Here is a 230,686-nt window from a genome sequence, read left to right as displayed (position 1 = left end):
TGCAGGTCATAGGCGGGCAGGACGATGGAGATGAGGGGTGCGGGCATGCGCCAGAAGGTAAGCGGATGTCAGGAACGCAGCAAGGCCCATGAGGTGACTAATCCGGCATATCGCACGTTCCGCCAGTCATGCTCACAACACCCTCACCAGCCACGCAGATCCCGTCCACGTCAGCCGCCCACCCTGCCCCACCCGCCGCAATATTTCTCGGCCCGGCGGAGCGCGCGACCGCATTTGTCCGCCGTTTCCGTGCCACTCGGGAATTTCTTTTGCGCTTTTCCTTCCAAGCCCCGCCGGCAGTAGGGTTTTCGGATCCGCGGACGTTTTCCGGATCCGAAATTCACCAGGCCGCGCCATGAATTGTGCGAAGGACACCCGAGTGACCACCTCCCCCGCCCTCGACGGCGCCCGGCTGGCCCGCATCAGCGCCGAGTACGGCACCCCGGCCTGGGTCTACGACGCCGGGCACATCCGCGCCCAGATCGCGAAGCTGCGCAGCTTCGACGTGATCCGGTTCGCCCAGAAGGCCTGCTCCAACACGCACGTCCTGCGGCTGATGCGGACCGAGGGCGTGCTCGTGGACGCCGTCTCCCAGGGCGAGTTGGAGCGCGCGCTGACCGCGGGGTACGAGGTGGCGGGCCCGAACGAGCCGATCGTCCTCACCGCCGACCTGCTGGACCGGGCCACCCTGCGCCGGGTGGTCGAGCTGGGCGTCCCGGTCAACGCCGGCTCGCCGCAGATGCTCGACCAACTGGGCACGGCCGGCCCGGGCCACCGGGTCTGGATCCGGGTCAACCCGGGCTTCGGACACGGCCACAGCCGCAAGACCAACACCGGCGGCGAGCACAGCAAGCACGGCATCTGGCACGAACACCTCGCCGAGAGCCTGGAGTTGGTCGACCGCCACGGCCTCGACCTGGTCGGCCTGCACATGCACATCGGCTCGGGCGTGGACTACGGCCACCTGGAGGCGGTCTGCGAGACGATGGTCAAGCAGGTCCGGCTCTGCGGGCGGGACGTGCGGGCGATCTCGGCGGGCGGCGGCCTCTCGGTGCCCTATGCGCCCGGGGAGCCGGAGGTCGACACCGAGCGGTACTTCCGGATCTGGGACGCGGCCCGTCAGGAGCTGGTGCGCGAACTGGGCCACCCCGTACGGCTGGAGATCGAGCCGGGCCGGTTCCTGGTGGCCGGCTCCGGCGTGCTGCTCAGCGAGGTGCGGGCGCAGAAGCCGGTCGGCAGCAACCACTTCACGCTCATCGACGCCGGTTTCAACGACCTGATGCGGCCCGCCATGTACGGCAGCAGCCACCGCGTCTCGGTCCTGACACCGGACGGCGCGCCGCGGGTGACGCCGGCCCGCGAGACGGTGCTGGCCGGGCCGCTCTGCGAATCCGGCGACGTGTTCACCCAGGCGGCGGGCGGCGAGGTCGAGTCGGTGCCGCTGCCGCGCGCCGAGATCGGCGACCTGGTGGTCTTCCACGACACCGGGGCGTACGGCGCGAGCATGTCCTCCACCTACAACTCGCGCCCGCTGATCCCGGAGGTGCTGGTCGACGGCACCGACACCCGGCTGATCCGCCGTCGCCAGAGCGTCGCCGAGCTGCTCACGCTGGAGACCGACCTCCCCGCCTGACGCCTCCCCGCCTGACCGGTCGGCCCGCCCGTTCCCCGCCCGACCGACCGCTGCTCCCTGGGTCGACAGGCAGACTGCTAAGCTCGCCTTATTAGTCTGCCTGTCGACCCAGGGAGCAGTGTCACCATGCACCACCACGAGGACCCGGCGCACGCGCAGCACCAGCTGCAGGAGACCGCCGAGGAGCTGGCCCTCTCCGTGGGCCTGCTGGTGCGCCGGCTGCGCGCGGAGGCCACCACGAGCGGCCTCACGCTCTCCCAGGAGGCCGTCCTCAAGCGACTGGAGCGCGAGGGGCCACAGACCGCGGCCGAGCTGGCCCGGGCCGAGCAGGTCCGGCCGCAGTCCATGCTGGCCACCGTCGGCGCGCTGCTGGCCGAGGGGCTGATCGAGCGCACCCCGCACCCCGAGGACGGCCGGCAGCTGCTGATCGCGCTCACCGACCCGGCCCGGCTGCTGCTGCGCGAGCGCCGTGCGGCCGGCCGCGGCCGGCTGGCGGAACTGATCGCCACCCGGCTGACCCCGGCCGAGCAGCAGGCCCTGCAGGAGGCCGCCGGCCTGCTGCGCCGCCTGGCCACCGACTGAGCGCTGCCGCGCCTGCCGAAACAACGCCCACCCAAGGAGTCACCCTCATGTCCGAGATCGCCTTCACGCCCGAGCCGACCATCGACCCCACCACCGCCCTGGTGCTGATCGACCTCCAGCAGGGCATCCTCGGCGCACCCACCGTCACGCCGGGGCCGGAGATCCTGGCCCGCGGGATCCGGCTGGCCGACGCCTTCCGCGCCAAGGGCCTGCCCGTGGTGCTGGTCCGGGTCACCTTCTCCGCCGACGGCGGCGACCTGCCGCCGCAGCGCACCCAGCAGGCCACCCCGGGCGGCTCCTGGCCCGCGAACTTCGCCGAGCTCCCGGCCGAGCTGGCCACCGGCGAGCACGACATCGTCATCACCAAGCGCCAGTGGGGCGCCTTCACCGGCACCGAGCTGGACCTCCAGCTGCGCCGGCGCGGGGTGACCCAGATCGTGCTGGCGGGCATCGCCACCAGCATCGGTGTGGAGTCCACCGCGCGGGCGGCCTGGGAGCAGGGCTACCACCTGACCTTCGTCGAGGACGCCACCACCGACATGAGCGCCGAGTCCCACCTGCACAGCTTCACCCGGATCTTCCCGCGGCTCGGCGAGATCGGCAGCACCGACGCGGTGCTCGCCGCACTGGGCTCCTGAACGCATCAATCGCCGGTGCCGCCAAGGTTTCTGACGGTACGTCAGATCCTTGGCGGCACCATGTTCGGACAACACCGCGGTGGGCCGGGTGGACTCCGGTCCCCGACACCGTCGGCGGCATGCCGGTCTCCGGGGCGGCGCTCCGAATCCGCTGAGTCACCACTGATGACCGCTCAGCAGCGGCCACCTTCACCACAATCGACCCTCATTAAACCGATGATCTCAAATTGATATAGTCTCCCGCCAAGCGCCCAGGGGGAGGACCTGGCACAGCCAGAGCTTGGTGGTCAACCGCATGACGTTCGACGGCAACGGCCCCACCGAGGGCGGAAATCCGGACGAGGGGCAGTACGGGCCGGACGGTGGTCCCGGTCCGACCGGCAGCCCCACCGGGGCTCCCACGCCCACCGGTGGCCGGGCCGCCGCCCGCAAGGCCGCCAAGTCGGGCCCGGGCCGCCGCACCGGCGGCCCGGACGCGCCCGCCGGCCAGGCCGGTGCGGGCGCCCCCGGCACCCCGCCGCCCGGCGGCCGGGCCGCCGCGCGCCGCGGCGCGGCCGGCGGCAAGCTCACCAAGGCCGCCAAGCGCAAGCGGATCCTCAAGTACACGGCCATGGGCGTGGGCTTCGTGGTGGTGGCCAGTGTCGGCGGTGGCTACCTCTACGTCCAGGAGCTCAACTCCAACATCCGCAAGGGCGCGCTCAACAACGGCGGCTCGGCCCTCGCCCCCGAATCCAAGCCCAACGCGGCCGGCCAGACCCCGCTCAACATCCTGATGATCGGCTCGGACGGCCGGACCAGCGCCGACGACTGCAAGCTCGGCGGCTCCTGCGACGGCAGCGCCCCGCACGCCGACACGGAGATGCTGGTCCACCTGTCGGCCGACCGCAGCAACGCCTCCATCATGAGCATCCCGCGCGACACCCAGGCGGACATCCCGACCTGCACCAACCCGACCACCAAAGCGGTCACCAAGGCCAAGCACGACATCATCACCGACAGCCTCAACGTCGGGGACGCCGGCTGCGTGGTGGACACCTGGGAGAAGCTCACCAAAATCCACATCGACCACTACATGATGGTCGACTTCTCCGGCGTGGTGAACATGGCCGACGCGATCGGCGGCGTCGATGTCTGCACCAAAGAGAACGTGATGGACTACCAGCCCTCCACGGACAAGCAGGGCGTCTTCCACCAGATCGGCTCGCACCTGGAACTGCCGGCCGGCACCCACTCGATCAAGGGCGAGCAGGCGCTGGAGTGGCTGCGCACCCGGCATGCCTTCGGCGACGGCACCGACCTCGGCCGCGCCCAGGCCCAGCACCTCTACATCAACTCGATGATCCGCGAGCTGAAGTCGGCCAAGACCCTCGCCAACCCGCTGAAGCTCAACGACCTCGCCCAGGCGGCCACCAAGGCACTGACGGTCGACAACGGCCTCGGCTCGGTGAACGCGCTGGCCTCGCTGGCGCTGGATCTCAACAAGGTGCCCACCAACCGGATCACCACGGTGACGATGCCGACCGTCTACCAGGACAACCCGGCCAACCCCGACGCCGCCTTCGTGGTGACCACGCCCGACTCGTTCAAGCTCTTCCAGATGATCGCGGCCGATGTCCCGCTGGACCGCAACGCCCCGCCGCCCACCGCGGCGCCGGCCGACCCCGCCACGAGCAACGCACCGGCGGCGGCGACCAGCACGCCCGCCCCGTCACCCTCGCCGTCGGCCGCGCCGGTGGAGAAGTCCGCGGTGCGGATCACGGTGCAGAACGCCAGCGGCGCCACCGGCCGCAGCACCGCGATCACCGACGCGCTCACCTCGCAGGGCTACACGCACGCCACGCTGGACCCCAAGACCGCCCCCAAGTCGCCCACCAAGCTGCTCTATCCGGCCGCCGAGCAGGCACAGGCCAAGGCGGTGGCCGCCGGCCTCGGCCTGCCCGACAGCGTGCTGAGCGAGTCCGCCGCGTCGGCCCACCTGACCCTGCTGGTCGGCACCGACTGGACCACCGGCACCAGTTGGCCGAGCGGCGCGGCCGGCGGCGGGGGCGCGAGCCCGGCCCCGAGCGCGGCGCCCACCGCGATGCCCACCGCCGCGGTGGCGCAGAACGCGCAGGACGACGCCAACCAGTGCATGGAGGTCAACCCTTCGCCGTACCACTCGTTCAAGGACGGGCAGCAGCACTACATCTACAGCTGGACCGGTTCGACCCCGCCGAATGTCCCGCAGCCCTGAGGCCGGGCGGGCCGCCCGGCCCGCCCGCCCGCTTGACGCTCGTTCGCATGGCGCGGCAGACTTTCACTAGTCCCCTAGTGATTTGGCGGTCCGATGATCGAGTACCTCATCGACCGGCGCAGCGGCGTGGCCACCTACCTGCAGATCGTGCAGCAGACCAAGCGCGCGCTGCGCCTGGGGGTGCTGCGGGCGGGCGACAAGCTGCCCACCGCGCGTGAGGTGGTCGAGGCCACCGCGATCAACCCGAACACCGTGCTCAAGGCCTACCGCGAACTCGAACGCGAGGGGCTGGCCGAAGGGCGCCGCGGGGTGGGCACCTTCATCCGCCGCTCGCTGCCGGACCCACGCGGCACCGCCGACCCCGCGCTGAGCGCCGACCTCACCGCCTGGGTCCGCCGGGCCCGCGCCACCGGCCTCGACCGCGAGGACGCCGCGGCGCTGGTCTCGCTGGCCCTGGAGCACGGCTACGCCGGGCCGCCCGAGGCCCTCTGAAGGGCTGCCCGACGGCAAAAGGCGGTGCGGGTGGTGCGGTACGGGCCGATAGACTGGCAGCACAGTTTCGCTCTACCACCAACATGAACGGGAGCATCCCAGGATGGCTCGACACCTGATCACCAGCGCGCTTCCCTATATCAACGGGATCAAGCACCTGGGGAACATGGTGGGGTCCATGCTCCCGGCGGACGTCTACTCCCGCTACCTGCGCCAGCGCGGCCACGAGGTCCTCTACATCTGCGCGACCGACGAGCACGGCACCCCGGCCGAGTTGGCCGCCAAGGCCGCCGGCCAGTCGGTGGCGGACTTCTGCGCCGAGCAGCACGAGGCGCAGAAGGCGATCTACGACGGCTTCGAGCTCTCCTTCGACTACTTCGGGCGCAGCTCCTCGCAGCAGAACCGGGAGATCACCCAGGAGTTCGCCCGCGAGCTGAAGGCCAACGGCTTCATCGAGGAGCGGGCGATCCGGCAGGTCTACTCGATCGCCGACGGCCGCTTCCTGCCGGACCGCTACATCGAGGGCACCTGCCCGCACTGCGGCTACGACAAGGCCCGCGGCGACCAGTGCGAGAACTGCACCCGCCTGCTGGACCCGACCGACCTGATCAACCCGCGCTCGGCGGTCAGCGGCTCCACCGAGCTGGAGGTCCGCGAGACCACCCACCTCTTCCTGCTCCAGTCGAAGCTGGCCGGCGAGGTCGAGGCCTGGATCGACGAGCACGGCAAGGACTGGCCGACGCTGGCCTCCTCGATCGCCCGCAAGTGGCTCACCGAGGGCCTCAACGACCGGGCGATCACCCGCGACCTGGACTGGGGCGTGCCGGTGCCGGCCGACACCTGGCCCGAGCTCGCCGCCGACGGCAAGGTCTTCTACGTCTGGTTCGACGCCCCGATCGAGTACATCGGCGCCACCAAGGAGTGGTCCGACGTCGACCCGGCCAACCGGGACTGGAAGTCCTGGTGGTACGAGGCCGATGACGTGCGCTACACCGAGTTCATGGCCAAGGACAACGTCCCGTTCCACACCGTGATGTTCCCGGCCACCATCATCGGCACCCGGGCGCCGTGGAAGAAGGTCGACTACGTCAAGGCCTTCAACTGGCTGAACTACTACGGCGGCAAGTTCTCCACCAGCCAGCAGCACGGCATCTTCACCAACGCCGCGCTCGAACTGCTGCCGGCGGACTACTGGCGCTACTTCCTGATGGCCAACGCCCCGGAGTCGGACGACACCAGCTTCAGCTGGGAGATCTTCGCCGCCACGGTCAACAAGGACCTGGCCGACACCCTGGGCAACTTCGTCAACCGGGTGCTCTCCTTCTCGCTCAAGCGCTTCGGCGACACCGTCCCGGCGGGCGAGGCGCCGGGCGAGGCCGAGCGGGCGCTGGGCGCCGAGATCGCCGGCCTGCTGGCCGAGTACCAGAACCACCTGGACACCCTGCAGTTCCGCAAGGCGGCCCAGGCGCTGCGCGCGCTGTGGAGCGCGGGCAACGTCTACCTGGAGACCAAGGCCCCCTGGCTGGAGATCAAGACCAACGAGGCCGGCGCCGCGCTCACGCTGCGCACCGCGATGAACCTGATCCACCTGTACGGGGTGATCTCGGCGCCGCTCATCCCGGGCACCAGCGCCGCGATGCGCTCGGTGTTCGCCTCGGCCAAGGCCGACCAGCCCGAGTGGGTGACCGCCGAGCAGGCCGCCGAGCTGGACTTCGTCGCGGCCGGGACCGGCTTCACCGTCCCGCCGGTGCTCTTCGCCAAGATCACCGACGAGGACCTGGCGGCCTGGCGCGAGCGGTTCGGCGCGGAGTAGCACTCCCGGCGGCGCACCGCCCGACGCGATCCCGGGGCCCGGCCACCGCACGGTGGCCGGGCCCCGGGCGTTTCAGGACAGCACCCGGCGCCTGAAGTTGCGCAGCCCCAGGCTCAGGAAGATCACGCAGAACGCGATCAGCACCGGGTAGACCACATACAGCTGCAGGTGCGCGGCGTCGGTCAGGCCTGCCCGCATGCCCTCGGCGATGTAGATCAGCGGGTTGATCAGCACCAGCGTCTGCAGCCAGTGGAACCCGCCGACCTGGACGGCACCCAGCTTGGTCCACTGGTAGTAGGTGCCGCCGAGGAAGACCAGCGGCAGCACGATGAAGCCGAACATCAGCCCGATGTTGCGCGGTTCGAAGGTGGTGCCGAGCACCAGCCCGAGCGAGGTCATGGCCAGGCAGGCCAGCGGGATCAGGGTGATCACCACCCACCAGTGCACCGACAGGTGCGCGTGCACTCCCGGCGCGTGCACCACCGCCGCGATCGGGAAGACCAGCACCGCCGAGATCAGCCCCTGGGCCGAGCCGGAGAGCACCCGGGCCACCGCGACCAGCCAGAGCGGGCAGGGCGCCTGCACCCGGTCCTCGATCTCCCGGGTGTAGCCGAACTCCTGGGAGAGCTGGATCGCCACCGACTGGATGCCCTGGAACATGATGGTGACCGCCACCACCCCGGGCACCAGCACGGTGGCGAAGTCGGACTCCCCGCTGCGGCCGCCGCCCGAGCCCACTCCCTGACCGATGGTCGGGAAGACGTACAGGAAGACGAAGACCAGCAGCAACGGCTGCATGACGGTCCGCCCGGCGAACTCGCCGAAGTTCTTGCGCAGCACCAGCAGGTCGCGCTTGATCAGGGCACCGAGCGCCGCCCGGGAGGCGGCGAAGGCCGAGCGCGGCGGGCGGACGCTGATCATGGGTACGGTCGTGGCGGTCATCAGTCCCTCAGCTCCTTCCCGGTCAGGCTGATGAAGACGGTCTCCAGCGTCGGCTCGGCCACCGACAGGTCGGCCACCTCGAAGCCGCCGGCCTCGGCCGCGCCCAGCACCCGGGGCAGCAGCCGGTTGGCGCCGCCCTTGACCTGGAGCTCCACCCCACCGGGCAGCAGCCGGGCCCGGTTGACCCCGGCCACCTCACGGCTCAGCAGCTCGGCCAGCGCGGCCGGCTCCCCCGCAGCGGACACGGTGACCACGGTGTCGGCGTCCACCGCCGCCTTGAGCGCGGCCGGGGTGTCCAGGGCCAGCACCCGGCCGTGGTCGATGATCGCCACCCGGTCGCAGAGCTGGTCGGCCTCCTCCATGTTGTGGGTGGTGAGCAGGATGGTCTGGCCGTCGGCGATCAGCTCGGCCAGGATCTCCCAGAGCGCGAGCCGACTCTGCGGGTCCAGCCCGGCGGTCGGCTCGTCCAGGAAGAGCACGGCGGGGCGGTGGTAGATCGCCCGGGCCACCATCAGCCGCTGGGCCATGCCGCCGGAGAGCGCGAAGACCGAGGCGTCCGCCCAGCGGCTGAGGTGGAAGCGCTCCAGCAGCTCGTCCGCGGTGCGCCGGGCGAGGCGGCCCGGCAGGCCGAAGAGCAGTCCGTGGAAGGTGAGGTTCTCCCGCACGGTCAGCGAGCGGTCCAGCGTGTTCTGCTGCGAGAGGACCGCGATGACCTGCTTGACCAGTGTCGAGCGGGCGATCACGTCGATCCCGCCGATCCAGGCCCCGCCCGAGGTCGGGATCACCCGGGTGGTGAGCATTCCGACGGTGGTGGTCTTGCCGGCGCCGTTGGGACCGAGCAGGCCGAAGAGCTCACCCCGGTTCACCACGAGGTCGAGCCGGTCCACTGCGGCGATCTCGCTCTTGGGATAGACCTTGGTCAGCGCCTCGGTCCGGATCACCGGGCCCGTCGCCTCGTCCGGCCCGGGCCGCCTGTCCGGCGCACCAGCCTGCTTCCAGGCCACTGGACACCTCGTTCCTGAGCCCTTCCTCCACGATGCGCCCGGGCCGGGCGGCCCGGCAAGCAGGGGCGCAGGGCGCTCTGCCGGCGCGCGCCCTGCGCACACCGCAGTGCGCCCCAAGTTGGCTCGTACGCCTCCTGGTTGACCTGAGCACAACCCCTTACCGTCGGTAGCGAGCCGCTAACGCCTGGAGGATCCCGTGTCCCTCGATCACCGTGACGCGCCCGCCGCCGAGCCGCTGATCCCGCTGCACTGCCTGCGCGCCCTGGAACCCGGACCGCCCACCCGCACCGAACTGCTCACCGGCACCCCGGTCTGGCTGGTGCGCCGGCACGCCGACGTCCGCCAGGTGCTCACCGACCCGCGCCTGGGCCGCGCCGAGCTCTACGCCCCGGACGCCCCTCGGCTGACCCCGTACCCGAACCTGACGGACGAGCCGGACGGCCTGCTCAACCTGGACGGCCCCGAGCACCAGCGCCTGCGCCGCACCGTGCAGCGGGCCTTCACGCCCCGGGCGATCGCCCGCTGGCGGCCCTGGGTGGCCTCGGTGGTGGAGGATCTGCTCACCGGCCTGACCGCGGCCGAGCACCCGGTGGACCTGGTCGCCGCCTTCAGCCGGCCGCTGCCGGTCGCGGTGATCAGCCGTCTGATGGGCCTGGACGGGGTCGACTTCGAACGGCTGGCGCACTGGAGCGACCAGGCGCTGGCCACCAGCGCCTACACCCCGCAGGAAGTGCGGACCGCGATGCGGGAGTTCGGCGCGTTCGCGGCCCAGCTGGTGGCCGAGCGCCGCCTCAAGCCGGGCGACGACCTGGTGAGTTCGCTGGTCCAGGCGGCCGACCAGGACGGCGAGGTGACGGAGCCGCAGATCGTCACCCTGGTCGTCGGGCTGGTGGTGGCCGGTCACGAGACCACCATCACCTCGCTCGGCAACGCACTGGTGTACCTGCTCGACGAGAACCGCCAGGCCTGGCACGAACTGGCGGGCAGCGAGCAGCAGGCGGCCACGGTGGCCGAGCAACTGCTGCGCGCGGTGCCGCTCGGCGACCGCATCGTCGCGCCGGGCCTGCTGCGCCGGGCGGTCGCGGACGTCGAGATAGGCGGGGTGCTGATCTCAGCCGGCGACGTGGTCGCCGCCGACACCTTCGCCGCCAACCACGACCCCGAGACCTATCCCGGCGACTGGCGCACGAACCTGTTCGACCAGCCGAACCCGCCGCACCTGACCTTCGGCGCCGGGCCGCACCACTGCCTGGGCGCCTGGCTGGCCCGGATGGAGCTGGAGCTGGCCCTGCACCGCCTGGCCCAGCGGCTGCCCGAGCTGCGGCTGGCGGTACCGACCGGCCGGATCGCCTGGCGCACCGGCCTGCTCACCCGCAGCCCACAGAGCCTGCCGGTGACCTGGTGAGCGCCGAGCAGGAGGTGGTGGTCTCGGTGGACCGGGCCCGCTGCGTGGGCACCGGGCTCTGTGCCGCCACCGCGCCCGCCGACCTCGAACTCGGCCCGGACGGCCGGGCCCGCCCGCGCCGGCCGCGCAGCGACGCCGTGGACGAGGTCACCGACGCCGCCGAGCTGTGCCCGATGGAGGCCATCGCCGTCCACCGGGCGGCCACCGGCGAGCGGGTCGCCCCGCTCTGGTGATCCGGTCGCTCCCTGGGCGGCGCCCCCTGAACCCGGGCGCCGCCCACCGGGTCGCTACCGGAAGTCCGCCACCTGGTGCGGCGCCTGACGGTGCGCCTGCGGCACGACCGCGGCCCGGGCCGTCGGCGCGGTGCCGACCGGCAGGTGCGGAGCGCCGCCGACCAGCGGCAGTTGGAGCGAGGAGTCGGCCAGGTCGACGCTGAGGGTCGGCTGGGTGTCCGGCGGGTCGATCAGCCCGTTGTCGGTGCCCGCCACGATCAGCGCCAGCCGGTGCCCGGCCGGCACCACATGGTCGGTGGCCGCCAGTTTCACGGTCATCCGGTACGGCGTGCCGGGCGTCAGCGCGACCGTGTGGTCCAGCCCCGCGTAGTGCCCCAGGTCCGCCCAGCCCCGGCTGAAGACGGTCGCGTCGACCTGCGTGGTGTCCGCCGCCGTGTCCAGGTAGCAGGCGCTGTCACCGGCCGTGCTCTCGCCCCAGCAGGAGCGGGTGGTCAGCGTGGTGATGCCCGCCCCGTCGGCCTGGTAGTTGCGGATGGTGGCCGGGCCGAGGTCCACCAGCACCGCGCTGAGGTGGGCGCTGCTGGTGCTCGGGGTCACCGTCAGGCTCACCGAGCCGCTGCCGGACAGCCGCAGGTCCTTGGTGAGCACCCCGGTGGTGAAGGCCGTCTTGTCCGGGGTGACCTGGTCGACCTGGGCCGCCCAGGCGTTCTCGTCCTGGCTCGGGTCGTCGGTGAAGGAGACCGTCCCGCTGTTCGAAGAGCCGCCCAGGGTAGCGGGGTTGAGGTGCACGGTGCTCTGCACGGTGCCGGGCGCGGGCCAGGTCGCGTCGGTGGACCACTGATCGGGGGCCCGCTCGATGTCGGCCATCGGCGCGTTCTGGATCCCGTTGTCCACGCCCATCAGATAGTGGTCGAACCAGCTGTGCAGAGTGTCCACCCAGTCGCTGCGCCGGTAGTCGAACGGGTCGACGTGCCCGGTCTGGGAGAGCCAGATCTTGCGCTGCACCCCGTTCGAGGCCAGCGCGTCCCACCACTGCCCGAAGTTGACGGTCCGGACGTTGAGGTCCTGCATCCCGTGCACCACGAAGACGCTGGCCTTGACCTTGGCCGCGTTGGCCACGTAGTCGCGCTGCTGCCACAGCGGCGTCCAGTCGCCGTCGTAGGGAGCGCCGGCCGCCAGCGTGGACTGTTCGGCCGCGCAGGTGCTGGTGGTGGCCGGGTCCTCGACCAGGCTGGACAGGTCCGCGGGGGTGCCGCCGTACAGCGGGGCGCCCTCGGAGCGGTAGTAGTCGTACCACGAGCTGATCGCGGAGATCGGCACGATCGTCTTGAGGCCCGCGACCCCGGTGGCCGCCACGCCGTTGGCGATGGTGCCGTCCCAGGACTTGCCGATCATGCCGACCGAGCCGTTGGACCAGCCGGCCTTGACCGCGCTGCCGCCGCTGCGGGCGCTGTAGCCGGTGGCCCGTCCGTTCAGCCAGTCGATCACGGCCTTCGCACTGGTCACATCCGAGGTGCCGCCGACGTCCACGCAGCCGTCCGAACGGTTGGTGCCGGCCAGGTCGACCAGCACGACGGCGTAGCCGCGCGGCACGAAGTAGTTGTCGTAGTAGAGCGGGAACTGGACCGGATGGCCCTTCGCGTCATAGGTCTTGACCTGGTCCTCGTTGCCGCGCCCGCAGCATTTGTAGTACGGGCTGGCGTCCATGATCACGGGTATCTTCCGGCCGGCCGCCGCCGGTTCGCTGGGCCGGATGATGTCGGCGGCCACCCGGTCCCGGTGGCCGTTGCCCTCCCCGTCCAGGCCGGTGTCGACCCAGACGGTCTCCCGGACGGCGTTGGCATAGGAGTACACGGGCTGGCTGACACCGTTGTGGACGGTGCCGGCCCAGGCCGCGCCGGCAGGGGCGAGCAGCGCGGCGGCGAATGCGAGCAACACGGTGGCGAAGGCGGCCACCGGACGGATGCGGTGAGATCTCACAAGCGGAGACCGTACCCAGTCATGTCCATGTTGATTCGTCAGGTACAGAACAGAACGGCGCCGCCGCGCCCGCGCCCTACATCAGGGGATAGCTCGGCACCGCACCGAGTTCGTCGATCTCCAGATGGGCCTTGTCCAACAGCTGACGGGCCAGGTCCTGCAGGGCCCGGGCGGCCGCGACCTCCTCACCCACCCGCAACTGCTCCGGATCGGCGGGGTGGCGGCTGGTGTCGCCATGGGCCCGCAGCTCCCGTCCGTCCGGCAGTCTGACCATGGCCGCCGCCCTGGTGTGGCTCTCCTGCTCGGCGAACTCCAGCTCGATGTGCCAACCGACCAGCGTCTGTGTCATCACCGTCACCTCCAGCGCTCCCCTCCAGGATGCACCCGCCCGGCCTCACCCACCGTGAGCGGAAAACCGACGCTGCGAACCGATCGTCACACGTTCGCACGCTGTGTAGTGGCACGGTCACCTGACGCAGCGGACGGTGGAGCATGCACCCCCGGATGTTCCCCAGGCCGACGGACCGTCGGCCCGTCCGTCGTGCGGTGCGAAGGGAATTCACTCATGCGTCGTGTATGTCACCTGGCCGCTGCCACCCTCTCCGCTGCCGCGCTGAGCCTGGCCGCCCCCGCCGTCGCCTTCGCGGACACCAACCCCGCCGCCCACGGCGGCCGTCCCGCGACCTCCTCGACGAGCACGTCCACCACCGACGACGAGAAGAAGGCGGAGGACGGCTACAAGAAGGCCGACGACAAGAAGGCCGATGACAAGCGCGGCGAGGACCGCGACAAGGACCGGGACAAGCGCTGGGACGGCAAGGACAAGGACAAGGGCAAGGACGAGGACAAGGGCAAGGACGAGGACGGCCGCCGCCCGCACGGCGGCGTGCACACCGGTGGCGGATTCGCGGCGCTGAACAGCGGCAGCGCGGTCACCGGCGCGGCGCTGCTGGCCGGCGGCATCGGCGTGGGTGCGCTCGCGCTGCGCCGCCGCCGGCCGAGCGAGTACTGAGCGACCGCTCCCCGCACGCGCCGTGCCACCGCCCTGTCCCCGGCGGTGGCACGGCGCGCGGGGTGCTCGCCGCCCCGCGTCCACCCTCGCCCCGCACCGCGTCCGCCCCCCGCTCCGCACCGCCCAGCGCTGCCCCGCCCCCGTCTCGCAGAAAGGTCCCGCCATGGGCAACCACGCCGACCCGAACGGTGACCCGCCCGCCACCGATGCGCTCAGCCGCCGGCGCCGCAGCGTGCTGTTCGCCGCCGTGGGCGCCTGCCTGCTCGGCCTGGTCATGATCCGCCACTCCGGCTCGCCGCCCCCGCTCCCGCCGCAGACCAGAGCCGTCGCGGCCGCCTCGCCCAGCGCGAGCGCGAGCGCCTCCCCCGTGCGCCGTGCCCCCGCCCGTGTGGTGCCCGACGCGCACCCCGTCCGGCTGACCATCCCGATCATCGGCGTCAACGCCCCCTTCACCGGTCTGGGGCTGGGACCGGGCGGGGTGCTGAACCCGCCGCCGCCGAACGACACCAACCTGGTCGGCTGGTACCAGGCCGGCACGGTGCCGGGCAACAAGGGCACCGCGATCGTGCTGGGCCACGTCGACACCAAGACGGCGCCCGCCGTCTTCTGGAGCCTGAGTTCGCTCACCAAGGGCGTCACCCTCGACATCGCCCGGGACGACAAGGTGACCGCCTCCTTCACGGTGGACAGCGTCGAGGTCTTCCCCAAGGACCAGTTCCCGGACGACCGGGTCTACGGCAAGGCCCCGGACGCGCAGTTGCGGCTGATCACCTGCGGCGGCGTCTACGACCGCAAGCGCCGCGACTACACCGCCAACGTGGTGGTCTTCGCCCACCTCACCGGGTTGCGGGAAACCTGACCGGATCGGCGGACAGCGCAGGCCCACGCCGCTACGCTGGCGGCTTCTCGCGGTACCCCCACCGAGGAGGAGCAGGCCATGGCCCCCCTGAGCGCCCGTCAGCCCGCCGTCCCCAGCTGGCTCGCCGACGCCGTCCTCTACCAGATCTACCCGCAGTCCTTCGCCGATTCGAACGGTGACGGCATCGGCGACCTGCCCGGCGTCACCGCCCGCCTGGACCACCTGGCCGCCCTCGGGGTGACGGCCCTGTGGCTCAGCCCGTGCTTCAGCTCCGAGTTCGGCGACGCGGGCTACGACGTGGCCGACTATCTGACCATCGCCCCGCGCTACGGCAGCAACCAGGACCTCGTCGAGCTGGTCCGGGCGGCCGGCGAGCACGGCATCCGGGTGCTGCTCGACCTGGTGCCCGGTCACACCTCGCACCGCCACCCGTGGTTCCGGCACGCCGCCCAGGACCCCACGGACGACCGCTACATCTGGTCCGAGCGGATCACCGCCCCGGTGCACGAGTGGATCCCCAACCAGGGCCGGCGCGGCGGCTTCTACCGGGCCAACTTCTATCCGATCCAGCCCGCCCTCAACTTCGGCTACGCCCGGCCCGACCCGGCCGAGCCCTGGCGCAGCCCGGTGGACGCGCCGGGCCCGCGGGCCAACCGGGCCGCGCTGCGCGAGGTCATGGCGCACTGGTTCGACCTCGGGGTGGCCGGCTTCCGGGTGGACATGGCCGCCTCGCTGGTCAAGGACGACCCCGGGCACCTGGAGACCGCCAAGCTCTGGGGCGAGATGCGCGGCTGGCTGGACCGCGAGTACCCCGACCGGGTGCTGATCGCCGAGTGGGGCGACCCGGCCCGCTCGGTCCCCGCCGGGCTGCACGCGGACTTCTTCCTGCACTTCGCCGGGCGCGGGCTGCGCTCGCTGTGGGACAACGGCACCGGCAGCCAGGGCAGCTGGGCGCACGGCGAGCCCTGCTACTTCGATCCGGAGGGCGACGGCTCGATGGCCGAGTTCCTGACCGCCTGGCGGAGCGCCGAGGCCGCGATCGAGGGACGCGGACTGGTGGCCCTGCCCACCGCCAACCACGACTTCTCCCGGCTGGCCTGCGGCCCGCGCACCCGTGAGCAGCTGGCCTGTGCCTTCGCCTTCCTGCTGACCTGGCCCGGCCTGCCGGTGATCTACTACGGCGACGAGATCGGCATGCGCTACGTGCCCGGCCTGCCCGACAAGGAGGGCAGCCAGTTCGGTACCGAGGCGCGCCAGGGCTCACGCACTCCGATGCAGTGGGACCAGGGCCCGGGCGCCGGCTTCTCCGGCGCCGCCCCCGCCGACTTCTACCTCCCGCTGGACCCGGACCCGCAGCGCCCGGACGTCGCCGCCCAGCGGCTGGACCCCGACTCGCCGCTGGGCCACGTCCAGCGGCTGATCCGGTTGCGCCGCGACACGCCCGAGCTCGGCACGGGCTGCGCGGTGACCGCGCTCAGCGACGGCTACCCGTTCGCCTACCTGCGCGGTGAGCGCCATCTGGTGGTGGTCAACCCGCGCCGCGCGCCGGCCGAGCTGGCCCTGCCGCAGCTCGCGGGGCGTGTGGCCGAGCCGCTGCTGGTCCACGGGGTGACGGCCGAGGGCGCGGCGGTGCGCGCCCGGGGGTTCTCCTACGGGGTCTTCCGGCTCTGACGCAGCGTCACCAACCGGGCGGCTCGCGGCCGACGCGGCGTTCGCCGGCTCGCACGGCGATTCGTCCCTCTTTATGCTGGTGCGCGATGAGTGTGAACCGCCGCAGCATCCTGCGGACCACCGCCCAGCTGGCCACTCTGACCGCGGCCGGCGGCCTGCTCACCGGCTGCGGCCAGGAGGCCGCCACCGGTGGCGGGGCCGCCGCCTCGGAGCACCCGGCGCACCCGAGCCCCACGCCGGGCGCCCCGACGGTGCTGACGCCCAACCGGATCCCGGCCGCGACGCCCAGCGCCGCCGTGAGCGGCGCACCGTCCGCCGAGAGCGCCGGCGCTTCGCCCAGCGCGCCGGAGCAGCCGCCGCTGGCCGCGAACACTCCGGCCGAGGTGATCAGCGGGCCGTCCGACCGCCCGCAGGTCGCGCTGACCTTCCACGGGCAGGGCGACCCCCGGCTGGCCACCGCCCTGCTGACGGCGGCCGAGCAGCACGGCGCCAAGGTCACCGTGCTGGTGGTCGGCAGCTGGCTGGACCAGCAGCCGCAGATGGCCAGGCGGATCCTGGACGGCGGCCACGAGCTGGGCAACCACACCCTCAACCACCTGGACATCTCCTCGCTCTCGGCGGACCAGGCCTATGCCGAGATCGCCGGTTGCGCGGACCGGATCAAGGCGCTGACCGGCTCGATCGGGCGGTGGTTCCGCCCCTCGGCCGCGCAGTTCGCCACGGCCCGGGTGAAGGCCCAGGCCCGCAAGGCCGGCTACGAGCACTGCCTCTCCTACGGCCTGGACCCGCGCGACTACGCCGACCCGGGTGCGGAGGTGATCCAGCGCCGGATGCTCGGCTCGATCAAGCCCGGTTCCATCGTCGCCCTGCACATGGGCCACCAGGGCACGGTGGACGCGCTGCCGGCCGTGCTGGAGGCGCTCCAGCAGCGCGGCCTGAGCGCGGTGACGGCCAGCCAGCTCTGCTCCTGACCCTGCCTCTGGACCACGACTACGGTGGGTCCCCACTCAGGCCAGCGGATCGCCCGGGCCGTACGGGCGCAGCCGCAGGGTCCGGGCGTCGGCCGCCCGGATCTCGGCGGCCTGCGCCACCAGCGACTCCAGGTTGTCCTGCCCGGCGTGCAGGAACCGCCCGTGCAGGGCGTCGAACCGCCCGCGCGCGGTGTCCACCGCGATCGCGGCCAGATAGGGCAGGCTGTTCCACTCCTTCATCCCGGCGAACCGCGGCATCCTGGCCGTCATGTCGGTGGGCGAGGGCCCCGGGCTGATGTCCAGGACCACCACGCCGTGCGCGGAGAGCGAGTCGGAGATGTTGCCGGAGAGCTGCAGCAGCGCGCCCTTGGAGGTGGCGTAGGCGGTGTAGTTGCTGTCCCGGCCCACCGCGAGGCCGGAGTTGAGGTTGAGCACCCGCCCGCGTCGGCGCGCCACCATGCCGGGCAGCACACAGCGCAGCATGTTGGCCGGGCCGCGCAGGTTGACCTCCACCACCTGCCACCACTGCCCGAGGTCCGCCTCCCAGAACGGCACCTCGGCCTGGTCGATCTGCCCGGCGTTGTTGACCAGCAGGTCCACCGGCCCCAGGTCCCGCTCGACGCTGCGCACCGCCTCGCGCACCGCGCCGGGCCGCGCCACGTCCGCGGGCACCGCGACGCCCCTGGCGCCGATCCGGACACAGGCCTTGAGCGTGTCGGTGAGCGTCTCCCGGGTGCGGCCGAGCAGCCCCACCGCCATGCCCTCGGCCGCCAGGCCCAGCGCGATCGCCCGGCCCAGCCCCCGCCCCGCACCGGTGACCAGTGCCACCTGTCCCGCCAGCGAACCGCCGCGCATCGCAGCTCCTCTGCCCCGTACCCGCCGATGAGCCCACGGCCCCGTCCTGTCGGACAGCATGGTGGCTGCGCGGGCCCGGCCCCTTCGACCACACGGGCGGGAGAGCGCGGCTCATGCGAACGGCGTAGCCGTTCTCCAGGGGTCCGCGACCGGACCGCTACCGACAAGTAGTAACGTCGGGTAGCACGGGTGGCGACCCCGCCCCGCTGGTAACTCGGAAAGGCAAGTTGAGTGAGCGACATCGCGCGCGTCGGAGTGGTCGGCTGCGGACTCATGGGATCGGGCATCGCCGAGGTCTTCGCCCGGGCAGGGCTGGACGTGCTGGTCTCGGAGGCCACCGGCGAGGCCCTGGAGCTGGGCCGCACCCGGCTGACCAACTCGCTGGAGACCGCCGTCAAGCGCGGCAAGCTCACCGAGGAGCAGCGTGAGCAGGCGCTGTCCCGGCTGAACTTCACCACCGATCTCGCCGACTTCGCGGACCGTGACCTGGTGGTCGAGGCGGTCGCCGAGCGCGAGGACATCAAGATCCAGATCTTCCAGACCCTCGACCAGGTGGTGCGCCGGCGCGATGCGATCATCGCCTCCAACACCTCCTCGATCCCGATCGTCAAGCTGGCGGCCGCCACCTCCCGCCCCGAGCAGGTGATCGGTCTGCACTTCTTCAACCCCGCCCCCGTGCAGCGCCTGGTCGAGGTGATCCCCACCCTGACCACCTCCGCCGAGACCACCACCCGGGTCGAGACCTTCGCCATCCAGGTCCTGGACAAGGAGCCGATCCGGGCCCGCGACCGGGCCGGTTTCGTGGTCAACGCCCTGCTGGTCCCCTACCTGCTCTCCGCGGTGCGGATGTTCGAGTCCGGCGTGGCCACCGCCGCTGACATCGACAAGGGCATGGAGGCCGGCTGCGCCCACCCGATGGGCCCGCTGCGCCTGTGCGACCTGATCGGTCTGGACACCATCGCCTCGATCGCGGACTCGATGTACTCCGAGTACAAGGAGCCGCTGTACGCGGCCCCGCCGCTGCTCTCCCGGATGGTCGACGCGGGCCTGCTCGGGCGCAAGTCCGGGCGCGGCTTCTACGACTACTCGGCCGGCGTCTGAGCTGCCCGACCCGCGAACGAACCGCAGGACGCGACGGAGCCCGGGGGCGTGGCCTGCCCCCGGGCTCCCTGGTGCCGCCCAATTGCTCACACCGGCACGTTGAAGAGTGCGGATCATCTTGAAACCGACGCGTTCTACCGTTGAACTACCGAGCCATGGAGAGCGGCGCAGGCGGGATTCGAACCCGCATTCGTCGATGTTCGTCCGCACCCGGTCGATCCGGTGTTCGGCGGCGAATGCTGAGACTGGAGCGAGAGTCTGAGATTGACGAGGCTGCCTCTGCCTGCTTGGGCTACCCCGGCAGGTGGTGCCGGGAGAGGGATTCGAACCCCCACGGGGACCTCGGTATCAGCTTCAACATCAGTGTCAGCTTGCGCTCTTCAGCGCACCCCCCGCTCGCACGAGGGGCGATCATGAGGCTACCGGAACAGGTAGCCGAATACCGCGTCACCCACCCGCTGGTCGGTGACCTCGACGCCGTTGGCCTCCTCGCGGGCGAACTTGACGGCCTGCTGGAGCTTCTCGACCCGCTCCTGCAGCTCGTTGACCCGTCGGGCCGGCAGCGCGCCGGAGAACTTCACCGTGGTCCAGTAGCCGACCGGGATGTCCTCGTAGTAGACCTCGACCTGCGCCGGGTGCTTCTCCGTGGCCTCGGCCTTCACGTGGTTGCGCGGCACCTTCTTGGTGCGGATGGTGCGCACCGCATCGGTCTTCCAGGAGTCGGTGGACGGGTCCAGGTTCCAGGACTCCGCCGCGTCCAGCACCGGCAGCTTGCGCACGAAGGTGAACAGGTCGGTGAGCTGCTTCTCCAGGAAGAGCAGGTAGGGCACCGGCACCTGGGCGAGCAGCACCTGTCCGTCCACCACCACGTCGGCGGCCGCGCTGCGGTTGGCCCAGTCCTTGGTGGCCGTGACGTCGAACAGCCGGGTCAGCGTCGCCGCGGTGGCCCGCATGATGTCCTCGGCCTTGACCTGCACCCGGGTGGACTCGGGCGGCAGTTGCTCGCCCTCCTCGTCCTTGGGCTGGTAGGTCCGGGAGATCCCCGCCAGCAGCGCGGGCTTCTGCAGGTCCTGGTGGGCCTGGGTCAGCTCCTGGAACGACTTGGACTTGACGCCCTTTTCGACGGCGATGATCTGATTCAGCTTCGGCACGCCGCAGACGCTAGCAGGCCGAACGCCCATGCGACCAAGGGGTTTTTCCACCGGCCCAAACGGCGGGAGCCGGTGGCCACCTGGCCACCGGCTCCCGCCGCAACGCCCTGCCGCAACGCCTGACCGCTACGCCCCGCGCAGCACCGCGCCGGTGCGCGCCAGCGCGGTGGCCACCGCGCTCTCGCGTGCCGCCGAGGCCTCGTCGGCCGTCAGCGTGCGGTCGGTGGCCCGGAAACGCAGCGCGTAGGCCAGCGACTTCTTGCCCTCGCCCACCTGCTCACCGGTGAAGACGTCGAACAGCCGGATCGCCTCCAGGAGTTCGCCCGCGCCCTCGCGCAGCGCGGCCTCCACCTCGGCGGCCGGCACCGCGGCGTCCACGATCAGCGCCACGTCCTGGGTGGCGACCGGGTAGCCGGAGACCGTCGGGCCCTCGACCGTCCGCTCGCCGTCGGCGCTCAGCAGGTCGAGGTCGATCTCGGCGACCGCGGTGCGCTCGGGCAGGTGCAGCGCCTTGACCACCCGCGGGTGCAGCTCGCCGGCGTGGCCGACCACCCGGTCGGTGCCGGCCACCAGCAGCTCGGCGCAGCGGCCCGGGTGCCAGGGCGCGTACTGGCCCTGGCGGACCGTCAGCTCCACACCGGCCGCGCGCGCCACCGTGCGGGCCGCCTCGACGGCGTCCGCCCAGCTCGCCTGCTCGCCCTTGCCCCACCAGCCGGAGGGCAGCCGCTCCCCGGCCAGCGCGACGGCCACCCGCAGCGGCTGGCGCGGCAGCGCGGCGTTCAGCGCGGCGATCTCCTCGTCGCTCGGCCGGCGGTCGACCGCCGGCCGGGGGGCGACCTGCTGCTCGGCCTCGGGCAGGAAGACCAGACCGGTCTCGAAGAGCGCCAGGTCGGTGTTGCCGCGCCCGATGTTGCGCCGCAGCGCGCCGAGCAGGCCCGGCAGCAGCGTGGTGCGCAGCGCCGGCTCCTCGTCGTTCAGCGGGTTGACCAGCTTGACGGTGCGCCGGCGCACGTCGTCCGCGTCCAGGCCCAGGCCGTCGAAGGCCGCGGCACCGAGGAACGGGTAGTTGTGCACCTCGGCGTAGCCGGCACCGGCCAGCGCCACGCCCACCCGGCGGTGCCGGCGCTGGGCGGCGGTGAGCCCCTGGCCCGGCGGCACGGTGGGCATCCGGACGGGGACATTGTCGTAGCCCTCCAGCCGGATCACCTCCTCCGCCAGGTCGTTGGGGTCGGTCAGGTCGGGGCGCCAGGTCGGCGGGGTGACCTCCAGCAGGTCGGCGCCCGCCACCGAGCAACCCACCTCCTGCAGCCGGCGGGTGACGGTCTCGCGGCCGTACACCATGCCCGCCACCCGGTCCGGCAGGTCCGCCGCGATGGTGATGGTGCGCACCGGGTGCGGGGCCGCGATGTCGGTGACCCCGGCCTCGGCGGTGCCGCCGGCGATCAGCACCAGCAGGTCGACGGCGCGCTGCGCGGCCGCCCGGGTGGCCTCCGGGTCCACGCCGCGCTCGAAGCGCTTGGAGGCCTCGGAGGGCAGCTTGTGCCGCTTGGCGCTGCGGGCGATGGCCACCGGGTCGAAGTGCGCCGCCTCGATGATCACCTCGGTCGAGCCGGTGACCTCGCCGGTCTCCGGGTCCACCACGGGGTCGAGGATCTCGGTGGAAGCGCCGCCCATGACCCCGGCCAGGCCGATCGGCCCGGAGTTGTCGCAGATCAGCAGGTCCTCGGTGGACAGTTCGCGCTTGGCGCCGTCCAGCGTGGTCAGCCGTTCCCCGGCGAGCGCGCGGCGCACCTGGATCGGACCGTCCACCCGGCTGCGGTCGTAGGCGTGCAGCGGCTGGCCGACCTCCAGCATCACGTAGTTGGTGATGTCGACGGTCAGCGAGATCGGGCGGACGTGCATCTTCTGCAGGCGGCGCTGGAGCCAGATCGGCGACTTGGCGCCCGGGTCGATGCCGGTCACGGTGCGGGCCACGAAGCGGTCGCAGCCGACCGGGTCGGCGACCTTGACCAGGTAGCCGAAGGAGTTGGCCGGCGGCACGTCGAGCAGCGCCGGGTCGGCCAGCGGCAGCCCGTACGCGGCGGCGGCCTCGCGGGCCACCCCGCGCATCGACAGGCAGTAGCCGCGGTCGGGGGTGACCGCGATGTCCAGCACCTCGTCGACCAGCTCCAGCAGCTCGATCGCGTCGGTGCCGGGCTCGTAGTGCGAGGGCAGCACGATGATGCCGGCATCCTTTTCCCCGTTCGGGGCGGCATCGCCCATGCCGAGCTCGCGGGCCGAACAGATCATGCCGGCCGAGGTCTGGCCGTAGGTCTGCCGCGCGGCGATCGGGAACGGGCCGGGCAGCACGGCGCCGGGCAGCACCACGACCACCTTGTCGCCGACCGCGAAGTTGCGGGCACCGCAGACGATCTCCTGCGGCTCGCCGGTGCCGTTGGCGTCGCCGACGTTGACGAAGCAGTGCCGGATCGGCTTCTTGAAGCCGGTCAGCTCCTCGATCGACAGCACCTCGCCGACCACCAGCGGACCCTTGAGGTCGGCGCCGAGCTGCTCGACGGTCTCGACCTCGAGGCCCGCCCGGATCAGCTTCTCGGCCAGCTCCCGACCGGTCACACCGGCGGGCAGGTCGACGTACTCGCGCAGCCAGGAAAGCGGGACGCGCATCAGATCTCCATCCCGAACGGGAGAGTGAAACGCACGTCACCCTCGACCATGTCGCGCATGTCCGCGACGTTGTGACGGTTCATCAGGATTCGCTCCAGGCCCAGGCCGAAGGCGAAACCGCTGTAGCGCTCGGGGTCCACCCCGGCGGCGATCAGCACTCGCGGGTTGACCACGCCGCAGCCGCCCAGCTCGATCCAGCCCTCGGAGGAGCAGGTGCGGCACGGCGCGTCCGGGTTGCCCACGCTGGCGCCCCGGCAGACGAAGCACTCCAGGTCCACCTCGGCGCTCGGCTCGGTGAACGGGAAGTACGAGGGCCGCCAGCGCAGCTCCAGCTCGTCCCCGATCAGCTTGCCGACCAGCAGCTCGATGGTGCCCTTGAGGTCGGCGAAGGTGATGCCCTCGTCCACCGCGATGCCCTCGACCTGGCGGAAGACCGGGGTGTGGGTGGCGTCCAGCTCGTCGGTGCGGTAGACCCGGCCGACCGAGACGGCGTACAGCGGCGGCTGCTTGTCGAGCATCGCGCGGATCTGCACCGGCGAGGTCTGGGTGCGCAGCACCAGGCCCGAGTCGGGCGAGCCGTCGCCGGCCGCGACGAAGAAGGTGTCCTGCATCGAGCGCGCGGGGTGGTCGGGGCCCAGGTTGAGCGCGTCGAAGTTGAGCCACTCGGCCTCGACCTCGGGACCCGAGGCGATGCTGTAGCCCATCGCGACGAAGGTGTCCTCGATCCGCTCGGCCAGCGTGGTCAGCGGGTGCCGGGCACCGCGCGGGGCGCGGTCGAAGGGCAGCGTGACGTCCACCGCCTCCTCGACCAGCACGCGCGCGTCGCGCTCGGCCTCCAGCTCCGTCTGACGCTTCGCCAGCGCCTGGTTGACCGCGCCGCGGGCCTGGCCGATCAGCTTGCCGGCCGCGGCCTTGGCCTGCGGGGGCAGCGCGCCGATCTCGCGGTTGGCCAGCGAGAGCGCGGAGCGGTCGCCGGTGTGCGCGACCTTGGCCTGCTTCAGCTCCTCCAGGCTGGTGGCGGCGGCGAAGGCCGCGACGGCCTCGTCCCGGGCACGCTCGACCTCTTCCGGCTTCAATGCCTCAACCTCTACCGGGTCGTAGGACTTGTTGGGTGCCGACATCTCTATCTTTCCCGTGCTCCTGCTCGTCCGTGCTCGGATATGCAACCGCGGATACGCAACCGCCACGTCCTGCGTGGCCGGGCAGCGGGCAGGCAGACCCCGCCGGATCGGGCGGGGAGGGTGTCCGCGGCTCGGCCGCACAGGGCGTTACACCAGGTCGAGTGTAGTCGCAGGGCGCACACCGCCTGGTTTTCGGCCGGTGCGAGGGCCTCTCGTATGGATGTTGTCGCACGCCCGGCAAGATCCATACGAGAGGCCCTGGCAGCCCGCCGGGCCCCTTGGAGGTCTGTGGTCAGACCATGAAGTCGGGCACCCCGGCGGGCAGGATAAATCGGAACCGGGCGCCGCCACCGGGCGCGCGGTCGATCCGGATCGTCCCGCCGTGCGCCTCGACGATGCCCTTGACGATGTAGAGACCCAGGCCGGTGCCGCCGCGCTTGCTACCGCGCCAGAAGCGGGTGAAGACGCGCGGCATCGACTCCTCCGGGATGCCGCTGCCCTCGTCGCTCACGGTGACCGCCGTTCCTTCCACGATCCGGGGCGGGGTGCCCGGGTGTTCCCAGCCGGCGGCCTCGACGATCTCCTTGGCCGGCGCCACCTCGATGGTGACAGTTCCCTCGCCGTGCCGCACCGCGTTTTCCAGCAGGTTGGCGAGCACCTGGTCGATCTTGTCCGGGTCCGCCCACTGCTGCGGCAGGCCCTCGGCGAGCCGGATGTCGAACCGCTCGGGCCCGATCCCGGCGGCCACCTTGCCCTCGACGTGCCGGCGCACCGCGGCCGCCAGGTCCACCACCTGCTTGCGGACCTCCAGCCGGCCCGCGTCGATCCGGGAGATGTCCAGCAGCTCGGCGATCAGCCGGGTGACCCGGTCGGCGTCCGAGTTCACCGTCTCCAGCATCAGCCGCTTCTGGCCGTCGGTGAAACGCTCCCACTTGCTCAGCAGGGTCGCGGTGAAGCCCTTGACGCTGGTCAGCGGCGAGCGCAACTCGTGCGCCACGGTGGCGATCAGCTCGGCGTGCGCGCGTTCGGTGCGCCGGCGGGCCTCGGTGCCGCGCAGCGCGACCACCACCTGGCGCAACGGGCCGCGCGGGCGCTCGCGCAGGTAGGAGGCGGAGACCAGCAGCTCGCGATTGGCACCGGCCAGCAGCAGGTTGCGCTCGGGCTGGCGGGTGCGGATCGCGAGCCCGCCGTACGGGTCGGTCAGCTGCCACCAGCGACGGCCGTCCAGGTCCTCCAGCGGCAGCGCCTCGGTCAGCGGGCGGCCGAGCACGGCGGGGCCGCTGATGCCGGTCAGCCGGGCGGCGGCGCGGTTGAAGCAGATCACCCGGCCGGCCTGATCGGCGATCACCAGGCCGTCCGGCAGCTCGTCGGGGTCCAGCGGTGGGGAAGCCGGCACGGCCGGCCGCCACTCCTCGCCGCCGCTCATGAGAGCCCTCCCGATCCGCCGATCCGTGCGCCGCGTCCCCAGGTGGACCGCACACCCGACTGGGCCCCCGCCCGGCCCGGCCCTCGCCCGTAGGACCGTGTTGTCAGACTGACCCTAGCGCTCCGTACCCGGCTCGCGACAGCCTGCGGGCGAACGCTGTGCGCGAGCGGAGGCATAGAGGCAGACGGCGGCGGCGGTGGCGAGGTTGAGGCTCTCGGCGTGACCGTGAATGGGCACGCGCACCACCTCGTCGGCCAGCGAGCGCGTCTCCTCCGGCAGCCCCCAGGCCTCGTTGCCGAAGATCCAGGCGCTCGGGGCGCCCAGCGTGCCCTCGTCCAGCTCCTGGTCCAGGTCCCGCTCCCCCGCACCATCGGCGGCCAGCACCCGCACCCCGTTGGCCTTGAGCTCGGCCACCACCTGCTCGATCGGCACGCCGACGGCCACCGGCAGGTGGAAGAGGCTGCCGACCGAGGCGCGCACGGCCTTGGGGTTGTAGAGGTCCACCGAGGCGTCGGTGAGCACCACGGCGTCCGCACCGGCGGCGTCCGCGGTGCGCAGCACGGTCCCGGCGTTGCCGGGGTCGCGGACGTTGGCCAGCACCGCGACGAGCTTGGGACGGGCCTTCAGCACCTCGGCGAAGGGGGTGTCCAGGAAGCGGCAGAGCGCCACGATGCCCTGGGGGGTGACGGTGTCGCAGATGTCGGCGATCACCTCGTCGGTGGCGGTCAGCACCGGCAGGTCGACCGCCCGGGCGGCGGCGACGATCTCGCCGTGCCGCTCGGCGGCCTCCGGCGTGAGGTAGATCTCCACCACCGCGTGCTCCCGCCCGCCCGGCAGCAGGCCGTAGGCCACCGCCTCACGGACCGCCTGCGGGCCCTCGGCCAGGAAGCGGCGGTCCTTGCCGCGCTGGGCGCGCCGGGCCAGCTTGCGGGCGGCGATCACCCGCGGCGAGCGGAGCGAGCTGAGCTGGGGAGTGTCGGTGCTGGCCATGGTCACTTTCGACGGGGTGGGGGGAGGTCCTGCCGGCGGACCTTCAAAAAGACCCGCAGGCTCGCGAAGAGCCTGCGGGTCCGGGTACTGCGGTGGATCAGGCGGCGTCAGCGGCGACCTTCGGCGCGTTGACGTCGGTCGGCAGCGCCTTCTGGGCGGCCTCGACCAGCGCGGCGAACGCGTTGGCGTCGTTCACGGCCAGCTCGGCCAGCATCTTGCGGTCGATCTCGATGCTGGCGGCCTTGAGGCCCTGCACGAAGCGGTTGTAGGTCATGCCGTTGGCACGGGCCGCAGCGTTGATGCGCTGGATCCAGAGCTGACGGAAGTCGCCCTTGCGCTTCTTGCGGTCGTTGTAGTTGTAAACGAGCGAGTGGGTGACCTGCTCCTTGGCCTTGCGGTACAGGCGCGACCGCTGGCCGCGGTAACCGCTGGCCCGCTCAAGGATGACCCGGCGCTTCTTGTGGGCGTTCACTGCCCGCTTGACGCGTGCCACTTCATTACTCCTAGGGGTTGGACCACGGACTACTTCACGTGGTCCGTCAATCGAATCGGTCGGAAAGGATCAGCCGGGCTCCGCGGCCGACAGGGCCGCGGCGGGCGATCACTTACCGAGAAGCTTCTTGATCGTCTTGGTGTCGCCGGGGGCCATCTCGGCGGTGCCGGTCAGACGGCGGGTCACCCTGGAGGACTTGTGCTCCAGGAGGTGGCGCTTGCCAGCGCGCTCGCGGAGCACCTTGCCAGAGCCCGTGATCTTGAAGCGCTTGCTGGCGCCACTGTGCGTCTTCTGCTTCGGCATGTCGCCGTATCTCCTCGTCGGTCCGCTCTGGCCCGCGCGTTGCCACGCGGGCCCGAGCGCTTGGTGTTCTCCGGTCACCGGGACGGGAGCCCCGGGACCGCGGTGGCCGGATCACCCGAGCCCAAGCCCGAAGGCTCAGGCGTCCTGAGCGACCTCGGCCGGCTGCTCGGCGGTGGCGGCGGTGTCGCCGGCCTCCGCCTGGTCCTGGACCGCCTCGGCGGCCTGGTCTGCGTCGTCACTGTGCTCGGCGTCGGTCAGCTCGACATCGTCGGTCAGCTCGACGTCGTCGGCCAACGTCGCGTCAGCGTCCTCGACCTCGTCGCCCTCGTCGGCCTGGGCGCCACGGCCCAGCCGCTCGGCCTTGCGGGCGTCCTGCGCCGCACGGGCCTCGGCCATCGCCTCGGTCTTCTTCTTGTGCGGGCCGAGAACCATGATCATGTTACGGCCGTCCTGCTTGGCCGAGGACTCCACGAAGCCCAGGTCCTGGACGTCGTTGGCCAGCCGCTGCAGCAGTCGGAAGCCCAGCTCGGGGCGGGACTGCTCGCGACCACGGAACATGATCGTGATCTTGACCTTGTCGCCCTGCTTGAGGAACCGAACGACGTGACCCTTCTTGGTGTCATAGTCGTGCGGGTCGATCTTCGGCCGGAGCTTCATCTCCTTGATGACCGTGTGCGCCTGGTTCTTGCGCGCCTCACGGGCCTTCATGGCCGACTCGTACTTGAACTTGCCGTAGTCCATGAGCTTGCACACCGGCGGCCGGGCGGTCGCCGCGACCTCGACCAGGTCGAGGTCGTACTCCTGCGCAAGCTCCAGCGCCTTGGCAAGCGGCACAATGCCGACCTGCTCGCCACTGGGACCGACGAGTCGCACCTCGGGGACGCGAATCCGGTCGTTGATGCGGGGCTCGGTGCTGATGGGGCCTCCTTGGTTGCACCTTCTGCGATGCGGCCGTCAGGGAGGCGGTCGCACGTAGTGGACTTCGACCACTGGGCGGGGCTTCATTCGTGCTGCGCTGCCGTTCGGTACTCCGAAGCACCGCGGCACGAAAAAAGCCCCGCTCGTACAAGCGGGGCTCCACACTTCCGGGGGCTGCGCCCGGTGAGGGGCGCTGCTCGGCGACGCACGGCCGAACGGCTGCTGTCGCGGACCGGGACCCGTCGACCCGGAGGTCGATCGGGTGGGAGACTGTCGCGGTTGCCCTCTCGGGCCTCCTGGGTGGAGCCTCCACTTGCTGGCCGGGCACGGTGAAGCGCTCAGCCGGTCGTTAAGCCACTTTACACTACGGGCGACAGCACTGTCTGCCGGTACCCTCCCAGGGGTAAACGGATCCACCCCGAGGGAATGAGCCTTCCTTGAGCAGCCAGCCCGACAACGCTTCCGAGTCCTTCGACGAGACCGTCGGGTACGACGACCTGACCCGCGACATCGCCGAGGTACCGGCGGTCGAGGTGATCACCACCGTCGCGGTGCACCTGATGAGCGCGGCGGCCGTCAAGTGCGGTCTGGCCGAGGGCGGCGAGAAGGACAAGGACCTGGACGAGGCCCGCAAGCTGATCACCGCGCTGGCCGGCCTGGTGACCGCGGGCGCCCCGGAGATCAGCAACTTCCACGCCGCCCCGCTGCGCGACGGACTGCGCTCGCTCCAGCTGGCCTTCCGCGAGGCCTCGATGGTGCCGGACGCGCCGGGCACCGGGCCGGGCGAGAAGTTCACCGGGCCCGTCTACTCCTGAGACCGACCGGCTGTTCCCGGTACTCCCCGACCGTCACTCGGCCTCGTAGAAACCGCTGCCCGTCGGCTCCGCGCCGGCGGGCAGCAGTGCGAGGTCCAGGCCACGGGTGAGACGCACCCGCAGCACCGGGTCCGCCGCCAGCACCGCGGCCAGCCGTTGGGCCAGCGCCGGCACATCGGTGCCGTCCGCCGGCGCGAGCCCGAGCACCGCGTCGGTCACCTCGCCCGGGGTCAGCTCGGCCCGGCGCACCTGCGGCTCGGCGGCCAGCAGCGCGCGCAGCGCGTCCAGCACCTCGGGGTCGTGCACCGGCGGCAGCCAGGCCCGGTTCTCGGCCACCGCACGCATCCGCGCGCCGGTCAGCTGGTAGGTCACCGGACCGGCCGGGTCGATCAGCAGGGTGTCGGCCCGCTCGGCGTAGGCCGTCATCACCGCCTGCGGCGCGTTCACCGGCGCGGGACGCGCGTCGGCCTGCCAGGCCGCCAGCGAGGCCAGCGAGGTGAACGCGGGCAGCGCCCGGCGGCCGTCGGCGGCCTCGATCACCGGGACCGCCATGTCGCTGGTCTTCTCGTGCCTGAGGCCTGCCGCATCCGTCTCCACCTCGCCGAGCAGCGCGACGATCGGCACCATCAGACGGGCCTGGCGCAGCGCGGCCAACAGGGCCGGCTCGGCGGCCGGCCGCTGCGACCAGTCGGCCAGTGCCTGGGCGAGGGCCGGGTCGGCGCTGCCGTCATCGGCGGCGAATCCGGGATGGGGAATGTTCTTACGGTCCACCCGGCGAGCCTAGCCGCTGGCCCGGTGCCCCCGTGCCGCGTCGGGCGAGGCCGGGCAGGGCCGGGCGTGGGCCTCTTTGCGGCACACCTATACCCAGCGGTAGGACCGCTGTGGCACGCTGCGGCCATGACGAGCTCACCGGATGCCGACCGAGCACGCTTCGACCGGGCCACCGCGCAGTTGACCGCCCCGCTGGCCATCGTTGATCTGGACGCCTTCGACGCCAACGCCACCGATCTGGTGCGCCGGGCCCAGGGCAAACCGATCCGGGTGGCCAGCAAGTCGCTGCGCTGCCGGGCCCTGTTGGAACGGGTGCTGGCCAAGGACGGCTTCGCCGGGGTGATGAGCTTCACGCTCGCCGAGTCGATCTGGCTGACCCGGGCCGGCGTCCAGGACGTGCTGCTCGCCTACCCCTCGGCCGACCGGGCGGGCTTCGCCGAGCTGACCGCCGACCCGAAGCTGGCGGCCAACATCACCGTGCTGGTCGACGATCCGGCGCAGCTGAGCCTGATCGACGCCGCGCGCGGCGGCGAGGAGCAGGTGCGGGTCTGCCTGGATCTGGACACCTCGCTGCACCTGCTGGGTGGCCGGGTGCGGGTGGGCGCGCGGCGCTCACCCCTGCGCACGCCCGAGCAGTTGGTGGCACTGGCCGAACTGGTGCGGCGCAGGCCCGGGTTCGCGGTGGTGGGACTGATGGCCTACGAGGGGCACATCGCCGGGGTGGGCGACTCGGTGGCCGGCCGGCCGGTGCGCTCACGCGTCATACGGCTGATGCAGGCCCGGGCGCGTGCCGAACTCACCGAGCGGCGCGCGGCGGTGGTGCGGGCGGTGCGGCAGGTGGCCGACCTGGAGTTCGTCAACGGGGGCGGCACCGGCAGCGTGCAGAGCACGGCGGCCGAGGCCGCGGTGACCGAGGTGGCGGCCGGCTCCGGGCTCTACCTGCCCCGGCTCTTCGACAACTACCAGGCGTTCCGGGGCACTCCGGCGGCACTCTTCGCGCAGCCGGTGGTCCGGCGCCCGGGGGTGGGCGTGGTGACGGTGCTCGGCGGTGGCTACCCGGCCTCCGGTCCGGCGGGCGCCGACCGCTCCCCCGTGCCCTACCTGCCGACCGGCCTGCGCTACGACCCCCAGGAGGGGGCCGGCGAGGTGCAGACGCCGCTGCTCGGCTCGGCGGCGGACGACCTGCTGGTCGGCGACCGGGTCTGGTTCCGGCACGCGAAGGCCGGCGAGCTGTGCGAGCGCTTCGCCGAACTGCACCTGGTGGCGGGCGACCGGCTGGTGGCCACGGTGCCGACCTACCGGGGCGAGGGGCGCACCTTCCTGTGACCGGACGTGCCCCGCTGCCGGGGAGGCAGCGGGGCACGCGATCGGTGAGCTGGGTCGGCGTCAGGTGTTGCTGCCGCCGGCCGCGTTGCCGCCGCCACTGCTGCCGGCGGGGGCGGCGTAGTCGCTGATGCCGCTGACGATGGTGTCCATCTGCGAGACGGCCGGGGCCTTGTCGGCGATGTCGAAGCCGAGCCGGATCGCGATCAGGCTCTTGCCGTCCGCGGTGGGGAAGACCACCGACTCCACCGTGCCGTTGTTGCCCTGGGCCGCGGTGACCTGCCAGCGGACCAGGTAGCCCTGGCGGCCGTCCACGGTGACCGACTCGGACTTGAGCTCCTGGTGGGACTTGCTGCCCGGGTAGGAGGCGTCCACGGCGGTCTGGATGTCCTTCTTGGCGGCGGCCTGCGGGTCGGTGCCCTGGAGCTCGGCGGTGTTGACGCCGCCGAGCGAGCAGACCTGGGCCGCGCTGCCGCCACCACTGCCGCCGCTGCCTCCGGAGCCACCGGTGCCGCTGCCACTGGAGCCCGGGCACTGGTACTGGCCGACGGTCAGGAACGCCGTGCCGTCATCGGCGGTGCCGCCCTGCCAGCCGCTCGGGACCGGCAGCTGGATGTTGCTGTTCAGGTCGGCGGCCACGCTGCTCTGCCCGCTGCCGCCGCCACTGCCGCCGCTGCCGCTGCCGCCGGAGCCACCACCCGGCAGCCCCGGGAAGCCCGGGAAGCCGGGCAGACCGCCCAGACCGCCGCTGCCACCACTGCCGCCACCCGGACCACCGCCGCGCTGGCGTCCGGTCCCGTTGCCGTTGCCGTTCGGCTGGGTGTTCTGCTGCTGCGGGACGGCCTGCACCTGGTTGTGCGAGTCGTGGTGGTCCACAGCGAGGTAGGTGACGCCGGAGCCCACCGCGAGCCCGAGCACGCCGGCCACCGCCGCCGCCACCAGCACCGGACGGCTCATCCGCTTGAAGACCGAGGGCTTCGTCGGCAGCGGCTCGCCGTACAGGGCGCCGCTGGGGCCGGGCTCGACGGGCGGCTCGGGGAACCGCACCGTGCCGTTCTCCAACACCTCGCCCTCGATCACCTGGACGCCGTCCAGCACGGCGGTCTGCTCCATGCCCTCGCCCTCGGGCACGGCCTCGACCTCGGAGAGGGCCTCGACGCCGGAGACGCCGGAGGCACCTGGGGCGGCGCTGCCGCCCGGACGGGTGGTGGCCGTCCAGCCGGCGCCGTCCCACCAGCGCTCGGTCCTGGGGTCACCGTCGGGGTCCTGCGGGTCCGGGTACCACCCGGCCGGAATCTTCGTATCGCTCACACCAGGAAATGTATGGGCAGGCGGATAAACGCGATATCAACTGAGCGCCACAATTGGGTCGATTCGGATGAGATTACGGTGAGAGCGCTGCTCGGGCCCCCGAAAAGTGGAACGACAACGGTCACCACTGCAGCCTTTGGATCTCCGTCCGATATGCGGTTCACTTCCCTGCAGGGCACCCGTCCTCGATCCCTCCCCGCGTTCAGGAGACGACCGCGATGGCCGGCCACACCGAGCACCCGCACACCCACACGCACGACGACCAAGAGCACAGCCGTGACCACGGCGAACACGGCGAACACGGCGAACCGGGCGGGCACGGTGGCCACGGGCACGGGCACGGCGGCCACGGCCATGCGCACGGTGTGGCGGCCGACGCCGACCGCCGCTGGCTGACCAGCGCGCTGGCCCTGATCGTCGTCTTCATGGCCGTCGAGGTCGTGGTCGGCTTCGCCGCCGGCTCCCTGGCGCTGATCTCGGACGCCGCGCACATGCTCACCGACGCGGCCTCGATCGTGCTCGCGCTGGTGGCCATGCGGCTGGCGGCCAAGCCGGCCCGCGGCGGCTACACCTACGGCCTCAAGCGCGCCGAGATCCTCTCCGCCCAGGCCAACGGCGTCACCCTGCTGGTGCTCTCCGCCTGGCTGGGCTACGAGGCGGTCACCCGGCTGATCTCACCGCCGCAGGTCGAGGGCGGCCTGGTGCTGGTCACCGCGCTGGTCGGCGTGGTGGTGAACATCGCCGCCGCCTGGTGCATGTCCAAGGCCAACCGCAGCTCGCTCAACGTCGAGGGCGCCTTCCAGCACGTGCTGACCGACCTCTACGCCTTCATCGCCACCGCCGTGGCCGGCGCGATCATGCTGACCACCGGCTTCCTGCGGGCGGACGCGATCGCCTCGCTGATCGTGGTGGCGCTGATGCTGCGGGCCGGCACCGGGCTGGTCCGGGACTCCGGGCGGATCTTCCTGGAGGCCGCCCCGGCCGGCGTCGACCCCGACGCACTGGCCGACAGCCTGGTGACCACCCCGCTGGTCGAGGAGATCCACGACCTGCACGTCTGGGAGATCACCTCCGGGCAGCCGGCGCTCTCCGCGCACATCCTGGTCACCCCCAGCGGCGACTGCCACGCGGTCCGGCGCGACCTGCAGCGCCGGCTGCGCGAGGAGTACCGGATCACCCACGCCACCCTGCAGGTCGACCACCTCGGCGAGGACGACGACCAGCAGCTGCTGCAGATCACCGACTCCGCCGCCGCGCTGTCCGCCGAGCACTGCGCCGACTCGCACGGCCCCGTCCACCGGGCCGGACCGCACACGCACTGAGCCGGGCGGCCGGGCGCAGCACTCGGCGCGGAATGATCAGCGGACCGCCCGCGTTGGGTCGGCCATGACTACCGTGCTGCGTTACTCGGCTTTCACCACCGACCCCTCCGGCGGCAACAAGGCCGGCGTGGTGCCGGACGCCACCGGCCTGACGGACCAGCAGATGCTGGCCCTCGCCGCCGAGCTGGGCTACTCCGAGACCGCCTTCCTCACCGCCGTCCCCGACGCCGCGGACCGCCGCTACCAGGTGCGGTACTTCGCCCCCACCCTGGAGGTCCCGTTCTGCGGGCACGCCACCATCGCCGCCGCGGTGGCGATGGCGCACGCCGACGGCCCCGGCGAGCTGGTCTTCGAGACGAAGGCCGGCACCGTGCCGGTCCAGGTCGCCGAGCAGGACGGGGTGCTGCACGCCACCCTGACCAGCGTCGAGCCGAAGGTCCTGGCGATCGGGGCCGACGAGGTCGAGCAGGCGCTGGCCGCGCTCGGCTGGGCGGCTGCCGATCTCGACCCGCAGCTGCCGCCGCGGATCGCCTACGCGGGCGCCCACCACCTGGTGCTCGCCGTGCGCACCCGGGAGCGGCTGGCCGACCTGGCCTACGACTTCGACCGGCTGGCGGCCTTCATGACGGCCCGTGACCTGGTCACCCTGCAGCTGGTCTGGCGCGAGTCCGGGACCGTCTTCCACGTTCGCGACCCGTTCCCGGTCGGCGGCGTGGTGGAGGACCCGGCCACCGGCGCGGCCGCCGCCGCCTTCGGCGCCTATCTGCGGGAGCTGGGCGAGGCCGGCGAGTCGGCCGAGCTGACCCTGCACCAGGGCGAGGACCTGGGCAGCCCCGGCCTGCTGCGGGTGCGGCTGACGGCCGGTGACCCGCGGGTGCGGGTGACCGGCGCGGCGGTGCCGCTGCCGCAGGCCGCCGCCTGAGTCCCGGTGTCGGGTTGGGGGGTTGTCGGCGCGGTGCGCGATGATCGGGGCGTGACCGCACCGCGACTGATGCTCCTCGACACCGCCAGCCTCTACTTCCGGGCGTACTTCGGCGTCCCGGAGTCCGTGAAGTCCCCCGACGGCATCCCCGTGAACGCCGTCCGGGGCCTGCTGGACTTCATCGCCCGCCTGGTCCAGGACCACCGCCCGGACGAGCTGGTGGCCTGCATGGACGCCGCCTGGCGGCCGCAGTGGCGGGTGGACCTGATTCCGACCTACAAGACGCACCGGCTGGCCGCCGAGGGCCCCGGGGTCGGTGCGGGCGCCGAGGAGGTGCCCGACACCCTCTCGCCCCAGGTCCCGGTGATCGAGCAGGTGCTGGACGCCCTCGGCATCGCCCGGGTCGGCGCCGCCGACTACGAGGCGGACGACGTGATCGGCACCCTGGCCACCCGGGCCGCCGGTCCGGTGCGGATCGTCACCGGCGACCGGGACCTGTTCCAGCTGGTGGACGACGCCCGGGAGGTCACCGTGGTCTACCCGGTCAAGGGCGTCGGTTCGGCGCAGATCGTCGACGAGGCGGCGCTGCGCGAGAAGTACGGCGTCAACGGCGCCCAGTACGCCGACCTGGCGGCGCTGCGCGGCGACCCGAGCGACGGCCTGCCGGGCGTCAAGGGGATCGGGGAGAAGACGGCGGCTCAGCTGATCGAGCGCTTCGGCGACCTGGCCGGGATCCGGGCGGCGGCGGCCGACCCGTTCTCGGGGCTGACCCCGGCCCGGCGCAAGAACCTGCTGGAGGGCGCGGCCTATCTGGACGTGGCGCCGCAGGTGGTGCGGGTCGCCACCGACGTGCCGCTGCCGGAGTTCGACGCCGCGCTGCCGCGTGAGCCGCTGGACCCGATGACGCTGGAGGAGCTGGCCACCCGCTGGGGGCTGGGCAGCGCGCTGGAGCGGGTGCTGGCGGTGCTGGCGGGCTGAACCGGTGGCGGAGTCATGGGTAAGAGGGTCCGCCGGCCCCCTACCGGCGGACCCTCCAGTTGTGTAGACAGCTCGGGTGGCGTTGTGCAGACATCTTTCTGCCGAAGAATGGTCGTCCCACGTTCTTCCGGAGGTACCCGCCGGTAGCTACGGTTCCGGCTGTCATGCACAGCTGACCCCTTCTCAGGAGCCGTACTCCCATGACCCTGCGCCGCACCGCCGCCGCGCTCTGCTCGGCCGCCGCCACGATCACCCTGCTCGGCGGCTTCGTGCCCCAGTCCGCCACGGCGGCCACCGCGCCGGCCGGCAGCACGCTGTCGGTCCTCGCCTGGAACGTCGACCTCGGTACCGCCGTGGTCGACTGGAGCCAGAACGAGAAGGCCAGTACCCGCACCCCGGTGATCGAGTCGATCGTCCGTCAGCACAGCGCCGACGTGGTGATCCTGGACGAGCTGTTCAACAACTCCTCGATCAGCGACATCACCAGCAAGCTCGCCGACCTCTACCCCTACCGCACCCCGGTGGTCGGCGGGACCTGCTCGGGCGGCGGCTGGAACGGGACCAGCGGCAACTGCTCCAGCTCCCCGTTCGTGATCAACGGCGGAACGATGATCCTCTCGAAGTACCCGATCACCGCCCAGTACCAGCACGTCTTCTCGAACTCCACCTCCGGCACCTGGGACTACCACGCCGACAAGGGCGCGGCGCTGGTGCAGGTCGACAAGGGCGGCGTGAAGACCTGGGTGGCCGGCACCCACCTGCAGGCCGACGAGTCCGACGTTTCCACCGACACCACCCAGGCCACCCGGCTCGCCCAGCTCGGCGAGATCAAGTCCTGGGTGAACGGGATCGCGGGGTCGAGCGCCCCGGTGCTCTTCGGCGGCGACCTGAACGTGGAGTACTACCACGGCCAGGCGCGCGGCGACTACGCCAACGCCCAGGCGGCGGTGGGCGGGGTGCTGGGCTCGCCCGCGCTGGACCCGAGCCAGAGCCTGACCACCATGGACTGCACCGTCTCGGCCTGGTGCCAGTACATGTCCGGCGTCGAGACCTTCCCGGTCGACTACCGCGACGACCTGGACTACCTCGGCTACCTGACCGCCCCGGGCCGTCCCACCCCGCCGGCGCTGCCCACCGTCCAGACCGACTTCGACCCGCAGGCCGGCTGGAGCGCCGGGCAGCTGGACACCAACTCCCCCAGCGACCACTACCCGGTCCAGGCCACCTTCCAGCTCGGCTGACCGGTCACCGCACCAGGCAGGGGGGCCGGCGGACCGGCCCCCCTGTGACGCGTCCTCCTGGAACGCGTTCTCCTGTGACGCGTCCTCCTGTGACGCGTTCTCAGCCCACCGAGGAGTAGGCGATGATCCCGCGCCGCAGCGCGTCCACCGCCTTGCGCGCGGTGGTGCGCAGCTGGGCGTCCTCGCCGGCCGCGTCCTGGATCTGGCCGAGCACGTCGATCAGCTGCTTGGTCCAGCGCACGAAGTCGCCGGCCGGCATGTCGGCGTCGCGCAGCACCGCGTCCAGACTGTGCCCCAGCGCCCAGCGGTAGGCGACCCAGGCGAAGCCGAGGTCGGGCTCGCGCTGGCCGACGCCCTCGCTGGTGTTGATCCGGTGCTGCTCCTCCAGGGCGTCCAGGTGGCCCCAGATCCGCACCATCCGGCCCAGCGCCTGCTTGGCGTCGCCCTCCGGCAGCCGGGGTGCCGCCGCGTCGTCGGCCTGCCGGGACTCGTAGACCAGCGCCGAGGCGCAGGCGGCGAGTTCGGCGGCGGCCAGGTCCTTCCAGACGCCTTCGCGGATGCACTCCGAGGCGAGCAGGTCCAGCTCGCCGTAGAGCCGGCCCAGCCGCTTGCCCTCGGGCGTCACGGTGTCGCCGACCAGGTAGCCGAGGTCAGTGAGCAGGCCGCAGACCCGGTCGAAGGTGCGGGCGATGGTGTGGGTGCGCGAGCGCATCTTGCGTTCCAGCACCTCGGTGTCGCGGTGCAGGCGGTGGTAGCGCTCGGCCCAGCGGGCGTGGTTCTCGCGGTCGTCGCAGCCGTGGCAGGGGTGCTGGCGCAGCTCGGTGCGCAGCCGGGCCAGCTCGCTGTCGTCGGCGGCGGCCGCGCGCCCCTTGCGGTAGCGCTCGGGCTCCAGGTGACCGGCCTTGGTGCGCAGCGCGGAGGCCAGGTCGCGGCGCGACTGCGGGCTGCGCGGGTTGAACGACTTGGGGATCTTGACCCGTTCGATGGCGACCACCGGGTACGGGAAGTCGATCATCGCGAGCCGCTTCACCTGCCGCTCGGCGGTCAGCACCACCGGGCGCGGGCCGTCCTGATAATCGGGGTGGCGGGTGGTGCGCGGCGAGCGGCTGACCGGCGGCAGGCCCGGGTCGATGACCAGCGCGAGCCCGGCGAACTTGCCGGTCGGCACGTGGATCACGTCGCCCGGCTTGAGCGCCTCGATCGCCTCGACGGCGGCCGCCCGGCGCTGGCTGCCGCCCTCGCGGGCCAGCTCGTTCTCCCGGTCCTTCAGCTGCCGGCGCAGGCTCATGTACTGCTCGAAGTCCCCGAGGTGACAGGTCATCGCCTCGCGGTAGCCCTCCAGGCCCTCCTCGTTGCGCTGCACCTGCCGGGAGATGCCGACCACCGAGCGGTCCGCCTGGAACTGGGCGAAGGAGGTCTCCAGCAGTTCGCGCGAGCGGTGCCGCCCGAACTGGCCGACCAGGTTGACGGCCATGTTGTAGGAGGGCTTGAAGGACGAGCGCAGCGGGTAGGTGCGGGTGCCGGCCAGCCCGGCCAGCGCCTCCGGGTCCAGCCCGCGCTGCCAGAGCACCACCGCGTGGCCCTCGATGTCGATGCCGCGCCGCCCGGCCCGACCGGTGAGCTGGGTGTACTCGCCGGGGGTGATGTCGGCGTGCATCTCGCCGTTCCACTTGACCAGCTTCTCCAGGACCACCGAGCGGGCCGGCATGTTGATGCCCAGCGCCAGCGTCTCGGTCGCGAAGACGGCCTTGACCAGGCCCTTCAGGAAGAGCTCCTCGACCACCTCCTTGAACCGGGGCAGCATGCCGGCGTGGTGGGCGGCCACCCCGCGCTCCAGCCCCTCCAGCCACTCGAAGTAGCCGAGCACGTGCAGGTCCTCGTCGGGGATCGCCGCGCAGCGGTCCTCCACGATGGTGCGCACCTGCGCCTGCTCCTGCTCGTTGTTGAGCCGCAGCCCGGAGGTGAGCACCTGCTGGACGGCGGCCTCGCAGCCGGCCCGGCTGAAGATGAAGGTGATCGCGGGCAGCAGGCCCTCGGCGTCCAGCCGGTCGATCACGTCGACCCGGCCCGGGGTCCAGACCCGCCCCGGACGGCCGTTGGCCATCGAGCGGCCACGGCCGCGCCCGGCGAAGCGCGGGTTGCGGTCGGCCTCCGAACGGGCCAGGCGCACCAGCTCGGGGTTGACCGCCTTGGCCGGGTTCTTCTGGCTGAACTTGGGGCGACCGTCCACGTCCGGGTCGGAGAAGAGGTCGTACATCCGGTTGCCGGCCATCACGTGCTGCCACAGCGGCACCGGGCGGTGCTCGGAGACGATCACCTTGACGCCACCGCGCACGGTGTCCAGCCAGTCGCCGAACTCCTCGGCGTTGGAGACGGTGGCCGAGAGCGAGACCAGCGTGACGGACTCCGGCAGGTGGATGATCACCTCCTCCCAGACCGCGCCGCGGAAGCGGTCGGCGAGGTAGTGCACCTCGTCCATCACCACGTAGCCGAGGCCGTCCAGGGCGCGCGAGTTCGCGTAGAGCATGTTGCGCAGCACCTCGGTGGTCATCACCACCACGGGCGCGTCGCCGTTGACCGAGTTGTCGCCGGTGAGCAGGCCGACCTTGGCCGCGCCGTAGCGCTTGACCAGGTCGGCGTACTTCTGGTTGGAGAGCGCCTTGATCGGGGTGGTGTAGAAGCACTTGCGGCCCGAGCGCAGGGCCAGGTGGACGGCGAACTCGCCGACGATGGTCTTGCCGGAGCCGGTGGGCGCGGCGACCAGGACGCCGTCACCGGCCTCCAGCCGCTCGCAGGCCTCCAGCTGGAAGACGTCGAGCGGGAAGTCGTACAGCTCCCGGAACTCGTACAGGGCGGTGGCCCGCTCCTGGTTGCGGCGGCGGGCGGCCACGTAGGCCTCGGAGGGGCTCAACGCGTCGTCGTCGGACAGGGCGCTGCTCATCGGCGTCACCTTCTTCTTCCCGTGGTGATGGGTCGCAGACGGTGACGCCTGCGGCTGCGGGGCCGGCTCCTCGGACTGGTCCGAAAGGGGCGCGCAGCTGGTGTGGTCGGTGTGGTGTTCCAGCATCTCAGCCTGAGATTACCCGGCAGGGCTGACATTGATCGCACCGTTTTTCCGACCTGTACCGATCACTCACGTTCCCAACCGATCCCGCTCGACCGTCTTCGATCAGGCGTGATCAAGGTGTGATCATTCGTCAACCCAGCGTTGCCACGCTCCCTAGAGTCGGCGGCACCGACCGGACCGGAGGACGGCCCCAGACCGGATGACGAGAGCCGGATGACGAGAGGCGAAGAGACATGGCGAACCTGGACACCTCGCTCAAGGAAGCGATCGGGATCGAAGGTGCGATCGGCGTCGCGCTGGTCGACTACGGCAGCGGGATGGCGCTCGGCGCCCTGGGCGACAGCCCGGAGCTGGACCTGAACGTGGCGGCGGCCGGCAACACCGACGTGGTGCGGGCCAAGATGCGCGCGATGGAGATGCTCAACCTGCACGACAACGCGATCGAGGACATCCTGATCACGCTGAGCAACCAGTACCACCTGATCCGGCCGCTGACCACACCCAGCGGCCGCGGACTCTTCCTCTACCTGGCGCTCAACCGGAACCAGTCCAACCTGGCGATGGCCCGCCACCAGCTCAAGCTGATCGAGATGTCGCTGGAGGTCGGCTGAGCAGCCGGTCCAGGCCCGCGGCCAGCGCCTGGTACTCCTCGGCCCGGTTGTAGACCTGGGCGCTGATCCGCAGCACCCCGCCACCCGTCCACGGCCGCACCGCGACCCGCGCGCCCAGTCGCTCGTGGACGGCCGTCATCAGCGCGAGCGCCTGCTCCTCGGTCTCGGCGACCTGGGGCGGCAGCCGCAGCGCCCGCATCGCCACCCCGGGCGAGGCCGGCAGCGCCGCCAGCCCGGCGACCTCGCCGAGCACCTGCTGCCCGTAGGCCGCCAGCCGGGCGTTGTGGTCCCGCACCCGGGCCAGGCCCAGCCGGTCCAGCAGGGCCAGCGCGCCGGGCGCGGCCAGCCACCCGGTGTAGTCGGCGGTGCCGCGCCACTCCACGTTCAGCGGGAAGCCGCGCCCGTGCTCCCAGGAGTAGGTGAGCGGGCGGATCCGCTCGCGCCACTCGGGGCGCACCACCAGCACGGCGGTGGGACGCGGCGCGAAGGCCCACTTGTGCAGGTTGCCGAACCAGAAGTCGGGCCGGCCGACGTCCAGGTCGGCGTCCAGCATGCCGGGGCCGTGGGCCGCGTCCACCGCGGTCAGCACCCCGCGCTCGGCCAGCGCCCGCAGCAGCGGCGCGGTGGCGATCTCCCGGGCGGTGGGCGAGGTGACCCGGTCCAGCACCGCCAGCCGGGTGCGCGGGCCGACCGCGGCCAGCACCACCTCGGCCGGGTCGCCCCCGGTCAGCGGCAGCACCACGGTGCGTACCCGGGCGCCGCACTCGGCGGCCCGGCGTTCGGCGGCCCGGTTGACCACGCCGTAGCCGTGGTCGAGCACCAGGATCTCCTCGCCCGGCCGGAACGGAATGCTGTCCAGCACCACGGCGACGGCCTCGGTGACGTTGCTGAGCAGCGCCAGGCCCTGCTCGTCGGCGCCCAGCCAGCGGGCGACCGTGGCGCGGGCCTGGCCCAGCCACTCGGGGGCGGCGCGCAGGAAGCCGTCCGGATCGGCCTCCTGGTCGGCCCGCAGCCGGTCCTGCTCCTGCTGGACCTCGATCGGGACGGCGCCGTAGGAGCCGTGGTTGAGGTGGGCGAGCGCGGGGTCGAGCGTGAAGAGCCCGGCCGCGCCGGCGATCGGCTCGGGCGCTGCCACCGGATGCGTGGTCACATCGCCCGACCCTACTGGGCCCGGCGCAGGGTCAACAGACCTCCGCGCGGCACCCGGACGGCGAACTGGCGGTCCACCGGCTCGGCTTCGACAGCGGCGCGGGTGGCCCCCTGGCAGTCCTGGACCAGCACCGTCAGCCGCCCGGGCGGCGCGTCGAAGTCGATCCGCACCAGGGTGTCCGGGTCGGCGTTGGCCACCAGCAGCAGTTCCCAGGGCCCCGGCACCCGCAGCGGCAGCGGCGCGTAGCGCCCGAAGGCGCGGGCCGCGCCGCGCTCGGCCTCCAGCAGCGGATAGCCGAGTTCGGGGCGGTGCGGGCGGAAGGCACCGCGCTGCAACAGGTCGACGTGCTCGCGCATGACGGCCAGCCAGAAGCGCAGCGCGGCCAGCTGGTCCGGGCGCTGGCGGGTGAGGTCGACCGAGACCTGCGCGGTGGCGAAGAGCACCGACTGGAGCAGCACCGCGATCTCGGCCGGCTCCTCCTGCGGGTGCCAGGTCAGCGGGTCGGCGTGGACGGCGAGCGGGCCGGCGGTGAGCCGCAGGTCGGTGGTGCGCTGGCGGTTCTCCGCGGCGCTGTGCGGGCAGTCGGTGGCGCGCACCATGGTGGCGTACGGCCACAGACCCGGCCCCAGGTAGGGCTGGCGGTGCTCGACCAGCAGCTCGGGGCGGCTCGCCCGCAGCCGGGCGTCCAGTTCGGCCAGCAGGCTGCGCACGCCCTCGGCCACCGCCGTCCGGTCGGTGGCGTACCGGTCGAAGGTGTCGATGAAGTCGATCTTCAGACCGTCCAGCCCGCCGTGCTCGACGAGTTCGCCCAGCCGGTCCACCAGGTGGGCGCGGACCCGCGGATCGGCCGGGTCCAGCACCGAGGTCTCCAGCTCCGCGATCCGGGCCAGCCGCCCGCCCGGGCGGGCGCCCGCCGCGCTGCGGTCACCGGCGAACGGCAGTGCGCACCAGAGCAGGTAGCGCAGACCCAGCGCCCGGGTGCGCCGGACGTGCGCGGCGAAGTCCGGGAACGGGCCGGCGGCGGGCTGCCAGTCGCCGGCGGTGGCGTACGACCGCGAGGTCTCCTCGGTCTGCCAGCCGTCGTCCACCAGCACCGCGGTGAAGCCCAGTTGGGCCGCGAGAGCACCCAACTGCTCGACCCGCGCGGCGGTGACCGTCAGGTGGCTGACGTACCAGGTGCAGAAGACCGGCTCGAAGGCCGCCGCCGGCACCCGCGCGGGCTCCACCAGGCCGGCCCACCAGTGCGCCATCTCCTGCACGGTTCGCGCGAAGTGACGGTTCGTCAGATCGAGTCGAAGGCGCAGCGGCGCCCCCGCCTCGTGCTCGACCCACCAGGAGAACTCGCCGCTCTCCTCCACCGCGCCCTCGCCGATGCTCACCGGGCGGACCAGCTCGCCGACCGCGAAGGTGCACAGCGCCGCGTCCCCGGTGCCCACCAGGCTGCCCACCGGCGCGCCCGCGGGCAGCGAGGCGGTGCGCGGCGCGCGCCAGGCGGGCGGCAGCCAGCGGGTGCCGGTGGCCGGGGTCCACAGCGCGGTGGCCCCGGTGCACGGCAGCCGCCACTCCACCCGCACCCGCACCGGGGCGTCGTCCGCGGGGTCCGGTTCGAGCGGCAGGACCTCCACGAGCAGCCGCCGGTCACCGGCGGTGACCTTGACGTCCACGGCGTGCGCGCCGATCGCGGTGGCCCGCAGGCTCAGGCCCGGGATCCCGGTGGCGACCTGGCGGGTGCACTCGCTGCGACCGGAGGGCGGCGCGCTGCCGTCCCAGCTCAGAGGGGACACGGTTGCTCTGCCTTTCCTGGGTGTTGGGGGTGGTCTCAGGCCTCCGGGAAGTGGCAGGCGACCTGCCGCCGACCCGTTCCGTCGGCCGTCAGCTGCGGCGCCTGGCTGCGGCAGATCGGCTGCGCCTTGGCGCACCTGGGGTGGAAGGTGCAGCCGCTGGGCGGGTTGGCCGGGCTCGGCGGGTCGCCGAGCAGCACGATCCGCTCCCTGGCCCGCTCGGCCGCCGGGTCGGGCAGCGGCACCGCGGAGAGCAGCGCCTTGGTGTACGGGTGCGCGGGCGCGGCGTACACCTGCTCCTTCTCGCCGATCTCCACGATCCGGCCCAGGTACATCACCGCCACCCGGTGGCTCAGGTGCCGGACCACCGCCAGGTCGTGGGCGATGAACAGGTAGGCGACGCCCAGTTCACGCTGCAGCCGCTCCAGCAGGCCGACGATCTGCGCCTGGATGGAGACGTCCAGCGCCGAGACCGGCTCGTCGGCGACCACCAGCGCGGGCCGGGTGGCCAGTGCCCGGGCGATGCCGATCCGCTGGGCCTGGCCGCCGGAGAACTGGTACGGGTAGCGGTCCAGGTGCTCGGGCGCCAGGCCCACCAGCTGGACCAGCTCCCGCACCTCGCGCCGGATCCGCTCGCCAGCCACCCGCTGCGCGCGCAGCGGCGCCGAGATGATCTGCTCCACCGTCCGCCGCGGGTTCAGCGAGGCGAACGGGTCCTGGAAGATGATCTGCAACTCGCTGCGCAGCGGCCGCAGTTCACGCTGCCCCAGTCCGGTGATGTCCTGCCCGCGGAAGTCGACCCGCCCGGCGGTGGGATCCAGCAGCCGCACCAGCAGCCGCCCGGTGGTGGACTTGCCGCAGCCGGACTCGCCGACCAGGCCGAGCGTCTCGCCCGCCCGCACCTCGAAGCTGAGCCCGTCCACGGCCTTGACCCCGGGCCGCCGGCGCAGCCCGTCACGGGTGCCGGGGAAGGTCTTGCCGAGATCGCGCACCGTCAGCAGTGGTTCCGTCAGCGCCGTGGTCATGCCGTCTCCTCCGAGTGGACGCAGGCGCTGCGATGCCCGTCGGGCGTCACCTGCCGCAGCAGCGGCCGGGCGCCGGTGCAGGCCGGCCGCGGGTCCGCGGCGTAGACGGGGCAGCGTGGATGGAAGGCGCAGCCGGGTGGCGGCGCCAGCACCGAGGGCGGGCTGCCCGGGATCGCCCGCAGCTCCTGCCCCTCGCCGGAGCCGGCGGTGAGGCGCGGCAGCGAGTCCAGCAGGCCCTGGGTGTACGGGTGCCGGGGCGCGGCGAACAGCGCGTCGGCGCCCGCCTGTTCGACGGCCGTGCCGCCGTACATGACGAGCACCTCGTCGGCCACCCGGGCGATCACGCCGAGGTCATGGGTGATCATGATGATCCCCAGCCCCCGTTCCGCCTTGAGCCGCATCAGCAGGTCGAGCACCTGGGCCTGCACGGTGACGTCCAGCGCGGTGGTCGGCTCGTCGGCGATGATCAGGTCGGGCTCGCAGGAGAGCGCGAGCGCGATCATCGCGCGCTGGCGCATGCCGCCGGAGAACTGGTGCGGGTACTCGCCCGCCCGGCGGGCCGGTTCGGGGATGCCGACGTCGCCGAGCACCTCCACCGCCCTGGCCCGGGCGGCCCGGCGGCTGGAGCCGAAGTGCTCGCGGTGCGCCTCGGCGATCTGGTCGCCGATGGTGAAGTACGGGTGCAGCGCGGTGAGGGCGTCCTGGAAGACCATGGCCATCCGCCGCCCGCGCAGCCTGCGGACCGTCTCCGCGGGTGCGCCGATCAGCTCGGTGCCGTCGAAGTCGACCGAGCCGGTGACCTTGGCGCCCGGGTGCAGGCCCATCACGGCCAGCGAGGTGACCGACTTGCCGGAGCCGGACTCGCCGACGATCCCCAGCGTGCGGCCGCGCTCGACGTCGAAGTCGACGCCCTTGACCACCCGCACCGGCCCCTCGCCGGTAGTGAACTCGACCGCGAGGTCGCGGACCTGGAGCAGCGTCACGAAAGCCTCGCTCTCGGGTCGATCCAGGCGTAGAGCAGGTCCACGACCAGGTTGGAGGTGACGATGAAGAAGGAGGCCAGCAGCGTGATGCCCATCACCACGGGCTGGTCGGACTTGTTGAGCGAGTCGGCGAACAGCTTGCCGACGCCCGGCAGTCCGAAGAGCGACTCGGTGATCATCGCGCCGGCCAGCAGGCTGCCCAGGTCCATGCCGAGCATGGTCGCCACCGCGGTCAGGGCCGGGCGCAGCCCGTGTTTGCCGACCACCTTGCGCTCGCGCAGCCCCTTGGCCCGCGCGGTGCGGACATACGGCTCGGCCAGCGTCTCGATCACCGAACTGCGGGTCATCCGGGCGTACATGGCGGCCGTCGCGAGCGCCAGGGTGATCCACGGCAGCAGCAGGTTCTGTGCCCAGCCGACCGGATCGACCGAGAAGTCGACGTAGCGCGGGTACGGGATCAGACCGAGCACCGTGACCACCACGTAGAGCAGGATCATCGCGGTGAAGTAGACCGGCACCGCGGCCGCGCCGATGGTGGCGACCATCACCGTGCGGTCCACCCAGGTGTTCTTGCGCAGCGCCGAGACGACGCCGGCGCCCAGTCCCAGCAGCAGCCAGCAGGCGGCCGCGCCGATCGCCAGCGAGAAGCTGGTCGGGAGCCGGTCCATCATCAGGTCCCAGACGGGGCGACCGCTCTGGAAGGAGTAGCCGAAGCAGGGGAAGCCGCAGTGCACCGCGTACTGCCCGGTGCCCATGGTGCGCCCGGCGAAGATCGCCAGCACGTAGCGGCCGAACTGGACGATCAGCGGCGCGTCCAGGCCCATCTGCTTGCGGACCAGCGCGATCTGGTCGGGCGCGCAGTCCTTGCCGCAGAACTGCACGGCCGGATCGCTCGGCAGCAGGTAGAAGATGGTGAAGGTGACCGCGCAGATCACCAGCAGGGTGCCGGCGATGCCGAGCAGTCGGCGGATCAGGAAGGCGGTCATCCCTGGCCGCCCTTCGGGTCGAGGGCGTCGCGCAGCGCGTCGCCGAGCAGGGTGAAGGCCAGCACCACCAGGAACAGGCAGGCGCACGGCAGGACGAAGAACATCGGATCGACCTTGTAGTACAGCTGGGCGTCGGTGATCATCTGTCCCCAGGACGGAGTGGGCGGGCGGACCCCGACCCCGAGGTAGGTCAGGCCGGCCTCGGAGCCGATCAGCCCGGGGATGGCCAGGGTGACGTAGACGATGACGGTGCTGGTCAGGTTCGGCAGGATCTCGGTGAGCAGGATCCGGATGCTCGGCGTGCCGCTGGCCCGGGCCGCCTCGACGTACTCACGGCGCTTGAGCGAGATGGTCTGCCCCCGGATCACCCGGGCGATGTACGGCCAGGTGAAGAGGCTCATCACGACGATCAGCAGCAGCACCCGGTTGGCGTTCTTCACCACCGAGAGCAGTGCGATCATGAAGATCAGGCTCGGGAAGGACATCATGACGTCCATGAACCGGCTGATCACCGCGTCGATGCGGCCGCCGAAGTAGCCGGCGGTGGCGCCGAGCGCCACCCCGACGACGGTGATCAGCAGCGCGGCACTGAACGAGACCAGCAGGCTGATCCGGGCGCCGTAGAGCAGCCGGGCGAAGATGTCGCGCCCCAGCATCGGCTCGACGCCGAGCCAGTGCTGCGGACTCATCCCGCCGAAGGCGCCGCGCGGCAGCCCGCCGAGGTAGGGGTCGATGGCGTACTTGTCGGTGTCGGCGGGGCCGTAGCCGGAGATCGCGGTGAGCACCGGGGCCAGCAGCGCGGCCAGCACGAAGAAGGCGATGATGCCGAGGCCCACCATGGCCACCGGCCGGCGGCGCAGTCGCCCCCAGGCCAGCCGCCAAGGCGATCCTGATTTCTGACGCTCAGTCAGAACTGCTGTGACGGGCACCTGTTGGACCGTCATTTGACGGACTTCAGGCCGATGGTGGCGTAGTCGATCTGGCCCGACCACACCGGACTCGCGAACGCTCCGGCGATGTTGGTGCCGACCAGCAGCGGCTTCTTCTGCCAGGTGAGCGGCACGGTGGGGGCCGCGTCCATGAGTCTCGCGTCCAGCGCCAGCCAGGCCGCGTTGGCGGCGTTCACGTCGCTCAGCCCGGCGATCCGGTCCATCTCGGCGTCCACCGACGGGTCCTTGAAGCGCGCCATGTTGCCCTGGTTGCCGGTGTCGGTGATCACCCGGCTGTCGAAGAGCATCGGCAGGAAGGTGGCGGCCGAGGGGTAGTCGGGGCACCAGCCGGTGATCGCCAGGCCGGTCTGCTTGCTCTTGTCACCGACCACCGAGTTGACCACGCTGGCGTCCAGCGTGTTGATCGTGACGTTGATGTTGATCTTCTTGAGCGCGGCCTGGATCGCCTCCGCCTGCTGGCGCTGGCCGGTGGAGACGGTGATCTCGGTGGAGAGCCCGCCGCTCAGCCCGGCCTGCGCCAGGTACTGCTTGGCCTTGTCGAGGTCGCCGCCGACCGGGATGCCGAAGTGGTCGACCGCCTTGCCGCCGGTCAGCTCCGGCGGCAGGTAGGTGGTCGCGATGTCGGCCAGTGCCGGGCCGCCGACGGAGGACTGGAAGGCCTGCTTGTCGATCGCGTACTCGACCGCCAGCCGCAGGTTCTTGTTGTCGAACGGCGGCTTGCTGTTGTCCATGGTCAGCATGGTCGTGCAGTTCTCGTTCTCGCTGACCAGCCGGGACTTGACGTCCGGATTGGTGATCACGTCGGGGATCTTGGCGGGCGCCAGGTCGGCATACGCGATCCCGTCCTGGTCGTCGCCCTGCGAGGCGATCAGGCGGTCGGCGATGCCGGCCGAACCCAGCGTCTGGTCCACCACGATCTTGTCCGGATAGGCCTTGCGGACCGGGTCGGTGGACTGCTCCCAGTAGGTGTTGCGGACCAGCACCAGCTGCTTGCCGCGGTCGTACGTCTCGATCTTGTACGGGCCGGAGGAGAACGGGTGGTTGCTGTAGTTGGCGCCGGCCTCCTTCGCGATCGGCACCGGCGCGAAGGTCGGCAGCGTCACCGTGTAGCCGAACTCGGCGACCGGGCGCTTGAGATGGAAGATGATCGTCTTGGCGTCCGGGACCTCGATCGCCTCCGGACCCAGCCGCTGGCCGTGCAGCGGACCGGCGTATCCGGCGGGGGCGTTCAGGTACTGCTTGGCGTAGTTCGGGCCGCCGGGCAGGTCGGGGGAGAACGAGCGCTCGACGTTGTACTTGATGTCGTCGGCGACGATCGGCGATCCGTCCTCGTACTTGAGGCCGTCCTTGAGGTGGAAGGTCCAGGTCTTCGCGCCGTCGCTCGGCTCGCCCAGGTCGGTGGCCAGGTCCGGGACGATCTGCAGCCCCTGGGCGCCGGGCGCGGCCTTGAACGTGGTCAGGGTGCGATAGAGGGTGCGAATGCCGAAGTCCATCTCCGGCTCGACCCAGTTGCGGGTCGGATCGAGCTGCGAGAAGTCCTGGTTGGACAGGATGTGCAGGGTGCCGCCCTTGACCGGAGTGCCACCGATGATGCCGTCCCCGGCGGTGGTGATGCCGTTGCCGGCGTCGGTACTGCCGCCGCCGCTGCTCTCGTGGCTGCTGCACGCCCCGAGGCCGAGGGTCAGGGTCGCCGCGATCGCCGCGGCGAGGGCGGCATGGATACGCCTGGTCATATGCACTCCGCTGTCAGGGGGATCGGTGCCGGGGCTGGCCCATCCGAGGTGTGACCCGTAACATAGTAATGTGAAATTGTACAAGCAAGGGGTTGTCCGGCCCGTTACCCAGCTGTGTCCCAACGGTCAGTCAGCTCCCTTGCAACACACGGATATCAGCGCAGCTCAGCAGTGTGAGCCCGGACCCCTTCTGGAGCCTTCCCGTGACCCAGCCCCTCCCGTCCGCCAACACCGGGAGCCATGACCTCCCCGTCTCCCCGGCCCTCGCCGCCTTCATGGCCACCGACTGGGCCACCACCGCACTGGCCCCTGCCGACCGGGTGCCCGGCCACCAGGTCATGCCGGCCCGCCGGGCCAGGCTCTCCGCGCTCTTCCCGGGCGAGCGCCTGGTGGTGCCGGCCGGGCAGCTCAAGGTGCGCAGCAACGACTGCGACTTCCGGTTCCGGCCGCACACCGCCTTCAGCTGGCTCACCGGCCTGACCGGCGAGGAGCAGGCCGGCAGCGTCCTGGTCCTGGAGCCGGACGGCGACGCCGGCCATGAGGCGGTGCTCTACCTGCGGCCGCGCTCACCGCGCGACGGCGCCAGCGAGGAGTTCTACCGCGACCGCCGCTACGGCGAGTTCTGGGTCGGCCGGCGCCCCGACCTGGCCGAGACGGCCCAACTGACCGGCCTGCGCGCGGAACACCTGGACGGCCTGGAGAAGCTGCTGAGCGGACGTCAGCGCGGGACCCGGGTGCTGGGCGGGGTCGACCCGGTACTCGACGGCCTGCTCGACGGCCTGCTCGACACCGGCGGCGACGCCCGACTCGCGGTCGCACTCGGCGAGTTGCGGCTGGTCAAGGACGCCTGGGAGGTAGAGCAGCTGCAACTGGCCGTCGACCACACCACCGCCGGCTTCGAGGACGTGGTCCGCGCACTGCCCACCGCGCTGCGCCACCCGCGCGGCGAACGCTGGATCGAGGGCGTGTTCAACCTGCGCGCCCGGGCCGAGGGCGCCGGCACCGGCTACGAGACCATCGCGGCCTCGGGCGCGCACGCCGGCGTGCTGCACTGGATCCGCAACGACGGCGCGCTCGACCCGACCCAACTGCTGTTGCTCGACGCCGGGGTGGAGACCGACACCCGCTACACCGCCGACATCACCCGCACCCTGCCGCTGAGCGGCACCTTCTCCCCCGTCCAGCGCCAGGTCTACGAACTGGTGCTGGCCGCCCAGGACGCGGGCATCGCCGCACTGCGCCCCGGCGCCGCCTTCCGCGACTTCCACCGCGCGGCGATGCGGGTGATCGCCGAGGGCCTGGCCGACTGGGGCGTGCTGCCGGTCCCCGCGGAGCAGGCGCTGCGGGAGGAGAGCGGCCTGTACCGCCGCTACACGCTGTGCAGCAGCGGGCACATGCTGGGCCTGGACGTGCACGACTGCGCGAAGGCCCGGGCGGAGGCCTACCTGGACGGCGTGCTGGAAGCCGGCCAGGTGCTGACCGTCGAACCCGGGCTCTACCTGCAGCCGGACGACCTGACGCTGCCGCCCGAGCTGCGCGGGATCGGGGTGCGGATCGAGGACGACCTGGTGATCACCGAGGACGGCGCGCGCCTGATGTCCGGCGCGCTGCCGCGCACGGTGGCCGGGATCGAGGAGTGGATGGGGGCGCTGCTCGGGTGACGGTGCGTCGGTCCGCCGTCCGCCTCCCGGGCGGCGGACTGACGAAGTGTCACTATCTGGGCGTATCCGACATGTTATCGCCGGATTTTCGCCCGAGGAGGAGCCGCACGATGCCCCGCCCCACCACCCGCCCCGCTCTGCTGGCGGTCCTCGCCCTTGCCCTGGTCCCCCTGGCCGGCTGCGCCGGCGCCGACAAGAGCCCGGTCGCGGCCGGCGGCCCCCCGCCGCCGGAGAAGCCCGTCGGCCAGAGCTGCGCCGCGCTGCCCGCGGACGGCCCGGGCAGCCTGGACTCGATGGGCGGCATCCCCGTGCTGTCGGCGATCGAGCAGTCCAAGGACCTGACCGCGCTGGCCAGGCTGGTCAAGACGGCCAAGGCCAAGGACGTCTTCGACTCGATGGACAACGTCACCGTCTTCGCCCCCGACGACGCCGCCTTCGCCAAGCTCCCCGACGACCAGCGCAAGGCGCTGGACACCCAGCCGGGCGCGAGCGACCTGCTGCGCAAGCTCATCGTGGTGCGCGACCTGAAGAAGAACGACCTCACCGACGAGGCCTACACCTCGCTCCAGGGCGCGGTGCTGAAGGCGACGGGCACCGGGGACGACTACCGGATCGGCGGCGCGCGGGTGCTGTGCGGCAGCATCCGGACCTCCAACGCCCGCCTCGCGACGCTCGACCAGATCCCGGCCTTCGGCGGCTGACCACCTGTTGCTGGGCGCCGCTCCCCCTCCCGGGAACGGCGCCCAGCGGCACGAGTGGAGCCGGATCACGGGCCGGGCCGGGATCACGAGCGGGGACGGGATCACGAGCGGGGCCGGATCACCGGATCAGCTCAGCGGGTCAGCTCAGCGGGTCAGACCACCGACTGCCAGACCGCCAGCAGATACGCCCCGTACCAGCTGCCGGCCAGCAGCGCCGCCCCCGCGATCGGCCAGGCCACCCGCCCGCGGGCCCTGGCCAGCGCGACGGCGCCGGGTAGCAGGAAGAGCAGCGCCGGCACCAGCAGACGCGGCTTGCAGGAGGGGTAGTCGCTCCGGCCGACCGCGAGCGCCGTCACCAGCAGCCCGTAGAGCGCCAGTGGCGGCCACGGCCGCCGGAGCAGCGCCAGCACGCTGCCGCCGAGCGCCGCCAGCACCGGCAGCGCGACGCTGACGTCCACCCAGCCGGTGCCGCCGGTCAGCTGGTCGGTCACGTAGTCCCAGCTGTGCGCGCCCCAGTCCAGCGCGGTGCCCCATCCCGCCTGCTGGATCCGGAACCACCCGTCGGCCCGGCCGGTCCGCAGCCCCACCCAGAGCAGGTACCCCGGCGTGGCCGAGCAGGCGACCACGGCGGCCACGGCGGCCGCCAACGGCCTTACCCATGGCTGCTTCTGATGGATCGCCAGCCAGGCGGCCAGGGCGACCGCCGCGCCGACCGCGAGTCCGCCGGGGCGGGTCAGCCCGGCCGGCACCGCCCAGGCCTCGGCCACCGTCCACCGGCCCCGGTGCGCGGCCAGCAGCGCGCCCGCCGCGCAGGCCAGGAAGACGGCCTCGCTGTACCCCATGCCGAACACCACGGCCATCGGCTGAGCCACCGTCAGCAGCACCATGAAGAGCCCGGTCCGACGGTCGTACAACCGCCCGAACAGCCGGTGGAGCAGCACCGCCGCGACCGCCCCCGCCACCCGGGACACCGCCAGTGCGGCGTCCCCGTAGCTCGCGCCGGTGGCCAGGTGAACCAGCCGGATCACGGCCGGGCAGACCGGGAAGAACGCGAGACTGCCGCCGAGCCAGGCGCCGCTCGGATCACGCGGCGTTCCTGCCGCTCTGCACGGCCCACCCGGTCCCAACGGCGGCCTGGGACGCGCGGATCCGGTTCGACGGCTGGATCTGACCGGCGCGCACCGCCCGCACCTCCCAGGGCGCTCGCCGCTACCGCTGCGCCTGCGCCTCGCGCCACAGCCGCCCGGTGATCTCGCCTGCCGTCCCCGGGCGCGCCCTGGCGAACGCGGTACCCGCCCACAGGTGCATGCGCTGGGTGTCGGCGCGGGCGGTGGCCGCGGCGCGCAGGGGGGCGGTCAGGTGGTGCACCTCGGGGTAGGCGTGGGGGGCGTGGCCGGCGTGCTCGTCGATGAAGGCGTTGCGCAGACCGCGGGCCACCCGGCCGGTGAAGGCGCGGGTACGGACGCTCTCGGTGAAGGCCGGGTCGGCCAGCGCCGCACGGTGCGGTGCGGAGGTGCCGGCCTCCTCGGCGAGCAGGTAGGCGGTGCCGAGTTGGACGGCCCCGGCTCCGGCTCGCAGCGCGGCGGCGATCGCGGCGCCGTCGGCGATCCCGCCGGCCGCGATCAGCGGCAGGTCGACGGCGGCGCGGACCAGGGAGAGCAGCTCAGCCAGGGGTTCGCTGCCCGGCTCAGTGCCGGCCTGGTGCGTGCCCCGGTGTCCGCCCGCCTCCGGGCCCTGGACGCAGAGCGCGTCCAGGCCCAGCGCCACCGCCGCACGGGCCTCGGCCACGCTGGTCACGGTGGCCACCTGAGCGGTGCCCGCCGACCGCAGGGCGTCGGCCTCCTGACGGGTCGGCAGGCCGAAGGTGTAGGAGAGCACGGGTACCGGATCGGCGATCAGTGCGGCGATCTTGGCGTCCCAGTCCTCGTCGTCCGGTGCGATCCGCTCCGGCAGTGCGACGCCCCAGCGCTCGGCCTCGGGGAGCAGCTCCGCCCGGTAGGCGGGCACGGCGGCCAGCTCGGCGGGGTCGGTGGCGGCCGGCACGAAGAGGTTGACGCCGAACGGACGGCTCGTCAGTTCGCGCGTCCGGGCGATCTGCTCGCTCATCGCGCCGGCTCTCTTGTATCCGGCGGCCAGGTAGCCGAGGCCGCCCGCCTCGTTGACGGCCGCGACCAGCGCGGGGGTTGAGGCGCCACCGGCCATGGGCGCGGCGATGATCGGCAGGGTCAGCTCGGGAAGAGTGGACACGCGTTCCACTGTACGACGGTGCGCGGGGCGGGCCGCGGGTGGCCAGCTGCGCGCGGACCGCGGACCGCGGACCGCGGACCGCGGGTCAGCCGGAAAGCCCGCGCGCCGCCTGCCGGATGGCCGCGAGCCGCTCGGGCGGGCAGCCGGCCCCGCACGCCAGGCGCAGCGCGGCGTCGGCCACCGCGAGGCACACGGTCTCCGTCGCGTGCTCGGAGCACTGCCGGGACACCGCCACCGTGCCTTCCACCAGGCCCAGCACCAGTTCGCCCCGCAGGGTCAGCTCCGACGCCGGCAGGCCGTCCAGCCCGGTCAGCAGGGTGCGGTAGGCGGCGCCGAGTTCGCACCGGAGCTGGCGGAAGTCGGCGAACCGCTCACCGCGCACCTCGGGCAGCAGGTAGAGCGCGCCCAGATTGGAGAAGCCGCCGAGCAGCAGGCCGGTGTCGAAGTGGACCATCGCCCAGAGCCGGGCACCGGGCACCGGTTCGGCGGTCTCCAGCAGGCGGTTGGCATGGGCAAGGGCGGGGGTGACGGTGCCTTCGAGCAGGGTGGCGAGGATGGCGTCCTTGCTCGCGAAGTGGTGGTAGAGGGTGGACTGGCGCAGACCGGCCCGCTCGGCGACCGCGCGGGTGGTGGTGGCCGCGTAGCCGTCCCGGGTGAACAACTCGGCGGCGGCCGCGAGGACCTGGGCGCGACCGTCGGCACCGCGTGCGACCGCGGTGGTGGGAGACGGGGCGGGCGACGGCGAGGCGGGGGGCATTGCGCGATCCTCCCACAGCCGCCGGGCGCACGGCAGAACGGCGCCGGGCGCACGGCAGGACGGCGGAACGGCGCCGGGCGCACGGCAGGACGGCGGGACGGCGCCGGGCGGGGCCAGGCCGCTGCGCGGCGTTGCGGCGCGGCGGCGATCCCGGTCGGCCGGCGTCGCTCCACCGACCGCTGCCACGATGGCCAAGGCCCATCAGGATCTCCTGATGGAGGCCGTTTCGTCAGTGGATCGTCCGGTTTGTTGACCAGTAATCCGTAAAATCTTTCGCCTTGTCATGTCCGAGGTATGGACGCTCCCAGGGACGGGCTGCTTGGGTAATGCATGTCACCCCCATGCGCCCCGCACTCCCTCGGTACCCCTCGTCATCGGCAGGCCACGCCGCCGTATGACTGGTACCCGCGTACAGCAGGGCTGAGCCCCGCGACGCCCCCGGTTCCCGGGCGGCCCGGCCTGACGTGCGGTCAAGCCGAGCCGCCCGGCCACAACCGGGCTCCGGGCACCCAGGGCTGACCTCCAGCGGCTCCGGGCAGCCCGCAGCGAGGCGGCGTCACCCGGCGCGGATCAGCCCGCTGCTCAGCCCGGCGGCGATCGCGGCGGTGCGGCTGTCCACGCCGAGCTTCTCGTAGATGTGCACCAAGTGGGTCTTGACGGTGGCCTCGCTGATGAAGAGGCGTTTGGAGATCTGACGGTTCGCCAGCCCCGATGCGAGCAGCTGGAGGATCTCGGCCTCGCGGGGCGACAGCGTGGGCCGCCCGGCCCGTACCCGGCCGAGCAGGCGTGCCGCCACGGGCGGGGCCAGCACCGTCTCGCCCCGGGCGGCCGCCTGGACGGCGGCGACCAGCTCCGGTGGCGGGGCGTCCTTGAGCAGGTACCCGGTCGCACCGGCCTCGACGGCGGCCAGGATGTCGGCGTCGGTGCTGTAGGTGGTCAGGATGAGCACCGCGGGTGGGTCGGGCAGCGCGGTGATCCGCCGCGTGGCCTCCACACCATGCATGCCGGCGCCCATCTGCAGATCCATCAGCACCACGTCGGGGCGCTGGGGCAGGGCGTCGAGCAGACGCAGTGCCTCCGCTCCGTCACCGGCCTCGCCGACGGCCTCCAGCTCCGGCAACTCGTCGACCATGGCGCGCAGGCCCCGCCGCACCACCGGGTGGTCGTCGACCAGCAGCACTTGGATCATCGCGGGGTCCCCACGCTCTCGCCCGAGCTCGCCGCCCGGGGGCCCAGCAGACGTGCGGCCAGGGCTTCGAGCCCCTCGTGCTGACCCGAGCCGTCGAGCCGGCCCGAACCGTCGAGCTGACCTGGTCCGGCGAACTGACCTGGGCCGCCCTGCTCGTGCGAGTCGTCGTGCCCAGGTGGGCCGACCGGGGAATCCGGGCCGGCCGCTTCGTCCGGATCGTCCAGCCCGGCCGGCGCCGCCAGCCCGACCAGCCGCAGGGAGGCCGCGACCACCGTGCCCTCCCCCGGGGCCGACTCGACGGTGAGGCTGCCGCCGAGCGCCGCGATCCGCTCGTGCATCCCGTGCAGGCCGAAGCCGCTCCCGCCCGCCGGATCGGCCACCGCCTGGGGATCGAACCCCACCCCGTCGTCGAACACGTCGAGCGTCACCTCATCGTCCAGATAGCAGAGGGTCACCGCGATCCGCTCGGCCGCCGCATGCCGCTCGGCATTGGCCAGCGCCTCCTGGGTCAGCCGCAGCAGGGCCACCTCGGCCTCCACCGGGAGCGGGTACGGCTCACCGTCCAGGTGGAAGACCGCCCCGCGCCCGCCCGCCAGCCGGCGCAGCGCCTCGGCCAGGGTGGCGTCGTCCAGCGCGGGCGGGGTGAGCGCCCGGACGAAGCGGCGGGCTTCGGCCAGGTTCTCGGCGGCGGTGCGGCCCACCTCGCGGATCCGCCCGGCGGCCGCCTGCGGATCGGCGGGCAGGGCCGCCTCGGCCGCGCGGGCCAGCATGACGATGCTGGAGAGCCCCTGCGCGAGGGTGTCGTGGATCTCCCTGGCCAGGCGCTGACGCTCCGCCAGCCGCCCTGCCTCGCGCTGGCTGGCCACCAGCTTGCTCTCGGTGCGCACCAGATCCTCGATCAGGCGCTGGCGCTGGCGGTTCTCCCGGTAGAGGGCCGCGTAGCCGTAGGCGGTGAGCAGCGCGACCACAGCCCCGGCCAGCGGGCCGAGCACCTTGGCCGTGGTCAGCCCGCCCGCCGTGCCGGCCTGGGCGGCCACCACCAGGCCGGTCAGGCCCAGCACGGCGGGCACCGCCCAGCGCACCGGGAGCAGGTGCAGGCAGATGAAGTAGAGCGGGAAGGCGAGGTAGCAGAACTCCGGGTGGCCGAGCGTGAGCACCGCCCAGAGGAGGACCACCGCGGCGAGCCAGGCGCCGGCCCAGCGCCGGTCGACCCGGATACGCCGCACCAGGCCGCCGACGGCGTAGGCGGCGCCGAGCGTCAGCGCAGCGGCCAGCCCTGCCGCCCCGAGCAGGCCGTCCAGCAGGCCGCGCAGCACCAGCACCGCCAGGAGGGTGAAGAACAGCCCGTGCAGGGCGAGGTTCATCACCCGCAGGGCGGGGGTGCTCGCAGTATGTCCGGCGAGGGCGAGGGCGGGGGAAGGACGACCGGCGTGATCGGCCCGGTCGGCACGGTTGAGGCGGCTCACGCCTTCCGAGGGTACGGCCCGGGCACGGCAGATCACCGCCTGGCGGCATCAACCGTTCGATGGATTCCAGGCTCCATCAGAGGAGCGGCTTGCGAGCCGCTCCTCTCGGCGATGGCAGGGACCCCGACGGGCGACAGAGTGGAGCCACAGTCCAACCGCCCCCTTCGGCCAGACCGCCGTTACGACCACACCCCGCCCGCCCTCGACCAAGTAGGTTCCCGTGTTCGTCGCTCTGCGTGACCTCCGCTTCGCCAGGGGCCGCTTCGCCCTGATGGGCGCGGTGGTCACCCTGATCACCACCCTGGTGGTCTTCCTGTACGGGCTGACCGGCGGCCTGGCCTCGGCGGCCTCCTCCACCATCGCCGGGCTGCCGGCCGGCCGGATCGTCTTCGGCGCGCCCGTCGGCGCCGCGCCGACCGTCTCCTTCAGCGCCAGTTCCATCTCGCCCGAGCAGCAGGCGGGGTGGACGGGCACGCCGGGGGTTTCCTCGGTCGAGCCGCTCGGGGTCTCGATGACCAGGCTGACCGCCGGTGGCACCGCCTCCTCGGTCAGCGTGCTGGGCACCGCCGGGCCGCTGCTGCCACCGCTGCGCTCGGGAGCCGCACCGGGCGACGGCCAGGTCGCGGTGGGCGCCGACACCGCCGCCGACAGCCACCTGACGGTGGGTCAGCAGGTCCGGCTCGGGCCCCGGACCTTGACCGTCAGCGCGATCACGGACCAGCGCTCCTACGCCCACGCCCCCACCGTCTGGACCACCCTGTCGACCTGGCAGGCGCTCAGCGGCCAGACCCGGCCCACCGCCCTGGCGATCACCGCGGGCCACACCGCCGACCTCGGCGCGCTCGATCGAAGCCAGAACACCAGAGCCGCCACGCTTGAGGACGCCCTGGCCGGCATCGACGGCTACGCGGCCGAACAAGGCAGCCTGCAGCTGATCCAGGGCTTCCTCTTCGCGGTCAGCGCCCTGGTGGTCGGCGCCTTCTTCACCGTCTGGACGATCCAGCGCAAACCCGACATCGCCGTCCTCAAGGCGGTCGGCGCGAGCAGCGCCTACCTGGTGCGGGACGCGCTCGCGCAGGCCGCCGTGGTGCTGCTGGCCGGCGCCCTGCTCGGCGGGGCGGCCGGCGCCGTCGGCGGGGCGATCGCCGCCACCGGCGTCCCCTTCGACCTGAGCGTGACCAGCGTGGCCGTGCCGGTGGTCGCCATGGTCCTGCTCGGCCTGCTCGGCGCCGTACTGGCCGTGCGCCGGATCACCGCCGTCGACCCGATCACCGCCCTGGGAGCCGCCCGATGACCAGTACCGTGACCACGCCGCGCACCCGCACGGGCCTGGCGCTGCGCGAGGTGACCCTCACCTACCCCGATGGCGACCAGCGGCTGACGGCACTGGACGAGGTCAGCCTGGAGGTCGCCCCCGGCGAGTTCACGGCGGTGGTGGGGCCCTCCGGCTCCGGAAAATCCAGCCTGCTGGCCGTGGCCGCCACCCTGCTGCGCCCCGACCGCGGCCAGGTGCTGATAGACGGTCAGGACGCGGGCGCCCTGTCCGCCAAGGCCCGCACCGCGCTGCGTCGTGAGCGGCTGGGCATCGTCTTCCAGCAGTCCAATCTGCTCGCCTCGCTCACGGCGGTGGAGCAGTTGCTGGTCCTGACCGACCTGCGTGGCGACCGCCCCGGCCAGGCCCGCTCCCGAGCCGAGCAGTTGCTCGCCTCGGTCGGGCTGGACGAGTCCAAGCAGCGCCGTCGCCCGCACCAGCTCTCGGGTGGTGAGCGCCAGCGGGTCAACATCGCCCGGGCGCTCTTCGGCCGGCCCTCGGTGCTGCTGGTCGACGAGCCGACATCGGCGCTGGATCACGAGCGCGGGGCGCAGATCGTACGGCTGCTGGCCGAAGCCACCCGCGAGCACGGCACGGCCACCGTGATGGTCACCCACGACCGGGCGCTCCTGGGGGAGGTGGACCGGGTGCTGCAGATGGCGGACGGACGCCTGCGCGGGTGACGCGCTCCGGCACCGCCCAGGGCTTGTCGGGCAGGCCCTCGGGCCTGCCCCGAAGCCGCTAGCGCGACCCCAGACGCAGGGCCGGCTTCTCCGCCGCGGCCTCCTCGCGGCCGGCCGCCCACAGGGAGCGCACGTGGCTGAGGTGGCGGGCCATGCAGGCCTCGGCGGCCTCGGCATCGCCGGAGATCATCAGGTCCAGCAGTTCCAGGTGCTCCTCGGCGGAGGAGACCAGCTCGCCGCGCTGGTCGAGGCGGGTCAGGCCGTAGAGACGGGAGCGCTTGCGCAGGTCCCCGACGACCTCGACCAGGCGGGCGTTGCCGGCCAGGCCCAGCAGGGTCAGGTGGAACTGGCGGTCCGCCTCCAGATACCCGATCAGGTCGTGCTGGCGGGCAGCGGCCACGATCTCCTCGGCGACCGGCCGCAGCGCCTCCAACTGCTCGGCCGTGGCGCTCCGGGTGACCCGACCGACCGTCGGGACCTCGATCAGCTCACGGATCTCGGTGAAGTCGTCCAGGTCCCGCTCGGTCATCTCGGTGACCCGGAAGCCCTTGTTGCGCACGGCCTCGACCAGGCCCTCACGGGCGAGGTCCAGCATCGCCTCGCGGACCGGGGTGGCCGAGACGCCGAAGTCGGCGGCCAGCGCGGGCGCGGAGTAGACCACGCCGGGGCGCAGTTCACCGGAGATCAGCGCGGCCCGCAGGGCGTGCGCGACCTGGTCACGCAGACGCTCCTGAACGGAGATGAGAGGGCGGGGCTTTGACTCGGTCACTGCGGTCCTCCGGAGAGTGCGGAGCCCCCAGCGTACAATGTCACGTTTCGACTGGTCAGCACGGCTGGGCAGCGGATCGGCGGCGGATCACCCGGCCAGCGAGCCGCGAACGCCCCACGGGCGCCCCCACTGGCGCCCCCACGGACGCCGTCGGGCGACCCGCGCACGGTCCTCGGGTACGCCGGCAGGCCGGCCCGCGAGCAGACCGGCGTCCAGCCCGTCCCCACAACGCCCTTGACGCAGCGTCAACTTCAGCACCGGCGGCGGTGAAGTTCGGCGGCGACGGCGAGGTCCTGCCAGGCCATGCCGACGCTCTTGAAGAAGCGCGGCCGGTCCATCGGGACGGCCGCCGTCCCGTTCACCAGCTCGGCGAGGTTGGCCCACTCCTCGGACCCGGCCACGCCGTCCGCGAGCAGCAGATCGCCCGCCTCCAGCCGCGCCGCCGCCCGGGCCTCCACATAGCAGGCGGCCCGGGCCACCAGCGCGCCGTCCACCTCCCGCGCACGCGGGCTGTGCGAGCCGACCGCCGCCACCACCGCGTGCTCGGGGACGAGCGCGCCGTCGAAGAGCGGCGCGGTCGCGGTGGTGCAGCAGACCACCAGGTCGGCCCCGGCGACCGCGTCCGGCTCCCCCACCGCGGCCGCGAACCCGCGGGCCCGGGCGTGCCGGACCAGCTCCGCGGCCGGTTCGGCCCGGCGCGCCACCACCGTGACCCGGCCCAGCGGCCGGACGGCGGACAGCGCGTCAAGGTGCCCGTAGGCCTGCGGACCGGCACCGAAGAGCACCAGGTGCTCCGCGTCGGCAGCGGCCAGCCGGTCCACCGCGACGGCGGTGACGGCCGGCGTACGCAGCGCCGTGAGCGCCGCACCGTCCAGCAGGGCGAGCGGGAGCAGGGTGCCGCCGTCCAGCAGCAGATAGCTGCCGGTGATCCTGGGCAGGCCGAGCGCCGGGTTGGCCGGGGCCACGCCCGCGATCTTGACGCCCGCGTACCCGTCGGCGGCCGCCGGCATCAGCAGCAACTCGCCGCTCGGGACGGCCACGTTGCTGCGGCCCGGGCAGGCCTCCACGTCGAGTCCGGCCCGCAGTACGCCCACGATCGCCTCGATGGCCCGGCGCATCGTCAGGTCGACGGCCAGCTCGGCGATCACAGCAGGAACCCGGTGCCGAGCGGGTCGGCCGGGTCCAGCACGAACCGGTGCTCGCCGGTGCGACTGGCCGCTCCGGTGACCTCGGTCAGCACGCCGTCCGGACCGTCGCCGAGGACCCGGCCGGTGAAGACGGTGCCGATCACCGACTCGTGGCGCAGCTCCTGCCCCGGGCCCAGCCGCCCGTCCGCCGCGAGCAGGGCCAGTCGCGCCGAGGTGCCGGAGCCGCAGGGCGAGCGGTCGATCTGGCCGTCCGTGAAGACGGTGACGCTGCGCTGGTTCGGTCCGGCCCCGGTGTCGGGCAGCTCCTCGTGGAAGATCACCCCGTACAGGTCGTACTCGGCGAGCAGCGCGGCCCGGATCTCCCGCCCGAGCGGGACCAGTGCCGACAACGCGGCCGGGGTGACCCGCGCACCAGCGCCCGCACCCGAACCAGCGCCCGCGCCTCCGTCCGTGCCGCCGTCGGCACCTCCGTCCGTGCCGCCGCCCGCAGCCGCGAACGGTCCGCCGCCCGGCACCACCAACGAGGCGTAGCGGGCCCCGGAGTCGGCCACGTCGACCTCCAGCGTCCCCACCGAGGTGGTGACCGGCAGCTTGCGGGCCAGGATCCGGGTCGGCACATTGCGGAAGCCCACCGCCGTGGTGCGCCCGGCGCTGCGGTGCACCAGTGCGGTGACCCGGCCGGACGGCACGTCGATCCGGACCTGGGCGGTGCCGTCGTCCGGTGCGGCGACCAGCCCGCTGTCCACGGCCCAGGCGCCCAGGGCCATGGTGCCGTGACCGCAGGCGGTGGAGTAGCCGTCCTTGTGGAAGAAGAGCACGCCCAGCTGCGCCGCATCGTCGTCGGGCGGCACCAGGAACCCGCCGTACATCCCCGCGTGCCCGCGCGGTTCCCGGGTCAGCAGCTGCCGCACGGTCTCCAGCGGGCCGAGCCGCAGCGCGATGGCCCGGCGCTCGGCCACACTGTCGCCCGGGATGGGCGGCAGGCCGGCGGTGACGATCCGGAACGGCTCACCGGCGGTGTGGTAGTCCACCGTCCGGACCTCGAGCCCCGGCGCCGACCCCGACGCCGACCCCGGTTCAGGCCCGCTCACCGCGCCTCCCCCGCCGGCAGCAGCGAGATCGTGCGGCTCGCGGTGTAGAAGTCCAGCGCGGCCGCCCCCTGCTCACGAGCGCCGTGCGAGGCCTGCTGGGTACCACCGAACGGCAGGTGGAAGTCGACCCCGGTGGACGGCGCGTTGATCCGGATCATCCCGGCCGCCAACCGCTCGGCGGCGGCGAGGGCGACGTCCAGGTCCCGGGTGTGCACCGAGGCGGCCAGGCTGTGCCGGGTGGCGTTGGCCAGCGCGACCGCCTCGTCCAGGTCGGCGGCGGCCAGCAGCACCGCGACCGGCCCGAAGAACTCCTCGGTCAGCAGCGGGTGTCCGTCCGGCACCCGGTCCAGCAGCGTCGGTTCGACGAACCAGCCCGCCCGCTCCGGCACCCCGCCGCCCGTCAGCACCTGCGCCCCGTCCGCCACCGCCGAGGAGACCGCGCCGGTCAGCCGCTCCCGCGCCGCCTCGGAGATCACCGGCCCGCACTCCACCTCCGCCAGTGCCTTGACCAGCGCCGCGCGCAGCGGTTCGAGGGCAGCGCCCACCGCGATCACCCGACTGGTGGCGGTGCACTTCTGGCCCGCGTACCCCGCGATGGCGAAGGCCAGCTGGGCCGCCACCTGCTCGACGTCGGCCGTCGGCAGCACGATGGCCGCGTTCACCCCGCCCAGTTCGGCCTGCACCGGCACCGAGCGCTCGGTGGCGGCGCGGATCACGGCCTGTCCGGTGCCGGTGGAGCCGGTGAAGGAGATGACATCCGCGGCGGAGACCAGCGCCGACCCCTCCGCCGCGCCGCCCGGCACCACGGTCAGCACGTCCGCGGGCAGCGCGAGCAGCTCGGCCAGCCGCAGCGCGCAGGCGCTCGCCTCCGGCGCGGGCTTGAGCACCACGGTGTTGCCCACCGCCAGCGCGGGCGCGGCCTTCCACAGGGGGATGGCGTACGGGAAGTTCCACGGCGTGATGAGCCCGGCCACCCCGTGCGGGCGGCGGCGGGTGAGGAGCAGCCCCGGCCCGGCGGCGGTCTCGTGCACGGAGCCGGACGGCGCGTAGGGCGCCTGCGCGTAGTAGCGCAGGATGGCGACGCTCCTGGCCACCTCCCCCCGCGCCTCGGCGACCGGCTTGCCCACCTCGCGCACCGCGAGCGCGGTCAGCTCCGCGGCATGCGCCTCGACCGTGTCGGCGGCCCGCCCCAGCGCGGCCGAGCGCGCGGCCGAGCCGAGCGCCAGCCAGCCGGGCTGCGCGGCCCGGGCCCGCTCGACGGCGGCGGTGGTGCCGAAGGCGCCGGGGGCCTGGACCTCGATGACCAGGTCGGCCGGGTCGGCGGGGTTGTGGGAGGTGACAGTGGCGCTCACAGCAGGAAGCCTCCGGGGAAGGGGTCGCTCGGGTCGAGGAAGTACTGGGCGGTGCCGGTCAGCCAGGCCCGCCCGGTGACGGTCGGGATCACCGCGGGCCGCCCGGCCACCTCGGTCGACTCGACCAACCGGCCGGTGAACCGGGTGCCGATGAAGGACTCGTTGACGAAGTCCTGGCCGATCGCCAGCTCCCCCCGCGCGTGCAGCTGGGCCATCCGGGCCGAGGTGCCGGTGCCACAGGGCGAGCGGTCGAACCAGCCGGGGTGGATCGCCATCGCGTGCCGGGTGTGCTCGGCGGTGGAGCCGGGGGCCAGCAGGTTGACGTGGTGGACGCTGTGGAAGGACGGGTCCTCGGGGTGCACGGGACGGTCGGCGGAGGTGTTGATCGCCTCCATCAGGGCCAGACCCGCCGCCAGCATCTCCTGCTTGCGCGCCCGCTCGAAGGGCAGCCCGAACTCGGCCAGCGGCAGGATCGCGTAGAAGTTGCCGCCGTAGGCGAGGTCGTAGGTGACGGCGCCCCAGCCGGGCACCTCGATCTTCTGGTCCAGCGCGACCGCGTAGGACGCGACGTTGCGGATGGTGACGGCGGTGGCGGCGCCGTCCACCACCTGGACCTCGGCGGTGACCAGCCCGGCCGGGGTGTCCAGGCGGACCGTGGTGACCGGTTCGACCACCGGCACCATGCCGGTCTCCACCAGCACGGTGGCGACCCCGATGGTGCCGTGCCCGCACATCGGCAGCAGCCCCGAGACCTCGATGAACAGCACGCCGAAGTCGGCGTCCGACCGCGTCGGCGGCTGCAGGATCGCGCCGCTCATCGAGGCGTGGCCGCGCGGCTCGAACATCAGCAGGGTGCGCAGATGGTCCAGCTGCTGCTGGAAGTGGACGCGCCGCTCGGCCATGGTGGCACCGGGGATGACGCCGACCCCACCCGTGATCACCCGGGTGGGCATGCCCTCGGTGTGCGAGTCGACGGCGTGGAAGACGTGGCGGGTGCGCATGGATGACCCTTCGTCAGCTGAAAGCGGGTGGGACGGCGGAGCAGGACGGCGGAGCAGGACGGGCCCGACGGGCCCTAGCGCAGGCCCTCCGCGAGCGCCTTCTCGGTCGCGGCCCGAACGGCGGCCTCCACGGGTGCGGGCAGCGGTCCGCGCGGCGGCCTGGTGGGCCCGCCGGGCAGCCCGGCGATGTCCATCGAGAGCTTGATCGCCTGCACGAACTCGGTCTTGGAGTCCCAGCGCAGCAGCGGGTGCAGCGCCCGGTAGAGCGGCAGCGCGGTGGTCAGGTCGTGGGCGACGGCGGCCCGGTAGAGCGCGACCGAGGCCTCGGGCAGCGCGTTCGGGTAGCCGGCGATCCAGCCGACCGCTCCGGCCAGCGCGAGTTCGAGCAGCACGTCGTCGGCGCCGATCAGCAGGTCCAGGCCCGGCGCCAGCTCGGCGATCTCGTAGGCCCGCCGGACATCGCCGCTGAACTCCTTGACGGCCACGATGCTGCCCTCGCCGTGCAGTTCGGCCAGCAGCTCGGGGGTGAGGTCGACCTTGGTGTCGTACGGGTTGTTGTACGCCACCACCGGCAGGCCGACCTGGGCCACCTCGGCGTAGTGCGCGCGCACGGCGGCAGCGTCGGCGCGGTAGGCGTTGGGCGGCAGCAGCAGCACCGAGCCGGCGCCGGCCTCGGCAGCCTGCTCGGTCCAGCGCCGCGACTCCGCACTGCCGTACGCCGCCACGCCCGGCATCACCCGGGCGCCGTCGCCCGCCGCCTCGACGGCCGTGGTGACGACTCTGGCGCGCTCCTCGGCGGTGAGCGTCTGGTACTCGCCGAGCGAGCCGTTGGGGACCACGCCGTCGCAGCCGGCCGCGATCAGGCGCTGGACGTGCTCGGCGAAGGCGTCGTAGTCGACGGAACGGTCCGGGCGCAGCGGCAGCGCGGTGGCGACCATGATGCCGCGCCACGGACGGGTGCGATCGTGCTGGGGGTTGGTCACGAGCGACTCCTTGGTGAGGTGTGACATTTTATGAAGGATTGACAAGGTCGTGCAAGGGGGGCGCTCCCCCGTGTCGGGCGACGCGCCGTGCCTGGGGCGGATCAGCCCGGCGGCAGGTCCGCCAGGTCGCCGAGCCGCACCGGACAGGAGAACGGACGGCGGTCGGCGGCGGCATCCCCGATCCCGGCCCCGGCCTCGGCCTCGGCCAGGCAGGCGACGGCCGGGCCGCACATCCGCCCCTGGCACCAGCCCATCCCGGCCCTGGTGAGCAGCTTGACGGTGCGCGCATCGCCGGCGCCCAGCTCCTGGACGGCCTCGGTGATCCGGGCCAGCGGCACCTCCTCGCAGCGGCAGACCTCGGTCTCCGGGGAGAGCCACCCGGTCCAGCCAGGCCCGGGCCGGTGGACGGCCGCCATCAGCTCGGCGAAGGCGCGCAGCCGCCGGCGCCTGGCCAGCAGCGCGGCGGGCGGCTGCTGACCGGCGATCGCCACCGCGGCCAGCTCGCCCTCGGCCAGCGCCAGTTCCGCCCCGCCCACCCCGCAGGTCTCCCCCGCCGCCCAGAGCCCGGGCACCGTGGTGCGCTGGCGGGCGTCGACCCGCAGCGCCAGGGTGCCGTCGGGCACGGCCCTGGTGGCCGCGCCCAGCTCGGTGGCCAGCTCCAGCTGCGGCACCAGGCCGTGCCCGACGGCCAGCGCGTCGCAGGCGATCCGCCGCTCGGTGCCGGGCACCGGGCGCCAGTCCCGGTCCAGCCGGGCCACCGTGACGGCGCGCACCCGGTCGGTGCCGTGCGCCTCGATCACCGCATGGGCGGTGCGCGGACGCACGGCGTGCCGGGCCAGCGCGGCGCCGTGCGTGACGCCCTCGGCCAGCTTGCCGGGGACAGCGGCAAGCCGACCGGGACGACGGGCGTACCCGAGGTAGCCGCCCGCCTCCAGCAGCGCGGGCACCTCGGCCCCGGCGGCGGCCAGCGAGGCGGCCACCGCGAGCAGCAGCGGTCCGCTGCCCGCCACCACGATGCGCCGGCCCGGCAGCACCAGTCCGGCCTTGAGCATCGCCTGCGCCCCACCGGCGGTGACCACCCCGGGCAACGTCCAGCCGGGGAACGGGAGCTGGCGCTCATAGGCGCCGGTGGCCAGCAGCACCGCGCGGGCGTCGAGCCGGCCGACGGTCTCGGTGCCGGACTCGGCGCCGACCGTCGCGTGCAGACGCCAGCCCGTCGCCGCTCCGGGCGTCGGCGGCGCTCCGGGCAGCAGCACTCCGGGCAGCAGCACTCCCTGCAGCAAAACAACATGGTGCCGCAACCGGACCTCGACCCGCCCGGCCGCGCGGTGCTCCGCCAGCCGGTCGGCCAGCGCCGTGAAGGTGGACCAGCGGTGGTGCAGCCGGTCGGGGCGGGCGGCCCGCAGCGCGGCGGCGGGATGGCGGTAGTACTGGCCGCCGAGACCGCCGCCCGCGTCCAGCAGCACGCAGCGCAGGCCCCGGTCGGCAGCGGCCACCACCCCGGCGAGCCCGGCGGGGCCGGCGCCGATCACGGCGAGGTCGTAGCCGGCGCCTTCGGCACCCGTCGGCCCGGAGGGCTCAGACCGCTCAGACGGCGAGTTCAGCACGGCCGTGCCCCTCCTGTGTCGTGACGGTGTCGCCGGGCGCGGCCGGCAGCAGGCAGGTGCGCTGATTGGGCCGGCCGTTGACGGTGGCCAGGCAGTCGTAACAGGCGCCGATCCCGCAGAAGGCGCCGCGCGGCCGACCGCCCACCCGGGTGGTGCGCCAGGCCACGATGCCCTGCGCCCAGAGCGCGGCGGCGATGCTCTGACCCGGCAGCGCGGGGATGGGCCGGCCGTCGAACTCGATGGTGTGGGCCGGCCCCGGTGTCGCCGCGACCAGCGCGGCGGGGGTGCGGGGACCAAGGCGGGGACGGCGCATGGGCGGGGTCCGTTCTGCGCGGGGGCGGACAGGAGCGGTGCGGACAGGGGCGGTGCGGGCAGGGGCGAGGGGCCGGCGGTCAGTCGTCGAAGCGCTCGGGCCGGAAGGCCGCGAGGTCGACCCCCGCGCGGTCCGCCGCCTGACGTCCGATCAGCTGGTCGGTGATCAGCAGCCCGGTGGCCGGGGCCAGGCCGATGCCCGCGCCCTCGTGGCCGCAGGCATGGTAGAGGCCGGGTGCGCGGGGGTCGGCGCCGATCGCGGGCAGGTGGTCCGGCAGGTAGGGGCGGAACCCCCGGTAGGCGCGCAGCACGCGCACCCCGGCCAGCACCGGAAAGAGCGCGGCGGCCTGGGCCGCCAGCCGACGCAGCGCCTCGACGGAGACCGTCCGGTCGAAGTCGACCCGCTCCCGGGTCGCGCCGATCAGCACCGGACCGCCCGGGGTCCCCTCCACCACGGCGGAGCTCTGCAGTGCGGCCGATCCGCTGGCCACGTCCGCCACGTAGTCGGCGGCGTAGACCTTGTGCCGCACCACCCGCGGCAGCGGCTCGGTGACCAGGACGAAGCCGCGCCGGGGCAGCACGGGCAGGCCGACCCCGGCGAGCGCGGCCACCTCCCCGCCCCAGGTGCCGGCCGCGTTGACCACCGCGCCGGCCGCCAGCTCGCGCCGGGTTGTCCGCACGCCGCGCACGCCCGGTGTGCCGGCCGTCCCGGCCGCCGGATCGAGCAGCAGGGCCGTCACCCGTTCGCCGGAGTGGAGCACGGCACCGGCCCGGCGGGCCTCGCGCAGCAGGTGCGCGGCGGCCAGGGCGGGCTGCACCTGGGCGTCCTCGGGGTAGTGGAAGCCGCCGGCCAACCCGGGCGCCAGGTGCGGCTCGTAGTCGGCCAGCCGATCGGCGGCGACCTCCTCGGCGCACACCCCGGCCGCCAGCTGCTGGGCCGCGAACGCGCGCAGCGCCTGCTGCCCGGCCGGCTCGGCGGCGACCACCAGGCCGCCCTTGGCCTCGTACTCGATCGCCGCGGGCAGTTCCTCGGCCAGCTCGCGCCAGAGCCGGGCGGAGAGTTGGGCGAGGTCGAGCTCGGGGCCGGGCGCCTTGTCGGAGAGCAGCAGATTGCCCTCCCCCGCGCCGGTGGTCCCGCCGGCGACGGGGCCGCGGTCCACCACGGCGACCGACAGGCCGGCCCGGGCCGCGTAGTACGCGCAGGCGGCGCCGACGATGCCGGCGCCGATCACCACGACGTCATGGGATGGTCTCGTGAGCACACCAGTAATATGTCACATTGCCTTCAGTGTGCCAAGGTCCTCCGCGGTCCGGTCTGCCCCTGCGCGAACGCCCCGGTCCGCAGCAGCGGACCGGGGCGTCGGCACAGCGTGGGCCGGGCAACCGTCAGGTGATGTCGTCGTCGACCTGCTCGCCGCGGGCGGGCGGGACGGAGGCCACCGGCGTCGGCGAGGCGACGGCGGGGGCCGAGGCGGCGACCGCCTCCGCGCCCTCGACGCCCTCGACGCTCAGGTCCAGGTGCGAGGCCTCCTCGTCCGACAGCGCGGCGTCCGGGTTGCGGCGCAGCCGGCGGCGGTCGTTGAGCAGCGCGAAGCCGACCGCCACGAAGTAGAGGACCCAGATCGGCGAGGCCAGCGCCAGCATGCTGACCGGGTCGGCGCTCGGCGTGGCGACGGCGGCGAAGACCGTGATCGCCATGACCATGGCGCGCCACCAGCCGAGCATCCGCTTGCCGGAGAGCACCCCGCCCAGGTTGAGCATCACCAGCAGCAGCGGGAACTCGAAGGCCAGGCCGAAGACCAGCAGCATCCGGGTGGCGATGTTGAGGTAGTCCTCGACCGGCAGGATCTGCTCCGCGCCGATCGGGGTGAACGAGCCCAGCACCTCGATGGTGGTCGGCATCAGCAGGTAGCCGCAGGCGACGCCGCCGAGGAAGAGCGGGGTGCCCAGCCCCAGGAAGGTCAGCGTGTAGCGCTTCTCGTGCCGGTGCAGGCCGGGCGAGATGAAGGCCCAGGCCTGGTAGAGCCAGATCGGGACGGTGGCCACCAGGCCGGCCAGCAAACAGACCTTCAGGGTGAGGTTGAACGGCTGGGTGACACCGATCACCGCCACCTTGGCGCAGTGCTTGACCCCGGCCAGCGGCTTCCCGTCGGGCCCGCACTCCGGCAGCGGCCGCATCAGGAAGTGCAGCAGCTCGTTCTTGAAGTACGCCGCCACGATCGTGCAGACCACGATCGCCAGGACCGACTTGACCAGCCGGTTGCGCAGCTCACGCAGGTGATCGCCGAGGGACATCCGTCCGTCGTCGTTCTTGGGCGGCTTGGAAGACTTGCTCAACCCCGGTCCTCAAACTCGTGCGTCATGGCGCGCCGGGCGGCGGCCACTGGGTGAACGGGCGGCACGCTCAACGCGTGCGGCCGGTTCGCTGCTCGGTGGCCGGCCGCGCGGTGGAGGCATCACCGGGTGCGGCCTTGATGGTGGGCGCCGAGTCGGCCGGCGACGGCTCGACCGGCTGCTTCGCTTCCTTCTCGAACTCCTCGCGCAAGGCGGTGGTCTCGCTCTTCAGGATGCGCAGCGAACGTCCCACGGCACGGGCCAGATCAGGCAGCCGCTTTCCGCCGAAGAAGACCGCCGCCATCAGGATGATCACCAGGAACGCCAGGATCCTGCCCATGGACGGCTACCTTCTGATTCGGTGCGGTTGTCCAGGGTCCGGCTGGACCCCGGCCGCTGCTGGACGGGACGGCGCGGCCCGCGGGTACACCCGGGACCACGGTGAGAGCCTAACCCGCGCGGTCCGGCGGCAGGAGACCCCCGGCTCACCCACGGGTGAAGTTTGGGCGTCGCCCGGTGCCCGGGAGGGTGGCCGGGGCGGGCCGACGGCTCAGCGCCGCACGCTCTCCACGCTCTCGCCCAGCTCCTCGGCCGCCCCGGTCAGCGCCTGCGAGGCGCCGTCCACCTGCTTGGCCAGGCCCCGGACGTCCAGCCACAGCCGCATCCCGAGCACCCCCAGGACCAGCAGCCCGGCGGTGGCCAGGCCCACCGCAGCCATCAGCACCCAGGTCTCCGTCACCCCTCCACCGCCTGGAGCAGGCGGATGGTGGAGACCCCCGCGCCGGTCAGCGCCGCGACGATCTTCTCCCCGGCCGGCTTGCGCACCGCGGCCCCGCAGGCGGGGCAGGTGAAGCTGTAGAAGGTGCGCTCCTTGGTGCGCCCGAGCGCCAGGCGGAACTCGGCCGCGGCCAGCTCCACCTTCTCCCGGCACTGCGAGCAGTAGACCTTGAATCTCGTGTCGGTCGTCATGGCCGTGTCGGCTGCCGTCATGGCGGTGTCGGCTGCCGTCGCGGCGGTGCTGGCAGCCGTCTGCGCGGAGTCGGCTGCCGTCGCGGCGGTGTCGGCCGTCACGGCTGCTCCGGGTAGCCGGCCAGCGCCGCGAGCGCGGCGGCCCTGGCCTGCTCGGCCAGCGGCGCGGGCGCCACGATCCGCCCGTCGCGGCCCAGCCGCAGGGCCAGCGTGCGCAGGCCCGAGGGGTCCGAGCTGCGCAGGGTGATCCGCAGGCCGCCGTCCGGCAGTTCCTCGGCCAGGTCGTGCGTGTAGTACTCGGCCACCCAGCGACCGCCGGGGCCCACCTCGACCACCACCTCGGGATCGTCGGCACCCGGGTTGACCAGCCCCTGGGAGAGGTCGCGCGGCTCCAGCCGGGGCGGATCGGCCGGCTCGTCGAGGATCCTGATCTCGGCGACCCGGTCGAGCCGGAAGAGCCGGCGGTCCTCGGAGGTACGGCACCAGCCGTCCAGGTAGGTGTGGCCCTCCGTCAGCAGCCGGATCGGGTCCACCTCGCGCTCGGTCATGCCGCCGCGCCCGTGCGAGTAGTAGCGCAGCCAGATCCGCCGGCCCTCGCTCAGCGCGCGGTCGATGTCGGCGAAGACCTGGCCCTCGGCCTCGAAGGTCACCCCGACCCGGGCGCTGCCCTCGGCGCTCTCCCCCGCCGCGTTCTCGATCTTGGCGACGGCCCGGGTGAGCGCCTGGCGGTCCCGCTCCCGCAGGCCCGGCAGACCGGCCACCGCCCGGGCGGCCACCAGCAGCGCGGTGGCCTCGTCGGCGGCCAGCCGCAGCGGCTGGGCCACGTCGTCGACGTTGTGCCACCAGATCCGCTCGCCGTCGGTGTCGATGTCCAGCAGGTCGCCGCCGCGGAAGCTGGTGCCGCACATCGGCAGCACGTTCAGGTCGGCGATCAGCTCGCGCTCGGTGATCCCGAACGCCCGGGCCACCTCGGCGACCTCGGCGCCGGGGCGCTCCCGCAGGTAGGTGACCAGCGAGAGCATCCGCCGGGTCTGGTCGATGGCGTTGCTCACCCTCAGGCTCCTTCGACGGTGTCGACAGCGGAAACGGCGGTGCCGGCCGCACCGGTGCGGCCGCCGGCCGGGGCGAGCGGCGCCAGCCCCGCCACCGCGCGCAGCCGGTCGACGACCTCGGCGCGCAGGTCCTCGGGCGCCAGCACCACCAGGTCGGGCCCGTACTCGGCCAGGTTGGCGCCCAGCCCGTGGCCGTAGGGGATCTCCAACTCGTCCCAGTCGGCGTCCAGCTGACGGGTGGCCAGCGCCTTGGTGCGCAGCGGGAAGCCCGCTCCCCGGCGCAGCCGCACGGTGGCCGAGGCGGTGGCGCCCTCACCGGCGAAGGTGGCCACGTAGGCACGGACGTCCACGTGCTCGGGCACCGGCGCGGTGAAGGCGGCCGCCCGGGAGCGGACCTTGCCGGTGATCCGGCTGAGCCTGAAGACCCGCGCCGCGGCGCGGTCGCGGTCCCAGCCGGCCAGGTACCAGTGGCCGCGCCAGCACTCCAGCGCCCAGGGCTCCACCGAGCGCGGCTCGGTGACGGCGGCGCCGGCCTTGCGGTAGTCGAAGGCGACCGGGCGCCGGTCGCGGGCGGCGAGCAGCAGCGGCTCGAAGGCGGCCTCACGGGCCGGGATGGTGGGCTCCAGTGCGGTGCGACCCTCGGCCCCGTCATCGGTGAACGGCACCCCGGCCGCGCGCAGCTTCTGCAGCGCGCCGCTGGCCGCACCGGAGAGCCTGGCCTGCTGCCAGACCCGGGCCGCCAGGCTCAGCGCGGCGGCCTCCTCGGCGTCCAGCGCGATCTCCGGCAGCCGGTTGCGGTCGCGCCGGGCCAGGTAGCCGGCCTCGCCGTCCGTGGTGTTCTCGTCGACGTCGATCACCAGGCCCAGCTCGCGCAGGTCGTCCTTGTCCCGCTCGAACATCCGGTTGAAGGCATCCTCGCTACCGGACTGCCAGGCCTCCCGATAGGCCTCGACGGACTCCCTCAACTCCCGCTTGGAGAGCGGCCTTCTGGTGTTCATCAGGCACAGGGCGAGATTCATCAGCCGCTCTGCCTTGGCGATCGCCATCGCTGACCCTTCCGTGAACCGCTGTCGGCCGCGCCGCGCGCGGGGCCGGCCCGATCTTCCGGGCCCGGCGACCCTGACCGTACCGGGTACGGGACCTGCGGCGAAAGCCGAGATCGCGCGGCGGCTGCGGGGAAGCGAACGGCGCCGGCCGCGCCCGCCGGTGGCGGGGTGCGGCCGGCGCCGGAACGGGATCAGACCGAGATCAGGTCCACCACGAAGATCAGCGTCGAGTTCGGCGGGATCAGCGGGGTCGGCGACTGCTTGCCGTAGCCCAGGTGCGCCGGGATGGTCAGCTTGCGGCGCCCGCCGACCTTCATGCCCTGCACGCCCTGGTCCCAGCCCTTGATGACCCGGCCGCCGCCCAGCGGGAAGCGGAAGGTCGAGCCACGGTTCCAGCTGGCGTCGAACTCCTCGCCGGTCTCGAAGGTGACACCGACGTAGTGCACCTCGACGTTGGCGCCGGCCTTGGCCTCGGCGCCGGTGCCGACCTCGATGTCCTCGATCAGCAGCTCAGCCGGAGCCTCGCCACCCGGGAAGTCGATCTCCGGCTTCGTCTTCTGCGTCACAACTGCCTCTTTTCATCGGCCGCCGTCGGCGGCCCCACGTCACGTCCACACAGCACGGCGGCGGACCCGCCGCACGAAGGCTTGGTCACAAGCCACCGTACGGGCATCCGCCGCCCGTGCAGTTCAGGCCCGGCCGCGGGTCACCCCGCGGACCGGAAGCCCCCATCTTGTCATCCGCTCTGGCCGGAGCCCTGCCCCGCGTCCAGGATGTCGACCACGAAGACCAGCGAGGCGTTGGCCGGAATGCCGCTGCCGGCCGGCGGCTGGTCCTTGTAGGCCATCGACGCCGGGATCACCAACTCGATCCGGCTGCCGACGTTCTGACCCACCACGCCCTTGTCCCAGCCCTCGATGACGTTGCCGCCACCGGCCGCGAAGCTGAACGCCTGGCCCTTGTCGAGCGAGGAGTCGAACTTCTTGCCGTCCTTGAGGGTCACCCCGGTGTACTGGACCAGGACCTGGTCCCCGCTGGCCACCTTCGGGCCCTTGCCCTGGATCAGCACGGCGGTCTTGAGGTCGGTCGGGTCGGTCACGTTGGCCGGCGGGGTGATGGTGTCGGCCTTCTTGTCGCCGTTCACCTTCACCTGCGGGAAGTCGGCCGGCGGCGCCGTCATGTCACCGCTCACCCGCGCGTCGGGCGCGTTCACCCGCTGGATGTCGGCCACCAGCACCAAGGTGTCCTTCGGGGCCAGGCCCATGCCCTGGTTGCCCTGGTCACCGAAGGCGGCCGCCGGCGGCGCGACGACCAGCACCCGGCTGCCCGCCTTCTGGCCCACCAGGCTGGAGTCCAGGGCCGGGATCACGCCGCCGGTGCCGGGCTGCAGCAGCAGCGGCTTGCCGAGGTCGTAGGAGCCCTGGAGGTCCTTGCCGCTCTGCCAGTCCTTCAGGGTGTAGTCGACGGAGACCCAGTCACCCTTGTTGACCTTGGGGCCGTCGCCCTCGGAGATCGGCTTGACCACGAAGGTGCCGTCGGGGGCCTCCGAGGGCACCGTGATGGTCGCCTTCTTGCCGAAGTCGCCGGAGACCGTCGGCAGCACCTTGGCGGTGTCCTTGATCGGCGGCACCGGAGCCTGGGTGGGCGAGGGCGGCGTGCTCGGCGCGCTGGTCGCGGCGTCCGCGGCCTTGCTGCTCTTGTCGTTGTGCTGGTTGACGGCGTAGAGGCCGATGCCACTGCCGACCAGCAGCACCGCCAGCACCACGCCCAGCACGGTGCCCAGCCGTCCGCCGCCGCCCACGTTCTCGTAGTCGGCCTCGGAGATCTGCTGCTTGCGCACGGTGGAGGCGAAGACCTGCGGCTCCTCCGGCTGGGTGCCGGCCGCGGGAGCGGCCACGCGCTCGCCGGGCGCCGTCCAGCCGGCCTGCTGCTTGAGCACCGAGGGCGGAATGACGATCGACTCGCCATCACCCGACCGCGGGCCTTCTGGCCGCGACGCCGCCGGGCCGGTGACCGCGCCGCTCACGCCGTCGTCGGTCTCGCTCGGGTCCGGTGGATTCTCAGCCATTTCTCCCCATCCTCGCCATCAGGTCGCTCGCCGCTGTGCGAATCGGCAGCAGTATGTCAGCTTGCCCTGAGCACGGGCACTCATCGAGTGTGCATGACACACCGGAATTTCCCGCACGACCGGCGGACCACCGCCCCGAGGCACCTGCAGGGTCCGCCGGTGGAGGCCGGCGGACCCTCGTGGCGCCGGTCAGACGGCCTCCAGGATGTCGATGACGAAGACCAGCGTCGAGTTGGCCGGAATGCCGTTCTGCGCCTGGTCCTTGTAGCCGAGCGCGGGCGGGATCACCAGCTCCACCCGGCTGCCCACCGGCTTGCCGATCAGCCCCTGGTCCCAGCCCGCGATCACGCTGCCGTTGCCGACCTGGAGCGCCTGCGCGCCGCCGTGGGTCCAGGACGAGTCGAACTGCTGGCCGTTGCTCCACAGCACACCGGTGTACTGCACCAGCAGCGTCTGGCCCGACTGCACCGGCTTGCCGTCCCCCGTGATCAGCACCGAGGTCTGCAGCTGGGTCGGCGCCGGCTCGCCGGACGGGATGGTGATCGTCGGCGCGGCCTTGCCGTTGTCCTTCACCTGCGGCATCGACGCGGGCGGCGTGGTGGGCGTGCCGGTGACCACCGAGTCCTGCGGCACCGCCTGGGTGATGTCCAGCGCGAAGACCACGGTCTCGTTCTTGCCGACCCCGAGCTGCTGGTTGCCGTTGTCGGCGAAGGCCGTCGCGGGCGGCGCGACCACCAGCACCCGGCTGCCCACCTTCTTGCCCACCACGCTCTGGTCGAAGGCCGGCACCAGCTGGCCCAGGCCCGCCTGGTAGAGCTGCGGCTTGGCGCCCGGGTCGTAGGAGCTGGGCACGTCCTTGCCGGTGGTCCAGTCCTTGGCGGTGTAGTTGACGGTCACCCAGTCACCCTTGTTGACCGTGGCACCGTCACCCTCGATCACCGTGCTCACCACGAACTGGCCGCTGGGCTGGCCGCCCGGCAGCGTGATGGTCGCCTTCTTGCCGAACTCCCCGCTCACCATCGGCATCGGCGAGGCCGAGCCCACCGGGGCCGGCACACTCGGCGAGGCGCTGGTCGGAGCCGGGGAGGGCCCGCTCTTCGCAGGCGTGCCGCTGCTGCACGCGGCAAGCACCAGCATCGGCAGGAGTACGAGCAACCCGGCTCTGCGGCGCACGGCGGTCCTCACTGTCGGTCACATCATCTACGGATCGGTGGACTCGACCACCCTAGGGCCTGTCCGGTCGATCTTGTCGGATCAGCGCGCGGCGCTGGGGGCCCGGCTGGGCGTGCGCCCGAGTCGTCCTCGTACTGGGTCGTACTTGGGCGATTCGGGCGTGCGTCCGTGGGGGTCCCCCCGGCCGAAGGCTGGGGGAGGGATTCCCGGCGTCGCGCGCCCGGCACGATCGACCGCACAGGCCCTGAGCCGTCGATCCCCGTCACCGGAGCAAGGCGGGCCGACGACATGCGGCGGGGAGGTGATCAGTCATCCGACCTGATCACCTCCCCGCCGCCGATGGGCCGTCACATGCCCGCGATCAGCTTCTCCACCCGCTCGTCCACCGAACGGAACGGGTCCTTGCAGAGCACCGTGCGCTGCGCCTGGTCGTTCAGCTTCAGGTGCACCCAGTCCACCGTGAAGTCACGGCGCTGCTCCTGCGCCTTGCGGATGAAATCGCCGCGCAGCCGGGCCCGGGTGGTCTGCGGCGGCACCGACTTGGCCTCGAAGGTCTTCAGGTCGGTGGTCACCCGCTGTGCCTGGCCCTTGTTCTGCAGCAGGTAGAAGAGCCCGCGCCGACGGTGGATGTCGTGGTAGGCGAGGTCGATCTGGGCGATCCGCGGGTTGGACATGCTCATCTGGTGCTTCTCGCGGTAGCGCTCGATCAGCTGGTACTTCATGATCCAGTCGATCTCGGTGCCGACCTTGGCGAGGTCCTCGGTGCGCACCGCCTCCAGGGTGCGGCCCCACAGTTCGAGCACCCGGGCCACCGTGCCGGTGTTCAGGCCCTTGCGGTCGGCGAAGTCCAACGCCTTGGTGTAGTACTCCTCCTGGATCTCCAGGGCGCTCGCCTCCCGCCCGTTGGCCAGCCGCACCTGGTGCCGCCCGGTGAGGTCGTGGCTGACCTCGCGGATCGCCCGGATCGGGTTCTCCAGGGTGAGGTCGCGCATCACCACACCGGCCTCGATCAGCCGCAGCACCAGGTCGGTGGCGCCCACCTTGAGCAGCGTGGTGGTCTCCGACATGTTGGAGTCGCCGACGATCACGTGCAGCCGGCGGTACCGCTCGGCGTCCGCGTGCGGCTCGTCGCGGGTGTTGATGATCGGGCGCGAGCGGGTGGTGGCGGAACTGACGCCCTCCCAGATGTGCTCGGCGCGCTGGCTCACGCAGAAGACCGCGCCGCGCGGGGTCTGGAGGACCTTTCCGGCGCCGCAGATCAGCTGCCGGGTGACCAGGAACGGGATCAGCACGTCCGCCAGCCGGGAGAACTCCCCGTGCCGGGCCACCAGGTAGTTCTCGTGGCAGCCGTAGGAGTTGCCGGCCGAGTCGGTGTTGTTCTTGAAGAGGTAGACATCCCCGGCGATGCCCTCCTCGTGCAGCCGCCGTTCGGCGTCCACCAGGAGACCTTCGAGGATGCGCTCGCCGGCCTTGTCGTGGGTCACCAGTTCGGTGACATCATCACACTCCGGGGTGGCGTACTCGGGGTGCGAACCGACGTCAAGATAGAGGCGTGCGCCATTGCGCAGGAAGACATTGCTGCTGCGGCCCCAGGAAACTACGCGGCGGAAGAGGTACCTGGCCACCTCGTCCGGAGACAGACGCCGTTGTCCCCGGAACGTACACGTGACGCCGTACTCGTTCTCCAGCCCGAAAATTCGGCGGTCCATGCCTGGACTTTACGCTTTTGCCGGGGTTCTGAAACCGTTTCGGACACGCCAATCGGATCACGATCCGTGGTGCCGCCGTCACGCCCGGGCACACCGGTGGGGTGCGGCGCCATCGGCTCCGCACCCCACGCGGGGGTCGCCCTCAGTCCTCGGACGTGGCCTCCGCGGCCGTCCCGCCCTCGGCGCTCTCGGCGTCCTCCGCGCCCTCGGCGCTCGCGTCGCCGCTGAGCAGCCGGCTGAGCTGAGCGCCCAGGATCCGCTTGAACTTGCGCTGCTGGGGCCGGTTGCGGTCCAGCACCGCCACCTCCAGCTGCTCGGCGGTCAAGGTGCGCGGCGTGCCGCCGTTGGGGTCGCGGGCCAGCGACTCGACGGCCAGCTTGAGCGCCTCGGCCAGCCCCAGGCCCACCTGGTGACGCTGGCTCAGGTAGGTCCCGATCGAGTCGGCGTTGCCACCGACCACCACGGTGTTCTGCTCGTCCACCACCGAGCCGTCGGGGGTGAGCCGGTAGATCTGGTCGTCCTCGGCACCGCGGCCGACCTCGGCGACGATCAGCTCCACCTCGTACGGCTTCTCACCGGTCGAGGAGAAGATGGTGCCCAGCGTCTGGGCGTAGACGTTGGCCAGCCCACGGGCCGTCACATCGGCCCGGTCGTAGGAGTAGCCGCGCAGATCGGCGTAGCGCACGCCGCCGATCCGCAGGTTCTCGAACTCGTTGTAGCGGCCGACCGCGGCGAAGGCGATCTTGTCGTAGATCTCGGACACCTTGTGCAGCGCCCGGGAGGTGTTCTCGGCCACGAAGACGATGCCGTCGGCGTAGGTGAGCACGACCACGCTGCGGCCGCGCGCGATGCCCTTGCGGGCGTACTCCGCGCGGTCCGCCATGGCCTGCTGCGGCGAGACGTAGAACGGTGTGGACACCGGCTGGTCATCCCCTTCTGGATGGGCCCCTCTCGCCCGACGGCGGGCAGGAGGGAGGGTGGCGGACTAGAGGAGCGGGGCCTGCGGGCCGTCGGGCTGGCTGCGGCGGCGGTCGGTGACGGAGACCGCGACAGCGGCCACCTCCTCCTCGGAGAGCCGTCGCAGGCCGTCCTCGGTGATCAGGGTGACGATCGGGAAGATCCCCCGCGCCAGGTCGGGCCCACCGGTGGCGGAGTCGTCGTCGGCCGCGTCGTAGAGCGCCTGGACCACCAGGGTGGCGGCCTGGTCCTCGTTCAGCCCGGTGCGGTAGAGCTTCTTCAGCGAGCCGCGGGCGAAGACCGAGCCGGAGCCGGTCGCGGCGAAGCCGCGCTCCTCCGAGCGGCCGCCGGTGACGTCGTAGGTGAAGATCCGCCCGCGCCCGAGGTTCAGGTCGTAGCCGGCGAACATCGGCACCACGGCCAGGCCCTGCATCGCCATGCCGAGGTTGCCCCGGATCATGGAGGTCAGCCGGTTGGCCTTGCCCTCCAGCGAGAGCACGGTGCCCTCGATCTTCTCGTAGTGCTCCAGCTCCAGCTGGAACAGCCGGACCATCTCGACCGCGAGGCCCGCGGTGCCGGCGATGCCGACCGCGCTGTACTCGTCGGCCGGGAAGACCTTCTCGATGTCGCGCTGGGCGATCACGTTGCCCATGGTGGCGCGACGGTCACCGGCGATCACCACCCCGCCGTCGAAGACCGCCGAGACGATGGTCGTCCCGTGCGGCGCCTCGATCGTCAGTCCCTCGGGCAGGGCCCGCCGTCCGGGCAGCAGCTCGGGCGAGTGAGCCGCCAGGAAGTCCATGAAGGAGGAGGATCCTGGAGTGAGGAAGGCAGCCGGTAGACGCCCGGTGCCACTCATGTTGGCTTCCACACGATTCCTTCCACATAGTCGGCAGCCCGCCGGAGCGCGTCGGGCCGGTCTCGCATCCGCCCCGGCGCCGCGTTGCCCGCGAAGCAGAGGATGCCACGGACCCTACCCGTTTCGTGGTCGTGATCCACATGCTCGGCGGGCTTGTCCGGACGGGCCCACACCAGCACCGGCCGGACGCGGGAGCCCGGGCACAACGGGACGCGCTGCAGGCGCGACAGCGCACCTGCAGCCCGTTCCATCCCGATCGGCTCTTTGCGACATCAGCGGCCGGCAATGCCGGCCCGCATTTCGGGCAATCCGCCTCGAAATACGATTCGGATACTGACTACTCGCCGCCCTTTTGCACGAAGCCACGGACGAAATCCTCGGCGTTCGACTCGAGTACTTCGTCGATTTCGTCCAGCACGGAATCGACGTCCTCGCTCAGCTTCTCCTGGCGCTCCTTGAGCTCCTCGGACTGCTGGGCCTCCGCGGTCTGCTCCTCGACCTCGTCCGAGGAGCGGTTGGCCCGCTGCTGGCCGCCGCCGGTGTCCTTGGTCGCCATGTCCCTCACCCCGCTCGCATTCGTCTGGCACGTTGGTCCGGGCTTGCTGCTCAGACCCTATACACCGGGTGGCGACTAGCGCTGCCCGTTTGGATCGTGTCCACGGGGGCCGCGGACACGGCCGGATCGCGGTTCGGTCCCGCTCCTTGATGAACGCTCGGACCTCACCTGGATGATTCCCCGCCCGGGCTGTTTCACCCCACGTCAGCGATCAGTCACCCACCGGAAAGGAAGCGGACCAGCTCCTCCGCGGTGCGACAGCGGTCCAGCAGTTCCTTGACGTGGTTGCGGGTGCCGCGCAGTGGCTCCAGGGTGGGCACCCGCTGGAGCGAGTCGCGCCCCGGCAGGTCGAAGATGACGGAGTCCCAGGAGGCCGCCGCGACGTGTTCGGCGTACTGGTCCAGGCAACGGCCGCGGAAGTAGGCCCGGGTGTCCTCGGGGGGCTGGTGGACGGCGCGCAGCACGTCCTCCTCGCCCAGCAGGCGCTCGAAGCGGCCCCGGGCGACCAGGCGGTTGTAGAGGCCCTTGGCCTCGCGCACGTCGCTGTACTGGAGGTCGACCAGGTGCAGTCGCGGGTTGTCCCAGTCCAGGCCGTCGCGCTGCCGGTAGCCCTCCAGGAGCTCCTTCTTGGCGATCCAGTCGAGCTGCTTCGACAGGCTCATCGGATCGCGTTCGAGCCGGCCCAGCACGTCCTCCCAGCGGGTCAGCACGTCCTTGGTCTGCTCGTCGGCGTCGTGGCCGTAGCGGTCCTCGACGTACTTGCGGGCGAGCTCGTAGTACTCCATCTGCAACTGGACCGCGGTGAGTTTGCGGCCGTTGCGCAGCGTGATGAGGTACTGCAGCGAGGGGTCGTGGGAGACCCGGTGCAGGGTGCGCACCGGCTGGTCGACGGCGAGGTCGACGGCGATGAAACCGTCCTCGATCATCGCCAGCACCAGCGAGGTGGTGCCGAGCTTGAGGTAGGTGGAGATCTCGGAGAGGTTGGCGTCACCGATGATCACGTGCAGCCGGCGGTACTTCTCGGCGTCCGCGTGCGGTTCGTCGCGGGTGTTGATGATCGGGCGCTTGAGGGTGGTCTCCAGGCCGACCTCGACCTCGAAGTAGTCGGCGCGCTGGCTGATCTGGAAGCCGTTCGCGGAGCCGTCCTGGCCGATGCCGACCCGGCCGGCGCCGGTGACCACCTGGCGGCAGACGAAGAACGGGGTGAGGTGGCGCACGATGTCGGCGAACGGGGTGGCCCGCTGCATCAGGTAGTTCTCGTGGGTGCCGTAGGAGGCGCCCTTGTTGTCGGTGTTGTTCTTGTAGAGCAGGATGTTCTGCCCGTTGGGCAGCTCCAGGGCGCGGGCGGCGGCCTCGGCCATGATGCGCTCGCCGGCCTTGTCCCAGAGCACGGCGTCGCGCGGGTTGGTGACCTCCGGCGAGCTGTACTCGGGGTGTGCGTGGTCGACGTAGAAGCGGGCCCCGTTGGTCAGGATGATGTTGGCCAGGCCGATGTCCTCGTCGGTGAGCTGGCTCGCGTCGGCCACCTCCCGGGCGAGGTCGAATCCCCTCGCGTCCCGCAGCGGGTTCTCCTCCTCGAAGTCCCAGCGGGCGCGGCGCGCCCGGTGCATCGCCGCCGCGTAGGCGTTGACGATCTGGGACGAGGTGAGCATGGCGTTGGCGTTGGGGTGTCCGGGTACGGAGATCCCGTACTCGGTCTCGATGCCCATCACGCGCCTTACGGTCATGCGGCCCTCCTTGCCCGTCGCCCCGCCCCGAGCGGGCGGGGCACCGACGTCCCTGCTGTGCACCGCGGCTGACGGTCCGTTGGATCCGTCAGCCGCGGGTCGTGCCTGGCGTTGTCAGAGGTACTGTCCGGTGTTGGCGACGGTGTCGATCGAACGGCCGGACTCGGCGCCCTGCTTGCCGGTGACCAGGGTGCGGATGAACACGATCCGCTCGCCCTTCTTGCCGGAGATCCGGGCCCAGTCGTCCGGGTTGGTGGTGTTCGGCAGGTCCTCGTTCTCCTTGAACTCGTCCACGCAGGCGGCGAGCAGGTGGGAGACGCGCAGACCGCGCTGGCCGTGGTCGAGGAAGTCCTTGATCGCCATCTTCTTGGCCCGGTCCACGATGTTCTGGATCATGGCGCCGGAGTTGAAGTCCTTGAAGTACAGGACCTCCTTGTCACCGTTGGCGTAGGTGACCTCCAGGAAGCGGTTCTCCTCGGTCTCGCCGTACATCCGCTCGACGACGGACTGGATCATGGCGGCGACGGTGCTGTCCACCGAGCCGTCGTGCTCCTTGAGGTCGTCGGGGTGGAACGGCAGCGAGTTCTTGAGGTACTTGGAGAAGATGTCCTTGGCGGCCTCGGCGTCCGGACGCTCGATCTTGATCTTGACGTCGAGCCGGCCCGGGCGCAGGATCGCCGGGTCGATCATGTCCTCGCGGTTGGAGGCGCCGATCACGATGACGTTCTCCAGGCCCTCCACGCCGTCGATCTCGGCGAGCAGCTGGGGGACGATGGTGTTCTCCACGTCCGAGCTGACACCGGAGCCGCGGGTGCGGAAGAGCGACTCCATCTCGTCGAAGAAGACGATGACGGGCGTGCCCTCGCTGGCCTTCTCCCGAGCCCGCTGGAAGACCAGGCGGATCTGCCGCTCGGTCTCGCCGACGTACTTGTTGAGCAGCTCGGGGCCCTTGATGTTGAGGAAGTAGCTCTTGCCCTGGGGCCGGCCGGTCACCTCGGCGACCTTCTTCGCGAGCGAGTTGGCCACCGCCTTGGCGATCAGCGTCTTGCCGCAGCCGGGCGGGCCGTAGAGCAGCACCCCCTTGGGCGGGCGCAGCTCGTACTCCTTGAAGAGGTCGGCGTGCAGGTAGGGCAGCTCGACCGCGTCGCGGATCTGCTCGATCTGGTTGCTCAGGCCGCCGATCTGCCGGTAGTCGATGTCCGGGACCTCTTCGAGGACCAGCTCCTCGACCTCGGACTTGGGGACCACCTCGTAGACGTAGCCGGAGCGCGGCTCCATCAGCAGCGCGTCGCCCGGGCGCAGGGTGATCTCGCGCAGGGGCTCGGCCAGCCGCACGACCCGCTCCTCGTCGGTGTGCCCGACGACCAGCGCGCGTTCGCCGTCCTCCAGCACCTCCTTGAGGGTGACCAGGTCGCCGATCGACTCGAAGGCGAAGGCGTCGACGATGTTGAGGGCCTCGTTGAGCAGGACCTCCTGGCCGCGGCGCAGCTCGTCCAGCTCGATGGTGGGGCTGACGTTGACCCGCAGCTTGCGACCGCCGGTGAAGATGTCGGCGGTGCCGTCCTCGTTCTGGTCGAGGAAGGTGCCGAAACCGGCCGGGGGCTGTGCGAGCCGGTCGACCTCTTCCTTCAGTGCGACGATCTGGTCGCGGGCTTCGCGCAGCGTGGCGGCGAGCCGCTCGTTCTGCGCGCTCACCCCGGCCAGGTTGGTCTGGAGCTCGACGATCCGGTCTTCGAGAACCCTCGAAGAGCGCGGGGAGTCGGCCAGCTTGCGACGCAGCACGGCGATCTCCTGCTCCAGGTACGAGACCTGTGCGGCCTCGTCGGAACCACGGGCGGGCTTTCCGGCACTGCGGTTGTAGTCGTCTTCGTGGGCTGCCACGGTCCTCACCTCCTCCGGGGAGCGGGATGCTTCCAGACCCTACCTGCACCAGGGGTCGTGTAAACCCCTAGATCAAGAAAGACGGAAGGGGTGTGTCCGATCTTCACCCGTGTGTGCTTCCCCTCTGCCAACCAGATACCCACCGCACCCGCCGGGAAAGCGGCCGGATGTATGGTCGAGCGAGTCAATACCCGATCGTGACCGTTCCTCCTGGACGGATCGTCGGACAGCGGATCAGAACGGCAGGAAGTGGGATGGCAGTGACCAGTGGGGCCGAGGCGGCCGAGCAGCTCGAGGTGTGGATCGATCAGGACCTCTGCACCGGTGACGGGATCTGCGTTCAGTACGCACCGGAGGTCTTCGAACTGGACATCGACGGACTGGCCTATGTGAAGGGCGAGGACGACGAGTTGCGCCAGCAGCCGGGCGCGAGCGTCCCGGTGCCGCTGACACTGCTTCAGGACGTGGTGGACTCGGTGCGCGAGTGCCCGGGTGACTGCATCCACGTGCGCCGGGCCGCGGACCGCGTCGAGGTCTACGGCCCCGACGCGGACTGAGCGGGTCGGCGGTCCGACTCAGAGGGCTTGTGACACCCCGTCAGGCTGCGGCCGACGGGGTGTCGTGCTGGGTGCGCTGGTAGCCGGTGCCCTGCCGGGTCCAGTCGAACTGCACGTTGAGGTCCGGGCAGCACTGTGGCACGTCGGCCGAGGAGTAGCCCTTGGCGGCGGCCGTGACCCCGCCGTCGGAGCGCAGCGCGAGGCGGGTCACGGTGAAGCCCTCCTGCCAACGGAGCAGGGTTTCGCGCACCACCGGGCGCCCGTCGGGGCCGGCCACGAGGATGAAGACACCGTCGGGGGCGGTGCCGCCGCCGCTCTGGCAGTGCGCGGCGGCCACCGTCACCGGGGTGCCGTCGCCGAGGTCGGCGGCGAAGCTGAGCGAGACGGTGCTGGGCAGCGGGTCGCAGTCCAGCGGGAGCTGGGCCTTCGCGGGATCCGGCGCCTGGCCGGCCGGCAGGGCGTGCGGCCGCCCGCTGGCGCTGCCGGCGGCGTTCTGGGCTGCGGGAGCGACGCTGGGGGCGGCGGCCATGGTGCCGGCCACCAGGGCGGCGCACGCGGCGGCCACCGCGCCCCATCTCCAGGGGCCCGAGCGGGCGGCCGCGGGTTCCGGCGGGCCCGCGGGCGACTGGGTCGTGTGTGCCAGGTCGAGCGCCGCGTCCGCTGCGTCCGCCAAGAGGTCCCCTCCACCAACCGGGGTGAACGTGTGTGGGCAGCATCGTCGCACATCACCGGTGCCGGGCCCGCAGGGGGGCTGCCCGCAAACGCCTGCGGGGCGGCGCTCCCCACTCGGGTGGGAGGCGCCGCCCCGCGGGCGGACGGTGTGTCAGTCCTGGTCGATCACCGGGGTGGCGTCCTTGGCGGCGGCGCGGGCGGCGGCCCGCTCGGCCAGGCTGAGCTCCGGCGCGCCGTTGTCGTAGTCCTCACCGTAGGCGCCCTTGGCCGGGCGGCGGCGGCGCAGCGGCGGCTCGACGCCGTCGGCGAGCCGACGGGAGGTGAGCAGGAAGCCGGTGTGGCCGATCATCCGGTGGTCCGGGCGGACCGCCAGGCCCTCCACGTGCCAGGTGCGGACCATGGTCTCCCAGGACTGCGGCTCGGTGAAGCTGCCGTGCTCGCGCAGCGCCTCGACGGTGCGCGAGAGCTGCGTGGTGGTGGCCACGTAGCAGCAGATCAGGCCACCGGGGACGAGCGCCTTGGCGGCGACGTCCAGGCACTCCCAGGGCGCCAGCATGTCCAGGATGATCCGGTCGACCTCGCCCTCCACCAGGTTGTCCTGGAGGTCGCCGACGGTGAGCTTCCAGGCCGGGTGCGGGCCGCCGAAGTAGCGCTCGACGTTCTTGCGGGCGATGTCCGCGAAGTCCTGGCGGCGCTCGTAGGAGGCGAGCATGCCGGTGTCGCCCACCGCGCGCAGCAGGTAGGTGCTCAGCGCACCGGAGCCGACGCCGGCCTCCACCACCCTGGCGCCGGCGAAGATGTCGGCCATGGCCAGGATCTGCCCCGCGTCCTTCGGGTAGATCACGGCCGCACCACGCGGCATGGACAGGACGTAGTCGGGGAGCAGGGGGCGCAGCGCGAGATAGGGAACGTTCCCCGTGGTGCGCACGACAGTGCCCTCGGGGGCACCGATCAGCTCGTCATGGGGGAACGCACCCTTGTGGGTGTGGAAGTTCTTCCCGGCTTCGAGCGTGAACGTGTAGTGACGGCCCTTGGGGTCGGTCAGCTGTACCTGGTCCCCGACCGTGAATGGCCCCCGCCTGCGGGTGGCACCGGTCGGTTCGGACATGCGGACAATCCTATCCCGACCGGCAGACCGCTCCGCGCCGCCCGCCGGCCGCACCCCGGCGGCCGGCAGGACGGCCGGTCAGCGGCTGGTGGGACGGCCGGTCATCGACCGGTCAGCACCGCGCTCAGACGCCGCTCGACGTCGGAGACGGCCAGCACCCCGTAGACCGCGCCGTCCGCCTCCACCACCAGGTACTCGCTGGCGGGCACGCTGCGCAGCGCCGCGAGCAGCTCCTCGCCGTCCAGGTCGGCCGAGATCCGCAGGCCCGGCTCCAGCGAGCGGGCCAGCGCCCCCACCGCCACCCAGGGCCTGCGGTGCTCGGGGACCTGGAGCACCGCGGCCTCCTTGACCAGGGCGATCGGGTCGCCGTGTCCGTCGGCCACCACCACGGCCCCGGCCTGCGCCTCGCGGGCCTGGCGCAGCGCCTCGGCGAGCGGGGTGTCGGCGGGCACCGAGACGGCCCGGCGGGTCAGGCCGCGCACCGCCAGACGCGGCAGCGCCTCCTTGAGCCGGGCGTTGCGCACCGCGGCGCCGGCACCGTTCCAGATCACCACGGCCAGCACCGCGGCGAGCGCCGAGTCGAGCAGCGACTGGCCGCCACTGCGCCGGCCGTGGTCCTGGGCGGCGGCGATGGCGGGCAGGCCGAACAGCACGGCCAGCGCGAGCACCCGCCCGGCCCAGGCGGCGGCGATGGTGCCGGTCATCGGGCGTCCGGTGACGCCCCAGACCACGGCGCGCAGCATCCGCCCGCCGTCCAGCGGCAGGCCGGGCAGCAGGTTGAAGACGGCGACCACCAGGTTGGCGACCATCAGGCCGGCCAGCAGCACGCCGGGCACGGTCTCCAGCTCGACCAGGTCCAGGAAGAGCCAGCAGATCCCGCCGAGCACCAGCGAGAGCAGCGGACCGACGAAGGCCAGCCAGAACTCCCGGCCCGGGGTCTCGGCCTCCTTCTCGATCTCGGAGACGCCGCCGAAGAACTGCAGCTGGATCCGGCGCACGCCGAGTTTGTAGCGCAGCGCCACCACGGTGTGGGCGAGTTCGTGGACCAGGACGGAGGCGTAGAAGGCGATCGCGAAGGAGAGCGCGATCAGGTAGCGGGTGTAGCCGAGGTCCGGCAGCACGTTGCTGAGCTGGTTGCCGAAGAGCCAGGTGATCAGGGCCGCGATCAGGAACCAGGTGGGGGTGACGTAGATCGGCACGCCGAAGGGGCGGCCCACCAGGATGCCGCCGCCCGGCCGGTCCGGCTTCTTGGCCTTCTTCGGCCCGTCCGGGCTTGGTGGCTGCTGGGAGGTCTGCTGCCCCGTGGTGTCGCTCACCGTGACCCCTTCAGGTCGTCGTCCCCGCCGCGCCCCCGGCCACAGCGGACGGGAGGCTGCCCACGCTACGTGATCTCGAACCACGATGGCCTGACTGCCCCCTTGTCATCCTTGTACCCGCTTTCCGGCCTTTCGGTCCGGGGCGCGGCCGGACACTGTCCGGCCCGCTCTGTGGCCACCGGATGACGGCCCGACCCCATAGGGTCTTGGGTATGCAGCAGACCGAGACCGCCCGCCCGGCCGTTCCGCCGAGTGGCCTCTCCCCCTCCCGTGCCGGGGACTTCCTGACCTGCCCGCTGCTCTACCGGCTGCGGGTGATCGACAAGCTGCCGGAGCCGCCGAGCCCGGCCGCCACCAAGGGCACCCTGGTGCACGCGGTGCTGGAGCGGCTCTTCGACCACCCGGCCGCCGAGCGCACCCCCGAGCGGGCGCTGGCGCTGCTGCGCCCGCAGTGGGAGCGCCTGCTGGGCGAGCGGCCCGAGCTGGGCGAGCTGTTCCCGCCGGCGCCGGACAGCCCCGCGGCGGACACCGGGATCGGCACCGGGATCGGCACCGAGACAATCGGCGAGCAGCTGGCCCGTTGGCTGGCGGAGGCCGAGAAGCTGCTGGGCCAGTGGTTCCGGCTGGAGGACCCCACCCGGCTGGAGCCGGTGGAGCGCGAGCTGTACGTGGAGACCGTGCTCGACTCCGGGCTGAAGCTGCGCGGCTACATCGACCGGGTGGACGTGGCTCCCACCGGTGAGGTGCGGCTGGTGGACTACAAGACCGGCCGGGCGCCCTCGCGGGACTTCGAGGGCAAGGCCATGTTCCAGATGAAGTTCTACGCCCTGGTGGTGTGGCGCTGGAAGGGCGTGATCCCCAAGCGGCTGCAGCTGGTCTACCTGGGCGGCGGCGGTGACGTGGTCAGCTACGACCCGGACGAGGCGGACCTGCGCTCGGTGGAGCGCAAGCTGCTGGCCCTGTGGGAGACGATCAGTCGGGCGGTGGCCAGCGGCGAGTTCCCGGCCACGCGCAACCGGCTCTGCGACTGGTGCGATCATCAGGCCAGCTGCCCGGAGTTCGGCGGGACTCCCCCGCCGTACCCGCTGCCGATCCTGCCGCTGCCCGTGGTACCCGCGGCCCGAACCGTCGAGGATCCCACGGGGGATGCTCGGATGAGCACGATGAGCAAGGAGTCCTAGGTGACGATCCGTGTGCTGCTGGTCGACGACCAGCCGCTGCTGCGCACCGGTTTCCGCATGATCCTGGAGGCCGAGGCCGACCTCGTGGTGGTGGGCGAGGCCGGGGACGGTCAGCAGGCGCTGGAACAGGTGCGGGCGCTGCAGCCCGACGTGGTGCTGATGGACATCCGGATGCCTCGGATGGACGGGGTGGAGGCCACCCGGCGGATCGTGGGGCCTGGCCGCGACGGCCCGGTGAAGGTGCTCGTGCTGACCACCTTCGACCTGGACGAGTACGTGGTGGAGGCGCTGCGGGCCGGGGCCAGCGGGTTCCTGCTCAAGGACGTGCCGGCCGAGGAGCTGGTGCAGGCGATCCGGGTGGTGGCCGACGGCGCCGCGATGCTGGCGCCCTCGATCACCCGCCGCCTGCTGGACATGTACGCCACCCGCCTCCCCTCGGGCGACGAGACGCCCTCGCCGGCGCTGACCACGCTGACCGAGCGGGAGATGGAGGTGCTGCGGCTGGTGGCCAAGGGCCTGTCCAACGCGGAGATCGCCGCCGAGCTGTTCGTCAGCGAGACCACGGTCAAGACCCACGTCGGGCACGTGCTGACCAAGCTGGGCCTGCGCGACCGGGTGCAGGCCGCGGTCTTCGCCTACGAGAGCGGGCTGGTGCGGCCGGGGGCCGCCTGACGCCTGCTCCGTTGCCGGGCCCGGCGGGCCGTCCGCCCGCGCGGACGGCCCGCCGATGCATGTCACCGGTCCAGGTCGGCGAAACGTTTCGCCGTTGAGAGGTCCGGTCAGCTGCGGCCGAGTTCGGAGAACCGGACGATGGAGGTGGCGTCCACCGCGGCCTCCACGCCGGTGATGTTCTGCCGCGAGACGTACAGCGCCTTGCTCTGCACCAGCGGCAGCATCGGGACGTCGACGGCCAGTTGGGTCTGGATGGCGGCGAAGGTGCTCGCGGCCTGGGTGCGGTCGGCCTGGCGCTGGCTCTGCGGGAGCAGCTGCCGGCTGATCAGCGGGTCGTCGAAGCCGTTGTGGAACGCCCCGCCGTCGACCACCAGCGGCGCCACGAAGTCCTCGGAGTCCAGGTAGTCGGCGCTCCAGGCGGTGGTGTAGGCCTGGTAGCTGCCCTGCTGCCAGCCCTTCTGGTAGGTCGTCCAGTCCGAGACCTGCTGGGTGTTCACCTGGAACAGCCCGCTGGCCTCCAACTGCTTCTTCAGCGCGGCCGGTTCGTCGCCCGCGGCGCCGGTGCCGGTCCAGCTGAGGGTGAAGCTGACCGGGGTGGGGATCTTCGCAGCGGCCAGGATCGCCTTGGCCTTGGCCACGTCGGGCTGGCCGTACTTGTCGAAGAAGGCGGTGGTGTGGCCGGCGATGCCCTGCGGGACGAGCGAGTAGAGCGGCTGGACGGTGTTGGCGAAGACACCGTTGGCGAGCGCCTCGCGGTCGACCAGCTGGGCGATGGCCTGACGCACCGCCTGCTGTCCCAGGGTCTGGTCCTTGGTGTTGAAGACCACGAAGCCGCTGTCGCTGCTGTCCACCTGGGTGACGTTGAGGGTGCCCTTGCCGGCCAGCTGGTCGGTCTGCAGCTGGGCGGCCACCTTCGGGTCGAGGCTGTTGTCGGCCAGGTCGACCGCGCCACTGTCCAGGGCGCTCTTCAGCTGGCCGGGATCGGTGAAGTAGCGGACATCGATCTTCGAGGTGGTCGGCTTCTCGTCGCCCTGGTACTTCGCGTTGGCCGACAGGCTGATCTTGCTGGGCGACTTGGCGCCGCCCGAGCCGGTGGTCTCGTCCACCGAGTCGATCTTGTACGGGCCCGAGCCGACCAGCTGGTTGTTGGCCAGCTCCTTGTCGGCCGGGAAGACGCTGTGGTCGACGATCGAGCCGGCGGCGCTGGCCAGCTTGTCGGGCAGCACGGCGTCGGGCTCGGAGAGCTGGAAGACCACGTCGCTGTCGCCCTGCGCCTCGACCGACTTGACGGTGCTGAAGAGCGCGGCCGGACCGCTCGGGTCGTTGATCTTCTTCATCCGGTCCATCGAGAAGACCACGTCCTGCGCGGTGAGCGGGTGACCGTTGGAGAAGGTCAGGCCCGGGCGCAGGGTGCAGTGGTAGCTCATCGCGTCGGAGCTGAACGAGCAGGCCTGCGCCGCGTCGGGTTCCGGCGTGGTGGCGCCGACCGGGAGCCGGAGCAGCCCCTGGAAGGTGTTCTCCAGGATCAGCCAGGAACCGTTGTCGTACGCGCCGGCCGGGTCGAGCACGCTGGTGGTGTTCACCGTGCCCAGGGTGATGGCACTGCTGCCGCCGCCGGCCAGGGACTTGACCGAGCCGCAGCCGGCCAGACTGGTGGCCACCAGGGCCGCGCAGCCCAGGGTCACCAGGCGGCCGGGCGCGCGTCGTATGGCTGAACTCATGCGTTCCTTCTCCGTGCGGGCCGGCCGAGATGGGACCGGCGGGCAGGCCGAAGGGCAGCCCCGGATCAGGGCATCGCCCCACACGCTCTGCCCAAGCGTGTCGGGATAGATCGCAGCAGCCTGCCACACCGCCGGACCGTCGTTTGACCGCCGAGGGCGTACGGAGTATGAGAAAACGCTGGGAGTATCGGCGAGTTGTCAGCCGATGTCCTGGTTCGACCCGAACGGATCAGCCGGGCACGGGGTTCACCCACGGCCGGAGAGTGAGCAGCGTCACACCCGGGCGGCGACCGCCGAGCGCAGCAGGGCGAGGTCGAGTTCGGCCAGCGAACTCAGCACGATGCGCCCGGGGGCGGGGGCGATCGGAGCCACTGAGGGCACCGCGATCACCGGGCAGCCGGCCGCCTCGCCGGCCGCCACGCCCAGCGGGGCGTCCTCGATCACCACGCAGCGCCCCGGCTCGGCGCCGAAGCGGCGCACCGCGGCCAGGTAGGGCTCCGGGTCCGGCTTGGTGCGGGTCACCTCGTCACCCGCCACCGAGAAGGCGAACGGGTGGTCGCCGAGGTTCTTGAGCACCAGGTCGATGATCCGCCGCTGCGAGGCGGAGACCAGTGCCGCCGGGATCCGGTGCTCGGCCAGCAGCGCGAGCAGCTCGGCGGCCCCGGGCATCAGCGGCGCCCCGCCGTCCAGCAGGTCGATGAAGCGCTGGTTGATCCCGGCGGCCACCTCGGCCGGGTCCAGGTCCAGCCCGGTGGCCTTGAGCAGGATGTCGATCACCCGGCTCATCGGGCCGCCGACCAGCTGCACCCGGTGGGTGTCGTCCAGCGGGTGGCCGAGGTCCGCGAAGAGCGAAGCCTCGGCCTCCCACCAGAAGTGCTCGGTGTCCACCAGCGTGCCGTCCATGTCCACCAGCACCGCCTGCGGGCCCGCAGGGCCGAAGGCATCGAGGTTCGGGATGCTGGTGTCGACGGTCGTCATGCGGGCACGCCCCTTCGCTGCTGGGCCCCGCCGGTGTCACGGGGTCGTCCAGGATACGCGCACCCTGGCGAACGGCGCGCGACTGGTGGATTACCGCGCGTTGAAGTACGTCGCCTGCGGGTGGTGGATGACGATCGCGTCGGTGGACTGCTCGGGGTGCAGCTGGAACTCCTCGGAGAGCACCACGCCGATCCGCTCGGGCTTCAGCAGGTCGGCGATCTTGGCCCGGTCCTCCAGCTCGGGGCAGGCCCCGTAGCCGAGCGAGAATCGGGCGCCGCGGTACTTGAGCTGGAACATGTCGCGGATGTCCTGCGGGTCCTCGTCGCCGAAGCCCAGCTCGAAGCGGACCCGGGCGTGCCAGAACTCGGCCAGTGCCTCGGCGAGTTGGACGGACAGGCCGTGCAGTTCGAGGTAGTCGCGGTAGGCGTTGGCGGCGAACAGCTCATTGGCCGCCTCGGAGACCCGGTTGCCCATGGTGACCACCTGCAGGCCCACCACGTCGCGCTCGCCGGACTCCTCTGGGCGGAAGTAGTCCGCCAGGCACAGCCGCCGCCCACGCCGCTGACGCGGGAAGGTGAAGCGGGTCCGCTCGGTGCCGTCCTCGTGGTAGACGATCAGGTCGTCGCCCTTGGAGTTGGCCGGGAAGTAGCCGTAGATCACGGCCGGCTCCAGCCAGCCCTCGGTCTGCAGCCGGTCCAGCCACATCCGCAGCCGCGGGCGGCCCTCGGTCTCCACCAGCTCCTCGTAGGAGGGGCCTTCGCCGGTACGTGCGGCCTTCAGGCCCCACTGGCCCTTGAACAGCGCGTCCTCGTCCAGCCAGGAGGCGTAGTCGGCGAACGGGATGCCCTTGACGATCCGGTCGCCCCAGAACGGCGGCGCGGGCAGCCGGTTGTCCACCGAGACGTCGGAGCGGACCTGGCCGAGGTTGACCTCCTCCGGCTCCTCCACCTCCACCCTCGCGTGACGACGCTGGCGCAGCTCGGGCAGTGCGGCCCCCGGCACCCCGCGCTTGACCGCGATCAGCGCGTCCATCAGCCGCAGGCCCTCGAAGGCGTCGCGGGCGTAGCGCACCTCGCCCTCGTAGATGGCGTGCAGGTCCTGCTCGACGTAGGCGCGGGTGAGCGCGGCCCCGCCCAGGATCACCGGGTACTGGGCGGCCAGCTTGCGCTGGTTGAGCTCCTCCAGGTTCTCCTTCATGATCACGGTGGACTTGACGAGCAGTCCGGACATCCCGATCACGTCGGCGCGATGCTCCTGGGCGGCCTCCAGGATCGCCGAGACCGGCTGCTTGATCCCCAGGTTGACCACGGTGTAGCCGTTGTTGGACAGGATGATGTCCACCAGGTTCTTGCCGATGTCGTGGACGTCGCCCTTGACGGTGGCCAGCACGATGGTGCCCTTGCCCTCGTCGTCGGACTTCTCCATGTGCGGCTCCAGGTGGGCCACCGCGTTCTTCATCACCTCGGCGGACTGCAGCACGAACGGCAACTGCATCTGGCCCGAGCCGAACAGCTCACCAACCGTCTTCATGCCGTCCAGCAGCGTCTGGTTGACGATCTCCAGCGCCGGGCGCTGGGTCAGCGCCTCGTCCAGGTCGGCCTCCAGGCCCTCGCGCTCGCCGTCGATGATCCGGCGCTTGAGCCGCTCCTCCAGCGGCAGCGCCGCCAGCTCCTCGGCCCGGGAGGCCGCGCTGGAGGCGGAGGAGACGCCCTCGAAGAGCTGGAGCAGCTTCTGCAGCGGGTCGTAGGCCGGCTGGTCCCCTTCCGCGGGCCTGCGGCGGTCGTAGACCAAGTCGAGGGCGACCTCGCGCTGCTCCTCGGGGATCCGGGCGATCGGCAGGATCTTGGAGGCGTGCACGATCGCCGAGTCCAGGCCGGCCTGCACGCACTCGTGCAGGAAGACCGAGTTCAGCACCTGGCGGGTCGCGGGGGACAGGCCGAAGGAGATGTTGGACAGGCCCAGCGTGGTCTGCACGCCCGGGTGGCGGCGCTTCAGCTCGCGGATCGCCTCGATCGTCTCGATGCCGTCGCGGCGCGACTCCTCCTGCCCGGTGCCGAGGGTGAAGGTCAGGCAGTCGACCAGGATCGAGCCCTCCTCGATCCCGTAGTCGCGGGTCAGCTCCTCGATCAGCCGCTCGGCGATCGCCACCTTGCTCTCGGCGGTGCGCGCCTGCCCCTCCTCGTCGATGGTCAGCGCGATCACCCCGGCGCCGTGCTCACGGGCCAGCGAAGCGATCCTGCCGAAGCGCGAGTCGGGGGCGTTGCCGTCCTCGAAGTTGACCGAGTTGAGCACGGCCCGCCCGCCCAGCTGCTCCAGCCCGGCGCGCAGCACGGCCGGCTCGGTGGAGTCCAGCACGATCGGCAGCGTGGAGGCGGTGGCCAGCCGGCCGGCGATCTCGCGCATGTCGGCCACCCCGTCGCGCCCGACGTAGTCGACGCACAGGTCCAGCAGGTGCGAGCCGTCGCGGATCTGGCTGCGCGCGATCTCCACGCAGGCCTGCCAGTCGCCGGCCAGCATCGACTCGCGGAACTTCTTGGAGCCGTTGGCGTTGGTGCGCTCGCCGATCGCCAGGTAGGAGGTGTCCTGGCGGAACGGGACGGACTGGTAGAGCGAGGCGGCGGCCGGCTCGGGGCGCGGGTCACGCCCGACGACCTGACGGCCGCGCACCCGCTCGACCACCTGACGCAGGTGCTCGGGGGTGGTGCCGCAGCAGCCGCCGACCAGCGAGAGGCCGTACTCGCGGGTGAAGGTGTCGTGCGCGTCCGCCAGCTCGGCGGGGGTCAGCGGGTAGTGCGCACCGTCCTTGCCGAGCACCGGCAGGCCCGCGTTCGGCATGCAGGACAGCCCGATCCGGGCGTTCTTGGCCAGGTAGCGCAGGTGCTCGCTCATCTCGGCCGGGCCGGTGGCGCAGTTCAGGCCGATGTAGTCGATGCCCAGCGGCTCCAGCGCGGTCAGCGCGGCGCCGATCTCGGAGCCGAGCAGCATGGTGCCGGTGGTCTCCACCGTCACCGAGCAGATCAGCGGCACGTCCAGACCGGCCTCGGCCAGCGCCGCCTTGCAGCCGAGGATGGCCGCCTTGGTCTGCAGCAGGTCCTGGCTGGTCTCCACCAGCAGCGCGTCCGCGCCGCCGGCCAGCAGGCCGGCCGCGTTCTGCTGGAATCCGTCGCGGACCAGCTCGAAGGTGGTGTGCCCCAGGGTCGGCAGCTTGGTGCCGGGGCCGATCGAGCCGAGCACCCAGCGCGGGTGGTCCTCGGTGCTGAAGGAGTCCGCCACCTCGCGCGCAATCCGGGCGCCGGCCTCGGCCAGCTCGAAGATCCGCTCGGGGATGTCGTACTCCCCCAGCGCCGCGTAGTTGGTGCCGAAGGTGTTCGTCTCCACGCAGTCCACGCCGACCGAGAAGTACGCCTCGTGCACGCCGCGCACGATGTCGGGGCGGGTGACGTTCAGGATCTCGTTGCAGCCTTCCAGCTCCTGGAAATCCGCGAGGGTCGGATTCTGCGCCTGCAGCATCGTGCCCATCGCACCGTCGGCGACGACGACCCGGCTGGCGAGGGCTTCGCGCAGCGCGGTGGCGCGGGCTTGCTGGGCGGCTGACTGGGCAGCTGAGGGGACACTGGTGGCCATGGGGCTACTCCCTGGGTGCGACGGCTGTCGGCTATGCGGGCCCCTCCGATCGGGGACGCACCCCGTCAGCGTATCCGGACCGGGGACCGTCCATCGCGGGCATTCCGAATCGTGGGCCATCGGAGTGAGCTCCGGGTGGCGACGCGGCGGTTCGCGTGAGGACGACGGGCGGGGTGTGTCAGGTCCGCGAGGGCCCGGGCCGGACTCGCTGACGGGGTGCGGCCCCGCGAACGCCGCCGGGGCCGGCCGGGTCGGCGGCGGCAGGCCGCAGCAGGCCCGTCCGTGCTGGTCGGCGCGGTGCTGTCGGGGGTGGTCGGCGCCGTCGGGGTGGGCGACGCTGTCGGGGTGGGAGGCGCTGTCGGGGTGGGAGGCGCCGTCGGGGGGCGGTGGGAGCGCGGTCGGCCCTGGCGGCGGGCAGGTGGCTCACCGGCCGGGACCGGCGCCGCGTAGCGTGGCGGGCATGTCTGCTGATCTTCCGATGGTGACCCCGCGTCAGTCCGCTGCGGGCGGCCTGGTCTTCGAGGGGCTCACCTACGCGATCGAGCCCGGGTTCCGGCCGCTGCTGCTCGACCTGCACCTGCCACCGACCCCGGCCGACGGCGCCCCGATGCCGCTGGTGGTCTGGGTGCACGGCGGCGGCTTCCAGTTCGGCGACCGCCGACACCCACCGGAGACGGTGGCGCCCGGGGCGCTGTGGGAGGCGCTGACCGGGGCCGGGATCGCGGTCGCCACGGTCGACTACCGGCTCTCCGGCGAGGCCCGGTTCCCGGCCCAACTGACCGATCTGGCGGCGGCGCTGGCGTTCCTGCGGCGCAACGCGGCGGCGCTGGGGCTGGACTGCGGGCGGATCGCGCTGTGGGGCGAGTCGGCGGGGGCCGCACTCGCGGCGCTGGCGGCGTTCGCCGATGTGCGGGCGGCCGGTGCGCGGGCGGCCGGTGTGCGGGCGGCCGGTGTGTGCTCGGACGGTGTGCGCTCGGCCGAGGGGGACGCCGCCGCGACGGCGGTGGCGGCGCTGGTGCTCTGGTACCCGATCACCGACCTGTCGGTCCGCTCGCCCACGGACCCGGACTCCAGCGAGGGGCGGCTGCTCGGCGGCCCGCCCTGCGAACTGGCCGAACTCGCCACCCTGGGCAGCCCGGTGGCGCAGGTGCCCACCGATCCGCCGCCGACGCTGCTGATCCACGGCCTGGCCGACGTGACGGTGCCGAGCACGCACAGCGAGCGGCTGTACGAGGAGTTGCTGACGGCGGGCGGCCGCGCCGAACTGCGCCTGGTGCCGGGAGCCGCGCACATCTTCGCGGGCTGCCCGGACGTACCGTCGCTGGTGGCCGAATCGGTGCGGTTCCTGGCCCGCGAACTGGGGCGCGTCTCGTAGGGAGCTGAGCGCGCCGCCGGAGCCTGTCGGCCGGGTGGCCCGGGCTCCGGCGACGCGTCAGACCCTCGCTCGGCTCAGCTGAAGTCGAGCTCGCCGCTGCGGGTGCGCTTGAGCTCGAAGAACTTCGGGTAGCCGGCCAGCAGGCGGGCGCCGTCGAAGACCTTGACGGCATCCTCGCCGCGCGGGATCGCGGTCAGCACCGGGCCGAAGAAGGCCACGCCGTCGATGTGGATGGTCGGGGTGCCGACGTCCTCGCCGACCGGGTCCATGCCCTCGTGGTGGCTGCGCTTGAGCGCCTCGTCCCAGTCGGTGCTGTCCGCGGCCGCGGCCAGCTCGGCCGGCAGGCCGACCTCGGCCAGCGCCTGCGCGATGACCTCGGAGTAGTCCTTGTTGTCCTGGTTGTGGATCCGGGTGCCCAGCGCGGTGTAGAGGTCGCGCAGCACCTTCGGGCCGTGCTGCTCGGCGGCCGCGATGCAGACCCGGACCGGGCCCCAGCCCCGGCTCAGCAGGTCCTTGTACTGCTCGGGGAGGTCCTCGCGGCCCGAGTTGAGCACGGACAGGCTCATCACCCGGAAGTTGAGGTCCAGGTCGCGGTGCTTCTCCACCTCCAGGATCCAGCGGGAGGTGATCCAGGCGAAGGGGCAGATCGGGTCGAAGTAGAAGTCGACCTTGGTCGTCGGGTTCTGCTCGGAAGTCGTCATGGCCCAACGATAGGACGCTGACCTGCCGTCCGGCAGGGGTCATCGATTTTCGGCCGGCGCCCGGCGGACGGCCGCCGTGCACTGCGTTCGATGCCCGGCCCGGACCCCGTGCCGGCCGCCGGCCACGACGGCGGGGCACGGGGAAAACCAGTTGCCGCACCCCGCGCTTGCTGTTGAGCTGACCGCATGGATGCTGCGCAGGTGCTGGCCAGATACGACCGCGAGGCCCGTCAGGAGATGCCGCCCGACGGGCCCGGGGCCGTGGTCGAGCGGGTCGGTCCCGTGGTGCGCCAGGACGGCGGGGAGCACGGCTGGTCCGCCGTCCTCTGGTCGGACCTGGACGAGGCCGGAGCGGACGCGGCGATCGCCGAGCAGGTCGCCTACTTCGGCGCGCTGGGCCGGGAGTTCGAGTGGAAGCACTACAGCCACGACGGACCCGCCGACCTGGCCGACCGGCTGCGGGCGGCCGGCCTGGTCCCCGAGCCGGCGGAGACGCTGATGGTGGCCGAGGCCGCCGCCCTGATCGGCGAGGTCGAGCTGCCGGAGGGGATCCGGCTGCGCACCGAGACCGACCGGACGGGCATCGAGCTGCTGGCCCGGGCCCACGACCGGGCCTTCGAGAACGACGGCTCGCACCTGAGCCGACGACTGCTCGACCAGCTGGCCGCGGCGCCGCAGACGCTCGCCGTGGTGGTGGCGCTGGCGGGCGACGAGCCGGTCTGCGGCGCCCGGCTGGAGATGCTGCCGGGCACCTCCTTCGCCGGCCTGTGGGGCGGCGGCACCGCACCCGAGTGGCGCGGACGCGGCCTCTACCGAGCGCTGGTGGCCCACCGCGCGCGGCTGGCGGTCGAGCGCGGCTACCGCTACCTCCAGGTGGACGCCTCCGACCAGAGCCGCCCGATCCTGGCCCGGCTCGGCTTCACCCCGCTCAGCGTCACCACGCCGTTCATCTATCAGCCCTGAGGCCCGGCTGCCGGGCATGAGGCTCTGCTGTCAGGCGTGAGGCCCTGCCGTCAGGTCTGTGGCCGTGCCGTCGGCGGTGCGCCTCGGCCGACAGCCCGTGAGCCTCGGCCACGCATCGCGTTCGAACCACTACGATGCGTGGCCATGAGCTCTCCGTGCCACCGCACGAGCCGCCGCGGGCTGGCCGCTCTCGTCGCACTGCCCCTGCTGTTCCTGGCGGCCGCCGCACCCCGCGCGGCGGCCGCGCCCACCGGCTATGTGGCGCTCGGCGACTCCTACGCCGCCGGCGTCGCGGCCGGCGCCTACGACTCGGCCAGCGGCGACTGCCACCGCAGCACCCGGGCGTACCCCGCACTGTGGGCCGCCGCTCACCGGGGCGGCGCGTTCACCGACCGCGCCTGCAGCTCGGCGACCACCGACGACGTCCGCACCGGCCAGCTCCCCCAACTGCCCGCCGGAACCGGCGAGGTGACGCTGACCGTGGGCGGCAACGACCTGGACTTCACCGACGCGGTGGTCCACTGCCTGCAGCCGCTGACCACCGAGAGCGCCTGCGGCGGCGCGCTGGACCGCAGCGCCCAGCTGCTGCGCGACACCCTGCCGGGCAAGTACGACCAGCTGCTCCGGGCGATCCAGCAGGCCGCGCCGGGTGCCCGGGTGGTGGTCACCGGCTATCCGCATCTGCTCCAGGCCAAGGTGGCCGGCACCTGCTGGGCGGGCACCGAGTCGCGCCGCACCCGCTTCAACCAGCTGACCGACCAGCTCGACGAGCTGATCCGGCAACAAGCCGCCGCGCACCACATCCGGTTCGCCGACCCGCGCACGGCCTTCGACGGGCACGGCGTCTGCGCGCCTGGCGGCTCCGAGTGGATCACCGGCATCGTGCTGCTGCACCTCTGGGAGTCCTTCCATCCCACCGCCGACGGCCAGGCGCACGGCTACCTCCCCGCGGTGGCGAACGCCTTGGGCGGCTGACGGTCCGCGCGCCCACGACGGCCCCGGCGGACCGGGCGGGGTGCGTCCCGGCAGCTGCCACGGTGCCTGTTGCCGGGTGTGCACCGGCGATGAGCCGGGTGTGCACCGGCGATAACCAGTGGCACTCGCGCGGCGGGCGGCCGAGACTGTCCGCACGCATGTCCCAACGGCCCCGGCAGGCCGGTGGCCCGTCGGGATCGGCGCGCTTCAAAGCCCGTAGGCTGGGCAGGTAGGTCCGTGGAACGGAGCGTTCCACGTGAGGAGAGCAGTCGGCAGCCGGTCGTCCGCAACTGCCCGCAGGGTCGCCGTGAACCGGCCCGCGGGCGGCAGAGGCGGTCGCGCCGGCCGGAGGGAGACGCTGGGTGATCGAGCTGGAAGATGTTCCCGAGTTGATCGCCCCGGTCATGGTCTGTGCCTTCGAAGGCTGGAACGACGCGGGCGACGCCGCCTCCACGGCGGTCGGACAACTGGACGAGACCTGGGGCGGCAAGGTGTTCGCCGCCCTGGACGCGGAGGACTACTACGACTTCCAGGTCAACCGGCCCACGGTCTGGTTGGACGGCGGCGTGCGCCGGATCACCTGGCCGACCACCCGGCTCTCGGTGGTCCGGCTGACCGATCCCACCCCCCGGGACCTGGTCCTGGTGCGCGGGATCGAGCCGAGCATGCGCTGGCGTTCGTTCTGCAACGAGCTGCTGGCCTTCGCCCACGAGCTGGGCGTGGAGCTGGTGGTGATCCTCGGCGCGCTGCTCGGGGACACCCCGCACACCCGCCCGGTGCCGGTCAGCGGCGTCACCTCGGACGCGGACCTGGCACGCCGGCTGGACCTGGAGGAGAGCCGCTACGAGGGCCCGACCGGCATCGTCGGCGTGCTCCAGGAGGCCTGCGCGCACGCGGGCGTGCCCGCGGTGACGCTCTGGGCCGCGGTGCCGCACTACGTGGCGCAGCCGCCGAACCCGAAGGCGACGTTGGCGCTGCTGAACAAGCTGGAGGACCTGCTCGACCTGCGGATCCCGCCGGGCGAACTGCCCGAGGACGCCCGGGCCTGGCAGCTGGGCGTGGACCAACTGGCCGCCGAGGACAGCGAGGTGGCCGAGTACGTGCAGCAGCTGGAGGAGGCCCAGGACACCGCCGAGCTGCCGGAGGCCAGTGGCGAGGCGATCGCCCGGGAGTTCGAGCGCTATCTGCGCCGCCGGGACAACCAGGGGCCGGCCGGTGAGAAGCCGGTGGCCGGGCGGGCGATCGCGGAGCGCGGGGCCGACGGCCCGGGCGGCGGTCCGAACACCGGCACCACCGAGCCGGACGCGCCGGAGGCGGGCTCCGACGAGCACCGCGCGGGCGACGGCGAGGCCGGCGACGGAGGGACCGAGGGCAGCACGGGCGACGGGCCGGACGACAGAGGCAGCGACGGAGCCGGGGCCGACGGCGCCGGTGCGGACGGAGCCGACGGAAAGGGCAGCTCCCGCTGAGGGAGCGTCAGCGGACGGCCGGACAGGCCCTGGTCGCGGTCGATGACCGGCGTCGGGCAGCCGCCGGTCATCGACCGCGACCAGTCCACCCGTCAGGACCGATACCTGTCAAGGGTCTAGACCATTTTCCGCCAACGCGGCGCGCCGCCCGAACCGCTCGGCGGGAGCGTCTGCGTGGCCGGTCCGCCGGCTGGTCGGGGCCCGGCGGGCGGGCGGTGCGGGGTCGGGCGGGCCGAAATCGGCCGGGCCTGGCCGGCGGCCGGTCGAGCGGCCGGTTCAGCGGCCTCGTCGAGCGGTCCCCGGGCCTGCCTCACCCGTCCCACCTGCGGAGTACCGTGGAGGTTCGAGGTGCTGCGGGCCGAGGTGATCAGCCATGTTGATCCTGGATGCGATCCTGGGGGCGATCGGTGGAATCGCCGTGCTGGGCGCGGCCTGGGGGGCGTTGAGCATCCGGGTGGTGCAGCAGTTCCAGCGCGGTGTGGTGTTCCGCTTCGGCAAGGTCCGCCGCGAGATCCGTCAGCCCGGCCTGGTGATGCTGCTGCCGGTGGCCGACCGGATCCGCCGGGTGAATGTCCAGATCATCACCATGCCGATCCCCGCCCAGGAGGGCATCACCCGTGACAACGTGACGGTGCGGGTGGACGCCGTCGTTTACTTCCGGGTGGTCGACCCCGTGCGCGCCACCGTCACCGTGCAGGACTACCAGTTCGCGATCTCCCAGGTCGCCCAGACCTCGCTGCGTTCGATCATCGGCAAGAGCGAGCTGGACGACCTGCTGGCCAACCGCGAGCCGATCAACCAGGGCCTGGAGCTGATGCTGGACAGCCCCGCGCTCGGCTGGGGCATCGAGGTCGACCGGGTGGAGATCAAGGACGTCGCGCTGCCCGAGTCGATGAAGCGCTCGATGGCCCGGCAGGCCGAGGCCGACCGTGAGCGGCGGGCCCGGATCATCACCGCGGACGGCGAGTTCCAGGCCTCCAAGCAGCTCTCCGAGGCGGCCGCGATCATGAGTGCCACCCCCGCGGCGCTCCAACTGCGGCTGCTGCAGACGGTGGTGGAGGTGGCCGCCGAGAAGAACTCGACGCTGGTGCTGCCGTTCCCGGTCGAGCTGCTGCGGTTCCTGGACAGCTCGACGAAGAACCAGGAGGCCCAGCGCGACCGGGCCGCCGACCCGGCCGCGGAGTCCGCGGCGAAGGCGGCCGCGACCGCAGCGGCCGAACCGGTGGTGGCACCCGCGCCGGCGGACCTGTCGGCGGCGGAGCTGCCACCCGTGGAGGTGCCGCCGGTGGAGGTGCACGTGCCCCCGGTGGAGGTACAGCTGCCCCCGGTACAGGTGCCGCCCGTGCAGGTGCCCCGGGTGGAGGTCCCCGGCCAGGAGGCGCTGGAGTTCGGCGCGCTGACCGTCCCGGGTACCAACGGCCACCGCCCGGCCCCGGCCCCCGGCTCCCCCAACGGCAGCGGCGCCGCCGGTCCGGACACCGGGCGGTAGGAGACCGCGGGTGCCGGGCCGACGGCGCCGGTGTTCGGCGTCGAAGCCGGTACGTCAGGGGTGGTCAGGGCTACGTCAGCGGTGTCGCCTCAGAGCGCGACGCCCAGCAGCGCGTCCACCGCGCGCGAGACCAGGCCGGGCGCGCCGGTGTCCTGGCCGCCGGTGGCGGCCTGCTGCTCGGCCCAGCGGTCCACGGCGGCCAGCGCCGCGGGCGCGTCCAGGTCGTTCGCGAGCGCGGCCCGCACCTCGGTGAGCAGCTGCTCGGCCGACGGCCCGTCCGGGCGGGAGACGGCGGCGCGCCAGCGGGCCAGCCGCTCCAGCGCCTCGTCCAGCGCGGTCTTGGTCCACTCCCAGTCGGCCCGGTAGTGGTGTGCGAGCAGCGCCAGGCGGATCGCCGCCGGGTCCACCCCGTCACGCCGCAGGGCGGAGACGAAGACCAGGTTGCCGCGCGACTTGGACATCTTGTGGCCGTCCAGGCCGACCATGCCCGCGTGCACGTACGCCCGCGCGAAGGGGTGAACGCCGGTGGCGGCCTGGGCGTGCGCGGCGCCCATCTCGTGGTGCGGGAAGACGAGGTCGCTGCCGCCGCCCTGGATGTCGAAGGACATGTCCAGGTACTCCAGCGCGATCGCCACGCACTCGATGTGCCAGCCGGGGCGGCCGTGGCCGAGCTCGGTGTCCCAGGCCGGCTCGCCCTCACGGGCGGCCAGCCAGAGCAGCGCGTCCAGCGGGTGCCGCTTGCCGGGGCGCTGCGGGTCGCCGCCGCGCTCGCCGAAGATCGGCAGCATCTCCTCGCGGCTCAGCCCGGAGACCTCGCCGAACCGCGGGTCGGCCTCGACGGAGAAGTAGATGTCGCCGTCCAACCGGTAGGCGGCGCCGCTCTCCAGCAGCTTCTGGACCAGCGGGACGATCCACGGGATCGACTCGACCGCGCCGATGTAGTGGGCCGGCGGCAGGATCCGCAGCGCCGTCATGTCCTCGCGGAAGAGCGCCGTCTCGCGCTCGGCGAGCTTCGTCCAGTCCTGGCCGGTGGCGACCGCGCGCTCCAGCAGCGGGTCGTCCACGTCGGTCACGTTCTGGACGTAGTGGACGTCGTGGCCGGCGTCCTTCCAGACCCGCTGGATCAGGTCGAAGGTGTTGTACGTGGCGGCGTGGCCCAGGTGGGTGGCGTCGTACGGGGTGATGCCACAGACATAGAGGCGGGCGGTCGGACCGCTCGGCACGACCTCCCGGATCGTGCCCGCGGCGGTGTCGTGGATACGCAGGGGGAGTCCCTGACCAGGCAGGGCGGGAACCTCGGAGGCGGGCCAGGCATGCATGAAAATGACTCTAACCTTGCGATCATTTGAAAGGCTAACCAGTATGCGGAATCGGCTGAAATAAGCGGTCGCTCAGGGCCGGCCGGTGCTCAGACCGGCGGCCAGGGGATCGAGGGCCACTCCTGCGAGGGCACCGGGTGCCGCCCGGCGCGCAGCAGGTCCGCCACCCGCTCACCGGCGGCCGCCAGCTCGGCCTTCGTCAGGTGCGGCCGCAGCCGCTCCCCCAGGCCGCCCGCCAGCTCACCCCGCAGGCGCTCCAGCGTCTCCACCGCCTCCTCGGTCAGCGGCTGCTCGGCCCACCCCCAGAGCAGCGTGCGCAGCTTGCCGGTCACCGCGAACGTGACGCCGTGGTCGATCCCGTAGATCCGGCCATCGGCGGCCGGCAGCAGGTGGCCGCCCTTGCGGTCGGCGTTGTTGAGCACGGCGTCGACGACCGCGAGCCGGCGCAGCCGCTGGTCGTCCAGGTGCACCAGCAGCGCGGTGCGCCCCTCGCCCACCTGGGCCTCGATGATCGGCAGCCAGCCCTGCTCGGGCCCGGCCGGGTCCTGCAGGGCGAGCAGCGGGGCGGCCTTGGGGTCGGGCTCGACCCAGATCTGCACCATGCCGGTGCCGTACGGGCCCTCGCGCAGCACGGTCGGCGGGATCAGCGCCCAGCCGGTGGCCGCCGCCAGCTCGTAGGCCGCCACCTCGCGCCCGGCCAGGGTCCCGTCAGGGAAGTCCCACAGCGGGCGCTCGCCGGCCACCGGCTTGTAGACGCACCGAGCCGAGACGCCGTCGAGGGTGAGGGAGCAGTAGAGCGCCGCGTTGGAGGCGTCGGTGATCCGGCCGTGCACCGTGAGCTCGCCGGAGCGCAGCAGCTCCAGCGCCGCCGGGACGTCGGCGGCCAGGGCGGCGCCGACGGCGGGGTCGGCCTCCGGTATGTCCTGGGCGTCCTGATCGTGCTGGCTGTCCGCGGCGTCCTGACTGTCCGGGCCGTCCTGGCTGTCCGGGGCGTCCTGGGCGCCGTCCTGGTCCGTCGGATCCTGGTCGGTGTTCAGCGCTTGTAACCGTTCTGACGCGGGCACAGGTGGCCCTCCGGGTCCAGTGGCAGGTTGCAGAACGGGCACGGCTTGCGGCCGGCCGCCACCAGGTCGAGCGCGCGTTTGGCGAACACCCGGGCCATCGCGCCGGTCAGCCGGACCCGCAGCATGTCCGGGCCGTTCTCGTCGTCCTCGAAGGCCAGCTCGGCCTCCTCGTCCTCCGCGTCCTCGGCGTCCTCGATCACCGCTTGGGCCTCGACCACCAGGTACCCCTCGGTGCTGTCCCAGGCCAGCGCCATGGTGCCGACCCGGAACTCCTGCTCCAGCGGCAGGTCCAGCGGCGCGGTGTCGACCAGCTCCGTCGGCGCCATGGCCGGGATCGGCGCCTGTCCGCCGCTGCGCCGCAGCGCCTCGTCCAGCACCTCCTCGACCCGCTCGGCGAGCGCCGCGACCTGCGTCTTCTCCAGCAGCACGCTGGTGATCCGGCCGCGCGCGCTGGCCTGCAGGAAGAACGCCCGCGAGCCGGGCTGGCCGACGGTGCCGGCCACGAACCGCTCGGGCTGGTCATAGAAGAAGACCTGTCGGGGCACTCTCTCGCTCCGGGGTGTGTAACGGGTCGGGGGTCTGGGGTGTCGGGGGTGGGGACGGGACGGGCGTCTGGGACGGGACGGGCGCGCCTTTTCACCCTACGGCTTCGGCACCCTGGTCAGTCGGTGCCGGTGGAGCCGCCGACCACCGCGTCGCCGGACGCGCCGTCGGCGCTCTTGCCGTGGTTCCCGGCGTGCGGCTTGGGGCCCAGGCCGCGCAGGTTGCCGGTGTCGCCCATGCGCAGCAGGAACGGGCGCAGCGGCGTGTAGCGGATCGCGGTGACCGTGCACGGGTCGACGTTGATCCGCTGGAAGTGGTCCAGGTGCAGGCCGAGCGCGTCGGCCACCACCGCCTTGATCACATCGCCGTGGGTGCAGGCGATCCAGACCGCGTCGGATCCGTGCTCGGCGGCGATCTTCTCGTCCCACTCGCGCGCCGCCGCCACCGTGCGGTGACTCAGCGCCCGCAGCGTCTCGCCGCCGGGGAAGGCGGCCGCCGAGGCGTGGTCCTGGACCGTGCGCCAGAGCGGCTCCAGCGCCAGTTCGGCGAGCGGGCGGCCGGTCCACTCGCCGTAGTGGCACTCGCCGAACCGCTCGTCGAGCGTCGGCTCGCCCAACTCGGGGCGGGCCGCCAGCAGCGGGGCCAGGGTCTGCCGGCAGCGCTCCAGCGGGCTGCTCACCGCGGCGACCAGCGGCACCCCGGCCAGCCGGTCGACCAGGGCGTCCGCCTGCGCCCGGCCGTTCTCGTCCAGGTCCACACCGGGTGTCCAACCGGCGAGGATCCCGGCGGAGTTCGCGGTCGACCGGCCATGGCGTACCAACAGGAGAGTGGGCATGCCCCAAGCCTACGGTCCGGGCGGGACGTTCCGTAGGGCGAGGGGTACCGGCGGGGGCGCGGGCCGCCTGACGGGCCGTGACCAGGGGCGGGGCGCCGGGCCCTGCTGGACAGGCCCTGGGTACCGGACAGGCTCTGGGTACCGGACAGGCCCTGGGCTTTCGGACCGGCCCTGGGCTCTCGCTAGGCCAGGCCGGCCAGTTCGAGCGCCTCGACGCCGGTGCGCAGCGCCGCGACCCGTTCCTCCAGCGTCCAGCCCGCCGGGGACAGGGTGAGGGTGCTGACGCCGGCCGCCGCGTAGGCCTGCATCCGGTCCGCGATCCGCTCCTTGGTGCCGAGCAGCGCGGTGGCGTCAATGAGCTCCTGCGGCACGGCGGCCGCGGCACCCGCCTTGTCACCGGTCAGATAGCGTCGCTGGATCTCCTCGGCGGCCTGCTCGAAGCCCATCCGCCGCGCCTGCTGGTTGTAGAAGTTCTTGTCCTTGCTGCCCATGCCGCCGATGTAGAGCGCGGTGTAGTCGCGCTGGGTGTCGGCGGCCGCCGCGATGTCCTCGCCGACCGAGATCGGCACCGTGGGGCAGAGGTCGAAGCCCTCCAGGGTCAGCCCGGACTTGGCCCGGCCCGCCGCCAGCGGGTCGAGCGAGGCCGCGGCGTGCTCCGGCGAGAAGAAGATGCCGAGCCAGCCGTCGGCGATCTCGCCGGTCAGCTCCAGGTTCTTGGGTCCGATCGCCGCGATGTAGAGCGGGATGCGCTCGCGCACCGGCACCACCGTGAGCTTGAGCGCCTTGCCCGGGCCACCCGGCAGCGGCAGCGTCCAGTTGGCGCCCTCGTGGGTCAACCGCTCGCGCGACATCGCCTTGCGGATGATCTCGACGTACTCCCGGGTGCGGGCGAGCGGCTTGTCGAACTTCACGCCGTACCAGCCCTCGGAGACCTGCGGCCCCGAGACCCCGAGCCCGAGGCGGAACCGCCCGCCGGAGAGGGTGTCCAGCGTGGCGGCCGTCATCGCGGTCATCGCCGGGGTACGGGCCGGGATCTGGAAGATCGCCGAGCCGACGTCGATCCGCTCGGTCTTCGCCGCGACGTAGGAGAGCACGGTGGCCGCGTCCGAGCCGTACGCCTCGGCGGCCCAGCAGACCGCGTAGCCCAGTCGGTCCGCCTCCTGGGCGACGGCGATGTTGTCGGCGTCCAGGCCGAGTCCCCAGTAACCGAGGTTGATGCCAAGTCGCATAGCTGCCACGCCTTTCGGGAGGGGGTTCCGAGCCGAGAGTAGCCGGGTGGGCGAAGGCCTGCTACTGGCCGGTAGTGGTGGCGCGGGTCACATCACGCGCGCTGCCCTCCGCCGGCCCGGGTGCACCGTTTCCGCAGGTCTGGCGGCGCCGCCCTGCGGGTCTGCACGGCGGGCCGGGGGCCGCCCACTACGCTCGGCAGTGCCGACTTCCGCCGTCCCCGCCAGGCGCTTCCACCGCCGCGGACCAGCGCGCGGCCACGGCGTTCACATCACGATCGAGGGGGTCCCCCTGCCATGGAGCAGCGTCATCTCGGCCGCACCGGTCTGCGCGTCTCGCGACTCGGCCTGGGCACCATGACCTGGGGCCGGGACACCGACGAGCAGGAGGCCGCCGAGCAGTTGAAGGAGTTCGTGGACGCCGGCGGCACCCTTGTCGACACCGCGGACGTCTACGCGGACGGCGGCGCCGAATACCTGCTCTCCCGACTGACGGACAATCTGATCCCGCGCTCCGAGCTGGTGATCGCCACCAAGTCCGGCAGCGCCACGGAGGCCACCCGCCGCTTCGACGCCTCGCGCGGACGGCTGCTCGCCGGGCTGGACGCCTCGCTGCGCCGGCTGGGCACCGACCACGTGGACCTGTGGCAGGTGCACGCCTTCGACCCGGCCACCCCCACCGAGGAGACCCTGCACGCGCTGGACCTGGCCGTCAGCTCCGGCCGTGCCCGCTACGTCGGCGTCTCCAACTACAGCGGCTGGCAGCTCGCCAAGGCCGCCACCTGGCAGCGCTGCGCCGTCGGCCGGGTGCCGCTGGCCAGCACACAGATGGAGTACTCGCTGCTGCAACGCGGTGTCGAGCGCGAGGTGCTGCCGGCCGCGCAGGACGCCGGCGTCGGCCTGCTCGCCTCCTCGCCGCTCGGGCGGGGAGTGCTGACCGGCAAGTACCGGCACGGCATCCCGCCGGAGTCCCGGGGCGCCTCGCCCTACCTGGCCGGTTTCGTGCAGCCCTACCTCGGCGAGCGCAGCCGGCGCATCGTGGACGCCGTGGCCACCGCGGCCGACGGCCTGGCGAGCAGCCCGCTGGCGGTGGCGCTCTCCTGGGTGCGCGACCGCCCCGGCACGGCGAGCGCGATCGTCGGGGCGCGCACGGCGGCACAGCTGCAGTCGGCGCTGTCGGTGGAGGCGCTTACGCTTCCGGATGAGATCCGCGGCGCGCTCGACGACATCTCGGCGCCGGTGCGTCGCTACCCTGATCAGGACTGGAACGAACTGTGAGTCAGACGCAGGACCCGGGCGAGGGCCCGCAGGAGACGGAGCCCGAGGCCCGGACGGCACCTGAGCCGGTGACGGGGGCTGAAGCGCGCTCGGAGGCGGTGGCAGGGCCGGAGACGCGCTCGGAGGCGGTGCCCGAGCCGCGTTCGGAGGCGGTGCCGGGTGGGGCGGACGCCGGGGCCGGTGGGGCTGAGGCCGGTGGGGCCGGCGCCACTGGGGCTGGTGAGGCCGCGGTTGGTGGGGCCGGGGCTGCCGAAGCGGCACAGCGGGCCGCCGAGGTGGCCGCGTTGGCCGAGGCGATCCGGACGATCGGGGGCGGGGCTGCCGGGGCCGGAGCTGCGGCCACCGGTTCTGCCGGTGGTTCCGGCTCCGCGCCTGCCCCCAGCGCGCCGGTTTCCGCGCCCGCCACTGCCCCCGACGAGGCACGGGCGGCCGCCCTGCGGGCCGTCGGCGAGGTGCTGACCGCCGGTGGCGCTCCCGCGCCCGCCGTCGCCGGGCTGGCGTCGGCCGCCCTGGCCGCGTTCGGCGAGGGTGCCGCCGAGGCCCTGCGTGCTGACCCGTGGGCGCTGCTCGCGCTCCCCGGGGTGCGTCCCGAGCAGACGGACGGCTTCGCCCGCGCGCTGCTCGGTTCGCAGGCCGGCCCCGGCGACCCCCGCCGCGGGCAGGCACTGGCCGTCTGGCTGCTGGAGCAGGCCGCCGTCCGCGGCCACTCCGCGCTGGAGGCGAGCGAGCTGCGGGCCGGCCTGGCCAAGCTCGGCCTGCCCGAGCCCGAGCAGGCGATTCAGGAGGCCGTGCTGGACGGCCGGGTGATGCCCTTCCAGGAGGAGGAGACCGGCCCCGGCGCGCACTCCGCCGACGAGGACGAGGAGCCGCCGGTTCGGATGCTGCTCACGCTGGAGCGCCTGGCGCTCGCCGAGGACAGTGCGGCGGACGGGCTGGTCCGGATCATGTCCACCTTCGAGCCGCCCGCTCCGGAGACTGCCGGGCCGGATGCTGCCGAGCCGGATGCCGGCGTTTCCGGGGGCGACGCCGGGGACGACGCCGGGGACGACGCCGAGGCCGGCACGGATGCCGCGACCGAGGAGGAGCCCACGGGCGAGGAGCCGACCGACGGGGCCGCCGACGCTGAGGCGGCCGCCGCGGACGTCCCGGCGCAGCCGACCGCCGAGGCGTGGGAAGCCGCTGCCGCGGCCGCGCCGTCCTCCTCGGCGGCTGCCCTGCTGCGGGCCGTCGCCACGAACCCCCTCGTGCTGCACACCGGCGATGCCGCCGCCCGCGCCGAACTCGCCGCGCTGCTCGCCGCCGCGCGCGGCCTGGGCCTGCGGGCCTGGGCCGCCGCCTGGAGCGAGCACGGCCGGGACGCGCTGACCGCGCTGCTGCCGGCCGGGACTGCCTCCGGCAGCGTCCCCTCGCTGACCCTGGCCGAGCTGCTCGGCGGCGCCGGCCCGTCCGGGAACGCCCCCGGGCGGGCCGCGGACGGTTCACTCGCCGTCGACCTGCTGATCGTCCAGGACGCCCCGCTGCTCGACCTCGAACTGGCCGCCACCCTGGTGGAGGCACTGGCCGACGGCACCCGGCTGGTGCTGTCCGGCGATCCGGGCCAGCTCTGGTCGGCCGGCCCCGGCCGACTCTTCGCCGACCTGCTCGCCGCCAAGGCCTGCCCCGTGGTCGCCTCCCGCACCCCCGATCTGAGCCCGATCGGCGAGCTGGTCTCCGGGATCGGCATCGGTGAGCTGCAGAGCGTCGAGGCACCGGACAAGGAGGTGGTGATCCTCACCGCGCGCGGCGCGGGCGAGGCCGTCCACCGCGCCGTCCAGTTGCTCACCGACTCGATCCCGCGCGCGCTCGGCATCCCCGCCGAGCAGACCGTGCTGCTGACCCCCGGCCACGGCGGCGAGGCGGGCACCCGCGCGCTCAACAGCGCCGCCAAGGCCCAGCTGAACCCCGGTCCCGGGCGGTTCGCCGGCTTCGACCCCGGTGACCGGGTGGTCTACTCCCCGCTGCCCGGGGTGAACCGCCCCGGCTCCGTGCTCGGCGGCGAGGCCGCCGGCCTGCGGCTGGCCCTGGCCGACGGCGAGGAGCTGCTGCTGCCGCCCGCCCAGGTGGACCGGCTGCGCCACGGCTGGGCGCTGACCGCCCATCAGGCCGTCGGGCGGCGCTGGCCGGGCGTCGTGGTGGTACTGCCCGAGTATGCCGCCGCCGGCCTGACCCGCCAGTGGGTGTACACGGCGTTCAGCCGGGCCGAGCGCCACCTGTCGGTGGTGCACGCCGCCGGCCCCGCGCTCGCCCAGGCCGTCGCCGAACGCCCCGCCACCGCCCGCACCACCCGGCTGCGCGCGATCCTGGCGGAGCACACGGAGCAGGCGTACTGACGGCGGCGGGCTGGGCTGGGCTGAGGTGAGGTGAGCTGAGCGAGCCAGGCGCTGAGCTCAGCCCGAGGGGTGCGGTGGCTCTGGCACCGCCCCCTCGGGCCGGCCCTCAGTCGACCTCGTCGTCGTCATAGACCTCGCTGACGTCGAACCGGCAGAGCAGCAGCTGCGGGTCCGGGCTGTCGAACGGCTCGGCCAGCCATTCCCCGGGTTCGGCCGACTCGGTCACCGTCACCCAGAGCGTCGAGTCGCCCTCCTCCAGGCCGAACTCCTCGGCGCGGGCGGCGATCTCGTCCGGGTCGAACTCGCCGAAGACGATCCCGACCGCGGCCGTGACCCCCTCCGCGGCGTCCGCCACGGCGGGCAGCGAGTCGTCCAGGCGCTCCGCCTGGACGCGCAGTCGCCGGGGGTCGGCGATCCGGTAGTCGCGGCGGATCAGCACGCTGATCGCCTCCGGCTCCTCCGGGCCCTGGTAACTGCCGGGTCCGCCGTCGCCGGGAACCTCGAAAGGGGTGACCTCGTCATAGACCTCGTACAGCAGCTGGTCGTAGTGGATGGCCGCCGCGGCCAACTCCTCGTACGCGGCGAACACCGCCGGATCATCGTCGGCGGTGGTGCTGGACACCGCTTCCAAATGGCGGTCGATGGCGGCCTTGACCGCCTCGGCGGCTTCGCGTACCTCGGTGCGGGTGAGCTGCGCGGCATCAGACATGAGTCAGACGCTATCCGTACCAGGGCCCGGGGCGCACAGGGGTTCCGCTCTCAGTTTCCGAAACCCCGGCAACTTGACCCGTGATGTCCGAACCATGTGCTTCTGCGCCCGCCCCGAGCACCGCCCACCGCGCCCTCCCGATGTCCGTCCGAGAACGCACGCGGGGGTGGTGCGCCCACCGCCGCCCGCCATCGCGCACCTCAGGTGCGGCGCATTCGTGGCCGCCGACGCGGGTAGGACCTCCTGGCAGAGGGCGGAAGCCGTTGCTCTAGGGGAATTGACCGAACATCAGCCGGCGTTTCCCTGGAGCTCCGACTCAAGTCCGACTCAAGCCCGGCTCGAGGCCGACTTGAGGCCGGTCCGGGCCTACAACCGGGCCGGTGTCACCGTCGGAGGCAGGTCGTAGGCTTGCCTGAAGACGTCGCGCAGGAGGCGAATCTTGACCCCACCGAAGCTGGTCCGACAGCCCGAGTACGAGTACCAGTCGCTGCGCATGCCGCGTGGTACGACGCGCAACGCGGCACGGCAGCTGCTCACCGAGCACGCCGAGTACGGACACTGGGAGCTGGACAGGCTACGGCTCTTCCCCGACGGCAGCCGCACGGTGCTGCTGCGCCGCCGGATCATCCGGCAGGTACGCAGCAGCTGGTAGCAGGTGGTAGCGGCGTGCGCGGTAGCTGGTAGCGGCGGGTAGTAGCTGGATAGTTGCGTGCGCGGTAGCTGGAACGGGAAGGCGAGGCGGGCCGGTCGCTCCCAGGAGAGCGCCGGCCCGCGTCGAACTCGGTCGGCCGCGATGTCCGTGCGGCCGCTACAGCTGCTGAAGGCGCAGCTCAGGCAGCCGTACGGGAGCGGCGGTACAGCACCCCGCCCGCGATCAGCAGCGCGAGTCCGGCCGGCGCGATCACATCGAGCCCCTGGGAGCCCGTGAACGCGAGCTGCTTGACCGCCGCCGGCGCCGCGGGCTGAGGGGCTGCGGCCGGCACACCGGCCGCCGGGGCCGCCACGGGCACCACGGCGGGCGGCGCAGGCGCGCGCGTGGAGCCGGTGGGCTGCGTCTGGGTCGGCGGAGTCTGCGCGGGCGGCGTGTAGACCGGCGGCGCGATGGGGGCCGGGGTGACGGGGGCGCTCTCGTGGTTGGCGCAGTCGTTGCCCATCACCGGGTTGAGCGCGCCGATCACGTCGATCGAGTTGCCGCAGAGGTTGACCGGCACGTCCACCGGCAGCTGGCCGGTGTTGCCCGAGGCGACGCCGGGCGAGTGCGAGCTGACCCCGGAGGCGGAACTGCCGCCGCTGGTCGAACTGCCGGCCGGCGTGTGGGAGACCGGTCCGCTCTGGGGGCCCGAGCTGCCGCCGCCAGGCATGGCGGGCGTGCCGGGGACACCGGGCACGCCCGGGGTGCCAGGCCAATTGCCCTGCTGGGGGCCACCGCCAGGACCGTTCTGGCCGCCCGCGCCGCCGGGGCCGCCGGCCTGACTGCCTCCGCCCTGCTGCCCGCTGCCCTGACCGCCGTTCTGGCCCCCGCCGTTCTGCGTGCCACCGTTCTGGCCGCTGCCCTGGCTGCCACCGTTCTGGCCGCCACTGTGCTGGCCGCCGTGCACGGATCCGCCGTGCGGGGAGCTGTTCCCGCACTGGTTCCCGTAAGCCGGGTTCAGCAGCCCGACCACATCGACCGTGTTCCCGCAGACGTTGACCGGCGCGTCCACCGGCACCTGCACGGTGTTGCCCGAGCCGACCCCCGGAGAGCCGACCGCCGCGCCGCTCGCATCCGCACTCGCGTACGCATAACCCGCCGTGGAGGCCAGCACGCTGCCGGTGGCCACCGCCGTAAGGATCCCTTTCCTGGCAACCTGTCGCATAGGTACCCCTGACATGTGATGGTCGGTATTTCCGACGAAATCCATTCCCGCCCACTGCCTAACGAGCCGGCTTCGAAAAGGTTGACCCGGACGGACGCGCCTCACCCGATCAGGTGGATTGAACAACGAAAAGGGCGCCCCGACCGGGACGCCCCTCTTTCGTGCATCATCAAACCGACTCACCTATGGTCAGATGTTCGGTTCAGATATATGGCCAGACGGTCGGTCAGACGTCGGTCGGACGTTTGACCGGACGGCTGGTCAGACGTTCTGGCAGCCGTTGCCGAAGGCCGGGTTCAGCACGCCGACCACGCTGATCGTGTTGCCGCAGACGTTCACCGGAACGTGCACCGGAACCTGGACGACATTGCCGGACACGACGCCGGGCGAGTGGACTGCGGCACCCTCGGCGCCGGCCCCGCCGTGCGCGGACGCGACACCCGCTCCGGCCAGCATCAGCCCACCGGCGGCAGCCGAGATGACGGCAATCTTCTTCGCGTTCATCTTTTCCTCCTGATCATCTGAGCAGCCCGGTCCCCGAGCCGCCATAGGAGTGAACGAGGACTCTGCCGAATGGGGTACGCCACTCACTCGGCATTCACTCGCAGCGGTGAGGTTTCGCTCTGATGAGCGACCGGGAAGAAGGGGGAAGAAACGATTCTTCAGAGGTGTATTTCGACGGCAACTCATCATCACCTCACACAAAAAGGCCCGCTCCGGGAGGTTCTTCAGTCTCCCGGAGCGGGCCCATCGCCAGGCCGTTCGCGTTCTGCCTACCTACCGCTCGACTACCGATCGGCTACCGCTCGACCTGCCCGGCGCTCGCACTCCGGGTGATCACGGTCCGGCTGATCGCACTCCGGGTGATCACGGTCGCGGTCAGCACGCGTCGATGAAGCGGTCGAGCACCCGCACGCCGAACTTCAGTCCGTCGACCGGCACCCGCTCGTCCACACCGTGGAACATCCCCGCGAAATCCAGCTCCGGCGGCAGCTGGAGCGGCGCGAACCCGAAGCAGCGGATACCCAGGTCCTGGAACGACTTGGCGTCGGTGCCGCCCGACAGGCAGTACGGCACCGCCCGGGCGATCGGGTCCTCGGCGCGCAGCGCCAGCTGCATCGCCTCCACCAGCGGGCCGTCGAAGCTGGTCTCGATCGCCTTGTCCGAGTGCACGCTCTCGCGCTTCACCCGCGGACCGAGCACACTGTCCAGCTCGGCGAGGAACTCCTCCTCGTAGCCCGGCAGGAAGCGCCCGTCCACATGCGCCGTGGCCTGCCCGGGGATCACGTTCACCTTGTAGCCGGCGCCCAGCATGGTCGGCTGCGCGGTGTTGCGCAGCGTGGTGCCGATCATCTTCGCGACCCCGCCGAGGATCCGCAGCGTCTCGTCCATGTTCTCCGGGTCGAGCGGCACCCCCAGCGCGTCCGACAGCTCGTCCAGGAAGGCGCGGACCGTCTTGGTGATCCGCAGCGGGAACTCGTGCCGCCCCAGCCGGGCCACCGCCTCGCACAGCTCGGTGATGGCGTTGTCGTCGTTCATCATCGACCCGTGCCCGGCCCGGCCCTCGACCGTGAGCCGCATCCAGTGCATGCCCTTCTCGGCCGTCTCGATCAGGTAGAGCCGGGTCTTGTCGTCCACGGTGAACGAGAACCCGCCGACCTCCCCGATCGCCTCGGTCACGCCCTCGAACAGCCCCGGGTGCTTGTCCACCAGGTACCGCGCGCCGTAGGTGCCGCCGGCCTCCTCATCGGCCAGGAACGCGAGCACCAGGTCACGCGGGGGCTTGCGCCCCGTCCGCAGCCGGTCCCGGACGACCGCCAGGGTCATCGCGTCCATGTCCTTCATGTCCACCGCGCCGCGACCCCAGACGCAGCCGTCCGCGATCTCGCCGGAGAACGGGTGGTGCGTCCAGTCGTCCGCGTTGGCCGGCACCACGTCGGTGTGCCCGTGGATCAGCAGCCCCGGCCGCGATCGGTCCTCACCCTCGATCCGCACCACGGTCGAGGCCCGGCCCTTGGCCGACTCGATGATCTGCGGCTCCAGCCCGAACTCGGCCAGCTGCTCCGCGACGTACTCGGCCGCCGCCCGTTCCCCCGGGCCCGACCCGTCGCCGTAGTTGCTGGTGTCGATCCGGATCAGATCGCGGCAGATATCGGCGACCTCCGACTCCCCGGTCACCCGCGACCCACCCGCCTGCTGCGCCTGCGACTCGACCACACCCACTCCTCCTCGTCCGCCCGACCCGGCACACGTCCGGCCGCCCCCGACCTCGCCGGGAACCGTCGAGCACCCTCCCGCTCATCCTCCCCCACGCCCTGCCCCACCCCAAGGAAATCCCCCCAGAACCTCTCCGAACCCTCCCGTCCACCGCCCGGCCACCCCCACTCCCCCAGGCTTTTGGGCCCCTGAGCCGATCTTTGCTACAGTTATGCATGTCAGCGAGGCCGCAAGCCCCGCAGACACCACCTAGTCCGGGTGGCGGAATGGCAGACGCGCTAGCTTGAGGTGCTAGTGCCCTTTATCGGGCGTGGGGGTTCAAGTCCCCCCTCGGACACCAGCAGATACCCTTGTTTATCAAGGGTTTTTTGCGTTTCCAGGCACTCGCGTGACCAACAGAGTTGATCTTGCCTGGACCAGGGCAGCGAGCCCGATCCGGCCGGCGCTTGAGGCCGCCGGCTTCTTAGCGCCTTCGGCGCGACGACGGCCGTACCTTGACCTGTGGGGCTCGGAAAGTCATCGTTGCTGGTCAAGCTGCGTATCGGTACTCGTTGATGACGCCGCCGAGGACACGGGTTCGCAGGAGCCTGCGGGCTTCGAGGTCATGTACGCCGGTGGTCTGCTCGTGGGCGTCGGGCGGTAGCTGCTTGCGGGCCCGGTGCGGCCGGTGCTCGTTGTAGTGCCGTTGACAGGCACCCAGAACCTGCCGAGCCTGGGCCTCGTTCACGATCAGAACGTGATCGAGGGCCTCACGCCGAATACTGCCGATCACCCGTTCACAGTGGGCGTTCATCCGGGGAGCTCGCGGCGCGCTCTTGATCACGTCGATGTCGTCAGCCTCGAAGACAGCGTCGAAGGACGGTCCGTACTTGCCATCGCGGTCGCGCACCAAAAAGCGCAGCGACTCGATACGCGTGCCGAAGTCCGCCGCGATGTTGCGGGGCTGCTGCACAGCCCAGTCCCGCGTTGGATGGGCGGGGCCGGTCCGTCGGCTCGTAGCGGACCGGCCCGGCGATCTGGCGACGCAGCACCGCGTTCTCGTGCCGAAGCACGAGCAACTCGGCATCCTTCGCGGTGTCGCGGCGCAACAGCACCCCCGGGGACGGACAACAGCTTGCGGGCCACCTTGTACAGCAGCGAGACGATCACCGGAGACAGTGCCAGCCGAGATCGCCCTACCACTGCCACCTGCAGCGATGACTTTCCGAGCCCGACAAGGTGTCGCAGGGCCGCGCGCCCGTCCACCGGGTGGGCGGCGGCCCGGATCAGCCGCGGCCCCAGGTCCCGGTGGACCAGATGGCACCGCCCGGGTCGCTGCGGCCCTGGAGGTAGACGACGACGTTGGCGTCGTCCTGCACCTTGAGGTAGGAGGACTCGCGCAGGTCCCCGCTCTGGCTGGACCAAAGCTGCCCGCCCGAGGTGCTGACGGTCAGTCGGCCGCCGCTGATCACGGCGTAGGCGCCGGGGTGGTTCCAGGTGCCGCTGGCCCACAGCACCGCGCCGTCGCGCTTGCGGTAGAGCACCAGGTTGCCGTCGGCCTGCATGACCAGCCAGACCGACGCCGACTCGGCATAGGTCTTGGACGACATCATGCCGGTCACGGTGTTGCCGTAGAGGGTGTTCGAATAGCCCTGCCAGTGGACACCGCTCATGCCCTCGACGGCGAGCGTGCCGTTGAGGATCCCGACGGTGCTGCCCGGGTTGCCCCAGGTCCAGGAGGACCAGAGGGCGCCGGCCGGGTCGCTGCGGCCCTGGCGGTAGACGACGAAGTTGCCGTCGGCCTGCATCACCGCGTAGGCCCCGGGATTGCCGTAGGTGCCGGAACTCCAGAGCGCCGGGCCGTGGTTGCCGTACGGGCCGACCAGGTAGAGCACGAGGTTGCCGTCGCCCTGCATGATGAGGGTCATCTCACCGTTCACCAGGCTCTGGCCCGGCTGCAGGGACTGACCCGACTGCAGAATCGACTGGTCCACCGAGGTGGAGCCGGTCGCCAGCATCGTGGTGGCCGCCGACGGCGCAGCCACGGCCGCGGGTGCTGCGGTCGCGAGCGCGGTCGCCCCGAGCAGGACGGCGGCGGCGGCGCGTCTGAGCGCCGCGGGTCTTCTGTCGCGTGTGGTTCGCATGAACATCCCCTCCGGAAGTTACTGATCCTTTTCTTACACCGTCGGGGTCGGACACCTGCCACCGGGCTCCCGGCGGCAGGTGTCCGCAGAGTGCGGCACGTCCCGTCCACTCGTTTCCATCGCCGGGACGGGCGCAACCGGGCAGGTCAGGAGGGGGTGATAGCCTCCTGGGGGCGCTTGAACATGCGGGTGGCGGTGATCTCGCCGTGGATGGCCGGGCCGTCCGGGTCCATCGAGAACCGGCTCCACTTCGTTCGTGACACCGCCTTCGCCGAGGACGCCTCGAAGATCCGCACCGGTTACCGCTCCGACAACGTGGCGACCCTGCGCAACCTGGCGATCACACCCTCCGCGTCGCTCCGGCGCGCGCCGCCTACCTGCGCGGCCTGCGCCGGCACGCCACCGCCAGCGGCTGGTGGCGCGGCCACGACGGCATGCTGCCCCGCCTGCTGCGCGGCGCCGTCACCCGCCGCGGGATCCGGGCACTGGACCGGATGGCGCCCTACGCCGTGTACCGCTCGCCCTTTGATCCGCGCACCCCCTATCCCGAGGGAGCTGCCACCAGGGCCGACGCCCCGCCCTTGCGGCAGGCGACCACCGGATCGTCGACGGGCGCCTGCACAGCTCCGAGGGGTTGCGAACTGCTCGTCGCGGTGCTCGGCAAGCTGCGGTGCAGCGGGTGCAGCCGTCTCTCACCCGTGCTGCCGGTCCGGTTCGCCGCCCCAGTTTGCCGCGCCGGCCCGGATCGCCCGCGACCTGGCCGCGCACGGTCCTCCTCCCGCGACCACGTGAAGATCCTCGGCGGCGAGCCGCTGCTGCACCCCCGCCTGCCCGAAGTCCTCGCGGCGGTCAGCGCCGTGCTCGGGCAGGCAGACCACCCGAGGCACGGTCGCGGCAGCAGCACTGAGCGGCTACCCGACATCGACCGGTCCGGCGATCTGCCGGGCCAGCCAGGCGGCGCCGTCGTCCGCCGGCGACGGCCGCGCCGCCGGGCGCCGGCCCACCCGCAGGACCAGGTCCAGGGCCTGCGCGATCGCGCCCGGGTCCGGCACCACCACTGCTGGCACGCCCGAGCGGGCCAGCTCCTGCACGGTGTTGTAGCCGCCGTGGGTGATCGCGGCCGTCGCGTGCCGGTACACGTCGTGCTCCGGCCCGACGTACGGCGCCACCCGGACCGGGCCGCGCAGACCAGGTGGGACGGTCACTTCGCCGCGGAGGTTCGGCCCGGTGAGGACCAGCACGTCCGCAGGCCGGGGGTCGTGGCGCAGCCCGTACGCCAGTACCGCGCGCAGCGCCACGTCGAGGAATGCGGGCGCGTCCGCGTGGCCGCCGCCGCCCGCGACCACGGCGATCCGCGGCACCCCGGCCTCTGGCGGCCAGGGCGAACGGGTGCCGAGCAGCCTGCGGACGACGTGCGGCATGCCGGTCAGGCGCACGCCGTGGGCGGTCTCGTCCCGGCCGGGTTCGCCCATCAGGTAAACGCGCTCGATCGCGGGTGCGTGCCGGGCCACCCAGGCGGCGGGGTCGGGCCGGTTGCGCTGGAAGCGGTGCACCAGGAGCTGCCGGCAACCGAGCCGGGCGACCCGCTCGTACAGCTCCCGCTGCACGGTGACGTCGCGCAGCACGGTGTCCCGTGGGGTCAGCGCCCGGACCACCAGGGCCTGCGCCAGCCGGTGGTCCACGCGCGGCTCGGTGCCGTGCAGGGGCTCGCCGACCAGGCTGTCGGCGTCGGTGGGCAGCACCACCTGCGGGAAGCCGTGGTCCGTCGTGAGCCCGCTGCTCGCGATCCGTCAGGAAGAGTGACTCCCAGCCGAGTTCCCGTAGTTCGGTGTGGACGGCGGCCAGCCGGGAGACATGGCCGAGGCCGCGACCTCAGGCGAAGGAGACGACCCGCTCACTCATCCGCCCGCCTCCGGTGCGAGTGCCCCCGGCACCGGCAGCGGCAGCGGCAGCGGCAGCGGCACCGACGGATCCTCCCGGACTCCGCGCAGCGCGGTCACCGTCGCGTACCCGGCGGCCAGCGCGGTCATATCGCCCGGCCGTCCCAAGGGCTCGGTCTCCCAGTAGGCCACCTTGACCAGCCCCGGCCCGACCTGAGCAGCCGTGAGCCGGACGGCGGGGTCGTCCGCCAGGCCAACGGCCCGCACACCGCGCAGCCGGTCCGGCGGCACGTTGGGCGCGTTGACGTTGAGGACGACCGCGGGCCCGCCTGGGCCGGCGGTGGGCAGGGCGACCGGCAGGACCTGGGCGAGGGCCAACAGGGCGGTCGACCAGTGCTGCCGAGGGCCGAGGTCGATCGAGACCGCGATCCCCGGGCGGCCGAACCGGGCGGCGGTCAGCGCCGCACCGACCGTGCCCGAGTGCAGCACCGAACTGCCCACGTTGGCACCCGGATTCACGCTCGCCAGGACCAGGTCCGGGGGCCCTGCCGAAGACGCCCTGGCAGGCCAGGGTGACGATCAGCGCAGGGGGTCCGGCCACGGTGTGGACCGGGACACCGCCCAGGCCGCTCATCGTGCGGGTGCCCAGCCGCACCAGGCCGTCCGCGGGCACCGATCGGCTGGTGCCGCTGCCGCTCGTCTCCCCCTCCGGCGCCGCGACCAGCACGTCCATGCCGCGGGCGAGGGCGAAGGCGGCCAGTCGGCGCAGGCCTTCCGCTTGTGCCCCGTCATCGTTGGTGACCAGTACGCGCACCGGGTTCCCTTCCGTCCTCGCGGTCATGGAGCCGTTCGGTCAGCCGCCGATCATCGACATGCTGCGGGCGGGCCGGACGAAGTCCGGGTGGTTGATCTTGTGGCCGGGCCACTTGTGCCACAGGGCCTCGCGCACCAGGCGTTCGAGTTCCGCGTCGTCCGCCCCGGCGCGCAGTGCCCCGCGCAGGTCGCGCTCTTCCAGCGCGAACAGGCAGACCCGGAACTGCCCTTCGGAGGTGATCCGCATCCGGTTGCAGCTCACGCAGAACGGCTGGGTGACGGAGGGGATGAAGCCGATCGAGCCGGGCACGCCGTCGGTGAAGCGGAACACACTGGCCAGCTGCAGGCCGTCGGCGGCCACCGGGGTGAGCGGGAAGACGGCGGCGACGGCCGCCCGGGTCTCCTCGGCCGGCACCACCTTGCCGCGCTCCCAGGACTGCTCGGCGTCCAGCGGCATGTACTCGATGAAGCGGACGTCGTAGCCGTGCTCGCGGGTGAGCCGGGCGAAGTCCACCGCCTCGTCGTCGTTGCTGCCCCGGATCACCACGCAGTTGATCTTGATCGGGTCGAAGCCGGCCGCCCGGGCGGCGGCCAGGCCCGCCGCATCCGCGCCAACGCGTCGCGCCTGGTCATCTCCTGGTACCGGTGGCGCAGCAGGGAGTCGTAGGAGCCGGTGACCCGGCGGCGTACAGCGGTTCGGCCAGGCGGTCGAGCAGCAGCCCGTGGGTGGTCATCGGGACGTCGAGGTCCGGGCCGAGCACGCAGATCCGGCCGACGATCTCCGGGAGCTCCCGGCTCACCGCCGGTGATCTTGAACTCGCGCACGCCGAGGCTGTGGAACAGCCGGGCGAGCCGCTCGATCTCCAGCACCGTCAGGATCTCGTCCCGGCCCAGCCAGGGCAGGCCCTCGGCCGGCATGCAGTAGGTGCAGCGCAGGTTGCACTTGTCAATCACGGAGATCCGCAGGTCGCCGGCGACCCGGCCGAGGGTGTCGACGAGCGGCCCCTCGGTGGGAGCCTGCCCGGGGTTGCGCCAGTCGGTGGAAAAGGTCATCAGGCTGGCTCCTCGGAGGAAAACGGTGCGCCGGTGTCGGGCAGGAGGTGGTGGAAGCGGTCGAGGACGTCCTGCGGGCCAAGCTCCGAGGCGTCCACGCGGTGGACCGGGACGCGCGTGGCGAGTTCCTCCGCCACGTCCTCGAAGCACTGCGCGACCAGGGCGACGTACCGGCTGGTGAAGATGCGCTCCAGCGTGCGGTTGCGGCGGCGCATCCGGCGCATGGGCACCTCGGTGCGGGCGGTGAGGTGGACCACGGCGGTCAGCAGGTGGTGGTAGCGGTAGTAGGCCTCGTACTGGTCGGCCGTCAGGTCGCCGTTCAGGTAGAGCGCCTTGGCGTAGGCGAGCGAACTGTGCACGTCCTGGTCGAGGACGCCGGCCCGGCCGGTGCGCAGGTTCTGCAGGACCCTCAGCAGCAGCGCCTCCAACTGGCAGAGCAGCGCGGCCGAGCTGTCGCCGCGCAGGTAGCGGGTGAGGTGGTTCTCCCGGCCCGGGCCCCGGGTGACCGGGACGATGTCCGGCACGTGCTCGATCCCCCTCTGCTGCGCGGCGAACCGGCGCAGCAGCGTGCTCTTGCCGACCGCGGGCGGACCGAGCACCACCACCGCGGCCGGCGCCTGCGGGCGGTCGAGCCGCGGCACCGTACCGATCAGCCGGTGCACGGTGCGCTCGATCACGGCGGGCGGTGGCCGGTCGTCGCCATGGGCGACCAGGGCGGCGGCCAGCTCCCGGAGCCGGACGGAGTCGTCCGGGGCGACGTCGCCGAGCTGTGCCAGCAGGACCCAGCGGTAGCCGGGCGGGGCCTGGTGGGCGGCGGCGGAGCGGACGGGCAGCCACCAGCCGAACACCCGCAGGTTGCGGGCACGGTTGGTGGCCAGAGAGGCTGTACCGCCGAACGAGGCGTTGAGTACGGCTGGTTGCCTGGCGTGCAACGCGACCCAGTCGAAACCGGCGATGGCCTGCGAGTCGCTGCCGTGGCCGTTGCAGTCGAGCACCCGGACGGCGACCAGGGTGGCCTGACGGGCGACACCGTAGGTGGCACCGCCGACCGTGCCGGCGAGATGGGTACCGTGGCCGTTGCAGTCCTGGCCGTTGCGTCCGTCCCGGACCGCGTCGAAGCCAGGGACCGCACGGCCGTAGCGGAACTCGCCGTGCCGATGCCGGAGTTGACGCGCCCCGAGTGCGCCCAGCACTCCCCCGCGGAGCACACCCGGGCGCGCTCGCTGTTCCCCGAGTCCGAACAACACCCCTGCGCGCTTGACTGACTGGGACAGACCGTCAAGCACCCCCTCGTCAGCAGCCGGTATACCGATCTCAGTGGCAAACTGCACCCTCGCCGAGCCGAGTTGCCCCTGCAGCGCTGTGATCTGATGACGAAGAGCCAGATCTCAACGTCCTTGTCACGATCGCTCAGCGGCAGCAAACGCAGCGCAGCGAACGCGTTCGAGATCATCAGGTACGTCAGGCGAAACCTGATAGGCGATCATCATGCCGCAGCACACAAACCCACGCCATGCGCCCGACCTGCACAGACGTCATTTCCGGCACCCACAGCATCACGACTCTGCTACCCAAGTGCCGCATGGGGTGGCCTTCGAGACACTCGGGTCTATTTTTGGCCGGAGGAGTTGATGAATGACTTTCGCGAGCTCCTTTTCTGCTATTGGCTTTGTGAAGTAAGCATCAGCCCCCGAATGCATACCAATTTTCCTTTCGCCTTGCACTTCGGCCTCGAAGGTTATGAATGGTAGATTCGAGAAGTGAGGAAGGTGTCTTATTTCCTCGATGGTCGAGTATCCCTCCCTCTGAACTAGTTGCATCTCTGCGATGACCAGCGCAATATCTCCTCGTTCGAGCGCTATAGCTGCCTCGGCGATGCTCTCGGCATACAGGACGCAGAGCCCAAGATCTTCCAGGAAGCCAGTGAGGGAGAAGACAGCCCGGATGTCTCCGTCGACAAGGATGACTCGCTCATCGTTGAATTTCACGCCCGCCGGCTCAGGTGCGGGCATAGGCAGAATCGCGGCAGGCTCCCTGAAGGCCGGGGTGCCACCAAGAAGCGAGCCTTGGGGCAGATGGAGCGGTAGATACAGGGTAAACGTGGAACCGTGACCCCGCTCGCTCTCAACGTGGATCTCGCCACCGAGCAGCCGAGCAATCTCGCGACTGACGGACAATCCGAGGCCTGTGCCGCCGCCGTAGAACCTCCCAGTGCCGACTTCAACCTGGGTGAAGGCTTCGAATATTTCTTGGAACTTGTCGCCGGGAATTCCTGGTCCAGTATCCGAGACCGAGAACGCAACAATCGGTTCACTCTGCATTGCCGCTTCACCTGCACCCCGCAACTGCTTCTGGACATGCAGCGGTATGTCTTCATTACCGGAATGGATCGAAAGTATTACGCTGCCCGTGCTGGTGAATTTGAACGCATTGTGCAGCAGATTTCGCAAAACTTGGCGGATGCGCTGTTCATCTGAGTGCAGTGCATCCTGAAGGCTCTCTGAAACCTGGATCGAGAAGTCAAGGCCGATGTCGGTAGCAAATGGCTGGAAGGTGTCCCGAACATAGTCGACTATCTTCTTAATGGGAGTACTTGCTGGGCGGACAGCCATCTTCCCAGCCTCGACTCGGGATAGATCGAGAATGTCATCTATGAGCTGCAGCAGGTCGGCACCTGAGCCGTATATGGTCTCGGCGAATTCGATTTCCTTCGAAGACAGATTGCCGTCAGTGTTATCAGTAAGAAGCTTGGCTAGGATCAGTAGCGACTGGAGCGGAGTTCGCAGTTCATGCGACATATTTGCAAGGAACTGGCTTTTATAGTGCGAGGCTAGCGTGAGTTGTTCCGCACGGGCCTCCAAGGTCCGCCTGGCTTCCTCGATCTCAGCATTCTTGATCTCAATGTCGGCATTCTGTCGGGCGAGCTGCTCGGCCTTCTCTTGCAGTTCGTTGTTCGTGTACTCAAGTTCCGTCTGCCGGGCTTCCAGCTCGGCTGACCGCATTGAGATCAGAGCGGTGAGTCGTTGCGACTCCATTAGAAGACCCTCTGTCTTGCTATTCACCGCGATAGTGTTGACTGACACAGCGATCGTGGCAGAAATCTGCTGGAGAAAGCTAAGCGCTGCGGCGCCGAAGGGCTTGGCCGATGCGAGCTCCAATACACCTAGCACTCGCCCCTCGTGAACGACCGGCAGCTCGACAAGCTGTGCTGACAGCAGCATGAGCTCCGTTGACCACTCCAAGTACCCCGGAGGAGTGTCCTGCACGATCACGGACTTCGTCTCCGCCGCCTTGCCAGCCGCTGTCTCGCCTGCCCGAATCATCACCTTCCTGCGTCCCGGGTGGTGGCCGTGGCGCGCCGCGAGACGAAAGAAGAGGCCTGAATCCCCTTGAGGTGCGCTGGCGGCAGCGATTATCTCTGGGACAGTGCGGGTGAGCTCCTCGAGCAGATAGAAGGATCCGTAGCCGGCAGACACTACCTGTGAGACCTCGGCGATCACGAGGGCGGCGGTGGCCTCAAGTTCTCGACGTCCCTGGAGTAGATTTGAGATGCGAGCCAGATTTCCAGAGATCCAGGATTCTTCACGCAGCTGTCGTGATTGTTCGACAAGTTTCTTCGTCCGACGTTCTGACTGGTCCAACCGTTCCTCAGTGGCCCGGTGGGCAAGGATGGCGGACTGGCTGCGTTCCACGAGTCCGATGATCTCCTCAGGTACATCAATGCCCCTCTCAGCCAGCCACCTCTCGGCCTCGGTGACACGCACCTCGGACAGGAAATCGGCTTCAGCGGCTCGCTCCTCCATGACGGCGAGCCAGCGCTGGAATTCAGCGTCCTCATCTACCCAGTCAGCAAGGCGCGCCCACTCGCGAATGAGTGCTTCATGGGCAATCTCGGCTGATCCTGGCCCCTCAGGGCCGATCACCACGAGCCGATGGTCGGCATGAGCGAGCGCCTCTGCGACCTCCCAATCGGTGCCAAGACGCTCGCGTCGAGCGACTACACGGACAGCACTGCTTGCGCCTCCGCGCGCTCGGGTCATCGCCAGGAGCACTCTTCGGATTCTTGAAGCTTCAAAGCTCTCCAGCACAGATGAGAAGACAATCTCAGCGTGCTGGTTGAGAGCCCCGGAAACCCCTCCGAGCTGATGGAATGAATCAAAGCTGATTTGCCGGCCATGCTGAAGTGGCCACAGTTCGGTCAGCGCAAATTCAAGCAGGGGAAGACCGCCAGGACCACGGCTAGCATCACGAGCGATCACCTCGGCCAGGCCTGGCACATATGTCACCCCTGCGGTCCTGGCAGGTTCGACAATTACACGAGCCAAGGCCCGAGCGTCCAATGGAGAGATGTTCAACTGCCGGTCCTGCAAGCGCGGACCAATATCTGAAAGAGCCAGTAGATCAGGAAGGAAATCCGCACGCAGTGTGCAGATCAACCGGACGTCAGCCGCAGCCTCGCGGCCATCCAGCGGCGGTAGTATCCGCTCTAGAAACTCTATATGACTGGCATCATCGGCTCGATTGCTAATGACTTCCTCGAACTGATCGCCCAACAGCGCTATACGCTTACCGGTCAGTAGTGCTATTTGCGATGCGACACGCCAGAAACCGTCACGCCGAAGCTGAGCCGAACGAGCCAGCATGTCATCAAGGGAGTAGGAGGTACCACCCCGTTCCACCTCAAGCAGTGCACGTGCGACAGCATCAAAAGGCGCGAAGCCGGGACGGAATGAAGCGACCGTCCATCCATCCTCCGCCAGTGCTGGGCGTAAGCCGGCAGCTACAACTGACGACTTGCCGACCCCGGACGGTCCGACGACGACTACGAGTGGTTTCGTCCTTACCATGGCTCGTAGGCGCGAAACCTCCTCTTCCCGACCAACGAAGAGTCCTTGTTCTGCGTCGGTAGCGGTGAAAGAACGCAGCCCGCGGTACGGGCACGGCGGTGGTGTGCTGTTGGCCAAGGCCTGAGGCCATGCAGCCCCCAGTTGCACTGAGGGCACCGCATATGCGTCGCCAGCCGTCCCGTCCCGGCTCGCGATGGACACCATGCCGATGACCGCGTCCCCCAGCTCATCAGTGATGACCACCGGTGAACCGCTGTAACCCGGCTGAGTCCGCAGTGCTGCGTCGAGTTCCGTGTCGAGCTGAATCAAGCCGCCACCGATTGCCCCGCGAAGAACGCAGCGGCTCCATCCTCCATGCACCCGCCCAGGTGGGTTTCCTGGGTATCCGAAAGCACTGGCCCTCACGTCTCGGAGCATGCCATGGTCAAAAAGCCGTGCTGGCCCGGCGCCGTTCGGCAGATTGTCACTGCCTACCAGCACGAGTCCGGCCACGTCACGGCCTGTCGATCCCACACGCGGAGGAGGATCCCACGCTTGGAGCCTGCAACTACGCAGGGGCGCTCCGTCCGAGTCGCCGACTAGCGGGAACTCGATCTGGATACGGACACTGTCCGCTGGACGATCCGTCGCTGCCTTCTCGCGGCCGAGGGCGGCGTTGATCACGTGGGCACAGGTCACGATCTGGCTGGCGCCGACCACGAAGCCAACGCCCACGGACTCCTCAGTGCCGATCTTCCGGACTCTGACGACGAAGCCTTCCCGACCAACCGACACCTCTTATGACTGCTTCCACTTCAGGCGTACAGCGAAGTTCACCTCAGCCGTTCCCTTGGCGATGATCACGTTGGTGTCGCCGCCGATCTTCAGCCCGAACTCAAGCTCGACCTCATCAGGGCTCAGTGACCGTACCGTCTCAATGACCCTCGCAAGCGTCGGCCTGACCTGCTCAAGAGCCTCCTCCAAGGAGACTCGTGCCCGCAGAACCGTGCCTCCGGCGCCAGCAGCAAGTTCGAGATCCGAACCCGCCAAGTAGCCATCAACCTCGAACACGGCAACCGATGAACTGCCGCTCTCCAGCTCCATAGCGAGTAGTTGTTCCATCGGCCCCCCAAGTCAGTTCTACCGGCCAACTCGCTGGCTGCCGCCGTAGACAACTACGATCGGCTGCGCACTGGCACCACAAGGATACGTTCTGCAGCGGGGTTACGACCTGAAAATCTGCCAGTTCAACCGAACGACAGGTAGGCACACCCTCGGAGTATCCAGGGGTAGCAGGTGGTCGGTGGGGTCCGTCCGGATGCTCCCTTCGCTCTTCCGTGAGCCATAGCTGCCCTGACTGCCGGTTGCCAACAGCCGTGGCCAGGCACGGTGTCGGCGCGATGGCCACCATGGCCGTCTATTCCCCGCGAGCGCGGGGGTGGTCCGGTCGGCTCTGGTTGCGGTCAGACTCATGCTCGGCGACGCCGGCAGGATCTACATCTTCGAATGCCGCCCCTGTCCCGACCACGCTACCGACCACCACTTCGACTGCCCTGACTCACCAGCGTGGGATTTGCCATCGCTCGAAGGAGCGAACCGGAGCCGCCTCCCTACCGCCACCGGCATGCTGCTACTGAGGTCACCCGGACTTCGATCGCTGTCGGCAGTCCTGCGATCATCGGGAAGCAGCCAGATCCAGCTCCCCCAACACCCCGGATCGCCGTCGGCTCACGGTCTGTGTCCGGCCTCGGACACATTTGACAGATGACCTGATCGGCTTGCCGATCAGGTCATCTGCCGTTTTACCAAGGCCCGGGAAAACGCCGGCTCACAGAGTCGCGTTGTGGTGCAGCTGGTTCATGGACCGGTGGGACCCTGTGCGCGTTGGTGAAGCTGGTCGGGCCTGCTGCGCCCCGTCCCTGTGTCCACCAACGCGATCGTCCGCATCGCGGTGCCGGACCGGCCCTCCGGCACGGCACCACGTTCTTGCGCTCCGCCAGCGGCAGAACCGTCGTTCCGGCTCAGGAAAGCCGGCTGTGTCCAGATCGCCTTCGAACTCGTCGGTCCTGGCAGGCGCGGCGAGTACCGGACCGGGTGAGTCGTTCAGTGACCCTCCGTGGCCGTGTGGGGCTCGGAACGTGAGCCCGGTTACGTCACTCCGGGTATCCACTACGTTCTGCCGTAGACACGGCCACCCGGCTCGGACTTCGGATGGAGCACCTGCGGCGGGGCCTCCTACTGCCCGGTGTCGTAGTCGGGGACCTTTGTCGGCCCTTCGAGGGCCGCTAAGAATGGGCGGGTCAAACTGCGCCGCCCGCCCCACAGCCGGGTGGCGCACTCCCCCATGTGGCTTCGAGGTGGGTCCGCCGATCCGACTACCGCTGCCGGCCCGTGCCGCGCCGGCTGACCCGAACCCACGGAAGAAGGTGTCCAGATGTCCGGATCAGCCCTTTTGGCAGGCGTCGCGCTCGGCGCGGCGCCAGTCGGCGTGACCGGCCGTGTCATGGCCTTCCTGGACTACTTCGCCGGGGTCTTCACCCTTCTCTCGCTGACCGCGGCGGTCGTATGCGGGCTGGCTGCCACCGACCGCCTGGTCCTGACGCCCCGGTTGCGGGTGGCCGTCCAGTCGGTGCACCGGGCAACCGCCGTCGCGGCCCTGGGATTCCTGGCAGTCCACATCACGGTCAAGGTCGCCGAGCACCATGCCGGCCCCCAGGACGCGGTGCTGCCCTTCACCGGCGGGAGCGCCCTCGCGGTCGGTCTGGGAACCGTCGCGGCCGACCTGCTCGTCCTGGTCGCGGCAACGGGCGCGCTCCGCGGGCGGTTCGCCGGCAGTCGGCACGCCTGGCTCTGGCGGGTGATGCACGCGGGCGCGTACGCCTGCTGGCCGATCGCGCTGGCCCACGGTCTGACCGCCGGACGCGCGGCGCACGCCTGGGTCCTGTGGGGGTACGGCCTGTGTGCGGCGCTGGTCGCCCTCGCCCTGATGGTGCGAGCCCTCTCCTGGCTGGGACGCCACCGGAGCATCGTCCGGCACCGACACCACTCGAAGGCGCACCGGCCCGGCGCACCACGCCCAGCCCTGCTGACCGCCACCTCCGCGGCGCCCGCCCCGGGCGCTCGGCCGACCGCGTGGGGCGGCCCGTCCGCCGCGCGGGCCGGGGCGGCGGCCTTCACCACGCCCAGGGGCCAACTGCCCCAGCAGCCACGGCACTCCGCGCCACCCGCACCCAGGCCCCTGGGCCTGGCCCAGCCCGGCGGTGGCCTGTGAGCGCCCGGCTCGAACCGCCGCAGGTGCGCGGGCTGGGGCCGGCGCGGCTGATCGCCGGCCTGGACCGCTTCCAGCGGCTCGACCTCGCCGCGCACACCCGCGTCCACCCGCCTCTCCCCCACGCCACCCGGGACACCCTGCTGGACCTGGCCGAGCGCGTCGACCTGCGCGGGCGCGGCGGCGCGGGCTTTCCGTTCGCCCGAAAGGCCCGGGCCGTGGTGGCCGTTGCCGACCGGACCGGGACGCGGCCGGTCATCGTGGTGAACGGCGCGGAGGGCGAACCCCCGAGCGCCAAGGACAGGATGCTGCTCGCCCGCGCCCCGCATCTCGTGCTGGACGGTGCCTGCCTCGCCGCGGCCGCCTTCGGGGCCGAGGAGATCGTGATCGGCGTCGCCGCCGGCAGCCCCGGTGAGGTCTCCATCCCCGCCGCCCTCGACGAACGCGACCTGCCGTGTCCGGCCCGGACCGTGTGCCTTCCCGAACGCTTCGTCGCCGGCGAGTCCGGCGCACTGATCCGCGGCGTCAACGGGCTTCCGGTGCTGCCTCCCACGGTGAAGGCTCGCGCCGCCGACGGCGGAACCGCAGGTGTTCGGCGGCGCCCCACACTGCTGTCCAACGCCGAGACCTGGGCGCAGCTCGCCGTAGCCGCCCGGCTCGGCCCCGCGGGGTACGCCGCCGTCGGCACCACCACCGAGCCCGGCACGGTCCTGCTGACGGTCAACCGCCCCGAGGCAGGGCCACTGGTTGTCGAGGCCCCCTCCGGCACGCGGCTGGGAGAAGTACTGGACGCGTGCGGGCTCCTGCCCGGCGACGGCGTGCTGGTGGGCGGCTATCACGGCGGCTGGTTGAACCCGGTGGACGCCGTTGGCGCACCGCTCTCGCGCACGGGTCTCGCCGAGCGCGGCGGCACCCTCGGCGCCGGCGCGATCGTCGCACTCCCTGCCGCCACCTGCCCGCTCGGCGAGATCAGCCGGGTTGCGGCCTGGCTGGCGAGCGAGTCGGCCGGGCAGTGCGGACCCTGCAAGCGCGGGCTGCCCGACGCCGCCGAGGCCCTCACCACGCTGACCACGGGCGCCGGCGGACCCGCGGCACTGGAGGACGTGCGGCGCACCCTCGGCGGCGCACGAGGCAGCGGCGCCTGCTCGCACCCCGACGGCACGGCCCGCTTCGTGCTGAGCGCACTCGACGTGTTCGCCCGGGACGTCGAGGCCCACGCCGCCGGCCCCGGGTGCGGGCGGCCGGTCCTCGGCCTGCTGCCGCTCCCCCACCACGAAGGCACCCGCCTGGAAGTGGACTGGTCCCGCTGCGCCGGGCACGGACTGTGCGGTGTACTGGCTCCCGGCCTCGTCCGGCTCGGCCCGCACGGCTTTCCCCTGTCGACCAGCATCCCCGTCGCCCCCTGGCAGGAACACGACGCCCGCCGTGCCGTGAACCAGTGCCCCGCACTTGCCCTGCGCACCCACCGCCCCAAGCGGATGCACGGTCGATCCCGGTGAGCGCCGGTCGGAGCACGACGAAGACGTAGCTCTCCTGGCTGGGCTGGGGCTGGGCCGGGCTTGGGCCGGGCTTGGGCCGGCCCAGCCCAAGCCCGGCCGACGCCTGCGTCGCGGCGGCCTACGGGCGCAGGTCCCCCTGCAGGTCCGACAGCGGTTCGTCGAGCAGGAGTTCCTCCTCGACGCGGATGCCATGGCGCTCGATGGCGTCGCGCAGGGGCGGGTCCCACGGGGTCGGCGGCGGGCTGCCCGTGGTCAGCGGAGTGCCGAGCCCACCGCGGACGGTGGCGAGGTACGCGCAGTGGTCGTAGCGCCAGGGGACCGCGCCGGGCAGGTTCAGCACGTCCGCGGCGATGCGGACGCCGCCCCAGTCGAAGTCCCCGTGGTAGGCGAGACGGGTGCCCCGGGCGGCGAGTCGGCCGAGCAGGGTGCGTGCGGCCAGCGAGACCGTGCCGGCGGCCACGCCCGCGCCCTGGCGAAGTTCACCGGCCACGTCCTCCGGACGCAGGTGGACGATGAACCGCTCCCGGGCCTGCGCGAACACGCCCAGCACCTGCCCGTACAGCTTGGCCTTCGGCGCGCTCAGGTGGGCGAAGGGCTGTGGCGGCGGTGCGGCGGTCACCTGCCCGAGTATCCCGGAGAGTTCACCGCTGCCGGCCCGGATTCGGAAGTCCTCCTGTGTACGACCTGACTCGGCGGGCAGCCCACGCCGCTCCGGCAGGGGGTTCGGGTCCCCTTACGATGACCGCCATGAACACAGGGGGACCGAACACCCAGCTCATCGATGGCCGCTTCGAGCTCCTTCGGCGGCTCGGCGGCGGAGGCATGGGGCTGGTCTGGCAGGCCCGCGACACCGCGCTGCACCGCGAAGTCGCCATGAAGGAGGTACGGCCGCCCGATCCGGCGTTGCTCGGCGGCGACCCGAAGGCCGCGCGCGTGGTGCGTGAGCGGGTGCTGCGCGAGGCCCGGTCGCTGGCACGGCTCAACAATCCACACGTGGTGACGATCTATCACATCGTCGATCTGCCCGAGTTCCCGCATCCGTGGCTGGTCATGGAGCTGGTGACCGGTGGCTCGCTGGACGACCGCCTGGCCCGTGGCCCGTTGTCGCCGGCCCGAGCGGCCCGGCTCGGCCGGGGCGTGCTGTCCGCGCTGAGCGCGGCACACGCGGCCGGTATCCAGCACCGCGACGTGAAGCCCGGCAACGTCCTGCTGCGGCCCGACGGCACACCGGTGCTCACCGACTTCGGCATCGCCACGCTCCCGGAGTCGACCAGTCTGACCACGACCGGGACGTTGATCGGCTCACCCGACTACATCGCTCCCGAGCGGATCCGCGGTGAGGAGGGCAACCCGGCCTCCGATCTCTGGTCGTTGGGGATGATGCTCTACGTCGCGGTCGAGGGACACCACCCGCTACGGCGCGCCACCAGCCTCGCCACGCTCGCCGCCGTGCTCGACGAGCCGATCCCGGCGCCCGTGCGGTCCGGACCGCTGGGCCCCGTGCTCCGTGCCCTCCTGGTCCGGGATGCCGCGGCCCGCCCGGACGCCGAGCAACTCGACCGGCTGCTCGCCGCAGCCGAAACGGCGGCCCGACCAACGGCCCGACCAGCGACCCGGCCAACGGCCGAAGGAGCGGCCGAGGGAGCGGCCGAGGGAGCGGCCGGACCGGCGCAGCCGACAGCCGAGACCGTGCGCGCCTCGATAGACACCGTGCGGTTGAACAACACCCGCCCGGTCCCCCCGTCTGCGACGCGGCTCGACGACGTACGCCCTGGGACGGTCAAGGCCCGCCCGGCCTGGAGCCACTCCAAGCGCAAGGCGGTCCGGTCCAGCTGGTCCGCCGCCGCAGTGCTGGCCGCCGCCGTGCTGTGGACGGTGAACTACGGCTACGGGCAGGGAAATCCGTCGAACGACAAACCGGTCACCGCCTCTCCCGAGCACCCGGGGCTGATCACCCCGCAGGGCGCGCGCTCGGTGATCCAGGCGATGAGCCCACAGCTGGGAGGCACTCGGGTCGTGGAGTTCTGGCTCTCCGCGGACAACGCGTACGCCCGTGCGCCCGTCCCGGGGAACCCGGGGCTCTACGACAAGTTCACCTACCGGGGCGGCAAGACCACCCGCGATCCGAACGGTGGCGGCACCATGTCCGACCAGGGCGACGTGCTGGACCTCGACGCCGTCGCCTGGGACAAGCTTCCCGGGCTCCTGCAACAGGCCTACACCACCCTCGGCATCGCCCACCCGACCGACGAGTACGTCATCGTGCAGAACAGCGTGTACACCTCGGGGCAGGCCATCATGGTCTACGTCAAGGACGCGTACGGCTCTGCCTACCTGTCGGCGGACCTCAAGGGCGAGGTGCAGCGGACCAATCCGCGCCAGTGACCGGGTGCGGCCGGGTTCGCAGCAGGCCCGGAGCAGGTTAGGTAGTTCTACCGATGTCCCCGTGCGCGATCTTCGGGAGCATGGTCGTACGGCGTCGAGGCGAGATCCACTCAGCGCTCCGCCGGGACCGGCGTGCCATCAGCTGACGTTCCCGGCCATCGCCGACCCCTGACAGAGTGAACGCGGAGAAACGCAACGCATGGGTATTTTCGGCTCGATCAAGGGCCTTTTCACGTTCAGCTACAACACCCTGGCCGACGCACCGGCGCTGACCACCGAACAGGAACGCGGTCTCGCGCTCGGTGCGGTGTACGCGCTGGAGGGCGATCTGCCGATCAACGCCCTGACGATGGAGGCCGACGCCAAGACCGCCGCCAAGGTGCTGCGGGGCCCGTGGGGCGTGGTGGACGCCGAGTCCGCCCGGGAGACCTACCGTTACCTGATCGGCTCCGGGCACCGGGGCTACTACCAGCTGGTGCGTCCGTACTTCGAAGAGCTCGGGAACGCGAAGAAGCGCAGCGAGTACGTCGCCGTCCAGCGGCGCGGGGCACAGGAGTTGCCCGAGGTGGCGCTGCAGTACGAGCTCGCACCCGAGGACGTGCTGCGCTACTTCGGCGGCTACGCCAGGACCATCTACGAGGTGCGGCGCAACCTTCCCGAGCAGCTCCCGAAGTCGATCGCCGGCTGGGACGCGGCCCGCGTCGTTCACGTCAGCCGGCTCTTCCTGGACGCCGGATTCCTCCAGCCGGACGAGGCCTGGGCAGCGATCGCGCAGGCCGTGCAGCTCGCGCGCGCCGAGCACTCGTCCTGGACCGAGTTCAACAGTGGCTTCATCTTCGGGCGCGCGTTCTGGCAGATGGGCATGGGGGGAGCGGACGCGGAGAAGATCGCGCGGGACGTCTCGATGTTCCAGCTCAATTCCGAGCGCCTGCTCACCCGTGAGGACAGCCCCTGGGCCCGGCTCGCCTGGTAGCCGCCCGCAGCGGGCTGGTCCGTCCCGTCCTCGTCCGGGACCAGGCTCGGTCCCGATGCTGGACCGACACGGCTCCACCGCACGGCGGTTGGCCGGCCGGGTCAGGCGCTGTCGGGGGTCGCGCCGAGCACGGCGTGGGTGAGGCTCGCCCGGTTGGGCACGCCGACCTTGCGATAGATCCGGCCCAGGTGACTGTCGACCGTACGCACGCTGAGCACCAGGGCCTCGGCGATCTCGCCGCTGGTCATGCCGGTGCTGACGAGGCCGGCGATCTCTCGTTCCCGCGCGGTGAGCGCGGCCAGCGCGTCCGGGAGCGCCGGGGCCCCGGTCCCCGCGGTGTGCGCGGCGAGCCGACCGCGCTGGTGGGCGACCTGCTCGGCCAGTCGGGCCGAACCGCACTGGTGGGCCAGCAGCGCCGCCCGGTCCAGGCGGTCGGCCACCTGCTCGCTCTGTCCCGCGTCCAGGGCGAGTGCGGCTGCCGTGAGCAGGGTGCGGCCGACCTCGATACGCTCACCGCCTGCGGCGAAGTGCGCGATCGCCTGCTGCGCGCCGAGCAGGGCCCGCTCGGTCTCCCCCCGGATGGCGTAGGCCCGCATCCGCGCGCGCAGGGCGAAGCCGAGTCGACTCGCGGAGGGGAGCTGTTCGACAGCACGCTCCGCAAGCCGCGCCCAGTGCTCGACCGAGGCCCGATCGCCCTCGGCCAGGGCCGTCTGTGCCAAGGTGTCGCAGAAGCGCGGTCGGCGCCAGGTGGTGAGCCGGGGCAGCTCGGTGCCACCCGCCGCGTCCAGGAGCAGCCAGCCGGCGCGGGTCGGGTCGCCGGTGAGCAGGACGAGGTCCGCAGCCAGGCAGCGGACGCCGACGGCCCACCCGGGCGTCTCTCCGTCGGCGATCGCCTGGGCCCGGTCGGCCAGCGCGAGGACCTCCTCCAGGTTCTCCGCGCCGCCCAGCCAGAGCAGCGCCTCGGAGCGGAACACCGCCAGGCCGGCCCGGGTCGCGGGGTTGCCGGCGCGTTCGACGAGCGGGGCGGCCTCGTCGAGGGTCGCCAGTGCGCGGCGCAGGTTCCCGGCCCGCAGCTGGGTGTTGGCCAGGCTCATCAGGGTCATGGGCCGGACATACGTCTGCCCGGTTCGCCGGGACAGCGCCGCGCCGCGGGCGAGATGGCGCTCGGAGTCGGTCAGCTGCCCCAGCATCCCCTCGGCCATACCCAGTTGGTAGGCGGCCTCCAGGTTGGCCAGCAGGGTGGCGTCCGAGGTGGCGTCGATGAGTTCGGCCGATCTGGCCACCGTCGTCAAGGCGGTGGCCAGATCGGCGGTGAACAGGTAGGCCAGCGAGGCCTGGGCCAGGGCGTTGGCCTCACCGACTCGGTCATGGTGGCGGCGCGCGATCGCCGCGCCCGTCTCGGCGTGCTGGAGGGAGGTTGCGAAGTCCTGGAGGTCGTAGGTGTAGTCGGCGAGTTCGGCGTGCAGGGCGGCGGCCGTCGCGGAGTCCTGGTCGGCCAGGGCCGTGAGCCCGGCGCGGGCGATGGCTCCGGCTTCGGTGAAGCGGCCGAGCCGTCGTTCGACCCGGCTGGCGTCGGCCAGGGCGGTCGGGGCACTGCTCTGGTGCGAGGGCTGTCCGGGCCCGGCGGTCCGCAGGGCGTCGAGAAGCGCGCGGCTCTGCGGTGCGTCTCCGGTCAGCAACCGGGTCTGGGCGAGCAGGACGCGCGCCTCGTGCCAGTGCGGCTCACCCTCGCGGAGCAGGGACAACGCGGCCTGCAGGTACTCGGCCGCGGCGGCGGGCGAGCTGTGCAGCGAGTCGCGGGCGGCGGCGATCAAGGTCGTCACGTGCTCCGGCCGGCTCGGGTCGGCGGCCCGTACCACGTGGTGGGCGCGCCGGGCGATCGGCGCCGCCCGCTCGGCCAGCGCGAGTTCGGCGCTGCGGTGCAGGGCGAGCCGGCGGCTGGGTTCGAGTCGCTGGTAGACCACCTCGCCGACCGCGCGGTGGCGCAGCATCAGCTGGGGCGCGGGGTCGGCCGGCCTGACCAGGTCGAGGCGGGAGAGGGCGTCCAAGGCCCGCATGGTCGCGGCCGTCTCCAGGCCGGCGACCGCGGCGAGCAGCTCCGGGTGGCACGGCTCACCGAGCACCGCCGCGGTCTGCACCACGGCGAGCGCGGTGCGGTCCAGATCGGCCAACTCACCGAGGACTGCCAGAGCGGCGTCAGCGCTCGCCTCGCCCTTGGTGGCCAGGACCTTGAGGTACTGCGGATTGCCCAGGCACGCGCGGTGGACCTCCTCGGCGTCGGGGTGGTCACCGAGCAGCGCGAGGGCCTGTTCGCGGGAGAGCGGTCCCAGGTGCCACACCTCGAGCCGGCCCGTGGACGCGGCGCGGGAGAGCACGGCGGCCAGCGCGGGCGAGAGCTGGCGCTGCCGGTAGGCCAGCAGGCAGAGCACCGGACCGGTGGCGACCGTGTGGAGCAACCGCTCCACGCCCGGAATCTGATCGGCCGCCAGCTGATGCAGGTCGTCCATGGCCACCAGGGTGGCCGTACCGTGCGCCACCTGCTCGTGCAGGTCGCAGCAGCCGTCCGCCGACGGGCGGGCGCCAAGGGGTGTGGGGGCGTCACGGGGCGGGCGGGCATCGCGGGACGTGGGCGCGTGCTCGCCGTGTGTCATGTGCTCGCCGTGTGCCATGAGCACCCGGACTCCGGCGGCCCGGGCGTACGCGGTCGCCGTCAACATCAGCGCGCTCTTGCCGATGCCCGGCTCCCCGACCAGCGCGATCGCACGCCCTCGGCCCGAGGTGAGCTCACCCAGCGCCGCCAGCACGTCCTCGGCCTCGGCCTCCCGGCCGACCAGCCGAGGAACACCGGCGGCCACCGGACGGGGCAGCGGTGCCACCTCGCGGAGCGCGGGAAGTGCGCAGGCATTCGCCCCGGTGCGGCCGGCGAGGAGGTCGTCCGTCCGACCCGCCCACGCCGGTGAGACCTCAGGCCGTGAGCCATGACTCCACAGATCGTCAGACATGAACGGCACAGTAGTCGCCCCCGCCGACGTCCCCGTTCGACAGCCGTCCCCGGCCCCCCGGGGGCGGACGCCGGACAGGCCGGGGCAGGTCTGCTGCCCCGGCTGGTGAAGCATGATCTTGGCGTGCGGCAGCGCGAAACGCTCCCGCCCCGGACCGCACACTTCAGTGGGCGGTTGTCACTGGTCACCCGACTCGGTCGACACTCCACAGCGGCAGGTACTCGAAGAAGGCGACCGCCTCGTCCCGCCAGCGCGGACGCCACGTGGCGGCTTCGGCAGAGGCCAGTTCCGCATAGCGGCGCATGTCCGCGCGCATGGTTTCGGGGACCTCGTGGCGGTGCGCGATGTCACGGATGGCGGCGATGGTCTCCGCGGAGCAGGTCTCGCTCCCGAGGGCGGATTCCACCGTGGCCCGCTCGGCGTCGGTGGCCGCCCTCAGGATGGCGGCGACGGTGTAGTTGCGGCGCCCGTCACGAATGTCGGTGCCGGTGGGCTTGCCCATGGTCGCCGCGTCGCCGAAGAGGTCCAGGTAGTCGTCGCGCATCTGGCCGGCGATCCCCACCAGCCGGGCGTAGTGGCGCAGTTCCGGCTCGAACCGGTCCGGCTGCTCGCCGGCGGCGAGCAGCCCCAGCTGGATCGGGGCCAGGACCGAGTAGCGCGCGGTCTTGTAGTCGGCCACGGCGTGCAGCACGTCCTCGTCCGGGATCGTGGTGAAGTCCCGCTCCATGTCGGTGATCTGGCCCACCAGCGTGGCCGACACCGCCCGCGTCTGCGCCTCGACCATGGCCTGGCGCACCGCGAGCGGGGCCTTGGAGTCGAGGAGCACCTGCAGGGACAGGGCGAGCGCCAGGTCGCCCGCCAGCACGGCGAGCCCCAGGGCGGCCTGTGGCCGGTCGGGGAACCTCTCGCGGTAGGCGTAGTAGGTCGAGGGGCCGCCCCGCCGGGTGGGGCTGTCGTCGATGATGTCGTCGTGGATCAGCCCGTGGGTCTGCAGCAGTTCGATACTCAGCGCCGCCTCATCGAGCCCCTCGACGGGCTCGGCGGTCACCAGCCGGGCCGCTTCGAACAGGAGCACCACCCGCGCCCGCTTGCCCCCGCGCAGGGACAGGTCCCGCAGCAACTGCACGCACTCGGGCGTGAATCGGCTGAACGACGGCACGTCGAGGGTGGCGCCCAAGCGCTGGAAGTACTCCTCGAAGAGGGTGCCGAACCGGTGCCCGTATCCGGCGATACGGGCCCGGAGCTGCTCGGTGGGGACGGGTGCGGTGGCCACTGGGCGATCTCCTGTTCGAGGGGCTGGTGACACGCTCGCAGAAATCGGCGGCGCAGCGAAATCCGCCGGCGCCCGGCCACCTCGGGGAACGGTCTCGCGGGTCAGGGGGTGGGCAGCAGGTGGGGCTACAGGCTGCGGTGGATGTCGCTGAGGGGGCGGTTCTTGGTTTCCGGGACGCGGCGGAGGACGAAGACGATGGCGGCGGTGGAGACGGCCGCGAAGAACCAGAAGACCCAGCGCTCGCCGACCAGGTCGGCGGCCGGCAGGAAGGTCTGGCCCACCACGAAGTTGGCGGCCCAGTTGACCAGGGCGCAGGCGCTCGCGCCGCGGGCGCGGGACTCCGGGGGGAACAGTTCGGCGGCCAGGACCCAGAAGACCGGTCCGAGGCCGATGGCGAAGGAGCCGACGTAGGCGGCCATCGCGATCAGTGCGACCAGGTCACCGCCGCGACCCGGGGCGGGCCCCAGGGCGATGCCCAGGGCGATGAGGGAGAGGGCCATGCCGGAGAGCGACCACAGGAGCAGCGGGCGCCGGCCGGCCCGGTCGATCAGCGGGACGGCGGCGATGGTCATCAGGACGTTGACCGTGCCGATCGCCACCGAGCAGCCGATCGAGTTGGCCGCGCCCATGCCCGCCCGGGCCATGATGCTGGGCGCGTAATAGATGATCGAGTTGATGCCGCCGAACTGCTGGACCGCGGCGAGGGTGACCCCGATGAGCAGGGCGGCGCGGGTACCGGGTGCGCCGAGCGCGCTCAGCGCACCCGGCGTGGACCTGGAGCCGGCGTTGGCAGGGGCGGCGGTTCCGGGGCGGGAGTGCTGGGCGAGCCAGGCCGGGGTCTCCGGGATGGCGAAGGTGCCCAGGAGCATGGCCGCCGACGGGATGAGGCCCACCGCGAACATCGCACGCCAGTTGGCGGCCCCGGCGAAGGCGAAGTCGACCAGGTAGGAGATCAGGATCCCTACCGTCAGAAGGATCTGATTGACCGTCACCAGCCGTCCGCGCAGCCGTGGCGGGGCGACCTCGGTCAGGTAGAGCGGCGCCACGGTCGAGGCGCTGCCCACGGCGAGGCCGAGGACGGCGCGGGCGGCGAGCAGGGTCCAGAAGCCGGTGGCCAGCGTCGCCAGCAGCAGGCCGAGGGTGAAGGTGGCCGCGACGGTGACGAGCACCTTCTTGCGGCCGAACCGGTCGGCGGGCCGGGCGCTGCCGAGCGCGCCGGCGGCGGCACCGAGCAGCAGGACGGAGATGACCGTGCCCTGCTGGAAGGAGCTCAGGCCGAGTTGCTCCCGCAGGAAGAGCAGGGCGCCGGAGATGACTCCGGTGTCGAAGCCGAAGAGCAGTCCGCCGAGGGCGACGACGGCCGTGCAGAGCGCGAGTCGCGGGGTCGGTGGTGTCGGGACTGTCGGGGCTGTCAGAGCTGTCGGCGGTGCGGTGGTACGGGCGGGGGGCAGGGCAGCCGGCGGGGCGGCCGGCCAGGCTCGGGGTGCCATCGTCTCCTCTTCTCAGGTGTGCACGCGGGCGGCGGCTACGCGGTCTCCAGGCCCTGCAGGACGTCCTCCTGGTGGATGCCGAACCATCGCAGATAACCGATGAGCCGCTCGTCCGACTCGTGCTCCTCCGGCAGCCGGCGCAGGCCCGCCCGCAGCGGGCCGGCCTCGGCGAGCGCCGCCGGGCACAGCTCCACGGACTCACCGGGAGCGCTGAGCCGGGCCAGGTAGTGGGCGCTGCGATGGCCGGGGACGCCGAGGTACAACTGGCTCCACACCAGGCGCGGCGGCTGGGCTCCGGCCGCCGCGAGGATCCGCCAGCCCGGGTCGGTGGCCGGGTCATTGGCCGGGTCATTGGCCGGGGCGGTGGCCAGATCGATGCCCGGATCGATGCCCGGATCGATGCCCGGATCGATGCCCGGATCGAAGGTCTCGGCGAGGATCCGTTGCGCCGATCGGGCGCCGGCGATGCCGGCCAGGCCGCGCAGCGCCTTCGACTCGTGGCTGCCCGCCCGGTCCAGCAGCGCGTCGATCTCGACGTCGATGCCGCCGACGCCGAAGGTGGCCGCCGAGGCGAGGACGGCGAGGTCGCGCCCCTGCCGGTGGGCCAGTGCGAGACCCCTCAACTGGGCCCGGGCGACCCGTCGGTAGCGCTCGGCGGAGAAGACGGGTCCGGTGCGCACACCGATGCCCTCGGCCAGCAGCGGGGCGATGGCGGCGATGCCGTTGTCGGAAGCGGGCAGGGCGGCCAGCAGGTTGGGGCGGTCGACGGCCCGGGCCAGGGCCCGGGCCGCGTTCACATAGCCCTCGGTGCTGCTGGTCAGGGCGGTGACGGGTGCGGCGACCAGGCCCTCGCGCCCACCGCTTCGCCGGTGGCCGGCCCGGAGCAGGTCGCAGGCCCAGCGCGCGTGGTCCACGGCGTCGGGACCCGTGCTGCCGGGGCCGGTGATGCTGAGATCGGTGAACCGGCCGGACTCGGCGAGCTGACGGATCTCGTCGCGGTCGGCCGTGGTCGCGGGGAGGTGCTGCAGCCAGACGGAGAGACCGGCGACAGGGCGTGCCAACGTGGCGATCACGTGCGGGAGTTCCTTTCGTGGCCCGCGACCGGCCTGGTGCGGGTCGACGGGTGGCGGGCAGGGCGGGCAGGTGGGCAGCGGGCAGGCGGGTGGCGGATCAGTGGACGGGCGGGTCAGTGGACGGGCGGGTCAGTGGACGGGCGGGCGCAGCCGTTGGGTGGCCGCCGCCGCGAGCAGAGCGGCCAGGCAGATCAGGCAGGCCAGCGGGACGACCGTGCCCACCCCGTGGGCGGAGATGGCCCAGCCGCCCAGGGCCGCGCCGGCGGCGATGCCGAGGTTGGCCGCGGACACGCCCAACGTGGCGGCGAAGTCCCCACCGGGCCCGGCCAGTTCGACGATCCGGGACTGAAGTGCGGGCACCAGTCCGAAGCCGACCAGCCCCCACAGTCCGACCGCGACGACGGCGGACGGCGCGGACTGGCCGGCCAGCCGGAACGCCAGCAGGGCGAGGGTCAGGCCGGCCACGGCCGCCGTGAGGGTCGGGGCGGCGCGGCGGTCGGCGGCCCAGCCGCCGAGGAAGGTGCCCACCGCGCTGGCCGCGCCGAAGGCGAGCAGATACCCGCTCACCAGCCCGCCGGGGATGTGCGTGATCTCCTGCAGGTAGGCCGCCAGGTAGGTGTAGGCGGTGAACTGCCCGGTGAACAGCAGCAGTGCCACCGTGAGCAGCGCGAGGACACGGCTCGACAGCGCGCTGCGCAGCTGCCCGGACAGGCTCCGGGCCCCCATGGCCGGGGTCGGCGGGATCAGCCGCCACGCCGCGAGCAGCGCGAGCGCCCCGAGCGCCGTGACCGCGGTCAGCGGCGCGCGCCAGCCCAGGTTCAGGCCGATCAGCGTGCCGGCCGGGACCCCGAGGACGGTGGCGACCGAGATGCCGCCGAAGACCAGCGAGATCGCCCGGCCCTGGCGCCCGGGGCCGGCCAGCGCGACGGCCACGCTGGTGGCGGCGCCGACGATCACGCCGTGGACGAGGCCGGCCCCGCAGCGGGCGATCAGCAGGACGGTGAACCCCTGGGCGCAGGTCGCGCAGGCGCTCGCGGCCAGGTACGCGGCGAGCGCGGTCAGCAGGACGGTCCGGCGGGGCAGCCGGATCGTCAGCGCGGTGAGCAGCGGGCCGCCGAGGGCGATGCCGAGGGCGTATCCGGTCACCAGCAGTCCGGCGGTGCCCAGCGGGGTCGCCGAGCCCCGGGCGATCGGGCTCAGCACACCCACCACGACGAACTCGGAGGTGCCGATGACGAACGCGATCAGGGCCAGTGCGGCGAAGGCGAGCCGGTTTCCGGAGGCTTCCGGAGCCGCCCGGCCGGCGATGGGGGAATCCGACCGGGAAACCAGCCGGTAAACCGACCGGGAAACCGGCTGGGAAACCGGCTGGGAAACCGGCTGGGAAACCGTTCTGGATGTCATGCTAACCCTCCTGCCAATCCTCTCGGGGGTGGTACAGGCGGGTCCGGGTGGTGTCCTGGTACGGCATTTCCTCCGGCATGTTGATGAGTTCCATGCTCATGCCCCAGGGGGTCGTGAAGTAGACCCAGCGGTCCCCCGCGATCGGGCCGTCGGTGATGGTCTCCGGCTCGCCGAGCATGGTGACGCCCGGCTGCTGCCGGAGGTAGTCGGCCGCCTTGTCGACGTCGTCCACGTAGATGGCGAAGTGGTGGCCGCCGACGTCGCTGTTGCGGGGCAGCCGGCGGGCCTGTTCCGGTGCCGTGTACTCGAACAGTTCCAGGTTGGTGGTCGGACCGAGCCGGAGCATGGCGATGTTCGTCGAGGCCCGCGGGTCGACCCCGAGCTTGCGGGTCATCCAGTCGCCCTCCTGGTCCTGCACGGCGTCGAGCCGGTAGGCGAGTTCGGCACCGATCACGTCCACGAAGAAGTCGACCGCCTGGGCCAGGTCGGGGACGGTGTACGCGATGTGGTGAACGGACCTGGCGCCCGGTATTCCGGTCATGCGAACCTCGCTCTCTCACTCCCGCGGGTGGCCCCCCGGGATTCTGCCGGACAACTCCGTTGAGAATGCCGCTGATTCACCCGGCGGGCAACCGTCCGGGCGGAAGTGTGTCAAGGTGCCAAAGTGGGGGCGCGGATATTCACGGCCCCCATCGCCTGTGCTGTGCTGGGAGGGCAATCGCAGAGTTCTGTCCACCATTCGAATGGAGCTGATCCATGTGACCATCGCTGCCGAGTTGCACATAGCCGGCTATGTGGCGCCGGGATTCGAGCGCGTGCGCGCGGAGTTCGAGCGCAATCTCGTCGAGCGCGACGAGCTGGGGGCGGCGTTCTCCGTCCACCTCGGCGACCAGCCGCTGGTCGACCTGTGGGGCGGAGTCGCCGACGCCGGCACCGCCGCGCGCTGGGAGCGCGACACGCTGCAGACAATCTTCTCCGGGAGCAAGGGGATCACGGTCACCGCGCTGCTGCGCCTGGTGGACCGGGGAGACCTGGACCTCGATCGTCCGGTCGCCTTCTACTGGCCCGAGTTCGCCGCCGCGGGCAAGAGCCGGATCACGGTGCGCGAGGTGGTCACCTTCACCGGGCGGCTGCCCGGCCTGTGGGCGCCCGTCAGCCAGCACCAGGCCAACGACCCGGTCGAGATGGCCCGGTTGATCGCCGCCCAGGAGCCGGAGAGCGACGACCGTGCCCAGGGCATCCTCTACGGCCCGTTCACGGCCGGCTGGATCATGGGCGAGCTGGTCCGGCGGGTGGACGGGCGGCCGCTGGACCGCTTCTTCCAGGCGGAGCTCGCCCGGCCGCTCGACCTGGACATCCACTTCGGCACCGGGCCCGAGCTGTGGCCGAGGCTGGCCCGGACCAGCTACGGCACCAACTTCCTGGCCCAGTTCACCGGCTTCTTCCACAGCGGCGACCCGCTCACCCAACGCATCTGGCAGAACCCGCAGCCCTTCCCGGACGACGAGGGCGTCTGGGCCACCCCCGAGCGGCGGGCCGCGCTGATTCCGGCGATCAACGTCAGCGGCACGGCACGGGCGTTCGCCAAGCTGTACGGCATCCTGGCGGCCGACGCCGTTCGCTCGCCGGACGAGCCGCCGCTGCTGCTGTCGCGCCGGACGCTGGACGACGCGCGCCGGGTGCACGCCCGCAAGACCGACCAGCTGATCGACGTGGTGATGGCCTACGGCGGTGGCGGCTACCGGCTGCGCACCGCGGAGCGCCCCGGGCCGGACGGTGAGACCTTCGGGCACGACGGCGGCGGCGGCTCGGCCAACCAGGCCTGGCCGCGGGTGGGCCTGGGCGTCTCGTACGTGATGAACCGCCTGATCGCGCTGGGGCCGGACGACAAGCGGGCCGGCTCGCTGCTCAAGGCACTGGCCGCGGACGTGGCCGACCTGGGCCTGCCGACCGCACCTCGCTCCTGAGCGAGCCGCTCCTGGCCGGCCGCGGCACCGCGGCCGGCCAGGAGGCCGGGAAGCCGGGAAGCCGGGAAGCCGGCGCAGGAACTCCCGGCAACTCCCGGCAGCGGCAAGAACGCGCAGGACCGGAAAGGGCCCCGAGATCACTCGGGGCCCTTTCCGCATGCGGCCCACCCGGCGGCACATGCTGCCGGGTGGGCACCGGGTCACTCCGTCTCGGCCGCGTCGGCGATGGCGTCCAGGCGGGCGATCTGGTCGTCCGTCAGGGTGATGTCCAGGGCGCCGAGGTTCTCGTCCAGGTGCTTGACCGAGGTGGTCCCCGGGATCGGCAGGACGACCGGGGAGCGGTGCAGCAGCCAGGCCAGCGCGGTCTGGGCCGGGGTGGCCCCCACCTCGCGGGCCACGGCGGCGACCGGGCTGTCGGCGCCGGCGTGGCCGCCGATGGCGATCGGGAAGAACGGCATGAAGGCGATGCCGTGCTCGGTCGCGTAGTCCAGCACGTCGTCGTGCTGGCGGGCGGCCAGGTTGTACCAGTTCTGCACCGAGGCGATCGGCGCGATCCCGCTCGCCTCGCGCAGCTGCTCGACCGTCACCTCGGACAGGCCGATGTGCCGGACCTTGCCCTCGTCCTGGAGCTGCTTGAGCGCGCCGATCTGGTCCGCCAGCGGCACCTCGGGGTCGATGCGGTGCAGCTGGAGCAGGTCGATGCGCTCCACCCGCAGCCGGCGCAGGCTCAGCTCGGCCTGCTGGCGCAGGTAGGCCGGGTGGCCCACCGGCACCCACTCGCTGGGGCTCGGGCGGGTCATGCCGATCTTGGTGGCCAGCACGAGGTCGGCCGCGTAGGGGTGGAGGGCCTCGGCGATCAGCTCCTCGCTGCCGCCCAGGGCGTAGCAGTCGGCGGTGTCGATCAGCTGCACGCCCCGGTCGACGGCGTGGCGCAGCACGTTGACGGCGTCGGCGCGCGGCGTCGGGGGCTGCCACACGACCGCCTCGGTCGGCGGAATGTCCGGGGTGTCGGCCAGCCGCATCGTGCCGTAGCCGATCCGACGGACCGTCAGCTCGCCGAGCTGGAGGGTCTTCCGGTCGGGCTGGGCGGTGGTGCCGGCTGCGGTGTTCGTCGCGGTGGTCATGCTGCGTTCTCCTAGCGATGTGGGTGCTACGACAGTGGTGCGGGTTCTTCATTCATGGGGGCCGGTGGGCGGCCAGGCGGTGCACGGACACCGCCTGGCCTGGCCGAACGTGTCGGCCGGTGCGGGTGTGGCTGGTCGGGCATCGGTCAGTCGGCCGCCGGTGTGGGGACGGCGACCGGCGTACTGCCGGTGGGGGCGGCAGTGGCGGGCCGGCGGGCCGGGTGGCCGAAGCGGCGCATCGCGGGCTGCTCCACCAGCCGGTACAGCAGCCAGCCGAAGGCGACGCTGAGCAGCAGGGTGATCGCGAGCATGCCCAGTGCGGTGGGGGTGTGCCAACTGCGGGCGCCGGCCGAGGTGGTGGCCGCCAGGCCCAGGGGCCCGTACTGGAAGACCAGGAAGTGGACCATGTAGAAGGCGAAGGAGATCTCGCCCAGCCACCGCATCCGCCGCCCGGCGAACGGCGTCCGCTCTCCCTTGACGTCCTGGACGGCCGCCGCGGCGATCAGCAGCGCTACCGGCAGGGCGGTGGGGGCCACCAGGCCGTAGGAGTCCGGCAGGTACACCATCAGTGCGTAGCCACCGGCCAGCAGGAGCAGGGCGGTTGGCCAGCTCAGGCCGATCCAGCGGCCGGTCTGGACGATCCGGGCCATCAGGATGCCGAGGGCGAAGTCCAGCAGCCGGGTGGCCGGGAGGAAGTAGACGAACCAGTAGCGCAGCATCGAGACCGGCTGCCAGGGTGACAGCGGGGTGCCCGGCAGGAGCTGGGAGACCAGGGGAACCGCGAAGAACCCGACGGTCAGCAGGGCGACCCAGAGCCAGAGGCGCTCGGCCCTGATCCGCTTCACCAGGCGCAGCAGCAGCGGGAAACTGAGGTAGAAGAGCGCCTCACAGGCCAGTGACCAGCTCGGGCCGTTGGTGCCGCCCAGTGCGGTCAGGTTCGGCACCCAGCTCTGCACCAGCAGCAGGCTCGGCACGGTGGCCGTCGCCGTCAGGTCGGTGCCCACCTTGATCATGAGCAGCAGTCCGACGAACCAGGTCACCAGGTGGTTCGGGTAGACCTTGAAGAACCGCCGGCGGTAGAACCGGCCGGTCCGGTCCGCCGGCCGGGCCGACCAGGTCAGCACGAACCCGCTGAGCACGAAGAAGAAGCCGACGCCGAGGAATCCCGCCCTGCTGAGGTAGGTGCCCATGAAGGAGTCGATGCCCTGGTCGGTGAAGGCCTTGGCCACCGACGCATGGGTCAGGAACACCAGCAGCGCGGCGATGAACCGCATGCCGGTCAGCGAGGGGAGCCTGGACTGTCCTGCCCTGGAGTCGATCTGACGGGTCGTCATCACGACCCCTGGGCGGCGGGCAGCCGGATCGACTGGCGGTGCCGGAAGAAGTCCCGCGGGTCGTACTGCTGCTTGATCTGCTGCAGCCGGGGATAGTTGTCCTTGTAGTAGAGCGTGGTCCAGGGCACGTTCGAGGTGTTGAACGCCGGGTCGCTGATGTCGCGGTCCGCGTAGTTGACGTAGCAGCCGTCGGTGTTCCGGTTGGGGACCGGGACGCCGCCGGTGTCCGCGTAGACGTCCTGGTAGAACTGGCGCAGCCAGGCCAGGTTGGGGGCGTCGTCGGCCGGCGTCGTCCAGTAGGTCTGGTAGAGCAGCTTGAGGATCGCGCCGCGCTGGGCCACGGCGGTGGCGTCCGGCGCGACCGCGCCGATCCGGCCGCCGAACGACACGACGGCGAGGCCGCCCTCGCTGTTGGCGTAGTCGGTGCGGGTCAGGTTCCGGTAGATCGCGGCGATCTGGTTGTCGGTGAACCCGCGCTTCATGTAGGCCGACTTGTGCCCGCCGCGCATGTTGGGGTCGGTCTGCGAGTCGGCCATGGTGCCGATGTAGCGGACCGCCTTCAGCCACGGCAGCCGGGTGACCGCCCCCTGGTGGGGAACCCCCAGGGCCTGGTCCAGGTTCTGCAGGAAGGCCTCGGCGAGCTGCTCGGCCTGTGGGACGTCGCCGTTCAGCTGGAACAGCATGCCCAGGCTGCCGGAGGCCCGGTGGTTGAGGAAGAGCCAGGTGGTCAGGGCGGTGTAGACCGAGTCGGCACCGCTGTTCTGCTCGTGCCAGGTCCCGTAGGCCTTCACGAACGAGCTGAACCCGCTCTGGGTGACCTTCGCCCAGGACCAGGAGGGCAGGGCGATCAGCACCTCGGCCGGCGGCTTGGGCAGCAGGTCCGCGGGGTCGTCGCCGGTGGCGTCGGCGGAGCGGAACCAGTAGCGGGTGACCACGCCGAAGTTGCCGCCGCCCCCGCCGGTGTGGGCCCACCACAGCTCGCGGTTCGGGTCGCCCGCCTCTCGGGTGGCGACCACCGCCTTGGCGCGCCCGGTGGCGTCCAGGGTGACCACCTCGACCGCGTAGAGGTGGTCGACCACCAGGCCGTGCTTGCGCGACAGGTTCCCGTAGCCGCCGCCCTGGACGTGGCCGCCGACGCCGACCGCGAAGCAGACACCGCCGGGTATGGTCACCCCCCAGCCCTCGTACAGGGCCTCGTAGACGTTCAGCAGGGTGGCGCCGGCCTCGACCGCGAACGCCCGGCGCTGCGGGTCGTAACCGACGGCGCTCATGAGGCTCATGTCGACCACGACCTCGACGTCGGGGTTGAAGACGAAGTCCTCGTAGCAGTGCCCGCCGCCGCGCACGGTGAGCCGCTGCGACCGGTCGGCGGCGTCCTGCACCGCCCGCACCACCTGGTCGGTGCTGCGCGGCAGCCGGATGCCCTTCGGCTTGCCCTGCCAGCGCTGGTTGAAGCCGGAGATCAGGTCGATGTAGCGCGGCGCGTCGGGGGCCACCGTCAGCAGCTCGGCGTCGGCCACCGCTCTGGGTGCCGCTGCCGGGCCCGGCTCGGCCGCTCTGGCGGACGCGAGGCCCAGGCCGCTCGCGGTGGCGGTGCCCAGGGTGGCCCCGGCGCCGGCCACGAACGTCCGGCGACTGAGATTACGCATGGTGCTCTTCTCGCTCTCTGTCAGATCTGGTCGTGGTCAGTCGAGTTGGGGGATGCGCGGCGGCAGTGCGTCGCTGAGGGCGCCCGGTACCACGCGCACGCTCAGCAGCCGCAGGCCGTCCGGTCCGGCCGTCACGGCGACCTGTTCGGCGGCCGGCAGCAGGAGCAACCCGCCCGGCAGTAGCCGCTGTTGCTGGTCACCGTGGAGCGCGGTGCCGTGGAGCGCCGCGCTGTGGAGCGCGGTGCCGTCCCCGGCGAGGACGAACAGGGCCTCCTCCACGCCGTCCTGGGCCAGGTGGGTGAGCCGGTCGCCGGGCGGGAGCTGCCACAGGTCGACCGCTTCGCACTCGCTGTGCAGCATGCCGCGGCGCGCGAGGCAGTTCCAGAGCCGGGCGGGGCCGGCCGGGGCGGCGGTCGGCAGCGACCGCACGGGCCTGATGGTGCGACTGATGATCACCGCTGCTCCGCCCTCGGCACCGCGAGCTCGGCGTGGAAGAACTCCAGGCCCTCCTGGTCGGCGCTGATGGTCGCGTCGACACCGAGCGGCAGCGTCACGGCGGTTCCGGCGCCGAGCGCCACCGTGGTGTCGCCGGAGCTGACCCGGCCCGATCCGGTCAGGATGAACATGGTGTGCTCGCCGGCCCGGGAGGAGAACGCCTGCTCGTCGCCGGCCGCCAGGGTGCGGATCTCCACCAGGCGCAGTGGGCCGGTGAAGACGCCGGTGGGGTCCACCGTCCGCTCCGCGCGCAGGTCGTGCAGCTTCATGGTGTCGGAGTGCCTTTCGGTTGCGTGCGGTGCGTGCGGTCCGTCCGGTGCGGGCGGTCCGTCCGGTGCGGGCGAGGGCAGCTGGTGCAGCACCGCCGAGGTGGCCGGGGCGGGCATCTCGATCACCAGCCACTCCAGCGGGCCGTCCGCCTCGGTGCCGGTGTTGCGCAGGCCGTGCACGGTGCCGATCCCGGTGAGCAGCAGGGACCCGGGCTCGGCCGGCCGGGTCGTCCCGTTGACCAGGAACTCGCCGCGCCCGCTGAGGATGAAGTAGATCTCCTCGGTGCGGGTGTGCCGGTGCTCCCCGCTCAGGCCGCCGGGCGGGATGGCGGCGACCTCCACGGCCTCCCACTCGCCGGCCAGGTGCCGGCGGCTGGCCAGGCACTTCCAGTGGGTCAGGCCCGGGGCGCCGTGCACACCGTAGATCTCGGCGGCCTCGCGGGTGTCGGCGACCAGGATCGCGCGCGAACCGTCAGACACGGCTGAGCTCCCGGGCGGCGAGAGTGCGCAGGTCCTCGACGGCGACGGCGAGTTCGCCGTGGCTGACGTCGTTGACGAAGACCGCGTCGCCGATGCCGACCGGCAGCGGCAGCCGCTGCTCGCCGTCCCGGTGCCGGACGGTGTCCTGCAGTGCGCGGGCGAGCAGGTCGGCGTCCAGCAGGTCGTGGTGGCGCGGCAGTTCCAGCGCGCGCATGACGCCGAGCACCCGGTCGCGCTGCTGGGTGTCGAGCAGCCCGCGCCGCCAGCCGAGGACCGTGGTGAGCGCCATGTCGATGCAGACGGCCTCGCCGTGCAGCAGGGCCGGCAGGGCCCGCATCTCCAGGGTGGGGCTGAAGGTGTGGCCGTAGTCCACGATGCGTTCGAGCGTGTGCTCCCACAGGTTCGGCTGGAGCTCTTCGAGCATGCCGTGGATGGCCAGGCGGATCACCTGCTCGGCCGGGTCCGCCGGGTCGGTGCCGCCCTGGAACTTCTGGTCGATCAGCCGCGGGCCGTGCTCTTCGAGCAGGTTGAACAGCTGGGCGTCCTTGATCAGCGCCATCTTGAGGATCTCGGCCATCCCGTTGGCGATGTGCCGGCGCTCGACGGTGGCCAGGAAGGACCGGTCGAGCAGGGTGAGCGAGGGCGCGAAGTAGGTGCCGAGGCGGTTCTTGTGACCGTTGAAGTTCACCCCGGTCTTCACCCCGATGCCCGCGTCGACCAGACCGATCAGCGTGGTGGGCACCCGGACCACCGGGGTGCCCCGGCGGTAGAGGTTGGCGACCAGGCCCACGATGTCCAGCAGCACGCCGCCGCCGATGGCGATGATCGGCTCGCGCCGCCGGTCCAGGCCGAAGGAGTCCAGGGCGACCACGATCTCGGAGGCGGTCTCGAACTCCTTGACGGTCTCCTCGGCGCGGACCACCTGCAGGAAGTAGTCGATGTCGTGGTGCTCGAAGAAGCGGCGGATCCGGTCCCCGTGGCACCGGTCAACCTCGGCGTCGATCACCACGAACCGGCGGCTGCGGCCCTGGGCGGGGGCCGCGTGCTCGATCAGCGCGCGGTTGCCCGGCTCGAACACGTCGTGGCAGATCCGGACCTCGTAGTCGACCGGCTTGACCGCGCGGACCCGCCAGGAATTCGACAGTTCACTGAAGTCGAGACTGCTGGAATGCGTTTCATCGGTGTTCATTGGTTTCCCCCTGTAAATCGCTTGGTGACTTTCAGGTGTCCTGCGGTTCAACGGCCGATGCGATGCGGGTACCGGCCGAGTGCCAGGGCCGCATACGCCGCGGAGGCGAGCGTCATGTGCCGGTGCCAGCCCGGCTCGGACTTTCCCTCGAAATCGCGGAGGCCGGCCCGCCGGACGGTACCGGCGCGGTCCCTTTCCACTTCGTCGGCCAGCTGGATCAGCCGGTGGAAATCATGGGCCCGGATGGGCTCGGTGTTCGTCAGCCAGAATCCGGAGCCCGGCAGGGCGCGCGGACCGCATTCGCTGTACAGGAACAGGTCGTCGCCCGGTCGGCCCGGCGCGGCGTGCGGCAGCGCCACCCGCACGACCCGGGCCTGCACCCCGGGCGGAGCGTGGCTGCCCGGCAGCAGCCGGGCGCCGGGCGAGCAGCCGAGCAGCTGGGCCGCCAGCGGTTCGGGCCGGCCGTGGCCGGGTGCGGCCGGCACGGTGAGCCGGGTGGCCGCGGCGATCCGCACCGCCACCCGCAGGCCGAGCCGCCGACCGGCCTCGAACAGCGCGCCCGGCTGGACCGGCGCACCGTCCCACAGCAACGTCGCCGAAGGGGTGGCGGCCAGCTGGGCCCGCAGCGGGCGCAGCAGCGCGTCGATCGCCGGGGCCGCCGGGGCGCCGGCCGACTGGAGCTGCCAGGCCACCGGTGCGGTCAGGCCCGGGGCCGCGTACCAGAGCCCGAGTGCCTGCTGGTCGCCGTCGAACGGTTCACGCCCGGCGGCCGGGTGCGGGCCCGGCCCGCCGTGGCCCGCGGGCGCGGCGGCGACTCTGCCGCCCAACCGCGCGCCGGACTTGGCCAGCGGCATGGCGCCGACCAGCCAGGCCCGTGGGGCCGAGACCTCCACCAGCCGGGCGGCCAGCGACCGGCGCACCGCGTCCCACTGCCAGGGCGAGTTGCAGACGAAGTGGTGCAGCCGCTGGTTCGCCCCGTGGTCCTGGAGCGACCGGGCCATGTTGCGGATGGATTTGCGTCCGGGAGTTCCGAGAAGTCCGCGCAGGTATTCCGCCGCCTTGATGCGGTAGTCGGCCCGGCCGACGGACGAGAAAAGCCTTTCGCAGAGCTCCTGGGCGATTTCCTCGGTACTGCTCCCCCATGCGGTGGCGCTCATTGTGGTGCTCGTTGTGGTGCTCGTTGTGGTGCTCGTTGTGGTGCTCATTGTGTATCACCTCCTTTCGGCTGTGAAAGAATCCTCTGCCGTTGACCGGGGCGGGGTCAATTCGGGTCGTACAACTTCGGCAAGTCCGTGTTTCGCTGCTGCGCACGGGCCCATTCCGGTGCGCGGAACGGCGCCGGGACAGGCCGAAGGAAGAGGACGATTCGGGGCAGGCCGGTTCGGGGCAGACCGGAGCAGCTCAGGCGGAGGTGGACAGGCTCTCCCGGGAAACCCTGTCCGGCCGGCCCGCCGAGTGACGGCCGAACGCGTAGGCGGCGGAGACCATGGTCATGTGGTGGTGCCAGCCGAGGTAGGAACGGCCGGAGAAGTCCCGCAGGCCGAACTCGGCACCCAGGCGGTCCACGGTGCCGCGGGTGCTCGCCGCCGATTCGATCAGGGCGAGGATCCCGGGAGCCTCCTCGGTGAGGCCGGTCAGCCAGTACCGCCGGGGGCCGCCCGGGTGGCAGCTGTGCGCCCAGAGCCAGTGGACGGGCGCGCCGTTCTCGGCCGGCAGCTGGACCGGCACCCCGCGCAGCGTGGGCTGCGGCCCGCCGCCGGGTCGCAGCCGCGGCCGCGGGAAGAGCGCCTCGGCCTCGACGCCGCCCGACCGGCCGGTCCCGAGCCGGCCCGCGGCCGCCTGGAGGGCGGGCCGCACGAGCTGGCCGGGACGGGCTTCGAGCAGGTACGGGATGCCCCGGCGGGCCAAGGCGCCGGCCAGCTGCGGCAGTTGCTCGGTGATGCCGAGGTCGGCGATCAGCGGGGCGGGCGGCTGGTGGGCGGCCAGCCGGTCGACCATGTCCACCAGGAGCTGCCAGGCCGGGCGGGGACCGGCGCTCTCGGGGATCCGGGCGCGGGCCCGGCGCTGCGGCTCCTCGGTCCAGCTCGGGTCGAGCAGCAGGGACCAGTCCACCGGCAGGGCCTCCCGCCCGGAGGCGATGAACAGCCCTGCTGCGACCTGGCACTTGACGGTGCGCCCGACCGACGGGTCGAAGCGGCGGTGGACGCCGACCGCTTGGTCACCCCGCTTGGGGATCACCGCCAGGGTGGCCGTCCAGGCGCGGACCGGGCCCTCCTGGCTGGCGACCCGGGTCAGCGCCCGGCGGGCCGGACGCCAGTCCCAGGGACTGTCGTTGATGAACTGCTGGAGCGAGAGCGCGGCGGTGCGGCTGGTGGAGAGGCTGGCTGCCAGGTTCGACAGCGACTTGCGGCCCGGCGCGGCCAGTAGTCCGTGCAGGTAGGCGCGGGCCCAGCGTCGCTGGTCCACCCGGGTCAGGTGGGCGAAGACCTGCTCCGTGAAGCGGGTGATCGCGGCTTCGCCGGCGGGCGGCAGCGGTTGCGCGTCCATGTAGACCTCCCCGAGGTGCGCGTGTCGACCTCCAAAAGAATAGCGAACGATCGCTTTGTTTTTCACTCCGGAGCGTCCCCGGGCGCGATTTTGGCAAGTCTCCGCTCCGGGAACGAGGTTGGACAGGGGGTGGCGCGGCCGGGCACGGCCGCGTCCACGGGAGGCGGACGGATCAGTTCCGGTCGGCCGGTCCGGCCAGGGCGCGCTGCCAGATCCGCTGCAGGTCCTGCCGGATCTCCTCGCCGCGCTCCGGGGTGGCCCCCGGTGGCGTGACGACACCGCGCCGCACCGACTCGGCACCCGTCACCAGGCAGTAGGCCAGCACCTCCAGCTCCCGCGCCCCGAGGCCGTGCTCGGCGTCGCTCGCCTGCTGATCCCTCGTCAGAGCGCTTCGCAGAGTGGGCAGCCAGCTCGTGTACCAGTTGCCGGCGGCCTCGGGCTGCTCCCAGCTCAGCCGGGCCGCGGCGCGCACGCCGGGCTCCTCCTGCAGCAGCCGGGTGAGCAGATCGGTGAGGCCCGCGGCGGCGTGGGCCTCACCCTCGGCAACCCCGGCGAGCGCCGCGCGGGTGAGGGCGGCCGCCTCCGCCCGGACCGCGTCCGCCAGGGCGGCCTTGCTGGCGAAGTGGAAGGTCAGCGCCCCCATGGTCACGCCGGCCGCCTGGCTGATCCGGGCCAGCGAGGTGCCGGTGTAGCCGTGCTGGTCGAACTCGACCGCTGCGGCCCGCAGGAGAGCCTGGTGCGTCTGCTGCGCTCGTTCCTGTTTCACGGGCGGCCGTACCGCTCCCCGCCGCGGCGGCCGCACGGGCCGCACGGCGGTGCCGTCACGATGACCTGGGAGGAGGAGAGGCTGAACCACATGGGCGGGGTGTGGCTCCTTCGGCGGGCGCGGTGGCGAAATGCCGCAGTCGGGTGGAGTTCTGACAATACGCCCAGCCTGCCCGGCGACAGCCCGCTCACGGCGGATCACTGACAGCTTTGGCAACTGCCCTCGCACTCCCGGCTCCGACGGCCGCCGCCGCGACTCACCCGGCCGGGCCAGGCCCCGGCCCGCCGGCCAGGTGCGAGCGGTACCAGGGGGCGGCCTCGGCGAGCCGGGCCAGCGGACCGGGCCCGGGGTCGGTGCCGGCCAGCCGCCACACCTCCTCGCTGCGGTACCAGTGGTCCACGGCGAACAGTTCGAGCTGGCGCGCGCCGGCCGCCCCCGGTACCCGGGCGAGCTGGTCCAGGCACTGCTGCCAGGACCAGTCCCGCCGGGGCACCGGGGCAAGCACCGCGTGCTCGGTGAGCGTGTCCAACAGGGCCCGGGCGGGCACCGGTTCGGGGTGGCCGGCATGCAGCACCCCGCCGGGCAGCCGGTCCGCGGAGCAGGCCAGCGCGACGATCAGCCGGGCGAGGTCGGTCACCGCGACCATGCCGAGCAAGGCGTCGCCGCCCGCCCAGCGTCCCGGGACCCGCCGGGTCAGCTCGGCCAGGCAGGGGACGACCCAGCGGTCCCCGGCACCCACCACCAGATGCGGGCGCAGCACCAGGGCACCGGCGTCGAGCGCCGCATGCTCGCCGGCCAGCCGCGTCCGGCTGGCCGGCGAGACCGGCGCGGCCGCGACCTCGCCCACGCCGATGCCCCGGTGCGGGCCGCGCCCGTAGACGGCCGAGGTGGACAGATGGACGATCCGGCCCACCCCCGCTCTGGCCGCCTCCCGCATCAGCGCGCGGGTGCCGTGCACATTGACCGCCGTGCACGCCGCCTCGTCTCCGGAGACCAGCGAGGCGAGGTGGACGAGCACGTCGGCGTCGGCGGCCGCGCCGTGCAGCGTCCGCGGGTCGGCCAGGTCCGCGTGCACCCGGTCCTCCCCGCCGCTCGCGGACGGAACACCGGTCACGGACGGGGCGCCGCTCGCGGACGGAACACCGGTCGCAGGCGAGCGGGAGAGCACCCGGACCCGGATGCCGTGCTCCGGGTGCGCCCGCAGCAGGGACCGCACGGCGGAGCCGATGAAGCCGCTCGCCCCGGTCAGCAGCACGGTGCGGGCGGTCATGCCGATGCCCCGTCCTGCGTGCCGCGCTCGGCCAGGTCGCGCCGCAGCGACTGCGTGACGGGGGCGGTGGCGATGCCGGGGAGCAGGTACCACCACAGGCGGATGATCCGCCCGGGCAGGTCGGCCCGGCCGGTGCGCAGATGGGACATGATCTGCGAGCCGGTGTACGCGGCCACCAGCAGTTGGGCGACCTCCGCCACGTCGACGTCCGCCAGGAGTTCACCGGCCCGCCGCGCCGCTTCGAGCTCGCCGCGGAACTGCCCGGCCCACATCTCGTAGGGGCTGAAGTCCCGCAGCCCGAGCTGGCTCTGCTCCACCGCGAGGGTCACACCGGCCCTCAGCAGCACGTTCTGCTGCAACTCGTCGGCCAGGTACAGGTTCAGACCGATGAGCTGCTCCAGCCCGGCCGGCTGCGCGGGCAGCACGAGGTCGGAGGCCTGCTCGTCGATGACCGCCTTGGCCAGGTCCTCCTTGGACCTGAAGTGGAAGTACATCGCACCCTGCGTCGCCCCGGCCTCGGTGATGATCTTGCTGACGCTCGATCCGCTGAATCCGTACTGGTCGAAGACGAGGGCGGCTGCGCGCAGGATCGTCCCACGGGTGCGTACGGCTCGGTCTTGCTTCGCTCGCGACACGGTGGCTCCAGAGATCTGCTCGACAAACAAAAAGAACGACCTCTATGTTATTCGCCGTGGCGCCCGCCATCCAGCGGGCGTCGACGACCATGCCTGTGGCCATTTCGGGGGAGTGCACACATGTACGGCACAGACCACAGCACCGCCATGCCCAAAACCGGACGAATCGCGACCAATGCGGCGCTGACCGGCCCGCTCGCGCACGGTACCGGCACGACCGGCACGACCACCCTGCTCGCACCCGCGGTGCCCAAGCAGCTGGTCCACAAGAACGCCGCCCACGAGGTCCTGCTCACCGGCTGGCGGCCCACCGGCCCATCGGCCTACCGGGTGAGCGCCCGCTGGCCCCGCCGGCACCGGATCTACGGAGCCCGCCGCGGCCTGCACGACCCGCAGCTCCTGCTGGAGACGATCCGGCAGACCTTCCCGCTGCTCTCGCACGCGGTCTTCGACGTCCCGCTGGGGCACCAGCTGATCTGGGACCAGTTCAGCTACGCCCTGGTACCCGAGGGCCTGAGCGTCGACGCCCCCGGGGGCGAGGAGGTCGAGCTGGACGTCGTCTGCCAGGACCTGCGCCGGCGCGGCACCCGCGTCACCGCCCTGACCCTGGCCTACGTGGTCAGCCGCGCCGGTGTGCCGCTCGCCACGGCCCAGTCCCGGTTCACCGTCCAGACTCCGGCGGTCTACCAGCGGCTGCGGGCCGGACGCGGGGACGCGCCCCAACAGATGTCCCGCGCCGTGCCGTTGACCTTCCCCATCCCCGCGGCCCGGGCCGGGCGCTCCGCCCCGCGGGACGTGACCCTCGCCGCGACCGACCGGTCGCACCGCTGGCAACTGCGCGTCGACACGGCCCATCCGGCCTACTTCGACCACCCGGTCGACCACGTCCCCGGCGCGCTGCTGCTGGACGCCGCCGGCCAGGCGGCCCAGGCGCTCGCCTGTCCGGCTCCGGTGCTGGCCGTGGCGATGGAGTGCGAGTTCTCACACTACGTCGAACTCGACCGGCCCTGCTGGGTCGAGGCCCTCACGCTGCTCCCCGACTCGACCCGGCGCGACCGGGCGCGGGTCACGTTCCAGCAGGGGGCCGAGGACCCGTCCTGCGCCCTCACGGTGACGCTCGCACCGTTCCCGCGGGACTGAGCGGGTCCACGGCGGTCCGGCCCCGACGGGTGGGTCGAGGGTCCCGAGCGGGCGGGACCTTCGACTCTGGGCGGGATCCGGGGAGCAACGCAGCATGGGGTGAATGTCCGCGATCATCGATCATGCCCCTTATACGTCGTTCCACCGCCGACTCGCCCTGGCCTGCTCCGGTGGGCCACTGCTGGACGGTTTCATCCTGAGCATCGTCGGGGTGGCCCTGATCGGCATGAAGCCGGAGCTGGGGCTGAGCACCGCGGAGGTGAGCCTGATCGGGGCCGCCGCGCTGATCGGGATGTTCGTCGGCGGCGCCCTGTTCGGGATGCTGACGGACCGGATCGGGCGCGAGGTGATGTACACCGCCGATCTGCTGGTCATCGCGGCCTGTTCGGTGGGCTCGTTCTGGGTGACCGACGTGTGGGCGATCGTGGCGCTGCGGTTCGTGCTCGGGATGGCGATCGCCGCCGACTACCCGATCGCCACCTCGCTGCTCGCGGAGTGGCTGCCGATCAAGGACCGCGGCCGGCTGCTGGGCAAGCAGATCATCGCCTGGTACGCCGGTTCGGTGCTCGCCTACGGGGTCGGCTACCTCTTCCTCCAGCTGGGCGGGAACGGCAGCTGGCGCTGGATGCTGGCCAGTTCGGCGGTGCTCTGCGCGTTCTTCCTGGTGGTGCGGCGCGGCTCGCCGGAGTCTCCGCTCTGGCTGGCCCAGCACGGCCGGGAGCAGGAGGCGGTCGAGCTGGTGCGCCGTCATCTGGGGCGCGAGGTGACGGCCGAGGAGCTGCGCGGCGGGCCGGCCGAGGGCGGTGAGCGGCTGGACGCCGGCTCGATGCGGGTGCTGTTCAGCCCCGCCTACCGGCGCCGGACGCTCTTCTGCGGCCTGTTCTTCCTCTGCCAGGTGGCGCCGCTCTTCGCGATGCTGACCTTCGGTCCGGCCATCCTGGGCTCCTTCGGCATGCCGGGCGGCACGGTGATGGACACCCTGGGCACCGGAGTGATCAGCCTGGTCTTCCTGCTCGGCTGCTACCCGGCGCTGCGGGCGATCGACCGGCACGGCCGGCGACCGACCATCATCTGGTCGTTCGCGCTGATGATCGTGCCGCTGGTCTTCCTCGGGCTCTGGCCCACGGCTCCGGCGCTGCTGGCGCTCTCCGCGCTGTGCGCCTACGCCTTCCTGTGCGGCGGGCCGAACGTGCTCGACTGGACCTACCCCAACGAACTCTTCCCGACCTCGGTCCGGGCCACCGCCGTGGGCTTCGCCACCTCGGTGAGCCGGATCGGCGCGGCCGTCGGCACCTATCTGCTGCCGATCGCGCTGACCGGTGTCGGCATCGGCCCGACCATGCTGATGGCGGCCGCGCTCACCGCGGTCGGCCTGCTGGTCAGCGTGCGGTGGGCGGAGGAGACCAAGGGCGTGGGGCTGCGGCAGTCGGCGCAGGCCGTGCCCTCGCCCCGGCCGGCCGAGGCCGGCGCGAGGACAGCGGCGACCCTGAGGCCCTGACGCACCGCGAGGCCCTAACGCACGGCGACGGGCTGCGGGAGGGCGGCGAGGGCCAGGAGGATGTCCTCGACGCTCTGTTTCGCATCGCCGAAGAGCATGCTGGTGTTCTCCCGGAAGAACAGCGGGTTCTGGACTCCCGCGTAGCCCGAGGCCATCGAGCGCTTGAAGACGACGACCTGTTCGGCCTCCCAGACGCGCAGCACCGGCATGCCCGCGATCGGGCTGGACGGGTCGTCGGTGGCGGCGGGGTTGACGGTGTCGTTGGCGCCGATGACCAGGACCACCGAGGTGGCGGCGAGGTCGTCGTTGATCTCGTCCATCTCCAGCACGATGTCGTAGGGCACCTTCGCCTCGGCGAGCAGCACGTTCATGTGCCCGGGCAGGCGGCCGGCCACGGGGTGGACGCCGAAGCGGACCTCGACGCCGCGCTCGCGCAGCCGGCGGGTCAGCTCGGCGACCGGGTGCTGGGCCTGCGCCACCGCCATGCCGTAGCCCGGGGTGATCACCACCGAGCTTGCCTGGGCGAGCAGTTCGGCCGCCTCCTGGGCGCGGATCTCGCGGTGCTCGCCCTGCTCGGTGTCGCCGGTCGAGGGGGCCTCGATGCCGAAGCCGCCCGCGATGACGGAGAGGAAGGAACGGTTCATCGCCTTGCACATGATGTAGGACAGGTAGGCACCCGAGGAGCCGACCAGCGCGCCGGTGACGATGAGCAGGTTGTTGTCGAGCAGGAACCCGGCGGCCGCCGCGGCCCAGCCGGAGTAGCTGTTGAGCATGGAGACGACGACGGGCATGTCGCCGCCGCCGATCGAGGCGACCAGGTGCCAGCCCAGCGCGAGCGCGAGCACGGTGACCGCGACCATCAGGCCGAGGCCGGGGCTGACGGTGAACCAGATCGTCAGTGCCACGAACGCGGCGAGCGCACCGGCGTTGAGCGCGTTCTTGCCGGGCAGCGTCAGGGGGCGCGAGGCGATCCTGGCGGAGAGCTTGAGGAAGGCGACGATGGAGCCGGTGAAGGTGACGGCGCCGATGAAGATGCCGATGAAGACCTCGGCGTGGTGGATGCCCAGCAGGTCGGCGGCGATCCGGGTCTGCGCCGAACCGTGCGACTCGACCTCCAGGTAGCTGTCCCAGCCGACCAGCACCGCGGCCAGGCCGACGAAGCTGTGCAGGACGGCGATGAGTTCGGGCATCTGCGTCATCTCGACCTGCCGCGCCCGCCACAGGCCGAGCGCGCCGCCCAGTGCCATCGCGAGGACGATCAGGACGACCGCGCCGGCCGTGATGCTCTGGGCGGCCGCCACCACGGTGGCGACCAGGGCCAGCGCCATGCCGGCGATGCCGTAGCCGACACCGGCCCGGGAGGTGCGGTGCTGGGAGAGCCCGGCGAGGCTGAGGATGAACAACAGGGCGGCGACCAGGTCCGCGGCGTGCGAGGCTGTCGTGGCGGTCATCGGGACTCAGCGCCTTTCCGGGTCCGTCGAGAACGTCGAGAACATGTTCAGCATGCGGCGGGTGACGGCGAAGCCACCGAAGATGTTCACGCTGGTCAGCAGGATCGCCACGCAGGACAGCACGGTGACGAGCACGCTCTCGTGCCCGATCTGCAGCAGGGCGCCGATCACCACGATGCCGGAGATCGCGTTGGTCACCGACATCAACGGGGTGTGCAGGGCGTGGTGCACCTTGCCGATGACGTAGTAGCCGATGACCACCGCGAGGGCGAACACCGTGAAGTTCTCCGCGAGTTGGGCCGGTGCCCAGGCGACGACGGCGAACATCGCCAGCATCCCGGCGCCGATCAGCGCGAAGCGGCCCGCGGGGGTGAGCTTCGGCCGCTTCGGCGCGGCGGGCGGCAGTTCCCGGTCGGCGACGGGCTGCGCGGCGGGGGCCGCCGAGACGGCCACCGGTGGCGGCGGCCAGGTGGTCTCCCCCGCCCGCACCACGGTCACCGCCCGCTGGACCACGTCGTCGAAGTCCAGGACCAGGCGCCCGTCCTTGCCGGGCGTCAGCAGCTTCAGCAGGTTGACCACGTTGGTGCCGAACAGCTGCGAAGCCTGGGCGGGCAGCCGGGCGGCGAGGTCGGTGTAGCCGATGATGGTGACGCCGTTGTCGGTGACCACCACGCCGCCCGGCACGGTGCCCTCGACGTTGCCGCCCTGTACGGCGGCCATGTCGACGATGACGCTGCCGGACTTCATCACCGCCACGTCCGCGGCGGTGAGCAGCCGCGGGGCGGGGCGGCCGGGGATCAGCGCGGTGGTGATGACGATGTCCACGTCCCGTGCCTGCTCGTGGTAGAGCTCGGCGGCCGCGCGGTCGTAGTCGGCGGAGGTCGCCTTGGCGTAGCCGTCGGTGCTCGCCTCCTGGGCGACCTGGACGGCCAGGTACTCGCCGCCCAACGACTTGACCTGGTCGGCGACTTCGGGGCGCGGGTCGGTGGCACGGACGATCGCGCCCAGGCTGGAGGCCGCGCCGATGGCGGCAAGTCCCGCCACCCCGGCCCCGGCCACCAGGACCTTCGCCGGCGGGACCTTGCCCGCGGCCGTCACCTGACCGGTGAAGAAGCGCCCGAACACGTGGGCCGCCTCGATCACCGCCCGGTACCCCGCGATGTTCGCCATCGAGCTGAGCACGTCCATCGACTGCGCCCGCGAGATCCGCGGCACCGCGTCCAGCGCCAGCGCGGTGACCGGCCGCGCGGACAGCGCCGCCAGCAACTCGGGCCGCTGGGCCGGGGCGAGCAGGCCGACCAGGGTCGCGCCGTCACCCAGCCGGGCGATCTCCTCGTCCGACGGCGCGTTGACCTTCAGGACGGCATCGGCCGCCCAGGCGTCGCCGATGCCGGCTCCGGCCTCGGTGTAGGCCTCGTCGGTGAAGCCCGAGCCCGAGCCGGCCTTGGGTTCGACGACGACCTCGTAGCCGAGCGCGAGCAACCCGCGCACGGTCGACGGAGTGGCCGCGACACGGGTCTCGCCTGGGGCGGACTCGGCGACCACACCGATGCGCTGCGGGGGGTGGTGCGTGGAGCCGTGTGCAGACATCTCGTGGCTCTCTCTCGTCACAGGAGCTGGTGCCGGGGATCTGCGGTCAGGGGAGGGACCTCCCCTTGGCCGCAGGAACCTACACGCCCCGGCGCGGCGGACTAAGGAGGCGGAGCCGTGACAAGTTTCACCACGACACCGGACGGCCCGGTGGGTAGGAGGGCCTGATGGCAAGTCATGGCACCAGGGCCGGCGCGGGGCCGATCCCGATGAGTGCGTAACAAACGTTTGGTAGGTAGAGTGACGGCGCTGCCGCCCGCCCGCACCGGCCCCGAGGAGACGCTCGCATGCCCGACCCGGACCGCACCTCCACCTCCGCACCCTCCGCGTCCGCACCCTCCGCGTCCGCACTCTCCGCGTCCACGCTCTCTGCCGACCGGCTGCGGCAGGCCCGCGACCTCACCGCGCAGGCCGGCCTGGACGCCCTGCTGGTCTCGCCGGGCGCGGACCTGCAGTACCTGACGGGGTATCACGCCGCGCCACTGGAACGCCTCACCTGCCTCGTCCTGCCGGCGCTGGGCGAGCCGTTCCTGCTCGTGCCGGCCCTGGAGGAGCCCGTCGCGCAGGCCTCGCCCGCCGCCGGGCTGGGCCTTGAGATCGTCAGCTGGCAGGAGACCCAGGACCCGTACGCGATCGCCGCCGAGCGGCTGCCCGCGCGCGCCGGCGTCGGTGTGGACAACCGGATGTGGGCCGAGAAGGTCATCGCCTTCCAGGCCGCGCTGCCCGGCGGGCGGCAGACGCTCGCCGGTCCGGTGCTGAGCGAGCTGCGGATGCGCAAGAGCCCGGCGGAGATCGCGGCGCTGCGCGCGGCGGGCGCGGCGATCGACCGGGTGCACGCCCGGATGGCCGAGTGGCTCCGGGTGGGCCGCACCGAGCGCGAGGTGGGCCGGGACATCGCGGCGGCGATCATCGCCGAGGGCCACGTCAAGGTCGACTTCGTGATCGTCGGCTCGGGGCCCAACGGCGCCAGCCCGCACCACGAACTGTCGGACCGGGTGCTGGAGGCCGGGGATCCGGTGGTCGTCGACATCGGCGGCACCACCGCGGCCGGGTACTGCTCCGACTCCACCCGCTGCTACGCCCTCGGCGAGCCCCCGGCGGAGTTCCGCCGCCTGTACGAGGTGCTGCTGCGCGCCCAGCGGGCCCAGACCGAGGCCGTGCGGCCGGGCATCACCGCCGAGGAACTCGACGCCGTGGGCCGGGAGATCATCACCGAGGCCGGCTTCGGACCGCGGTTCCTGCACCGCACCGGGCACGGCATCGGCCTGGAGACCCACGAGGAGCCCTACATCGTGGCCGGGTCCGCGCGGCCCCTGGAGCCGGGCATGGCCTTCTCCGTGGAGCCCGGCATCTACCTGGCCGGGCGCTACGGCGCGCGGATCGAGGACATCGTGGTGTGCACGCCCGAGGGCGGCGAGCGGCTCAACCTGACGGAGCGCGAGTTGACCGTCCTGCCGGGCTGACCCGAGGTGCCCCGGGGTGCCCCGGGCAGCTGCCGGTCCGGTCGCGGGGCCGGGCGGGTGCCCGGTCCCGTCAGGGGGCCGGGCGCTCCTCGCGCAGGTGGGCGAGGACGGCGAGGACGCGGCGGTTGCCCTCGGTGGGGTCGAGGTCGAGCTTCATGAAGATGTTGCTCGCGTGCTTGACCACCGAGGCCTCGGTGACGGTCAGGCGCCGCGCGACGGTCTGGTTGTTCAGGCCCTCGGCCATCAGGGCCAGCACCTCCCGCTCACGGGGAGTCAGGCGCTGCAGGGGCCGGGCGGCCGTCCGCTGCTGGAGCAGCACCCGGATCACCTCGGGGTCGACGACGGTCTGACCCGCCGCCACCCGGCCCAGTGCGTCCAGGAACTCCGCGACCTCGCCGACCCGGTCCTTCAGCAGGTAGCCCACCGGCGCTCGGCCCGGGTGCCCGGCTGAGCCGGCTGGTCCCCGGTGTCGACGCCGACCTGTTCCGTCCCGACGCCCGGCGCGGGCGCGAGGTGCGTGAGCAACTCGGCCTGCCCGGCGGGCCGGTGATCCTGTGCGTCGCCCGCCTGGTGCCGCGCAAGGGCCAGGACACGCTGATCCGGGCGCTGCCGCTGGTGCGGGAGCTGGTGCCGGGGACGGTGCTGCTGATCGTCGGCCAGGGCCCCGACGCCGCCCGGCTGCGCCGGCTGGCGCGGCGTCACGCCGACGGCTCGGTGTACTTCGCGGGAGGAACCTCGCACGCCGGGACGGCGCCGTACTACGCCGCGGCGGACGTCTTCGCCGTGCCGTGCCGCACCCGGCGGGCCGGTCTGGAGGCCGAGGGACTCGGGATCGTCTTCCTGGAGGCGGCGGCGAGCGGTCTGCCCGTGCTGGTCGGCGACTCCGGCGGCGCCCCGGACACCGTGCTGGACGGCCGCACCGGATACGTGGTGGACGGCCGCGACCTGCCGGCGGTCGCCCGCGCGCTGGCCCTGACCCTGCTCGACCCCGGACGCGCGGAGCTGGGCTCCGCGGGCCGCCGCTGGGCCCGGCGCGAGTGGTCCTGGGACGGCTCGGCACGCCACCTGGCCCGGCTGCTGTCGCCCGAACACGCCCTGGTCCGGATGTCCCTGGAGGGTTGAGGGCCGTTCCCTGTCCAGCGGAGGTGTCCAGCTCGGAGCAGGCAGCTGGGACGGTGTTGCCGTCGACGAGGGAACGTCAGCAGGTAGGCCCCCTGAGCGACTGCACTGGCACCTGCCCGCCGATGTCTCGGACAGCACGATCCAGTTGGCGATCGTGGCGTTTCAAGAGCTCTGGCGGCGCATTCAGAAGGTCATGGGGATGGGGGAAGTTGGAGAGCGATCTGTGGGAGATCAAACTCTCGAAGATCTTCAATGCCCCGTGGCTCGGCGAGCGCTGACCAATTCCCGTGAGGTGGGTCGCAAGCAGGCGGACGGTGCCTGGCTGCACGAGTGCCCCGAGCTATCCGGACTGCTCGGGGCACTCGTTGTGGTGATTCAGGGGGTGCGGTCGAACGCGGGGGGAGGTCGCTGCCGGTGCAGTCCGCCGCGCCGACGGCCGAGTAGACCTCCGGGGCGGCGTCGGCTGTGCGGGGGGGGGCTGTTGGGTGGCCCGGCGCCGGTCAGGGGCGGCCGAGGGCTCGGAAGGTCCAGCCGGCCTGGCGCCAGCGGTCGGTGTCGAGGGTGCCGCGGGCATCGATGGCCTTGGGGACGGCGATGTGCTGCCGCAGGTCGGCCGGGTCCGTCTCGGAGTACTGGGGCCAGTCGGTCAGGTGCAGCAGTAGGGCGGCGCCGGTGAGGGCCGAGACGGGGTCGTCGGCGTAGTCGAGCGACGGGTGCGCCCGGCGGGCGTTCTCCATCGCGGCGGGGTCGTGGACGGTGACCTCGGCCCCGGCCCGGTGCAGGACCTCGGCAACGGCGAGGGCCGGCGAGTCGCGGATGTCGTCGGTGCCGGGCTTGAACGCCGCTCCCCAGACGGCAATCCGCTTGCCCGCCACCGTGCCACCGAGCATCTCCAAGGCCAGCTGGACGGTGCGCTCGCGTCGGCGCCGGTTGATCGCGTCGACCTGGCGGAGGAAGCTCACGGCCTGGTCGGCGCCGAGCTCTTCGGCGCGGTGGGTGAAGCCGAGGAGGTCCTTGGGCAGGCAGCCGCCGCCGAAGCCCAGGCCCGGACGCATCCCCTTGAACCCGATCCGCTGGTCGTAGCCCAGGCCGAGGGCGAGCTGCTGGACGTCCGCGCCGGTCAGCTCACAGAGCTCGGCCATCGCGTTGATGAAGGAGATCTTGGTGGCCAGGAAGGCGTTCGCGGCGCCCTTGATCAGCTCGGCGGTGGGCAGGTCGGTGACGATCAGTGGGGAGCCCGCCCCGAGAATCTCCGCGTAGACGGACCGGAAGATCGCCTCGCTGGCGGTGTCGCCGTCCTCGATGCCGAGCACGATGCGGTCCGGCCGCAGAGTGTCCTCGACGGCCAAGGACTCGCGCAGGAACTCCGGCGACCAGGCCAGGTGGAGGTTGGAGCCGGGCCGGGCGTGCTCGACCAGGATCTGCCGCAGCTGAGCGGTGGTGCCCACCGGGACGGTGGACTTGCCGACGATCAGCGCGTGGTCGCGCAGCCGCGGCGCCAGGCGCCGGACGGCCGCCTGGAGGTGGGTGAGGTCGTAGGCACCGCTGTCGGGCTGCTGCGGTGTGCCGATGCCGAGGAAGTGGATGTCGGCGAAATCGGCGGCCTCCGCGTAAGAGGCGGTGAAGCGCAGGGTGCCCGCGGTGGTGTGCTTGGCGAGCAGGTCGTCCAGACCGCGCTCGACGAACGGAGCCTGGCCCTTGTTCAGGGCCTCGACCTTGTGGGTGTCGGTGTCCATGCCGAGCACCTCGTGGCCGAGCTCGGCCATCGCGGCGGCGTGAGTGGCGCCGAGGTAGCCGGTGCCGATGACGCTGATCTTCACGGTGGGTCCTCCGGTAGGGGCGGTGCGGGAAGGCAGCCCGCCCTCACCCCGACCGGGGGGGTCAGGCAGGCCGGGCGGCCAGGAAGCGGTGGATGCCGTCGAGGATGAACGGCGGGATGTCCAGGACGGTCAGGTGCTCGGGGTCGAAAAACTGGAGCTTGACGCCCTCGGCGAGCGGCAGCGCGCTCTCGTCGCCGTCCCAGGAGCCGATGTAGAAGGTGATGATCTGCCCGGAGCCGTGCGAGTCCTTGATCTCGAACAGCTCGACCAGACCGTGCTCGGCGGTGAGGCCGGCCTCCTCCTGGAGCTCGCGGACGATCGCCTCGGCCGGGGTCTCGCCGGGGTCGCAGCCGCCTCCCAGCAGACTCCAGTGGTCGGGCCAGGCAATGTGGCCGAGATCGTCACGCAGGTGCAAGAGGAGCTGGCCGCGCCGGTTGATGATGATCGCGACCGCGCCGCGGGGCTCGGCGGCGGACGGCTCGTCGGGAAGGGTCTGGGAGTCCATCCGCACAACGTAGTCACCTGACGGCCGGTCATGCCGCAGCCCTCACCCGTTGGTCGAAGAACCAGGCGGCTGCCATCAGGGCCTGCATCCGGGTCCGGTCGAACCGCCCGCCCGGCCGCAGGCCGCCCTCCAGCAGCGGCCGCAAGCTCCGTGGCGCCTCGGTGAGGGCGGCAGTGATGTGCGCGGTTGCCCAGCCCTCCAGTAGGCCACTGAGCCAGCTGGGGACCGGTGAGGCGAAGCCGAGCTTGTCCCGGCTGCCCCAGACCTCCGGCGGCAGCCCGAGCGCCTTGGCGGCGTCCCGCAGGATCCGCTTGCCCGCCGCCGGATCGGCGATCTTGTGCTCGGCCGGCAGGCGGTAGGAGAACTCGACCAGGTCCCGGGCCAGGAACGGCGAGCGCCGCTCCAGGGCGAACGCGGAGGCAAGCTTGTCCGAGGTCATCACCAGCGGGCGCCAGGCCGTGGCCAGGTCCGCCAGCGTCAGCCCCCGTGCCAGGTCGCCGCCGGCCCGCGCCAGGGCGTCGGCAGCCAACTCGCGGACCCGCCCGTCGGGGTCCGATCCGCGCAGGATGAGCCGGACGATCGCCTCCGCCGGTCCGAGCGGTTGGTCGGCCGCGTGCAGGAGCTTTGAGGCCAGCGGCCGGTAGGCCTCCAGACCCGCCGTCAGGACGGCCTCGGGGCCGAAGAGGACGAGTGCGTGGCGGACGTAGCCCATCAGGAACTCGTCCGGGCCGAGCCCGCCGACCACGACTCGCAGGCCGCGCTCGGCGACGGCCCGGTAGGCCATGTGCTCGGAGAAGGTGGACGCGTTGCCCATCGGGTAGTCCAGCGCGGCCATGATCTCCGGCAGCGACTGGGTGAAGTCCTCGATCGCGGGCTCGATCACCAGCAGCTCGGCCCCGATGTCTCGGGCGACCATCGCAGCGATCTTCGACTCGTCGAGGCGGTCCTGGCCCGGGTAGCGGACCGTCACGCATACCGGCGGCCGCATCAGGTAGGCCAGCACCGAGGAGTCCAGCCCGCCTGAGAGAAGGAGCGCGAAGTCCCCGCCGGGGGCCCGCAGCGGGACCTGGTCGGCCAGCAGGACCGAGAACCGGGCCAGCGCGGCCTCGTAGTCGCCCTGCCAGGGCTCACAGTCCTCCAAGCGCCACCAGGTCCGCTGGTCCAGCGATCCGGTGGCGACCTCGAAGGTCAACAGGGTGGCCGGGGCGAGGAGCTGGATGCCCTGGAAGGGGGTGTCGACGCCGGTCGGCGTCTCGATGGAGAGCATCTCGGGGCGGACGACCAGCGGGGCTGTGCCGTAGCCGGTCAAAGTGGTGACCTCGGAGGCGAACGCGAGCCGTCCGCCATCGAGGCGCCAGTAGAGCGGCTTCTCGCCGAGCCGGTCCCTCGCCAGGAACAGCCGGCCCTCGCGCGGGTCGTAGGCGGCCAGGGCGAACATCCCGTCCAGCCCGTCCATGCAGGCCGGCCCGAGTTTGGCCCAGGCCCGCAGCACGAGGTGGGCGTCCGTCTCACCCGGCTCCAGTTCGATGCCCCAGGCCGCTGCCTGCTGTCGGTAGTTGTAGATCTCGCCGTTGAAGGTCAGCAGCACCCCGGTGGCCGGGTCCCGGTAGGGGTCGGGCTGGGCGGTGCGGTCGACGATCAGCAGAGTGTTCATGGACAGCACCGCCCGGCTGTCGGCCGAGGCGAGTTGGCGGGTGCCGTCGGGCCCGCGGTGGTGCTGGGCCAGCCCCATCGCGGCGACGGTGCTCTTGTGCCTTGCGGCGTCCGGTCCGGCCAGTCCTGCGATTCCGCACATCTGCCTCACCCCCGAGAGTGAATCGGTGGAAGCCTCCGCCGGGAGGTTTTCCCGGCTCCCGGCGGAGGCCCGGAGCACCAGACAACCGTCTGCCGCAGGGAAGGGGCAGGGCTCGCAGGGGGGCTCACAACTCGCGAAAGCGGTTCACCGCGAGCAGCGAAGGCACTACCCTCGGTGATCCGGTGTCAGATGCCGGGCGTACGACTTCTCGTGCCCAGTCGAGTACGAACCCGCTGCCGAGCCGGCGGGACTCCTGAGGGGGACGCTGTGGCGTCGACCACCCGCCGGACCAGGCCGCCGAACGCGGACCTGGCCCGGATGATCGAGATGTGCGGCGGGGCCAGCCACAAATCCTTGGCCCACCGCGTGAACCAGCTCGCCGCCCAGGCCGGGCTGACCACGGACTATTCGCATACCTCGGTGGCCAACTGGTGCCGACGCGGCATGATCCCCAAGTGGCCGGTGCCCAGGCTCCTGGCTCAGGCGATCGGGGAGCGGCTGGGGCGGCCCGTTCAACTCGCGGAGATCGGTATGGCCGACGCGCAGACACCGGACGCGGATGTGGGGTTGGATTTCCCGCGAGACCCCGCCGACGCCGTGCGCGTCGCCACTTCGTTCTGGAGTTCCGTGAACCGCCGCGCCTTCCTCACCGGATCGGGCTTCGCCGTGTCCGCGTTCGCCACCCCGGTGACCCGCTGGCTGGGGACCCCTGCCGACGAGACCGCCGCCCACCGCGGCAGCGTGCGCGTCGGCGCCGTCGACCTCGCCGAACTGCGGGACGCCGCCGACGACGCCCGCCGCTGGGACTCGAAGTACGGCGGCGGGAACTGGAAGGCCAACTCCGTGACCGCCTGCCTTCAGGAACGGGCGATCCCGCTGCTGAACGGCTCCTTCACCGACGGCGTCGGCCGGGAACTGTTCTCGGTGACCGCTGAACTGTCCCGCCTGGCCGGCTGGACCGCGTTCGACGTCGGCCAGCACGACGCCGCCCAACGGCACTTCATCCAGGCCCTGCGCCTCGCGCGGGCCGGCGGCGATGTCCAGCTCGGCTGCTACGTCCTGACCACGATGGCGATGCAGACCCTGCTGCGGGGCTTCGCCGGCGAGGCCATCGACATGACGCAGGGCGCCTTCCAGCGCGCCAAGGGCGAGGCGGCCCCGCGGGTGCTGGCCTTCACCAAGCTGATCGAGGCCAGGGCCCACGCCCGCGACGGCGACGCCAGGGCGGCCTCCGCCGCGCTGGCCGCCTCCGAGACCCTCCTCGGGCAGGCCCGCGACGGCGGCGAGGAACCCGCCTGGATCGACTTCTATCAGCACGCCCGGCTCTCGGCGGACGCCGCCGAGATCTTTCGCGACCTCAAGAACCCGAAGGCCGCGCTGGCGTGGAACGCGCAGGCCGCCGCCATGGCGCCCGGGGTGTTCACCCGCTCGGTCGGGATGCGGCTGGCGATCGTCGGAACAGTCCACCTCCAGGACCGCGACCTCGACCACGGGCTCCAGCTCGGCCACCAGGCCGTCGACATCCTCGCCCGCGTCGAGTCCAGCCGGGCGAAGGACTACGTCCGCGAGTTCAACACCGCACTCACCCCCTGGCGCCGCGAGCCGCAGGTCATCGACTTCCTCCACCGGACCCGCGAGGAGCTCGGCGTCGCGGCGTGACCGGTCCGGCCCGGTCCGGCCCGGTCCGGTCCGGTCCGGTCCGGTTCCCGGCAGCCTTGCTGCCGGGAACGAGCCATCATCAGGGCAGTCGTCAACGGGCTGCGGCCGGGCGGCCGCAGCCGGGGTCAGGTCAGTGCTGCTGGGCGGCCTTGATCTGCTGCCAGGAGCGGGGCGCGGCAACCGGGGCGGCGGCGGACAGGCGGGCCTTGGCGGCCGTCGGGAGGGACGGCTTGGACGGGGTGTAGAGCCAGGCCTGGAACAGGTCGCCGAGCTTCTTGCCGGAGATCTTCTCGGCGAGCGCCTGGAACTGGGCGATCGTGCCGTTGCCGTAGGCGTGCTCGGCGGGCCAGGCCTTGAGGAGCTTGAAGAACGCGTCGTCGCCGATGGTGTTGCGCAGCACCTGGATGGCGAGCGCACCCCGGTCGTACACCGCGTCGGCGAACTGGTCGGCCGCGCCGGGGTCGCCGGGCTTGACGGTCCAGAAGGCGTCGCCGGCCGGGTGCGAGGCGTAGACGTAGTCGGCGAGCTGCTGGGCGGTGCCCTCGTCCTCGTGCTCCGACCAGAGCCACTGGGCGTAGGTGGCGAAGCCCTCGTTGAGCCAGATGTCGCTCCAGCGCTCCAGCGAGACGCTGTCGCCGTACCACTGGTGCGCCAGCTCGTGGACGACCACCGAGGCGTTGGCGCCGCCCGCGAACTGCGCCGGGCTGTAGAAGACCCGGGTCTGGGTCTCCAGCGCGTAGTGGGTGGACACGTTGGGGACGTAGCCGCCGGCCGAACTGAACGGGTACGGGCCGAAGTAGCCGCTCAGCCAGTCGACCAGCTCGCCGGTGCGCTCGACGCTGGCCCGGGCGGCGTCGGCATTGTCGCCGAGGTCCGGGCTGTAGGCGTTGAGGACGGGGATGCCGCTGGGGCTGGTGCCGGTGGTGATGTCGAACTTCCCGATGGCCAGGGTCGCGAGGTAGGTCGCCTGTGGCTTGTTCTCGCGCCAGTTGTAGCGGGTCCAGCCGAGTTCGGAGCTCTTCGAGGTGAGGACGCCGTTGCTGATCGCCTGGGTGCCGTCGGGGACCAGCACGGAGACGTCGAAGGTGGCCTTGTCCGAGGGGTGGTCGTTACTGGGGAACCACCACCAGGCGGCCTCCGGCTCGTCGGCGATCACCGCGCCGTCCGGAGTGCGCAGCCAGGCGTCGAACCCGTACCGGGTGACCTTGGACGGCACGCCGGAGTACCGGACCACGATGGTGGCCGAACTCCCCTTGGCGAGCGGCGCGTCGGGCGTGATCTGCAACTCCTGGACCCCGGTGTTCGTGAACTTCGCCGGATGGCCGTTGACCAGCACCTGGCTGACGTCCAGCGCGAAGTCCAGGTCGAAGCGGGAGAGGTCCTGGGTGGCGGTGGCCAGCAGCGTCGCGGTGCCCTCCAACTGGTCGGTGGCAGGCTGGTACTTGAGCCGCAGGTCGTAGTGCGAGACGCGGTAGCCGCCGTTCCCGTAGGTCGGGTAGTACGGGTCGCCGGCCCCTGGCGCCCCCGGAGTTGGGGCGGCCGCCGAGGCCGGGACGGTCAGCAGCAGAGCGGCCGCGGCCGCAGCCGAGACGAGCAGCTTCTTGCGCACGGGAATCCTCCGGATCGGTCGTTGGTTGACGCTGTCTCGGATCCTTGTCCCGCCCGGAGGTCGGGTACGCGCATTTTGTGAAGTGTTCATGCTAAGAAACACGCCAATGATCCGGCGTGGGGTCACCAGGGGCACTGGGGTCGGGCGGGGTCACCGGGGGCACCGGGTCACTTGGGTCACCTGAGTCACTTGAGTCAGGCGGACTGCCAGGTGGCGCGGACGAGTTCGCGTTCGGCCGCGGTGAGGTGGAGCGCCGCGGCCAGCCAGGTCTGCGCGTAGTGGTCGTCGTCCGGGTCGCCGAGGCGGCCGAAGACGTCGCGCCGGCGCCGGTCGGCTGCCGCGGCCAGGACGGTGGTGAGGTCCGCGGCGGTGCGGAAGCCGGTGCGGCGCAGCGCCGCCGCATCGGTGGCCGCGCTGCCGTTGCGGGCGGACTCGATGACGGCGCGCCGGCCGCCGGTGATCGCCAGCTCCACCTGGCGGCGGACCCGCCACAGCGGGGAGTCGGCCAGCGGGTCGGAGGCGGGCGGGGTGGAGGCGGGCTGGGCGGAGGCGGGCGGGGTGGACGCGGGCGGGGTGGCCGGCGCCTCGCACACCTCGGCGCTCGGCAACTGGGCGCCCTGGAGCAGGTCGTAGCCGAGATCGGCGCGCCCCTGCCAGTGCGGCGGCAGGGTGAGGGTGGCCTCGGTGCCCGGCACCGGCGCCACGGCCAGCGGCCGCAGGGTGGCGGCCCGGTCCGGGTCGACCCGGGCGAGCACCCGCACCCGCAGGCCGGGCCGACCGGCCAGCCGCGCGAGGTTGGCGGTGTGCGCCAGCTCCGGGTGCCCGTTGGCGGCCACCAGCCGGACCAACGGGCCGTGCGGCGCGCCGGTGGCCGGGTCCAGCTCGCGGGCCAGGACGGCGTCACCGGCGGCGCCGAGCAGCACCAGGTCGCAGCCGACCGGCCGGCGCAGCGGCTCGGTCTGCTCCGGGTCGCCGAGCGGGTCCTCGGCGAGCCGTTCGGCGACGGCCGCCGCCAGCGGGCGGGCGAACAGCGCGGCCACCGGGCCCTCGCTCCAGGCCGGTGCCGCCACCGGGGTGGCCCGCACCCCGCGGCCGGCGCCGAGCCGGCCGTCGGCCGAGAGGGTCGCCCCCGAGATCAGCAGGGCGCCGCGGGACAGTTGGGCGTGGTCGAGCCCGACCGCCCCCAGCGCGAGGGGCGCGGCGGCGGCACCACGGGCGCGCGCCGCACCGCCGGGCTTGACGTCGGCGACCGACAGCCACCGGCCGTCCTCGGTGACCAGGTGGGTGACCACGCCGCCGTACCCCGTGGCGGTCAGCACCGGCTCGCGGCAGGCCCCGAACACCCGCAGCGCGCCGCCGGGCCGGTAGGTCCGGCGGGCGCTGCCGAGCACCGCCGGGCCGGCAGCGCTCCCCGGGCCGGCAGGGCCAGCCGGGCCGGAGCGCACCAGGGCCGTGGTGAGCAGCAGTTCGCGCAGCGCGGCGGCCAGGTCGGCGGTGCGATGGCCGCGATGGCCGGCCCGGGCGCCGCGCAGGCCGCGCACCACCCGCAGCGCGGCGGCCTCGGCGCGGTACAGCTCGGCCAGCCGGGCGGTGTGCGCGGCGCGCAGCAACTCGGCCTGCGGGACGGCCCCGGCGGCGGGTACGCCCGCGGCGAGCACGGCGGCGGCGGCCGTCCAGAGCACCTCGGCCGCGCCGCGCTGCGCCGGGGTCGGCTCGGCGGGGGCCGGCGGGGTGACGGCGGACGGGGTGACGGCGAGTGGCGTGGACTCCCCCGCGGGGGCGGGGTGTTCGGACGCTGCGCGGGCCTCCGGAGCCGGGGAGGCAGCGGGCGGGTCGGCGGGCGGATCGGCGGGCGGATCGGCGAGCGGATCGGCGAGCGGGCAGCAGCCCAGCACGGCCGTCCGGTGCAGGCAGCGCGGTGCGAGCAGGCAGCTGCACCGTGCCTGGTCCGCCTCGGTGACCGCACCGCCGGGGCCGGGGGTCAGGGTGACCAGGGCGTCCTCGCCGCACCGGACGGCGACCGCGCCCGCAGCGCCCGCACCCTGGTCCGGCGCGGGGTGCAGCGGCAGGGCGGCGTACTGCTCGACCGCGTCGTCGAGCCTCTTGCGCAGGCGGGTGGTGAGCGCCTCCACCGCGGCCGCCAGCACCTCGGGGGCGACGGGCGGCAGGCGGAGGTCCTCGGCGGCAGTGGTGGTGGCAGGGGCGGCGGTTGTGGCGGCGGCGGTGGTCAATGCGTCTCCGGTCATCGGGCGGCTCCGGTCATCGGGCGTCGCCACGGAGGCGTTCGCCGACCCAGCGGGCCAGGGCGAGGGGGCTGAGGGCGGCCACCGGCATACCGGCGGCGACGAGTTGCCGGGCGACGGGCACCGAGTAGCGCGGGGCTCCGGTGTCGTCCAGGGCCGCGCAGCCCAGCAGGTGCGCCCCGGAGGCAGCCAACGAGCGGACCTCGCCGAGCAGGCCGCCCAGCGGGTAGCCCTCCTCGAAGTCGCTGACGACCACCACCAGGGTGCGGCTGGGCACGGTCACCAGGGAGCGGGCGTGGGCCAGCGCGCCGGCGATGTGCGTGCCGCCGCCGACCTTGACCTCCAGCAGCAGCGAGAGCGGGTCGCTCACCCGGTCGGTGAGGTCGGCCACCTGGGTGGAGAAGGCCAGGAAGTGCGTGGAGAGCGTCGGCACCCCGCCCAGCACGGCGGCGGTCAGCGCGGACCAGATCACCGAGGCCTCCATCGAGCCGGAGACGTCGACCACCAGGATCAGCCGCCAGTCCGCCTCCCGCCGGGAGCGGGTGCTGAACACCGGCCGCTCGGGCACCACGACCGTGCGCCCGTCCGGCAGCCTGCGGGTGTGCGCGAGGTTGGCGCGCAGGGTGCGCGGCAGGTCGATCCGGCCGCCCGGACGGCGGGTCGGGCGCGGGGTGGCCAGGCCGGTGAGCGCGGGGCGCAGCCGGGTGGCCAGCTCCCGGGACAGCTCCTCGACCAGCCGCCGCACCAGCGGGCGGAGCCGGGCGAGCAGGTGCTCGGGCATCCCCCCGGCGAGGTTGAGCACCGAGGTCAGCAACTCCATCGACGGGCGGACGGCCGCCGGGTCGAGCTGGGTCAGCACATCGGTGCGGCCCGCGTCCGCCGCGGCGGCGAGCACCTCCTCGCGGACCTCGGGACCGAACAGCGCCGCCAGCTCCTCGGACCACTCGCGGGCGGTGGGGAAGGAGGCCTGCTGCCCGCCGCCCGCGCCGCTGCCGCCGTCGAGATCGGCGGCCCCTTCGCCGCGGCCCGCACCGTACAGCTCGTCCAGGGCGTGCGCGTAGCGGCGGGCGCCCTGGGGCAGCCGCTCGGGCTCGCGGCCGAGCAGCAACCGCCAGCGGTCGGCCGGCGAGAGCCGGTCGGGTGAGGTGTTCACCGCTGGCTCGCGCCGAGTTGACGGTGCGCCAGTCGAGCTGGTGGCGGCCGGCGCGGTCGGCAGGGGCAGGCCGAGGGCGGTGAGGGCACCGGCCGCGGCCGTGTCCGCCGCCGCCCAGAGCGCGATCAGCTCGGCCGGTGCCGCGAGCGTCAGGTCGGGGCGCTCCCCCAGCCGTTCGGTGACGGTCTCCAGCAGGCGGCCGCGCGCGGCCGGGCTGAGCGCGTCGAACCCGGCCCGCAGCGCGGGCAGCCGGGTCAGGAAGCCCGCGTCCGGCAGGCCGTCGATCCGGCCCAGCAGCGGGTCGAGGGCGTCCGGCGCGTACTGCAGCAGCGGGCCGCCGGCCGTCAGCAGGCCGGTCAGCTGCCGGGCCAGCCGGCGGCGCCCGGCGGGTTCGGCGGCCGCGTCGAGCCAGCCGGCCGCGCGGGCGCCCAGCCGGGCGGCCGGGTCCAGGTCGAGCAGCACCCGGGCGGCGAGCGCCGCGCCCTGGACGAGCGGCGAGCCGTCACGGGCGAGGGTGTCGAGCGCCTCGTCCAGGCGCAGGCCGAGCCGGTGGTCGCCGGCCCGGGTGGCGAGGGCCACCAGCGCGACGGCGTCCGCGGGGTCCTCGCTGCCGGACAGACCGGGCAGGCCGCGGACGGCCGCGTCCAGCAGCGTGGCGGCGAGTTCGGCGGCCCGCGCCCTGGCCCGCACACCGGCATCGGCACCGGCACCGGGCAGATGGCCGAGTCGCAGGGCCTCCAACAGGTCCAGCGCGTCGAGGAGTTCGGGCAGGGTCGCGGCGGCGGGCAGCACCTGCGCGGCCTCCGCGAGCCGTTCCGTCACCAGCTCGGGCAGGTCGCAGCTCGCGGCGGCGCGCAGCCCGGCCAGGACCTGCTGCGAGGTCGGCCCGCCGTCCGCCACCGCCGTGCGCGCGGCCTCCCGCAGGGTGCCCGATGCCGTGAGTTCGGCGGTGACCCCGCGCACCCCCGTCAAGTCGAGGCGGGCGGCGGTGGACGGCGTCCAGGACAGCTGCCAGCGGGTGGAGAGGGCGGCGCTGTCCCCCGTGCCCGCCACCGCCTGCGGCTTGCCGTAGTCGATGCCGCAGACCGCCAGCCGCTGGAGCAGCACCTCGCGGCGCCGGTCCAGCGGGGAGCGCAGCGGCTCCAGCCGCAGCTCGCGGGCCTCGGGGTCGTCCGGGCCGGGCAGCCGCAGTTCGGCCAACTCGGCCTCCACGGACGGGCCCAGGCCCGAGCGTGGGGTGCCGGGGGCGAGCCGGCCGCGGTCCGCGCCGACCAGCACCGTCTCCAGCGCCTTGGCCAGCGCCCGGCCGCGGCCGAGGGACTCGCCCTGGCCAAGGACGGCTGACACCGCCTCCAGCAGCTCGCCGCGGCCGGGGGCCGGCAGGTCGCGCAGCCGGGCCAGGTCACCGGCCAGCCGCAGCGCCTCGGTGGCCTCGCCGGTGCCGGCCGGGTGGCCGGCGGCGCGCAGCTCCCGGCAGACCTCGGTGATCGCGCGGGCCGCCGCGTCCCGCACCCGCCCGGGGTCGCCCTGGGCGGCCAGCACGGCCTGCTGCCAGCGCGGGTCGCGGATGCCCGCCGGATAGCCGGAGCGGGCGTCGAGCAGGTCGAAGGTGTACGGGACGAGGGAGGTGACCGACGACGCAGCGGCGGGGTCGGGCGTCGGCGGCGCGGGGTCGGGCGTCGGCACGGGGTCGGGCGTCGGCACGGGGTCGCCCGGCTGCTCGGCGGTGATGAGTGCGGGCCCGTGGAAGGCGCCGACCACCGCCGCGACCCGGCGACCGCCCGCACCCGCCCCGGCGATCACCCGGCGCATGTGCGCCTCGCGGGCGAGGTCGCCGGCCGGCACCCCGCCGCGTGCGGCCGCGTCCCGGCGCAGCGCCCAGCCGACGGCCAGCGCCGCGCGGCGCACCTCCTCGGGGGCACTGCCCGGGGCCCGCACCTCGACCGAGCGGTCCCACAGGTCGTCACCCTCGCGGCCGGTGCCGGCGGCGTCCAGCGCGTCCGCGTAGCGGGGGCGGGTGGGGGTGGCGGGGGCAGTAGAAGCGGCGGGGGCGGCGGCGACCGGGGTGGCGGGTGCCGGGGTGTCCGCCGACCAGCCGGGGTCGGTCAACGGCAGGTCGCAGCAGAGCACGTCGACGCCGTGCTCGCGCGCCCAGCGGATCGCGGCCAGCTCCGGCGAGAAGTCGGCGAACGGGTAGAAGCCGAGCGGCCCGTCCTCCCGGGCCCCGGCCAGCGCGACCGGGGCGACGGTGCCTGGGTCGGCCAGGTGCGGCAGCCAGTGCTGGAAGTCGGTCGGCAGCTCGACGCAGAGCACCTGCGGGTCGGCCCGCGCCAGCAGCGCCGGCACCGCCGCGGCCAGCGCGGGGCTGTGGTGCCGCACGCCGATCAGGTAGGGCCGGGTGCAGCCGGCGAGCGCCGCCACGGCGGCCCGCGGGTCGGCACTGTCCATCGGGCACTCCGGGGATTCCGGGGACTCCGAGACCTTCGGGATCTCCGGGACCGCCGCGGCCGCCGGAGCGGTCAGCGCCGCCGGGGACGTCACCGGGGACGTCACCGGCGCGGAACGGGGGTCGGTCATCGGAGGTTCTCCCGCAGGTCCCACAGGCGGCGCCAGAGGGCGGAGCCGTCCTCGGCGCGACGGCGGACCGGGCCGTCCCAGTAGCCCAGCAGCCGTCCGTGGTCGGCCGGGTCGTCCTTGCGGACGGCGCCCAGCAGGTGGCCGGGGACCAGGTCGAGGGCGTCGCCACCGGACAGGTAGGCGCGGGCCAGGCCGAGCGAGGCGGCGACCTGGACGGCCTCGGCGGTGGAGAGCACGGTGCCGGGGCGCTCGATGTCCCAGCCCTCGGCGGAGCGGCCGGTGCGCAGGTCACGGAAGACGGTGACCAGGACGTCCAGCACGGCGTCGTCCACGCCGAAGGCCGCGCCGGCCCGCCGCACGGCGGCGGTGGCCTGGGTACGGACCAGCTCGGTCTCGGCGGCCGCATCCGCGATCGGGTGCACCGTCTCGAAGTTGAAGCGCCGCTTGAGCGCGGCGGACATCTCCGAGACACCGCGGTCGCGCAGGTTCGCGGTGGCGATCACGGTGAAACCGGGGACGGCGGGGACCGTGGCGTGCGGGGTGCCGGCCAGCTCCGGCACGCTCACCCGGCGGTCCGAGAGGATCGAGACCAGCGCGTCCTGGACCTCCGGCAGGCAGCGGGTGACCTCCTCGATCCGGGCGACCTTGCCGCTGCGCATCGCGGTCAGCACCGGCGAGGCGACCAGGGCCTGCGGGGTCGGGCCCTGGGCGAGCAGCAGCGCGTAGTTCCAGCCGTACCGGAAGGCGTCCTCGGTGGTGCCTGCGGTGCCCTGGACGGTGAGTTCGCTGCTGCCGCTGACGGCGGCCGACAGCAGCTCGGAGAGCATCGACTTGGCGGTGCCGGGCTCGCCGACCAGCAGCAGCCCGCGCTCGCCGGCCAGGGTGACCACGCACCGCTCCACCAGGGCCCGCTCGCCGACGAACTTCGGCGCGATCACCAGCTTCGCGGGCAGCGCACCGTCCTTGCGCCGCTTGGGCGGCAGGGTGAGCGCCCGGCCCTGGCTGCCGCACACGAAGGTCACCACCGCACTCGGGGTCAGCGCCCAGCCGGGCGGGCGGGGGCCCTCGTCGTGGGCGGCGAGGAAGGCGAGTTCGGCGGCGTGGCGCTCCTCGACGGGCAGCACCTGCCGGGCCGGCGGCGGGGCGGCGGCCTCGGGGGCGGGATCGGTCGTGGTGGGGGTGGCGGTCGGGGGCATGGGCGCGGTCCTCGGGTCCTCAGGTCGGATGGTGGGGTACGGCGGGGCGGGCGGGGGGCGGGACCGCACCCCGCCCTGGCGGAGGGTCAGCGACGGCGGCCGCGGCGGGCCCTGGGCGTCTTCAGCTCCTCGAAGCGCGGCAGGTCGCCGTCGAGCAGCCGCTGCCAGGCCCGGCGGTACAGGTCCGCCGCCGGCTCGCCGGGCACCTGGGCACCCGGCAGACCGCCACCGCCGCTGCCACTGCCACTGCCACTGCCACTGCCACCAAACAGCGGCAGCTTCCAGCTCTCCAGCGGCAGCCGGGGGCTGCTCTGCTCGCTCCAGCCGCCGGGGAGGAAGAGCGTGCGTCCGGCGCGGGTCCGGGTGGCCTGCACGACCAGGTCGCTCGCGGCCAGCTCGGCCCGGGCGGCCTTCAGCCGGGCCGGCTTCCAGCCCGTCCAGCGTGCGGTGTTGCGGTCGGTCGGGTCGGGCATCGCCAGCAGCATCAGGTAGAGCACGGCGGCGTCCGCGCCGAGCCCGTGCCGTTCGGTGACGGCCTCGACCAGCTCGGGCACCGAACGCGACGGGTCCTGCGGCCACCAGGTGCCGTCCGCGCCGCGCTCGCCGGCCGCCGGGTCGCCCGGGTCGCCGAGCAGCGCCGCGAAGTCGGCCGAGCGCACCGCCTTGAGGGCGGTCTCGACCGGGAAGGGCTCGGCCCCGTCGGCCCGCAGCACCGGCAGGTAGGGGTCCTCGCCGACCGCGTCGAGCAGGGCGGTGCGGATCGCGGGTGCGGGCTGGTCGTCGTGGGTGGCCAGCAGCACCGCGCCGTACCGCTCATAGCCCTGGCCGGCCTCGGTCGGGGTACCCGCGACCTTGCGGAAGCGGGACAGGCTGACGTACCGGCCGAGGTCCAGCAGCAGCTCGGGGTTGGCCAGCCGGGCGCGGACGGCGTCCAGCGCCCCGGGCAGCCTGGCCCGCAGCGGGTCCCCGGCGGGCAGCCGGTGGGCCAGCCAGCCGGCCATGGTGACCGCGGCGACCAGGGCGGCCGCCGTGAACCCGGGGCGCCCGGGGTCGGTCGGATGAGCCCGGTCGCCCTTGATGGCCCAGGCCAGATCCTCGGTCAACTCCCGGGTGGCGGCCGGGTCGAGCACCGCGGCCAACGCCTGGCGGGCCGGCCAGTCGGTGCGCACCGCGCGGCCGGCCTCGGCCAGCAGTGCCTCCGGGACGGCGACCCGGCGGCCCACCAGCTCGTTCCACACCCGGGCGGCCGCCTCGGCGTCCGGGCCGCTGGTCCACAGCAGCCCGGGGTCGGCGGGCAGCAGCGCGGTGAGCAGCCGCCGCCGGGTGAGCGGGGTCAGGGCGCGCAGCTCGTCCCGGGCCACGGCCGCGTCCGCGACCTTCAGCCCGAGCAGCGCGCGGGTTCCGGCAGGCAGGAAGTTGCGCTGCCAGCCCTCCATCCGCGGCAGGCCCGCCAGCACCAGCGTGGCCAGCGTGCCGGTGACGCCGGTGAGTTCGGCGAACCGCGCGGCGGCCTCGGGGAACCACGGGGCGGGCTCGCGCTCGGCCGCGACGGCCAGCAGCGCGGCGGCCCGGTCGTCCGGCACGGCGCCCGCCGGTGCTTCGGCGGCGAGCAGCGCGTAGGGCGCGGGCACGGTGAACCGCTCGGCCGGGTCGTGGAAGAGCGCGGTGCTCTCGATGTCCCCGTTGTCCCGCGCGGTGCTCTGCACGAAGAGCAGGAAAGCGCCCTCGCCCAGCGCCAGCAGCCGGACCTGGTTGTGGTGCCGGACACGGCCGCCGAGGGCGGCCGCGTCACGGCCGGCCGCCTGTGCGGCGGGCAGCCGCAGCCGGACGGTGCGCCAGCGGGCGGCGCCCGCCGTGCTGGTCAGGCCGAGTTCGGCCAGCGCCTCGGCGAGGCCGCGCAGCGTGGTGCGGTCATCGGGGGTACTGGCCGCCGAGACCGCGCGCAGCGCCACGGCTTCGGCCAGCGCGGGCAGCTCCGTCCAGAGCAGCCGCTGGCAGGGCGCCTCCGGGGCGTCCAGGTGCAGGGTGCCCGGCGCCGCGGCCGGGGTTGCGGGGCGGGCCGCCTTGGCCAGGAACCAGAGCTGCTCCGCGCCGGTGCGCGAGTCCCGCGAGCCGTACCAGCCGCCGAGCGCGCCGAGACCGTCGAGCGCGAGCCCGAGCGGCTCGTCGCCGGGCCCGGGCGCCTCCTCGGCCGGGGCCGCGCCGCCCGCGAGTTCCAGCTCCAGCCGTTCGGCGACGGCGGCCAGCCGCTGCCGCGGGCTCACCGCGCAGCGCACCACGCCCGCGATGCCGGCGATCAGCGCCTCGTCGGTGACCTCGGGCAACCGGGCGCGGATCTCGGCCGCCAGGTCGGCCGGGCGCTCCGGGTCGGCCGGGCGCTCCGGGTCGGCCGCGGTGGCAGCCTTGAGCAGGGCGGCGGCCGTCTCGTCGGTGAGCCGGCGCAGCGCGGCCGAGCCCTGTGGGTCGCGCGGGCGCAGGTAGTGCCAGAAGCGCAGCGGCGGCAGGATCAGGGTGCCCTGGGCGAAGGCGCCGGGGGCGGCGTCGGTGCGGGCGGTGGCGGTGGTGGCGCCGTCCGCGTCGACCAGCCGGATGCCGTAGCTGCCGTCGCGGACCACGGCCTGCGGACGGGCGGCGCCGGGGAAGTGCACCAGGCGCAGTGGCGTGCCCCGGTGCGGGGGCAGCGTGATGGCCCCGCCGGCCAGGTCCTCGCCGCGGTGCGAGCCGTCCGGCAGGTGGATCACCCGCCAGCCGAGCAAGCCGTCACCGGACAGGCCGTCACCGAGCAGGCCACCGCCGGACAGGCCGTCACCGAGCAGGCCACCGCCGGACAGGCCGTCACCGAGCAGGCCACCGCCGGACAGGCCGCCGCCGAGCGGACCGCCGCCGGACAGGCCGCCGCCGAGCGCGGGCTTCACCCAGCCGGACTCCAGCACGCTCTCGGCCGGCGCCTCGCGCAGCGCGTCGGCGAGGAAGGCGGGCGCGCTCGCCCGGCCGATGGCGCCGGTGGCCGGGTCGTACTCGTGCCAGGCCGGGTGGCGGTTGCCCTCCGGGTCGGCCCACACCCAGCAGGACCGCCCGTCGCTGATGACCGCGCGCTCGGCGGGCAGCGCGGTGTCCCCGGCCCGCACCACGCCGTGGCCGGTGCTGCGGCCGCCGCCGGGCAGCGGCAGGCCGTGGGTGTCCAGCGAGCCCAGCCAGTAGGTGCGGATACCGCGGCAGCCGGTGCCCTCGGGCATGGTGAACACCTGGTCGGCGGCGGTGTGCCAGTAGCCGAGCACCCGGCGGTTGTTCGCCTTCGAGCGCCACTGGACCAGCAGCGAGCCGTCCACGTAGTGGAAGCCGCGCTCGGTCGGGTCGCCGGCCGGGAACCGCAGGTCGTGGGTGAGCACGGTGCCCTCGGCGCCGAGCACCCGGGCCTGGGTGGCGCCGGAGGCGATCAGGTGCGGCCAGGCGTCGGCGACCACGATCTCGTCGACGTCCTTGCGGGGGACCAGCTCGGCGGCGGCCTGGTCCCAGGCGGGCCAGCCCAGTTCGTCGAGCAGTCCGGCCCGCAGGCTGCGGGCCAGCAGGCCGGTCAGGTCGGTGCGGGCGGCCGCCCGGACCTCGTCCTCGGCGAGCACCAGGACCTCGCCGGGCAGCCAGTCCAGCCGGTCGAAGGCGCCCGCCAGTTGGGGCAGGCCGACCGCGGCGGAGCTGCGGGCGACCTCGGCCATCCAGTCGGCCAGCAGCGGGCGACCACCGGGCGAGCGGGCCAGCAGGCCCAGGGCCTGCCGCCCCGCCGGGTTGTTGCCGAGCCGGTCGGCGCCGCGCCGGAAGGCGGCCCGGAAGCGCGGGTCGGCGGCCAGCGCGAGCAGGTCGCGCCGCTCCTCCTCCTGCGCCCAGTTGTCCAGCCGCAGGCTGGTGCGCTCGGTGGGATCGGCCACCGGAACACCCAGGGCGAGCAGCTGGTCCAGCAGGTCCAGGTCGGTCTCGGGGATCCGCACCGCCGTGCCCGACGCCGCGAGTTCGGCCCGCAGCTGGTCGACCAGCTCGTCGACCAGCGGGTAGAGCGCGGGGATCCGGGCCCGGCCGCCCCAGCGGCTGCCGTGCCGGTCGAGGAAGCGGGTGAGCCACCCGGCGGTGCCGTCGGACGGACGCTGCTCTGCCGGCAGCGTGCCGTCGCACAGGCCCGCACTCGCACCGGTCTCGGCGAGGATGTCCAGCCAGAGCGCGCCCGCCTCGTCGTCGTGGGCGAACGGCAGCAGGTCGAGCAGCCGGCCGCGGACGGCCGCCTCGCGCCGGCCGAGCGCCACCAGGCCCTCGCGGTGGCGCCGCCACCAGCCGGTGGCGGCGCGCAGGGTGGCGGGCAGCTCCAGCAGTTCGGCGAGGTAGTCGCCCTCGGCGGCCTTCGGGTCCAGCCCGGCCTCCCGGGCCAGCCGGCGCAGGTCGGTGGCCATCACGGCGGACGGCTCCAGGCCCCCGGCGGTGCGGCGCACGCACAGGTGCCGGAACCGCTCGAACGCCTCGTCGGCCGGCACCCGGGTGCTGAGCTCCTTGGCGTACCCGGACAGCACCTTGACGGGCAGCGCGCCGGCCAGTGCGAACTCCAGGAAGACCGCGTCCAGGCGCTGCTCGTCCACCGTCAGGCCGTGCTGGGCCTCGGCCTTGCGCGCCCTGGTGAACAACTGGGCGGCGTACTGCGGGTTCTCGGCACCGAGGAAGACCCGCCCCGCCTGCTCGTAGAAGGTCGGCAGGAAGTGCGGCACGGCCGCGGCCAGTCGCTGACCGAGCGCCAGGTAGCCGTCCAGGGCGGCCTTGGGCCGGCCGGTGGCCTGCCGGGCGAGCCTCTCCAACTCGGGTACCACGCCCAGCGCGTGGTGGCCGTCCTGCGGGTGGTGCGCCAGCACCCACTCGGGGAATCCCAGTGCCTGGCGCAGACCGAGCCCGACCTCGGCCGGCACCCCGTCCGGCTCCAGTCCGAGGAACCCGGCGACCAGGTCCTCGGCGGCGCCCAGCTCGGCCGGCACCAGCCGGACCACGACCCGCCCCTCCAGGCCGGGGTGGCGGTAGCCGCGGGTGGTCAGCGGCACGGCGCGCTCGCCGGCGCCCTCGGTGCCCGGCGGCAACACCGCGCCGGCCCGCAGCAGTTCGGCGGCCCGCATCTCGGTCGTCATCACCGTGCTGTTCCCGTTCTCGGTCACCGTGCTGTTCCCTTTCGCGTCCGTCCGCGTGATCGTCGGCGTGCTGTTCCCGTTCGCGCCCGTCCGCGTGATCGTCGGCGTGCTCATGCCTGCTTGCCTTCCTCGACCGTGCGGCCCGCGTACAGCGCGGCGGCCATCCGCATCCCCTCCGACCAGGCGACCGGGCCGACCTCACGCAGCGTCAGTGACCGGCCGTCCGCGTCCCGCCAGCACAGCGCGCCGGTCTCCGCGACACCGTCCCAGTACGGCTCGCCGATCCACACCGTCGGCTCGACCGTGTGCCCGCCGTCCCGCACCCGCCCGGTCGCGTAGCCGCCGGATACCCGGTAGCCGAGCGAGGTGGCCCGGGCCGCCAGACCGAACCGTGAGGAGAACCGGCCGCCGGCGAACTCCCTTACCTCGGTGGCCTTCTCCGGCTGCTCGGCCGGCTTGCGCCAGGTCGCCCGGTGGATCTGCTCCACCCCCTGGACCACGCCCAGCTCGGCCGCGAACTCACGCAGCTCGTCCAGGTCCGCCAGCAGCACGGGGTGCGGCAGCGTCACCGTGGCGGGCGATATGCGCACCGTCTCACCGTCCAGGTCGACCAGCCGCAGCTCGCCGTCCGGCGTCGCGTCCCGCAGGAATCCGACCTCGTCGGCGCCCTCCCCCACCACGGCCAGATCGCGCAGCGCCGCCTGCCACGCCTCGTCCGGCCACACCCGCGCCAGCAGCCCGGTCGGCACCGGCAGCGAGGAGACCATCCAGGCGTCCACCTGCTCCCGGCAGGAGGCGGCGTGGCGCTCCAGCCAGGTGGCGAACCGGCGCAGCCGATCCGTCTCGGGGTGCTCCCGGACGGCCTTCGGCAGCGATTTCAGCACCCTGCCACCGGAGCGACCGCGCGTCGACCGCGCCGTCACCCTGCCCTCCACCAGGGCGACCTCGTACCCGTCACCCGCCGCCAGCCAACCCATAACGGACCCCACCTCATGCTCGACACGTCGTCAGAAATCCCGCAGCTGAACGGGGGTCCGGACACCCGTTTCGCGGTGATGTGGGAAAGCTAGCGCCCCTCACGGACAACGGCTGCCGGAGTGGGCGGGGCTGTGCGGCAGGCCGTCGGGCGGGTGCGGGTCGTCGCTGTACGCACCAGGCAGGGACGGGGGTCGGATATGACGCAGATCACAGGCCGGGGCGGGTGGCGGCGGTCCGCGGGGCGGGGCGTCGGGCGGGGCGTCGAGCGGGATGCCGGGCCGGGCGTCGGGCGGGGTGTCGACCCTTGACATGCCGTGGGGATGCTGGATTACTGGGCCTTGCCGCAGACAGACCGAATGGTCGGTCGGTACCAGAGTGGTGGTGGACTCCATGACACAGACCTCCGACGCGGGCGGCCGGCGCCTGGGCGAGCCGTTGCCCGCCGAACTGCTCGACGAGGCCGAGCGGCTGCCGCCCGAGGAGCTACGGGCGCTCCAACTCACCCGACTGCGCGCCACCTTGCGGCACGCCTACGAGCATGTCGAGCTCTACCGCCGCAAGTTCGACGCCGCCGGAGTCGGCCCCGAGGACTGCCGCAGCCTGGCGGACCTGACCAGGTTCCCGTTCACCACCAAGGCCGACCTGCGCGACACCTACCCCTTCGGCATGTTCGCCGTGCCGATGGACCAGGTGCGCCGACTGCACGCCTCCAGCGGCACCACCGGGCGTCCCGTGGTGGTCGGCTACACCGAGCGCGACCTGGACACGTGGGCCCAGGTGATGGCCCGCTCGATCCGCGCCGCCGGCGGCCGCCCCGGGCACAAGGTGCACATCGCCTACGGCTACGGGCTGTTCACCGGCGGCCTCGGCGCGCACTACGGCGCCGAGCGGGCCGGCTGCGTGGTGATCCCCGCATCCGGCGGCATGACGGCCCGCCAGGTCCAGCTGATCCAGGACCTCCGACCCGAGATCATCATGGTCACCCCCTCCTATCTGCTCACCCTGCTCGACGAGTTCGAGCGCCAGGGCCTCGACCCGCGGGCCACCTCGCTGCGGGTGGGCATCTTCGGCGCCGAGCCGTGGACCGAGGAGATGCGCCGCGAGATCGAGGCGCGGATGGACATCCACGCCGTGGACATCTACGGCCTGTCCGAGGTGATCGGCCCCGGGGTCGCCCAGGAGTGCGTGGAGACCAAGGACGGCCTGCACGTCTGGGAGGACCACTTCTACCCCGAGGTGGTCGACCCGCTCACCGACCGGGCGCTGCCCGACGGCGAACACGGCGAGCTGGTGCTCACCTCGCTCACCAAAGAGGCACTGCCGGTCATCCGCTACCGCACCCGCGACCTGACCCGCCTGCTGCCCGGCACCGCCCGGCCGGCCTTCCGCCGGATCGAGAAGATCACCGGCCGCTGCGACGACATGATCATCCTGCGCGGGGTCAACCTCTTCCCCAGCCAGATCGAGGAGATCGTGCTGCGCACCCCCGGCGTGGCCCCGCACTTCCAGCTCCAGCTGACCCGCCACGGACGACTGGACCGGCTGACCGTCCTGGTGGAGGCGGACTCGGCCACCACCGGCACCACCGGCACTGGCACCCGCACCCACCCCGGCACCCACACCGGCGCCGGCACCGGCACCGGCACCGGCACCGAGCAGCGCGAGGCCGCCGCCCGGGCGATCGCCAGGGCGGTCAAGGACGGGATCGGGGTGAGCGTGGAGGTGGCGATCGTCGAGCCGGAGACGCTGGAGCGCTCGGTCGGCAAGATCCGCCGGGTCCGGGACCTGCGCGGGGCGTGAGCCCCCAAGGGGCCCCTCAGAGGATCCCGGGGAACCCCCGGAGAACTCCCGGAGGACCCCTCGGGACGCCTACCCGGGGTCACCACGCCGTCACCAGGCACTTGATCTTGCGTGTGGATACGATTACCGTACGTATGGTTGCCTTAAGCAACCAGCCGTTCGGAGACGGGGCATGCCCGGGCCCCTGGAGATCTGATGGTCCGTCACCATAGGCTGACACCAACGGATATGACGAAAGGCCGGCGAGCAGGGGGAGCGCGCGCCGACCGCAGAAGGGACCGACCGCCATGCCTGGCGACGACCAAGAATTTGGCATGTACGTGGAGGAAAATCTCAACGCGCTCGCGCGCTGGCCCGAACGGGAGGCACTGGTCCACGGGGAGCGGCGGATCAGCGCGGGAGAGCTGCGCGGACTGATCTACCGGATGGCCCGCGCGCTGCTCGACCAAGGGCTGGGCAGCGGAACGACCGTCACCCTGCTGAGCGGCAACCTGCCCGAGACGCTGGCGGTGCGCTACGCCGCCAACCTGATCGGCTGCACGGTCAACCACCTCTACAACAAGCTCTCGACGGACGTGCAGGCCGCGATCGTGCAAGACATCGAGACCACCGCGCTGATCGTGGACCCGCGGCTGACCGACCGGGCCACCGAGCTGCTCGCCCTCGCAGCGGTGCCCACCGTCCTGACGCTCGGCCCGGCCACGGTCGGCAAGGACCTGCTGGAGCTGGCCGCCGGCCAGTCGGCCGAGCGGCTGGCGCCGCTGGCCAAGCCCACGGACATCATCAGCATCCGCCACACCGGCGGCACCACCGGCCACCCCAAGGGCATCTGCACCACCGTCCGGCAAGCCGCGGCCTTCCAGAGCAAGCTGGAGGAGTTCACGGAATCGGAGCGCCAGCTGGTCTGCACCACCCTGGCCCACGTGGCCGGCCACCTGGCCGACCGGACGCTGGGCGGGGGCGGCACGGTCGTGCTGCTGGAGGACTTCGACGCCGGCGAGGTGCTCGCCACCGTCGAGCGGGAACGGATCACCCAGCTGTTCGTCCTGCCGCCGCTGCTCTACCAGTTGCTCGACCACCCGGACGCGGCCGGCACCGACGCCTCCACCCTGCGCAGCATCGTCTACGGCGGCTGCCCCGCCTCCCCCGCCCGGCTGCTCGACGCCCTGCGGCGGTTCGGCCCGGTGCTCTTCCAGTTCTACGGTCAGAACGAGGTCGGCGGGATCTCCACGCTCGGCACCGCCGATCACGACCCCGAGCGCCCCGAGCTGCTGCGCTCGGCCGGCAAGGTGCTGCCCGGGGTCGAGGTGGAGATCCGCGACCCCGAGGGCCGGGCCCTGCCGGTCGGCGAGCTCGGCGAGATCTGCGTGCGCTCCGACGCCGTCATGGAGGGCTACTGGAAGCAGCCCGAGCTGACCGCGGAGGTGCTGCGCGGCGGCTGGCTGCACACCGGCGACCTCGGCCGCTTCGACGAGGAGGGCTACCTCTACATCCTCGACCGACTGAAGGACATGATCATCGTGGTGGGCGGCCACGTCTACACCACCGAGCTGGAGGAGGTGCTCAACTCCCACCCCCAGGTCCTGCAGAGCGCCGTCTTCGGCGTCCCCGACGCCGACCGGATGGAGCAGGTGCACGCCGTGGTGGTGACCGCGCCCGGCGTCGAGGTGGACGAGCGCGAGCTGCGCGCGATGGTGCGCGAGGAGCGCGGCGCGATGTACGAACCGGCCCGGATCACCTTCACCGGCGCGCTGCCGCTCACGGACGTCGGCAAGCCGGACAAGAAGCTGCTGCGCCGTCAGGCGGAGGAGCTGGCCGGCTGACCTTTCGGTCAGGTGGATGACTCGCCCCGGGCTCCGCAGGGTTCTCCCCCGCGGGGCCCGGGTGCTGTTGTCGGAGGCGCTGTAGTCGGAGGCGCTGTTGTCGGAGGCGCTGTTGTCGGACCCGGGTCCTAGATTGCGGGCATCGCCAGATTGCGGGCATCGTCCGCGAAGACCCGCACGACAGGGAGGACCTCCTCATGACAGCACCGGTGAAGGGCCCCGCCAGCTACTTTCCCTCGATCGAGCAGAAGTACGGCCGCCCGATCGCGCAGTGGCAGGAGCTCATCCACGCCTCGCCCCTCGGCAAGCACATGGAACTGGTCTCCTGGCTGAAGACCGAGCACGGCCTCGGCCACGGCCACGCCAACGCCCTCGTCGCCCACACCCTCGCGGAGGGCCGGGGCAGGTGACCCGGGGGCGGGCGCACCGCGGTTGCCCGCCCCCGGCCCTCGCCTCAGGCCTCCAGGTGGCCGGTGATGGCGCGGGCGATCCGGGCGATCGGGCCCGGGTTCATCAGGCCGTGATGGGTGGCGTCCACCGCGTGGTCGGTCACACCGCCGTCCAGATGGCGGTGCCAGACGGCTGAGCCGGGTGTGCCCTCGGGCCGCTCGCGCAGCGCGGTGAAGAAGAGCACGTCACCGCGGTACCGACCGGGCCGGTAGGCCCGCATCAGCCGGATGTGGCGCTCCCAGGCCTCGCCCATCGCGAGCAGGTCCTGCGCCGAGAAGGCGGCGGCCGAGCTGTCCACCAGGGCCTGGACCACCTGGTCCCGGGTGAGCGCGGTGCCGGCGGGGGCCGGACGCTCGGCGCCGAACATCTCCAGGAAGACGGCCAGCGTCTCCTGCTCGTCGCGCTCGGTGCCGGACACGGTGTAGTCCGCGTGCGGGTAGGCGTCCATGATGCCGAGCAGCGCCACCTCCTCGCCGAGGGCCTGCAAGTGCTCGGCCATCGCGAAGACGACCAGGCCGCCGAAGGAGTGGCCCAGCAGGTGGTACGGCCCGCTCGGCTGGACCTCGCGGATCAACGCCACGTAGTCCGCGGCCATCTGCTCGACGGTCTCCGGCAGGCCGTCGGCCCGGGTCAGGCTGGCGGCCTGCAGAGCATAGAGCGGGCGACCGGGCAGATGTGGCAGGAGGCGGCTGTAGCCGAGGCCGACGCCGTACCCCGCGTGGACGCAGAACAGCGGCGGCAGTTCGCCGTCCCGGCGCAGCGGCATCAGCTCGGCGAACTTGTCGCCCGGGTCGGCGCCGTCAGTGTCCAGGAGGCCGGTCAGCCGCGCGGCGAGGCCGGCCACGGTGGGGGCCTCGAAGAGGTCGCGGAGTGCCAACTCCACGTCCAGGGCGGTGCGGACGCGGCTGATCAGGCGGGTGGCGAGCAGGGAGTGGCCGCCGAGGTCGAAGAAGCTGTCGTCGATGCCGACCTGCTCGCGGCCGAGGGTCTCGGCGAAGAGGACGGCGATCACCTCCTCCTGCGGGGTGCGTGGGGCGCGGTGTGCGGTGGCGGGGGTGTGGTCGGGGGCGGGCAGGGCGTTGCGGTCGAGTTTGCCGTTGACGGTCAGCGGCAGGGCATCGAGGACGACGATCGCGGTGGGGACGAGGTACTCGGGGAGGGTGGCGGCCAACTCGGCCCGCACCGCGGCCAGGTCGATCTCCTGATCGGTGGCCGGGACGGCGTAAGCGACCAGGAACTTGACGCCGGGCGCGTCCTCGCGGACGAGGGCTGCCGCCTGGGCCACCGGCGGCAGCGCCAGCAGGGCGGCTTCCAGTTCACCCAGCTCGATGCGGAAGCCGCGCAGCTTCACCTGCCGATCGGCTCGCCCGGCGAACTCCAGCACACCCGCCGGGCTCCAGCGGGCCAGGTCACCCGTGCGGTACAGGCGACCCCCGGACGGGCCGAACGGGTCGGCGACGAAACGCTCCGCGGTCAGGCCCGGACGGTCCAGATAGCCGCGCGCCTGACCGGCACCTCCGAGATACAACTCCCCCACACAACCCACCGGCACCGGACGCAGCGCCGCATCCAGCACGTACAGGCGGGTGTTGTCCAACGGACGCCCGATCGGCAGCGCCCCGGTGGGCCGCTCGGTCACCGTGTGGGTGACCGCGAACGTCGTGGTCTCGGTGGGACCGTAACCGTTCACCACCACCGTGCCCGGACAAGCCTCCAGCACACGGGTGACGGCGGCCGGGGAGACCACGTCACCGCCCGTCCACACCTCCCGCACACCCGCGAAGCTCTCGGGCCGCTCGTCGGCGACCAGGCCGAACAGACCCGCGGTGAGCCACAGCCCCGTCACCCCGCGCTCCGCGATCAGCCCGGACAGCACCTCCGGAGTGAGGTCGGTGGCCGGGGCCACCACCACCTGGCGGCCCCTCAACAGCGGCACCCACAACTCCATGGTCGAAGCGTCGAAGGAGTACGGCGAATGCAGCAACACCCGCTCCATCGCCTCCCCACCGAAGCGCCGGTCCATCGCCAACGCCACCACATCCGCCTGCGTGACCGCCACACCCTTCGGACGACCCGTCGAGCCCGAGGTGTACATCACATACGCCAGCTGCCCGGCACGGCTCTCGACCTGGACCGGGCCCTGGACCGGGAAGTCGACCCCGTCGACCTCCACGTCCTCCACGTCCTCCGCATCCTCCGCGAGCAGCACGACCGTGGCGGGCAGCTTCTCCGCCTCCACCCGCAACGCCGCATCGGCGAGCACAAGCGTCGCCCCCGTCTCCGCAACGATCAACTCACGATGCGCCTGCGGATACCGAGCATCCAACGGCACGTAGTAGCCGCCCGCCTTCACCACCGCCAGCAACGCCACCACCAGATCGGCCGAGCGCTCCATCAACACCGCCACCGCTGTCTCCGCACCGACCCCCCGCGCCGCCAGGCGGCGGGCCAGCGCGCCCGCCCGAGCATCCAGCTCCCCGTACGTCAGCACAACCGACCCAGCCACCACCGCAACCGCATCAGGCGTACGCGCCACCTGCGCCGCGAACATCCCCGGCAACGTGCCGGTGGGGAGCTCGGTCTCGTGCCAACCGTCGAGCAGGGTCCGCCGCCGCGCGTCGTCCAGTACCTCGATCCGGGCGAGCCCCGACTCCGGCGCCGTCTCCAGTGCCTCGACCAGGCCCGCGACAGCCTCCTGCGTCAGGGCGCAGACCAGGTCGGGATCGATCGGCGCGACCGTCTGGGCGGTGAGGACGAAGCCGGTGCCGAGGTCGTCGATCGACACCGTCACCGGGTAGTTGGTGCGCTCGTGGCTGTGCAGCACCTCGACACCGTTCGGGTCCGCGTCGGGCACGGCCGCCGAGCTGTGGCGGTAGTTCAGCAGCGCGGTGAAGAGCGGCGCACCGCCGCCGATGCCGCTGGCCCGCTGAGCGAGGGCGAGCGGGGCGTGCTCGTGCACCAGCAGACCGGCGAGCCGGCCGCGCATCGCGAGCGTGGCATCCAGCACGCTCACCCCGGCGGTCGGCACCCGCACCGGCAGCGTGTTGATGAACAGGCCCGGCACCCGGTCCGAGCCGCCGCCGGCATTCATCCGGCCGAACAGCACCGTCCCGAAGACCACGTCGTCGCGGCCCGACGTGGCCGCCACCACGCGTGCCCAAGCCGTGTGGAAGACCGTGGCCGGGCTCACCCCGAGCAGCCGCGCCCGCTCGCGCAGCCGCGTGGCGAGGCCGGGAGCGAGGTGCAGCTTGGCCTCCGCCGCGCCCGAGGCGTCGCCGCGCACGTCCAGCAGGCCGAACGGCGCGGTCGGCTCGTCCACGTCGCCCAGCATCCCGGTGAAGAACCGCTCATGCTCCTCCCGGGTGATCCCGAGACGCGCCAGGGCGACGAAGTCACGGAACGGCAGCGGAGCGGCCAGCTCGTCGCGGCGGCCCGCGAGGATGCTGTTGATCTCGGCGAACAGCACCTCCATCGCGGTGTGGTCGGTGGTCAGATGGTGCCGCTGGAGCAGCAACAGCCAGCGGTCGGTACCGGGTTCGGCGGCCACCCACGCGTACAGCAGCGGCGCCTGGGCCAGGTCCAGGGCCGCGGGGCAGACGGCGAGCAGTTCGGCAGCCGGGTCCGCGCCGCCGATCTCGACCTGCCGGACCGGCAGTTCGGCATGCCGGGCCACCACCTGGACCGGCTCGCGCAGGCCCTCCCAGAGAACAGCCGTACGCAGGATGTCGTGCCGGTCCACGACCTGCTGGAGCGCGCCGAGCACGGCGTCCAGGCCCTCGCGCGAGTCGAACCGCAGGACGGTCGGCAGCACGTACACGTCGGCGCGGTCGTCGCCCGCCGCCATCAGGTGGTGGAAGAAGATGCCCTCCTGGAGCGGGGCGAGCGGGTAGATGTCGGCGATGTTCGCCGCACCGCCCGGGAACACCTCGGTGATCGCCACGATCTCGGCGGCGGACAGCTCCACCAGACTCAGCATCTCGGGCGTGATCACCTCCGCACCCGCCGGAATCCGGTTCGGCGGCACGACGACCTCCGTACCGGCGGCGGCCTGCGCGAGGCCCGCGACCGTCGGCGCCGCGAACAGTGCCCGGATGTCGACCCGCACCCCGCGCGCCCGCAGCCGCTCGACCAGCGTCACGGCCAGCAGCGAATGCCCGCCCAGCTCGAAGAAGTTGTCCTCCACCCCCACCAGCGGCACACCCAGCACCTCGGCGAAGACCTCGCAGAGCACCTCCTCGCGCGCGGTGGCCGGGCCGCGGTGGGTGACGGCGACGACGAAGTCGGGGGCGGGGAGGGCATTGCGGTCGAGCTTGCCGTTGGCGGTCACGGGCAGCGCGTCGAGGACGACGACGACGGCCGGGACCATGTACTCGGGCAGCGTGGCGGCGAGGTGGGTGCGCAGTGCGGCCTGGTCCAGGTCGCCATCGGGGACGAGATAGGCCACCAGGTTCTCGTCACGCACCAGCACGGCGGCCTGAGCGACCTCCGGGTGGGCGGTCAGCGCGTGCTCGATCTCGCCCAGCTCGATCCGCAGACCACGGACCTTCACCTGGAAATCGGTACGGCCCAAGTACTCCAGAACACCATCCACCGACCACCGCACCAGGTCACCCGTGCGATACATCCGCGAACCAGCCCCACCGAACGGATCGGCGACGAAGCGCTCGGCGGTCAGGCCGGGGCGGTTGAGGTAGCCGCGCGCCAGCTGCACGCCGGCCAGGTACAACTCCCCTGGCACGCCCACCGGCACCGGCTGCAGAGCCGCATCCAGCACATACACCCGGGTGTTCCACACCGGGCGACCGATCGGCACACTCGCGCCACCGATCCCCTCCCGACAGTCCCACGCCGTCACATCGACCGACGCCTCCGTCGGCCCGTACAGGTTGTGCAACGGCACATCCAGCACCGCGAAGAAGCGGTCCCGCAACTCAACGGGCAGCGCCTCACCCGAGCACAACACCGCCCGCAGACCCGTACACCCCGCCGCAGCCGGCTCCTGCACGAAGACCTGCAGCATGGACGGTACGAAGTGCGCCACGGTGAGCCGCTCGCGCTGGATCAGCTCGGCCAGGTAGGCCGGGTCCCGATGACCACCCGGACGGGCGACCACCAGCGTCGCACCCTCCAGCAGCGGCCAGAAGAACTCCCACACCGACACATCGAACCCGAACGGCGTCTTCTGCAACACCCGGTCAGCTACACCGAGTTGATACTCGGCCTGCATCCACGCCAACCGGTTCACAATCCCGCGATGCGGAACCGCCACACCCTTGGGACGGCCGGTGGAACCAGAGGTGTAGATCACGTACGCCGGGTGCTCCGGCAGCAACTCGCGGGTGACGTCACCCCAGTCCGCGCCGGACACCGCGACGTCGTCGACCACCAGCTCCGCGACACCAGCCGGCAGCTCAACGGCGCAGGCACGCGTCGTCAGCACCAATGCAGGGGCACAGTCCCCCAGCACATATGCGATGCGCTCCGCCGGATACTCCGGATCCACCGGCACATACGCGCCTCCGGCCTTCAACACCGCCAGCAGCGCCACCACCAGGTCGAGCGAGCGCGGCAACACCACCGCCACCCGGCTCTCCGGCCCCACCCCGTGCTGCGGCAACACCCGAGCCAAGCAGTTGGCCCGCGTATTCAGCTCCGCATACGTCAGCTCCACGCCCTCGAAGACGGCGGCCACCGCCTCCGGGCTCCGCGCCACCTGCGCCTCGAACAGCTCCGGGAGGGTGGCGTCGGGCGTCTCGGTGGCGGTGTCGTTCCAGGCGGTGAGCAAGGTGTGGCGCTGAGCCCGGTCGAGGACGTCGATCCGGGCGAGCGGTGTCTCGGGCGCGCTCGCCAGCGCCGTGACCAGGCCGCGCACCGCGCTGCCGAACAGCGCGCAGAGCAGCTCCGGGTCGATCGGGTCGGCGGCCTGGACCGAGAGCCCGAGATCGGTGCCGTGGTCGTCGATCGACACGGTGATCGGGTAGTTGGTGCGCTCGTGGCCGTGCCGGACCTCGATGCCCACCGGTTCGGGCGCGGCGTCGGCGCCGGACGGACCGTTGCCGTGACGGTAGTTGAGCAGGGTGGTGAACAGCGGTGCCGGGGCGGCGATCCCGCTCGCCTGCTGCGCGAGGGCGAGGGGCGCGTGCTCGTGGACGAGCAGGTCGGCGAGCCGGCCGCGCATCACATGCACGGCCTCGGTGACGCTCAGGCCCGTGGTGCGCAGCCGGACCGGCAGGGTGTTGATGAACAACCCGGGAACCCGGTCGGCGCCGGTACCGGCGTTCATCCGGCCGAACAGCAGCGTGCCGAAGACCACGTCGTCACGGCCCGCGGTGGCCGCCACCACCCGCGCCCAGGCGGTGTGGAAGAGGGTCGCCGGGCTGACCCCGAGCGCCCGGGCCCGCTCACGCAGGTCGGCGGCGAGCGCTGGCTCCAGGCTCTGCCGGGCCTCGGTGACCCGGGTGCCGTCGCCGCGCACGTCCAGCAGGCCGAACGGCGCGGTCGGCTCGTCGACGTCGCCGAGCAGCTCGGCGAAGAACCGCTCGTGCTCCTCGCGCGAGACGCCGAGCCGGGCCTGGGCGACGAAGTCACGGAACGGCAGCGGGGCGGGCAGCTCGTCGCGGCGGCCGGCCAGGATGGTGCGGATCTCGGCCATCAGGATGTCCATGGCCGTGTGGTCGGTGATCAGGTGGTGGCGGTGCAGCAGCAGCAACCAGCGGTCGGTACCCGGTTCGGCGGTGATCGAGGCACGCAACAGCGGCGCGGCGGTGAGGTCGAGCCGCGGACGGCAGGCGGCCCGCAACTCGGCGAGCGGGTCACCGGCAGGCTCGTCGGCGCCGCCGAGCTCGACCGTGACGACCGGCAGTTCGGCGCGCCGGGCGACCACCTGGACGGGCTCCGGCAGGCCCTGCCAGTACACCGCGGTGCGCAGGATGTCGTGGCGGTCCACCACGTGCTGCAGGGCGGCGAGGAAGTCGTCCAGGTGCTCGCGCGAGTCGAAGGTGAGCGTGGTCGGCGAGACATAGAGGTCATCGCCGTCACCGGCCTCGCCCGCCGCCATCAGGTGGTGGAAGAAGATGCCCTCCTGGAGCGGGGCGAGCGGGTAGATGTCGGCGATGTTCGCCGCACCGCCCGGGAACACCTCGGTGATCGCCGCGATCTCGACGGCGGACAGCTCCACCAGACTCAGCATCTCGGGCGTGATCACCTCCGCACCCGCCGGAATCCGGTTCGGCGGGACGACGACCTCCGTGCCCGCGCTGTCCTGCGCGAGGCCGCCGACGGTCGGCGCGGCGAACAGCGCCCGGACGTCGACCCGCACCCCGCGCGCCCGCAGCCGCTCGACCAGCGAGACGGCCAGCAGTGAATGGCCGCCCAGCTCGAAGAAGTTGTCGTCGAGGCCGACCTGCGGCACACCGAGGATGTCGGCGAAGACCTCGCAGACGATCTCCTCGCGCGCGGTGGACGGCGCGCGGTAGGTCGCCTCGGAGCTGAACTCGGGGGCGGGGAGGGCCTTTCGGTCGAGCTTGCCGTTCACCGTCAGCGGCAGCGCGTCGAGCACGACGAACGCGGCCGGGACCATGTACTCGGGCAGCACGGCCGCCACGTGCTCACGCAGCTGCGCCTGGTCGAGGTCGCCGCCCGGGACCAGGTAGCCGACCAGGCGGTCATCGCGGACCAGTACCGCAGCCTGGGCAACCTGCTGATGATCCGTCAGAGCATGCTCGATCTCGCCGAGTTCGATCCGGAAGCCGCGGATCTTCACCTGGTCGTCGGCGCGGCCGACGAACTCGATCAGGCCGTCCCGGTTCCACCGGGCCAGGTCGCCGGTGCGGTACATACGGGTGCCGGCCGGGCCGAACGGGTCGGCGGTGAAGCGCTCCGCGGTGAGCCCCGGACGACCGAGGTAGCCGCGAGCCAGCTGGGCGCCGGCGATGTACAGCTCACCGGCCACACCGACCGGCACCGGGCGCAGCGCGGCGTCCAGCACATAGGCGCGGGTGTTCCACATCGGGCGCCCGATCGGCACCACCGCGCCCTCGGCCAGTTCGCCCGCGTCGAGCAGGTGGTCGGTGCAGCCGACGGTGGCCTCGGTCGGGCCGTAGTGGTTCACCACCGCCACGCCCGGGTTGCGGCGGCACCACTCGGCCAGCTGCGCACCGCGCACCGCCTCGCCGCCCACCATCAGCAGACCCGACGGAATGTGACGATCCGTCAATGAGTCGAGATAGGACAGGCCGCTGGGGGTCACCTTGAGGAAGGTCGGACGGTTGTCGCCGAGGGCGGCGGGCAACTGCTCGTCGAGGGCCGCGACCTGCACCCGGCCGCCGGAGGCGAGTGCGCCGTACAGTGCGGTGACACCGGCGTCGAAGGAGATCGAGGCGTGCAGCAGTGTGCTGCCCGCCAGCTCGGGATAGGCGAGCACGGCCCGGGAGACGTAGTTGACCAGGCCCGCGTGCGGGAGCACGACGCCCTTGGGCCGGCCGGTGGAGCCCGAGGTGTAGATCAGGTACGCGGGGTGCTGGGGCAGCGCGGCCGGGGCAGGGTTTGCTGCGTCGTAGCCGGAGAGGTCGAGTTCGTCGACCACCAGCCGCCGCCGTTCGTCGGCAAGGTGGGCGGTCTGCCTGGTCACCAGGACGAGGGCCGGGTGGGCGTCGCCGATCATGTAGGCGATCCGCTCGGCCGGGTAGTCGGGGTCGATCGGCAGGTACGCACCACCGGACTTCAACACCGCGAGCAGCGCGACGATGAGCTCGACGCGGCGCTCCATCAGCACCGCCACCACCGACTCCGGGCCCACCCCCTGGGCGGTCAAGTGGCGCGCCAAGCGGTTGGCGCGAGCGTTCAGTTCGGCATAGCTCAGCTCAACACCCTGGGACAGCACGGCGATCGCCTCAGGCGTGCGGACAACCTGGGCCTCGACGAGAGAGGTCAGGGTGGCGACGGGAACCTCGTGCGCGGTGTCGTTCCACTCGACCAGAAGGCGGTGACGCTCGGCCTCGGTGAGCACCTCGATGCCCGCGACCGGCAGCTCCGGAGCCGTGACGGCCGCACGCAGCACACGCACGAAACGCTCGGCGAGGCAGGCGGCGTCGTCCACGTCGAACAGGTCACGGGCGAAGGTGAGCGTGCCGCCCAGGCCGGCGGGCGCACCCTCGACGGTGAAGTTCTCCGCGAGCGTGAACGCGAGGTCGAAGCGCGCGGCGAGCTGCCCCGCCGGGACCAGCGAGGCGGCCAGGCCCGGGAGTTCCAGCACGCCGGCGGCATTGTTCTGCAGCGACAGCATCACCTGGAAGAGCGGGTGGCGGGCCATCGAGCGGGACGGTGCCAGCTCCTCCACCAGCCGCTCGAACGGCACATCCTGGTGCGCGAACGCCGCCAGGCCGGCCTCCCGGACCCGGGCCAACAGCTCGCCGAAGCTCGGATCACCGGACAGGTCGGTACGCAGCACAAGGGTGTTGACGAAGAACCCGACCAGGTCATCCAGCGCCTCGTCGGTACGACCCGCGACGGGGGTACCGATCGGGATGTCCGTACCTGCACCGAGGCGCGACAGCGTGGCCGCCAGCGCCGCCTGGAGCACCATGTAGACCGTCACGCCCTCGACCCTGGCCAACTCAGCCAGCCGATCATGCAGTTCGACCGGGACGGTGAGCTCGACGGTACCGCCGGCGTGGCTGGCCACCGCCGGGCGCGGGCGCGAGGCAGGGAGCGCCAGCTCCTCCGGGACCTCGGCAAGCGTGGTCCGCCAGTAGGCCAACTGCTGGGCGAGCAGGCTGTCGTGATCGTCCGCCGAACCGAGCAGGTCACGCTGCCACAGCGCGTAGTCCGCGTACTGCACCGGCAAGGCCCGCCACTGCGGCGCCACACCGGCCAGGCGAGCGGCGTACGCGACGGAGACGTCACGCGCCAGCGGAGCCATCGACCAGCCGTCACCCGCAATGTGGTGCACCACCAGAACGAGCACATGCTCCTCCGGCGACTCGGCGAACAGCCAGGCATGCACCGGGAGTTCGGTGCGCAGATCGAAGGTGTGACGAGCGGCCCGGGCCACCGACGACTCGTCGAGCCCGTCGACCACCGTCAACAACGCACCGACACCATCGACCGCCAGCACCCGCTGCTGCGGCTGACCGTCGACCGCCGGGAACACCGTACGCAGCACCTCGTGCCGCTCGACCACATCCCGCAACGCCGCCTCCAGCGCCGGGGCATCCAGCGCACCGGAAAGCCGCAGGCAGAGCGGGATGTTGTAAGTCGCGCTCGGACCCTCCAACTCACCCAGGAACCAGAGACGCTGCTGCGCGAACGACACCGGCACCCGGTCGGGGCGGGGGCCGGCGGTCAGCGCCGGACGGCGACGGCTCGCGTCGCCCAGGAGGTCGGCCAGGCGATCGGCCAGCGCGGCGACGGTGGGGGCCTCGAAGAGCAGCCGGAGGGATATCTCGGCGTCCAGTGCCGTGCGGATCCGGCTGATCAGGCGGGTGGCGAGCAGGGAGTGGCCGCCGAGGTCGAAGAAGCTGTCGTCGATGCCGACCTGCTCGCGGCCGAGGGCCTCCGCGAACAGACCGCACAGGGTTTCCTCCTGCGGGGTGCGTGGGGCGCGGTGTGCGGTGGCGGGGGTGTGGTCGGGGGCGGGCAGGGCGTTGCGGTCGAGTTTGCCGTTGACGGTCAGCGGGAGGGCATCGAGGACGACGATCGCGGTGGGGACGAGGTACTCGGGGAGGGTGGCGGCCAACTCGGCCCGCACCGTGGCCAGGTCGATCTCCTGATCGGTGGCCGGGACGGCGTAGGCGACCAGGAGCTTGACGCCGGGCGCGTCCTCGCGGACGAGGGCTGCCGCCTGGGCCACCGGCGGCAGCGCCAGCAGGGCGGCTTCCAGTTCACCCAGCTCGATGCGGAAGCCGCGCAGCTTCACCTGCCGATCGGCTCGCCCGGCGAACTCCAGCACACCCGCCGGGCTCCAGCGGGCCAGGTCACCCGTGCGGTACAGGCGACCCCCGGACGGGCCGAACGGGTCAGCGACGAAACGCTCCGCGGTCAGGCCCGGACGGTCCAGATAGCCGCGCGCCTGACCGGCACCTCCGAGATACAACTCCCCCACACAACCCATCGGCACCGGACGCAGCGCCGCATCCAGCACGTACAGGCGGGTGTTGTCCAACGGACGCCCGATCGGCAGCGCCCCGGTGGGCCGCTCGGTCACCGTGTGGGTGACCGCGAACGTCGTGGTCTCGGTGGGACCGTAACCGTTCACCACCACCGTGCCCGGACAAGCCTCCAACACACGGGTGACGGCGGCCGGGGAGACCACGTCACCGCCCGTCCACACCTCCCGCACACCCGCGAAGCTCTCGGGCCGCTCGTCGGCGACCAGGCCGAACAGACCCGCGGTGAGCCACAGCCCCGTCACCCCGCGCTCCGCGATCAGCCCGGACAGCACCTCCGGAGTGAGGTCGGTGGCCGGGGCCACCACCACCTGGCGGCCCCTCAACAGCGGCACCCACAACTCCATGGTCGAAGCGTCGAAGGAGTACGGCGAATGCAGCAACACCCGCTCCATCGCCTCCCCGCCGAAGCGCCGGTCCATCGCCAACGCCACCACATCCGCCTGCGTGACCGCCACACCCTTCGGACGACCCGTCGAGCCCGAGGTGTACATCACATACGCCAACTGCTCGGCACGGCTCTCGACCTGGACCGGGAAGTCGACCCCGTCGACCTCCACGTCCTCCCCGAGCAGCACGACCGTGGCGGGAAGCTTCTCCGCCTCCACCCGCAACGCCGCATCGGCGAGCACAAGCGTCGCCCCCGTCTCCGCAACGATCAACTCACGATGCGCCTGCGGATACCGAGCATCCAACGGCACGTAGTAGCCACCCGCCCTCACCACCGCCAGCAACGCCACCACCAGCTCGACCGAGCGCTCCATCAACACCGCCACCGCCGTCTCCGCACCCACCCCCCGCGCCACCAGACGACCTGCCAGCGCGCCCGCCCGAGCATCCAGCTCCCCGTACGTCAGCACAACCGACCCAGCCACCACCGCAACCGCATCAGGCGTACGCGCCACCTGCGCCGCGAACAGCTCCGGCAACGTGCCGGTGGGCGCAGCGATCGCCGTGTCGTTCCAGCCGACCAGCAGCGTCTCCCGCTCGCTCGCCGCCAGCACGTCCACGGCGTCGACCGGCCGCCCGGGCTCGGCGACCAGGGCGCGCAGCACACGCACGAAGCGCTCGCCGATCCGCTCGGCCGCCTCGGCGTCGAACAGGTCCAGCGCGTAGGTGAGGTTCCCCCACATCCCCTCCGGCGCCTCGCCGAAGGTGAAGTTCAGGTCGAACTTGGCCGGTGCCTGCCCGCCCGCCAGCGGCGCGGCCGTCAGCCCGGGCAGGTCCAGCACCGGCTGCGCGTTGTTCTGCAGCGACAGCATCACCTGGAAGAGCGGGTGCCGCGCCATCGAGCGCACCGGAGCGAGGTCCTCCACCAGCCGCTCGAACGGCACGTCCTGGTGCGCGAACGCGTCGAGGCCGGTCTGCCGCACCCGTCCCAGCAGCTGCCGGAAGGTCGGGTTGCCGGACAGGTCGGTGCGCAGCACGAGGGTGTTGACGAAGAACCCGACCAGGTCGTCCAGCGCCTCGTCCATCCGCCCGGCGACGGCGGTGCCGATCGGGATGTCGGTACCGGCGCCCAGGCGTGAGAGCAGCACCGCGACGGCTGCCTGCAGCACCATGAAGACGGTGCCGCCCTCGGCGCGCGCGAGGTCGGCCACCGAGCGCTGGAGCTCGGCGGGGACGGCGAAGTGCACCGTGCCGCCGCGGTGGCCGGCAACGGCCGGGCGCGGGTGTGAGAAGGGCAGCGCCAGCTCCTCCGGCAGCTCGGCCAGCGTGGAGCGCCAGTAGGCCAGTTGCCGGCAGAGCACGCTCTGCGGGTCGGTCTCCTCGCCGAGCAGCTCGCGCTGCCAGAGCGCGTAGTCGGCGTACTGGCCCGGCAGTTCCTCCCAGGCGGGCGCCGTGCCGGTCAGCCGGGCCGCGTACGCCGTCGACACGTCCCGGGCCAGCGGGCCCATCGACCAGCCGTCGCCCGCGATGTGGTGCACCACCAGGAGCAGCACGTGCTCCTGCGGATCGGTGCTGAACAGCCAGGCGTGCAGCGGCAGATCACGTGCCAGGTCGAAGCTGTGCCGGGAGGCACCGGCCACCGCGCGGCCCAGCGCCGCCTCGTCCAGCCCGGTGGCCGGGATCACGGTCAGCAGCGAGGCGACCGTGTCCGGCTCCTGGATCTCCTGCCAGGGCTGCCCGTCGACGGCCGGGAAGACGGTGCGCAGCACCTCGTGCCGCCCGACCACGTCCCGCAGTGCGGCGTCCAGCGCCGGAACGTCCAGCCTGCCCGTCAGGCGCAGGCCCAGCGGGATGTTGTAGGTGGCGTTCGGACCCTCCAGCTCGCCCAGGAACCACAGCCGCTGCTGCGCGAAAGAAACCGGAAACATCAGAACTCCTAGCGCCTACGCATCGACCGGAAAGCGGGCCGAGCCTTGTTCAGAGAATCGAGTCGCGCGGCAACGCCCGCGACCGTGGGTGCCTCGAAGAGCGCCTGGATCGGCAGCTCCACGCCCAGCAGGGTGCGGATCCGGCTGACCAGACGGGTGGCGAGCAGCGAGTGCCCGCCGAGCGCGAAGAAGTCGTCGTCCAGACCGACTTGGTCCACGCCCAGGACCTGCGTGAACGCCTCGCAGAGCAGCTCCTCGCGCGGTGTACCCGGCGCCCGGTAGGCGACGGCCGCGGTGACCTCGGGAGCCGGCAGTGCCTTGCGGTCCAGCTTGTTGTTGGCGGTGAGCGGCAGGTGCTCCAGCAGGACGATCGCCGAGGGGACCATGTAGTCGGGCAGCGAGCCGGCCAGTTCGCGGCGCAACTCGTCGGCCGTGACGGCGGGCCCGGTGGGGTCCGCCAGGACGGCGTAGCCGACCAGGCGCTTGTCGCCGGGGCGGTCCTCGCGGGCCACCACGGCCGCGTGGGAGAGCGCGGGGTGTGCGCTCAACGCGGCCTCGACCTCGGCCAGTTCGATCCGGAAGCCGCGGATCTTGACCTGGTCGTCGGCCCGGCCGGCGAACTCCAGCCAGCCGTCACCGGTCCACCGGGCCAGGTCGCCGGTGCGGTACATGCGGGCGCCGGCCGGACCGAACGGGTCGGCGGTGAAGCGCTCCGCGGTGAGGTCCGGGCGGTCCAGGTAGCCACGGGCCAACCCGCTGCCGGCCAGGTACAGTTCGCCGATCGTGCCCGGCGGTACCGGGCGCAGCGCGGCGTCCAGCAGATAGGCGCGGGTGTTGTCCATCGGCCGGCCGATCGGCAGCACCGCGGGGACCGGCTCGCCGCTCACCAGCGGGATCTGGGTGGCGCACAGGGTGGTCTCGGTCGGCCCGTAGGTGTTGCGGACCACGATGCCGGGGCAGGCCTCCAGCACCCGGCGCACGGCGGTCGCGGGGACCACGTCACCGCCGGTGCCGACCTCGTGGACGCCTGCGAACGCGGTCGGGTCGTCCTCCGCGAGTACCCGGAACAGGCCTGCCGTCAGGTGGAGTTGGGTGAGCGCATGCTTCGCGGTCAGGGACCGGATCGCGGCCGCGTCCAGCCGGCCCTCGGGGGCGACCACCACCGTGCCACCGGCCGTCAGCGGCACCCACAGCTCATAGGTGGAGGCGTCGAAGGCGTGCGGCGACTGGAAGAGCACACGGCGCGGCGCGGTCTCCCGCCAGCAGCGGTCCAGCACCAGGTCCACCACGCCGCGGTGGGTGTTCGCGATGCCCTTCGGCACGCCGGTGGAGCCCGAGGTGTACATCACGTACGCGCGCTGGTCGGGCAGCGTGCGCACCGCCGGGTTCGCCATGCCGTCAGCGTCGGAATCGGTGCCGGTCGCGGCGTCGGCCGGCACGAGCTCGGCACCGCCCGCGCCGGCCCGCTGGACGAACGGGTGCTCGCGGGTGACGGCGTCCACCAGCAGCAGGCCCGCGCCGGCGGCCTGGAAGACCGTGCTCATCCGGGCCTCGGGCGCCCGCGCGTCGATCGGCACATACGCGCCGCCCGCCTTGAGCACCGCGAGCAGCGCGACCACCAGGTCGGCCGAGCGCCGCATCAGCACCGCGACCAGCGAGTCCGGGCGGACACCGCGCTCGACCAGCAGCCGGGCCAGGCGGTTGGCGCGGGCGTTGAGCTCGGCGTAGTCGAGCACGGTGTGCTCGTCGGTGACGGCGACCGCCTCCGGCGTGCGGGCGGCCTGCGCCTCGAACAGCTCCACGAGGCTGGCCTCGGGCGTCTCGGTGGCGGTGTCGTTCCAGGCGGTGAGCAGGGTGTGGCGCTGGTCCTCGGTGAGGACGTCGATCCGGTCGAGCGGCGTCTCCGGCGCGGTCTCCAGCGCCGTGACCAGCCCCTGGACGGCCGTGGCGAAGAGCGCGCAGACCAGCTCGGGGTCGATCGGGGTGGCCGCCTGCGCCGTCAGCAGGAAGTCGGCGCCGAGGTCGTCGACCGACACGGTCAGCGGGTAGTTGGTGCGGTCGTGGCCGTGCTCGGCCTCGACGCCCGCCAGCGCACCACCGTCGCCGTCCTCCTCCTGCGGCCGGCTGTGGCGGAAGTTGAACAGCGTGGTGAACAGCGGCGCCGGGGCGGCGATCCCACTCGCCTGCTGCACCAGGGCGAGGGGTGCGTGCTCGTGGACGAGCAGGTCGGCGAGCCGGCCGCGCATGGTGTGCACGGCCTCGGTGACGCTCAGGCCGGTGGTGCGCAGCCGGGCGGGCAGGGTGTTGATGAACAGCCCGGGGACCCGGTCGGCGCCGGTGCCGGCGTTCATCCGGCCGAACAGCAGCGTGCCGAAGACCACGTCGTCGCGGCCCGCGGTGGCCGCCACCACCCGCGCCCAGGCGGTGTGGAAGAGCGTGGCCGCGCTGACCCCGAGGACCCGGGCCTGCTCGCGCAGGCGGGCGGCGAGTTCGGGAGCGAGCGTACGGGCGGCCTCGGTGACCCGGGTGCCGTCGCCGCGCACGTCCAGCAGGCCGAACGGCGCGGTCGGCTCGTCGACATCGCCGAGCAGCTCGGCGAAGAACCGCTCGTGCTCCTCGCGCGAGACGCCGAGCCGGGCCTGGGCGACGAACTCACGGAACGGCAGCGGGGTCGCCAGCTCCTGCTCGCGGCCGGCCAGGATCGCCCGGATCTCGGCCAGCAGGATGTCCAGCGCCGTGTGGTCCATGACCAGGTGGTGGCGCTGGAGCAGCAGGAACCACCGGTCGGTGCCCGGCTCGGCGGCGATCGAGGCGCGCAGCAGCGGCGCGGCGGTGAGGTCGAGCCGCGGACGGCAGGCGGCCCGCAACTCGGCGAGCGGGTCACCGGCGGGCTCGTCGGCGCCGCCGAGTTCGACCGTGATCACCGGCAGTTCGGCGCGTCGGGCGACCACCTGGACGGGCTCCGGCAGGCCCTGCCAGTACACCGCGGTACGCAGGATGTCGTGGCGGTCCACCACCCGCTGCAGGGCGGCGAGGAAGCCGTCGAGCCGCTCGCGCGAGTCGAAGGTCAACGAGGCCGGGAGGACGTAGAGGTCGTCGCCGTCACCGGCCTCGCCCGCCGCCATCAGGTGGTGGAAGAAGATGCCCTCCTGGAGCGGGGCGAGCGGGTAGATGTCGGCGATGTTCGCCGCACCGCCCGGGAACACCTCGGTGATCGCCACGATCTCGGCGGCGGACAGCTCCACGAGCGGAAGCATGTCGGGCGTGATCACCTCCGCACCCGCCGGAATCCGGTTCGGCGGGACGACGAACCCGACGTCGTCCGAGGCCGCGGCCAGGGCGGCGACGGTCGGCGCGGCGAACAGCGCCCGGACGTCGACCCGCGCCCCGCGCGCCCGCAGCCGCTCGACCAGCGAGACGGCCAGCAGTGAATGGCCGCCCAGCTCGAAGAAGTTGTCGTCGAGGCCGACCTGCGGCACACCGAGGATGTCGGCGAAGACCTCGCAGACGATCTCCTCGCGCGCGGTGGACGGCGCGCGGTAGGTCGCCTCGGAGCTGAACTCGGGGGCGGGGAGGGCCTTTCGGTCGAGCTTGCCGTTCACCGTCAGCGGCAGCGCGTCGAGCACGACGAACGCGGCCGGGACCATGTACTCGGGCAGCACGGCCGCCACGTGCCCGCGCAGCTGCGCCTGGTCGAGGTCGCCGCTGGGCACCAGGTAGCCGACCAGGCGGTCGTCGCGGACCAGTACCGCGACCTGGGAGATTTGCTGATGATCCGTCAGTGCGTGCTCGATCTCGCCGAGTTCGACTCGGAAGCCGCGGATCTTCACCTGGTCATCGGTCCGGCCGAGGTACTCGAGGTTGCCGTCGGCCCGCCAGCGGGCCAGGTCACCGGTGCGGTACATGCGGGTGCCGGCCGGGCCGAACGGGTCGGCGGTGAAGCGCTCCGCCGTCAGGCCGGGGCGACCGAGGTAGCCGCGGGCCAGCTGGGCGCCGGCGATGTACAGCTCACCGGCTGTACCGGCCGGCACCGGGCGCAGCGCGGCGTCCAGCACATAGGCGCGGGTGTTCCACATCGGGCGCCCGATCGGCACCACCGCGCCCTCGGCCAGTTCGCCCGCGTCGAGCAGGTGGTCGGTGCAGCCGACGGTGGCCTCGGTCGGGCCGTAGTGGTTCACCACCGCCACGCCCGGGTTGCGGCGGCACCACTCGGCAAGCTGCGCACCGCGCACCGCCTCGCCGCCCACCATCAGCAGACCCGACGGAATGTGACGATCCGTCAATGAGTCGAGATAGGACAGGCCGCTGGGGGTCACCTTGAGGAAGGTCGGACGGTTGTCGCCGAGGGCGGCGGGCAACTGCTCGTCGAGGGCCGCGACCTGCACCCGGCCGCCGGCGGCGAGTGCGCCGTACAGTGCGGTGACACCGGCGTCGAAGGAGATCGAGGCGTGCAGCAGTGTGCTGCCCGCCAGCTCGGGATAGGCGAGCACGGCCCGGGAGACGTAGTTGACCAGGCCCGCGTGCGGGAGCACGACGCCCTTGGGCCGGCCGGTGGAGCCCGAGGTGTAGATCAGGTACGCGGGGTGCTGGGGCAGCGCGGCCGGGGCAGGGTCCGTCGCCTCGTAGCCGGAGAGGTCGAGTTCGTCGACCACCAGCCGCCGCCGTTCGTCGGCGAGGTGGGCGGTCTGGGCGGTCTGGGCGGTCTGGGCGGTCTGGGCGGTCTGCCTGGTCACCAGGACGAGGGCCGGGTGGGCATCACCGATCATGTAAGCGATCCGCTCGGCCGGGTAGTCGGGGTCGATCGGCAGGTACGCACCACCGGACTTCAACACCGCGAGCAGCGCGACGATGAGCTCGACGCGGCGCTCCATCAGCACCGCCACCACCGACTCCGGGCCCACCCCCTGGGCGGTCAAGTGGCGCGCCAAGCGGTTGGCGCGAGCGTTCAGTTCGGCATAGCTCAGCTCAACACCCTGGGACAGCACGGCGATCGCCTCAGGCGTGCGGACAACCTGGGCCTCGACGAGAGAGGTCAGGGTGGCGACGGGAACCTCGTGCACGGTGTCGTTCCACTCGACCAGAAGGCGGTGACGCTCGGCCTCGGTGAGCAGCTCGATGCCCGCGACCGGCAGCTCCGGGGTCGTGACGGCCGCGCGCAGCACACGCTCGAAACGCTCGGCGAGGCGGGTGGCGTCGTCCACGTCGAACAGGTCACGGGCGAAGGTGAGCGTGCCGCCCAGGCCGGCGGGCGCACCCTCGACGGTGAACGTCTCGGCCAGGGTGAACGCCAGGTCGAAGCGCGCCGCGCCATGACCCGCCGGCAGCGCGGCCACCGTGACGCCCGGCAGGTCGATGACCGCCTCGGTGTTGTTCTGCAGCGACAGCATCACCTGGAAGAGCGGGTGGCGGGCCATCGAGCGCACCGGCGCCAGCTCCTCCACCAGCCGCTCGAACGGCACATCCTGGTGCGCGAACGCCGCCAGGCCGGCCTCCCGGACCCGGGCCAACAGCTCGCCGAAGCTCGGATCACCGGAGAGATCGGTGCGCAGCACGAGCGTGTTGACGAAGAACCCGACCAGGTCATCCAGCGCCTCGTCGGTACGACCCGCGATCGGGCTACCGATCGGGATGTCCGCACCGGCACCGAGGCGCGACAGCGTGGCCGCCAGCGCTGCCTGGAGCACCATGAACGGCGTCACGCCGGCAGACTTGGCCAACCCGGCTACACGGGCGTGGAGTTCGGATCCGAGTGCGAGATCGATCGTGCCGCCCGCGTGACTGGCCACCGCCGGGCGCGGACGCGAGGCAGGCAGCGCCAGCTCCTCCGGGACCTCGGCGAGCGCCGTCCGCCAGTAGGCCAACTGCTCGGCGAGCACGCTGTCGTCATCGTCGGGCGAGCCCAACAGCTCACGCTGCCACAGCGCGTAGTCCGCGTACTGAACAGGAAGGGGCTGCCACTGCGGCAGCTCACCGGCCAGGCGAGCGGCGTACGCGACAGAGACGTCACGCGCCAGCGGAGCCATCGACCAGCCGTCACCCGCGATGTGGTGCACCACCAGAACGAGCACATGCTCCTCCGGCGACTCGGCGAACAGCCAAGCATGCAGCGGGAGTTCGGTGCGCAGATCGAAGGTGTGCCAAGCAGCCCGGGCCACCGACGACTCGTCGAGCCCGTCGACCACCGTCAACAACGCACCGACACCATCGACCGCCAGCACCCGCTGCTGCGGCTGACCGTCGACCGCCGGGAACACCGTACGCAGCACCTCGTGCCGCTCGACCACATCCCGCAGCGCCACCTCCAGCACCGGGGCATCCAGCGCACCGGAAAGCCGCAGGCAGAGCGGGATGTTGTAGGTCGCGCTCGGACCCTCCAACTCACCCAGGAACCAGAGACGCTGCTGCGCGAACGACACCGGCACCCGGTCGGGGCGCACCCCGCTGGTCAACACCGGACGCCGCTGACCGGCAGCAGCGTCCAGGTGCCCGGCCAGGCCGGCGACGGTCGGCGCCTCGAAGAGCGCGCGGATCGGCAGCTCGACCCCCAGCACCGTGCGGATCCGGCTCACCAGACGAGTAGCCAGCAGCGAGTGGCCCCCGAGCTCGAAGAAACCGTCGTCCATACCGACGGCCGGCAGGCCGAGGACCTCGGCGAAGAGCCCGGCCAGCACCTCCTCGCGCAGCGTACGCGCGGCACGCGACGGGACCGGAGCGAGCACGGGTGCGGGCAGCGCCTTGCGGTCCAGCTTGCCGTTGACGGTCAACGGCAGCGCGTCGAGCACCACGAGCGCGGCCGGGACCAGGTACTCGGGGAGCCTGGCGACCAGCTCGCCCCGCACCGCGGCCGGGTCCACGTCCTCGCCGGCCACCGGGACGACGTAGCCGACCAGCAGCTTGACGCCGGGGGTGTCCTCGCGGACGACCGCGTTCGCCCGGGCCACGGCCGGGTGCGCGAGCAGCGCCGCCTCGACCTCACCGAGCTCGATCCGGAAGCCGCGCAGCTTCACCTGCTGGTCGGCGCGGCCGGCGTAGTCGAGCTCGCCGTCGCGGTTCCAGCGGACCAGGTCGCCGGTGCGGTACATCCTCTGGGCGCTGCCCCGGCCGAACGGGTCGGCGACGAAACGCTCGGCGGTCAGCGCGGCACGGCCGAGGTAGCCACGGGCCACACCCGCCCCCGCGAGGTACAGCTCTCCCGTGCTGCCGACCGGGACCGGGCGCAGCGCGGCGTCCAGCACGTAGGCCCGCAGGTTGTCCAGCGGACGGCCGATCGGCAGCGCGCCCTGCCCCGGCGTCACGGTGTGCGCGGTGGCGAAGGTCGTCGTCTCGGTCGGGCCGTAGACGTTGATCACCCTGGTGCCGGCGCTGGCCGCGAGCACCCGCTCCACCGCGGCGCGCGGCACGATGTCACCGCCGGTCCACACCTCGCGGACGCCGGTGAAGCAACCCGGGTTCTCGTCCGCGGCGAGCACGAACAGGCCGATGGTCAGGAAGATCCCGGTCACGCCGTGCTCCGCGATCAGGCGGCTCAGGGTGTCCGGTGCGAGGTCGCCTTCGGGCGCGACGACCACCTGACCGCCGCTCAGCAGCGGCATCCAGAGCTCGAAGGTCGAGGCGTCGAAGGAGTGCGGCGAGTGCAGCAGCACCCGCTCCATCGGGCCGGCGAAGCGCCGCTCCGCGGCGAGGGCGGACACGTCGCGATGGGTGACCGCCACGCCCTTCGGGCGGCCGGTGGAGCCGGAGGTGTACATCACGTAGACCAACTGCGCGGGGTGGGCCTGGACCGAGAGGTCCGGGACCGAGACGTCGGCCTGGTCGACGTCCGCGTCCGGGTCCTCGGTGAGGAGGACGGTGGCGGGCAGTTTCGCCGCCTCCGCCCGCGACGCGGCGTCGGCGAGGACGAGCGTCGCGCCCGTCTCCGCCACGATCAGCTCGCGATGCGCCTGCGGGTAGCGAGCGTCCAGCGGCACGTAGTAGCCGCCTGCCTTCACCACCGCCAGCAGCGCCACCACCAGATCGGCCGAGCGCTCCATCAACACCGCCACCGCCGTCTCCGCACCCACCCCCCGCGCCACCAGACGACCTGCCAGCGCGCCCGCCCGAGCATCCAGCTCCCCGTACGTCAGCACAGCCGAACCCGACACCACCGCAACCGCATCAGGCGTACGCGCCACCTGCGCCGCGAACAGCTCCGGCAACGTGCCGGTGGGCGCAGCGATCGCGGTGTCGTTCCACTCGGTCAGGAGGCGGTGGCGCTCGGCCTCGTCCAGCACCTCGATGCTCGCGACCGGACGCTCCGGGGCCGTGACGGCCGCGCGCAGCACACGCTCGAAGCGCTCGGCGAGACGGGCGGCGTCGTCCGCGTCGAACAGGTCCAGCGCGTAGCTGAGGCTCCCCCACATCCCCTCCGGCGCCTCGCCGAAGGTGAAGTTCAGGTCGAACTTGGCCGGTGCCTGCCCGCCCGCCAGCGGCGCGGCCGTCAGCCCGGGCAGCGCCGGCACCGGCTGCGCGTTGTTCTGCAACGACAGCATCACCTGGAAGAGCGGGTGCCGCGCCATCGAGCGGGACGGCGCCAGCTCCTCCACCAGCCGCTCGAACGGCACATCCTGGTGCGCGAACGCCGCCAGACCCGCCTCACGCACCCGCGCCAGCAGTTCGCCGAAGGTCGGGTCGCCGGACACATCGGTGCGCAGCACGAGGGTGTTGACGAAGAACCCGACCAGGTCGTCCAGCGCCTCATCCGTACGGCCGGCGACGGGGGTACCGATCGGGATGTCCGCACCGGCGCCGAGGCGGGAGAGCGTGACGGCCAGCGCCGCCTGCAACACCATGAAGAGCGTCACGCCCTCGCCCTGCGCCAACTTCACGAGCTGCTGGTGCAGTTCCGGGGAGACCGCAAGGTCGACCGTGCCACCCTCGTGACTGGCCACCGCCGGGCGCAGGCGCGAGGTCGGCAGCGCCAGCTCCTCCGGGACCTCGGCGAGCGTCGTCCGCCAGTAGGCGAGCTGCTGGGCGAGCACGCTGTCGTGATCGTCGGGCGAGCCCAACAGGTCGCGCTGCCACAAGGCGTAGTCCGCGTACTGAACAGGAAGGGGCTGCCACCGAGGCACCTCACCGGCCAGGCGAGCGGCGTAGGCGACGGAGACATCCCGGACCAGCGGAGCCAGCGACCAGCCGTCACCCGCGATGTGGTGCACCACCAGGACGAGCACATGCTCCTCCGGCGACTCGGCGAACAGCCAAGCACGGATCGGGAGTTCGGAGCGCAGATCGAAGGCGTGGCGAGCAGTGGCGGCAACGGCCTGCTCGTCGAAGCTGTCGACCGGTGTCAGCAGCGAGCCGACGGCATCGGCTGCCAGCACCCGCTGGTGCGGCTGACCGTCGACGGCCGGGAACACCGTACGCAGCACCTCGTGGCGCTCGACCACGTCGAGCAGCGCCGCCTCCAGCGCGATGGCGTCCAGGTCGCCGGTGAGGCGGACGGTCATCGGGATGTTGTAGGTCGCGCTCGGACCCTCCAACTCGCCCAGGAACCACAGCCGCTGCTGCGCGAAAGAAACCGGCAGAGTCTCGGGGCGGGCGGCCGCCACGAGGGCCGGACGCCCTTGACCAGCGACGTCGTCCAGGCGCTCGGCCAGGCCGGCGACGGTCGGCGCCTCGAAGAGCGCGCGAATCGGCAGCTCGACCCCCAGCACCGTACGGATCCGGCTCACCAGACGAGTGGCGAGCAGGGAATGACCGCCCAGCTCGAAGAAGCTGTCACCGACACCGACGACCGGCACGCCGAGGACCTCGGCGAACAGCGCGGCCAGCACCTCCTCACGCGGCGTACGCGCGGCACGCGACGAGACCGCAGCGAACTCGGGATCGGGGAGGGCATTGCGGTCGAGCTTGCCGTTGGCAGTCACCGGCAGCGCGTCGAGAACGACGAAGACAGCCGGCACCATGTACTCGGGCAGCGCGGCGGCAAGCTGCGCACGCAATACGGCCTGGTCCAAAGCGCCTTCTGCGACCAGGTACGCCACCAGGCTCTCGCCACGCACCAGCACCACAGCCTGCGCAACGCTCGGGTGGGCGGTCAGCGCATACTCGACCTCACCCAGCTCGATGCGCAGACCACGGACCTTCACCTGGAAATCGGTGCGGCCCAAGTACTCCAGCGCGCCGTCCGCCGTCCACCGCACCAGGTCACCCGTGCGATACATCCGCGAACCAGCCGGGCCATGCGGATCGGCGACGAAGCGCTCGGCGGTCAGGCCGGGGCGGTTGAGGTAGCCGCGCGCCAGCTGCACGCCGGCCAGATACAACTCCCCCGGCACACCCACCGGCACCGGCTGCAGAGCCGCATCCAGCACATACACCCGCGTGTTCCACACCGGACGACCGATCGGCACACTCGCGCCGCCCATCCCCTCCCGACAGTCCCACGCCGTCACATCGACCGACGCCTCCGTCGGCCCGTACAAGTTGTGCAACGGCACATCCAGCACCGCGAAGAACCGATCCCGCAACTCAACCGGCAGCGCCTCGCCCGAGCACAACACCGCCCGCAGACCCGTACACCCCGCCGCAGCCGGCTCCTGCACGAAGACCTGCAGCATGGACGGCACGAAGTGCGCCACCGTGACCCGCTCCCGCCGGATCAGCTCGGCCAGGTAGGCCGGGTCCCGATGACCACCCGGACGGGCGACCACCAGCGTCGCACCCTCCAGCAGCGGCCAGAAGAACTCCCACACCGACACATCGAACCCGAACGGCGTCTTCTGCAACACCCGGTCAGCTACACCGAGTTGATACTCGGCCTGCATCCACGCCAACCGGTTCACAATCCCGCGATGCGAAACCTCCACACCCTTGGGATGGCCAGTGGAACCAGAGGTGTAGATCACGTACGCCGGGTGCTCCGGCAGCAACTCGCGGGCGACGCCACCCCAGTCCGCGCCGGACACCGCGACGTCGTCGACCACCAGCTCCGCGACACCAGCCGGCAGCTCAACGGCGCACCCACGCGCCGTCAACACCAACGCCGGAGCACAGTCCCCCAGCACATATGCGATGCGCTCCGCCGGATACTCCGGATCCACCGGCACATACGCGCCCCCGGCCTTCAACACCGCCAACAGCGCCACCACCAACTCCACCGAACGCGGCAACACCACCGCCACCCGGCACTCCGGTCCCACCCCGTACTCCACCAACACCCGAGCCAGACCATTCGCCCGCGCATTCAACTCCGCAAACGTCAACTCCACGCCCCCGAAGACAACAGCCACCGCCTCCGGCGTCCGCGCAACCTGCGCCGCAAACAGCCCCGGCAACGTCCCCGCAGGCACCGCAACCGCCGTGTCGTTCCACGCGGTCAGGATCCGCTCGCGCTCGGCCGGACCCAGCACGTCGATCCTGTTGACCACACGGCCCGGCTCCGCGACGACAGCGCGCAGAACGCGCAGCAACCGCTCCGCAAGCTGCTCGGCCGCGTCCCCATCGAAAAGGTCGCGAGCAAACGTCAGCATGCCACGCAGACCGGCAGGCGCGCCGCCCGCATCAACCGCCTCGCCCAGCTCGACGGCCAGGTCGAACTTCGCCGCGAGGCCCCCCGTGGGCAGCACCGAGGCGTCCAACCCCGGCAAATCGAGCACCGCCTGCGCGGTGTTCTGCAGCGACAGCATGACCTGGAAGAGCGGGTGGCGAGCCATCGAGCGGGACGGTGCCAGCTCCTCCACCAGCCGCTCGAACGGCACATCCTGGTGCGCGAACGCCGCCAGGCCGGCCTCCCGGACCCGGGCCAACAGCTCGCTGAAGCTCGGATCACCGGAGAGATCGGTACGCAGCACGAGCGTGTTGACGAAGAACCCGACCAACTCGTCCAACGCCTCATCCGTACGGCCGGCGATCGGCGTACCGATCGGGATATCGGTCCCGGCGCCGAGGCGCGACAATGTGGCAGCCAGCGCCGCCTGCAACACCATGAAGAGGGTCACGCCCTCACCGCGTGCCAATTCGGCCAATTGCTGGTGCAGTTCGACAGGGATCACGAGGTCGACGGTGCCACCTTCATGGCCGGCTACCACCGGACGCGGACGCGAGGTCGGCAGCGCCAACTCTTCCGGCAGACCGGCCAACGCATCCCGCCAGTAGCCCAACTGCCGAGACAGTACGCTGTCGTGATCGGCCGCCGAGCCCAACAGCTCACGCTGCCACAGCGCGTAGTCCACGTACTGCACCGGCAACGCCCGCCACGCCGGAGCAACGCCACCCAGCCGCGACGCATAAGCAGCGGACAGGTCACGGGCCAACGGACGCAGCGACCAACCATCACCCGCGATGTGGTGGACCACCACCACGAGCACATGCTCATCCGGGGCGACTGCAAACAGCAAGGCACGTATGGGCAGTTCAGCACTCAGGTCGAACGACCGCTCGGCCGCGCGAGTGATCGCCTTCTCGTCGAACCCATCGACCACGGTCAGCACCGAGCCGACGCCATCGCCCGCCAGGACCCGCTGCTGCGGCTGACCGCCAACGGCCGGGAACACCGTGCGCAGCACCTCGTGCCGCTCGACCACGTCCAGCAGCGCCGCCTCCAGGGCCACAGCGTCCAAGTCACCGGTGAGGCGGACGGCCATGGGAAGGTTGTAGGTCGCGCTCGGACCCTCCAACTCGCCCAGGAACCAGAGACGCTGCTGCGCGAACGACACCGGCAGCACCTCGGGACGATCGGCCGCCACGAGGGCCGGACGCCCCTGACCGGCACTGTCCAGCCGCTCGACCAGGCCGACGACGTTCGGCGCCTCGAACACCGCACGGATCGGCAACTCGACACCCAGCACCGTCCGGATCCGGCTCACCAGACGGGTGGCCAGCAGCGAGTGGCCACCGAGGTCGAAGAAGCTGTCGTCGACACCGACGACCGGCACACCGAGGACGTCGGCAAAGACCTCACAGAGGAGCTCCTCACGCGGCGTCGAGGGAGTGCGGTAGCGGCCGACGGCGGTGAAGTCGGGGTCGGGGAGAGCATTGCGGTCGAGCTTGCCGTTGGCGGTCACCGGCAGCGCGTCGAGGACGACGAAGACGGCCGGGACCATGTACTCGGGCAGCGTGGCGGCGAGGTGGGTGCGCAGTGCGGACTGGTCCAGGTCGCCATCGGGGACGAGATAGGCCACCAGGTTCTCGCCACGCACCAGCACGGCAGCCTGAGCGACCTCCGGGTGGGCGGTCAGCGCGTGCTCGACCTCACCCAGCTCGATCCGCAGACCACGAACCTTCACCTGGAAATCGGTACGGCCCAGGTACTCCAGCGCGCCGTCCGACGTCCAGCGCACCAGGTCACCCGTGCGGTACATCCGCGAACCAGCCGGGCCATGCGGATCGGCGACGAAGCGCTCGGCGGTCAGGCCGGGGCGGTTGAGGTAGCCGCGCGCCAGCTGCACACCGGCCAGGTACAACTCCCCTGGCACGCCCACCGGCACCGGCTGCAGAGCCGCATCCAGCACATACACCCGGGTGTTCCACACCGGACGACCGATCGGCACACTCGCGCCGCCCATCCCCTCCCGACAGTCCCACGCCGTCACATCGACCGACGCCTCCGTCGGCCCGTACAAGTTGTGCAACGGCACATCCAGCACCGCGAAGAAGCGATCCCGCAGCTCGGCGGGCAGCGCCTCACCCGAGCAGAGCACCGCCCGCAGACCCGTACAGCCCGCCGCAACCGGCTCCTGCACGAACACCTGCAACATCGACGGCACGAAATGCGCCACCGTGACCCGCTCCCGCTGGATCAGCTCAGCCAGGTAGACCGGGTCCCGATGACCACCCGGACGAGCGACCACCAACGTCGCACCCTCCAACAACGGCCAGAAGAACTCCCACACCGACACATCGAACCCGAACGGCGTCTTCTGCAACACCCGATCATCAGCACCCAACCCATACTGCGCCTGCATCCACGCCAACCGGTTCACAATCCCGCGATGCGAAACCTCCACACCCTTCGGACGCCCCGTCGAACCGGACGTGTAAATCACATACGCCGGATGCTCCGGCAACAACTCACAGGCGACATCACCCAAGTCCACGTCCGACACCACGACATCGTCCACCACCAGCTCCACCACACCAGCCGGCAGCTCAACCCCACCCCCACGCGCCGTCAACACCAACCCCGGAGCACAATCCCCCAGCACATAAGCGATGCGCTCCGCCGGATACTCCGGATCCACCGGCACATACGCACCCCCAGCCTTCAACACCGCCAACAGCGCCACCACCAGCTCCACCGAACGCGGCAACACCACCGCCACCCGGCACTCCGGCCCCACCCCGTGCTGCAGCAACACCCGAGCCAAGCAGTTGGCCCGCGTATTCAGCTCCGCATACGTCAGCTCCACGCCCCCGAAGACGACAGCCACCGCCTGCGGGCTCCGCGCCACCTGCGCCGCAAACAACTCCGGCAACGTCCCCGCAGGCACCGCAACCGCCGTGTCGTTCCACTCGGTGAGGATCCGCTCGCGCTCGGCCGGACCCAGCACGTCGATCCTGTTGACCACACGGCCCGGCTCCGCGACGACAGCGCGCAGAACGCGCAGCAACCGCTCCGCAAGTTGCTCGGCGGCGTCCGCATCGAAAAGGTCGCGAGCAAAGGTCAGCATGCCACGCAGGCCGGCAGGCGCGCCGCCCGCATCAACCGCCTCGCCCAGCTCGACGGCCAGGTCGAACTTCGCCGCGAGGCCGCCCACCGGCAGCACCGAGGCGTCCAGCCCAGGCAAGTCCAAGGTCGCTTCGGCGGTGTTCTGCAGCGTCAGCATGACCTGGAAGAGCGGGTGGCGAGCCATCGAGCGGGACGGTGCCAGCTCCTCCACCAGCCGCTCGAACGGCACATCCTGGTGCGCGAACGCGCCCAGGCCCGCCTCACGCACCCGCGCCAGCAACTCGCCGAACGTCGGGTCACCGGACACATCGGTGCGCAGCACGAGCGTGTTGACGAAGAACCCGACCAACTCGTCCAACGCCTCATCCGTACGGCCGGCGACGGGGGTACCGATCGGGATGTCCGTACCGGCGCCGAGGCGGGAGAGCGTGACGGCCAGCGCCGCTTGGAGCACCATGAAGAGCGTCACACCCTCGCGACGCGCCAACTCCGCCAACTGCTGGTGCAGTTCGACAGGGATCACGAGGTCGACCGTGCCGCCCTCATGGCCGGCCACCGCCGGACGCGGACGCGAGGTCGGCAGCGCCAACTCCTCCGGCAGACCGGCCAACGCATCCCGCCAGTAGGCCAACTGCTGCGACAGCACACTCCCCGCGTCATCCGCCGAGCCCAACAGCTCACGCTGCCACAGCGCGTAGTCCACGTATTGCACCGGCAACGCACGCCACGCCGGAGCAACGCCACCCAGCCGCGACGCATAAGCAGCGGACAGGTCACGGGCCAACGGACGCAGCGACCAACCGTCACCCGCGATGTGATGCATGACGAGCACCAGCAGGTGTTCCTCTGGAGCCTCCACGAACAGCCAAGCCCGCACCGGGACATCGGCGGTCAGATCGAACGAGTGCTTTGCAGCGAGCGCAACCGCCTGCTCATCGACACCTTCGACCACGGTCAACAGCGAGCCGACGGCATCGGCTGCCAGCACCCGCTGCTGCGGCTGACCGTCGACCGCCGGGAAAACGGTGCGCAGCACCTCGTGGCGCTCGACCACGTCGAGCAGCGCCGCCTCCAGCGCGATGACGTCCAGCTCGCCCGAAAGGCGCAGGAAGAGCGGGATGTTGTAGGTCGCACTCGGACCCTCCAACTCGCCCAGGAACCAGAGACGCTGCTGCGCGAACGACACCGGCAGAGTCTCGGGGCGCACCCCGCTGGTCAACGCCGGACGCCCCTGACCAGCGGCGTCGTCCAGGCGCTCGGCCAGGCCGGCGACGGTCGGCGCCTCGAAGAGCGCGCGAATCGGCAGCTCGACCCCCAGCACCGTACGGATCCGGCTCACCAGACGAGTGGCCAGCAGGGAATGACCGCCCAGCTCGAAGAAGCTGTCACCGACACCGACGACCGGCACGCCGAGGACCTCGGCGAACAGCGCGGCCAGCACCTCCTCACGCGGCGTACGCGCGGCACGCGACGAGACCGCAGCGAACTCGGGATCGGGGAGTGCATTGCGGTCGAGCTTGCCGTTGGCAGTCACCGGCAGCACGTCGAGAACGACGAACGCGGCCGGGACCATGTACTCGGGCAGCGCGGCGGCAAGCTGCGCACGCAATACGGCCTGGTCCAGGTCACCCCCGGCAACCAGATACGCCACCAGACTCTCGCCACGCACCAGCACCACAGCCTGCGCAACGCTCGGCTGCGCGGTCAGCGCATGCTCAACCTCACCCAGCTCGATCCGCAGACCACGAACCTTCACCTGGAAATCGGTACGGCCCAAGTACTCCAGAACACCATCCACCGACCACCGCACCAGGTCACCCGTGCGATACATCCGCGAACCAGCCGGGCCATGCGGATCGGCGACAAAACGCTCAGCCGACAACCCCGGACGGTTCAGATACCCACGCGCCAACTGCACACCAGCCAGATACAACTCCCCCGGCACACCCACCGGCACCGGCTGCAAAGCCGCATCCAGCACATACACCCGCGTGTTCCACACCGGACGACCGATCGGCACACTCGCGCCGCCCATCCCCTCACGACAGTCCCACGCCGTCACATCGACCGACGCCTCCGTCGGCCCGTACAGGTTGTGCAACGGCACATCCAGCACCGCGAAGAACCGATCCCGCAACTCAACCGGCAGCGCCTCACCCGAACACAACACCACCCGCAGACCCGTACACCCCGCCGCAACCGGCTCCTGCACAAAGACCTGCAACATCGACGGCACGAAGTGCGCCACCGTAACCCGCTCCCGCTGAATCAGCTCAGCCAGGTAGACCGGATCCCGATGACCACCCGGACGGGCGACCACCAACGTCGCACCCTCCAACAACGGCCAGAAGAACTCCCACACCGACACATCGAACCCGAACGGCGTCTTCTGCAACACCCGATCATCAGCACCCAACCCATACTGCGCCTGCATCCACGCCAACCGGTTCACAATCCCGCGATGCGAAACCTCCACACCCTTCGGACGCCCCGTCGAACCAGACGTGTAGATCACATACGCCGGATGCTCCGGAAACAGCTCCCGCGCAAAATCGGCCGAATCCTCCACCGACACCACGACGTCGTCCACCACCAGCTCCGCGACACCAGCCGGCAGCTCAACGGCGCACCCACGCGCCGTCAGCGCCAACGCCGGAGCACAGTCCCCCACCACATACGCAACACGCTCCGCCGGATACTCCGGATCCACCGGCACATACGCACCCCCAGCCTTCAACACCGCCAACAGCGCCACCACCAACTCCACCGAACGCGGCAACACCACCGCCACCCGGCACTCCGGACCCACCCCACGACCCACCAACACCCGAGCCAGACCATTCGCCCGCGCATTCAACTCCGCAAACGTCAACTCCACGCCCCCGAAGACAACAGCCACCGCCTCCGGCGTCCGCGCCACCTGCGCCGCAAACAGCCCCGGCAACGTCCCCGCAGGCATCGCAACCGCCGTGTCGTTCCACTCGGTGAGCAAGGTGTGGCGCTGAGCCTGGTCAAGCACGTCGATCCGGTCGAGCGCCTTCTCCGGCTCGGTCTCCAGCGCGATGACCAGGTTCCGCAGCGCGGTGTGGACGAGGTCGCAGACGGCCTCCGGGGCGACCGGTGCGAGCGTCTGCGTGGTGAGGGCGAAGCCGGTGCCGAGGTCGTCGACCGACAGCGTCAGCGGGTAGTTGGTGCGCTCGTGCACATGCAGGATCTCGACGCCGTGCAGGCCGAGCTGTTCGGCGGCGTCGGCGGCGACGCCTTGGCCGTGACGGTAGTTGAGCAGCGCGGTGAAGAGCGGCGCGCCGCCGCCGATGCCGCTGGCCTGCTGCGCGAGGGCGAGCGGGGCGTGCTCGTGCACCAGCAGGTCGGTCAGCCGTCCGCGCATCGCGCGCGTCGCATCGAACACGCTCACACCTCCCGTGGCCACGCGCACCGGCAGGGTGTTGATGAACAGGCCCGGCACCCGGTCTGAGCCGCCGCCCGCGTTCATCCGGCCGAACAGCACCGTGCCGAAGACCACGTCGTCGCGGCCCGAGGTGGCCGCCACCACCCGTGCCCAGGCCAGGTGGAACAGCGTCGCGGCGCTCACGCCGAGCGACCGCGCCCGCTCGCGCAGCCGCGTGGCGAGGTCGGCGTCCAGGGACACCCGGGCCTCCGCCACCTCGGAGAGGTCACCGCGCACGTCAACCTGACCGAACGGCGCGGTCGGCTCGTCCACATCGCCCAGCATCCCGGCGAAGAAGCGCTCGTGCTCCTCCCGCGACACCGCGAGCCGCGTCTGCGCGACGAAGTCGCGGAACGGCAGCGGGGCGGCCAGCTCGTCCCCCCGGCCGGCGGTGATCTCGCGGATCTCCGCGAGCATCACCTCGATCGCGGTGTGGTCCGTGACCAGGTGGTGGCACTGGAGCAACAGCAGCCAGCGGTCGGTGCCGGGCTCGGCGGCGACGAAGGCACGCAGCAGCGGTGCCCGGGTGACGTCGATGCCGGCGAACCCGACGGCGGCTGCGGCTACGGCTGCGGCCAGTCGGCCCACCACGTCGGTGCTGTCGATGAGTTCGACCTGCTCGACGGGTAGTTCGGCACGCCGGGCGACGACCTGGACCGGCTCGCGCAGGCCCTCCCACAGCAGACCGGTGCGCAGGATGTCGTGGCGGTCCACGACGTGCTGGAGCGCGCCGAGGAAGCCGTCCAGCCGCTCGCGCGAGTCGAAGGCCAGCGTGGTGGGCAGGATGTAGATGTCGCTGCCGCCGTCACCGCTCCCCATCAGGTGGTGGAAGAGGATGCCTTCCTGGAGCGGGGCGAGCGGGTAGATGTCGGCGATGTTGGCCGCACCACCCGGGAACGCCACGGCAATCGCGGCGATCTCCTCGGTGGTGAGGTCGACCAGCGGCAGCATCTCCGGCGTGATGGCCTCGGCACCGGCGGGGATCAGGTTCGGCGGCACCACAAGCTGAGCCGTGCCGGCCTCGACGGCGAGGCCGGCGACGGTCGGCGCGGCGAAGAGCGTCCGCACGTCGATCCGCACGCCGCGCGTCCGCAGCCGCTCGACGAGCGTCACGGCCAGCAGCGAGTGGCCGCCGAGCTCGAAGAAGCTGTCGTCGACACCGACGACCGGCACGCCGAGGACGTCGGCGAAGATCTCGCACAGCAGTTCCTCGCGCGGCGTCGAGGGCGCACGGTAGCGGCCGACGGCGGTGAAGTCGGGGTCGGGGAGGGCATTGCGGTCGAGCTTGCCGTTGGCAGTCACCGGCAGCGCGTCGAGAACGACGAAGACAGCCGGCACCATGTACTCGGGCAGCGCGGCGGCAAGCTGCGCACGCAATACGGCCTGGTCCAAAGCGCCTTCTGCGACCAGGTACGCCACCAGGTTCTCGCCACGCACCAGCACCACGGCCTGAGCGACCTCCGGGTGGGCGGTCAGCGCATGCTCGACCTCACCCAGCTCGATCCGCAGACCACGGACCTTCACCTGGAAATCGGTACGGCCCAAGTACTCCAGAACACCATCCACCGACCACCGCACCAGGTCACCCGTGCGATACATCCGCGAACCAGCCCCACCGAACGGATCGGCGACGAAGCGCTCGGCGGTCAGGCCAGGGCGGTTGAGGTAGCCGCGCGCCAGCTGCACACCGGCCAGGTACAACTCCCCCGGCACACCCACCGGCACCGGCTGCAAAGCCGCATCCAGCACATACACCCGCGTGTTCCACACCGGACGACCGATCGGCACACTCGCACCGCCCATCCCCTCCCGACAGTCCCACGCCGTCACATCGACCGACGCCTCCGTCGGCCCGTACAAGTTGTGCAACGGCACATCCAGCACCGCGAAGAACCGATCCCGCAACTCAACCGGCAGCGCCTCACCCGAACACAACACCACCCGCAGACCCGTACACCCCGCCGCAGCCGGCTCCTGCACGAACACCTGCAGCATCGACGGCACGAAGTGCGCCACCGTGACCCGCTCCCGCTGGATCAGCTCGGCCAGGTAGACCGGATCCCGATGACCACCCGGACGGGCGACCACCAGCGTCGCACCCTCCAGCAGCGGCCAGAAGAACTCCCACACCGACACATCGAACCCGAACGGCGTCTTCTGCAACACCCGGTCCGCCAGGCCGAGTTGGTGCTCGGCCTGCATCCACGCCAACCGGTTCACAATCCCGCGATGCGAAACCTCCACACCCTTGGGACGGCCGGTGGAACCAGAGGTGTAGATCACGTACGCCGGGTGCTCCGGCAGCAACTCGCGGGCGACGCCACCCCAGTCCGCGCCGGACACCGCGACGTCGTCGACCACCAGCTCCGCGACACCAGCCGGCAGCTCAACCCCACCCCCACGCGCCGTCAACACCAACGCCGGAGCACAATCCCCCACCACATAAGCGATGCGCTCCGCCGGATACTCCGGATCCACCGGCACATACGCACCCCCAGCCTTCAACACCGCCAACAGCGCCACCACCAACTCCACCGAACGCGGCAACACCACCGCCACCCGGCACTCCGGACCCACCCCACGACCCACCAACACCCGAGCCAGACCATTCGCCCGCGCATTCAACTCCGCAAACGTCAACTCCACGCCCCCGAAGACAACAGCCACCGCCTCCGGCGTCCGCGCCACCTGCGCCGCAAACAACTCCGGCAACGTCCCCGCAGGCACCGCAACCGCCGTGTCGTTCCACTCCGCCAGCACCCGCTGCCGTTCCCCCGCCGCGAGCAGGTCGACCCGGGCCAACGGCGCGTCGGTGTCGTCGAGTTCCGCCAAGCTCCCCAGCAGCCGCGCGAACCGCTCGGCGTGCTCGGCGACCTCCTCCGGGTCGTACGCCGCCGGGTTGGCGTCCACCACCAGCTGTACGCCCGCATCGCCGCTGCGGCCGCTGCGGTCGTAGAGCACGAACGCGAGGTCGTCGACCGAGCCGTTGGAGAGGTTGTGCGCGGTGACCCGCTGCCCGGCGAAGCGGACGTCGTAGTCGAAGGCCATCACGTTCACGGTGGGCCCGAAGAGCCGCCGGCCGCCGACCAGGTTGAGTTCGCGCTGCAGCTCCTCGTAGCGGTAGCGCTGGTGGCGCAGGGCCTCGCGCATGGTGCGGCTGGTCTGCCGGGCGAGTTCGGCCAGACCGGTCTCCGGGCGCACGGTCAGGCGGATCGGCAGGATGTTGGCGAGCATGCCGGGGGTGCTGCGCTGGAGCGCGCTGGTGCGTCCGGTGACGGGCAGGCCGAGGATCACGTCGGTGGCACCGGTGAGCCGGTGGGTGTAGAGGGCGCTGGCGGCGGTCACCAGGACGGGCAGGCTGGTGCGCAGGGTGCGGGCGGCGGCGCGCAGGCGGCGCGCGGTGTCGGGGGCGAGGTCGACGGTGTGGCGGGTGAAAGTGTGCGCGGCGGGGGCGGCGCGGCCGGCGAGGCTGACCGCCTCCGGGCGGTCGGCGAAGCGCTCCGTCCAGTACCGGCGGTCGGCCGCGTACTGCTCGGAGGCGCGGTAGGCCTCGTCCTCGGCGACCAGGGCCGCGTAGGGGGCGAACGGAGTGCCGGCGGGTCCTCCCTCGGTCAGCGCGGCGTAGATCTCGGCGGCGCGGCCGGCCAGCAGGGCGCCGCTGTAGCCGTCGCCGTTGAGGTGGTGGACGCGCTGGTACCAGAAGAGCCGGTCAGGGCCGGCGGGGAACATCGCCATCGCGCAGGCCGGGCCGTGCGCCAGGTCGATGGGACGGGCCAGGTCCTCCTCGATCCAGGCCCGCGCGGCGGCCCAGGGGTCGGCCTCTTCGCTGACGTCCCGGACCAGTACGGGCGCGTGGGCGACCGGTGCGAGGGTCTGGGTCACCTGTCCGCCCTGCTCGCGGAAGCGCAGCCGCAGGGTCTCGGTCTCCACGGCCAGCTGCCGCAGCACGGTCTCGAAGAGCGCCGGGTCGACCGGGCCGTGGATCTCCAGGCACTCGGCGATCTGGTGGGCGGGGTTGGCCGGGTCCAGTTGCTGGGCGAACCACACCCCGGACTGTCCGGTCGTCAGCGGCCAGGTGACGGCTTGGGTGTCCGACATGTTTTGGTGCTCCGGTTCGTTCAACAACGGCCGCGCGTACGGGCGGCGGCAATGGGGGGACCGTCTCCGGCCGTGCGCGGTCCGGAGGTGGCTCTTGGGGTGACGCCAGGGGTCGGCGGATCCGCCGGCGATGTGGATCACGCTCGGGCGTCACGCTGCCTGAGTCAGTGTCACTTCGAGGGCCGGTCGGGTGAACAGGGGGCAAAGGCTCGAACAAATCGCGCCGTCGCACTGACCTGGCGTCAGTGCCCCTGCCAGCGCGGCTCGCGCTTCTCGACGAAGGCGAGCGGGCCCTCCTCGGCGTCCGCGCTGTGCATCCGGCGTTCCTCCCACGGAAAGCGGGTCGCGAACGCCTGGTCCAACGGCATGGTCACCGCGCCGGCCGCGGCCTGCTTGATGGCGCGGACGGCGAGCGGGGCGCAGCGCAGGATGTCGGCGGTCCAGCCGGCCACGCAGGCGTCCAGTTCGGCCGCCGCGACGACCTCGTTGACCAGGCCCAGCTGGTGGGCGCGGTCGGCGGTCATCGGGCGGCCGGTGATCAGGTGGCCGAGCGCGACCCGGTAGGGCGCCTGACGGGTCAGCCGGAACACGCCGCCGGCACCGGCGATCAGCCCGAGCTTCGCCTCGGGCAGCGCGAAGGTGGCGGTGTCGGCGGCGACGATCACGTCGCAGGCGAGGGCGAGTTCGAAGCCGCCGCCGAACGCGTGGCCGTTGACCCGGGCGATCACCGGCTTGGCGAGCCCGAAGCGCTCGGTGAGCCGGGGCCAGCCGGGCTTGCCGCGACTGCCGAAGGTCGAGGGGGCCGCCGTGCCGTTCGCGGTCCGGGCGGCGAGCTCCTTGAGGTCCTGGCCGGCCGAGAAGGCCCGGTCGCCGGCCCCGGTGAGGACGGCCAGCCACAGCTCGTCGTCGGCCTCGAAGTCGTCCCACACGTGGGCGAGTTCCTCGTGCATGCGCAGGTCCATGGCGTTCGCGCACTCGGGCCGGTCGAGGGTCACGTGGGCGACCCGGTCACGCTTCTCGTAGCGGATCCTGGTGAGGTCCATCGGTCGGGTGTCCGTTCGGCTCGGGGCAGGCGCACCACACTTCGCGGTGCGGTGGCATCGGAGTCAGGCTGACGGTCGGGCGGTCGCGCGGGCGGTCGCGCAGGCGGTCGCGCGGGCGGCGGCGGTGAACCGGCCGACCTTGCCGATGACGTCCTCGCTGTACAGCCGCAGCGACTGCTGCATGGCGAACTCGGCCATGTACTGCTGGAACAGCTGCGGCGGCTCCTCGGCCAGGTTGAGCATCCGGCGGTTGGTCACCACGGCCGGGCTGTCCAGGCGTTCCAGCGACTCGTCCACCGCCGCGTCCAGCCGGTCCGGCTCGACGACCTCGTCGAGCAGCAGCCGGGCGTCCGGCTCGGTGGCGTGGATCCGGCGTCCCCAGAGCACCACCTGACGCGAGATGCGACCGCCGGCCAGCCGGCCGAGCCGCAGGTTGCCGGCGCCGGGCACGATGCCCTCCTGCGCGGCGGGCAGGCTGACGTAGGAGTCGGCGGCGGCGAGCACCCGGTCGAAGACCATCAGCAACTGGGCACCGCCGCCGATGGCGAAGGTGTCGACCGCCGCCACCCAGGGCTTCTCGATCACCGGGGTGTGCCAGGCGCCGGCGTGGTCGACCCGTAGGCCGCGCAGCAGCTTGTTGATGTAGCCGAGTTCGCGGCGCAGCAGGAAGTCGACCAGCGAGATCTGCCCGGCGTGCAGGCTCTTGAGGTTGATGCCCGCGCTGAAGACCCGTCGGCCGCGGTAGGCCGGGTGGGTCATCTCGCCGCCGCGCAGCAGGCCCACCGTCACGGCCGGGTCGAGCAGCGCGAGGTCGACGGCGGTCTCCAGGTCCTCGACGTGCCGGTTGTCCTCGGCGTTGAGGCAGTCGGTCCGCACGATGGTCAGGTGTGCGGCGCCGCCGCGGCGCTCGATGCGCACCGAGCCGAGGTCGAGCTCGCCGGTGCGCCGGAACTCCGGCAGCAGGCCGAGTGCGCGCTCGGTGGGCAGCGCCATCGCGTCGATCAGGTGGCGGCCGGCGGTGGGCGAGCGCAGCACCTCGCGCAGGAAGATGCCCTGGTCGATCTCCAGGCCTTCCTTGTCGGCCTGCGGCCTGGCCCGCTCGACGAGGAGTTCATCGGCGGAGGGCACCAGGCCGGGGTAGGCGAGGGCGGCGCCGGCGACCAGTTCGGGCAGCCGCAGGTCCAGGGTGTGGCCGTCGGTCAGCTCCCGGTAGACCGCCTCGCCGTGCAGCCGCATGAAGCGGCTGCGCACCGAGCGGGCCAGGTTCTTGGCCTCGCCGGCCCGCGCCCGCTGGGCGGGGTCGCGCAGGGCCGGTTCGGGCAGGGTGGCGAGCAGCTCCGCGGCGCGCTCGGCGGCGTCGGTCACCACCCGGCGGGCGAAGGCGGGGTCCGGGCCGATCGCGGGCGTGCCCGGGGCGGCGGTCACGAGGACGCCTCGGCGGTCGTGGCGCGCAGCACCCGGTCGCAGGCGGCCAGGTGGCGGCCGAGCGCCTCCTCGAAGCTGGTCGTGGTGGCGTCCAGCATCAGCTGCCGCCGGATCGCCGTCCCCTCACCGGCACCGGCGGTAGCAGCGGCGCCTGCGCCCGCGACGACGCCCGCGCCCGCGACGACGCCGAGCCGGTCGGCCAGGTCCGCGAGCGCGAGCGCCGGGTCCTCGGCGAGTTCGTCCAGCAGGCCCAGCGCCAGGGCGCGCTCGGCCGGCACCGGGGTGCCGAACAGCACGGTGCGGCGGGCCGCGGCGACGCCGAGCTGGTTGGCCAGGCGGTAGAGCGCCATGCCGGGCCAGGCGCCCTGCGGGCCGGCCGGGGGCCGCAGCCGGGTGCCGGGCTGGGCGATCCGGACGTCGGTGGCGAGCAGCGCCTCCAGCGCCACGCCGCCGCAGTCGCCGGTGACGAGCGTGACGGTGGGCAGGTCGAGCCGCTCCAGCCGGCGCAGCGCCCGCTCCCACTTGTTCACCAGCGGGAGCGGCCCGCCGGGGGCGGTGCCGGGGGCGGGGGCGCCGCTGACGGCCAGGACGACCGGGCCGCGGGCGTCGGCGTCCTCGGCGCGCTCGCACAGGGAGTTGACGGCCTGGACGGTCCGCGGCGTGAGCGGCTCGGTGCCGTCCAGCGTGATCAGCAGGGCGAGATCGGGGGCGAGGTCGGGCGCGGGGGCGAGGTTCATGGTGGCGTGGCCTTCTTGCTTGCTCGGTGCGGGGGCGCAGGGGGGAGTTGGCGCGGTGGTCAGGACCGACGGGCGGCAGGGTTCACCAGCGGACCAGGGCGGTCTCGATGGTGGAACCCGGGCCCATGGTCATCAGCACGCCGTAGTCGCCCGGCTCGGCCGCGCGCTCCCGCAGCAGCCGCTGGTACGAGAACAGGAACGAGCCGCTGGACAGGTTGCCGTAGTCGCGCAGCACGCTGGTGGTGTGGCGCAGGTCGTGCCGGGTCAGGCCGAGGTTGACGCCCACCGCGTCGATGACCTTCTTGCCGCCCGAGTGGACCAGCCAGTGGCCGATGTCGCTGCGCCGCAGCCCGGTGCCGGCGAGCAGCCGGTCGACCACGCGCTCGGCGTGCGCGCCCACCACGTAGGGCACTTGCGGGTCGAGGAAGAAGCTGAACCGGTCCTGCTCGCCGTCCCAGTCGTAGCGCATCGCGTCGATCGCGTCGGTGATGATGTAGCTGGCGAACTTCAGCAGCTGCGGTCCTTCGGCCTGCGGCAGCGGGAGTTCGGGCTCGCCGGCCAGCACCGCGACCGCGGCCGAGCCGTCGCCGAAGAGGCTGTTGACCACCGAGGTGCGCATGGTGCCGTCGAAGACGTAGGCGGCGGAGCAGGCCTCCGCGCAGACCATCACGGCGAGCCGGCCCGGGTGCGCGTGTGCCCAACCGGTCACCGCGTTCAGCGCGTTGAGGCCCGCGTTGCAGCCCATGCCGACCACGTCGAGCCGGCTGGTGTGCGGGTCGATGCCCGACTCACGGATGATCAGGGCGCTCAGGCCCGGGGTGAGGAAGCCGGTGGTGGTGACACAGCACAGGTAGCCGATGTCGGAGAGGTCGGCGCCGGTCTGCTTCAGGCACTCCTGGACGGCGCGCACGCCCATGTCGACGGCCTGCGCCTTGTGCTTGGCCAGGAGTTCGCCCTGGGCCTCCATCACCCGGGTGCCGTCGGGGCCCTGGGGCGGGAGGGTGAGGAACCGGCGCTCGATCGCGCTGTTGAGGAAGACCGAGCGGACCCGCGGGTCCGATATCCCGAAGATGTCGAGCAGTTCGTGCTGGGAATAGGAGGTGTCGGGAACGGCGGTGCCGACTCCCAGGATCCGGGCGAGCGGGTTCGTGACCGTGGTCATCGGTAGGTCCATCCCCAGCTTCTCGGCTTGCTGCGCAGCAGCGGCAGGCAGGTGTCCATCGGCTCCTCGGCCTCTCTCGTCGGCGAGCGCCGACGGATCACTGGCACTTCGGCCATTCATTAACGTATTTCCGCTGTCGTTCAGTTCACCGGATCTGCTCGCGCACGAAATCCGCGAGCCGGTCGAGACCTTCCTCGATCTCGTCGGGCCGCAGGTGGCTGAAGGAGAGCCGCAGGACGTTCCGCGGCGTGGCGTCGGCGTAGAAGTGGTGCACCGGTGTCCAGAGCACCCGGTGCGCGGCGGCGCTGTGCTCCAGCAGGTCGTCACCGGCCGCGAACGGCACGGTGAGCAGCAGGAAGAACCCGCCGGTGGGGCTGTTCCAGCTGACGCCGGGCAGCTCGCCGAACCGCTTCTCCAGTCCGGCCAGCACCTGGTTCAGGTTGCCGCGGTAGGTCTCGGTCTCCCGGGCGTTGGCGGCGCGCAGGCTGTGGCCGTGGGCCAGCAGCTTGCCGCCGATCACGGCCTGGGCGATCGGCGAGGTGTTC

The 230,686-nt window shown here is 72.4% G+C and carries 163 protein-coding genes, 1 tRNA gene and 4 pseudogenes (2 of these 168 running past the window's edge); 49 read left to right on the top strand and 119 right to left on the bottom strand.

Features of this window, described 5'->3' with window-relative positions:
• Positions 1-47, bottom strand: partial view of a glycosyltransferase family 2 protein gene (locus ACFZB9_RS20305; RefSeq protein WP_391448953.1) — the 5' portion only. 970 nt of this gene lie to the left of the window's left edge; only the first 47 of its 1,017 coding nucleotides appear in the window; its start codon is at positions 45-47; its stop codon lies off the left edge, out of view.
• A gap of 332 nt (positions 48-379) precedes the next feature.
• On the opposite strand from ACFZB9_RS20305, the gene lysA reads away from it, so the two are divergent.
• From lysA to metG, 6 genes and pseudogenes are all read left to right on the top strand, one after another.
• Positions 380-1,633, top strand: coding sequence for a diaminopimelate decarboxylase (gene lysA, locus ACFZB9_RS20300; protein ID WP_391448951.1), 1,254 nt, complete (start codon positions 380-382; stop codon positions 1,631-1,633).
• Positions 1,634-1,759: 126 nt separating this feature from the next.
• Entirely contained in the window at positions 1,760-2,215 is a 456-nt protein-coding gene (locus ACFZB9_RS20295) for a MarR family winged helix-turn-helix transcriptional regulator (RefSeq protein WP_391448950.1), read from the top strand.
• Positions 2,216-2,262: 47 nt separating this feature from the next.
• Positions 2,263-2,853 carry a hydrolase gene (locus ACFZB9_RS20290; protein WP_391448948.1) on the top strand — a complete coding sequence of 197 codons (591 nt, stop codon included), beginning with the start codon at positions 2,263-2,265 and terminating at the stop codon, positions 2,851-2,853.
• 295 nt (positions 2,854-3,148) lie between these two features.
• On the top strand, positions 3,149-5,086 hold the full coding sequence (locus ACFZB9_RS20285; RefSeq protein ID WP_391448946.1) for an LCP family protein: 1,938 nt from the start codon (positions 3,149-3,151) through the stop codon (positions 5,084-5,086).
• A 93-nt stretch (positions 5,087-5,179) separates the two neighbouring features.
• Positions 5,180-5,578, top strand: coding sequence for a GntR family transcriptional regulator (locus ACFZB9_RS20280; protein ID WP_391448944.1), 399 nt, complete (start codon positions 5,180-5,182; stop codon positions 5,576-5,578).
• An 82-nt stretch (positions 5,579-5,660) separates the two neighbouring features.
• Positions 5,661-7,391, top strand: a pseudogene (gene metG / locus ACFZB9_RS20275) (methionine--tRNA ligase); the annotation flags it as partial.
• A gap of 72 nt (positions 7,392-7,463) precedes the next feature.
• Here metG and ACFZB9_RS20270 read toward each other — a convergent pair.
• Together ACFZB9_RS20270 and ACFZB9_RS20265 are read right to left on the bottom strand one after the other, a co-directional pair.
• Entirely contained in the window at positions 7,464-8,333 is an 870-nt protein-coding gene (locus ACFZB9_RS20270; RefSeq protein WP_391448943.1) for an ABC transporter permease, read from the bottom strand.
• Positions 8,333-9,337 (bottom strand): ATP-binding cassette domain-containing protein, encoded by a 1,005-nt coding sequence (locus ACFZB9_RS20265; RefSeq protein WP_391448941.1) that lies wholly within the window; start codon positions 9,335-9,337, stop codon positions 8,333-8,335. Before ACFZB9_RS20265 ends, ACFZB9_RS20270 begins: the two co-directional genes overlap by 1 nt.
• A 196-nt stretch (positions 9,338-9,533) precedes the next feature.
• Between ACFZB9_RS20265 and ACFZB9_RS20260 the strand changes: the two genes are divergently transcribed.
• A complete protein-coding gene (locus ACFZB9_RS20260; protein ID WP_391448939.1) occupies positions 9,534-10,742 on the top strand; it encodes a cytochrome P450 in 1,209 nt (402 codons plus the stop codon).
• Complete coding sequence (locus ACFZB9_RS20255; RefSeq protein ID WP_391448938.1) at positions 10,739-10,975, top strand: ferredoxin; 237 nt, start codon at positions 10,739-10,741, stop codon at positions 10,973-10,975. The genes ACFZB9_RS20260 and ACFZB9_RS20255 overlap by 4 nt, the downstream gene beginning before the upstream one ends.
• A gap of 54 nt (positions 10,976-11,029) precedes the next feature.
• Here the strand turns inward: ACFZB9_RS20255 and ACFZB9_RS20250 are convergent, their stop codons facing one another.
• Both ACFZB9_RS20250 and ACFZB9_RS20245 read right to left on the bottom strand, forming a co-directional pair.
• A complete protein-coding gene (locus ACFZB9_RS20250; protein WP_391448936.1) occupies positions 11,030-12,955 on the bottom strand; it encodes a Xaa-Pro dipeptidyl-peptidase in 1,926 nt (641 codons plus the stop codon).
• A gap of 76 nt (positions 12,956-13,031) precedes the next feature.
• Positions 13,032-13,304 carry a DUF1876 domain-containing protein gene (locus ACFZB9_RS20245; RefSeq protein ID WP_391448934.1) on the bottom strand — a complete coding sequence of 91 codons (273 nt, stop codon included), beginning with the start codon at positions 13,302-13,304 and terminating at the stop codon, positions 13,032-13,034.
• A gap of 216 nt (positions 13,305-13,520) precedes the next feature.
• On the opposite strand from ACFZB9_RS20245, the gene ACFZB9_RS20240 reads away from it, so the two are divergent.
• From ACFZB9_RS20240 to ACFZB9_RS20225, 4 genes are all read left to right on the top strand, one after another.
• Positions 13,521-13,967, top strand: coding sequence for a hypothetical protein (locus ACFZB9_RS20240; protein WP_391448933.1), 447 nt, complete (start codon positions 13,521-13,523; stop codon positions 13,965-13,967).
• A 163-nt stretch (positions 13,968-14,130) separates the two neighbouring features.
• Positions 14,131-14,826, top strand: a complete 696-nt coding sequence (locus tag ACFZB9_RS20235) for a class F sortase (protein WP_391448931.1) — start codon at positions 14,131-14,133, stop codon at positions 14,824-14,826.
• A 78-nt stretch (positions 14,827-14,904) separates the two neighbouring features.
• Positions 14,905-16,497 (top strand): alpha-amylase family glycosyl hydrolase, encoded by a 1,593-nt coding sequence (locus tag ACFZB9_RS20230; RefSeq protein ID WP_391448929.1) that lies wholly within the window; start codon positions 14,905-14,907, stop codon positions 16,495-16,497.
• Between the two features lie 86 nt (positions 16,498-16,583).
• Positions 16,584-17,468, top strand: a complete 885-nt coding sequence (locus ACFZB9_RS20225; protein WP_391448927.1) for a polysaccharide deacetylase family protein — start codon at positions 16,584-16,586, stop codon at positions 17,466-17,468.
• 36 nt (positions 17,469-17,504) lie between these two features.
• Here ACFZB9_RS20225 and ACFZB9_RS20220 read toward each other — a convergent pair whose 3' ends face one another.
• Positions 17,505-18,323, bottom strand: a complete 819-nt coding sequence (locus ACFZB9_RS20220) for an SDR family NAD(P)-dependent oxidoreductase (RefSeq protein WP_391448925.1) — start codon at positions 18,321-18,323, stop codon at positions 17,505-17,507.
• Positions 18,324-18,554: 231 nt separating this feature from the next.
• On the opposite strand from ACFZB9_RS20220, the gene ACFZB9_RS20215 reads away from it, so the two are divergent.
• Complete coding sequence (locus ACFZB9_RS20215; RefSeq protein WP_391448922.1) at positions 18,555-19,424, top strand: 3-hydroxybutyryl-CoA dehydrogenase; 870 nt, start codon at positions 18,555-18,557, stop codon at positions 19,422-19,424.
• Between the two features lie 419 nt (positions 19,425-19,843).
• Here ACFZB9_RS20215 and ACFZB9_RS20210 read toward each other — a convergent pair whose 3' ends face one another.
• The 8 genes from ACFZB9_RS20210 to infC form a co-directional block, all read right to left on the bottom strand.
• Positions 19,844-20,575: a hypothetical protein gene (locus ACFZB9_RS20210; protein WP_391448920.1), complete on the bottom strand. Its 732-nt coding sequence runs from the start codon at positions 20,573-20,575 to the stop codon at positions 19,844-19,846.
• A 126-nt stretch (positions 20,576-20,701) separates the two neighbouring features.
• On the bottom strand, positions 20,702-23,239 hold the full coding sequence (gene pheT / locus ACFZB9_RS20205; RefSeq protein WP_391448918.1) for a phenylalanine--tRNA ligase subunit beta: 2,538 nt from the start codon (positions 23,237-23,239) through the stop codon (positions 20,702-20,704).
• The gene (pheS, locus tag ACFZB9_RS20200) at positions 23,239-24,360 is read right to left on the bottom strand and encodes a phenylalanine--tRNA ligase subunit alpha (RefSeq protein ID WP_391448916.1); all 1,122 of its coding nucleotides are present in this window, start codon (positions 24,358-24,360) and stop codon (positions 23,239-23,241) included. The genes pheT and pheS overlap by 1 nt, the downstream gene beginning before the upstream one ends.
• Before the next feature lie 292 nt (positions 24,361-24,652).
• Entirely contained in the window at positions 24,653-25,786 is a 1,134-nt protein-coding gene (locus ACFZB9_RS20195) for an ATP-binding protein (protein ID WP_391448914.1), read from the bottom strand.
• A 114-nt stretch (positions 25,787-25,900) separates the two neighbouring features.
• Positions 25,901-26,776 carry a TrmH family RNA methyltransferase gene (locus ACFZB9_RS20190; protein ID WP_391448912.1) on the bottom strand — a complete coding sequence of 292 codons (876 nt, stop codon included), beginning with the start codon at positions 26,774-26,776 and terminating at the stop codon, positions 25,901-25,903.
• 97 nt (positions 26,777-26,873) lie between these two features.
• Positions 26,874-27,269 carry a 50S ribosomal protein L20 gene (gene rplT, locus ACFZB9_RS20185; RefSeq protein ID WP_327070066.1) on the bottom strand — a complete coding sequence of 132 codons (396 nt, stop codon included), beginning with the start codon at positions 27,267-27,269 and terminating at the stop codon, positions 26,874-26,876.
• A 108-nt stretch (positions 27,270-27,377) separates the two neighbouring features.
• Positions 27,378-27,572, bottom strand: coding sequence for a 50S ribosomal protein L35 (rpmI, locus tag ACFZB9_RS20180; protein ID WP_184934509.1), 195 nt, complete (start codon positions 27,570-27,572; stop codon positions 27,378-27,380).
• A 135-nt stretch (positions 27,573-27,707) separates the two neighbouring features.
• Positions 27,708-28,490, bottom strand: a complete 783-nt coding sequence (infC, locus tag ACFZB9_RS20175) for a translation initiation factor IF-3 (protein ID WP_391449038.1) — start codon at positions 28,488-28,490, stop codon at positions 27,708-27,710.
• 437 nt (positions 28,491-28,927) lie between these two features.
• Between infC and ACFZB9_RS20170 the strand changes: the two genes are divergently transcribed.
• Complete coding sequence (locus tag ACFZB9_RS20170) at positions 28,928-29,305, top strand: DUF1844 domain-containing protein (protein WP_327070065.1); 378 nt, start codon at positions 28,928-28,930, stop codon at positions 29,303-29,305.
• Between the two features lie 33 nt (positions 29,306-29,338).
• On the opposite strand, the gene ACFZB9_RS20165 is transcribed toward ACFZB9_RS20170, so the two are convergent.
• On the bottom strand, positions 29,339-30,076 hold the full coding sequence (locus ACFZB9_RS20165) for an SseB family protein (RefSeq protein ID WP_391448909.1): 738 nt from the start codon (positions 30,074-30,076) through the stop codon (positions 29,339-29,341).
• 126 nt (positions 30,077-30,202) lie between these two features.
• Between ACFZB9_RS20165 and ACFZB9_RS20160 the strand changes: the two genes are divergently transcribed.
• The gene (locus ACFZB9_RS20160; protein ID WP_391448907.1) at positions 30,203-31,402 is read left to right on the top strand and encodes an alanine racemase; all 1,200 of its coding nucleotides are present in this window, start codon (positions 30,203-30,205) and stop codon (positions 31,400-31,402) included.
• A gap of 60 nt (positions 31,403-31,462) precedes the next feature.
• On the opposite strand, the gene ACFZB9_RS20155 is transcribed toward ACFZB9_RS20160, so the two are convergent.
• On the bottom strand, positions 31,463-32,710 hold the full coding sequence (locus ACFZB9_RS20155; RefSeq protein WP_391448905.1) for a DUF2510 domain-containing protein: 1,248 nt from the start codon (positions 32,708-32,710) through the stop codon (positions 31,463-31,465).
• Positions 32,711-32,928: 218 nt separating this feature from the next.
• Here ACFZB9_RS20155 and ACFZB9_RS20150 point away from each other — a divergent pair, with 218 nt between their 5' ends.
• The 4 genes from ACFZB9_RS20150 to ACFZB9_RS20135 all read left to right on the top strand — a co-directional run bounded on the left by ACFZB9_RS20150 (position 32,929) and on the right by ACFZB9_RS20135 (position 37,173).
• Entirely contained in the window at positions 32,929-34,032 is a 1,104-nt protein-coding gene (locus tag ACFZB9_RS20150; protein ID WP_391448903.1) for a cation diffusion facilitator family transporter, read from the top strand.
• 64 nt (positions 34,033-34,096) lie between these two features.
• The gene (locus ACFZB9_RS20145) at positions 34,097-34,954 is read left to right on the top strand and encodes a PhzF family phenazine biosynthesis protein (RefSeq protein ID WP_391448900.1); all 858 of its coding nucleotides are present in this window, start codon (positions 34,097-34,099) and stop codon (positions 34,952-34,954) included.
• Positions 34,955-35,023: 69 nt separating this feature from the next.
• On the top strand, positions 35,024-35,932 hold the full coding sequence (locus ACFZB9_RS20140; protein ID WP_391449037.1) for a 5'-3' exonuclease H3TH domain-containing protein: 909 nt from the start codon (positions 35,024-35,026) through the stop codon (positions 35,930-35,932).
• A 200-nt stretch (positions 35,933-36,132) separates the two neighbouring features.
• Positions 36,133-37,173, top strand: a complete 1,041-nt coding sequence (locus tag ACFZB9_RS20135; protein WP_391448899.1) for a sphingomyelin phosphodiesterase — start codon at positions 36,133-36,135, stop codon at positions 37,171-37,173.
• Between the two features lie 100 nt (positions 37,174-37,273).
• Here the strand turns inward: ACFZB9_RS20135 and ACFZB9_RS20130 are convergent, their stop codons facing one another.
• A complete protein-coding gene (locus ACFZB9_RS20130) occupies positions 37,274-40,114 on the bottom strand; it encodes a DEAD/DEAH box helicase (protein WP_391448897.1) in 2,841 nt (946 codons plus the stop codon).
• A gap of 359 nt (positions 40,115-40,473) precedes the next feature.
• Here ACFZB9_RS20130 and ACFZB9_RS20125 point away from each other — a divergent pair, with 359 nt between their 5' ends.
• Complete coding sequence (locus ACFZB9_RS20125; RefSeq protein WP_391448895.1) at positions 40,474-40,851, top strand: hypothetical protein; 378 nt, start codon at positions 40,474-40,476, stop codon at positions 40,849-40,851.
• Here the strand turns inward: ACFZB9_RS20125 and ACFZB9_RS20120 are convergent.
• Genes ACFZB9_RS20120 through ACFZB9_RS20090 form a run of 7 tightly spaced genes read right to left on the bottom strand, consistent with a single transcriptional unit; the run spans position 40,817 to position 49,459 of the window.
• Positions 40,817-42,001, bottom strand: coding sequence for an aminotransferase class V-fold PLP-dependent enzyme (locus ACFZB9_RS20120; protein WP_391448894.1), 1,185 nt, complete (start codon positions 41,999-42,001; stop codon positions 40,817-40,819). The two genes, ACFZB9_RS20125 and ACFZB9_RS20120, sit on opposite strands and share 35 nt — an antisense overlap.
• Positions 42,002-42,012: 11 nt before the next feature.
• The gene (locus tag ACFZB9_RS20115) at positions 42,013-43,785 is read right to left on the bottom strand and encodes a glycoside hydrolase family 36 protein (protein WP_391448893.1); all 1,773 of its coding nucleotides are present in this window, start codon (positions 43,783-43,785) and stop codon (positions 42,013-42,015) included.
• Between the two features lie 35 nt (positions 43,786-43,820).
• Complete coding sequence (locus ACFZB9_RS20110) at positions 43,821-44,807, bottom strand: ABC transporter ATP-binding protein (RefSeq protein WP_391448892.1); 987 nt, start codon at positions 44,805-44,807, stop codon at positions 43,821-43,823.
• Positions 44,804-45,790 (bottom strand): ABC transporter ATP-binding protein, encoded by a 987-nt coding sequence (locus ACFZB9_RS20105; protein ID WP_391448890.1) that lies wholly within the window; start codon positions 45,788-45,790, stop codon positions 44,804-44,806. Before ACFZB9_RS20105 ends, ACFZB9_RS20110 begins: the two co-directional genes overlap by 4 nt.
• Positions 45,787-46,776: an ABC transporter permease gene (locus ACFZB9_RS20100; RefSeq protein ID WP_391448888.1), complete on the bottom strand. Its 990-nt coding sequence runs from the start codon at positions 46,774-46,776 to the stop codon at positions 45,787-45,789. The genes ACFZB9_RS20105 and ACFZB9_RS20100 overlap by 4 nt, the downstream gene beginning before the upstream one ends.
• On the bottom strand, positions 46,773-47,720 hold the full coding sequence (locus ACFZB9_RS20095) for an ABC transporter permease (RefSeq protein WP_391448886.1): 948 nt from the start codon (positions 47,718-47,720) through the stop codon (positions 46,773-46,775). The genes ACFZB9_RS20100 and ACFZB9_RS20095 overlap by 4 nt, the downstream gene beginning before the upstream one ends.
• Positions 47,717-49,459 carry an ABC transporter substrate-binding protein gene (locus ACFZB9_RS20090; RefSeq protein ID WP_391448884.1) on the bottom strand — a complete coding sequence of 581 codons (1,743 nt, stop codon included), beginning with the start codon at positions 49,457-49,459 and terminating at the stop codon, positions 47,717-47,719. Before ACFZB9_RS20090 ends, ACFZB9_RS20095 begins: the two co-directional genes overlap by 4 nt.
• Before the next feature lie 203 nt (positions 49,460-49,662).
• Here ACFZB9_RS20090 and ACFZB9_RS20085 point away from each other — a divergent pair, with 203 nt between their 5' ends.
• Complete coding sequence (locus tag ACFZB9_RS20085; RefSeq protein ID WP_391448882.1) at positions 49,663-51,120, top strand: aminopeptidase P family protein; 1,458 nt, start codon at positions 49,663-49,665, stop codon at positions 51,118-51,120.
• A gap of 110 nt (positions 51,121-51,230) precedes the next feature.
• Positions 51,231-51,821, top strand: a complete 591-nt coding sequence (locus tag ACFZB9_RS20080) for a fasciclin domain-containing protein (RefSeq protein ID WP_391448880.1) — start codon at positions 51,231-51,233, stop codon at positions 51,819-51,821.
• A 152-nt stretch (positions 51,822-51,973) separates the two neighbouring features.
• Here ACFZB9_RS20080 and ACFZB9_RS20075 read toward each other — a convergent pair whose 3' ends face one another.
• From ACFZB9_RS20075 to ACFZB9_RS20055, 5 genes are all read right to left on the bottom strand, one after another.
• Complete coding sequence (locus ACFZB9_RS20075; RefSeq protein ID WP_391448878.1) at positions 51,974-52,849, bottom strand: hypothetical protein; 876 nt, start codon at positions 52,847-52,849, stop codon at positions 51,974-51,976.
• 181 nt (positions 52,850-53,030) lie between these two features.
• Positions 53,031-54,068, bottom strand: coding sequence for an NAD(P)H-dependent flavin oxidoreductase (locus tag ACFZB9_RS20070; RefSeq protein ID WP_391448876.1), 1,038 nt, complete (start codon positions 54,066-54,068; stop codon positions 53,031-53,033).
• Positions 54,069-54,153: 85 nt separating this feature from the next.
• Complete coding sequence (locus ACFZB9_RS20065) at positions 54,154-54,825, bottom strand: TetR/AcrR family transcriptional regulator (RefSeq protein WP_391448875.1); 672 nt, start codon at positions 54,823-54,825, stop codon at positions 54,154-54,156.
• Between the two features lie 556 nt (positions 54,826-55,381).
• Positions 55,382-56,014, bottom strand: coding sequence for a response regulator (locus ACFZB9_RS20060; protein ID WP_391448873.1), 633 nt, complete (start codon positions 56,012-56,014; stop codon positions 55,382-55,384).
• The gene (locus ACFZB9_RS20055) at positions 56,011-57,378 is read right to left on the bottom strand and encodes a sensor histidine kinase (protein WP_391448871.1); all 1,368 of its coding nucleotides are present in this window, start codon (positions 57,376-57,378) and stop codon (positions 56,011-56,013) included. The genes ACFZB9_RS20060 and ACFZB9_RS20055 overlap by 4 nt, the downstream gene beginning before the upstream one ends.
• Positions 57,379-57,700: 322 nt before the next feature.
• Between ACFZB9_RS20055 and ACFZB9_RS20050 the strand changes: the two genes are divergently transcribed.
• Together ACFZB9_RS20050 and ACFZB9_RS20045 are read left to right on the top strand one after the other, a co-directional pair.
• Positions 57,701-58,774, top strand: a complete 1,074-nt coding sequence (locus tag ACFZB9_RS20050) for an FtsX-like permease family protein (protein WP_391448869.1) — start codon at positions 57,701-57,703, stop codon at positions 58,772-58,774.
• Complete coding sequence (locus ACFZB9_RS20045) at positions 58,771-59,475, top strand: ABC transporter ATP-binding protein (RefSeq protein WP_391448867.1); 705 nt, start codon at positions 58,771-58,773, stop codon at positions 59,473-59,475. Before ACFZB9_RS20050 ends, ACFZB9_RS20045 begins: the two co-directional genes overlap by 4 nt.
• Positions 59,476-59,533: 58 nt before the next feature.
• On the opposite strand, the gene ACFZB9_RS20040 is transcribed toward ACFZB9_RS20045, so the two are convergent.
• From ACFZB9_RS20040 to arc, 25 genes are all read right to left on the bottom strand, one after another.
• Positions 59,534-60,244, bottom strand: coding sequence for a GntR family transcriptional regulator (locus tag ACFZB9_RS20040; protein WP_391448866.1), 711 nt, complete (start codon positions 60,242-60,244; stop codon positions 59,534-59,536).
• 251 nt (positions 60,245-60,495) lie between these two features.
• Entirely contained in the window at positions 60,496-61,392 is an 897-nt protein-coding gene (locus tag ACFZB9_RS20035; protein WP_391448864.1) for an ornithine cyclodeaminase family protein, read from the bottom strand.
• Positions 61,389-62,483 carry a proline racemase family protein gene (locus ACFZB9_RS20030; RefSeq protein WP_391448863.1) on the bottom strand — a complete coding sequence of 365 codons (1,095 nt, stop codon included), beginning with the start codon at positions 62,481-62,483 and terminating at the stop codon, positions 61,389-61,391. Before ACFZB9_RS20030 ends, ACFZB9_RS20035 begins: the two co-directional genes overlap by 4 nt.
• Positions 62,480-63,835, bottom strand: coding sequence for an aldehyde dehydrogenase family protein (locus tag ACFZB9_RS20025; RefSeq protein WP_391448862.1), 1,356 nt, complete (start codon positions 63,833-63,835; stop codon positions 62,480-62,482). The genes ACFZB9_RS20030 and ACFZB9_RS20025 overlap by 4 nt, the downstream gene beginning before the upstream one ends.
• On the bottom strand, positions 63,832-64,836 hold the full coding sequence (locus ACFZB9_RS20020) for a proline racemase family protein (RefSeq protein ID WP_391448861.1): 1,005 nt from the start codon (positions 64,834-64,836) through the stop codon (positions 63,832-63,834). The genes ACFZB9_RS20025 and ACFZB9_RS20020 overlap by 4 nt, the downstream gene beginning before the upstream one ends.
• Positions 64,837-64,910: 74 nt before the next feature.
• Positions 64,911-65,774, bottom strand: coding sequence for a dihydrodipicolinate synthase family protein (locus tag ACFZB9_RS20015; protein ID WP_391449036.1), 864 nt, complete (start codon positions 65,772-65,774; stop codon positions 64,911-64,913).
• A gap of 146 nt (positions 65,775-65,920) precedes the next feature.
• A complete protein-coding gene (locus tag ACFZB9_RS20010; protein WP_391449034.1) occupies positions 65,921-67,423 on the bottom strand; it encodes an FAD-dependent oxidoreductase in 1,503 nt (500 codons plus the stop codon).
• Positions 67,407-67,739, bottom strand: a complete 333-nt coding sequence (locus tag ACFZB9_RS20005; protein WP_391448860.1) for a (2Fe-2S)-binding protein — start codon at positions 67,737-67,739, stop codon at positions 67,407-67,409. The genes ACFZB9_RS20010 and ACFZB9_RS20005 overlap by 17 nt, the downstream gene beginning before the upstream one ends.
• A gap of 79 nt (positions 67,740-67,818) precedes the next feature.
• Positions 67,819-69,000 carry an NAD(P)/FAD-dependent oxidoreductase gene (locus tag ACFZB9_RS20000; RefSeq protein WP_391448858.1) on the bottom strand — a complete coding sequence of 394 codons (1,182 nt, stop codon included), beginning with the start codon at positions 68,998-69,000 and terminating at the stop codon, positions 67,819-67,821.
• 124 nt (positions 69,001-69,124) lie between these two features.
• On the bottom strand, positions 69,125-70,075 hold the full coding sequence (gene tatC, locus ACFZB9_RS19995) for a twin-arginine translocase subunit TatC (RefSeq protein WP_391448857.1): 951 nt from the start codon (positions 70,073-70,075) through the stop codon (positions 69,125-69,127).
• Positions 70,076-70,142: 67 nt separating this feature from the next.
• Entirely contained in the window at positions 70,143-70,412 is a 270-nt protein-coding gene (locus tag ACFZB9_RS19990) for a twin-arginine translocase TatA/TatE family subunit (protein WP_391448855.1), read from the bottom strand.
• Positions 70,413-70,622: 210 nt separating this feature from the next.
• Positions 70,623-70,811, bottom strand: coding sequence for a hypothetical protein (locus tag ACFZB9_RS19985; RefSeq protein WP_391448853.1), 189 nt, complete (start codon positions 70,809-70,811; stop codon positions 70,623-70,625).
• Entirely contained in the window at positions 70,808-71,143 is a 336-nt protein-coding gene (locus ACFZB9_RS19980; protein ID WP_391448851.1) for a hypothetical protein, read from the bottom strand. The genes ACFZB9_RS19985 and ACFZB9_RS19980 overlap by 4 nt, the downstream gene beginning before the upstream one ends.
• Positions 71,140-72,063 (bottom strand): helix-turn-helix transcriptional regulator, encoded by a 924-nt coding sequence (locus tag ACFZB9_RS19975; protein ID WP_391449032.1) that lies wholly within the window; start codon positions 72,061-72,063, stop codon positions 71,140-71,142. Before ACFZB9_RS19975 ends, ACFZB9_RS19980 begins: the two co-directional genes overlap by 4 nt.
• A gap of 32 nt (positions 72,064-72,095) precedes the next feature.
• The gene (locus ACFZB9_RS19970; RefSeq protein ID WP_391448849.1) at positions 72,096-73,139 is read right to left on the bottom strand and encodes a helix-turn-helix transcriptional regulator; all 1,044 of its coding nucleotides are present in this window, start codon (positions 73,137-73,139) and stop codon (positions 72,096-72,098) included.
• A 191-nt stretch (positions 73,140-73,330) separates the two neighbouring features.
• Positions 73,331-73,705, bottom strand: a complete 375-nt coding sequence (locus ACFZB9_RS19965; protein ID WP_391448847.1) for an FKBP-type peptidyl-prolyl cis-trans isomerase — start codon at positions 73,703-73,705, stop codon at positions 73,331-73,333.
• A gap of 170 nt (positions 73,706-73,875) precedes the next feature.
• Entirely contained in the window at positions 73,876-75,207 is a 1,332-nt protein-coding gene (locus ACFZB9_RS19960; RefSeq protein ID WP_391448846.1) for an FKBP-type peptidyl-prolyl cis-trans isomerase, read from the bottom strand.
• Between the two features lie 189 nt (positions 75,208-75,396).
• Positions 75,397-76,380 carry an FKBP-type peptidyl-prolyl cis-trans isomerase gene (locus tag ACFZB9_RS19955; RefSeq protein WP_391448845.1) on the bottom strand — a complete coding sequence of 328 codons (984 nt, stop codon included), beginning with the start codon at positions 76,378-76,380 and terminating at the stop codon, positions 75,397-75,399.
• Positions 76,381-76,727: 347 nt separating this feature from the next.
• Positions 76,728-78,089, bottom strand: a complete 1,362-nt coding sequence (pafA, locus tag ACFZB9_RS19950) for a Pup--protein ligase (RefSeq protein WP_391448843.1) — start codon at positions 78,087-78,089, stop codon at positions 76,728-76,730.
• A 142-nt stretch (positions 78,090-78,231) separates the two neighbouring features.
• Entirely contained in the window at positions 78,232-79,008 is a 777-nt protein-coding gene (gene prcA / locus ACFZB9_RS19945) for a proteasome subunit alpha (RefSeq protein WP_391448841.1), read from the bottom strand.
• Positions 79,009-79,074: 66 nt separating this feature from the next.
• Positions 79,075-79,917 (bottom strand): proteasome subunit beta, encoded by an 843-nt coding sequence (gene prcB / locus ACFZB9_RS19940; protein ID WP_391448839.1) that lies wholly within the window; start codon positions 79,915-79,917, stop codon positions 79,075-79,077.
• Positions 79,902-80,156 (bottom strand): endonuclease domain-containing protein, encoded by a 255-nt coding sequence (locus ACFZB9_RS19935; protein ID WP_391448837.1) that lies wholly within the window; start codon positions 80,154-80,156, stop codon positions 79,902-79,904. Before ACFZB9_RS19935 ends, prcB begins: the two co-directional genes overlap by 16 nt.
• A gap of 86 nt (positions 80,157-80,242) precedes the next feature.
• On the bottom strand, positions 80,243-80,461 hold the full coding sequence (locus ACFZB9_RS19930) for a ubiquitin-like protein Pup (RefSeq protein WP_391448835.1): 219 nt from the start codon (positions 80,459-80,461) through the stop codon (positions 80,243-80,245).
• 215 nt (positions 80,462-80,676) lie between these two features.
• Positions 80,677-82,188 (bottom strand): depupylase/deamidase Dop, encoded by a 1,512-nt coding sequence (gene dop / locus ACFZB9_RS19925; RefSeq protein WP_391448833.1) that lies wholly within the window; start codon positions 82,186-82,188, stop codon positions 80,677-80,679.
• 114 nt (positions 82,189-82,302) lie between these two features.
• The gene (gene arc, locus ACFZB9_RS19920; protein ID WP_391448830.1) at positions 82,303-84,069 is read right to left on the bottom strand and encodes a proteasome ATPase; all 1,767 of its coding nucleotides are present in this window, start codon (positions 84,067-84,069) and stop codon (positions 82,303-82,305) included.
• A gap of 254 nt (positions 84,070-84,323) precedes the next feature.
• Here arc and ACFZB9_RS19915 point away from each other — a divergent pair, with 254 nt between their 5' ends.
• Positions 84,324-84,626, top strand: coding sequence for a ferredoxin (locus ACFZB9_RS19915; protein ID WP_391448828.1), 303 nt, complete (start codon positions 84,324-84,326; stop codon positions 84,624-84,626).
• Between the two features lie 40 nt (positions 84,627-84,666).
• Here ACFZB9_RS19915 and ACFZB9_RS19910 read toward each other — a convergent pair whose 3' ends face one another.
• The 3 genes from ACFZB9_RS19910 to ACFZB9_RS19900 form a co-directional block, all read right to left on the bottom strand.
• Complete coding sequence (locus ACFZB9_RS19910; protein ID WP_391448826.1) at positions 84,667-85,299, bottom strand: hypothetical protein; 633 nt, start codon at positions 85,297-85,299, stop codon at positions 84,667-84,669.
• A gap of 150 nt (positions 85,300-85,449) precedes the next feature.
• Positions 85,450-86,406 (bottom strand): tRNA (adenine-N1)-methyltransferase, encoded by a 957-nt coding sequence (locus ACFZB9_RS19905; protein ID WP_391448824.1) that lies wholly within the window; start codon positions 86,404-86,406, stop codon positions 85,450-85,452.
• Positions 86,407-86,507: 101 nt separating this feature from the next.
• Positions 86,508-87,722, bottom strand: a complete 1,215-nt coding sequence (locus tag ACFZB9_RS19900) for a site-2 protease family protein (RefSeq protein WP_391448822.1) — start codon at positions 87,720-87,722, stop codon at positions 86,508-86,510.
• Between the two features lie 212 nt (positions 87,723-87,934).
• Between ACFZB9_RS19900 and ACFZB9_RS19895 the strand changes: the two genes are divergently transcribed.
• Together ACFZB9_RS19895 and ACFZB9_RS19890 are read left to right on the top strand one after the other, a co-directional pair.
• A complete protein-coding gene (locus ACFZB9_RS19895; RefSeq protein ID WP_391448820.1) occupies positions 87,935-88,903 on the top strand; it encodes a RecB family exonuclease in 969 nt (322 codons plus the stop codon).
• Positions 88,904-89,575 carry a response regulator gene (locus ACFZB9_RS19890; RefSeq protein WP_391448818.1) on the top strand — a complete coding sequence of 224 codons (672 nt, stop codon included), beginning with the start codon at positions 88,904-88,906 and terminating at the stop codon, positions 89,573-89,575.
• A gap of 107 nt (positions 89,576-89,682) precedes the next feature.
• On the opposite strand, the gene ACFZB9_RS19885 is transcribed toward ACFZB9_RS19890, so the two are convergent.
• From ACFZB9_RS19885 to metH, 3 genes are all read right to left on the bottom strand, one after another.
• Positions 89,683-91,296, bottom strand: coding sequence for an ABC transporter substrate-binding protein (locus tag ACFZB9_RS19885; protein ID WP_391448817.1), 1,614 nt, complete (start codon positions 91,294-91,296; stop codon positions 89,683-89,685).
• Positions 91,297-91,569: 273 nt separating this feature from the next.
• Positions 91,570-92,274, bottom strand: coding sequence for an HAD family hydrolase (locus ACFZB9_RS19880; protein ID WP_391448815.1), 705 nt, complete (start codon positions 92,272-92,274; stop codon positions 91,570-91,572).
• A 90-nt stretch (positions 92,275-92,364) separates the two neighbouring features.
• On the bottom strand, positions 92,365-95,898 hold the full coding sequence (gene metH / locus ACFZB9_RS19875) for a methionine synthase (protein WP_391448813.1): 3,534 nt from the start codon (positions 95,896-95,898) through the stop codon (positions 92,365-92,367).
• A 460-nt stretch (positions 95,899-96,358) separates the two neighbouring features.
• Between metH and ACFZB9_RS19870 the strand changes: the two genes are divergently transcribed.
• Entirely contained in the window at positions 96,359-97,273 is a 915-nt protein-coding gene (locus ACFZB9_RS19870) for an alpha/beta hydrolase fold domain-containing protein (protein ID WP_391448811.1), read from the top strand.
• Positions 97,274-97,347: 74 nt separating this feature from the next.
• On the opposite strand, the gene ACFZB9_RS19865 is transcribed toward ACFZB9_RS19870, so the two are convergent.
• The gene (locus ACFZB9_RS19865; RefSeq protein WP_391448809.1) at positions 97,348-97,974 is read right to left on the bottom strand and encodes a DsbA family protein; all 627 of its coding nucleotides are present in this window, start codon (positions 97,972-97,974) and stop codon (positions 97,348-97,350) included.
• Positions 97,975-98,160: 186 nt separating this feature from the next.
• Here ACFZB9_RS19865 and ACFZB9_RS19860 point away from each other — a divergent pair, with 186 nt between their 5' ends.
• The 4 genes from ACFZB9_RS19860 (at position 98,161) to ACFZB9_RS19845 (ending at position 102,870) form a co-directional block, all read left to right on the top strand.
• Positions 98,161-98,937, top strand: a complete 777-nt coding sequence (locus ACFZB9_RS19860; RefSeq protein ID WP_391448807.1) for a GNAT family N-acetyltransferase — start codon at positions 98,161-98,163, stop codon at positions 98,935-98,937.
• A gap of 144 nt (positions 98,938-99,081) precedes the next feature.
• On the top strand, positions 99,082-99,912 hold the full coding sequence (locus ACFZB9_RS19855; protein WP_391448805.1) for an SGNH/GDSL hydrolase family protein: 831 nt from the start codon (positions 99,082-99,084) through the stop codon (positions 99,910-99,912).
• A 362-nt stretch (positions 99,913-100,274) separates the two neighbouring features.
• A complete protein-coding gene (locus ACFZB9_RS19850; RefSeq protein ID WP_391448803.1) occupies positions 100,275-101,381 on the top strand; it encodes a PAC2 family protein in 1,107 nt (368 codons plus the stop codon).
• A 373-nt stretch (positions 101,382-101,754) separates the two neighbouring features.
• Positions 101,755-102,870 (top strand): slipin family protein, encoded by a 1,116-nt coding sequence (locus ACFZB9_RS19845; RefSeq protein WP_391448801.1) that lies wholly within the window; start codon positions 101,755-101,757, stop codon positions 102,868-102,870.
• Positions 102,871-102,959: 89 nt separating this feature from the next.
• Here ACFZB9_RS19845 and mshC read toward each other — a convergent pair whose 3' ends face one another.
• The 5 genes from mshC to ACFZB9_RS19820 all read right to left on the bottom strand — a co-directional run bounded on the left by mshC (position 102,960) and on the right by ACFZB9_RS19820 (position 107,860).
• Positions 102,960-104,189: a cysteine--1-D-myo-inosityl 2-amino-2-deoxy-alpha-D-glucopyranoside ligase gene (gene mshC / locus ACFZB9_RS19840; protein WP_391448800.1), complete on the bottom strand. Its 1,230-nt coding sequence runs from the start codon at positions 104,187-104,189 to the stop codon at positions 102,960-102,962.
• A gap of 89 nt (positions 104,190-104,278) precedes the next feature.
• Positions 104,279-105,109, bottom strand: coding sequence for an SCO1664 family protein (locus ACFZB9_RS19835; protein ID WP_391449031.1), 831 nt, complete (start codon positions 105,107-105,109; stop codon positions 104,279-104,281).
• A 113-nt stretch (positions 105,110-105,222) separates the two neighbouring features.
• Positions 105,223-105,798: a DUF3090 domain-containing protein gene (locus ACFZB9_RS19830; RefSeq protein WP_391448799.1), complete on the bottom strand. Its 576-nt coding sequence runs from the start codon at positions 105,796-105,798 to the stop codon at positions 105,223-105,225.
• 116 nt (positions 105,799-105,914) lie between these two features.
• Positions 105,915-106,631: a histidine phosphatase family protein gene (locus ACFZB9_RS19825; protein WP_391448797.1), complete on the bottom strand. Its 717-nt coding sequence runs from the start codon at positions 106,629-106,631 to the stop codon at positions 105,915-105,917.
• Between the two features lie 182 nt (positions 106,632-106,813).
• On the bottom strand, positions 106,814-107,860 hold the full coding sequence (locus tag ACFZB9_RS19820) for an LLM class F420-dependent oxidoreductase (RefSeq protein ID WP_391448795.1): 1,047 nt from the start codon (positions 107,858-107,860) through the stop codon (positions 106,814-106,816).
• A 294-nt stretch (positions 107,861-108,154) separates the two neighbouring features.
• On the opposite strand from ACFZB9_RS19820, the gene ACFZB9_RS19815 reads away from it, so the two are divergent.
• Together ACFZB9_RS19815 and ACFZB9_RS19810 are read left to right on the top strand one after the other, a co-directional pair.
• A complete protein-coding gene (locus ACFZB9_RS19815) occupies positions 108,155-109,135 on the top strand; it encodes an aldo/keto reductase (RefSeq protein WP_391448794.1) in 981 nt (326 codons plus the stop codon).
• Positions 109,132-111,504, top strand: a complete 2,373-nt coding sequence (locus ACFZB9_RS19810; protein WP_391448792.1) for an ATP-binding domain-containing protein — start codon at positions 109,132-109,134, stop codon at positions 111,502-111,504. The genes ACFZB9_RS19815 and ACFZB9_RS19810 overlap by 4 nt, the downstream gene beginning before the upstream one ends.
• A gap of 106 nt (positions 111,505-111,610) precedes the next feature.
• Here ACFZB9_RS19810 and ACFZB9_RS19805 read toward each other — a convergent pair whose 3' ends face one another.
• On the bottom strand, positions 111,611-112,213 hold the full coding sequence (locus ACFZB9_RS19805; protein WP_391448790.1) for a hypothetical protein: 603 nt from the start codon (positions 112,211-112,213) through the stop codon (positions 111,611-111,613).
• Positions 112,214-112,667: 454 nt separating this feature from the next.
• Here ACFZB9_RS19805 and ACFZB9_RS19800 point away from each other — a divergent pair, with 454 nt between their 5' ends.
• The gene (locus ACFZB9_RS19800) at positions 112,668-112,865 is read left to right on the top strand and encodes a DUF5703 family protein (protein WP_221521849.1); all 198 of its coding nucleotides are present in this window, start codon (positions 112,668-112,670) and stop codon (positions 112,863-112,865) included.
• 178 nt (positions 112,866-113,043) lie between these two features.
• On the opposite strand, the gene ACFZB9_RS19795 is transcribed toward ACFZB9_RS19800, so the two are convergent.
• The 3 genes from ACFZB9_RS19795 to ACFZB9_RS19785 form a co-directional block, all read right to left on the bottom strand.
• On the bottom strand, positions 113,044-114,033 hold the full coding sequence (locus tag ACFZB9_RS19795; RefSeq protein ID WP_391448788.1) for a chaplin: 990 nt from the start codon (positions 114,031-114,033) through the stop codon (positions 113,044-113,046).
• A 297-nt stretch (positions 114,034-114,330) separates the two neighbouring features.
• On the bottom strand, positions 114,331-114,573 hold the full coding sequence (locus ACFZB9_RS19790) for a chaplin family protein (protein WP_391448786.1): 243 nt from the start codon (positions 114,571-114,573) through the stop codon (positions 114,331-114,333).
• Between the two features lie 375 nt (positions 114,574-114,948).
• Positions 114,949-116,286: a M20/M25/M40 family metallo-hydrolase gene (locus tag ACFZB9_RS19785; RefSeq protein WP_391448785.1), complete on the bottom strand. Its 1,338-nt coding sequence runs from the start codon at positions 116,284-116,286 to the stop codon at positions 114,949-114,951.
• Between the two features lie 252 nt (positions 116,287-116,538).
• Here ACFZB9_RS19785 and ACFZB9_RS19780 point away from each other — a divergent pair.
• A tRNA-Leu gene (locus ACFZB9_RS19780) sits at positions 116,539-116,626 on the top strand.
• Between the two features lie 189 nt (positions 116,627-116,815).
• Here ACFZB9_RS19780 and ACFZB9_RS19775 read toward each other — a convergent pair.
• The 12 genes and pseudogenes from ACFZB9_RS19775 to ACFZB9_RS19720 form a co-directional block, all read right to left on the bottom strand.
• Positions 116,816-117,238: an integrase core domain-containing protein gene (locus tag ACFZB9_RS19775; RefSeq protein ID WP_391448784.1), complete on the bottom strand. Its 423-nt coding sequence runs from the start codon at positions 117,236-117,238 to the stop codon at positions 116,816-116,818.
• Positions 117,239-117,551: 313 nt separating this feature from the next.
• Positions 117,552-118,409, bottom strand: a complete 858-nt coding sequence (locus ACFZB9_RS19770) for a hypothetical protein (RefSeq protein ID WP_391448782.1) — start codon at positions 118,407-118,409, stop codon at positions 117,552-117,554.
• Positions 118,410-118,555: 146 nt separating this feature from the next.
• Positions 118,556-118,705, bottom strand: a complete 150-nt coding sequence (locus ACFZB9_RS19765; RefSeq protein ID WP_391448780.1) for a hypothetical protein — start codon at positions 118,703-118,705, stop codon at positions 118,556-118,558.
• 396 nt (positions 118,706-119,101) lie between these two features.
• Positions 119,102-119,287 (bottom strand): hypothetical protein, encoded by a 186-nt coding sequence (locus ACFZB9_RS19760; RefSeq protein ID WP_391448778.1) that lies wholly within the window; start codon positions 119,285-119,287, stop codon positions 119,102-119,104.
• A gap of 33 nt (positions 119,288-119,320) precedes the next feature.
• Positions 119,321-120,151: a glycosyltransferase gene (locus tag ACFZB9_RS19755; RefSeq protein WP_391448776.1), complete on the bottom strand. Its 831-nt coding sequence runs from the start codon at positions 120,149-120,151 to the stop codon at positions 119,321-119,323.
• 156 nt (positions 120,152-120,307) lie between these two features.
• A complete protein-coding gene (locus ACFZB9_RS19750; protein WP_391449029.1) occupies positions 120,308-120,823 on the bottom strand; it encodes a 5'/3'-nucleotidase SurE in 516 nt (171 codons plus the stop codon).
• 25 nt (positions 120,824-120,848) lie between these two features.
• Positions 120,849-121,130, bottom strand: a pseudogene (locus tag ACFZB9_RS19745) (5'/3'-nucleotidase SurE); the annotation flags it as partial.
• Between the two features lie 12 nt (positions 121,131-121,142).
• The gene (locus ACFZB9_RS19740) at positions 121,143-121,649 is read right to left on the bottom strand and encodes a hypothetical protein (protein WP_391448774.1); all 507 of its coding nucleotides are present in this window, start codon (positions 121,647-121,649) and stop codon (positions 121,143-121,145) included.
• Complete coding sequence (locus ACFZB9_RS19735) at positions 121,643-122,155, bottom strand: radical SAM protein (protein ID WP_391448773.1); 513 nt, start codon at positions 122,153-122,155, stop codon at positions 121,643-121,645. Before ACFZB9_RS19735 ends, ACFZB9_RS19740 begins: the two co-directional genes overlap by 7 nt.
• Positions 122,155-123,363: a deoxynucleoside kinase gene (locus tag ACFZB9_RS19730; RefSeq protein WP_391448771.1), complete on the bottom strand. Its 1,209-nt coding sequence runs from the start codon at positions 123,361-123,363 to the stop codon at positions 122,155-122,157. The genes ACFZB9_RS19735 and ACFZB9_RS19730 overlap by 1 nt, the downstream gene beginning before the upstream one ends.
• Positions 123,364-123,711: 348 nt before the next feature.
• Positions 123,712-127,701, bottom strand: coding sequence for an ATP-binding protein (locus ACFZB9_RS19725; RefSeq protein WP_391449027.1), 3,990 nt, complete (start codon positions 127,699-127,701; stop codon positions 123,712-123,714).
• Positions 127,702-127,779: 78 nt separating this feature from the next.
• On the bottom strand, positions 127,780-128,085 hold the full coding sequence (locus tag ACFZB9_RS19720; protein WP_391448769.1) for a CU044_2847 family protein: 306 nt from the start codon (positions 128,083-128,085) through the stop codon (positions 127,780-127,782).
• Positions 128,086-129,415: 1,330 nt separating this feature from the next.
• Between ACFZB9_RS19720 and ACFZB9_RS19715 the strand changes: the two genes are divergently transcribed.
• Positions 129,416-130,252 (top strand): hypothetical protein, encoded by an 837-nt coding sequence (locus tag ACFZB9_RS19715; RefSeq protein WP_391448768.1) that lies wholly within the window; start codon positions 129,416-129,418, stop codon positions 130,250-130,252.
• Complete coding sequence (locus tag ACFZB9_RS19710; protein ID WP_391448767.1) at positions 130,249-131,748, top strand: NADH-ubiquinone oxidoreductase-F iron-sulfur binding region domain-containing protein; 1,500 nt, start codon at positions 130,249-130,251, stop codon at positions 131,746-131,748. Before ACFZB9_RS19715 ends, ACFZB9_RS19710 begins: the two co-directional genes overlap by 4 nt.
• A 118-nt stretch (positions 131,749-131,866) precedes the next feature.
• On the opposite strand, the gene ACFZB9_RS19705 is transcribed toward ACFZB9_RS19710, so the two are convergent.
• Complete coding sequence (locus ACFZB9_RS19705) at positions 131,867-132,367, bottom strand: DUF2397 family protein (RefSeq protein WP_391448766.1); 501 nt, start codon at positions 132,365-132,367, stop codon at positions 131,867-131,869.
• 128 nt (positions 132,368-132,495) lie between these two features.
• Here ACFZB9_RS19705 and ACFZB9_RS19700 point away from each other — a divergent pair, with 128 nt between their 5' ends.
• Together ACFZB9_RS19700 and ACFZB9_RS19695 are read left to right on the top strand one after the other, a co-directional pair.
• Complete coding sequence (locus ACFZB9_RS19700; protein ID WP_391448764.1) at positions 132,496-134,133, top strand: serine/threonine-protein kinase; 1,638 nt, start codon at positions 132,496-132,498, stop codon at positions 134,131-134,133.
• A 199-nt stretch (positions 134,134-134,332) separates the two neighbouring features.
• Positions 134,333-135,106, top strand: coding sequence for a DUF1266 domain-containing protein (locus ACFZB9_RS19695; protein ID WP_391448762.1), 774 nt, complete (start codon positions 134,333-134,335; stop codon positions 135,104-135,106).
• 101 nt (positions 135,107-135,207) lie between these two features.
• Here ACFZB9_RS19695 and ACFZB9_RS19690 read toward each other — a convergent pair whose 3' ends face one another.
• The 6 genes from ACFZB9_RS19690 to ACFZB9_RS19665 all read right to left on the bottom strand — a co-directional run bounded on the left by ACFZB9_RS19690 (position 135,208) and on the right by ACFZB9_RS19665 (position 143,889).
• On the bottom strand, positions 135,208-138,108 hold the full coding sequence (locus ACFZB9_RS19690) for a LuxR C-terminal-related transcriptional regulator (RefSeq protein WP_391448761.1): 2,901 nt from the start codon (positions 138,106-138,108) through the stop codon (positions 135,208-135,210).
• Between the two features lie 184 nt (positions 138,109-138,292).
• The gene (locus ACFZB9_RS19685) at positions 138,293-139,381 is read right to left on the bottom strand and encodes a polyprenyl synthetase family protein (RefSeq protein WP_391448760.1); all 1,089 of its coding nucleotides are present in this window, start codon (positions 139,379-139,381) and stop codon (positions 138,293-138,295) included.
• A 125-nt stretch (positions 139,382-139,506) separates the two neighbouring features.
• The gene (locus ACFZB9_RS19680) at positions 139,507-140,871 is read right to left on the bottom strand and encodes an MFS transporter (protein ID WP_391448759.1); all 1,365 of its coding nucleotides are present in this window, start codon (positions 140,869-140,871) and stop codon (positions 139,507-139,509) included.
• A gap of 35 nt (positions 140,872-140,906) precedes the next feature.
• Positions 140,907-141,944, bottom strand: a complete 1,038-nt coding sequence (locus tag ACFZB9_RS19675) for a transaldolase family protein (RefSeq protein WP_391448757.1) — start codon at positions 141,942-141,944, stop codon at positions 140,907-140,909.
• A 129-nt stretch (positions 141,945-142,073) separates the two neighbouring features.
• Entirely contained in the window at positions 142,074-143,348 is a 1,275-nt protein-coding gene (locus ACFZB9_RS19670) for an MFS transporter (protein ID WP_391448756.1), read from the bottom strand.
• Position 143,349: 1 nt separating this feature from the next.
• A complete protein-coding gene (locus ACFZB9_RS19665) occupies positions 143,350-143,889 on the bottom strand; it encodes a VOC family protein (protein ID WP_391448754.1) in 540 nt (179 codons plus the stop codon).
• Between the two features lie 202 nt (positions 143,890-144,091).
• Between ACFZB9_RS19665 and ACFZB9_RS19660 the strand changes: the two genes are divergently transcribed.
• Positions 144,092-145,315, top strand: a complete 1,224-nt coding sequence (locus tag ACFZB9_RS19660) for a serine hydrolase domain-containing protein (RefSeq protein ID WP_391448752.1) — start codon at positions 144,092-144,094, stop codon at positions 145,313-145,315.
• 200 nt (positions 145,316-145,515) lie between these two features.
• On the opposite strand, the gene ACFZB9_RS19655 is transcribed toward ACFZB9_RS19660, so the two are convergent.
• The 11 genes from ACFZB9_RS19655 to ACFZB9_RS19605 all read right to left on the bottom strand — a co-directional run bounded on the left by ACFZB9_RS19655 (position 145,516) and on the right by ACFZB9_RS19605 (position 157,073).
• Complete coding sequence (locus tag ACFZB9_RS19655; protein WP_391448751.1) at positions 145,516-146,439, bottom strand: aldo/keto reductase; 924 nt, start codon at positions 146,437-146,439, stop codon at positions 145,516-145,518.
• A gap of 146 nt (positions 146,440-146,585) precedes the next feature.
• Positions 146,586-147,773 carry an acyltransferase family protein gene (locus tag ACFZB9_RS19650; protein ID WP_391448749.1) on the bottom strand — a complete coding sequence of 396 codons (1,188 nt, stop codon included), beginning with the start codon at positions 147,771-147,773 and terminating at the stop codon, positions 146,586-146,588.
• Positions 147,773-149,422, bottom strand: a complete 1,650-nt coding sequence (locus ACFZB9_RS19645; RefSeq protein ID WP_391448747.1) for an FAD-binding oxidoreductase — start codon at positions 149,420-149,422, stop codon at positions 147,773-147,775. Before ACFZB9_RS19645 ends, ACFZB9_RS19650 begins: the two co-directional genes overlap by 1 nt.
• A 36-nt stretch (positions 149,423-149,458) precedes the next feature.
• Entirely contained in the window at positions 149,459-149,851 is a 393-nt protein-coding gene (locus ACFZB9_RS19640; RefSeq protein WP_391448745.1) for a hypothetical protein, read from the bottom strand.
• Positions 149,852-149,874: 23 nt separating this feature from the next.
• A complete protein-coding gene (locus ACFZB9_RS19635) occupies positions 149,875-150,666 on the bottom strand; it encodes a cupin domain-containing protein (RefSeq protein ID WP_391448743.1) in 792 nt (263 codons plus the stop codon).
• Positions 150,659-151,855, bottom strand: a complete 1,197-nt coding sequence (locus ACFZB9_RS19630; protein WP_391448742.1) for a sedoheptulose 7-phosphate cyclase — start codon at positions 151,853-151,855, stop codon at positions 150,659-150,661. The genes ACFZB9_RS19635 and ACFZB9_RS19630 overlap by 8 nt, the downstream gene beginning before the upstream one ends.
• Before the next feature lie 47 nt (positions 151,856-151,902).
• Complete coding sequence (locus tag ACFZB9_RS19625; protein WP_391448740.1) at positions 151,903-153,012, bottom strand: transposase; 1,110 nt, start codon at positions 153,010-153,012, stop codon at positions 151,903-151,905.
• Between the two features lie 244 nt (positions 153,013-153,256).
• A complete protein-coding gene (locus tag ACFZB9_RS19620) occupies positions 153,257-154,402 on the bottom strand; it encodes an IS701 family transposase (protein WP_391448739.1) in 1,146 nt (381 codons plus the stop codon).
• Between the two features lie 172 nt (positions 154,403-154,574).
• Positions 154,575-155,168, bottom strand: a complete 594-nt coding sequence (locus tag ACFZB9_RS19615) for a TetR family transcriptional regulator (RefSeq protein WP_391448737.1) — start codon at positions 155,166-155,168, stop codon at positions 154,575-154,577.
• Positions 155,169-155,424: 256 nt separating this feature from the next.
• Positions 155,425-156,438 (bottom strand): NAD-dependent epimerase/dehydratase family protein, encoded by a 1,014-nt coding sequence (locus ACFZB9_RS19610; protein WP_391448736.1) that lies wholly within the window; start codon positions 156,436-156,438, stop codon positions 155,425-155,427.
• A complete protein-coding gene (locus ACFZB9_RS19605) occupies positions 156,435-157,073 on the bottom strand; it encodes a ScbR family autoregulator-binding transcription factor (RefSeq protein ID WP_391448733.1) in 639 nt (212 codons plus the stop codon). The genes ACFZB9_RS19610 and ACFZB9_RS19605 overlap by 4 nt, the downstream gene beginning before the upstream one ends.
• Positions 157,074-157,193: 120 nt before the next feature.
• Here ACFZB9_RS19605 and ACFZB9_RS19600 point away from each other — a divergent pair, with 120 nt between their 5' ends.
• Positions 157,194-158,213, top strand: coding sequence for a ScbA/BarX family gamma-butyrolactone biosynthesis protein (locus ACFZB9_RS19600; protein ID WP_391448731.1), 1,020 nt, complete (start codon positions 157,194-157,196; stop codon positions 158,211-158,213).
• A gap of 103 nt (positions 158,214-158,316) precedes the next feature.
• Positions 158,317-159,711, top strand: a complete 1,395-nt coding sequence (locus ACFZB9_RS19595; protein WP_391448729.1) for an MFS transporter — start codon at positions 158,317-158,319, stop codon at positions 159,709-159,711.
• A gap of 14 nt (positions 159,712-159,725) precedes the next feature.
• Here ACFZB9_RS19595 and pntB read toward each other — a convergent pair whose 3' ends face one another.
• Together pntB and ACFZB9_RS19585 are read right to left on the bottom strand one after the other, a co-directional pair.
• The gene (gene pntB / locus ACFZB9_RS19590; RefSeq protein ID WP_391448727.1) at positions 159,726-161,162 is read right to left on the bottom strand and encodes a Re/Si-specific NAD(P)(+) transhydrogenase subunit beta; all 1,437 of its coding nucleotides are present in this window, start codon (positions 161,160-161,162) and stop codon (positions 159,726-159,728) included.
• Positions 161,163-161,168: 6 nt separating this feature from the next.
• Positions 161,169-162,752: a Re/Si-specific NAD(P)(+) transhydrogenase subunit alpha gene (locus ACFZB9_RS19585; RefSeq protein ID WP_391448725.1), complete on the bottom strand. Its 1,584-nt coding sequence runs from the start codon at positions 162,750-162,752 to the stop codon at positions 161,169-161,171.
• Positions 162,753-163,039: 287 nt separating this feature from the next.
• On the opposite strand from ACFZB9_RS19585, the gene ACFZB9_RS19580 reads away from it, so the two are divergent.
• The gene (locus ACFZB9_RS19580; RefSeq protein ID WP_391448723.1) at positions 163,040-164,215 is read left to right on the top strand and encodes a M24 family metallopeptidase; all 1,176 of its coding nucleotides are present in this window, start codon (positions 163,040-163,042) and stop codon (positions 164,213-164,215) included.
• Positions 164,216-164,285: 70 nt separating this feature from the next.
• Here ACFZB9_RS19580 and ACFZB9_RS19575 read toward each other — a convergent pair.
• A pseudogene (locus ACFZB9_RS19575) lies at positions 164,286-164,639 on the bottom strand (LuxR C-terminal-related transcriptional regulator); the annotation flags it as partial.
• On the opposite strand from ACFZB9_RS19575, the pseudogene ACFZB9_RS19570 reads away from it, so the two are divergent.
• Positions 164,639-165,337 (top strand): annotated as a pseudogene (locus ACFZB9_RS19570) (glycosyltransferase family 4 protein); the annotation flags it as partial. The pseudogenes ACFZB9_RS19575 and ACFZB9_RS19570 sit on opposite strands and share 1 nt — an antisense overlap.
• A gap of 500 nt (positions 165,338-165,837) precedes the next feature.
• On the opposite strand, the gene ACFZB9_RS19565 reads toward ACFZB9_RS19570, so the two are convergent.
• From ACFZB9_RS19565 to ACFZB9_RS19555, 3 genes are all read right to left on the bottom strand, one after another.
• Entirely contained in the window at positions 165,838-167,157 is a 1,320-nt protein-coding gene (locus ACFZB9_RS19565; RefSeq protein WP_391448722.1) for a UDP-glucose dehydrogenase family protein, read from the bottom strand.
• A gap of 61 nt (positions 167,158-167,218) precedes the next feature.
• Positions 167,219-167,662, bottom strand: coding sequence for an NUDIX domain-containing protein (locus ACFZB9_RS19560; RefSeq protein WP_391448719.1), 444 nt, complete (start codon positions 167,660-167,662; stop codon positions 167,219-167,221).
• 28 nt (positions 167,663-167,690) lie between these two features.
• Positions 167,691-169,457: an asparagine synthetase B family protein gene (locus ACFZB9_RS19555; RefSeq protein ID WP_391448718.1), complete on the bottom strand. Its 1,767-nt coding sequence runs from the start codon at positions 169,455-169,457 to the stop codon at positions 167,691-167,693.
• A 267-nt stretch (positions 169,458-169,724) separates the two neighbouring features.
• Between ACFZB9_RS19555 and ACFZB9_RS19550 the strand changes: the two genes are divergently transcribed.
• Positions 169,725-171,116: a sporulation protein gene (locus ACFZB9_RS19550; RefSeq protein ID WP_391448716.1), complete on the top strand. Its 1,392-nt coding sequence runs from the start codon at positions 169,725-169,727 to the stop codon at positions 171,114-171,116.
• 130 nt (positions 171,117-171,246) lie between these two features.
• Here ACFZB9_RS19550 and ACFZB9_RS19545 read toward each other — a convergent pair whose 3' ends face one another.
• From ACFZB9_RS19545 to ACFZB9_RS19520, 6 genes are all read right to left on the bottom strand, one after another.
• The gene (locus ACFZB9_RS19545; RefSeq protein ID WP_391448714.1) at positions 171,247-172,725 is read right to left on the bottom strand and encodes a M1 family metallopeptidase; all 1,479 of its coding nucleotides are present in this window, start codon (positions 172,723-172,725) and stop codon (positions 171,247-171,249) included.
• Positions 172,726-172,919: 194 nt separating this feature from the next.
• Positions 172,920-174,971 carry a hypothetical protein gene (locus ACFZB9_RS19540; RefSeq protein ID WP_391448712.1) on the bottom strand — a complete coding sequence of 684 codons (2,052 nt, stop codon included), beginning with the start codon at positions 174,969-174,971 and terminating at the stop codon, positions 172,920-172,922.
• A gap of 13 nt (positions 174,972-174,984) precedes the next feature.
• Positions 174,985-178,569, bottom strand: coding sequence for a DUF5682 family protein (locus ACFZB9_RS19535; protein WP_391449025.1), 3,585 nt, complete (start codon positions 178,567-178,569; stop codon positions 174,985-174,987).
• 125 nt (positions 178,570-178,694) lie between these two features.
• Positions 178,695-179,894 carry an AAA family ATPase gene (locus ACFZB9_RS19530; RefSeq protein WP_391448710.1) on the bottom strand — a complete coding sequence of 400 codons (1,200 nt, stop codon included), beginning with the start codon at positions 179,892-179,894 and terminating at the stop codon, positions 178,695-178,697.
• Positions 179,895-179,980: 86 nt separating this feature from the next.
• Positions 179,981-185,035 carry a DNA-binding protein gene (locus ACFZB9_RS19525; RefSeq protein WP_391449024.1) on the bottom strand — a complete coding sequence of 1,685 codons (5,055 nt, stop codon included), beginning with the start codon at positions 185,033-185,035 and terminating at the stop codon, positions 179,981-179,983.
• Between the two features lie 122 nt (positions 185,036-185,157).
• Complete coding sequence (locus ACFZB9_RS19520; RefSeq protein WP_391448708.1) at positions 185,158-186,024, bottom strand: DUF4132 domain-containing protein; 867 nt, start codon at positions 186,022-186,024, stop codon at positions 185,158-185,160.
• A gap of 391 nt (positions 186,025-186,415) precedes the next feature.
• On the opposite strand from ACFZB9_RS19520, the gene paaK reads away from it, so the two are divergent.
• The 3 genes from paaK (at position 186,416) to ACFZB9_RS19505 (ending at position 190,058) form a co-directional block, all read left to right on the top strand.
• Complete coding sequence (gene paaK, locus ACFZB9_RS19515; RefSeq protein WP_391448706.1) at positions 186,416-187,825, top strand: phenylacetate--CoA ligase PaaK; 1,410 nt, start codon at positions 186,416-186,418, stop codon at positions 187,823-187,825.
• Positions 187,826-188,112: 287 nt separating this feature from the next.
• On the top strand, positions 188,113-189,648 hold the full coding sequence (locus ACFZB9_RS19510) for an AMP-binding protein (protein WP_391448704.1): 1,536 nt from the start codon (positions 188,113-188,115) through the stop codon (positions 189,646-189,648).
• Between the two features lie 197 nt (positions 189,649-189,845).
• Positions 189,846-190,058: a DUF4287 domain-containing protein gene (locus ACFZB9_RS19505; protein ID WP_391448702.1), complete on the top strand. Its 213-nt coding sequence runs from the start codon at positions 189,846-189,848 to the stop codon at positions 190,056-190,058.
• Between the two features lie 44 nt (positions 190,059-190,102).
• Here the strand turns inward: ACFZB9_RS19505 and ACFZB9_RS19500 are convergent, their stop codons facing one another.
• From ACFZB9_RS19500 to ACFZB9_RS19470, 7 genes are all read right to left on the bottom strand, one after another.
• Positions 190,103-203,581 carry an amino acid adenylation domain-containing protein gene (locus ACFZB9_RS19500; RefSeq protein WP_391448700.1) on the bottom strand — a complete coding sequence of 4,493 codons (13,479 nt, stop codon included), beginning with the start codon at positions 203,579-203,581 and terminating at the stop codon, positions 190,103-190,105.
• A gap of 8 nt (positions 203,582-203,589) precedes the next feature.
• Positions 203,590-225,774 carry a non-ribosomal peptide synthase/polyketide synthase gene (locus tag ACFZB9_RS19495; protein WP_391448698.1) on the bottom strand — a complete coding sequence of 7,395 codons (22,185 nt, stop codon included), beginning with the start codon at positions 225,772-225,774 and terminating at the stop codon, positions 203,590-203,592.
• 242 nt (positions 225,775-226,016) lie between these two features.
• A complete protein-coding gene (gene dpgD / locus ACFZB9_RS19490; RefSeq protein ID WP_391448696.1) occupies positions 226,017-226,817 on the bottom strand; it encodes an enoyl-CoA-hydratase DpgD in 801 nt (266 codons plus the stop codon).
• 63 nt (positions 226,818-226,880) lie between these two features.
• Positions 226,881-228,242: a (3,5-dihydroxyphenyl)acetyl-CoA 1,2-dioxygenase DpgC gene (gene dpgC / locus ACFZB9_RS19485; protein ID WP_391448694.1), complete on the bottom strand. Its 1,362-nt coding sequence runs from the start codon at positions 228,240-228,242 to the stop codon at positions 226,881-226,883.
• Positions 228,239-228,979: an enoyl-CoA-hydratase DpgB gene (dpgB, locus tag ACFZB9_RS19480; protein WP_391448692.1), complete on the bottom strand. Its 741-nt coding sequence runs from the start codon at positions 228,977-228,979 to the stop codon at positions 228,239-228,241. The genes dpgC and dpgB overlap by 4 nt, the downstream gene beginning before the upstream one ends.
• 82 nt (positions 228,980-229,061) lie before the next feature.
• Positions 229,062-230,141, bottom strand: a complete 1,080-nt coding sequence (gene dpgA / locus ACFZB9_RS19475) for a 3,5-dihydroxyphenylacetyl-CoA synthase DpgA (RefSeq protein WP_391448690.1) — start codon at positions 230,139-230,141, stop codon at positions 229,062-229,064.
• A gap of 145 nt (positions 230,142-230,286) precedes the next feature.
• A protein-coding gene (locus ACFZB9_RS19470; RefSeq protein ID WP_391448688.1) for a PLP-dependent aminotransferase family protein crosses the window boundary here: on the bottom strand, positions 230,287-230,686 show its final stretch. It continues 881 nt past the right edge of the window; only the last 400 of its 1,281 coding nucleotides appear in the window; the start codon falls outside the window, past its right edge — the gene reads right to left on this strand; it ends in the stop codon at positions 230,287-230,289.

The sequence above is a fragment of the Kitasatospora sp. NPDC008050 genome (genome assembly GCF_042957465.1).
Taxonomy (GTDB): domain Bacteria; phylum Actinomycetota; class Actinomycetes; order Streptomycetales; family Streptomycetaceae; genus Kitasatospora.
This window is presented reverse-complemented; position numbering and strand designations above follow the sequence as displayed.

Bases quoted from the DNA above. Each gene is read 5' to 3' on its own strand.
- ACFZB9_RS20295 (WP_391448950.1), top strand. From the start codon at position 1,760: ATGCACCACCACGAGGACCCGGCGCACGCGCAGCACCAGCTGCAGGAG.
- ACFZB9_RS20290 (WP_391448948.1), top strand. From the start codon at position 2,263: ATGTCCGAGATCGCCTTCACGCCCGAGCCGACCATCGACCCCACCACC.
- ACFZB9_RS20285 (WP_391448946.1), top strand. From the start codon at position 3,149: ATGACGTTCGACGGCAACGGCCCCACCGAGGGCGGAAATCCGGACGAG.
- ACFZB9_RS20280 (WP_391448944.1), top strand. From the start codon at position 5,180: ATGATCGAGTACCTCATCGACCGGCGCAGCGGCGTGGCCACCTACCTG.
- ACFZB9_RS20270 (WP_391448943.1), bottom strand. From the start codon at position 8,333: ATGACCGCCACGACCGTACCCATGATCAGCGTCCGCCCGCCGCGCTCG.
- ACFZB9_RS20245 (WP_391448934.1), bottom strand. From the start codon at position 13,304: ATGACACAGACGCTGGTCGGTTGGCACATCGAGCTGGAGTTCGCCGAG.
- ACFZB9_RS20240 (WP_391448933.1), top strand. From the start codon at position 13,521: ATGCGTCGTGTATGTCACCTGGCCGCTGCCACCCTCTCCGCTGCCGCG.
- ACFZB9_RS20235 (WP_391448931.1), top strand. From the start codon at position 14,131: ATGGGCAACCACGCCGACCCGAACGGTGACCCGCCCGCCACCGATGCG.
- ACFZB9_RS20230 (WP_391448929.1), top strand. From the start codon at position 14,905: ATGGCCCCCCTGAGCGCCCGTCAGCCCGCCGTCCCCAGCTGGCTCGCC.
- ACFZB9_RS20225 (WP_391448927.1), top strand. From the start codon at position 16,584: ATGAGTGTGAACCGCCGCAGCATCCTGCGGACCACCGCCCAGCTGGCC.
- ACFZB9_RS20220 (WP_391448925.1), bottom strand. From the start codon at position 18,323: ATGCGCGGCGGTTCGCTGGCGGGACAGGTGGCACTGGTCACCGGTGCG.
- pheT (WP_391448918.1), bottom strand. From the start codon at position 23,239: ATGCGCGTCCCGCTTTCCTGGCTGCGCGAGTACGTCGACCTGCCCGCC.
- pheS (WP_391448916.1), bottom strand. From the start codon at position 24,360: ATGTCGGCACCCAACAAGTCCTACGACCCGGTAGAGGTTGAGGCATTG.
- ACFZB9_RS20195 (WP_391448914.1), bottom strand. From the start codon at position 25,786: ATGAGCGGCGGCGAGGAGTGGCGGCCGGCCGTGCCGGCTTCCCCACCG.
- ACFZB9_RS20190 (WP_391448912.1), bottom strand. From the start codon at position 26,776: ATGGCCAGCACCGACACTCCCCAGCTCAGCTCGCTCCGCTCGCCGCGG.
- rpmI (WP_184934509.1), bottom strand. From the start codon at position 27,572: ATGCCGAAGCAGAAGACGCACAGTGGCGCCAGCAAGCGCTTCAAGATC.
- ACFZB9_RS20160 (WP_391448907.1), top strand. From the start codon at position 30,203: ATGACGAGCTCACCGGATGCCGACCGAGCACGCTTCGACCGGGCCACC.
- ACFZB9_RS20150 (WP_391448903.1), top strand. From the start codon at position 32,929: ATGGCCGGCCACACCGAGCACCCGCACACCCACACGCACGACGACCAA.
- ACFZB9_RS20145 (WP_391448900.1), top strand. From the start codon at position 34,097: ATGACTACCGTGCTGCGTTACTCGGCTTTCACCACCGACCCCTCCGGC.
- ACFZB9_RS20140 (WP_391449037.1), top strand. From the start codon at position 35,024: ATGCTCCTCGACACCGCCAGCCTCTACTTCCGGGCGTACTTCGGCGTC.
- ACFZB9_RS20135 (WP_391448899.1), top strand. From the start codon at position 36,133: ATGACCCTGCGCCGCACCGCCGCCGCGCTCTGCTCGGCCGCCGCCACG.
- ACFZB9_RS20130 (WP_391448897.1), bottom strand. From the start codon at position 40,114: ATGAGCAGCGCCCTGTCCGACGACGACGCGTTGAGCCCCTCCGAGGCC.
- ACFZB9_RS20125 (WP_391448895.1), top strand. From the start codon at position 40,474: ATGGCGAACCTGGACACCTCGCTCAAGGAAGCGATCGGGATCGAAGGT.
- ACFZB9_RS20110 (WP_391448892.1), bottom strand. From the start codon at position 44,807: ATGACCACGGCGCTGACGGAACCACTGCTGACGGTGCGCGATCTCGGC.
- ACFZB9_RS20100 (WP_391448888.1), bottom strand. From the start codon at position 46,776: ATGACCGCCTTCCTGATCCGCCGACTGCTCGGCATCGCCGGCACCCTG.
- ACFZB9_RS20095 (WP_391448886.1), bottom strand. From the start codon at position 47,720: ATGACGGTCCAACAGGTGCCCGTCACAGCAGTTCTGACTGAGCGTCAG.
- ACFZB9_RS20090 (WP_391448884.1), bottom strand. From the start codon at position 49,459: ATGACCAGGCGTATCCATGCCGCCCTCGCCGCGGCGATCGCGGCGACC.
- ACFZB9_RS20080 (WP_391448880.1), top strand. From the start codon at position 51,231: ATGCCCCGCCCCACCACCCGCCCCGCTCTGCTGGCGGTCCTCGCCCTT.
- ACFZB9_RS20065 (WP_391448875.1), bottom strand. From the start codon at position 54,825: ATGCCCCCCGCCTCGCCGTCGCCCGCCCCGTCTCCCACCACCGCGGTC.
- ACFZB9_RS20060 (WP_391448873.1), bottom strand. From the start codon at position 56,014: ATGATCCAAGTGCTGCTGGTCGACGACCACCCGGTGGTGCGGCGGGGC.
- ACFZB9_RS20055 (WP_391448871.1), bottom strand. From the start codon at position 57,378: ATGAACCTCGCCCTGCACGGGCTGTTCTTCACCCTCCTGGCGGTGCTG.
- ACFZB9_RS20045 (WP_391448867.1), top strand. From the start codon at position 58,771: ATGACCAGTACCGTGACCACGCCGCGCACCCGCACGGGCCTGGCGCTG.
- ACFZB9_RS20020 (WP_391448861.1), bottom strand. From the start codon at position 64,836: ATGCGCACCCGCCACGTCTTCCACGCCGTCGACTCGCACACCGAGGGC.
- ACFZB9_RS20015 (WP_391449036.1), bottom strand. From the start codon at position 65,774: ATGGTCGCCACCGCGCTGCCGCTGCGCCCGGACCGTTCCGTCGACTAC.
- ACFZB9_RS20005 (WP_391448860.1), bottom strand. From the start codon at position 67,739: ATGCGCCGTCCCCGCCTTGGTCCCCGCACCCCCGCCGCGCTGGTCGCG.
- ACFZB9_RS19990 (WP_391448855.1), bottom strand. From the start codon at position 70,412: ATGGGCAGGATCCTGGCGTTCCTGGTGATCATCCTGATGGCGGCGGTC.
- ACFZB9_RS19975 (WP_391449032.1), bottom strand. From the start codon at position 72,063: ATGCTCTCGCTGGTCACCTACCTGCGGGAGCGCCCCGGCGCCGAGGTC.
- ACFZB9_RS19970 (WP_391448849.1), bottom strand. From the start codon at position 73,139: ATGGCGATCGCCAAGGCAGAGCGGCTGATGAATCTCGCCCTGTGCCTG.
- ACFZB9_RS19960 (WP_391448846.1), bottom strand. From the start codon at position 75,207: ATGGCTGAGAATCCACCGGACCCGAGCGAGACCGACGACGGCGTGAGC.
- pafA (WP_391448843.1), bottom strand. From the start codon at position 78,089: ATGGACCGCCGAATTTTCGGGCTGGAGAACGAGTACGGCGTCACGTGT.
- ACFZB9_RS19935 (WP_391448837.1), bottom strand. From the start codon at position 80,156: ATGGAACGGGCTGCAGGTGCGCTGTCGCGCCTGCAGCGCGTCCCGTTG.
- ACFZB9_RS19930 (WP_391448835.1), bottom strand. From the start codon at position 80,461: ATGGCGACCAAGGACACCGGCGGCGGCCAGCAGCGGGCCAACCGCTCC.
- dop (WP_391448833.1), bottom strand. From the start codon at position 82,188: ATGACCGTAAGGCGCGTGATGGGCATCGAGACCGAGTACGGGATCTCC.
- ACFZB9_RS19915 (WP_391448828.1), top strand. From the start codon at position 84,324: ATGGCAGTGACCAGTGGGGCCGAGGCGGCCGAGCAGCTCGAGGTGTGG.
- ACFZB9_RS19905 (WP_391448824.1), bottom strand. From the start codon at position 86,406: ATGTCCGAACCGACCGGTGCCACCCGCAGGCGGGGGCCATTCACGGTC.
- ACFZB9_RS19895 (WP_391448820.1), top strand. From the start codon at position 87,935: ATGCAGCAGACCGAGACCGCCCGCCCGGCCGTTCCGCCGAGTGGCCTC.
- ACFZB9_RS19885 (WP_391448817.1), bottom strand. From the start codon at position 91,296: ATGAGTTCAGCCATACGACGCGCGCCCGGCCGCCTGGTGACCCTGGGC.
- ACFZB9_RS19880 (WP_391448815.1), bottom strand. From the start codon at position 92,274: ATGACGACCGTCGACACCAGCATCCCGAACCTCGATGCCTTCGGCCCT.
- metH (WP_391448813.1), bottom strand. From the start codon at position 95,898: ATGGCCACCAGTGTCCCCTCAGCTGCCCAGTCAGCCGCCCAGCAAGCC.
- ACFZB9_RS19870 (WP_391448811.1), top strand. From the start codon at position 96,359: ATGTCTGCTGATCTTCCGATGGTGACCCCGCGTCAGTCCGCTGCGGGC.
- ACFZB9_RS19865 (WP_391448809.1), bottom strand. From the start codon at position 97,974: ATGACGACTTCCGAGCAGAACCCGACGACCAAGGTCGACTTCTACTTC.
- ACFZB9_RS19860 (WP_391448807.1), top strand. From the start codon at position 98,161: ATGGATGCTGCGCAGGTGCTGGCCAGATACGACCGCGAGGCCCGTCAG.
- ACFZB9_RS19855 (WP_391448805.1), top strand. From the start codon at position 99,082: ATGAGCTCTCCGTGCCACCGCACGAGCCGCCGCGGGCTGGCCGCTCTC.
- ACFZB9_RS19845 (WP_391448801.1), top strand. From the start codon at position 101,755: ATGTTGATCCTGGATGCGATCCTGGGGGCGATCGGTGGAATCGCCGTG.
- mshC (WP_391448800.1), bottom strand. From the start codon at position 104,189: ATGCATGCCTGGCCCGCCTCCGAGGTTCCCGCCCTGCCTGGTCAGGGA.
- ACFZB9_RS19825 (WP_391448797.1), bottom strand. From the start codon at position 106,631: ATGCCCACTCTCCTGTTGGTACGCCATGGCCGGTCGACCGCGAACTCC.
- ACFZB9_RS19820 (WP_391448795.1), bottom strand. From the start codon at position 107,860: ATGCGACTTGGCATCAACCTCGGTTACTGGGGACTCGGCCTGGACGCC.
- ACFZB9_RS19815 (WP_391448794.1), top strand. From the start codon at position 108,155: ATGGAGCAGCGTCATCTCGGCCGCACCGGTCTGCGCGTCTCGCGACTC.
- ACFZB9_RS19805 (WP_391448790.1), bottom strand. From the start codon at position 112,213: ATGTCTGATGCCGCGCAGCTCACCCGCACCGAGGTACGCGAAGCCGCC.
- ACFZB9_RS19790 (WP_391448786.1), bottom strand. From the start codon at position 114,573: ATGAACGCGAAGAAGATTGCCGTCATCTCGGCTGCCGCCGGTGGGCTG.
- ACFZB9_RS19770 (WP_391448782.1), bottom strand. From the start codon at position 118,409: ATGCGAACCACACGCGACAGAAGACCCGCGGCGCTCAGACGCGCCGCC.
- ACFZB9_RS19735 (WP_391448773.1), bottom strand. From the start codon at position 122,155: ATGACCTTTTCCACCGACTGGCGCAACCCCGGGCAGGCTCCCACCGAG.
- ACFZB9_RS19720 (WP_391448769.1), bottom strand. From the start codon at position 128,085: ATGGAGCTGGAGAGCGGCAGTTCATCGGTTGCCGTGTTCGAGGTTGAT.
- ACFZB9_RS19715 (WP_391448768.1), top strand. From the start codon at position 129,416: ATGTCCGGATCAGCCCTTTTGGCAGGCGTCGCGCTCGGCGCGGCGCCA.
- ACFZB9_RS19700 (WP_391448764.1), top strand. From the start codon at position 132,496: ATGAACACAGGGGGACCGAACACCCAGCTCATCGATGGCCGCTTCGAG.
- ACFZB9_RS19695 (WP_391448762.1), top strand. From the start codon at position 134,333: ATGGGTATTTTCGGCTCGATCAAGGGCCTTTTCACGTTCAGCTACAAC.
- ACFZB9_RS19690 (WP_391448761.1), bottom strand. From the start codon at position 138,108: ATGTCTGACGATCTGTGGAGTCATGGCTCACGGCCTGAGGTCTCACCG.
- ACFZB9_RS19680 (WP_391448759.1), bottom strand. From the start codon at position 140,871: ATGGCACCCCGAGCCTGGCCGGCCGCCCCGCCGGCTGCCCTGCCCCCC.
- ACFZB9_RS19670 (WP_391448756.1), bottom strand. From the start codon at position 143,348: ATGACATCCAGAACGGTTTCCCAGCCGGTTTCCCAGCCGGTTTCCCAG.
- ACFZB9_RS19665 (WP_391448754.1), bottom strand. From the start codon at position 143,889: ATGACCGGAATACCGGGCGCCAGGTCCGTTCACCACATCGCGTACACC.
- ACFZB9_RS19660 (WP_391448752.1), top strand. From the start codon at position 144,092: ATGGAGCTGATCCATGTGACCATCGCTGCCGAGTTGCACATAGCCGGC.
- ACFZB9_RS19655 (WP_391448751.1), bottom strand. From the start codon at position 146,439: ATGACCACCGCGACGAACACCGCAGCCGGCACCACCGCCCAGCCCGAC.
- ACFZB9_RS19650 (WP_391448749.1), bottom strand. From the start codon at position 147,773: ATGACGACCCGTCAGATCGACTCCAGGGCAGGACAGTCCAGGCTCCCC.
- ACFZB9_RS19645 (WP_391448747.1), bottom strand. From the start codon at position 149,422: ATGCGTAATCTCAGTCGCCGGACGTTCGTGGCCGGCGCCGGGGCCACC.
- ACFZB9_RS19630 (WP_391448742.1), bottom strand. From the start codon at position 151,855: ATGAACACCGATGAAACGCATTCCAGCAGTCTCGACTTCAGTGAACTG.
- ACFZB9_RS19625 (WP_391448740.1), bottom strand. From the start codon at position 153,012: ATGAGCGCCACCGCATGGGGGAGCAGTACCGAGGAAATCGCCCAGGAG.
- ACFZB9_RS19620 (WP_391448739.1), bottom strand. From the start codon at position 154,402: ATGGACGCGCAACCGCTGCCGCCCGCCGGCGAAGCCGCGATCACCCGC.
- ACFZB9_RS19610 (WP_391448736.1), bottom strand. From the start codon at position 156,438: ATGACCGCCCGCACCGTGCTGCTGACCGGGGCGAGCGGCTTCATCGGC.
- ACFZB9_RS19600 (WP_391448731.1), top strand. From the start codon at position 157,194: ATGTACGGCACAGACCACAGCACCGCCATGCCCAAAACCGGACGAATC.
- ACFZB9_RS19595 (WP_391448729.1), top strand. From the start codon at position 158,317: ATGTCCGCGATCATCGATCATGCCCCTTATACGTCGTTCCACCGCCGA.
- pntB (WP_391448727.1), bottom strand. From the start codon at position 161,162: ATGACCGCCACGACAGCCTCGCACGCCGCGGACCTGGTCGCCGCCCTG.
- ACFZB9_RS19585 (WP_391448725.1), bottom strand. From the start codon at position 162,752: ATGTCTGCACACGGCTCCACGCACCACCCCCCGCAGCGCATCGGTGTG.
- ACFZB9_RS19580 (WP_391448723.1), top strand. From the start codon at position 163,040: ATGCCCGACCCGGACCGCACCTCCACCTCCGCACCCTCCGCGTCCGCA.
- ACFZB9_RS19560 (WP_391448719.1), bottom strand. From the start codon at position 167,662: ATGGACTCCCAGACCCTTCCCGACGAGCCGTCCGCCGCCGAGCCCCGC.
- ACFZB9_RS19555 (WP_391448718.1), bottom strand. From the start codon at position 169,457: ATGTGCGGAATCGCAGGACTGGCCGGACCGGACGCCGCAAGGCACAAG.
- ACFZB9_RS19540 (WP_391448712.1), bottom strand. From the start codon at position 174,971: ATGACCGGAGACGCATTGACCACCGCCGCCGCCACAACCGCCGCCCCT.
- ACFZB9_RS19535 (WP_391449025.1), bottom strand. From the start codon at position 178,569: ATGGACAGTGCCGACCCGCGGGCCGCCGTGGCGGCGCTCGCCGGCTGC.
- ACFZB9_RS19530 (WP_391448710.1), bottom strand. From the start codon at position 179,894: ATGCCCCCGACCGCCACCCCCACCACGACCGATCCCGCCCCCGAGGCC.
- ACFZB9_RS19525 (WP_391449024.1), bottom strand. From the start codon at position 185,035: ATGCGGGCCGCCGAACTGCTGCGGGCCGGCGCGGTGTTGCCGCCGGGC.
- ACFZB9_RS19520 (WP_391448708.1), bottom strand. From the start codon at position 186,024: ATGGGTTGGCTGGCGGCGGGTGACGGGTACGAGGTCGCCCTGGTGGAG.
- paaK (WP_391448706.1), top strand. From the start codon at position 186,416: ATGACACAGACCTCCGACGCGGGCGGCCGGCGCCTGGGCGAGCCGTTG.
- ACFZB9_RS19510 (WP_391448704.1), top strand. From the start codon at position 188,113: ATGCCTGGCGACGACCAAGAATTTGGCATGTACGTGGAGGAAAATCTC.
- ACFZB9_RS19505 (WP_391448702.1), top strand. From the start codon at position 189,846: ATGACAGCACCGGTGAAGGGCCCCGCCAGCTACTTTCCCTCGATCGAG.
- ACFZB9_RS19500 (WP_391448700.1), bottom strand. From the start codon at position 203,581: ATGTTTCCGGTTTCTTTCGCGCAGCAGCGGCTGTGGTTCCTGGGCGAG.
- ACFZB9_RS19495 (WP_391448698.1), bottom strand. From the start codon at position 225,774: ATGTCGGACACCCAAGCCGTCACCTGGCCGCTGACGACCGGACAGTCC.
- dpgD (WP_391448696.1), bottom strand. From the start codon at position 226,817: ATGGACCTCACCAGGATCCGCTACGAGAAGCGTGACCGGGTCGCCCAC.
- dpgB (WP_391448692.1), bottom strand. From the start codon at position 228,979: ATGAACCTCGCCCCCGCGCCCGACCTCGCCCCCGATCTCGCCCTGCTG.
- dpgA (WP_391448690.1), bottom strand. From the start codon at position 230,141: ATGACCACGGTCACGAACCCGCTCGCCCGGATCCTGGGAGTCGGCACC.